Source organism: Trichocoleus sp. DQ-A1 (genome assembly GCF_039961955.1).
Lineage (GTDB): Bacteria > Cyanobacteriota > Cyanobacteriia > Cyanobacteriales > FACHB-T130 > FACHB-T130.
Genome location: NZ_JAMPKE010000004.1, coordinates 57,672 through 288,357 on the forward strand (window position 1 = coordinate 57,672; position 230,686 = coordinate 288,357).

Here is a 230,686-nt window from a genome sequence, read left to right on the forward strand (position 1 = left end):
GGATGCGCTGGATAAAGGCAATCAGGGCCGGATCGACAATTTTAATCCCTGTATCGGCGGAGGTGTTGTTTTTCAAAGAAGCGATCGCAACTTCCCGCGATTCTAGCTGACGCCACAGCTGAGCTAGCCGCAGCAGGGCTTCTCGCTGATAGGGATAACCGGAGTAATTGGGAGAAATTCGTTGGATAAATTGCTTGAGAGGAACATCCATCTGGGATTCCTCAAAGTTATCGCCAATAACAGTGCCAGGAGACAGCAAAGACCCGATCGCGGCTTCTTCTGTATCCATCTGACGCCACATCCGCACCACTTCCAGGGCAGCATCCCGTTGATGAGGCAAGCCAGTATAGTATTCTGGAACTCGCTCCACTAGGGTCAGTAGCGCCTTATCCAGGTAGGCAAGATTCTGGGGCAAGCCTTCCCCACTGAAATCAGTTTCGATGTCTTTTAGATACGCTTGCAATAACGTTTTGGCATCGCTGGCTTCCAACCGTGCTGCTGTCGGTTCGCTGGCAGGCGGTGCATAACCATCAGCCACAGCTTGAATAAAGCGATCGCTGTAGCGCCCTTTTTCTGCGTCCCACAGATCCGCTCCTTTCCACCCCTGAGCGACCAGATTGTTACTTAAACTGCGGATAGTATTGGCAGCATATTGCACTTGTTTGGGAAAAGAATCCACCTCCTGTAGGGGAATGCGATTCGCTGGGGAGATGCCCAGTCCCTTTTCTCCGTCCGAAAACTGCGGTGAAGATAGCACTTGATAAAGCGCTGCCAGAATCGGCTTGTGAATGCCAGTTCGTTCCGCTTCTAAGAGGTAGTAGTAATTGCGCTGGTCTGGTGTCAGTGTTGGCATAGCCAGTTTTGATAACCCACTTAACCACTCTATGACTTTGGCACCCGTTCCGAAGCTTTTCCAGAGTGATTCCTAGAATAAATATCAATCAGTGCGATCGCTAACTAAACGGCACGGTGACGCCCCAAGCGTCCGCTTTTCGGACAGAGAAGCCAGAAAATCTAGCTTTCTCCCCGATAAGGTTACGGTGTACACACAAGTCGGCTGACCTCTCCCCAAACCCATCTCCGACACGGAGATGGGCTTTGAATACTGCTCCCCTTCCCTACAAAGGAAGGGGTGGGGGGTTAGGTCTGAGAGCGCTTTGTCCGTACACCGTAGCCTTATAGGGGGAGGGGTAGGAAGAGGTCAAAATCCACTGTAACCAATTGAAAGTCGCGCTCTTTACTTTAGCGCTGGCGACGAAACTCCACCACATCTTTTTTAATGGTGATGTCATAGCCGTCATAGAAGTCATGTCCTAGCAGTCCAATGTCCAAGTCGGGTTGTCCGATTCCTACCAGCACATCTTTGACGAGATTTCCACCCAGTTGAATCGAATTAACAAACCCAAAGTATATTCCAGCTACTCCATTCGCCGTCTTCACGTTCGCCATTCCTACAGGTTTCACCTTTAGGTCATAAGCCATCTGTCGGGTGATCAACGTTTTACTTGCCCCTGTATCCAGAAACATTTCATATTTCTTTTTGCCATCAAATGTCACGTCAACAACAGGAATCGTGTCCCCTTGTCGGCGTTTGATGGGAACCGTGAAAAAGGGTTTGTTAACGATTGCAGGTCCAATGGGTTTGGGCTTGGGCGGAGGAGCCGCTTGTTTCTGAGCCGAGGCTAGAAAGCGCTGGTATTGAGGCAGCTTCTTTTGAGCGATCGCATGGTTGCGGCTAGAAGTTGGTACAGCTTTCATTAATTCAATTGCCTCTTGCCACCGGCTGGCAACTAATTGCCAATCATCTCGGCTTTTGGCAGATTCACTAATCGCGATCGCGCCAAGGGCAGTATCAATCGCTTCGTTATAAGTGTCAGGGCCAGTCTTAATCGGTTGGTTAACGGGTGTTTTTTTAGTCGCCGTTGATGCTTTTGGCTTAGCTGTTGAGGCAGATTTAGCCGGTTGAGTCGCAGCAGAACTGGCAACAGCCGCCACGGGACTTGCGCTAGCAGCAGGCTTTGCTGGGGCTGAGGCGGCTGGTGGGCTAGGAGGGCTTGCTGCATCGTTATTACAGCCAAGAATCCCAAACGCCAGGGAGCTGGATAGAACAATCAGGGTGGTACGGCTTTGAGAGGGTTTCCACATGATTAATCGCCCGATCTTATAAGCAATTGATTTTGGAGAGGACACGGCTTTTCTGGCAAGACGGGTCTTACTACACCCTAAGGTAAGATTTTTCCGCAGATTTTTCCGGATTTAACCAGTTTCTTTTTGTTGAATGACTGTTTAACCTGTCAATTGCGATCGGTTCCCGAAAACTCTCCATGCCGGAGGGAGCCGATTGGTTGCCCGACTTGCCGTAGTTGCGAACCCGTTCAAGCTAGTTCCTCAATCAAGGGCTGCATCCAAGTGTATTTGTTCCATACCATACTAAATGCTACATGAGCAACCGCATTTTCCACAGAATAGATTTTGTAGGTAAACAACAGCCATACTCTTGACTAATCGGTCTTTATAGCGTTAATTGCACTGATGGCGCGGCTGTAGAATAATGCCTTTTGGTCTACAGTTACGTAAAATTGGAAACTTTGTGCAATCTAAGCTCATAGAGTTAAATAATCCTGTCGAAGAAGAATTATATTTGGGTGACTCAGAACCCCCCTTTACCCTTCAAGACTTGAAAGCCGCCATTCCCCCAGAGTGCTTTGTGCCCTCCACCAAGCGATCGCTGTTCTATTTTCTAGTGGATGTAGGGATAATCGGCATCCTCTACGCGATCGCTAGCTATCTGGATTCCTGGTGGGTTTGGCCTGTATTTTGGTTGGCGCAGGGAACAATGTTCTGGGCGTTGTTTGTCGTCGGACACGACTGCGGTCACGGTTCTTTTTCCAGAAAAAAATGGGTAAATAACCTGATTGGGCATTTGGCACACATTCCCATCCTCGTGCCGTATCATGGGTGGCGTATCAGCCACCGAACTCACCACCAAAATACCGGCAACATTGACACGGATGAAAGCTGGTATCCCGTTACAGAAAGCCAGTATCGGGAGATGCCCGCGTATGAAAAATTTGTCCGCTTTAATGCCTTAGCCTTACTGGTGGCTTATCCTTTGTACTTGTTTAAAGGGACTCCTGGAAAGCCTGGTTCTCACTTTCTCCCCAGTAATCCTGTGTTTCGACCCTCCGAAAAATGGGATGTCATCACTAGCGCAACCCTCTGGACGCTGATGCTGGGTTGCTTGGGCTGGTTAACTTATCAGTGGGGGTGGATGTGGCTGGTCAAATACTATGTAGGCCCCTACGAGGTTTTTGTTGTCTGGCTGGCATTGGTAACATTTCTGCACCACACCGACCCAGATATTCCTTGGTATCGTGGGAAAGACTGGTATTTTCTCAAGGGTGCCTTATCTACGATTGACCACGACTATGGGTTTATCAATAATATCCACCATAATATTGGCACCCATGTAGCTCATCACATATTCCTCAACATGCCTCACTACCACCTGAAAAGAGCGACTGAGGCGATTAAACCCATTTTGGGTAATTACTACCGAAAATCTGAGCGGTCAGTTTTCCAAGCCTTCCTACGCTCTAACCCTTCTTGCCATTTTGTAACGGATACAGGGGCGAAGGTTTACTACAAATCTGAAAAAGAACTCCAAAAAGACTAATACAGTCATTTCCTGAGTTCGCAGTAGAGGCGCAAAGCTTTGCGCCTCTAATTGATTAAAATTTTGATGGTTTGATTCCAAACGCGCTCAGCCCTTGCCTCTACGGTAAATGAACCCTTCGCGGCAAGCCTGACAGACTGCGACCCCCATTAACCAGGAATATTCAGATAAAAGTGGAGAGCGAATTAAAACTGTAAACTTATGTTAAGTTCAGTTTTCGCTTTTCATCATGAATTCTCGTCGCATCTTCCTCAACACTCTATTCGCAAGTTTTTTCGCCCTCATCACCTGGTTAAGCATTACACCATCAGCAGCTGCACTCGGTGGCAAGCTGCCTACTGTAAATCAATCGGCTCCAGAGTTTACCCTGCCAACGAATACCGGCGATGGCGAAGTCTCCCTCTCCGATTACCGAGGTAAATGGGTGGTTCTCTACTTTTATCCCCAAGACTTCACCTCTGGTTGCACTCTAGAAGCCCGCAGATTTCAGCAAGACTTGCCGAAATACCTGGATAAAAATACTCAAATTATTGGCGTCAGTGCTGATTCTGTTGATTCTCATGCCAAGTTTTGCGATTCCGAAAAGCTGAAGTTTCCACTGCTGGCTGATATAGATGGCAAGGTGAGCAAAGCTTACGGTTCTTGGATTGGATTTGTCTCGATGCGCCATACCTTCATTGTCGATGCACAGGGAGTGCTACGCGAGACATTTACAGGGAGCAATCCTGCAATTCACAGTAGCGAGGTTTTGGTACGTCTAAATGAATTGCAGGCAGCATCCTAAAGCGGCTAATGACTCAGCAAAGCCGTGAAAATCAACATCGTTTGTGCAAGCTGATCATCGGTAATCGGCAATAAGTTCTTGTCAGTATTCCCGATAAGCTCATGCACATTCAAGAGGATTGCTATATTAGCAAAAAGCATAAATAACAAAATTCCTGATGGATATTCGTCTCCACCAGGAATTATTAAAGTTGTTTCTAAAACGTAGTTGTCAATGTTACGTAACTACGGCGAAACTTGTGTTGTACTTTACCGACGATAAGTAGAAGAAGTGGCTTCATTTGGGTCGCGGTAAGCTACACGGTCGTCGTGTTTACGACCAGCTAAACCAGCTAAACCAGCTAAACCCAGCAGTCCTAACCAACCCCAATTAGAATCGCGATCGCCTTCATAATCGGCGTTGTTTACGCCTTGACTCGGAGCAGTGGTGGTGGTGTCGGGAGCTGTATTGGTGGTACCGGGAGCTGAACTATCGGTCTGGGCGGAAGCAGGTAGGGTCATGGGAACCAAAGCGACGCTAGCTGCAAGAACACCAGCACTCACCAATTTGGACAAGTTTGAATTTTTCATGTTTAAATCTCCTGTTCTTATGTTTCCAATCGATGGATTTCCAACAGGACGACATCCAGCAAATTGGTTTTAAAAGTGACGGACAGACAATAAATGTCTATGAACAAGCTGTTAATCAGCTTTAGCGGCGATAAGTAGAGGAACCGACTTCGTTGGGATCGCGGTAAGCGGTCGTTTCGTGATTCTTACGACCTGCAAGACCTGCCAAACCAGCTAAGCCCAACAATCCTAACCAACCCCAATCAAAACCGCGATCGCCTTCAGTATTTGTATTTGTATTGTCTACGCCTTGGCTAGGAGCTGTATTGGTGGTACCGGGAGATGTAGTCGTATCAGTCTGGGCAGAAGCAGGTAGGGTCATGGGAACCAGAGCGACGCTAGCTGCAAGAACACCAGCACTCATTAGTTTAGACAAGTTTGAATTTTTCATGGGTGAATCTCCTCTTTTGTTACTCTTAATTTATACGAGTATCAAGAGAATCCAAATCCCTCTATAGCTGGAAACTCCTGCTTGTGTTTGTTATCACTCAAGAGATAGAAAAAGCCTTTTACAGGAGATGAATATATACGGCTAAAGCCGTATATACATTTCTGTAAATTTTATTTCTTGTCTCCTAGGTGTCGTTGTAGCTGCCTGAGAGTTTGATACATCTCTGGAAGACGATGGTAGATGGCTGCTGCTTTTAGGAATACTTTGTGGGGAATCGCTGGGACGCCAGTAACAATGGCACCAGGTTCAATATCATTGTGGATGCCTGCTTTGGCGGTCGCGATCGCGCCATCTCCAATATGCGCTTGATTGGCAATCCCTACCTGTCCGGCTAATAGCACGCGATTGCCAACAGTAACGCCGCCTGCCATCCCTACCTGTCCGGCTAAGGCGCAGTTGGAGCCTACCTTACAGCCGTGACCGATATGCACCAAGTTATCAATTTTGGTGTTGTGGGCGACACGGGTTTCTCCCACAGCGGGGCGGTCAATGGTGCTATTGCAACCCACTTCGACGCCATCTTCCAGAACAGTGTAGCCAGACTGCTCCATTTTGAACCAGCCAGTCGGAGTGGGGACAAACCCAAAGCCTTCCGCACCGAGGACAGCACCGCTATGAATGACGCAATCTGCACCGATGCGGGTGCGTTCGTGGATAGAACAATTAGCGTGTAATACAGTGCGATCGCCTATCTGCACGTCTGGGTAAATGACTACATTCGGGTGAATGATGACGGCATTTCCAATCTCTGTACCCGCCTCAATGACTGCATGAGCGCCGATGTAAACATCTTGACCAATTTTGGCGTCGGGATGAATGACTGCGGTGGGATGGATTCCAGGCGCTGGACGGAAGGGTTTATAGAAAAGAGCGATCGCTGCGGCAAACATTAATCGCGGATCGGATACCGCAATCCAGGCAATTCCCCGCTCAGATGCTTGTGCTTGTAGCTTTTCATCCGGCGGTAAAATTAAGGCACTGGCAAAGGTTTTTCCCACAAAAGCCGCAAATTTCGCACCCTCTATGTAGCTGAGTGTGCCAATGGCAGCCTCATCGACGGGTGCTACTCCCGTAATTTCTGGGTTGCAATCTGTATTTGAGGTCAAACTATTGCAGGCGGCAGCAGCACCCAGTTTTTCGACAATTTCGTGAAATTTCATCGGCATATTCATGGACAACTGTAAATGAATTGGCAGCTATACAAGAGATTCATCAAGTATTCGCACCGCCAAGACACAATTAAAAATTAAATTTTTGGGTTTTTAATTTTTAATTTTTAATTTTTAATTTCTTCGTTGCCCATTGCCTGACCCGCTAAGTAAGCAGTCGTCCAGGCACTCTGAAAGTTAAAGCCACCCGTGACGCCGTCAATATCGAGGATTTCTCCGGCAAAGTAAAGTCCGGGACAGATGCGGCTTTCCATTGTCTTAAAGTTCACTTCCTTTAAGTTGACGCCGCCACAGGTAACGAATTCTTCCTTAAAGACACCCTTCCCCTGAATTTGGTACTTACCCTCGGAAAGTTCTTGAATTAGCTGATTGAGAACTTTATTAGATAATTCCGCCCAACGCTGTTCCCCACTAATCCCCACAGCAGCAATTAAACTCTGCCAGAGGCGTCGAGGTAAGGGCAGCGGACAACTGGTAGAAATGGCGCGTTGGGGCAATTGGGACTTGACCGCCAAAAGCATTTCCCGCAGCTTTTCCGGGTTGTACTGGGGTAGCCAATTAATTTGCAACGTTGTTCGATAATTGCAATCGTGCAGCATTCTAGCCGCCCAAGCAGACAGTTTCAAGGCAGCAGGCCCACTCAAACCCCAGTGGGTAATCAGTAATGGCCCGATTTGTTCTAACTGAGTTTTACCGACACCTAAACGCAGCCGCGAACTTTCCACGCTGACTCCGGCTAAATCTTGCAACCGGGGGTCGGAAATCGTAAAGGTGAATAGAGAGGGAACGGGTGGTTCAATCGTGTGTCCTAAAGTTTTTGCCCAGCGGTAGCCTTGGGGATTGCTGCCGGTAGCGAGGAGAATGCGATCGCACTTGAGGATCTCTCCTGACTTCAACTGGATCTCAAAGCCGGTGTCGAGTGGTTGATTCAATGAAGTCACTTGCCGGAAAATCTTATCAACAGGTGTTCCCCTGCGAATCTGCACTCCAGATGCCCTTGCTGCCTCAAACAGACAATCCACAATAGTTTCGGAACTATCTGTAATTGGAAACATCCGTCCATCCGGTTCAGTTTTCAATTGGACGCCGCGATCGCTAAACCAAACGACTGTATCTTTAGCTTGGAAACGACTAAAAGCCCCCCGAAGTGCTTTCCCACCTCTGGGGTAATATTGCACTAAACCAGCCGGGTCAAAGCAAGCATGAGTAACATTGCATCGCCCGCCGCCAGAAATCCGAACTTTAGATAAGGGTTGTCGTCCTGCTTCTAACAAAATTACTTGCGCCTGGGGATAAGTTTCGGCACAGGTAATTGCACCAAAAAAACCCGCTGCCCCACCGCCAATCACTACTACTTTTAAAGGTTGCACAATCAAGCTATTGCCGATTTCACGGAATATTTTCCGTACAGATGCGATATCATCTCCCTACCCGTCGTATGGTTCAAAATCCCCTTTTGTGGCTCCACACGTAGGACATACCCAGTCTTCCGGGATATCTTCAAATGCCGTACCCGGTTGGATACCGCTATCTGGGTCGCCTTGTTGTGGGTCGTAGATGTAGTTGCAAACTGTACATATATACTTCTTCATTATCGCTCCTTAACATTTGCCTCTACATAATACTAAAAGCCGACGTAATCGAAATTACATCGGCTTTTGCAGAACCCATTGTTCATCTTCGAGAAACTTAAGTTTTGAGCCAAGGACTATCGCTGAATCGCACTTGCCTTAAGCCGAATCAAAAGTTTTGAAACCCACGCCAGCAGGTTAATTCTCTTGTAGACGCACTTTCAACCGCCCAGTTGCTAGAGCTTTGCTTTAGCCTTCGACCAAAAGCCGTGTTCATCTTGTTCAAATTGTTCAGAAACAACATCCCAGGCATGATGTTCGGCTTTGGATTCATCGCCAGAGTCTTCTAGCGCTTTGTTGTAATTGGCGATAAATGTCCTTTGAGCATCCTCTGAGAGGTGAGAACGAACTTCCGGGGACAAATCGCTAGGACTTTCCAGTTTCCCAGCGCGTTTGCGGGGTAATGTGGTTTCGCTGGTATGCACTTCTTCGCCACCAGCACTTTCTAGCAGCAGCTGAATTTCACCGGATTGATTGGCAGAGACTTCTACAACTACCAGAAAATCTCCAGCTTCGACGCGAGTTTGATAAATGGCAGCTTTGTCTTCTGGCATTCCCAAAGCGACCAAAGCAGAAACTAAACCAGCGCCCGCTGCACCCGCTAAAGCACCACTCGCTGCACCCAGCAACGCCGCACCAATGGGTCCTGCCGCGACGACTGAACCTACAAAAGGAATGAACAGCACTCCCACACCAGTCAGCAAGCCAAGGGCTGAACCAAACAAGGAACCAAAGATGCCGCCGCTTCTCAGCCCGCCTAAAATCACATCTTTTTTGGTGATGAATCCAGCAATGCGAGTTTCGGAATGAAAGTTTTTGCCGATTACTGAAATATCGTCGCGGGAAATCCCCCGATCGAGCAAGCGGTGAATCACTTTCTCAATTTGTTCGCGCTCTTTGAAAACGGCTGAGATACTGCGTTCTACTGTGGAAACACTTGGCTGTGTAGTTGGGTTTGTCGCGGTCATTCACTTCTCCTGAAATTTGTTTTTTAATTTTTGTTAATTTCTCTTGGAGAATAGCGAACATGACAATTCCAGCGAATCGCCCCGAAGGTTGATATTAAATGTATTTAAAGATACTAAATGACTTAACAAACTTTGAAAAAGAAAGCAATTATCGGCGAGTGCGCTGAACGCCGTAAGTAATCCCACTCGCAATTGAAAGCAAAATTAATATCCAGATAACGCCGCCAGGGATGAACGTGAGAATTCCAAATCCTCGCAACAGATACACCGCAATTGTCAGCCCTACAACACTGGCAAAAATAGAAGAAATCAGGGTTTCAGGGTTAGGAGTTTGGCTCACAGACTCGACCAAATAAATGGTTAAAACAGAATATTGCCATCGGCTACGTCCGCCCAAGCTGCAAATGCCGCCGAGGCAGCAACCAAGGTAAAGAGAACTAACGCCCAGATGACGTAGTCAGGAAGCTGCTTCAGAACGCCCGATCCTTTCAGCACCACGATAATCGCTGTAATCACTAAAGCAATGCCAGCGATACAACAAAATTGCGGTGCCTGGGTTGGGAGAGCAACTCACGTTCCTTGGCTCCTGACATGCTTGAGGAATTATGGTCATCATTGTTACATACTGAGTTGCTGAAACAGCGATGTAGGATCAAATTAGGAGATTAGCCAACATACCTTGCCTTCCACGTCCGAGACAACCTGTGTTAGCTTGACATCGAATTACTATTGATTGAGGAGTAGCTGAGTCAGTATGAGTATACTTTTTCCGTCGGACTCGATGGATGCCGCCTCAGACTTGTCGCTGAGCAAGAGATACTCAACGGCGCTTTTGCAAGGTGAGATTTTGATAGAAACGCAATTGCGTTCTACTTGGGGGGGTGCTGTTACTGCCCAAATGTATTTGCCAATCGAGCGATCGCGCGTTTGGCAACAAGTGACAGACTATCCCCGTTGGGTGCAATATTTCCCAGATGTTACTCACTCTGAGGTACTGCACTCCAACGTCTCCTCGCCTGTTGGCTTACCGGAAGGGACGAGTTCCAAGAGTGTTTACCAAGTTGCCACGAAAACTTTCCTGTTTCTCAGTCTTCAGGTTGAGGCTTATCTGAGTGTGTCTGAGATCGTGCAGCAGGAAATTCATTTTCGCTTGGAAAAAGGTACTTTTACCGATTTCTGTGCTGACTTAAGTTTGCAAGATTACGAGAATGGCACTTTGCTCACCTATACAGTAAAAGCAACGCCCAATATCCCAGTGCCGTCAATTTTCATCGAACAGGCAATGCAGCTAGAACTGCCTGTGAATATGCGAACTATGCGCCAGGTGATGTGCGGCAGTTAAAAGAGGCGATCGCGTTTAATTCCAAATGCACCTGGATGATCGGGGATAACGATACCAGGCAGAATCCTTCATCGGATATCTGTCTGGTATAAATTAGCACTGTTTAAGTCAGCCCCAAGCAAGTTTGCATTTCTCAGCTTGGCACCTGTCAAGTTTGCAAATCTCAAAGTCGCTTTTTGCAGGTCAGCACCTTCTAAGTTGGCATCCGTTAAGCGCGTAAATCTTAGGATGGCATTTTGTAAGTTAGCGTTTCTGAGCTGGGCGCGATCTAAGTCCGCTACGTATAAGTTAGCACCAGCCAGATTGGCTCCGGTTAGGTTGGCTTTCCTTAAGTTAGCCCGTTGCAGGTTCGCTTCTCTCAAGTCGGCACCGCTTAAATCAGCACCGGAAAGGTCGCACCCTACGCATTCTTTCGTTTCCAGCAATCGTTTGACGTGCCCCATATTTGCCGCTTGTACGGGCGTCGCCAGCCATAGCGGCACCGATAAAGCGGCGGCAACCAGTATTGTGAGTTTCATGACGTTTTTCGCCTCCTAAGCTTATTATCCAGCGAGGCGTTATCTCTGAGGAGAAAGAAAACCGCCACATTTGTCTATCCAATTGGGTTGGTTAAATCATTTAAAACTGTTTCTTATATGACGTTTGCAATAAACCTTGAAAATTTAACAAATTTTTAATACTAAGAATACAAACAAAAGTTTCGGTTATCAAAAGCTAAAAGATTTATAAATTCGTTACGCTTCTTGACGATTTGGTGTAATTTTAAATAAGGAAAAATATCTTAAAATCTATACAAAGGTGGATTGCTTGCAGTCCAGATGAAGGGAAAAAAGGAACCCTTTAAAAATGCGGTTAGGAATTGGTAAATCCTCTTGATTAAAGGAAGTTTATAAACCCATCCTCAGACGCGAGGCGATCTAGTTGCGGCAAGTTTTAATTAACTTACTTCGCAATGCAGTCAAGTTTACAGAAATTGGCGTTATAACTTTCAAAGTGGGCTACCAAACGGAGAGAACCCAGTTTCAGGTGGCAGATACAGGAATTGGTATTACACCGGATGCAAAAGGAACCGGATTAAAATTGGCAATTCGCTGTCAATTAGTTCAACTGATGAGTGGCGCATTCAAAGTCAAGAGTACCCTCCACCTGCCAAGGAAATCGCAGACTTGCTCGATCTAGGCAAGGAAAGACGATTTTAGAGGCGTCGTAGAGCGATCGCTTACCTTGAGGGGTTGGATCGGCAGTTGATTCCGTATACTACCCATTTTGTCAATTCGGTAAGGTTTTAAAGAGAAACAAGTCTTATAGTTTATTACAGAATTTAAGAGGTATGAATGAGTGTTGATACGGTTGAAAAAGGAGTTATCTTAATCGTTGATGACACTCCTACCAATTTGGGAATGCTGTTCGATTTCCTGGCTCATTCCGGCTTCCAAGTTTTAGTGGCTGAAGATGGCGAAAGTGCAATTGAAAGTGCCGAGTATGCTTCACCCGACCTAATTTTGTTAGATGTACTCATGCCCGGAATAGATGGGTTTGAAACTTGCCGCCGCCTAAAAGCGAATCAAGTAACTCAAGATATTCCCGTAATTTTTATGACCGCGCTGAGTGAGACAGTGGATAAGGTCAAAGGGTTGAATCTTGGGGCGGTAGATTACATTACTAAACCGCTCCAGCATGAAGAAGTTTTAGCCCGTGTCAGCATCCACCTGCGCCTGCGTTGCTTGACCAAAAAACTGATAGATCAAAATATACGTTTAGAACAGGAGATATGCGAACGCAAACAAGCAGAAGCAGAACGAGAGCAAGCATTTATAGCGCTCCAGGAAAGCGAAGCTCGATTTAGATGCTTGGTTGAATCGAATATCATTGGGATTATTTTCGCAGATTTTCGGGGCAATATTACCGAAGCGAATGATGCCTTTCTACAGATGGTGGGATATGAGCGGGAGGAACTGCCAACGGGAGGTTTGCGTTGGGATGAAATTACTCCGCCCGAATATCGCCATTTAGACGAAGACGCGATCGCACAATTCCTCAGTTCTGGCAATTGTACTCCCTACGAGAAAGAATTTATTTCCAAAGATGGTCGTCGCGTTCCAGTGATGATTGGTGCAGCGCTGATGGAACCATCTCAACCAAACGTTGTCGGTTTTGTCCTTGACATCACCGAGCGCAAACAGGCAGATCGGAAAATCCAAGAACAAGCGGCTTTGCTTGATATTACAACCGATGCAATTCTCGTCCGAGACCTGAACAACCAAATCCTATTTTGGAACAAAGGGGCTGAACGTTTGTACGGATGGAAGACAGAAGAAGTTTTTGGTAAGAATGCTAATCAACTTTTATACAAGGAAATTTCACCACAACTCCAAAAAAATCAGAATATTCTTGCCCAAGAAAACGAGTGGCAGGGTGAATTGCATCAAGTCACAAAAGACGGGAAAAATATTATCGTTGCAAGTCGCTGGACTCTCGTTCGGGATGAAGAAAAACAACCCAAATTTATCTTAACTGTTAATACCGATATTACAGAGAGGAAACAACTCGAAGCCCAGTTTCTTCGGGCACAGCGCATGGAGAGTATCGGCACTCTGGCAAGCGGGATTGCCCACGATCTCAACAATGCCCTAGCACCTGTATTAATGTCTGTTCAAATCTTGGAACACAAACTTCAGGATGAGCAGAGCCGGCGAATACTAAAAACACTAGAAACCAATACTCAACGAAGTGCCGATCTCGTTAAACAAGTGCTGTCATTTGTGCGAGGAGTCGAAGGGAAGCGAACCACCTTGCAAGTAAGGCACATTATTAAAGAAATTGAGCAGATTGTTAAACAGACATTTTCTAGAGCGATTGAAATCCGCACCGATATCCCGATGCTCGATCTTTGGACTATTTCTGGGGATGCAACTCAGCTGCACCAAGTATTGATGAATCTCTGTGTAAATGCTAGGGATTCGATGCCAAACGGGGGAACTTTAGAGCTTTGTGCCAGGAATTTGTGGGTTGAAGAACACTATGCCCGGATGAATCTTGATGCTAAGGTTGGCCCTTACGTTGTCATTACTGTATCCGATACAGGGATGGGAATCTCAAGGGAAATAATAGATAGAATCTTTGAGCCATTTTTCACCACAAAAGAGATAGGACAAGGTACTGGCTTAGGTCTTTCAACGGTGATGGGTATCGTTAAAAGTCACGGTGGATTTGTGCAGGTACTTAGCGAAGTGGGGCAAGGAACGCAGTTTTATATTTACTTACCCGTAACGCAGGCAACGATACCAGATGAGACGAAAAGCTTGCCTCATGAATTGCCTAGAGGACAAGGAGAATTAATTCTCGTTGTTGATGATGAATATTCAATTCGAGAGCTTACGAAAATTTCTCTAGAAACCTATAATTACAAGGTTTTAACCGCTACTGATGGAGTGGAGGCATTGGTGCTATATGCAGAACACAAGCAAGATATTAACGCTGTATTAGTCGATATGATGATGCCAGCTATGGATGGTATAACGACTATCCGGGCTTTGCAAAAAATCAATCCACAGGTCAAGATTATTGCAGTTAGCGGCCTTACATCTAATTACCAGATAACTGAAATCGCTGGTAATAACGTCAAAACATTTTTACCAAAGCCCTACACGTCAGAGGAATTGTTGAAAAATATACAGGTGGTTCTTGGTAAAAATTAGAAAGTTTTGTTTTTCTATGAGTGGTAGCGTTTCAGATACCCGACTTTTTAAAAAAGTCGAGTATCTCGCCTTCACGTTGCAGCTCAATTTTATCTAATGCCCAAAGAATGGACTAGAAGCGATCGCGCTTAACATCAGTTCTCGCCCAGTTAATCGCACCGCCAAATCTTGATAGTCTTGTCCTCGCTGCCACTGACTAAAGTCTGCCCATCCGGGCTAAAAGCAACTGAATAAACCAAATTTGAATGCCCTCTGAGGGTGTGAATCAGCTTACCACTGTCAATCGACCAATTCTGAATGGTGTTGTCTCCACTACCACTGGCAAGAGTCTGCCCATCCGGACTAAAAGCGACGGAACAAATTGAATTTGAATATCCAGTGAGGCTGTGAATTAGCTTACCAGTCTCCAAGTGCCAAAGCTTGATAGTCTTATCTCCACTACCACTGGCAAGAGTCTGCCCATCCGGACTAAAAGCAACAGAATAAACCCGGCTTAAATGCCCTGTGAGAGTCTGAATCAGCTTGCCACTGCCCACCTGCCACAGCTTGATAGTGTAATCCTGACTGCAACTGGCAAGACTTTGCCCATCCGGACTAAAGGCAACGGAAAAAATATAGTCTAAATGCCCCGTAAAATCGCGAATCAGCTTGCCACTGCCCACCTGCCACAGCTTCATGGTTTTGTCCCCACTACCACTAGCTAGAGTCTGCCCATCCGGACTAAAAACAACAGAATGAACCCACCTTGAATGCCCCGTGAAAGTGCGAATCAGCTTGCCACTGTCCACCTGCCACAGTTTAATGGTGCTGTCTCCACTACCACTAGCTAGAGTCTGCCCATCTGGACTGATAGCTATAGAACGAACCCAGCTTGAATGCCCCGTGAGAGTGTGAATCAGCTTGCCACTATCCACCTGCCACAGCTTAATGGTTTTGTCATTGCTACCACTGGCAAGAGTCTGCCCATCTGGACTGATAGCTATAGAACGAACCCAGCTTGAATGCCCTATGAGAGTGCAGATACATCTCCAATTCTGGGGCTTGAGCGGTGGTGGCGTAGGTGTCGTTGCTTTTGGCTTTGGCGGTGGTGGGGTAGATGCAGCATTCAAGTCTTTCAACACTTCACCGGCTGATTGATAGCGTTCTTTCACATAATCTTTCAGTAACTTATCCAAAACTTGATTTAGTTGGCTGCTGATAATTTTTCCGTTTTCCTTCAAATGCTCTTTCCATAACCAGCAGCCCTCTAATGGATCGTAAAGTTCATCAAGTTTGGTTGCTGTCAGCAGATGAATGCAGGTAACGCCTAAACTGTATAAGTCGCTGGCTGGATAAGCTTTACCGCTGCGAAATTGCTCGATGGGTGCGTAGCCTTCTGTGCCAGCTTTCGTGCCGGTTTTAGTTAAACCAGTGCCAACGGTCAATTGTTTGGAAATGCCGAAATCAATTAGGACGAATTTGCCATCTCTTTTACGTTTAATAATATTCGTCGGCTTGATATCCCGGTGAATCACCTGATGTTCGTGGACAAATTGCAGGACGGGCAACAAATCATTTAATAAGTCTCGAATTTGTTCTTCTGTAAATGCTTCCTGCCGTTCCAAGCCTTGACCTAATTCCTGCCCTTCGATATATTGCTGTACCAGATACAGGCGTTTATCTTGCTCGAAATAGGCAAATAAACTGGGAATTTGTGGATGTTGTTCTCCCAGTTGCAGTAACTGTCTCGCTTCTTGCTCAAATAGCTGGGTTGCCTTCTGCATTGCCGCTGAATTGCCTTGAATCTCTGGCACTGGCAAAAATTGCTTAATTACACAAGGAGCTTTTAGCCTGTCTGCGTCTTCAGCCAAGAAAGTTCTACCAAATCCACCCTCGCCAATGGGCGCGATCGCACGGTAGCGATCCTTGAGCAGTAACTTCGTTCCGCAACTTGTACAAAAGTTTGTGCCAGCAGGGTTTTGAGGCTTGTTGCAACCTGAATTCAGGCAATAGCTCATAGACAGAAAATCGGCAGATTGCGTCTATGATAAAGCTTTTTGTGGAGCGGACATCTCTCCTGTATATAATTACTCATAATTTTAGAAAATACAAACATTCCCTCAATTCTTTATATTATGGAATCTGTACCTTTTCTCATCGTAAATGGCCAATCAATTTCCCTTAAAGAAACTCTAAAATATCTGCAATTTTCTGGTAAACTCAGTTCTTTTATTGGAGAAATTCTTCGTCAGTACGTTGTGGATAAAGAATTAAAAAACCTCAAGCTAGATATTAGCTTAGCGGCAATTGAGCAAGCAGTGATTGATTTTCGGTTGCAGCGAAATTTAGCAGATCCCAAGAGTTTCCAAGAATGGCTTGTTCGCAGTGGAATCGACTACGAAACATTCCACAATCAGGTAAAATCTGGTTTTCAGCTCACCAAGCTCAAAATTCAGATTGCAGAGCCGAAACTGCAAGAATATTTCATTGAACGCAAGCTATTCCTGGATCGGTTTGTACTCTCTCGTCTTGTGGTAGCCCAACAAGAATTAGCTGAAGAATTATATAGTCAAATTGAAGAGGGAGCCAGCTTTGAACAATTAGCTCAAGAGTATTCTCTCACAGATGATCGGATTGTAAATGGAATGATGGGGCCAGTCAGCCGAGGAACGCTTCCAGACCAAATCCGAGCCGCGATTGATACCGCGAGTCCAGGGCGGTTATTAGAGCCATTAAAACTCGAAGAACGTTGGGCTTTGTTTCGAGTTGAGAAATTCCTGCCAGCTTCGTTAGAAGATAGTCAGCTAAAGGAAGCACTACAGAATGAACTTTTTGAGCAATGGCTAGCACAGAAAATTCAAAACTTAACGGTGAAACTGCAAATCAGTTGAGTAGTGTTGAACTCGCTAAAATTTTGCCTGGGAATATTCCACCTCTGAGCTTGCTGACATCAGAACAGCAAGCGAAATTCCAAACGCAAGCCGAAATTCGTTCCTACAAGTTGGGGGAAAAAATTTGGTCTACAGATCGTCCGGGCGACCAGTTTTTAATTCTGTCTGGAAAAGTGCGTTTGCGGGAAGAAGGAGGGGCGAAACCGCTAACCACTTTGACCGAGGGAGATTGGTTCGGTGATTTGCAGCAATTTCTGGGATTCAAAGCGATCGCTTCTAGCAAAGAAGTTGTGGTAGTGCGCTGGGATACTGCGTTATGGCATGAAGCTTCCTCTCCAGAACTGGATAGCTTCTGGAAGCAATCTAGCGGCGTCAAGTCTAACCACGAAGAGGCAACGATAGAAACCGAACGCAGGATATCTGTAAGTAATTATCCGTTTATTTCTAGCCTTAACTCAGCGGCAGCTTGCTTAACGATGGTGGCGCAATACTTACAAAATCCAGCTTCTCTAGAGTGGATACAACGTCAGTTGCGGGGACAACGCCCGAAACAGCTTGTAGAAGCCAGTGAGAAAATAGGGCTACATCTGCGATGCTTGGTAGTATCTGGGCGCGAATTGCAGCAGCTATCTTTTCCAGCTTTGCTGCATTGGAACCAGGAACATTGGGTGGTGGTATACGAGGTAAAAGGCGATCGCGTCATCATCGCTAACCCCCTCAACCCTAGTCAAACTTGCGAAAGTATTCCTTTGTCCTCACTTGAAGCTGCTTGGGATGGGCAACTGTGGCAAGTTGAACTGATTCAGCGACAAGACAAATTTAACCTTACTTGGTTTTTACCGGCAGTTTGGCGTTACCGGGGTTTACTGGGGGAAGTCCTGGTTGCGTCTTTCACGTTGCAGCTGTTGGGTTTAGCGACGCCAATCATCACTCAGGTGATTATTGACAAGGTGATGGTGCAGGAAAGTCTGCCAACTTTGGACGTGATGGCGATCGCGCTTTTGAGCGTTGCTATCTTTGAGGCGATTCTGGGTATCTTACGGCTATTTATCTTTACTCACACTGCACGACGCTTAGACCTTAGTTTATCCGCTCAATTGTTTCGCCACTTGATGCGGCTACCTTTGGCTTATTTTGAGTCTCGCCGCGTTGGAGATACGGTAGCGCGAGTACAAGAACTGGAAAATATTCGCCAATTTCTCACCGGAACGGCGTTAACTGTCATCTTAGATAGCGTCTTTGCTGTTATCTACCTGGCGCTGATGTTTTATTACAATGTCAAGCTTACCTTCGTTGCCTTGGCAGTGATTCCGCTATTTGCAATGTTGACATTGGTGGCGACGCCGATTCTCCGGAACTGGTTGAATGAAACCTTTAACCGCAGTGCGGATAGCCAATCGTTTCTTGTAGAGACGGTGACGGGAATCCATGCAGTGAAGGCTCATGCAGCCGAAGGAACCGCACGCGATCGCTGGGAAGGTTTATTTGCCCGGTTCATCCGCACCGGCTTTAAAGCTTCTACCACCTCCAATATTAGTAACAATATTGGTGACTTTCTGACTAATTTTTCCAACTTACTCATTCTCTGGTTTGGAGCCGCCCTAGTCATCGACCATCAGCTCACAATTGGTCAGCTAGTCGCTTTTCAAATGCTGGCTGGAAGAATGACCGGGCCAATTTTACGGTTAGTGCAATTGTGGCAAAATCTCCAGCAAGTTTTACTTTCTGTAGACCGAATTGGAGATATTCTCAACGTTGCCCCTGAAGCCGAACCCGGATCGGGTTTAGTCCTTCCCCCTCTGAAAGGTAAAGTTACCTTCGATCGGGTTTTCTTCCGCTATCAATCCAATCAAGAACCAATCCTGCGAGGAATTACCTTCACTGTTGAACCGGGAATGTTTGTCGGCATTGTCGGGCGAAGTGGCTCTGGTAAAAGTACCCTTTCCAAGCTTTTGCAACGACTTTATCCAATTGAATCAGGGCGGATTCTCATTGATAGATTTGATATTAAAAGTGCTGATTTAGCATCCTTGCGCCAACAAATTAGTGTAGTTCTCCAAGAAGATTTTCTTTTTAACGGTTCCATCTTGGAAAATATTACTTTAGGCAATTCAGAGATTACCACCGAGCAAGTTGTAGAAGCCGCACGATTAGCCGTTGCCGATGATTTTATCAGCGAACTAGCCCACGGTTATGAGAATAACGTTGGAGAACGAGGCACTGCTTTATCTGGCGGTCAGCGTCAGCGAATTGCTTTAGCTCGTTTATTCTTATCTCAAGCTCCTATTTTAATTCTCGACGAAGCGACTAGCGCCTTAGATAGCGAAACAGAGCAGCAAGTTTTACAAAATTTACAAGCGATTTCCCAAAACCGTACAGTTTTTATGATTGCCCACAGATTTGAGCCGCTTAAGCGGGCAGATTTGATTTTGGTCTTAGAGAAAGGGGTTCTAATGGAACAAGGAACTCATCTAGAATTGATGCAAAAAAAAGGGTTGTATTGGTCGCTTTATCAACGTCAGCAGCCATTCGTTTAAAGATTGCTGGAAATTATTCTATTTTCAAGCAATCCCAGCAGTAGGCAGAGTAAACGAGTACCATGCTAAGGCAAATAAAATTGCAGCGATCGCGCCGATTAAGGTATTGAGAAAATTCACTACTTCGTTGGTAAGCCAATCGTAGCGAGATTGCAGCGTAGCACCAATGACACTTTCCAAATTGGTCGCAATAAACGCTGCTACTATGCACCAAACCACCCCGATGAGATCGATCGCACCAACGCCCCAGCCAACACAAGCGATCGCAACCGATGCCACCACTCCAGCGATTGTTCCCTCTAAAGAAACCGCCCCTTCTGTTCCCCTGGCTACAGGTTGTAAGGTTGTAATCAAAAACGTCCGTTTACCATAAGCTTTCCCGACTTCACTGGCGCAGGTATCCGAAAGCTTAGTGCTAAAACTGGCTACATAGCCCAGCAGTAAAAAAGGCACCCATTGAGGTTGTCCTAAATAACTCACCAGTAGCGTTCCTAAGGCGCATAGAGTGCCCGTAAGGGCGGAACCCCAGACATTCTCCGGCCCGCGTGCCCCAGACCGTTTCTCGGCGATTCCCTCGGCTTCTTTTTGAGCCATGCCGATGCGCGTGACGGCAGAACCTACGAGAAAATAGAACATCACGACTAAATATCCCTGCCAGCCAAGGGTACCCCAGATAATGACGCCCAACGCCCAAGCGTGCAGGAATCCGGCAGGGGTCAGTAACTTTTTAGGGGCGAAATAGGCGATCGCTAACAAAACTGTATTCAATCCCACTGCAACTAACCAGGGATTGAAAGAATTAATGGTAGAGAGCATCTGTAAAAATCTTGAATTCATAACACTCTTTCACAATACTCTCGCCCGTGAGAGAGGCGCAAAAAGGAACCGCAAGTGAAGGATGTATCTATGTAGCGATATCACCCTTGATCTTCGCTTGCAAGTAAAGCGCCGCAAAAGCACAGCACTCAGAATATTACCGATGAACCCAACAATCTTTCATCTTGCTTTTCCCATCTCCGATGTTGCCCAAGCGAAAGCCTACTACGCTGATGGACTCGGCTGCCAAGTTGGGCGTGAAACCCGCGATGCCTTAATTCTGAATCTCTACGGTCATCAGCTGGTAGGTCACGTTAGCAAAGAACCGATTATCCCGCAACGAGGGATTTATCCCAGACACTTTGGGCTGGTTTTTACATCAATTGCTGACTGGGAAAGCTTGCTAGAACGGGCACAACAGCGACGGTTGCACTTTTATCAGCAGCCGAAACATCGCTTTCCCGGTCAACTCACCGAACATTGCACCTTCTTCCTCGAAGATCCGTTTTATAACCTGATGGAGTTCAAATATTACTCTCATGCCGAGGCAATTTTCGGGGTTCGGGAGTATGCCGAGATTGGCGATTCCCATTAGGAGACGCTACGCGATCGCGCTTCAGTGGTTCTAAAAGTGCCTTCTCCACAGCCTTAACCCCCTTAGCATCTGTAATCATCCACGGGTGCAGCAATACTGGCACCTGTAGATTTTGACCGACGGGCATTTCCGAACTATTCGGTGGCAGAATGATTAAATCAAAAGGCGTCCAGATCGAGGTGAAATTCACCTGTTCCAGCATCGCCACATCCCGATTCAAATCTTGTAGAAAAGCGCTATCAGGGCGCATCTGAACGCAGCCAATCCCATTGTGAAAGTAGCCCGCCCACGTTCCGTGGTTGGGTGCTGATATGGTAATAAAACGCTGCACCCGGTTAATGCCCCCTAGTCGCTGCACGTAGTAGCGGCTAACGATGCCTCCCATACTGAAGCCGACCAAATCAAATGGTTGGTCGGGTGCAAAGGTCTTGGCAACGTAATCAGCAACCTGCTGTGCTAGAGAGTCCAGACCCATCGCACCATTATTGGGGGTGAGGCTGAGGTCGTATACAGACCAGCCTTGCTGTGCCAGGTAAGGAGCCATTTTATGGAATACAGCAGCCGTATCGTTGATGCCGTGAATTAGCAATACAGGATTGCGCTTAGGGGCACTGTTCATTTTGCCAGGAATTAATCTCATATAATCCCAGCTTAGACACGAGTGATCGCGGCTGGGGTTGGTTTAGGACAGCCTGTCGAGTGGCTGTGGCTTAAAATCTGAGATTAATGTAAATTCTTGCAACAAAAGAACGTTTTCCAGAGCTAACTGGCTGGGTAACTGTACTTACTAAAACAAAATTTGTAAATTTTTGTAAAGAACTATCTGGGAATCTTGCGTTTGTCCGCCGTAAAACTTCATAATCCGATCTGGATCGCAAATTGCAACGGTAGAAACGCTTTGTCCATATTGTAAAGCGGCTGCTTTCTGAGCTGAGCAGTTGAGCTTATCCTTGGCGATACCAGTCTTGCATCAAAAATAGAATAGCTTGCTCCAATGTTTCGGGAATCAGTCAACATCGTCATTTAAATCTCAGGAGTAATACTAAATGTTTGGTTTTATCAAAAAATTGTTGGGCGGCATTACTGCTTTCATTGGTGGAATTTTTGGCTCTAAGAAATCTGAAGGAAACGAGGCTGCTGCTCTTCCTCGTAAGAAGTCTGGTGGATACTACATGGAGCTAGAAGAGTCCAAAGACGCAAAACCAGCGGCGCAAGAGAGCCAGAAGAAGCCAGAACCAGTCAAAGCCCAAACATCAGAATCGAAGAAGCCGGAACCCGCGAAGGCATCTGCATCCGCTTCTAAATCTGCGTCTAATGGACAAAAAGATTCATCGAAGCCTCAAGCAACCCCAGAACTTGTAGGGGCTGCATCCAAGAATTCATCAAACTCTAAAGAAGTCTCAGAACCGAAAGAAATTGCTCAAAGACCCCCAGTAGAGCTAATTCAGACGGCTGAAGGTGTTGAGGCAGTAGTTGCTGAGAAACCAGCAGCACCGATTAACGGCAAGGGTCAAAGCCAATCCGATACCACGTTTGCTCCGAAATACTTGAATCCAATTTCTAGCTCTAATACTCGTCGGCGTCCCGGTCCCAGCATGAGCAACTTCATGGACATGGCGCGTCAGGTGAAAAAATAATTAAAAATTAAAAATTAGCAAATTTGTTGTCTAGTTTTTAATTTTGTCTTTTTAATTCTTTGACCCTCTGAGGAAAACCAGCCCACTGTACAGTTGGAAAGCTGGGTCCCAGAGGGTTTCTTCGCGCCGAAATAAGTCGATATGAGACTTGAGACTTTTTAGCATTTCTGTACGGTCTAGCGCAGTTTGAGCAAAATCTGTAAAATCTGCCCAAATCGGCGTCTGAGCCAAATGTCCTTCTAGAAAATGAAGTAAATTGTTCCAGTGACTGCGGTTGGTAGCCTGATTGGCTTGAGTCGGCTGTGCATTGAAAGAAATCCCTTGCCCAAACTGGTAGTTGCTATCGCAAAGGCGAAGAATACTGTGTCTGGAAGGAAGATGCAAGTCGATCAATTGGGCATAGTCTTGGGTTTGAGTTTTCCATTGCAGTTGGCGACGAGCATCTTGGTCGATGACTTCGCCAAAGATTGGTAAGAGTCCTTGCACTTGTTGTCTGACTTCTGACCAGTTGAAGGTCAGGGAACCTGTCTGACCGTGTTCGTTCTCGCAAACGACGCTAGGTGGGGAAGCCGAAAGGAAATGGCTGACGCGAAAAACGTTAAGTTTCCGAACATCTGCAAGGTTTGCCCAGAAGTTGGGAATTTCGGCTTGCTGCATCTGTTGACTGTAGAATCGCAGTTCTCCTACCGGACCAGTTCGGTACAACCGCCAGCCGCGACTGGGAAGTTGTAGCCGTGCGGTGTAAGGGTCTATCTGCACGATTCGAGCTAACTGTTGGGCGGCGACCTGTTTCTTTTCAGCGCTAACGGCTTCTAGAACTAAGACGCCTGCTTCTGTGTCTTCTGGGGCGGCGGTGGCTTGAGCGATCGCGTCTCGTCTTTTTTGTTGGGCGATCGCTTCTATACGTCCCAATCCTTGACGAGCTTGAGTCATAATCTTGGGATTGGTGGTTTCCCGTAGCAGCTGCCGATAGGCATTTTCCGCCGCCTCCAACTTGCCCGTTTCTTCGTACAGCCGTCCCACATAAAACTGTACTAAGGGATTTTGCGGCATCTGTTTTACCAGATGGTTGAGTAACCAGGCAACGGTTTTATAGTCTTTGCGCTCGAAAGCTTCCGCAAGTTGTTCAAGCATTACAGTAATTAAAAAAATAACAATTAAAAATTAAAAGTTGAAGCATCCTTCATTTCTAATTGTGCATTGAACCGTAGCTTAAATCTCTCTAATTTCTGATTCCCATGCCGCTGCTACCAGAGATAAGGCGACCATTGGGGCGGTGACGGCTCGCAGGATACGACGCCCTAGAGAAACGGGTTGGAAGTCAGAAGCGATCGCTTGTTCAACTTCTGCGGGTGTCCAGCCTCCCTCTGGCCCGATGGCGATGACAATCGTTCCTTGCCCTGGATTCTTCAGTTCATCTGCTGTACCTGAAAAACTTAACTCCCCAGCGCCCTTCCCTTGTAGGGAAAGGAGAGCCGGACTCCCCTCCCCTACAAGGGGAGGGGTTGGGGGAGAGGTAGAGGTTTCTTGCGGCAATAGATGAATCAAGCAATCGAGTAAATGGGGAGAATCTCCACGAGCAACGCAGATATAATTCTTGTTTTTTATCGAAGAAGAATTAATCTTGAGTGAAGACAAAGCAGCAGAAAAGGAAACGGCTTCTAAAATTGTGGGGACGATTTGACGTTCTGATTGCTCGGCGGCTTCTTGGGCAATTCGCCGCCAGCGTTCGAGTTTTTGGGGGCTGGGATTGAGCAGGGTGCGATCGCTCACGACGGGCGCGATCGCTACCACCCCTAGTTCGGTACTGTAGCGCACCACTTCATCAAAGCCGTTTTTTGGCAACGCAAGCATTAGCGTTATCGAGCAGGGCAACTCAGTTTGGACGGAAATCGGCTCTAGAAGCTGCCCCTGATTCGCCTCCAGCTTCGCCAGCCACCAGTGCCCTTGTCCATCCATTGCGATAAAGCGATCGCCCTCCCGCAACCGCAACACCCGACTGAGGTAATGCTGTTGTTCGGCAGTCAGGATAATTTGCTGGTTTTGAAATTGAGAGGGAGCGATCGCTAATCGTTGCAGCTGAGCCAATCTTTATCTCCCACTAACAGCAGACCTTTCTAATTTTATCGGACGGAACCTTCGTGGGTTTTAATTTCCACTTGGTGAAGGTCTACTGCTTTGGTGCCATCTACTTTGGCAGCAACCGCTTCGACATGGCTCAAAATTGATTGATCGGGTACAGAACCCGTGAGGATAATCGTGCCACCGTCTTGAGCGATTTCAAGAGTGTCAATATTTTTGAGGTTCGGCTCTTGATCAAATGCAGCAGCAACGCGCTTAGCTAATCCGTTAGCATCGTATTCCCCCTCAAAGCCCATGTATTCTGGCAATGTTGGAGGTTTATGCATCCCAGCCTTCTCACGCAACTCCCAATCATACTCACCCGTAAGTCCTGGACTCATTTGTTCTTCGACAGCCTGAGCGTCATGTTTGCTGTCTCCTTCTGAGCTGGTCTTCTGTTGTCCAAATTGCCTTTCTAACCAAGTCATAATTATTGTTTGCCTTCTAAGGATGTTTTATATTTTCTATTACACATCTATCCCAGTTCTGATTACATCCCTCATCAGAAATCAGTCTTCAGATATAGGACAAATTACTGTTTTTTTAGCTAAACAATAAACCTAGCTTAGGTGCATTTGTCAACTAAAATTCTTTTAATTTAATAATATATATAGCCAGCCTAAATGGTTTCTAAAGGCGAGATACCCGACTTCTCTAAAAAATCAGGTATCTGAACTGCTGGCATCTTACAGCTCAAATCAGATTGCTACTATATCACTAATTTAACATCCAGTAAAAAAATTAGACATACAAAATTTATTTTTATTTAGAAAGTCTTAAAAAAATTAATTTTTAGCAATCATTCAAGCAAAAAAATGACCAACTATTAGCTTTACAAGCTTTAAGAATTTAGAAACTTTTTAAAAGTCATATCGGCAACTACGAGGAGTTATTTATTCGGTCAAGAAGCTACTGTTGCAAATCCTAAGAAATTGCCGCCCGAATCGGAAAGCCTGTACAGAGGGATAATGTCATAACCAACTTCTCAGACGTGGCATTTCAGGGGGCGAAGTATAGTAAATTCACCCTGTAGGTAGGGTCAGACATCATGCTTGTAGATACGAATTCTAAAAAAATATTGATCGAGTGTGGGCAAAAAACAAGCCAAACCAGCACACTGGAGGGACTCCGCAAGTAATCCCGATAACATTGATGAAAGATTAAAATATTTACAATACATAGCATCTCAATTACATTACCAAGCCAGTAGAGGTGGATTGGTTCCTAAGAATTTTCAAAGTAACCCTGGAAGTTTTAGCTCATAAAGATGGTAACGCTGCCGAAAGAGAGGGGAAATGCTGGAAGAAGACCCTCCAGTAAAAGAATTGGAGTGCAACCCATGCAGACTGAACCGATCGCCGTATTGCTTGTGGAGGATAACCCTGGCGATGCCCGTCTCGTGCGGGAACTGCTGCGGGAAGTCAATGCTCCCCAGATAACGCTGATCCACGTTCAAACGCTCACAGAAGCCCTGGATTGCCTCGTCAGTTCAGAAGGGTTGAACGTTCAGAAGTTGAAGATTGAAAGGTTTAACCAACCAGCGAACCAGCAACCTTTTGAGCTGAAAGGCGATCGCCTCCCACTATCGATCGGGGTGATTTTGTTAGATTTATCGCTGCCAGATGCTCAGGGTTTAGAAACCGTCAGACGAGTCTGCAATGCTGTACCAGAAGTGCCGATTGTGGTGATGTCGGGGCTAGCCGATGAAGCGATCGCACTTTCTGCTGTACAAGAAGGAGCGCAAGACTATCTCGTCAAAGGTCATGCCGACAGCCATCTGCTGATCCGCACCGTGCGATATGCCATTGAGCGTCAGCGGATGCAGATACGACTCCAACAAACCCAGCGAGCCTTGCAGCAACAACTGGAGCGAGAAGCCTTAGTAAACCGCATCACGACTGCCTTAAATTCTAATCTCGATCCAAAATCAGTCGTTGATGAAATTGTCCGACAGACGGCAGTCCCGATGAGCTGCGATTTCTGCATGGTAGTCCGAGACTTGTCGGAATCAAACCGAGTTTACATTGAAGCGGAGTATTGGCCCCATTTATCAGATGCTGTAAAGCCGATTTCTCAATCGCCCCTACAAGGGACAACCCTGTCCGTAGAAGGCTGGGAAACGGTGCGAAGTGAGTTGCTCGAAAACCGTCCGGTAGCGATCGCAAACACTACTGACTTTTGGTTGACCCCAGCCTATCAAGCGCTTTGCGCGGAAACGAGACCAAGTACGATGCTCTTGGCTCCTATCTTCGTAAGAGAGCAATTCTACGGCTATCTAGTCGTCGGCTCGATCAAGCCGCGTCCGCCGTTCTTAGAATGGGAAATCCAACTGCTGCAACAGTTAGCTGGACAGACAGCGATCGCACTCTACAATGCCCACGAGCTTGAACAGCTAGAAAGCCTCGTTCAGGAGCGCACTCAGCAACTCGCTCAGGAAAAAACACTGCTGGAAGCCATTCTTGATTCCATTCAAGAGGGAATTACTGTCACTCAACCCGATGGTCAAATCGTGCTGTTAAACCGGGCGGCATTGCAGATATATGGTCTGGTCGGGAATGGTGTCACACCTACCTCCGCACCAGGCTCTGTGCCTCACGTCAAGAATTTCTTAACTAAATTAAAAGTCCGTAACCCCGATGGTTCCCGCCCTCGTCGGTCGGAGTTACCCCTTACAAGGGCACTTCAAGGGGAAGTTTTTACCGATCAGGAGCTGGTGGTACACAGTCTCAATGGAGAGCGTAAGTGGGTGAGTATCAATGGGGCGGCAATCCGCGATGACAGGGGGAAAGTCCTGCTGGCGGTCAATACGACGCGAGACATTACCGAGCGCAAACAAGCAGAAAAGGCACTGCAAGAATCGGAAACCAAATTCCGAACGCTCTATGAATCGACCAGCGCGGCGGTGATGCTGTTGGATGAACAAGAAATTTTCAATTGCAACAGTGCAACCCTACACCTATTTGGCTGTAATGGCTTGGAGGAGTTTTGCGGCAAACATCCCAGCACATTCTCACCACCAAATCAGCCCGATGGTCAAGATTCCCTGACTCTAGCTTGCGATCGCATTACCACTGCCCTAACAGAAGGCAACTGTCGCTTTGATTGGATTCATCGGACGTTGGATGGTAAAGATTTTCCGGCAGAGGTGACGCTAACGGCAATCAAGCTGGACAACCGAAAAGTGTTGCAAGCGGTCGTGTATGACATTAGCGATCGCATGAACAAAGAAATCGAACTGCGGGAAGCAAAGGAAGCGGCAGAAGCGGGAAGTCGAGCAAAAAGTGAATTCCTTGCCACCATGAGCCACGAACTCCGAACGCCCCTTAACGCCATCTTAGGACTCTCTCACATCCTGCGGCAAGAAATTTTTGGCACAATCAATGAGAAACAGAAAGAGTATGTCACCTGCATTAATAACAGTGGCGAACATCTTCTATCGCTGATTAACGATATTCTTGACCTTTCTAAAGTCGAAGCAGGCAAAGAGAAACTCTGCCCGATGCCAATTATCGTGCCGAATTTGTGCGAATACATCGTTACGATTATGAGGGAACAAGCCTACGAACGAGGGCTACAACTCACCAGTCAAATTGACCCAGAAATTGATGTTTGTGTCGCCGATGAACGACGTCTAAAGCAGATGTTATTGAATCTGCTATCGAATGCAATTAAGTTCACACCATCGGGTCAAGTTTCCCTAATTGTGCAAAAGCAGCCAGGATGCATTGCGTTTACCGTAGCGGATACGGGCATTGGTATTGCCCCTGAGAAGCTGTCATTGTTATTTGAGCCATTTCGCCAATTGGACAGCGGACTGAACCGGCAGTTTGCTGGCACTGGTTTGGGGTTGTCACTGACTCGCAGTTTAGCCCGACTTCATGGTGGAGATGTGACGGTTTCCTCAACCCTAGGAAAAGGCAGTGAGTTTACTCTATATCTGCCCGATATGAGCAATGAATCAGTCTCCATCTATCAGTTTCCAAGCGAGGGGGGCGATTCTTCTTCATTGTCTTCTGGACTTAACAATGGCGAGTTAAAAGGCGAGTTAAAAGTCGCCGCCAACCCTTTTTCTATCCCTGGCAAAGGACGAATTCTAATTGTGGAAGACGATGAAAGTAGCGGGTTGCTGTTGCAAGACTATCTCCAAGTCGTAGGCCATACCGTCGAACATTTGCTTAATGGGACTGATTTCCTCCAGCGAGTGCGAAACTTCCAGCCCGATCTGATTTTGTTGGATGTAAATTTACCCGGTGGATACAGCGGGTTAGATTTACTAAAAGACTTAAAACAGCAGCCGGAACTGGAAAGACTGCCAGTGGTAATGGTGACGGTAAATACAATGGCAGAAGATCGAGACCGTTTTCTAGAGGCTGGTGCTAATGATTATCTCAGCAAGCCGATAGGCATTCCTCAGTTGGAGTTAATTTTGATGAAACATCTCTGAAGAAGGTAAAAAGTAAAAGGCAAAAGAAAGAATTTTGTTTCTAATTCGGAATTTTTAATTCTTTTAGAATTTGCCAAGCTTTGATGAGATTGCCTTGCAGAAGCGTTGCTACGCCATTCAGGGCTTGAAGTTCGTATAAGTTCGGATTGATGGCAAGAGCCGGTTTCAAAGCTTTCTGGGCGGCGGCGGGATGCCAATCGTACAGATGGACAAAGGCGAGATAGGCATAAGCGTAAGGATTTTGGGAGTCGATCTCAACGACTCGTTCTAAGGCAGCGATCGCACCTTTGACTTGTCGCTTCAGCGCCTTTGACAAAGCCAGCGTGTATGCCCAATCCCGGTTTTGCGGTTCCCGTTGCAGTCGGTATTCCAATGCTGTTAAGGTTTGATTCAGATAGTCTTGAATCGGGTCGTACTGGTTGATGCGCCCAGTTTCTTCAAAGATTGACTCTAGAGCTTCTGTCCCTTGGGGTAAAGTAGCGGCTAGAGTCCGCAACTGAGTCAGCAAATCCAGCTCTGGTGCGGGTGTGGCGGCAGCAAGGGGTTCAATCTTCAGTGTCACGGGGGGCACCTGTATCGGGTAAGTTTCACCCGTTTGCCGGTTCAGGTAAGTCGCTTCTAGGCTGTAAATGCCAGCCGATATATTTGCTGGCGGCAGCATCGCCATCTGTTCGGTGACTCGAAAGCCATTCGCAGAACGCTCAGGGGGAAGAACTTTTGGATACAATTCTCCCATGCCAATCCCGTGATCGTGCAGCCATTCAGATTTGGGATTTTCAACAATGCGATCGCTCATTCGCCAAGTCAGCAGCACTAAACCGGATTGCAACTGTTCCCAGGAACCAGACCATTCGTAGGTAATCGGTACGGGAATCCCTGGTGGGGCTTGATTAGGCACACTCACCCGTTCTAGGCTGACTTGGGTACGGGGTTCTGTGAGGGGTTGTACTTGGATGGGTGGCGTTTTGCGATGATAAAGTTTCAGCACGCTGTCATCGGGTAAATTCCAAGTCTTGTGCAACTGGAAATCCGAACCTTGTTCTACAGTTTGGACGATAATTGCTTGCGCGTCTGGAATCGATCCTTGCTTGCCACTTTTCGTAAGGAACCAGGAAAGCGATCGCGCATCTTGAGGGACAAACTTTTTTCGGGTTCCCACCTGACGCCCATACACCTGAAAATTTTCTAACGCACCGTAATAATTGAAATTATGCTGGTTGATTTTGGCGGTTGAGGGTAATACTCCCAGTGTGGAACGCAGATAAGGTTCGGTTTGAATAATTTGGGCGATCGCTTGTTGGTGAGGCCATTTTTCTCCCAAATAAACGGGATGCTGGGCGTAGGGACTGAGAACTCGCGTGATATTGGCAAACATCCCTCCCACGGGAAACAGGTTCAGAAACATCAGCAGCACCGCCAAACTAACCGTTCCCCAATGGATATGATGTTTCCAGCGTCCTGTCTGGCGCGTCAAGCCATAAGCCAAAAATAGCGCTACCACCGGCAAGTAAGGCAAGACATAGCGAGAATCTTTATTAATATTCAGCGAACCCAGTAAATAAGCTCCCAGCCAAAATACCGCAAGCCAAGCAATTGAATCAAAATTTAGAAATGAAAAATTAAAAGTTGAAGAATTCTCTTGTTGAGTTTTTATTTTTTTAATTGAATAAATCAGCAATCCCACAATTGGAATGAGTAACAAAGGCCAAGACAGATGGTAAGGAAGAATTTTCCAGTAGTAAGTCCAAGCGTCTAGAGTATTGAGGGCGGGATCTCCCTCCGCGATCGCTGAATCCACTGTCGCCCTTTTTCCCGCCGTCAGCATCAGCAGCCAATTGGTGCGATACCAAGGACCAAAGACCAAAACCGAAAGCAGCAACCCAGAAACCAGTTGCGCGAGGCGTCCCCATGCCCGGTGCCGAAGAATCGTCCCAAACCCCACCCACAAAATCGGCGTCAACAGAAAGAACAGCGCTGTCTGCTTTACCATCAGCGCCAGCCCCAAAGAAAGTCCAAACGCCGCCGCCCAAACCCATTCTCTTGTTCTTTGCGTCCTCTGTTCCTCTGCGGTTCGACAATTCCGCCAAACCGTCAAGCAAAAGAAACTCAACGTCACAACCGCTGTCAGCGGATAATCCAGCAGAAAATCCAGGCGATATTGATAAATCCCCGGTAACAATTGGCACAGCCCAGCCGCCCATAAACCGACTTCAATGCTAAATAGCTGGACGCCCAAACCATAAACCGAACCCAAAAGCATCGCACTGAATAGCAACAGAACCAGCGTGGCTTGATCCGCCCCCCTCCCAAAGAGATGCTGGACGATAGCAGTCGCAATGTAGGTAAAAGGCGGCACTTTGGATGTCAAAAGCCAAAAACTCGTCCACCACTCCCCTGAAAACCACTGGGGTTGTTGCAAAGCCCTCCAGTAGTTCAACGATCCCGTCAAGTAATCTGCCTGATCCCAAGCTGGTACTGAGTGGTCAAGCGCAAACCAAATGCGATCGCTAACTGCCCCCACCAGCCAAATGATTCCTAGAATTAGCAGACTTCTATTCTTAAACTTAGTGCTTTTATCTTTATCGGTCACAGAATCCAGATAGGTTCTTTTAACTTCTTTCTCATTTTGTATTGCATCAAATTGAGAACCGCTCTATTATTTTCTCCCAATTACCTTACCCCAACAAAAAGACAAAAGTAAAAGAAACAATTCTTTCTGTTTACTTTTGCCTTCTTACTTTTGCCTTTCTAATCTACTCCTTCAATCGGAGCAAATCCTTGGCGCTGGATATTTTCTGTCACTACGCGGGGTTCGAGGAATTGTAGCAAGTAATCTGGGCCACCTGCTTTAGAACCGACGCCAGAAAGTTTGAAACCGCCGAAGGGTTGTCTTGCTACAATTGCGCCAGTGATTCCGCGATTGATGTAGAGGTTGCCGACTTCAAATTCGCTTTCAGCTTGTTGAATGTGGGAAGGTGTACGGGAATATAGACCGCCAGTCAGGGCGAAGTTGGTATTATTACCAACTGCGATCGCTTCCTCAAAATTCTTCACCCGCATGACGGCTAGAACCGGACCAAAAATTTCTTCTTGGGCAATCGTTGCCTCTGGCGAGACTTCTGAGAAAATCGTTGGACCGATAAAATAGCCATTGTTGGGTGCGGGCATTTCCAGCGCCACTTTGGCTTCCTGACGCCCTTTCTCGATATATCCCAAAATGCGATCGCGTGCGTTTGCATCAATCACGGGGCCAACTTGGGTGCTGGGTGCCTCCGCAGGGCCAACATTGAGCGATCGCGTTGCTTCCACCAAACGCTCTACAAAGGCATCATAGATGGGTTCTAGAACAATTACCCGAGAACACGCCGAACACTTCTGTCCGCTGTAACCAAAGGCGGACTGCACCACACCTTGCACAGCTTGGTCGAGATCCGCACTTTCATCGACGATAATCGCATTCTTGCCACCCATTTCGGCAATCACCCGCTTCAGGTGTTTTTGCCCTGGTTGTAAAATCGCCGCATCAGCGTAAATCCGACAACCGACTTCCTGAGAACCTGTGAAAGTAATCATGTGGACGTCGGGATGCTTCACCATATAAGCACCCACCGTTGAACCTTTGCCGGGGACGTATTGAAACACCCCACGAGGAATGCCTGCTTCTACCAGAATTTCACTGAGTTTGGCTGTAATCACCGATGAAACTTCAGCCGGTTTGAGAAGCGTACAATTTCCAGCCACCAGTGACGCCACTGTCATTCCGGTGGGAATCGCCAAGGGGAAATTCCAAGGGGAAATAATCAGGGAAATCCCTCGTGGTTGGTAGTTATAGCGGTTGGTTTCCCCAGCGATGTCATAATGGTGCCCAGCATCCAGCCGTTCCATTTCGTCGGCGTAGTAACGGCAGAAGTCTATTGCCTCGGAAACTTCACCGTCACATTCCCGCACTGGCTTTCCAACTTCTAATACCATGCACGCAGATAATTCGGCGCGGCGTTTTTCCATTAAATCTGCTGCTTTCCGCAACACTCCAGCCCTTTCTGGCACTGGAGTCTGCCGCCAACTGGCAAATGCTGCTTTTGCGGCTTGGATCGCCTGTTCTGCTTGTTCTACGCTAATCAATCCGATTTTGCCAACCACCTCGCTGGGGTTGGAAGGATTCACTGAATCGACGATATCGGATGTGTTTACATATTCACCGTCAATCAGAGGTAAATAGGTTTTACCTAACTGTTCGCGTACCGTTTGCAAAGCTTGTTGCGATCGCTTCCTTTCCTCAGCTTCTGCATAATCCGTATCCGCTGCATTGTGAAAAGGCAAGTTTTGAGTTTTGAGTTTTGAGTTTTGAGCTTTGACTGAAGACTCCGAACTTTCTACGACGGGGGGTGCTAACAATTCCTCAATCGGGCGCTCTTCCAGATTTTGCCGCAAGAATGAACTATTGGCAGTATTTTCCAGCAATCGGCGAATCAAATACGCCATTCCCGGTAGCAAATCCCCATAAGGACAATACACCCGCACTCGATAACCTTTATCGACGAGCGCTTTTGCCAGCTTATCCCCCATGCCATACAAAACTTGCATCTCAAAGCGACGGCGGGGAATTTTCAAACTTTCAGCGATCGCCATCGCCCGTGCTTGCGATCGCACGTTATGACTGCCAATTGCTGCGTACAAATACTCATGATTTTCCAGCAACAGTTGGGTCATCTTCTCAAAATTGGCATCGGTTGCAGTTTTATCGCTGTAAACTGGCACCGGCCAATCTTTCTGCATTGCCTTGATGGTTTCCTGATCCCAATACGCCCCTTTTACCAAGCGCACTGTCAGAGGATAGCCACGCTGTTTCGCCCAGTCAATCAAGCCGCGCAAATCTTGTTCGCTGTCGCGCAAATAAGCTTGCAGGGTTATTCCGAGATCCGTGCGACTCCGGAACTCCTCTTCCATCAACAACTGTTTCAGAATGGAGAGCGTCAAATCTTTGTAGGCATACTGTTCCATGTCAAAGTGAACGGCAGCCCCCAACGCTTGGGCACGACGTAAGAGAAGCCGGATGCGATCGCTCACTCGCTCCTCGCTTCCCTTCGCATCCAACGGATCGAACTGCGAATAAAACGCTGTCAGCTTGACAGATACTTGAATTTGGGGGATTTCTTCTCCATCTGCTTGGTCAATTGCCGGAACCCGCGTCCACGTCTTCGCTGCCTCCGTCAGCTGCTGCATCAATTCCAAATATCTATCTAAATACGACTGCGCCTCAGTTTCCGTAATCACCGCTTCCCCCAACAGGTCGATGGTGAAAGCCATTTTCTCCTTACGCAATCGCTCAACCGTCTTAATAACCTGTTTAATACTTTCCCCAGCGATATATTTATGCGCTAAGGTTTCAACTGCTGTATTCACCGTTGTCGCTGCTACCTGACCGGGCATTGAGTCTGGAGACGCAAAGTTGAGCATCCCTTTCAGGCTCGTCGGGAGTTCAACCGACTCATCCGCCAAGTATTCTTGCAAGTGGCGAGCAACTTCCGGTTTACTGTGCAGCGCAGGCAGACAGTCAATGAAGCGAAACAGCTGCACTCGCAAACCAGGGTTAGCCATTGCCCAAGCAAGTAATTTATCATCCCAGCGCATTTGGTCGCGCATTTGGGCAAAAAAGGAGCGATTTTCTCTCGTTGCTGCCAACAGTTGTTTGGCAATTTCTTGGGTCTTGACTTCGTAGGTGCTATCAGATATTTGTACAACCACGGCTGGCAGACTCCTAATTCAGGATAAAGGCATCAATGCTGGGAACCCTCTATCTTCTATTTTCTCGATTTCCCAAGCGATCGGCATCAACTTTACTTCCCAACAGCCGCTGTTGACTGTAGCGGATTCAACACACGACCCAGGAACAAAATGCTACCCGACTGCTTGTCCCGAATCAGGAACACAAATGGGCGATCGGCTCGAAACTCTTTGTTTGCCCCCCTAGTCATCCCAACCCCTGTAGACGCAGCTGCCTCAGTGCCCTCCTCATTTACCTCCACGAAGGCTTTGTGAATCACCTTGGAGATGAACAACCCTTTCTTGCCGGTCATCGCCGAGAAGTCAGCTTGAACGCTGAAAGCTTCGGGCATCCCCATATTTGCCAGTACCTTGCTTAGGTCAAACTCTGAAGTGAGGTTGAACTTAGGCACCCAAACTTCAACCATCTGCTCGTATTTGAGGGACGATAGCCACCGTTCCAAGTTTTTTGGCGTCAGCTGCTGCTCCATCTTCGCCAACCCATCCACTTGCTTGGGTAAGAGAATGACCATCGATAATTCCTTGGATATCTCCTCGCCTTGACCGTAGGGTAGCTCTAACACTTTCAAGCTGCCAATATCTGCCCAGCCGTATTGCTCCGTCTTGCACATCATCGGCACGCTAACCTGCTGCGTTGGAGTGACATAAAACGGCTCATCTTTGGTTTTTTGCCGATCGAACGGGCTGAACCAGGCACCTTTAAAGTAAATGGCATTTGTCAGCACCAGCTTGGTCTTAGAAGAGATCGTCCCTGGCGCAATCAGGTCTTGAATTTTGTCTTCAGTTTTTTTTGCGACCCAGTTGTTGATCGTGCGGCGAGTCTGTTCAGTCGCACCGGCAAAGTCCACCTCTTGGAGTCCCCCGCCGTAGTCGTTTTGGGTAGTTTTCAAAAAGCGATCGCTAAAGCCATAGCCCTTTTGACCCCAAAGCCGATTCGCAACTGCAATTTGATATCCCTGCTGTTCGCTGGCGTTTAGCTCAGCCATGAGCGCGGCAAAAGTCGGATGCAGGCGTTCTTGCTCTAAGGTGAAGTGGAGAACTTTCGCCATCTCGGTCGCCGTTTGTCCGCCAGCTCCAGCGTAGGTCATGGCGAGTGCCGTTGAAATGCTGTAAGGGGAGAAGAATAGGTTTCCTTCTTGTTTCCGCAGACGGTTATAGAGATCGAGGGCAAACGAGCTGTTGCCCTCCACCACCGTATCTAAAAGTGCGGAAAGTTCCTCTGTTGGTTGTTTTGGAGTGGAGGACGCGGTTTGGCTGGTTAAAATCGGCTTTGGAGTCCCATTCCCATCTGCCTTGTCTGACAATGCACGGGAATTCCTAAAATAGATACCAGGTTCACGAGCCATCGCGGAACCAACCGAAGCGATCGCCAAACCTACTAAAGCGGCGGTAAAACCCGCGATGAATTGTCTCATGCTGCTTTCATGCAAAATCACATAACCGTGGTTTCTGAATGTAGCAGATGCCTCTGGTAAGCCCAGCCTAACCTATCTTTTATTCCAAAGAAAAGATAACTTCAGGAGTATTAAACTCCTGAAGCAGACTGGTATCGTATCGCGATCGCAATTTTGAGTGATGATCTAAAACTCAAAATTTGTTTATAGCTGCTTCACTTCAGCAACAAGCTTCGCCACGACATCCCGCGCACTGCCAAATAGCATCATCGTTTTGTCTTTGTAGAAAAGCTCGTTATCCACACCGGCAAAACCCGCACTCATCCCGCGTTTAATCACAATCGTGTGTTTTGCCTTATCTACTTCCAGAATCGGCATCCCGTAAATCGGGCTAGCAGAATCGTGACGAGCCGCTGGATTCACAACATCATTCGCCCCAATCACCAGCGCCACATCCGTCTGCTCTAACTGCGGATTGATATCATCCATGTCGTATAGCTGCGGATAAGGCACATTCGCCTCCGCTAACAATACGTTCATGTGTCCTGGCATCCGTCCCGCGACTGGGTGAATGGCGTATTTCACTTCAACGCCTAGTTTTTCTAAGCCGTCAGCCAATTCGCGGACAGCGTGTTGTGCTTGAGCCACTGCCATGCCATAGCCGGGAACAATCACGACGGAACGCGCATAGCCCAACATCATCGCGCCTTCTTCGGTATCGATGCTGTGGACATTTTTATCGCCCCCTTCTGCACTACCAGTACCACCAGATGCCCCAGCTTTCCCGAAGGCACCAAACAGCACGCTGGCAAGGGAACGGTTCATCGCCTTACACATGATTTCGGTCAGGATTAAGCCTGAAGCGCCTACCAAGGCTCCGGAGATGATCAGCATATTGTTCATCACCACGAAACCAGCAGCAGCCGCAGCGACCCCAGAAAGCGAGTTCAGCAGCGAAATTACGACAGGCATATCGCCGCCGCCAATCGGAATCACGAACAGCACGCCCAGCAGTAAGGAAATCCCTACCATTGCTAGAAATACAGGTAAGTTGTCTGGGGTAATTAGCAGGAAGGCACTCGCTGCTACAAAACTTACTAATAGGAGAGCGTTGATGGGTTGTTGCAAGGGAAAAGTAATGGGAGAACCACTAATGAGTCCCTGCAATTTGGCAAAGGCCATCATACTGCCAGTGAAGGTGACGCCGCCGATAAATACGCTACTGATAATCGAGAGGTTGGCGTCGAAGGGAATTGCTTGCTGCGTGCCCAAGAGCCGCCAAAATTCTCCTACAGCGACCAGGGCAGAAGCTAAGCCTCCCAAACCGTTGAGTAGACCCACCATTTGGGGCATATCGGTCATTTCTACTTTATAGGCTGCGATCGCTCCCAACACTGAACCAATCAGCAAACCCAACAAAATCATTTCGTAGTTCAACACCTGCCTATCTAGCAGTGTTGCCACGATAGCCAGTAGCATCCCGACAGCTGCCCACTGATTGCCTGTGCGAGCTGTCGCCGGTGAACCCAGCTTCTTCAATCCCAGAATAAACAAACACGCTGCTACTAAGTAAGTCAGCTGTATCCCAGTTGGCAGAAATTCCGTCATATCACTTGTTCGTCGGTAATGGGTAATTGGTGATTGGTAATCAGATAGAGTTTTGAGTGTTCGGGTTTGAATTTTGAGTGAGAAATTTCTTCTGTTCAAACTTCAAAGCTTATCCATTACCCGCTTACCTTTTTCTTAAACATTTGCAACATCCGATCCGTCACTAAGAAACCACCTACTACGTTGATGGTTGCTAGCACCACGGCAATTAAGCCCAAAATGACGCTGAGATTTGACTCGCGCGGCCCGCAGACAATCAGCGCCCCGATCACGGCAATTCCAGAAATTGCATTTGCCCCAGACATTAGGGGAGTATGGAGTGTCGGTGGCACTTTGTTAATTACTTCAAATCCGATAAAAGATGCTAATACAAATACAAACAAAGCGCCAATTAAGGTTTCTGTCATTCAGCTCAATACTCCTTCTTGATTCAGCGGTCAAGGTGGACACTGCCCACCGACAATCTTAAAATTGGATACCTAATTTGATAGCTAAGAAACCCGTTTTCTAGAGAGAAAATGGGTTTCATCCACCATTTTTCTAGGCGTTAATCTTCACCTGAGTCAAACCATCCCGGACTCGTTGATTGAGAATCTCACCGTTATTAGAGACGCAGGTACTACTAATGATGTCATCCTCAAAATTCAGCTGCAATGCACTCTCTTTAATCAGGTATTGCACCAAAGTCAAAACATTCTTGGCATACATTTGACTGGCGTGAACCGGCATAGACGCAGGTAAATTCATCGGGCCAATAATCGTGACTCCGTTGCGCTGTACATCCTTGCCAGGTTCCGTGCAGGCGCAGTTGCCGCCTTGCTCAGCTGCCAAATCGACAATGACCGCACCCGGTTTCATCTGGGCTACCATTTCCTCAGTCACCAGGATGGGCGCTTTCCTGCCCGGAACCTGAGCTGTGGTAATGACGACATCGGCTTGCTTGACATGCTCGGTGAGGACTTCCTGGGTGCGTTGCTTAGAGGCTTCAGAAACTTCTTTCGCGTAGCCGCCCGCTGCCACAGTTTCTTCATTCAGCTGCACTTCGATAAATTTCGCCCCTAGGCTTTGCACCTCTTCTTTCACGGCAGGACGAATATCAAAGGCTTCTACGATGGCACCTAGGCGTCTAGCAGTAGCGATCGCTTGCAGTCCCGCTACGCCTGCACCCATGATAAATACTTTTGCCGGTGCAATTGTCCCAGCTGCTGTCGTCAACATCGGGAAGAACTTCGGCACAGCCGCCGCTGCAATCAGTACCGCCTTGTATCCAGCCACTCCCGCCTGAGAAGACAAAGCATCCATGCTCTGCGCCCGACTGGTGCGGGGGATCAATTCCATACTGAAGGCGGTGACTCGGCGCTCGGCTAAACGCTGGATTAGGTTTGGATTTCCCAAAGGATTTAGAAACCCAATCAACACGCCTCCTTCCTTGAGCTGATGAATTTCATGCTCTTTCGGCGGATTAACTTTTAATAAAACATCCGCCTCGCGCCACAAAGCACCTGTATCCGAGACAATCGTTGCACCAGCTGCTTTATAGGCGTCATCAAAGAAAAATGCTTGCTCACCAGCACCCGCCTCTACCCACACTTCTAGACCCTGTTTTACTAACCTGCCTACAGTGTCAGGCACCAGTGCCACACGACGTTCGCCAACTTCAACTTCCTTTGCAACCGCAATTCTCATGAACTCTCCCAATCAATTCTACGAAACCCTTCTGCATCCTATCCTTTTGCATCCTAGGCGGATTTCTAAATTCCGATCCGTATCTTTAACTTTGTTTTATGAATTTAGAGTTCCACACTCACGCACGTCCTAAGACGATATCACCTAGAACCCGTTTTCAAAGCTTTAACCAATGATAAAAAGCTTTCTCTTAAACCCTCTGGTGCCTATAATCTCTGGCGTCAATTCAGATTAATTGAAGGGTTTGTTTCCGGCTGATTTTTTCAAATTTATTCAATAAATAACCAAAAAAATACATAATGATATACATTAGTACATAAAAAAATGCCGAGCAGCGCGATCGCGCCGAGCGGCAACTAGTTTAAAATCAACTGTCTTTATGAGCCGGTCTGGTTCCATTGCCCTAACCTGAGCGATCGCTCGACTCAAAAGCTCACCAAGCTTGCATCTGGGGGCACTTTCTTCTCGCTTCCCGCGTCACGGGGGAGGATTCATTCGGGGCGGCTACATCCCCGCTTGAGTCAAAAATAGTAAAGTTTAGTAACGAAGCCCACTCTCTAGCCCATTCTCTACAGTTGAGATACAAGAGCCTATGTTGTCAACAAAATCCTCTAAGCGACGCCTAATTTCTGCCCTAGCGGCGACGGGTTGCGTGCTAACGGGCTTTGCCAGCCTTACCCAAGCACAGAGTCTACCCGGTTTAACCATTTTTAGCGGTGTTGAACGGCAAAATCAGCTGAGCTATCGGTTAGATTTTGGCGGTCAATCGGATGCTTGGGATCGCTACCGGCTCAAGATTCCTGGCAAAAAGATGGAATTAGGGGCAGCTCAGTTTGTCATCACTTATCCGGATTACTACAAGGGCAAATTTGACACGAAAAACGTTGAAGTCCGCGTCAAAGGAAAAAAATTGCCCCTCAAAGAGGTTGTCTGGGACAAAGAAAATTACAAGCTTCTGATTTATATGCAGGAGCCAGTGGCTGCTGGTAACAGCGTAGATTTAATCTTGTCTAACGTGAAAAACCCGCCTTTTGGTGGAACTTATTATTTCACAGGTGCGATTCTTACTCCCGGCGATGTACCGTTGCCCCGTTATCTCGGTACCTGGATTCTGAGTATTAATTAAGGCACAATCCACGTCCGCTTCTGTGCCGCTAAGGGGCACCTGTAAAAGGAGCGCAATGTGATGCTATGCTGGAGAATCGTGGATTTTTCTATAGCGGCGATTCTAAATCTGGAGTAAAAACCGATGACTCAGCGCACTCTGGGCGGCACTAATCGTAAGCAAAAAAGAACATCTGGTTTTCGAGCACGGATGCGTACCAAAAATGGTCAGGCTGTCATCAAAGCTCGCCGAAAAAAGGGACGTTATCGCCTTTCCGTTTAGAAACACAAGAAGGATGAAGGATGAATTTATTTCGCCTTCATCCTTCTTTTAAGCCACCCAGGAGGGCGGAGTTTCTAGTGGCATTATCCAGAGCAAATCGACTCAGGCACCGGCAAGATTTTACCGCTGTGTACCAGAGCGGTCTGCGTCGCAACGCCCCTCACTTTGCTTTAAGAGCGTTGAGGCAATCAAGCGGCGCGAAGGGCATGAAAACTGCTGAAGTGATGCCAACCCGCATCGGCATCTCCATCAGCCAAAAAGTCAGCAAGCGAGCAGTCATCCGGAACCGGATCAAGCGACGGATTCGGGCAGCGATTCGTCAGATATTACCTCGCATTGCACCTGGCTGGCGGTTGGTCATCGTTGTGCGACCCATAGCAGTGGAGTGCGATTATGGTCAAATTTTGCGAGAATTAGAGCAGTTGTTGGCAGAAGCAGAGGTACTCAATGGGCATCAAAGAGGAAACCTTCTATGAAGGTGGTCCCCACATAGGTGATTTGATTATTAATATCCTGCTCGGATTTACAGTCATCTGTATACCTCTGACGGTAGGGGCAATTGTGAGAGCGCTTTGGTTGCGCTACCGGATTACCACTCGTCGCATCTCGGTAACGGGTGGTTGGATGGGACGCGATCGCACCGACATTATCTACTCAGAAATTGTTAATGTCGTGAAGGTTCCCCGTGGAATTGGTCTCTGGGGCGATATGGTAGTCACTCTTCGAGATGGCAGTCGCCTGGAACTCAGAGCCTTACCTCGATTCCGGGAAATTTATGACTACATCAACGAGAAAATGGCAGCCAGAACCGGCAAACCAGCGGATGGTTCCGCGAGTCGATAGAATTGCCTCAAAAGTCAAGAAATTTTAGATGCTCGAATTGAATTGTCAATGGCTTATCTAAAAATTCCCCAGCGACTCTACCCTGGCTTTTGTGTGTTTTATAACCCAAAAATCACAAACATTAGATAACTTAGATTAAGATTCTCCACAAGCTACTAGCGCCCCCTCTAACTCAGAACGAATGGACTTTGGTATCGGGTTTCTCTCCAATAATGTCATGCTGCCAATCCTGGATTTCTTCTACGGGATTGTGCCTAGCTATGGTCTCGCCATCGTGGCGCTGACACTTGTAATTCGCTTTGCTCTCTATCCCCTGAGTGCTGGCTCCATTCGCAATATGCGGCGGATGAAAGTTTCCCAACCGCTGATGAAAAAGCGACAAGAAGAAATTCAGAAGCTTTACAAGGACGATCCTGCAAAACAGCAGGAGGAAATGAGCAAGCTGTTCAAAGAATTTGGCAATCCCTTAGCCGGGTGCTTCCCCGTGTTGCTGCAAATGCCGATTCTCTTTGCATTGTTTGCCACCTTGCGGGGATCGCCATTCTCGGATGTGAACTACACGGTCAATTTGCAAATCTTTCCTCAAGAACAAATTGAACGGATTCAGCCGCAAGCTTTCGTGACAGCGCCACAAAACATTTACTTTTCAGATGGCGTTCATGCCCCGATTGCGGCGCTGCTGCCGGGAGGGAACCGCCTGACGGTTGGGGAAAAGGCTAAAATTGAATTTCAAACCGTGGAGGGCAAACCCCTTCGGGAACTCCTCGCCGACTATCCTGAAACTAAGCTGATTCCCCGCTGGAAGGTCACTAAAGGCGAAGAACGGGTACAGGTGAATGAAGATGGCAGCGTGGAAGCTCTTCAGCCTGGGGAAGTCACCGTTCAGGGAACAGTTCCAGGACTAGCGGCAGATAAAGGATTTCTCTTTATTGATGCGTTAGGTCGTGTGGGCGCTTTTGATGAAGACGGAACCATTCACTGGGATATTATCGGCATGGTGCTATTCTTTGGCATCAGTTTGTATCTCAACCAGGTTCTCTCCGGACAGAACGATTCCAGCGATGCAAACGCTCAGCAGGCTACGGTCAACAAAATTACCCCAATCCTCTTTTCTGGGATGTTTTTGTTCTTCCCACTGCCAGCAGGAGTGTTGATGTACATGGTCATTGCTAACATTTTCCAAACTGCTCAGACGTTTATTTTGTCGCGCGAACCCCTACCAGAAAACCTTCAGAAAATGGTAGAAGTTCAAGAAAAAGAAACGAAAGCAAAGGAAAGAGAAGCACTTCCCTTTGAACCAGGTCGTTCTAAGAAAAAGGCTTCGAGTTAGCTATGAGCGATCGCAGAATGCAGCGGGGTCAGCAGTGGCTAGAGCAACTCCTACAACTAGCCAAATTTCCTACCGGCGTTAAAGAAACCGCAATCCAAACGATTCCACAAAGCAGCGACTCCTCCCAAGCAGAATTAGAAACTTACTGGTTGACAATCGACGAAACTAAACTAACATCCGCACAAATTCAAGCCTTAGTAGGTTCTGAAGGTGCGACTCTCGATGCCATCCAGTACCTTGCCAATGCCATTTTGAACTTGGGTCAAGAGCGGGAGGAGCAGACGGCTTACACCATTGAACTTGATGGCTATCGCGCTCGGCGTCAAGCGGAACTCCAGGAACTTGCTGAGGATGCCGCTCAGCAAGTTCGCTCTTCTGGTCAAGAATTTGAAATAAAATCTTTGTCTTCAGCAGAGCGGCGTCAAGTTCATACTTTTTTCCAAGAGTGCGACGATTTAGAAACCTATAGTCGGGGTCAAGAACCAGACCGGCGTCTGGTTGTACGATTAAAAAATTAAGACTTAAAAAAGGAAAATGAGAAATAATTTTATTTTTTATTTTCCTTTTTTAATCGGGTTGGAAGGATGGCTGAAGCATTATGAAGGCGATTTATATTCCTGGGCTTCTGAAAGCGCCAGAGCGCTCAGAAGTCATTCAAATTGATGAGTTTTTACCAGAACTGGAAACTTTGACGCCCGTGCGCGGACAGATAAAAGTTTCCCATCAAGGAAATTACCTGGATGTTTCTGTGAAAGCAGAAGCAATTGTCACTCTCACTTGTCATCGTTGCTTGCAACAGTATAATCACCGTCTAGCTATCAACACATCAGAAATGATTTGGTTAGATGAAGCGGCTGAGCAACCAGACACAGGGCCTGTAGAACGAGAAACACCACTCGAAGATTTGTTGGAAATGCTGCCGCCACAGGGTCATTTTCAGCCTGATGTTTGGCTATACGAACAAATGTGTTTGGCAATTCCCCCAAGGCAGCTTTGTGACAAAGATTGTTCGGGGATTCAACCAGCAAATACTAATGGCTCGGACAGTTTATCTGACCGCCGATGGGAAGCTTTAAAAGCACTCAAAAAACAATTTCCCAAATAGTCAGCCGTCAGTGGTTAGCGGTCAGCGGCAAGAAACAAACAAATTAAGGGAACAAGTATCGCCCTTCCATATACGAACTGAACCACTAAGGCGAGATGCTTTTTCTTGGTTTTTACAAGTAGTTGGCAACTAATCAAGCAACAATGATTGTACGGGCGGGTTAAATGGAGAGAGTTTTGGGTTGCCAAGATTTTTGTTCGCGCCCCTACCAACTGACCACTGACCTGGAGACGCGACAACCGCAAGTCTTCTACCAACTGACATCCTATAACAGCTATGAGCTTCAGTGAAGAGTTTGAACTGCTGCTACGCGCCCGATATCCATTAATTTATATTCCAACTCCCGAAGAGGAACGAGTAGAAGTAGCGATCGCGCAGGTAGCTCAACGGTTAGGCGATCGCCCAGTCTATATCTGGGATTTTGTCGATGGCTATCAGGGCAACCCCAACGATGCCGGTTTTGGACGACGCAATCCGGTTCAAGCATTAGAATTTGTAGAAAAAGTGGCAGCATCTGCCCCAGGAATCTTTATTTTGCGGGATTTTTCCCGTTTTTTAGAAGATATATCAGTTTATCGCAAGCTGAGGAATCTGTCACGGCGTCTGAAATCCCAGCCGAAAAATATTGTCATCGTCGCGCCGCAAATTGCCATTCCAACGGACTTGAGTGAAGTCTTAACCATCCTGGAGTTTCCGTTGCCAGCGCCAGCTGAGATCAAGACAGAAGTGGAACGCTTACTCGGTGCCACAGGTAAATCCCTCACCAGCAAAATTTTGGATGAACTGGTGCGTTCCTGCCAAGGGCTATCGATGGAACGGATTCGTCGTGTCTTGGCACGCGCGATCGCGACTCACGGAGAGTTGCGCCCTGAAGACGTGGAACTGGTGCTGGAAGAAAAGCGTCAAACCATTCGCCAGACCCAAATATTAGAGTTTTATTCGAGTAGCGAGAAAATTTCTGATATTGGCGGCTTAGATAACCTAAAAGACTGGCTGCTGCGGCGTGGTGGTTCCTTTTCAGAACGAGCAAGGCAATATGGTCTCCCTTATCCCAGAGGGTTACTCCTTGTAGGAATTCAGGGAACCGGAAAATCGCTGACGGCAAAAGCGATCGCCCATCACTGGCACTTACCTTTATTACGCTTAGATGTAGGGCGTCTTTTTGGAGGATTGGTGGGAGAATCGGAATCTCGCACTCGGCAAATGATTCAACTAGCGGAAGCTTTAGCTCCTTGCGTACTCTGGATCGATGAAATTGACAAAGCTTTCTCTGGCATTGATGGGAAAAGCGATGCCGGAACAACCAGCCGCGTCTTTGGTACCTTTATTACTTGGCTGGCAGAAAAAACTTCACCTGTATTCGTCGTGGCGACTGCTAACAATATTCAAGCTTTACCTCCGGAAATGCTTCGCAAAGGTAGATTTGATGAAATCTTTTTTGTGGGTTTGCCCGAACAAGAGGAACGCCGTGCCATATTTGCGGTACACTTATCCAGGCTGCGGCCTCACAACTTGAGTAGTTACGATCTCGATCGGGTAGCATACGAAACCCCCGATTTTTCTGGGGCAGAAATTGAGCAAACCTTGATAGAAGCGATGCACATTGGCTTTAGCCAGAATCGAGACTTCACTACCGATGATATTTTAGAAGCCGCCAGTCAGATTGTGCCCCTAGCTCGGACTGCCCAAGAGCAAATCCAGTTTTTGCAAGATTGGGCAGCCGCCGGTAAAGCCCGTATGGCATCGAGACACAGCCCTTTGAGTAGTCGCTTTCATCAGCTGCAACAACCGGAATCACAAGCATGAGTTGGTCGGGTTTAGCAAAATTTATAATTGGTTTCTTCCTAGCGATCGTCCTCCTCGCTGTGGGTGGTGGTGCTACCGCCTATTACTTCTTAACTAAACTGTCGGCTCCTCCGCCCAAGCCGGTTTATGCAAATGATAAACCAGAGGTAAAAGCCAAAGCTTCTCCTGGCGCTGTCAAGACAACATCGGCGTCCTCCGCTCAACCCAACCCAACGCCGACGCCCAGCACTGCTCCTGCTAAAGTGCTAGAACCTGGAGCGTATACCGCTCGCGTTACCTGGCGCGAAGGTTTAAGCCTACGAGAGGCACCAACTTTGGAAGCTAACCGCGTCGGTGGGGTCGGATACAATCAGCGGATTGTAGTCATCAAAGAAAGCGATGATAAAAGATGGCAACAGATCCGTCTGGAAGAGGGCGAACAACAAGGTTGGATCAAAGCCGGTAACATTGAGCGAGTTGAGACAGAACAACAGCAATAGGCGAAATCCGACAGAAGTTTCAGTGCGGGGGATTGCAGTACAAGCATAGAGATCCCCTGTTTTTGTAACCTTGGGACGTGTTAAGAAAATTAGCTTAATTTAAATCTTAATTGCAATATTCCAGCAACTTTTCAACCTACTAAAGTCTGGTGGTAGTTTGTAAAACTGTAAGTCACAGCTATTTTTAACTTGGCTGCTGGAGCGCAACAATGTTCAATAAAAACTCTCATCAAGATTTATTAGGATCTGCCGTTATCGCGGCATTGGGTGCTGGTATCGTTACTTCTTTTGCTGTAAGTCAAGGTCAACACCCGCTCGTAGCTTTAGGCATTACTGGTGTAGCGGTGATAGTTGCCTTAATTTTTGATGCTAAGGTTTAGTTTAATCGCTGAAAACGTCTAGAGTTTCTCAAAAACAAGACCTAGAAACCATCTAGCTTAAAGTATTCTCTCTGTAGTTAGTAAACAAAAAACTTGAAAATAACGTAAAATAAGCCAAAAATAGCAGTTAAACCTTCGCTGAAAACTTCAGTGAGTGGATTAGCTGCTAAGAGTTTTGCAGGACAAGAATGGAGACGCTTGCCTATCTTTATGTAGCAGTAGCTTACGAGGAAACGACAGATCCTCTGGCTTTTCCAGTTCTAGAAAAGTTAGAACTTTTTAAGGATCTCAATCGGCAAAAGCTTTCTAGCACCGCGACAAGCTATCTACTATCGCTGGCTCTAAATCTAGCTTTCCTCAGTTTGCTCCACAGTGCTAGCGCAATACAGATAGAGGATAGGGGTGCTGAAGTGACGGCTTTGCAAACAAACTTGATGGCAGCCAACTACTATAAGGGACCTGTCACTGGATACTACGGCAAGTTGACCGAGGCAGCGGTGAGGCGTTTCCAAGCGATCAGTGACTTAGATGCTGACGGCATCGCGGGTTCGGAGACCCTAGAAGCATTAAAGCGATATCTGGAGAGCAAAAGCAAGAAAAGTAAAAAGTCGCACAACACTCCGCAGACGAGTGCAATGAACATTGGTAAGCGCGGGTTGCGACTGGGCGATCGCGGTCGGGAAGTCACCGAAGCTCAGCAAAGGCTGAAAGCGGCTGGTTTTGATCCGGGTTCTATTGATGGAAAATTTGGCTGGAAAACAGAGCAAGCTGTGAAGCGCTTTCAAGTGGCGAGGGGTTTAAAGATTGACGGCATTATGGGTCGGGAAACCTGGTTTGCTGCCGGGTATCTTGCGACTTCAAATTCTCCTTACTCGGTGATTGTAATGGCTGAGACTACCGAAACGCTGCGCCAAGTGCGCCAGTATGTGCCGAATGCTTATCTGGATACTTCCAGTAGCGATTCTAATATTCAGGCAGGAGCATTTGCCAATGCGTCTGGGGCAGAACGCCAGTCGGAGATGTTGCGATCGCAAGGATTGAATGCACGAGTGGTATATCGTCGATAGGAAGTGCGATTTGATGCAATCAATCGGCTAGACTGGCGTTAAAATCTATGCTGTTAAAAGTAATGGAAACCCTTGCCTATCTTCATCTAGCCTTAGTCTACGAAACACCTGTACAAGAAGCCGGTGTTTCTCCGGTTGGGGAAAACCAGGAATTTCTGACCGGATTGAATTGGAAAAAGCTTTCTAGCCACGCAACGATTCATTTTCTATCGATTGCCGTTGCCTTAGCGATGCTGGGAATCGCTTCTCAGGCGTTAGCACAGAGAACGCTGAAACAAGGCGATCGCGGTTCTGAGGTACGCGCATTACAACAGCAGTTACAGGCGCGAGGCTTTAGTGTGCCCGCCACTGGAAATTTTGGCTCGCAAACTAAAAATGCGGTGATTCGATTCCAGCAAGCCAATCGGCTCACACCAGATGGGATTGTGGGTCGAGGAACCAGGGCAGAATTATTTAATCAAGTTAGACCGACTATAAGCCAAAGCTTCAACAATGACCCGTTTACCCTGCCACCTCCGGACAGAACTCTTGACTCGCTTCCGGACAACCCTACACTGTCTGCTCCCAACATCCCTACACTGAGAGCAGAAAATATCTATCCAGAAGATATCTATTCAGAAAATACCTATTCAGAAAATACCTATTCAGAAAATACCTATTCAGACATTAGGCTTGTCCAAGAACAGTTAGCACAGGCAGGATTCAACCCCGGTCGTATTGATGGAGTATTTGGTCGAAATACGGCGCAAGCTCTCAGGGAGTTCCAGACAACTGTAGGTTTATCCCCCAGCGGTACGATTAATTCAGAAACGCTGCGGGCACTAGACGACTACGTTGCCGGTCGTCCAAGTCAACAACTAAGTGACTACAGCAACCGGAACGACAGGAGTCGTAGAAGTCTCCAACCTGGCGATCGCGGTTCCGAGGTCGAGGATCTCCAACGGCGATTGAGCGATCAAGGCTTCAACCCTGGTCGCATTGATGGGGTTTATGGTCCCGCTACCCAGCGAGCTGTCAGGGAGTTCCAGCAAGCTCGGCGTTTATACCCTGACGGCATTGCAGATGCACGAACCCTACAGGAATTAGGAATTAATTTTGCTGAGAATCGCTACGTGGTAGTCGTACCAGGGAATTACACAACATTGAATAAAGTCCTCCGCTATGTACCGAATGCGGATCTGGGGCCGAAATCGAAACGAGGTTCCTATGTAAATGCAGGGGCATTTTCCAATCGGCAGCTTGCCGAAAGCCGCTCCGAGCTACTGCGATCGCGCGGACTAGATGCACGGGTGGTATATCGCCCCTAGGCACTAGTATGGTATAGCTAGTTGATGAAATTGACCTTCTTAAACTGTCTATCAAGAGTTTGCCAGTAAAATTATGGAAACCCTTGCCTACCTGCATCTTGCCCTGGCCTACGAAGCATCTACGAACAGCGAGTTTCCTATAGTCTGGAATAGCCAAAAAATTTTTGAAGGACTGAACCGCCAAAAGCTGTCTAGTAGAGCGAGTTTGTCTCTGCTATCGCTTTTTGTCTCACTGAGCCTCTTGGGAATGTCTCAAGCTTTAGCAATACTTGAGCCAGGAAACACCGGCGCGGAGGTAGCCACTCTCCAGCAGCGCTTGCAGCAGCTAGGCTATTTCAAAGCAGGTATCACAGGCAATTTTGGCCCGATTACAACGGAAGCTGTGATCCAATTCCAGAAAGCTAATGGGCTGGAACCGGATGGCATTGTGGGGCCGCGAACCGAAGCCGCCTTACAGAAGAAGCGAGGCAAGGCAATCCAGGCGCAGGCCAGCCAATCTCGGCAGGTCAGACAGGTCAGCCGCCCACGTTTCCAGTCTGTCAGGCAACGTACTCAGCCGGTCAGCAAGGCTTCTCAGGTCAGCCAACGTCCGAGGAGTGGAGTCCTACAGGAAGGAGACAGCGGTCCGGAGGTAGTATCCCTCCAGCAACGGTTGCAAAAACAGGGCTATTTTCAAGCAAATATCACTGGCTATTATGGCCCGATCACAAAAGCAGCCGTTAACCGATTTCAGCAAGCGGCGGGAATGCCAGTAGATGGCATTGTCGGTTCGGATACCCAGGCAGCTTTGATAGGTGTGGGAGGTGGAGAGGATCGGACTCCGCCTAAAAATATCACTTCTAGTGGGCAGATCCTACAATTAGGCAGTAACAACCGGGAGGTGGTAGAACTCCAGCGACGGTTGCGGAAACTGGGAATTTTGCAAGGGGCCATGACTGGCTACTTTGATCAAGACACCAAAGATGCCGTAATTCAGTTTCAGAAATCGCAAGGTTTAACAGCTGATGGAATCGCTAGACCCAATACTATATTGGCTCTGAAAAATACAAGAGATCGCTTTAATACAGCTTCTAGCGGACAGATCCTACAGTTAGGCAGTAACAACCGGGAGGTGGTAGAACTCCAGCGACGGTTGCGGCAGATGGGAATTTTTCAAGGTGCCATGACTGGCTACTTCGATCAAGACACCAAAGACGCCGTGATTCAGTTTCAGAAATCGCAAGGTTTAACAGCTGATGGAATCGCTAGACCCGATACTATATTGGCTCTGGAAAATACAAGCGATCGCTTTAATGTATTGTCTTTACAAAAGCGTCTGAAAGAAAACGGCTTTTATCGCGGACCATTAAATGGGGTTTTCGAGGCGCAAACCAAAGCAGCAGTTGAAGCTGCCCAACGTGCTTATGGTCTCAGCGCTGATGACATCGTCAAGGGACGTTTTTAAACAAACATAGCAATTAGCGATTAGCTATACTACTAGCTAATCGCTATGGTGGAAGTGGTGCATCCCGCCCTAACCCTACTCGATCGCTTTTTAAATGGGTAGTAACGCCCGCTGGCAAGTTGGACAGATAGCGTGAATCGTCATCTGACAGTCAAGCAGGTGGTACCCTTCTTTTCTGGCTGTTCTGGTGCCGGTTTTCAAAATCGAGTCATTTTTGAATTCAATCGTCTTGTTACACCGAACACATATCAAATGGTGATGGTGATGCGGGTAAGGTTGATTGAGTTCGTAATGCTTATGTCCTTCCGCTAGTTCAAGTTCGCGCAAAATGCCTAGCCGAGCCATTAACTTTAAGGTTCGGTAAATGGTGGATAAGCTTATGTCCTCACCTTCACTGTGCAACAACTCGTGGAGGTCTTCAGCACTAAGATGCTGACCTCTGGGAAGATGTTGAAAGACATTCAGGATGGTTTCCCGTTGGGGAGTTAAACGCCAGCCCCGCTCGTTCAGTTCAGCCTTGAGTGAGGTTGCTGTGTAGAAAGACATGTTGACCTTCTCAAGAAAGTAGCCCTATTGAGAAGAATAGCGAATTCCTAGAATATTTGCAACAATCGAAGCTTATTGAGAATAATATTTAATAAGAAACAAGGCGAAGAAATAGGGAAAGCAACTGGAAAAAGGAAGCAAGATAAGTTAAGAATTATATCTTTTGCTTTTTTCTTTTTTCCTTTTGACCACTGCTGTGAGTGTCAGTTGTTACTTGTGGGATCTAGTTTTATGCCTTGTCCCTGCTGGGTGCAGTATTTACCGCTTTTTACCACTGCTTGCCGCTCCCTGACTTTCTATATTTGAAATCACAAAACCCTCCTTAAAAAGGGGGGTTTTGAGAAATTAGTATTGGGCAGTTGTGAAAATGAAATTACTATTTCTTAGCCCAAGGACTCCAGATAGTCGCGTACACGGTTGCGGCGCTTGGGTTGCCGCAACTTTTGTAAAGCTTTGGCTTCAATTTGACGAACTCGTTCTCTAGATAAATCCAGAGCGCGACCAATTTCTGCCAAGGAGTAAGGATGACCATCTCCTAAGCCAAACCGCATCCGAATCACATCTCGCTCGCGGCTGGTGAGATCGGCAAGCAGCTGCTGCAAATCTCGGTGTAAAGCTTCTCGCATCAACACTTCTTCGGGAGATATGCTGTCTGTTTCCAGCAAGTCGCCTAATTCTGTGTCTTTCTCCTTTCCTACTTTAATTTCTAAAGAGACAGAACGAGGCACCCGAAGTAAAACTTCCCGTACCTGCTCCGGTGTCATTTCTAACTCAACGCCGATATCCTCAATGCTTGCCGTGCGACCTTTTTCTTGAGAAATTTTGCGCTGAGCTTTCTTAATTTTGTTGAGCTTTTCGGTGATGTGAACCGGCAGGCGGATAGTACGACTTTGAGTTGCGATCGCTCTGGTAATTCCTTGACGAATCCACCAGTAAGCATAGGTGCTAAACCGATAACCCTTGGTCGGATCGAACTTCTCAACCGCCCGTTCTAGCCCAAGGGTTCCTTCCTGGACTAAATCCAACAATTCCAGTCCGCGATTTTGATACTTCTTCGCCACAGAAACCACTAGACGCAGGTTGGCCTTGATCATGTGTTCTTTGGCGCGAATGCCAGTGGCCTGAATCCGCTCTAGCTCTTCAACTGCCAGACCTGCTACTTCTGCCCAGCGACGCTTCCCAGCAGCTAATGTAGGCTTCAGGTTGCTCAGCTCAATACCCGCTTCCGTCGCCCACCGTTCCAAAGAAGGACGGTGCCCCAACTGAGATGCTAGACGATCGTGTACTTCAATCAGATGCACATACGGCTGAATCACTGGATCTGCCTGGTTGGCAGTATCATTTCTCAGCTCCAGCAACCGCATATGACGCTGGACTTTTTGAGCTTCCGAGACTTCCTCATCTCGCCCTAGTAACCGAACCCGGCCAATTTCCTGAAGATATAACCGAACCAGATCGGTAGTACGACGGCTGGCAGTTGCCCGTAGAGATGCCTCGCCGAGTCGCCCGTACTCTGCATCTAGACCTTCCATCTCAGGGCTATCGAGATCATCCACCGGGGGTCGAGCATCGTCGTTCAACACGGCAGACCCAAAGTTGTAATCTGGCAACTCGGAGTCAAATTCTGTATCTGTCTCTGCATAAAAAGGAGTGGCTGGCATAGGGATCTCTCAATTGCGTCCGGAATAGTCTTTCAATTAATCACTTCACTACTTATTGCTAGAATTCCCACCCTCCAGGACGAAACAGCTAATGCTTACCTTTCTGTTACTTTCTGTTACATCTAGCTGCATGACACTTACTGAATTCATCGATATCGATGGTTATGCAGGTAGGGACGACGTGACATTCAGAAAAACCTGTCTCTAGTAGGATTCAGATTTCTATCTTTGGGTAGTATAGGCAGCGCTCAATCTTAGAGTAGTGATTTGGGTCAAAGGCCAAGTTAATCTACATCACCAATTGAAGGATTTCCTGAAAAATCCCTAGGGTTAAGAAAGAATATTGGCTCAAAGAGTTCCCTATAGATGGTTTTAAGGGCTAAAACCTAGCTATACTCAGGTTTGCTGTCTCTTAGCATGAGTGCTTCAACTGCTGAGAGTGGGGTAACTTCCCCTTTGAGCAAGCGATAGACTTGGTAAGAAATCGGAACTGAAATTTCTTCTCGATCCGCTCGTTGAATCAGCACGGAAGCGGTGTTGACCCCTTCAGCGGTTCCTTCCAGCTCGGTTAAAACTTCGGAGAGTGTCTTACCTTGAGCCAATCTGTAACCGACCTGATAATTGCGACTGAGACTGCTGTTGCAGGTGGCGAGTAAGTCACCAAGTCCTGACAATCCATAAAACGTTTCAGGTTGTGCCCCCCAGCAGTTGCCGATGCGGATGATTTCAGTGAGACCACGGGTTAACAAAGCGGCTTTGGCATTCGTTCCCAATTGCAACCCATCACAAGTACCGGCAGCGATCGCCATCACGTTTTTTAGCGTTCCGCCGAGTTCCACTCCCAAAGGATCAGCATTGGTATAAACCCGAAAACTGGGGGACGAAAACACCGCTTGCACCGACGAGGCAGCGGCAGCATCCCGGCTGGCTACCACCGTAGCAGCTGGCAATCCTTGTTGAATTTCTTTAGCAAGATTTGGCCCCGATAGAACGACCACTGGGCGAGTCGGAAATGCCGCCTGCCAAATTTGTGAAGGGGTGCAGGTAGTGACAGGATCTAATCCTTTGGTAGCGGTGACGAAAATTGGCTTAGAAGAGACAGCCTTTTGTACATTCGCCGCAACCTCGCCGACACCTTTCATCGAGATGGCGGATAAAACAATTTCAGCATTCTCTAGAACCGCCTCTAAGCATAGGGAAGACTGACGCGACCACACACGGACGTGATGACCGTTCTGAGATGCGAGAGAGGCAAGGGTCGTACCCCAAGCGCCCGATCCAAGAATCGCTATCGTGAGTTTTGAGTTTTGACCTTTCGCTTCCCTCAAGGGAATCGTTTTGATTGAGTTAGAGGAGTTCTGGTCACTCATAACTCTTGAATCGAGGATAGCGTTCCATCAATTCCCGCACCTGTTCGGCATGATAAGAACTCCGAGTCAGGGGAGAGGAGACGATTTGCAGGAAACCCAGCGACTCGCCAAACTGTCTCCAAGCATCAAACTGAGCAGGTGTGACAAAGCTATCGACTTTCAAATGTTTTTGGGAGGGTTGGAGATATTGCCCAATCGTCAAAATATCGCAATCGACATCTCGTAAATCTTGCATTACCTGCCGGATTTCGGCGTCAGTTTCTCCCAGCCCTACCATCAAACCAGATTTTGTGTAAACCCAAGGGGCTAACTCGCGGGTTCGATGTAGTAGTTCGAGCGATCGCTGATAATTTCCTTGAGGACGCACTCGCCGGTAAAGACTAGGAACCGTTTCTGTATTGTGGTTTAGCACTTCTGGTGCTGCTTGGAGGATTGTTTCGAGTGCCCCCCAATTGCCGCACAAGTCAGGAATCAATACCTCAATGGTCGTCTTCGGGGAGGTGGCGCGAACTGCTTGAATGCACTGGACAAACTGAGACGCACCGCCATCCGGCAAATCATCCCGGTTCACTGAGGTAATTACCACATGATTCAGTCGGAGTCGTCTAACTGCCTCCGCCAAGTTTTCTGGTTCCGTGGAGTCAAGCGCTTTGGGCTTCTTCTCAAAGTCGATATCGCAATAGGGGCAAGCCCGCGTGCAGGCTGGCCCCATAATTAAGAATGTCGCTGTACCGGCTTGGAAACACTCGCCGATGTTGGGGCAAGAGGCTTCCTCACAAACGGTATTCAGCCCCAAATCCCGCAAAATTTCTTTAACACTACCGACTCGCTCCCACTGAGGCGCTTTGACGCGCAACCAATCTGGTTTAACAGCCACAACCCGCTTTTTCCACTTTCAGTCATACAGAGTTTATCGTAGCAAGCAACGGACTCAGTGAATTAATTTCTGGTGGAGTGGGTTGGTGATTTGGGATTTGGCGTGATATTGTGGATCTAGTTTGTCACTTATGACAACGGGATGTAGCGCAGCTTGGTAGCGCACCTCGTTCGGGACGAGGGGGTCGCAGGTTCAAATCCTGTCATCCCGATTTTGATTTTTTGAATGACACTTGCGATGTCATCCTGAAGTGCGTCCAATAATTCTCATTTGACGATCGACAACGTTACCCCTAGACTCCTCAACAGAGGTATCGGGAACAAGTTCATCAACGTTGTCATAATCATGAGTTGCGTCATTTAGATCCGATTCCTCAGAATAATCGGCGCGTGCGGTATCGGGGCCAGCATCAGGGGTGAGAAACCCACTGCCAGTGTTGTCAGCGCCTACGGCATCAACGTGCTTCGGTTGATTTGAAAACATTGTTTTTCCTCCGGTTATAAGGCACAAATAAGATTTCATAACTACAGATTTTTTCTGTTAGTTATGCCATAAGTGTTGAAATTTTATTGCAGCTCTACATCAGTCTGAAGACTTAGTCCGAGTTGAGTGCGATCGCACTTTGCTGATGGAGTGAGATGGGGTGCGATCGCATCTTGACCCCGTTGTCAGCCAGTAATTTTGCTCTGGCTAGATGTATTTTTTTAGGGGTGGGTGGGGACACTGAATGAGGGAAGCGATCGCGCCTTGAGCGTTGCGCTTCACTCCACTCAGGATGCAAAATAACAACTTATTAGACTTTTAAAACAGCTTCTAAAAGTAAGCACAGCTAGTGGAGATCGCCTTTTTCCCTACCACTTTCCTACACAAAAAACCGAGCCACAGTGCAGGTAAAATCTGGCAATAGAGGTGAACTTAACTCATCATTATTTAGTAGCGTTGCTATCAATTTTAGCGTCGCATTTTCGCGGTGGTAGATTTCAACTTGTTGCAAGCGCCAATCAGCAATCCAATACTCTTGGACTCCCCGTGATGCGTAAAGTTTGAGTTTAGGTTCTCTATCTTGGCGTTCATTCTCTATACCAGGTGATAACACTTCCACCACTAATTCTGGTGCGCCTGTTAGATGTCCCGCCTCGTCTAGCAATACAGCTAATCTTCCGTTACTAGCCCACACTACATCTGGTATGACGTTATCTGATTCGCTGAATAGCACACCCGGAGTGATGCTGGCTTGCCCTAAACCACTAAAAACAGACCAAGCATCGACTTCTCAACAGATGTTGAAGCAGGTGCGTTGATGCTTCCAGTGGGGCGCTCTGGTCATAAACAACTCTCCATCAATAATCTCATAGCGCGTGCCTTCGTTTTCAGGTAAGAGGTTGATATCTGTAGTAGCCCAACGCACTCCATTAGTTACCGTAGGCTGCATAGGAGAACTCCTTTTCATTAGCTGTATATATAGTAGTATCCCTATTAAAGAACCCGGTTTCTCTTCTGAAACCGGGTTCTTTGATGAAATGTAGCAGTAGTTATTCGCTAATAGCTACCTGCACTTTATCTTCCACCACTCTTACAGGAAAAGTAGGAACGCTTACGGTTTCATCGTCTAAGCATTCTCCGGTGAGCAAGTTAAAATTTTGCTTGTAGATGGGGGATGCAACTTTGGGAATGCCATTGCGATCGCCTAAAATTCCCCGCGATAGGACAAAGGCTTTACTAAAGGGATCGTAATTGCCTAGCGCAAATACATCAGTTTCTTGTCCCACACGGAAAATTGCCACCTGTTGATCTTCAACTAAAGCGCAAACTCCAGTGTTGGGCGCGATCGCTGACAGCGGACAAATATCAACCCATGTAGAAATTGTCTGACGAATCGGTAATGCTTGAACCATTTTCTTTTCCTATTGATTAACGGATTGGTGTAGCCTAGCTTGAAAAATTCAACACATTGCAGCAAGTCAAACTAACTCAAAAACTCGCTCTTTGGTTATTTGAACCGTACTGCATAGTTCGCTTAACACAGGTTCCAAATACAGCACGGCTGCAATGTTATTTCTGCCTGATTCCTGCTGCTTACGCCTAATTTCTTCTAGGTCAACGGAATGTTTCTTGACACGAAACATTCCTATATACTTCCACCTAGCTCGATGTAGCTTGAGGAACACTGGAATAGCACCTCCTTGTTGGCAGAGTATCTCAGCTTTCTGTTTTACTTTTGGTGAATCTTCTACCAAAACTTCATCAGGAGCTTTTGAGTCCAGGGTAGGCTTAAAACATCCACACACAATCTTTCCAGCACGCTGAGGAAGATAAGTTTGGAGTTCTCCACCCAATGCAGAATGAATTTGATAGCGTGTGTATGTTTTTCCTACTTGAAATAACATCAGTTTTTTTAAACTGTAGGTAATGCACCAGAGCAACAGTCAGCTTATTCGGAAATACCAACTAAAACCTTCTCGTGGTCATAAGCTGGACGTTTTTGCCCCCGTTCCTCTACATGAACTAAACCAGGATCGGGTTGGTCAGAATTGACAAAGTGACGGAATCGCTTCACTTTTTCTGGATCTTCAATTGTGGCTTTCCACTCACACTGATAGGTATTGACAAGATGCTGCATTTCTGATTCTAATTCAGCACAAATGCCCAGAGAATCTTCAATAACTACCTGCTTCAGGTACTCGATGCCTCCTTCCAGCTTATTGAACCAAGTTGCAGTGCGTTCTAGTCGATTCGCGGTGCGAATATAGAACATCAAGAACCGATCCAAATATTTAATCAGCGTTTCCTTGTCAATATCTGTTGCTAACAAAACTGCGTGTTGTGGCTTCATTCCTCCGTTGCCACATACATATAAATTCCAGCCATTTTCAGTTGCGATAATGCCAAAGTCCTTGCTTTGAGCCTCGGCACATTCGCGGGTACAACCCGATACAGCTGATTTTAATTTGTGGGGCGATCGCAAGCCTCGATATCGCAGTTCGATCTCAATCGCCAAAGTGGTTGAATCCTGAACCCCAAAGCGGCACCAGGTGCTACCTACACAAGATTTGACCGTGCGGAGTGCCTTCCCATAAGCGTGTCCCGATTCAAATCCAGCATCTATCAGTCGCTGCCAAATTTGGGGTAATTGATCTACCCGCGCACCTAATAAATCGATCCGTTGTCCACCTGTAATTTTGGTATAAAGACCAAAATCTTTAGCAACTTCTCCCAACACAATCAGCTGATCTGGTGTTAGTTCACCACCGGGAACTCTGGGGATTACTGAATAAGTTCCATCCTTCTGAATGTTTGCCAGGTAATAATCATTGGTATCCTGCAACCCCACATGCGGCATTTCTAAAATATACTCGTTCCACGTTGAAGCGAGAATAGAAGCTACAGCAGGCTTACAAATTTCACACCCCTTCCCTTTTCCATGTTTTTGAATTAAATCTTCAAAAGTCAGGATTTTTTGAGAACGCACCAAGTGATAAAGTTCCTGACGGGAATAGGCGAAGTGTTCGCAGAGATGATTTTTTACCTCTATCCCCGCTTTCTTCATCTCAGCTTTGAGGATATCAGTTACCAGTGGCACGCAACCGCCGCAACCTGTGCCGGCTTGGGTGCATTTCTTTACACTGGCAATATCAGTGAGTTGCCCTTCTTGGATGGCACTACAAATTTGCTCTTTGCTAACATTATTGCAAGAGCAAATTTTGGCAGTATCTGGTAAACTCTCCACACCCATACCGACTGTGGCAGACTTGCCTTCGCGGGGTGGCATCAGCAAATCTTCTGGATGAGGCGGGAGGGCGATCGCATTCTGCACAAATTGCAGCAGCGTACCGTAAGCTGAAGCATCTCCTACCAGAATTCCACCTAAAAGATGGCTACCATCTTCATTTAAAACCAGTTTTTTGTAAACACCTTGGATGGTATCAGTAACGGAAATTTCTTTAGCGCCGGGAGATTTGGCAAAGGCATCCCCGAAACTGGCAACATCCACTCCCAACAGTTTGAGCTTGGTGGACATATCCGCGCCGGTAAAGCTGCTCGTCCCTGTTTTGCTCAGGATATCTGCCGCTACGCTTGCCATTGTATAGCCAGGAGCGACTAAGCCGTAAATTCGATTTTGATAAAGGGCGCATTCTCCAATAGCATAAATATTTGGATCTGAAGTTTGGCAAGAATCGTTGATAACGATCCCGCCGCGATCGCCTACTGCTAATCCACATCCTCTCGCGATTTCATCGCGAGGACGAATTCCCGCAGAAAAGACAATCATATCTGTCTCTAACTCTTCACCATCAGCAAAGGTCATTTTAGCAACCTTGCCATCAATGCTGACAATTTCTGTTGTAGATTTACTGGTATGAATTGAAACCCCAAGTTCTTCTATCTTGTTGCGAAGGATGTTGCCACCGACATCATCAATTTGTAGTGGCATTAATCTGGGTGCGAACTCAACAACATGGGTTTTTAAACCCATATTTTTGAGAGCGTTCGCACATTCCAAACCTAATAATCCACCCCCAACAACGACACCAGTTTGGCAATTTTTCGCATAGGATGACATTGCCTCAAGGTCATCTATTGTCCGGTAGACAAAATTACCTTTCGCATCATTCCCTTTAATTGGCGGTACAAAAGGATAGGAGCCTGTTGCTAGAACAATTTTGTCATAGGCAATTGTTATCCCATTCGCTGATGTAACTGTTTTTTCTTCCCGGTTAATCGCAACTGCCTTATCACCGATATGGATTTCAACTCCATTTTCTTGGTACAAACCCGGTTGAACTAACGATAAATCTGCCGCAGTTTTGCCTGAAAAGAAACCACTCAAATTAACCCGATCGTAAGCAACACGAGGCTCTTCGCAAAATGCGATCAAGTTCCATTCCTGCGTCGCTCCTTTAGCGATCATCAGTTCTAGAAACTTGTGTCCTACCATACCGTTGCCGATAACAATAAGATTCTTTTTGCCGGTCATGCAGTTTTATAACGCCTATTTTTACAATCTTCTTAATTAGTCCTATAAAAGATTTCAAAGTAAGTTTGTAAAAATTGTTACACTAAACTGTTTGGCTATGCAGTGTGCGAATGATCCCGATTGTGTTTTTGCATGAGGAGTGAAAACTTTATACAAATGTGGGTCAATTTAGCAGCAATACTCATTTCAAATTTGTTTGTAGAACCCCGCATTCAGCATCAAACTATTGGGGCAATGCCTACACAAGGCTAAGTTAATTTTTCCCCGATTTCAGGCAAAAGTTTTACCGATGTAGCTTCTAACTGAAGCAGGGTGGGCATTGCCCACCCTGCTCAACGAAAATGTGAGTTAAGTGTTTTATTCTTCTTTTGGGCCAAAAACCATTTGTAGAAGCACTGGCTGACCGTCGGCGCGGTGATATTTATCTGCCCAATCCCGGATGACCATATCCAGTTCTTGCATGGCTGCCTCAATGCGATCCGGTGGAATATCGAGTTCCTCTAGTATCCGCATCACATTTAGCTGTCGGTCTGCCCAATCTTTCATCAGTCGGAAGTAGCGGGCAGTATCCTCAATCATGATATAAGTGCGTTCTTCGTCCTCAGCGGGTGAGTAGGAAGCGCGAGTGAGGGCGTAGAAGGGCAATCCCCAAGGAGAATCAATTCGCGTTACCGTGCCGGAATAGATTAAGCGCCGCTTGATGTGTTCGGCGAATGCTTCGCTTAGAGGAATGCGGCGTTCTTCTGGCAAGTCTTCCTGGGAACGACTGTGGAGAAATTCAATTAATTCTAGAAACTGAAAAGCGTTGATTAGCTGGGCATCCGGCAGATTATTTGGCAGTTTTTCCTCAAGGTATCGCTTTTCGTCAGCGGTCAGGTTGGTGCTATAGATGCGCGATCGCCCCGGTTGCCACGGAAACTGCTCCATCCAAACATAGGGAAACTGAATTAAATACCGAGGTTCTTGGGAACCCAGCATCTTCAGCAGTTTCCCTTCGGTCAGCGCTTGCCGAACTTCCTCGACGATGACTTTGACTCGCTTCGGCTCAATGTGGTGCAGGTGCCCCGTCATCCGGATATTTTGACCCTGCTCCAAATAAGTCATGTAAATCGCGCACTTTGCTGCCGTGGCAGCAGCATCCAGGAAGGCTCCGTGTCGGTGCCCGCCGGTTCTCATCGCACTAAAGGCCAGATAAAACATGATCTGATCCATCGCACCGGGGCTAAGGCTTTTGATCAGATCCAGGTCGTTGCTCATATCAGGGGTGATCGCATCGCAAGGGGACAAAACACTGGTTCCTTGGTGAAAATGGTGAAAAGCTTATGTTTCCACATTTGCAGTGAGTTCAATTCACTCGCTGAAACTATTGAACTCTAAGCACCCCGATAGCATGAACGTAAATAATCTCTAATTATAGAAAAGGACGGCCTAATATATAGCTTTTGTCAGGGAATAAATTCTCCGTGACAGGCAAAATTAGACAAATAGTGCCCCAAGTACACTGGCACAAACCTGCTAGAGCTTAGTTTGCTGCCTTCAAATGAGCTTTCATCGACCTCAGTCGCAAGGTGAAAAGCGGATCGATGACTTGTTCAGATTTGGCTAAATAGAGGATAATTCTAGACGATAGAGATATATTCGGGCGAAAACGCATCTCGGCGTCCGGTTCCTTTATCCGGAGACGGTTCGTTCCCACGTTTCAGCGATACGGCTAGCTCGGAAGACGTGGATGGCAGTTGCTTGGCAGAGGCGGACTCGATCCCTAAGAAATTACCTGAAGAGATTGATAGTAAGCTCAACAACATGATAGAGGTGTAAGGGCGCATAGCAGATGTCCGTGTCAGGGTTATAGTCCCTGATACGGAGTTCTTGATCGTTAACCAGGAAAAATTTCGGTTAGAGCTTAGTCGGTTCCGATTGAGTTCTGCTTTTGTTTAAGGTTAGAGGTACGATGCCTAAGGCTCAAAAATGAGTGCGATCGCTCCCAGGAGCAATAATTTTTTCCACAATCAACCATTTGCCCGATTGATTGAGATATCCGCACACAGAGAGCATCTGCCGATCGAGGCAGGTTTGGAGTTCTCCGTCTACTTCTGGGCGCAAGGCGATCGCTATCCAGGTTTGCTCTTCCCCAGCAGCTGGCTCCTTTACAGTGAAGGTGTAATCTTGCTCGGCATGGCGATGGAACACTCCACAGAAGAGTGCTGAGTTTGAAGCGGATTTTTCAATGCTTCCGCCAACCGCTTCCCCATCGCTGTGTTTCGTAAAGGGTGAGGGAACTTCCACATATTTTGAATCCTGTGGCGTCTGGGGTTCCAGGTAAGGGCAGTTGCCATTGAAGGGATAGGTGTCAGGGCGATCCAAGTAATCTCGTTGCCTGTGCAGCCAGTCGGCGCGATCGCGCGGTAAATTGAACAGAGGGAAAATTGCTGCTGGCGATCGCTCATCTTGTAACAATGCTTCTTGCAGGACTCGGACAGGTAAATCTCTGGGTTGACAACTTCGCTGCACGCAAAGCGCCGCCGCCATTCCTGCCGCCTGACCAATATTCATGACGATGGGCTGTAACCGGGTGGAACCGTTGGCAATATGGGAGACGGAGATATTTTTTTCGCAAACCAGCAGTCCATCCACAGACTCTGGAATTAGACAAGTGTAGGGAAGGGTGAAAGGAGTGCCAGTCCAGCGTCCACCCCAGCGAATTGATTTTGGTTTAACAAGAAAGTTGTAGTTAGGGTAATGGTGGTCGTTGGGGTAGTTGCCGAGGGCGATCGCATTCACCTCCCCAGTCGCATCCACAGGTAGGGGTGCAACCTTTCCCCCCGCTACTGGCAAGATATCCTGCTCTCGCACGGTCGCGAGTCCTATAAGGCGTCTGCTTTCTCGAAAGTAAGGGTGTAGGGCATAACCACCTCCACCGAGAGAGTTTTGAGTTTTGATTGAGTTTTGATTGAGTTTGGGAGTCAAGCGTGAGGGAAAGATTTGAGTCGCTAAGCCGTAACGCCGCCCCAGCTTAGTTTGAATAAAGCGGACAAAGCTTTGAGTGTGCCACAGACTCTCTTGAAGAAATTGATGCCACGCCGCCTCCGACTCTATCAGACGCCCCACTCCTTCCCCATAGTCATTGCCGCATAGGGGCCAATTGATCATGAAAAGATTCCCCGGTAAACGCCCATAATTGAGAAACTTCTCCCAACCGTAGCGATCCCAGCTACCTTGGAAGGATGAAGGAGGAAGGATAAAAGATGAAGGAGGAGGGGGAATTTCCGGCGCACTTGCTTCCTCACTAAAATCTTGCATAATTGCCACCCAAGTGGGAGCCTGCACTGGGTATCGCTGAGTCAATTCATTGTGAGAAACAGGCGCACTGGGTTCTCCAAACTCCGATTGCAATTCCCATCCCCAGCGGTAGGGCACAGATGCTAGAGGCAACAAGTCTCCCAGTTCGGTGCCATCTAGGGTGATTTTGGATTGAACGGTGAAATCGGCAAATCGAACCCCAAGGATGCGATCGCCTGTTCGCAAAACCTCTAAGGGCACTTGCCCCGCAACCCAGTCTAGATTTGGCAATTTTCGTACCCAATCGGCAAATATTTGGGCACCAATCCGGGGATCGTAACTAAACAGACTCACCCAACTATTGTTTAAGCCTCCCATTTGCCGAGAACGCAATTCCCCTAAAAACTCACCCCAAAGCCCCGTCTGAAAGGCAGCAAGTTCATTACCATCCGGGGCAGCAACCCCCGCTGAGGTGAGCATTCCCCCCAGCCAGGTAAATTCACTCACCAGCATTGTCTTGGCACCGCGACGGGCAGCTTGTATCGCAGCTGCGGTTCCTCCCGTTCCGCCTCCCACAACCAAGACATCTACTTCTATTAATTCATTCATCAGCAATTCCGTTTCAGAATAGACAATCGATCGCGAACAATAGACAATTAGCTATAAACAATCGGCTATCGAAAGTATAAAGTCCATCGTTTAAGGAAAAGCATGAAAGCACAAGTATTCAGAGGCGTCAATCAGCTCAGTTACGAAGAAGTGCCGACGCCGGAAATTGCACCCGATGAAGTGCTGGTACAAGTAAAGGTTGTGGGATTGTGTCAGTCTGACATCAAGAAAATTCGCTATCCTCTCTACCAGCCACCGCGCATCTTTGGTCATGAAACTGCTGGGGTAATTACTTCTGTAGGAAGTGAAGTGACTGGCTGGCAGATTGGGCAGCGAGTTGTGGTTATGCACCATATTCCTTGTATGCGCTGCGATTATTGCCTCAACGACAATTTCTCGATGTGCGATGTTTACAAAAACGTCACGACCACGGCTGGATTTACTCCTAGCGGCGGCGGTTTTGCAGATTATGTGAAAGTGCCCGGTCACATTGTCCGCAGTGGCGGATTAATTCCCATTCCTGGCAATGTCAGCTTTGAGCAAGCGAGTTTTGTGGAGCCGACAAATTGCTGTCTAAAAGCAGTTAAAAAAGCCCAGGTTGCTCCTGGTCAAACCGTTTTGATTACAGGTGCTGGCCCAATTGGGCTAATGTTTATCATGCTGGTGAAGTATTTCGGAGCCAGAGCGATCGCGACTGACTTAATTCCTTCTCGGATCGAGAAAGCTTTGAGTGTGGGGGCAGAAGCTGCATTCGATCCCCGCGACCCAGATTTAGCAACTAAAATTAAAGAGCTTACCGGCGGTTTGGGAGTGGATACGACTTTACTTGCAGTTCCCAGTGACAAAGCTTTTTTCCAAGCCCTCGATTGTACCCGTCGGGGCGGTAAAATTTTATTTTTTGCTGAGTTTCCTGATGAAGTAGAAATCCCGATTAATCCAAATATTCTCTACCGCCGAGAAATTGATTTAATGGGTAGCTATAGTTCTTCTTACCGGATACAAAATTTGGCAGCAGATATCGTATTCAACCAGCGAATTGATGTGGAAGCATTAATTAGCGATCGCTATCCTTTGCAAAATTTAGCTGCTGCTGTGGAACAAGCGATCGCTCCCACCCCCGAAACTTACAAAATTCTCATCTATCCCCAAACAGCCGAGTGATTTTAGTAACAGTCTGTCTTCATTTAACTCTCTTTTAGAGAGTCTTTTTTTAAAGATTTTGACAGGGCAACCAGATAGATTTATCATCTATCTGATGATAGAATTTTTTTAAAATCTTTAAAGTATGGATACTTCCTCTCCGACGCGCGGACAACTAGAAAGAACTCTATCGCAACGCATCCAAGCTTTATACCGGGATCAACTGGGGCATCAACCTAGTCAAATTACCTGTCAAATTTTTGATGAAAAAATTGCCATTATTCTAGAAAATGCCATCACGGCACCAGAACAACTTTTAGCAAATAGTGGTCAAGAAGAGCTGGCTGAGCAAGTAAGGACAGATTTAGAAAAAGCACTTGAGCCAAAACTGAAAGCGCTAATTGAGGAAGTGGTTGGCGTATCCGTGATTGACCTGCTCAGCGATGCCAAAGTAGACACAGGTCGTACTGGTACGATTGCTGTATTAGCAAACGCCCCTAAAGTTCGTAATTAATCCCCCTTCGCTGCTAAGTATCTAGCTCAGCATAGATTTATATTGATGGTTTGCCCTCAGCAGCCTTTTTCAGTTTTTAGGGTGTATCTGACCCTTATGCGATCGCGGCATCCCGTCTCTCTATAACAACTAACAAACAACCATTTATCAATTGATGACTCAATCTATAAATCTAGATTTATTTATTTAAATTAATTGAGATAGCGATCGATGAGAGCTTCTAACTCATCAATGACATAAGGCTTGCTAATGTAGTCATTGCAGCCTGCAAACAGAAGACCTTCCCTGTCTTCTGCTCTTGCCAAAGCCGTCACAGCAACAATGGGGATCTTCATCGTTTCGGGGTTCTGTTTTAGAGAACGCACAACTTCTACACCGTGGATGTCAGGTAGAAGAATATCCAACAAAATCAGCTTTGGCTGATAATGTTGCGCCATAAATAAAGCTGCCCGACCCTCCTTTGTCGTAATAAATGAGCAGTCAAGAGCGAGCAGCACTTCGCTCATGAGTAGCAAGTTGTCTTCATTGTCTTCTACAACCAAAATGAGAGGCGATTCGATATTTGCCTGGGAGGCAGGTTTTGAGAAAGAGTGCAGATTTAAGCGTTGTTCGGGGGAACTCATCAAAATACGAAGCTATCCTCTCCAGAAGTGGACAACCGAGGGGTTGCCCAAGTTATACCCATTCACTTGATTGACGGTACACGAATGATTCCCTGTTTGCCCCTTGTTTTACAAGGGTTTAGGGATCGGCTGCGGGAAAAGTGAAACGGTATTACGAGGCATTCCCCAGGCGGCATTTTTTGGCGCTTGGAATCGATTGGCTCGTAGCTTCCCCACTAGGTTGATCTTTTAAGTTCATCTTGGCAAGAGAACACAGCAAGCTAGTGGTGATGTTGCTTGTCCCCTGATTCTATAAAAAATTAGTTAAAAAACTGCACAACTTAAACATTAATATTCATTGTTACTTTTAGCACTAGATATATACACACTTCTGTGCTAAGAATCGTTGAAAAACTAAATTTTTGAATACATTTGGCGTTTCTTGGTTAGCTGCAAAGCATCACAAATATATTGAAAACCGTTTCGGATACTTGGGGGAATCGAACCCTATCCCTACTTTGTAAGATTGGCACTCTCTACCCTCATCAGGGATTTAGCGCTTAACAACTAACCTTGTCAAGATACTAAATATTGAAATTTTCCAATGTTGTGGATCTCTATCTTTAGGAGATGTCCGGAAAATTGCTCGCACTGTTACAGTCTAATAAAAAAGGTGAAAGAATTTACCTTTCCTGAGAGCGATCGCTATGCAGGACACAATGCAACCCACTCGTGGTGAATTAGAACGAACCCTGTCACAGGAAATTCGGGCTTTCTACCACGCCCAACTAAGTCACCAGCCCAGTCAGGTGACTTGCCAATTTATGGGTGACAAAATTGCGATTCTTATCGAAGATTCTATTACTCGACCCGAACAACTTCTGGCACAAAGCGGTCAGCAAAGGCTGGCACAGAGAGTTCGAGAGAATATAAACCACGTCCTACAACTGCAACTTAAACAGCTAATTGAGGAAGTGGTGAAAGTCCCAGTCATCGATCTGATGATCGACTCCGCCCTAAAAACAAGTCGTACCAGTACCGTTGCGATTTTAGCCGCAACCCCTACGACGCGCAATCCAGACTGAATTCCACCGAATCGACCTGAGACGGATTCCATCTCAGGTTGCGCCGGACAACAGCCTCTAGATCCTCCAGCAAGTAAGGCTTGCTAATATAGTCATTGCAGCCTGCCGTGAGAATGCGATCTCTGTCTTCCGCCCTTGCCAGCGCCGTGACGGCGATAACAGGAATTGTCCGGGTTTCAGGATCTTCCTTGAGTTGACGGACAATTTGAAGACCATCTAAGTCAGGCAACATAATATCCAGCAAAATCAGGTTTGGCTGTTCGGTTCGTGCCTTTTCAAAAGCACTATGACCGTCAATTGCTGTGATGATTGAGCAATTTAGCGGCTCTAAAACGTAAGCAAGCAATAATAAGTTGTCTTCATCGTCATCGACTGCCAATACCACAGGCAACTTGGCAGTAAGACACTGATTGCTACTGCTCAAAAAATTTTGACGGGTACGGTGGGAAAGTTCCAAATCATCCATCCTCTATTTCCAGCTAATTTCTAGACTGGCAGTCACCCTCACCAGAAGAGTGGACGAGGCACTCCTTAAGCGGTGGCGAAGCGCTTGCAATGGAATGGCTCGCGTATAACCTACTAAGTTGGAGAGCCGATGCTCGATCTAGAGGAAAAGACGAGCCAAGTTAGTAGGAGCCTTATTATCATTGACATTGCTATTGTACATAAAATTTACAATAACCTAAAGAATTTGTTAAGAAAATACAATTCTTGTAAGTATGCTTAGCACTTACTAAACATAGGCTAGAGGGCAACCTAGAATAGAAATCTTCGGGAGTAGCAAGATAGCAGACTGGTAGTCGTACCACATCATCCGGAGTTAGCCCGGGATTAACCGGAGCAATAAGACGCGAGGAATTGCGTCTGGAAACTAACTTTAAGCAGATGCGACCTATAGAGTAGATGCCGTTTTAGATGCGGCTAGGAGTTCGCATTTGAGAAAAGCGCGGGTTGATGAATGGGGTGAATCAGCCTTCACGATTTGAGGGCTACCCCGATCTAATTAGGCATTGGAGGTTGAAGCAATGGGTATAGCCACGATTAACCCAGCAACTGGGGAAACGCTTCAAACGTTTGAGGCACTAACAGATACAGAGATTGAAACGAAGCTAGCACTAGCGCAATCAAGCTTTAAACAGTATCGGCAGACACCCATGCAAAAAAGGGCAGATTGGCTGAATGCCGCTGCTGAGATTTTAGAGAGCGATCGCGAACGCTTTGGCAAAATAATGACCCTAGAAATGGGGAAAACTTTGAAATCAGCGATCGCAGAAGTGGAAAAATGCGCCCTCGTCTGTCGCTTCTACGCCGAACGCGCCCCCGAATTCCTCGCGGATGTTCCAGCCCAAACCGACGCCAGCCACAGCTTTGTGCGCTATCAGCCTTTAGGCGTCATCTTGGCAGTCATGCCTTGGAATTTCCCCTTCTGGCAAGTGTTTCGGTTTGCTGCACCGGCGCTGATGGCGGGAAACGTCGGGTTACTCAAGCACGCCTCTAACGTGCCTCAGTGTGCATTGGCTCTGGAGGAGATTTTCCACAAAGCCGGATTCCCAGAAGGTGTCTTTCAAACCTTGCTAGTGGGGGCAGATAAAGTTGCGGCAATTGTATCAGACGAGCGAGTGAAAGCCGCAACCTTGACCGGAAGCGAACCTGCCGGGATGAGCCTCGCCGCCACCGCCGGGAAACAAATTAAGAAAACCGTTCTGGAATTGGGCGGAAGCGACCCGTATATTGTCCTAGAAAGCGCCGATTTGGATGCAGCCATTGCGACAGCAGTGAGTGCCAGAATGCTGAATAACGGTCAATCATGCATTGCTGCGAAACGGTTCATTGTCGTGGATGCGATCGCAGACCAATTTGAAAAAGGCCTGATTGAGAAGTTTGAGGCACTCAAAATCGGCGATCCGATGCATCCGGAAACCGATATAGGGCCACTGGCAACCCCATCGATTCTCAAAGATTTGGATTGGCAAGTTCAAGAAAGTGCCAAGCTGGGAGCAAAAGTTCTTACGGGTGGACAGCCATTATCTGACCGTCCTGGTAACTTTTATCTGCCGACAATTTTGACAGATATCCCAGCGGGTAGCCCAGCCGAAGCGGAGGAATTCTTTGGTCCCGTGGCGCTGCTATTCCGAGTGCCAGATATCAACGCCGCGATCGCGCTTGCCAATGCCTCGCCCTTTGGACTGGGTGCTAGTGCTTGGACTCAAGTAGAGACAGAACGCGATCGCTTGATAGAAGAACTCGAAGCCGGTGCCGTGTTTATTAACGGCATGGTTAAATCCGATCCGCGTCTTCCCTTTGGCGGGATCAAGCGTTCCGGATACGGACGCGAGTTAAGCAAAGAGGGAATTCACGAGTTTGTCAACATCAAAACCGTCTGGGTGAAATAAGCGGTGGTGCATTCTGCATTCAAAGATGAATTAAATCCTATCCCACTTGCGGGATGGGGATGAACTCAGTACGGGCGGACATCCGTGCGCCCGTACTGGGCTAAATAGGGGCAATCCGCGGATCTGCCCTGTTACACAAGAAACGAACCACTACAGATGCCAAGAGCATACAGAGGGGAGTCAGAAAAATGAATACTGCTGAACTATTAGTCCGCTGTCTGGAAAATGAAGGAGTCGAATACATTTTCGGGCTTCCTGGCGAAGAAAATCTAGATATATTGGAAGCACTAAAAACCTCTTCGATTAAATTTATTACCACCCGCCACGAACAAGGTGCTGCCTTCATGGCGGATCTCTACGGACGCCTGACCGGGAAAGCCGGAGTCTGCCTCTCCACGCTGGGACCAGGTGCCACCAACCTGATGACTGGTGTTGCCGATGCGAACCTGGATGGTGCGCCACTGGTGGCAATTACCGGACAGGTGGGCACAGACCGGATGCACATCGAATCCCACCAATATCTGGATTTAGTGGCGATGTTTGAGCCAGTCACCAAATGGAATACTCAAATTGTTCGTCCCAGCAACACGCCGGAGATTATCCGCAAAGCGTTTAAAATTGCTCAGAGCGAAAAACCAGGGGCAGTTCACATCGATTTGCCGGAAAACATTGCGGAAATGACCGCCGCAGGCAAGCCCCTACACAAGAATTGTGGGGAAAAAACCTTTGCTGCCTTCCATAGCCTAGAACAGGCATCTGAAGCCATTTCCCAGGCAAAAAATCCTTTGATTATGGTGGGAAATGGGGCGATTCGTGCCGACGCTAGCCTTGCACTGACCGAATTTGCCACAAAGATGAATATTCCCGTAGTGAATACCTTCATGGGCAAAGGAGTCATTCCCTACACCCATCCCCTCGCCTTGTGGGCGGTGGGATTGCAACAGCGAGACCACATCAGTTGTGCTTTTGACAAAACGGATCTGGTAATTGCAATAGGTTACGACTTGATTGAATATTCTCCCAAAAAGTGGAATCCCCTCGGAGAAATTCCGATTATCCACATTGGGGATACGCCAGCAGAAATTGATAGCAGCTATATTCCCCTCGTGGAAGTTGTGGGGGATATTTCCGACTCGCTACGGGAAATCTTAGACCGAGCTGACCGGCAAGGCAAACCCGATCCTTATGCCTTGCAATTACGGGCAGATATCCGGGCTGATTATGAAGAGTATGCCAATGACGATGGGTTTCCGATTAAGCCGCAGAAAATAATTTATGACTTGCGGCAAGTCATGGGGCCAGAAGATATTGTGATTTCAGATGTCGGGGCGCACAAAATGTGGATCGCCCGTCACTATCACTGCGATCGCCCGAATACTTGCATCATCTCTAATGGCTTTGCTGCAATGGGAATCGCCATTCCCGGTGCGTTAGCCGCCAAGTTAGTTTATCCCCAGAAAAAAGTCATCGCAGTCACGGGTGATGGCGGCTTTATGATGAATTGCCAGGAATTAGAAACGGCCCTTCGCGTCGGCACTGCCTTTGTTACCCTAATCTTTAATGATGGGGGCTATGGCTTGATTGAGTGGAAGCAACACAATCACTTTGGCGAATCTGCGTTTGTCCACTTTAGCAATCCCGATTTTGTCAAATTGGCAGAAAGTATGGGGCTGAAGGGGTATCGGGTTGAATCCGCTGCGGATCTGATTCCAACCTTGAAAACTGCTCTAGAACAGGACGTTCCCTCGGTAATTGATTGTCCAGTAGATTACCGCGAAAACTTCCGCCTCACCCAAAAGGCTGGCGATTTGAGTTGCAAGATTTGGGAATAATCATGAGTCATTGGTCATTCGTCATTAGTCGGTTGTCAATGACCGATGACTAATGAACAATGACCAATGACCAATCGTGAATAATCCATGAAAATTGCTACTTGGAACGTCAATTCAGTTCGCAGCCGCTTAGAACAGGTGGTGCAGTGGTTGCAGGATAATCCGGTCGATGTCCTATGCCTACAAGAAACTAAAGTCGTAGATAAGGATTTTCCGCGATCGCCCTTTGAGGAACTAGGGCTTAATCTCTACATTTCCGGTCAAAAATCTTATAACGGGGTTGCCCTTTTCAGCCGTGCGCCTCTTGAAGATGTCACTACCGGGTTTGCCCCAATTTTGGGGAAAGAGGATTTTGACGAACAGAAGCGGGTCATTTCTGGCGTTATCGATGGCGTCCGCATCGTGAATCTCTACGTGCCCAATGGCTCAGCCGTCGGTAGCGAGAAATACGAATACAAACTGCTTTGGCTGAAAACTCTCCGCGAGTACCTGCAAACACTGCTAGAAAAACAACCCAGTTCCCTCTGTATCTGCGGCGATTTCAATATTGCCCCCGAAGACCGAGATATTCACGATCCACTCACTTATAAGGGTCGGATTATGGCATCCGATCTAGAGCGTCAAGCCTTGAGCAGCATTTTAGAGTTGGGTTTGGCAGATGCCTTTAGAAAATTCACAATAGAAACAGGACACTTCAGCTGGTGGGACTATCGAACCGGAGCGTTTCGACGCAACTGGGGTTGGCGGATTGACCATCACTACTTGACGCCAGACCTTTACGAACGTTCATCCAGCTGCACCATCGATCGCTCCCCCAGAAAATTGCCCAAACCCAGCGACCATACTCCTGTGATTGTGGAATTTTAAATTTTCCAGCATCAATCCAACATCCAAAATTGATTAGGAACTTAAAATCATGTTTTTAGTAACTGGAGCTACAGGCGGACTCGGACGCCGAATTGTACGGCTGCTGCGGGAGAGGGAAATGCCGGTGCGAGCATTTGTCCGCTTGACATCCCGTTACAGCGAATTGGAACACCGAGGAGCGGAAATTTTTATTGGTGATTTGCAGCGCGATAAAGATATCGAAAAAGCTTGCCAAGGCGTTCAGTACATTATCGCTGCTCACGGCGGTGAGAGCGATGCTCAAGCGTTAGGCTACCGAGCCAATATTGAACTCATTGACCGGGCAAAAGAAGCTGGCGTCCAGCACTTTGTTTTCATTTCGGTACTGGGAGCAGATCGCGGGTACGAAGACGCACCATCCTTTAAGGCGAAGCGGGAAGTAGAAAAGTATCTCCAATCCAGTGGACTCAAGTACACTATCCTGCGTCCTTCAGGTTTTGCCTCTAACCTTATACCCCTGGCAGAACGGTTTCGGGATACTGGGATTTATCTGCTCATCGGCGATCCCAAAAGTCGGACTTCAATTGTGAGTACCGATGACTTAGCGAGGATTGCGATTGACTCCGTAAACGTTGAAGGTGCCCGGAATCAAATTTTCCCTGTGGGAGGCCCAGATATTCTCCAGCGCCAAGATATTCCTCGGATTTTCAGTCGCATTTTTAACCAAGAACCGATCGTGATTAACCCACCACTATTGGTGTTTGATGGGGTACGCGGAGCGCTGGGATTGTTAAATCCTCAAGCGTCTAAAGCTTTGGGGACTCTCCGGACGTTACTGGATAATGAATTTTTCTGCACACCCCAGGAAGTTGACCATTTGGAGTCAATTTTTGGAATGAAGATGGAATCCCTAGAGACTTTCTTGCGCCGTTACTTGGGTACTTGATTTTGCACCACTAGATGCAAATGTCACTGTTATTCAGAATTGTCTGGTGATTTTAAGGAATCATAAAGGCAACTGCTTGAGACTCTGACTGAGCAACGGTTTGGGTTTGACCATTTAACTGATAGTGAATGTGAGCGATCGCGTTCTCACCCCGCCGATAAATTTTCGATTTGCATTTGAGGCGATACTCCAATACTTTACTTTCTCCTGGCTTTAGCACTACTTTAGCGGGACGTTCCAATTCTTGAGGAGTTGCACTCATAAGAACTTCCTCAGATTTCGCTGGCACTATTTCTATTTTGCTAATTTCAATCAACTGATTTTTTTTAGATGGATTGGTAAAACTCAGAGAAATATCAGCATAGCTAATTGCGGTTCTCGCTAAAATTTCGTAGGGAAGTAACTTGATTGTCATCGTCATATTCGCTCTTTGAGAATTGCTCCCAATTTGCCTTTCCCTACTTAAACTTTGTTGAAGAGGAGATCGTAGGTTAGTTTGAGCGATCGCAAAACCCAACTCAAAATAATTTTTGGGTTTCGTTCCCTCAATCACCACGTTGCTCAAGGGCAGAAACTCTACGTTTCGTGCGGCTTCCCAACCTACTATGTCTGAAAGCAACTTAGTATGAGTTCCTAGCATTATGCAAGTCACGCAGGTTAGAAAATCCATAAAAGAATTCCTCCGAGGATTTTGGATATAGCAAATTTGACTCAAAAGCTCCTCAGAGGTTTCTAAATCCTATGGGGTTGTGCATTCTTTTGAAAGATGAGAATTAAGCCACTTTACCAAATATATGATCGGCTAAGCTCGAAGATCCAAGCGTTGCTAAGCTTGAAGATGCTAAGTGAGCGGCACAGCCACAGCGTAAAGGAAAAGATGAATTAATCAAAGAAGCATTCGCATTTAATGAATTTGAAGCAGTATTAAATCCAGGTAAAGTGTAAGATTCAGCTCCCCCATAGTTCACATTCCACCCAATATCTTTTAAAGAAGCAATCGTTAATTGACTCAATAACTCAGAATTTTTTTCTGCAATAGGCGACATTAATTCATTGTCAAAAATATTTTCGTCCCAATGCCCAAACACACCTTTTTCAACGGGAACGGCAGTTTGTAAAAATGTACCTTTTAATTCTCCATAAGCCCAGCCCGCATAGGTGTTAGCACTATAGGTCACCTCGGAAAAATTAATTAAATCGCGTCCGTAATCTGACCAAAGCGTTCCAATTCCTAGAACGTGACCAAACTCATGCACCATCGTTTCTTTTAAGAAACTTAGATTATTGTTGTATGTATTTGCAAAGCTTGTGTTAATTGTTGAAGCTCCTGATATTGTCATTTGATTACCAAAAGCATCGGAGGATAGGGTTTTTGGTCCCGCGAAAGCAAGAAATTCATCTTCACCAAAAGTATCCCCCGTAACATCAATGGTTAGAATTTGGGAATCGCTAAAGGTGCTGTAGGGAATAATTTTTTCCCAAACTTTCGCAGCTTCTGTAATAGCATTGAGAGCTTCTGTACTCAAACTACCCAAGCCTTGACCAAAATTGACTTTGATTGAAAAACTGAGAGGATCGCTGGTAGCAGCAGTGAAATTAGTCGCCACAGAATAGTTAGCGGCTTGGTTGTTGTAGCTCATTACTTGCAAAAAGTAATTGCCAGCACTCAGGAAACGACGGATTGATTCGTTGCCAGTCCCGCGCTCCCATTGCCAACCCAACACTTCGCCTTGATCGATAATGCCGTTGTTATTGCTGTCTTGAATTAGTCGGACATCGGCGTCACCACTCAATGCGGATAAATTAGCGGTAAAGATGCCAGATTCACTAACATTAAAGCTGTAAAAGTCATCGCGATCGCTAGCATTGACTTGTTGGTTGTTTGAGAAAACCGCTGAAGTTTGAGCTTTTGCAGTTCCTAGAGTATTACCAGGATCTAAAGGGTCTGGAATACTTGCGATCTTAGTAGTTAGAGTGTAGCCGCCAGTCGCACCTTTTTCAAAAGTTGTAGCTTGCAGAATATAATCAATTCCCTCAGCGACCGTGAAAGTTAGCTGCGAGTTTGTACCGCTGAAATCATTATTTTCTGCAACAACTGCTCCGGTTCCAGCATTCACCACTTGCAGGTAGGCGTTAAAGCTGGGCGAATCAAGGTTCACCTGCACCTGCTGACCGGCAACTAAATCGCCTAACACATAGCCATCGTAAAAACTGCCCTCCCGAATGGGGTTACTTGGGTCGCTATTTGCGATCGCGCCGCTAAAACTTTGGTTTCCACTGATGGGAGACGCTGGTTTGAGGACTCCCAAATTGCTACTGAGGGTATAGGTGCCAGTAGCATCTGGTTTATAAGTCGTGGCTCGAACAATGTAATCAATGCCCTGAGCGGCTGTAAAAGTTACTTGAGAGTTCATCCCCTCATAATCATCGTTGAAGGCAACAACCGCTCCAGTAGAGGCATTCACCACTTGCAGGTAAGCATCAAATTCTGTAGAGTCTAGTTTCACCTCCACCTGCTCTCCGGCGCTAATGCCAGTCAACAGATAGTCATCCCGAAGGCTACCGCCACGGATGGGGTTTTTCAGGTCGGTGGTGTCGATTGTACCGCCGACCTCACTGATGGTAGAAGCCGCAGCGATCGCGCTACTTTTAAATAGACTTCTTGGCTGTAGCAGATCGCCCAGCCCTCTAAATCCTGACCAGATTCCAGCTATTTTTGAATCAAACTCTAGCGGTGCAGAATTAGCGAAATCTGCGCTTAAAAGCTGGCGCTCATTTGAAAATTTAAATCCATTTAACATTTGCTTGCTTTCTCACACGATGGAACATCGTAAGACTGCTATAGTATCGATTTTAAGTCCCCACAAAATTAGGCAGCAACGGGATAATTTCTCAAAGTTAGGGACAGAACATTTTAAGGTTTAAATGCACCCAACGATTGGAAAAAGTATCTTATATATAACTCGCTCAAAATCTCTCTAAGGGGAGAGCAACAAGATTTTTTCGCGTAAATTTACTTACATTTACAATAACTCACGCCAAAATCCTTAATTTTCGACAATCCATTGCCGGATTCAGTCGATAGAATCACAGCTAGAGTGTCTCTGTGCCCGATCAAAGCCTTTGAGTCAGAATTTTATGCGATCGCCCTTAGCGTCAACACCTGCTCAAGCTCGTCAAACAAGACAGCAGCTAGCGAATCCAGAGGATTCACTCTCCTATGAATTAGGGAAAGCAGTGCAAGAGCTGCCGCCACTGTATACGCGATTATTGGCAGCAAGCATTAGCGTATTGGTATTCGGGGCGATCGCTTGGGCACACTACAGCCAAGTGGATGAAGTCGCGATCGCTCCCGGCGAACTGATTGCCTCAACGCAAGTGCGACCCCTGCGATCGCTAGGAGGAGGCACAATCAAAGCGGTAAAAATCAAAGAAGGCGATCGCGTTAAAAAAGGCGACGTTCTGATCGAACGCGACCCCGACCTGCCGCAAGCAGAAGTTGACCGCCTCGCCAAATCTACCCAGCTGATTCGAGAAGATTTAGGGCGTCTGGAAGCCGAACGAACGGGAGGTGCAACTGCCGGAACCGCTTTGCAAGATCAGCTTTTAACCGCTCGCTTACAAGATTTTGAAGCAAAAAGAGCCGCGGCTGTCGCCGAAGCAAATCGCCAAATTGCAGTCATCAATGAAGCCAAAGTTCGCCTTACCCGTCTGCAAGAAAACCTCGCCAACGCCAAAATCAACCTCGTCAACGCCAAAACCAACCTCGCCAACAGCAAAAGCCTTCTCAACAAAGCGAATAACAGCCTCGCCTTAGCTCAAAAAAGAGAAAAGGCGCTTACCACTCTCCTCATTCCCGGTGCTGTCCCTCGACTCGATTACGTTGACGCACAAGAGAGAGTCGTGAGGGCGCAAGCCGAAGTCACCACAGCCCAAGATAATATTACGAATGTTCAAAACAAAGTGACAGAAGCTCAGGACAAAATAATGTCCCTGGAAAAAGATATCGCTGCCCAAAAGCAAACCATTCGCCAAGCTGAGCAAGCGTATCAATCGGTTCGTAATCAGGCAGAGCGTTTGCAGTCTGAACGCCAGAGTGAAATCCTGAGTAAGTTTAACCAGCGCCAAGAAGAACTAACAACTGTTGCTGGCGAGTTAGAGGTGGCGAAAATGCAGCGAGAAGTAGAAACTATTGAGTCTCCAGTTACGGGGACAGTTTACAGCGTCAAAGCAACCAAAGGGCCGGTACAGGCGGGGGAGGAGTTGTTATCGATTCTTCCCGAATCCGAAGAATTGTTGGTAGAAGTGAAAGTCGTCAACCGCGATATTGGCTTTATCCGTAAGGGAATGAAGGCAAAAGTCAAAATGGCTACTTTCCCGTTTCAGGAATTTGGCACAGTTGAGGGTGAAGTGGTGCAAGTGAGTCCGAATGCGATCGCTGATCAAGAATTAGGCTTAGTTTTCCCCACCCGAATTAAACTTAAACAAAATTCAATTCAGGTGCAAAATCAAAAAGTTGCCTTTACTCCAGGAATGGCGGCAACCGGAGAAATTGTTACTCGGAAAAAATCAGTTCTCACTTTCTTAATTGAGCCGGTGACTCGCCGCTTTAGCGAGGCATTTTCGGTAAGGTCTTAGCTCGGCTTTATCCATTTGCACCAACAAAAGGCAGTGATGAATAAACATCTGGTATCTAAGAGTTAATAACAGAAATTAATCGTTATGGGCATAAAAATTCGGCGTTGCTGATCATAGGGATGAATTGGCGGCTGGAGTTCCTGATTTTTCATTTTTAATCAGAAGAAATCATTCCGTCATTCAGCAACGCCAAAAATTCAATTGAGAGTGCTAACGAGCGGGGACACTATCCAATTTCACTGCTAAGAGTAGAATTGGGAATTTGAGAGGGTTAATATTAAAATACTACGCTGCCCCGGTTGTGCTGGTGGCATCGAGAAGGAAATCTCTTGTTAACGGGTTATGAACGCGCCGAGCAAGAAAGCCAACGCGCCGAATGATTAGCCGCACAGTTACGGAGGCTAGAAGTTGAAGCAGAAGCCCAAAAACGGACGGAGATACCTATCTCAAAAGCCGTGAACACCGATCCTAAGAGTGTAGCCAGTCTACTTACAATGACTGATAGGGACAGCCATAAGTGGGATGAACTGCAAATTTCTGTATGTTATGGGTGTCTCTAGGGTTTATTAATTGAGTAACTCCTTATGCAACCAACCAACCCCAACCAATTTACAGAAAAAGCCTGGGAAGCCATCACTCGCACCCCAGATATTGTTAAATCTGCCCAGCATCAACAAATCGAAAGCGAACACTTGATGAAATCACTGCTGGAGCAAGAAGGACTCGTCAGCAGTATTCTGAACAAAGCGGGCGTAAATGTGTCGCGAGTCAGAGAACGCACCGAAGATTTCATCAAGCGTCAGCCAAAAACTTCCGGCAGTAGCACCTCAGTTTATGTCGGACGTAGCTTAGATTCTCTGCTGGATCGGGCTGAAGCATTTCGCAAAGAGTATGGAGACGATTTTATCTCCATCGAACACATGATGCTGGCTTATCCCAAAGACGATCGCTTTGGTAAGGCTTTGTTTCAAGAATTTAAGCTGGACGAAAACAAGCTAAGAACTATCATCGCCCAAGTTCGCGGGAGCCAAAAAGTGACTGACCAAAATCCAGAAGGCAAGTACGAATCCTTAGAAAAATACGGGCGCGACTTGACAGAATTCGCTCGCCAAGGGAAGTTAGATCCGGTAATTGGGCGCGATGATGAGATTCGCCGCACGATTCAGATTCTGTCTCGTCGCACCAAGAATAACCCGGTGCTGATTGGGGAACCGGGGGTAGGTAAAACAGCGATCGCTGAAGGTTTGGCACAGCGAATTGTCAGCGGGGATGTGCCGGAGTCGTTGCGCGATCGCAAACTGATTGCGCTGGATATGGGTGCTTTGATTGCGGGTGCCAAATATCGGGGTGAATTTGAAGAACGCTTAAAAGCTGTTCTCAAGGAAGTCACCGATTCTCAGGGCAGCATTATCATGTTCATCGATGAGATTCACACCGTTGTTGGTGCAGGTGCGACTCAAGGCGCGATGGATGCGGGGAACTTGCTCAAACCGATGCTGGCGCGGGGTGAATTGCGCTGTATCGGTGCCACAACCCTGGATGAATATCGCAAATACATCGAAAAAGATGCGGCGCTAGAACGTCGTTTCCAACAAGTTTATATCGATCAGCCCAGCGTAGAAGATACGGTTTCGATTCTGCGGGGATTGAAAGATCGCTACGAAACGCACCATAACGTGAAAATCTCTGATAGTGCGTTAGTGGCTGCGGCTACTTTGTCTACTCGATATATTAGCGATCGCTTTCTCCCAGATAAAGCGATTGACTTAGTAGATGAAGCGGCGGCGCGATTGAAGATGGAAAGTACCTCTAAACCAGAGGAACTCGACGAAATCGACCGCAAGATCCTCCAGTTAGAAATGGAACGGCTATCTCTGCAAAAAGAAAGCGATCCTGCTTCTAGAGAACGGTTACAAAGACTGGAAAAAGAACTTGCCGATCTCAAAGAAGATCAACGAACCCTGAATGCACAGTGGCAAGCTGAAAAAGATGTTCTCGAACGCCGCAAAACCCTGAAAGAAGAAATCGACCGGGTGAATGTGGAAATTCAACAAGCGGAACGAGAATACGATCTTAACCGAGCGGCTGAGCTGAAATTCGGCAAGTTAACCGAGTTGCAACATCAGCTAGAAGAGACAGAAGCCCAACTCGTTCAAACTCAGCATAGTGGTAAGTCACTTTTACGGGAAGAAGTCACCGAGTCCGACATTGCTGAAATCATTTCCAAGTGGACGGGTATCCCCATCAGCAAACTGGTTGAATCGGAGAAAGAAAAACTTCTGCAATTAGAAGATGAACTGCACAAGCGCGTGATTGGGCAAGCCGAAGCGGTGACAGCAGTTGCCGATGCCATCCAACGGGCGCGTGCTGGTTTAGCCGATCCAAATCGCCCGACGGCTAGTTTCATTTTCCTTGGTCCCACGGGCGTCGGGAAGACAGAACTCGCAAAAGCCTTGGCAGCTTACCTGTTCGATACCGAAGAAGCCTTGGTACGGATCGATATGTCTGAGTATATGGAGAAGCACAGCGTCTCTCGCTTAATTGGTGCGCCTCCCGGCTATGTCGGTTATGACGAAGGCGGACAGCTGACAGAATCCATTCGGCGTCGTCCCTACGCGGTGTTGCTGTTCGACGAAATCGAAAAAGCACACCCGGATGTGTTCAACATCATGCTGCAAATTCTTGATGATGGTCGCGTCACCGATTCTCACGGTCACACCGTAGACTTCAAGAACACGATTATTATCATGACCAGCAATATCGGATCGCAGTTCATCCTAGATGTTGCTAGCGATGAATCCCGTTACGAAGAAATGCGGAGTCGGGTGATGGATGCGATGCGGACAAGTTTCCGTCCGGAGTTCCTGAACCGAATCGATGAGATTATCATCTTCCACGGCTTGAACAAGCAGGAATTGCGGCAGATTGTGCAGTTGCAAGTCAAGCGACTCGAATCACGCTTGAGCGATCGCAAGATGTCCCTGAAACTTTCCGATGCTTCCCTTTACTTCTTAGCGGAAGTCGGATACGACCCCGTTTATGGAGCGCGTCCGCTCAAGCGTGCGATTCAGCGGGAACTGGAAACGCAAATCGCTAAAGGGATTTTGCGAGGCGAATTCAACGACGGCGACACCATCTTTGTCGATGTGGAAAATGAGCGCCTTGCCTTCAAGCGTCTCCCTGCTGATTTACTAGCTACTCAGTCCAGCTAATTGACGCTTAGTTAACCTTTTCCCTCCCAGGAAAGGGGCACTCGATAGGGGAATGGCAATGCCATTCCCCTACAAAACGTGAACTTTACTAATTATTGAAGCCACAATTCTAAAGAACCTCACCCCAAACCCTCTCCGTTTACGGAGAGGGGCGAATATTGAACCCCTCCCCGTTCGCGGAAAGGGCAGGGTGGGGTGGAACCGTACTGTATCCCATAGAGAACTGGTATAGATAATTCTCCCACTATGAGCTAGCTCAAAGACTTACTTGAACCTTCCTGTCAAAGTGAAGATATCACCACACAGGAGGGTCAAGGAAATGACCAACGCTACCCTCGACTTCCAAACCGCCACCGGACATCAAGTTCTAGCCGCAGCCGGCAAGAAAATGTTGCGACCCGGCGGACGAATTGCGACAGAGCAATTGTTTGAGTGGGCAGACTTCCAAGCAGGTGAGACGGTTCTGGAATTAGCTTCTAGTTTTGGCTACAGCGCGATCGCTCTGGCTCAACGCTACGGCGTGCGGGTGGTCGGCGTAGAGAAAAACCCCGAAAGTGTAGCCCGTGCCCGTTCCAACATTGAGGCGGCGGGGTTAACAGGTCAGGTGGAAATCATTGAGGGCGATGTGTTCCACCTGGAGGCTATCTCCGAACAGTTTGATTATATTTTGGCAGAAGCAATTCTAACCATGCAATCTGTACCAGGGAAAGCCAGGATTTTGGCTGGGGTGCGCGATCGCTTGAAGCCAGGAGGCAAATTTCTTTGCCACGAATTACTCGCCCGTAACCAGGAAGCAGAGATTCATCAAGCTTTAGCACAGGTAATTCGGGTCAATTCTACCCCGTTATCCCAGGCAAATTGGCTGGCTGCTTGTGAAGCTGCTGGACTGCAAGTACAACAGCATCAAACCGGGTCAATGGGTTTGTTGAATCTGCATCGGGTACTTCAAGACGAAGGCGTTATGGATACCCTCCGGATTCTGTGGAATGTTCTGACGCGCCCAGCGCTGCGGAAACGAGTTTTGGCAATGCGCCGTGTCTTCCAGCAATATCAACAGGATTTGGGTTACATCGTCCTGCGTGCAAAACGCGCCTAAAAAAGTGAATCAATCATGACTAATACACTGATACCTCATCCATCTTTAGCGATTCAATTGTCAGAAAAGATTGAGTATCCCCAGCAGGGAGTCCTCAGCAAAGTTTTGCTTAAAGATTCCTGCTGTCAATACACGCTGTTGTGTCTAGCCGCAGGTACAAATATTTCTGAACACTCCTCGCCTCGAAATGCAACCGTCCACGTCATTGAAGGGCGAGGGCTATTAACTTTGCAAAGGCAAGAAATAGCACTTGAACCGGGCGGTTTTATCTTCATGCCTGCCAATGCTCCCCACGCTTTGAAAGCCGAAGAAAATCTAGCTTTTCTGCTGACGCTTTCGGAAAATCCCCAACAAAAATAAGTGGCGACTAACTGAGGTAGCTCATAGTCCCACCATCTTCAAACTGCAATACTAATACTCAGTCACCAAGAAATTAACCATGCTGAATACCTTTACTCAACACCTCAATCTCTCGACTTCTGAAGTAGAAACCCTACTCTCACTCAGCTTGCAGGATTTGCTCAACTCGCCTGCAATTCAGCAGAAACTAGATAGTTTAAATATCTCGTTGCTGCAACAAACTTTGCCTATAGCAAAGACCGTTTTGGAAGACAAGCTCCCGCCTTTTTATGATTGGCTCAAAAACGAGTTAAAGGTGCAGCGCGTCCCAGATGGTCCCGATCATACGACTCAATGGGTGGTTAATTTTCTAAAGCGTCAGGAAAGCCTGATGCGCTTAGTTGAGCTGCATCGTCCCGTTCCCCGTCCCGCTCTAGAACGCTCAACTCCTCGCCTGGTAGGATTATTTGAGGCTGTAGAGGATGCCCAAGTGCGTCAGGAATGGCAAACAGCGATCGCTGCTTTGTGTCTCGTACTTGCAGTTGATGCCCGCGATCGCGATCGAGTTGGTGTTGGCGATCGCGTTCGCCAAGTAGTGGCCTAATTTTGTTGAGGGTGGCTGCACTGTAGCCGCCCTCTTTCAGACTTTGCTCTTATCTCCAGTGCGGTAAGAAGAACAAACCATAAAACCAGTAAGCGATCGCATCTCAACCACGCCACCGGAAGCTAAAAAGCGTCCCTCTCTCAACTTGCAAACTTGGTACAGGCCGAGGTTTTACTGATGCATCGATGACACAGCACAATCGTGATTCTTTTATCTAGTTTCTAATTCTTGGCTCAGTTTCTCTGGTTTGTTCTGGCAATTTTCACCTCAGTTAACACCCATAAAATCAACTCGTCTTTGAAAATTTGTCTCAACAGCAATGCAAGTATTTAATACATCTAATATGTTTTTGCGGAGCGCTCTCTCTAAAGAGTATTTGCGTTCTTTGTGTTGAAATTTTGATAATTGATAAACAAACAGAGTAGCTGCTTGATAAATTACTTTTAATTCATAGAGTGAATCAACTTGAGAGATATTAATTGCTAAAACCCGAAGTTGATAACATATTTCTTTCGCTTCTTCTTTTGTTGCGCTGTGGTCTTGATAGTAATAGTTAAAGGTTTCTGCTAAATACTGTGCGTGTTTAGCTGTATTTTGAATTTGATGCTGTGCATTTTCAACAGGAGCAAGAAACTTATCAAGTAAAAGCTGCTGTACATAGGCATCGCGAAGGCTAGAATCAGCAATAATTTGAAGTTCTTTCATTCGCTGTTCATGCTTTCTTTGCTTCTCAGCATAAACTTCTTTGATAAGAGTCTCAAACAAGCCTGTCAAAGGATAAAATGCACCAGCAGCCATATTTCCTATCATATTTAAAGACTTCTAGAATTATTGGTTAACTAATTAGCGCGATCGCTCCCACCGTTCATTCAAAATTGGAGATTTTTTAGTAGGAGCTGAGCGCGTATAAACTGAATTTCACAAAGAGCGATCGCTTATCCCAAAGCGTCAAAATTCAGAATGGTTTGCTCAATCTTTTGGGTAAATTTTACCAGTTCTTCAGTAATTCCAAAAAGCTTATCCGCACGGATGAAGATTTCCCAGGCGCGAACGCACATAAAGCCGATACCAATCACTGCAAGAGGAACAGCAGCGTAACCAAGTAGAGCCGCAATTGGTGGGAAAATTATACAGATGCACATCAAGATGCCTGTAATTACACCACCAGCTAATCCAGCTTTTGCTGTTGAAATAGCAACGTTACGAATTAGCTCGTCTTGCGTAATTTTTCCTTCAGCAAAGGACAGTGAATTTTCTAAAGTTGAGAAAACAAGTTCAATCACCGCTGCTACCAAAGCACCTTGAACAACGGCTCCAATTACTTGCTCTAAACTTGCTTTGAAAGCTGCATCGCCAAGGACTTTACGTGCTGCTGCAAGTTCTTCAGGAGTCATATCAACTCCACCACGAGATCGGTTGATTCTAAAGTTCTCGAAAATGCCGTTTGATGCTTCTTTTCCTCCACCGTTAACGTGCGCTTTTATATGGCTCCAATCCTTATCGCTGCAAAACTCGCGAATCGCCTCATATCCTTGAGCGCGAATTTGTGCTGGAATCGTCTCATACACCTTGGCAGCTTCTTGAACATTACGAATGCCTTCGCGTACCCCAGCTCGGTAAAATTTCAGTTGTAAGTTGTGAGGTAAGTTCTCAAATTTAATATTATGAGCAACTTTGAATGCCTCTTGTGCAGCAATTGTTGCAGCGCCAGTAACGGCGCTAGAAGTTTGTTGAGCCTCAATAATTAAATTACTCGCAGCTTCTTGGGTTGTTGAGATCGCCTCTGATACTGCATTTTGAGTAGTTGAAACAATCTCTGATGCTGTTTTTTGAAACGTAGAAGCTATGGAAGTGACTGAGTTGGAAACCTCTTGAATTGCACTATCTGTAGCCTCTTGGGTTGTTGAGATTGCCTCTGATACTGCACCTTGAGTAGTTGAAACAATCTCTGAGGCTGTTTTTTGGAACCTAGAACTTACAGCTTCCATTTCCTGGATATTAATTTTAAACATTTATTCGCTAATTAAAAAACTTAAACCAATTAATATGTATAACCAGTATCTATACAATGCAGCTTAAATGAAAGAGGCGCGAACGCCTCTTTCATTCCCTGGAAATACTGGGCAATTTCACTCTAGCCTTGTAACATCCAACACGAGTTAACTATATTGAAAGCTACTATTTGTGAAACCGTCAAGGACGGCAAATCAAACTTCATTAAAACTTCTAAAATATTGAATTATGTACGGAAATTATCCGCCTAAGTAAAATTTCCGTGAAGCAAAGCTATCCCGCAGGGAATCGCCCATCTTCTCTTGTGCAAGGATAAGAGCGATCGCTATTTATCCATGTCTGCAATGCATGGAAGAGATCGCGCTTATATCGCTCTTATACCCACCAGGATAGGGCGAACAGACTTAGCACTCCAAGCTGATGTCGCAACAAGGAAAACACAGCCGCTTGCAAGGTAAGCTTTGCACTGCGATCGCGTATCCTGAGAATCTGCCCAAATTAATTTGTCGCCACCTTTGTTACGGTGCTACCTATTTTTCCTGGGTGAAGCGATCGCAACAGTAGGGACAGCAAATCCCTTGCTGATAATCAGGCGAAGTTTGATCCGCTTCGGAGATAGGATGACCGCAACGAGGGCACATTTCATGCGTTCCTATCTCCAAACCCTCGCGTACAGCAACCCGTTGATCGAAGACAAAGCATTCCCCTTGCCAGAGACTGTCTTCTGGGGGAACTTCCTCTAAATACTTGAGAATGCCGCCTTTGAGGTGATAAACCTCTTGGAACCCTTGAGCCATCATAAACGATGTCGCTTTTTCGCAGCGAATCCCGCCAGTGCAGAATAAAGCGACCTTTTTATGTTTGCTGGGGTCGAGGTTATTGCGAACATAGGTGGGAAACTGCCGGAATGAGGCGGTTTTAGGATTTTGCGCTCGTTTGAAGGTGCCAATCGTTACCTCATAATCGTTGCGGGTGTCAATAATCGTCACCTCTGGATCGGAAATCAGTTCATTCCAGGCTTGCGGACTGACATAAGTGCCAACGCGATCGCTCGGATTGATTTCCGGCAATCCCAAGGTGACAATTTCTTTCTTCAACCGCACCTTCATCCGGTCAAACGGCGGAGAATCGGCATAAGACTCTTTATGCTCCAAGTCAACTAGGCGCGGATCGGAGCGTAAAAATGATAAAACTGAGTCGATTGCTTCACGAGAACCCGCGATCGTCCCGTTAATACCTTCTGCTGCCAGCAGAATTGTCCCTCTAATACCCTGTCTTTTGCAGTGCGACAATAAGGGGTCTTGCTTATCGGCAAAATCTGGCAACTTGACAAATTTATAGAAAGCTACAACAACTTGGGTCATTTCCCCACTCAACAGCAATGAGTAAAAATGTTTTACGCTGGTTCATCACCTAACCTAACAGAGTAAGCTTCTGTGATGATATGCATCTAAATATTTCTTCCTCTACCCCCTTCCCTAATGGAAGCAGATGAGCTAATATAACAAAAGTGTCTGAAGTTCCGACTTCAAGTTTGGGGGTTTAGCTCAGTTGGTAGAGCGCCTGCTTTGCAAGCAGGATGTCAGCGGTTCGAGTCCGCTAACCTCCATTTATGTACGTTCGCAAATTAAATGTCGTAATTCGCAGATTAATGTCGTTTAACGACGTTGTAAACCAATTCGTGTCATTTAATTAATTCTGACAACGATGAACGCAGTCTTAGGACAGGTTGTTGGTTTTCGTCGCCGCAGTGATGCGGAATTAAGCGATCGCGAAGTGAAGTACCTTGATATACCACCATTCTCTCTAAATTCTTCCTTCCGCGCTTCCAGAGTATCGGTTAATACAAGCAAGCCTCAATTGAGTCAAGAGAGTTACTCTCCGAGTTGAACAATCACCCTTGTTATCATGCCACCTAAAAAAGAAAATAATGGATGTGGATGTGCGAGTATTCCATTTTCATTAATCATCGTTTTGTTTGGGGTTGGTTATTGGGGTTTTAGGCACCTAGATCGTCTAGATATCAGCCAATTTTTGCCTAATAATCAACAAAATAATCAACAACCAACGACTCCTATTTTGACCCCTGCGCCTAGCCAGGGTGTAACAGTTGTCAAATCGCCCCTTCCACAAGCAATTCCGACTGGCACACCAACAACAAAGCCACAAGTTATACCATTACCTGTTACAAATTCGCCCCTTCCGCAAGCGACTCCGACTGGCACACCAATAACCAAACCACAAGTTTCAGCATTACCTGCACCCCCCAAAAATTCACCATCACCTCAAAATCCTTGGGAGAAAAAGAAAATAAGGGGAATTTATTTAAGTCGATATCAAGTAACTAATAATGCTAGCGAAAGAACGATTCGCGAACGAGTTCGTTATTACCGCTCTCAAGGAATCAATACAATTATTCATGGAGTGTGGGGGAATGGTTGCACGATGTATAACAGTGAGGTGATGCAGCAAACCCTCGGATATAAAAGTTGTCCTAACCAATTTCAAGATCGATGGTTAGATTGGCTGATTGATGAGGCGCACAAGCAGGGAATGCAAGTTCACGCCTATTTTGAGAAAGGCATTAAAATTGACAAAAATAGCCCAATTTTTGACTTGGCAATTTCTAAACGATGGATTGTGCCTGGGGTAGATAAAACCTACGCTGGCATCGATCACTACTTACTGGATGTGGAACTCCCAGAAGTTGCTAATTTCTTCAAAAAGATATCAGTAGAATTTGTCAAAAAGTATCCCAATATCGATGCGGTTCAGTGGGATGATTACCTTGGTTATCATGCTGAATTACCCGGAAAAGTCGATCGCACCGCCCATTTGACTAATTTTGTGCGGCAAATGAGAGCTGATATGAAGAAAGCTAACCCCACGGTTAGTTTCGATCTTTGCCATCATAATCCTTATTGGGGTAAACGTTATTTTGCGGCTGATTGGCAGAATTGGAATGTCGATCGAGTTTTCATTCAAATTTATAACGATACTAACTTCAACCAAGAGCTAGATTATGCCGAAAAGTATGAGGGAGTAGCTATCTCAGACAAGCAGATGTATCGCTTAAAAGAACTGGTTAACAACCCTAAAATTAAGAGTATTTTAGTGTTTCCATCCTCTGGAAAACCAGAAGAGACTGCTGCTCTTCTCAAAAATGCTATTCCAGTCACTAAGTAGGGCAATGATTTCCGCAGTTTGCCTCTAACTTCTTGACGATACATGATTGAATAATTTAAGCTTTCTCAGCAGCCCCAAAACGGAAAACTGAGAGAATGTTTACGTAACGCCTGCTTCCAATGGTTCTGTAACTGTGAAAAGTAACGTAAGAAGCAAGTGCGATCGCCCTTCTTTCTGCCCAAGGATGATTGCGGATCTTCAATAATTTTAGGCCTAGAAGGACGCGATCGCATCTTTCTATAAATGTTTCAAAACGTGTGGGCAGAAGCCCACCATACAACAAAACTAGCTATTTCTTCCAGGGGAGTTTAGTTCCCATTTCAGTCAGCGCCGAGAAGATGAGATATAAGACAAGTACGCCAACACCGGCAAGAAAAAGAACGATATCGTTGTCCATTCTGGTAGCAGAGTAAATAGTAAGCACCGAATCAATAATCGCAAAAAAGGTAACTCTAAACATAACTGCTTTCAAATTTTCTTTTTATGGCTAAAGTGTCCCAGTGTCACATTCCTTCAGTTAACCCCATAAACTAAGGATAGCCATGCAAAGCCATACCAGTCATGCCAAAAGCTCAACTACCGAATATCGATCTCACACAAGAAAAAGTTTGGAAGCAGCTTGTCCTAAACGCACCTGTACTCTCAAGTAACACTTCTGCTTGGTCAGGTATTCACTTCGCGTATCATCGGCAGTCTGCTCACGAACTTCCGGAATGTTGCTTTGCCCAGCATATTATCACTATCTGTGTTGGGCAATTCGAGATAAGACTAAAAAGAAATGGACACTGGCAGAGTGAGCGCTATACAGATGGTGATGTTGGTATTTTTCCCGCCAATCAATCAGATTTAATCGCTAAATGCGATCGCAAAGCTGAGTTTATTAATCTTTATCTTGAACCAGTAACATTTGCTCGTGTTGCGTATGAATCAGTTGATGCCGATCGAGTAGAGATAGTGCCGCAATTCAGAGTACACGATCCGCTGATTCAACAAATTGGCTTATCACTGAAAACTGAACTTGAATCCGGTGGAGTAGATAGTCGTCTGTATGCTGAGTCTATGGCAACTGCTCTCTCGGCTCATTTGCTACAGCGATACTCTGTCAAGCGATCGCTCGTTCGAGACTACACAGGCGGATTACCGCTTCACAAGTTAAGAGAAGCGATCGCTTACATCAACGACTATTTATACCAAGACTTGATGTTGGCTGAAATTGCCGCCACTGTTCAGATGAGCCCACATTACTTTGCCAGCTTGTTCAAACAATCTACCGGATTTGCACCGCATCAATATGTAACCAAATGTCGGATTGAGAAAGCTAAATTGCTCTTAGCAAGGCAGGATTTGACAATTGCAGAAATACTTCAGCAAGTAGGTTTTAAGAGTCAGAGTCACTTCACCAGAGTCTTTCGTCAATATACTGCAACTACGCCAAAGGCATACAGAGACGCTCTCTAAAATTTTTGGAAGATTAGAACATTTTCAGAAGAATAGGCAAGACAGCAATAACAAGCGATCGCTAAACTCAACAGCCATAAGCAAATAACTTGCTTTACATAACAGCAGTGGAGTTTTTGTTATGACAGGAATCAAGAAGAAACCCGATCTGAGCGATCCAAAACTGCGGGCAAAGCTAGCTCAAGGGATGGGTCATAACTACTATGGAGAACCTGCTTGGCCTAACGATCTGCTTTATATTTTTCCAGTAGTGATTTTAGGAACCATTGCATTGTGTGTAGGGCTGGCAGTTCTCGATCCGGCGATGGTAGGAGAACCGGCAAATCCTTTTGCGACTCCTCAAGAGATTTTGCCAGAGTGGTATCTCTACCCAACGTTTCAAATATTTCGCGTTGTTCCTAACAAACTATTGGGCGTTGTACTCAATGCTTCGATTCCCTTGGGCTTAATCGTAATTCCTTTCATCGAAAATGTTAACAAGTTCCAAAACCCATTCCGTCGCCCAGTTGCCACAGTTGTTTTCTTAGTGGGTACCTTAGTTACACTCTGGCTAGGAATTGGTGCTACTTTACCGATTGACAAATCCCTGACTTTGGGTTTGTTCTAAAGTTGCTGAAGCGTGGCAGTTATTTCAAAGCGATCGCCTTCTGCACCAATTTTTAGCAGAAAAAGAGCGATCGCTAATTATTCTAAACTTCCTAAGCTTGGTATCTGTAAAAAACTGAGCGATGAGACTGGGGACTGAATTTCAGACTTTTAGAAGATTCAATCACTATCAGAGGATAGAGGCTACTGAGTCTTTGCCTTTTATAAAGTAGGTTTCAGTCTAAAGTTTAAAAGTGACCAAAATCTATGGCAGTACCAGGCAAACAAGGTTCAAGCACAGACCCAATGAGTGAAGCGATCGCTACAGCAATTCAGTTTGCTAAATTGGCTTCTGATACATTGCAGTCTACTGCTGAAAACGTTACCAGTACGACTACTGCCGTAGGAGAAACGGTTGGATCTGCGGCTGTGCGCTTCGTGGAGCAGGGAACGGAAAATGTGGGCAAAATCGTCACCCCAATCGCTGAAAATCCAGTCGTGAAGTTTGCTGCCAAGGTTCCAGGCATCAATTGGTTAACGACTGCATTGGGTCAAGTTGATGCCCAAAAAGCTCAGAATGAGGTAAATAAGCTCCGACAAGAATATCCTCTAGAAAGCTCTGAGCAGCTTGCTCACCGAATTATTGTTGACACTTCCCTGAAAGGTGGGGGTGTTGGATTACTCACTAACTTCGTGCCTCCGATAGCGCTCACTCTGTTTGCAGTCGATGTGGCAGCGGTTACAGCGCTTCAAGCAGAGATGATCTACCGCATTGCGGCTGCATACGGTTTTCCGTTAGAAGATCCAACTCGACGAGGCGAAGTTCTAGCCATTTTCGGTTTGTCTGTTGGCGGTTCTGGAGTCCTGAAAGTTGGACTAGGCTTTATCGAACTCTTGCCTGTAATCGGTGCTGTGGTTGGAGCGTCGAATAACGCTGCATTGCTTTACTCGCTGGGATCTGTCGCCTGTCGATTCTACGAAGCGAAAAGAAAGTTCAAAGCTCAAGCTGAGGGGAATGGTGTTGGGAGTATTGCTAGCTAGTTCCTAAAAGCGCTTGTTCAGTAAAGAAGAAAAGGTTTCATGACTCTCTTGGTTGGGCGATCGCAAAATAGCTACCAACTCCAGATTGGGCAAACTTCACCCCCACTTATTCGTTACTCGTTAATCATGCCAGAAGCGATCGCTTCCAATTTCTGTGCATCATGCACCGTAATTTTTCCGCCGCGACTGTAAGCCATAACCGGCTTCAAACTTTTAAATAGTCGCACGCACTCCTCATAGGTAATCCCAATACTGCGAGCCATTTGATAATAAGAAAGCTTCTCCTTCAAACACTGACCTTCCGCCGCTGGAGAGGTACCATATCGAGTTGCAGAATACTGAATCAATCTAGCTAAGCGCACAATTGCCCGCTCAGAAACCAATCCATGCACCGTTTCATGGAGTTGTTGCAGCCTAGAATTGAAAACCATCAGCATTCGTAAGGCAATTTCCGGGGTTTGCTGAATCGCTTCTAGCAGCGCATCTCTTTTTACCGTCAGAATCTGAGAATCACACTCAGCAGTGACGGTTGCTGGAGCAATTCCATCACCCAATAAGGCGGGAGCCGCAAAGATTTCTCCTGGTGGCAAAGTACGGAGAATCGTTTCCTTGCCGGTTATTGCCGTTTTAACGACTTGTAAGGAACCGCTCAGGAGAGCATATAGCTTTGCAGGAAGGCGATCGCCTTCCTGCATGACAATCTCTGTTTGGCTGTAGTGCTGCACCTGCGTGTGGGGTTGTAAACGCTCTAATTCTGGCAAAGTTAAATCTACAAAAACCAAAATTCGAGAAAGCTGTTCGACCGTTGCCTGCATTTTTTCTGAGCTTTAAGAAGACGATAAGACGACAAGAAAATCATGGGAGCATTCCCACCCAATGTATACGCCATGTATACGCCCACACCCTTCAGGGCGGGGCTGGCGCGTCCAAAGGCTGCTGGGAGCCTGAAGAATTTTAGCCTGCCGGGAGCAGGCTTCGTTTATGTAGCCCCACGCTTCAGAGTCAGGTTTCCCAGTTTTATCCAATTTTTCTCTAGCCGTGAAAGCGAGTTAAAAAAGTTTTTGCCTTGACAAAATGTAGTCATAATGAGTACGCTTAATAGAAGTTCATCATTCAGATCGCTTGTAGTCAAGGAGTGAAATTCATGTTTCCTAATCGAGAAGGACAAAAAGTTCCCAACGTCACCTTCCGTACTCGCCATGACAATGAGTGGGTGAATGTGACGACTAACGACTTATTTGCTGGGAAGACAGTGGTTGTTTTCTCGCTACCGGGTGCTTTTACTCCGACGTGTTCATCAACCCATCTCCCTGGCTACAACGAGTTGGCTAGAGTCTTTCATGAAAATGGCGTTGATGACATTATTTGTATTTCCGTCAATGATGCCTTTGTGATGAATGAATGGGCTAAATCCCAAGAAGCAGAGAATCTAACTCTGCTACCCGATGGAAATGGTGAATTCACCGAAGGCATGGGAATGCTGGTTGATAAAGCTGAGTTAGGGTTTGGGAAGCGGTCGTGGCGTTATTCCATGCTGGTGAAGGATGGCACGATTGAAAAGATGTTTATTGAGCCAGTTGTGGAGGGAGACCCCTTTGAGGTGTCTGATGCCCAGACAATGCTCAACTATATCAATCCTGAGGCAGCAAAGCCTCAGATCGTTTCCCTGTTCACAAAAGTAGGTTGTCCTTTCTGCTCTCGTGCAAAGGTGATGCTGAAGGAGCATGGGTTGGATTACGAAGAAATTGTCTTAAGCAAAGAAATTACTACTCGCTCTTTACGGGCTGTCACAGGCGGAACAACGGTTCCCCAAGTATTTATTGATGGCAAGTTGATTGGGGGTTCTGAGAAGCTAGAAGCTTACCTCAGTGCTAGATAGAAGAAGGCAAAAAACAGCCAGTCACCTCAAGTAAGCGATTCTGTCCTTAACTGAGTCCTTAACTGAGGAAAGAGCGATCGCTTCTAGATTTTGTCCTAGGCGCGATCGCTCTCGCATTTATGTTGGTTAGCGATCGCTCCTATGAGCGTAACTTCCGGGGAAAGCGATCGCTCCTATGAGCGTAACTTTCGGTGAAAGCGATCGCTTACCTACACCAAAACCCCTGAAAGCTAACGATAACTTGTTAGAGTAAACAATAAGGGGTTAGGAAATTAGGATATGGATACACAATTCCAACACCGGATGTTACCTCAAGCGACCCATGACGAGTTAGCACGCCAAAACTTTGTCAATAGCTTAAAAGGCTACCTGACCAGTCAGATTACCCCAGGAAATAAAGCAATTTACGAGAAGCGGCTTAAACCGCAGTTTGAGCAGGAGCATCAGCGATCGCCTCAAGATCGGCATGAAGTTCGCCGTCTGATGCAGCACGAACCTTATTACCGAATGTGGGGTGCGTTGCGGCGTACCACTCAAGAGATGATGTGGGATTCAGTCAACACGAGCGTCGATCGGCAGCTTGGCGATTTGATGGAGCAGGCGCGGGTTAAGAATAGCTCTTTGGGTTCTTTAACCTTGAATGCCGATTTGAAAATACCTGCGTACCACACCGCAGTCGATATTCACTGTATGCCGGGTGGATACCATAGCGAATATACCGAAGACGATATCGCAGCCGGGGCTGTCTACGATCGCGGTGTTTATGTTTATGTAATGGGTCGTCTGGGACCAATGAACGACGACATGGGGCAGTCTGTGGTTCGTAATTATCTACAGCCGCAGCATCCCAACTTGCGCCCTCGAAAAATTCTCGACATCGGATGTTCCGTCGGTCACAGCACGCTTCCTTATGTGGATGCTTACCCAGAAGCTGAAGTTTATGCGATTGATGTAGCGGCACCGATGCTGCGGTACGCTCATGCAAGAGCGGAGGCTTTGGGTAAGCGAGTACACTTCTCGCAGCAGAATGGTGAGTCTACAGATTTCCCCGATGAGTCGTTCGATCTGATCGTCTCCCATATTTTGTTGCACGAAGCATCGCCACCAGCGATCGCGAATATTCTGCGCGAATGCTATCGACTATTAGCACCGGGTGGACTGATGGTTCATGTGGAAGCTCCCCTTTATCAAAACATGGAACCCTACAGCGCCTTCATGTTTGATTGGGAAACGCAAAATAACAACGAACCTTGGTGGAGTGCCATGCGCGATCTAGACTTGGTAGCGCTGACTAGCCAAGCTGGTTTTGAAGCAGATAAAATTACCCCAACTGTTGCTGCTACAGGTGGCTGGAAAGGCACATCCCAAGGAGGCGGTTTTGGCAGTCGGGGCAATTGGTTTCTCTTGGTTGCCAGTAAATAAGTCACCAGTGATTAGCGATCGGTCATCAGTGATGAGTGAGTAACGACTGACTAAAGACTCGTCATGAGACTTCTGGTAAAAATCATCGACTGGTTGATTTGATTGGGTAAAAAAGAAGGAAAAAATAGTTACTTTAACCTTTCCCCGACTTCTATAAAAAGTCTATTTCCAGCATTTTTTACCCATTTGTCAAAAACGAAGAAATACAAATAAAGTTATTCAAGAGAATTTGTAGTAATGGCAAAAAAAGCTAAGGGAAAAAAACCTATTTATTTTGAAAATCCCGAAAGCGACAAGTTACTGGCAATGGTTTTGGCGCTAACTGGGGAAGTCTCTGTTCTACACGAACGTCTCGATACAGTTGAACGGTTGGCTCAAACAAAAGGTCTGATTTCGATTGAAGAAATTGAGAATTACCAGCCAAGTGAGCAGGTAGAACAAGAGAGAGAACAGTGGCGACAAGCCTATCTCGATCGAATTCTACGGGTTGTCAAAGAGGAACTGGATACATTAACTGAATAAGCAGAATATAAAAGTCACAAATCCTAAATTTATAGATTGAGATTGAGCAGATTTAAACTTGTTCCAGGTATCTTGATGATGAAACGTTGGTTGAACTGGGTTGTATTTGGCACTAGCCTACTGGTGACGCTGCCGCTAGGAGCGATCGCTTCTGCTCAAAGTGTCATTAACAAAGCCACTTGCACCTACAATGGCAAGCCACTTTACGGCAAAATAAAAATTGTTGAAAGCTTGCCAGATATCAAGGTAAAGATTGTCTCATCCTCCCCGGATTTAATCGTCGAACCTGTCACCGCTTTTCCCCAACGGTGCGGTCAGTGGCAATTTGTTGAATCTTTTCCCGATCTCAAGGTGCAGATTGTCGAGAATTTTCCCGATATCCAGATTCAGTTTGTCAATAACTTTCCCGGCGTTCGGTAAGAAACTAACACGGCGTGCGACTTTCTGTATTTCTGCCTCTCTTGCCAAGGGAGGTTAAGAAAAGGTTGCACACCGCGTAAACTAAGAATTAAAAATTGAGGCTTTTTAATCTTTAATTGTTCCCTAGCCTGGATATTGTGCTTGCCAGCGTCGCTGGGGACCCATGTCCAGATGCAGCATATAGGGCACATACATATAGGTCGCTAAACCGCCTTCCCACCAATCCAGCATCTTTGCGAGCTGTCGCCCGGTGTAGCCCTCCACCCTGAAATCAACAGCACCGCCCGTCATCGGTTGATTTTTGGACGCGCCATGAACCTTAGCCCCAAAGGGTTTGTGATGATACCAACTGGTGATCAGGAAAGGCTTACCAATCTGGTCTCTGGCAACTTGTAGCTGCTTGGCAAGAGCGATAATATTCTCCACGACTTCTAGATTTTCGGGGAGATGGCGATCGCCATTAGGAATCGCGTCTGCCCACGTCAAGTCACCACCCGCAATGATCGGATCGTTCAGATGAATTTCTGACGAAGACGAATAGGTTGCCAAAGCCAACGGTTGACTACTTTTGAGTGTCAGTTTCTCCATCGCTTCCGGGGCAAGATCGGGGCTAGGGCCATTTAATAAAGCTTGGTGAAACTTCTCTAACTGCTCTGGGTGATTATCTTTGAACCATTGCTCAAGCTCATCAATCGCATGATTTTGATGCTCTAAATTCTGATAAAACTTAAAGGCATTTGTTAGTTTGAACTCCATCTCGGTCGATCCCTCCAGCGGGCAATTCCCTAAATACCAGCCTACCGCGCAACCTGTACCACTATTCTCTTGTTTCCCATCTGTAGGTCAGGGAAAACCCGCTCTGGAAGATTATAGAGACTTTTATAAAACTGGCATCTGCTCTTGTAGAACAGCTGCCTCCTCCTTAAAAGGTAACTTTTCTCGGGGTTGCGGGGATGGATGAGCGCCAAAACTGGTTAAAACACTTTCCAAAGTTGGCAGGCATTGAGTGACCTTTTTCGCCCGAATGATCCCGTCCCAAACTGGCTCCAACTTCTTCCACGCCCCAGCATAGACCAAATGCCGCATCCGGTCAGACCAACGATCCTTAGCCCAAGCACCTTGGAAAATATTACTCCAACGATAAAAATCTCGATACGCTTGCCAGTAGCCTGCCTCTAGCACCTCCGGTGTCATCTTAGTTGGCTTGTAGACAACATGACGAGTATCGTATAAATCCCAGTTGGAATGAGTAATTCGTCCCTGCGCTGCCATGCGTTTGTACAAAGCAGTATCGGGATAAGGCGTCAAAATGTGAAACGTGGCAGTTTCCAATCCCTGTTGCACCGCCCATTCTACCGTGCGCGCAAACACGGTTTCATCATCGTCATCCATGCCAAAAACGAAGCTAGCATTCACCATCACGCCCAAATCCCGCAAACGGCGAATCGCAGCGCTGTAATCTCGATTGAGATTTTGATATTTATGCTGTTCTTTGAGATTCGTCGGGTTAAGGGTTTCAAAGCCAACAAACAAGCTGCGTAAGCCACATTCAACTGCTTTTTCCAACAATCCCGGCTGCAAGATAGATTGTACCGTTGCGGCTGCTTGCCACACGCGCCCCATCCCCTTCATCCCCTCAAACAACGCGGCGGCGAATTCAGCGTTGCCAAACAGATGATCGTCGAGAAAATAAAGATGATGCCCTGGTAGCCGCTCAATCTCAGCCAGTGCATCGTCTACAGGTTGCGTGTAGAAAGATTTGCCGCCTTTAAAGAAAGCTTCTTTGTAGCAAAAATCGCAGGTGTGAGGACAACCCCGCGAAACGACAATGGAGTTCGGAATTAAGTACAGATGGCGCTTAATTAAATCGCGGCGAATGGGAGGAACGCCGAGGAGCGATCGCAGCTTCGACTGATACACTTTACCAGGGTGTCCCGCCCGGAAATCTTGGAGAAATTCAGGCCACGTATCTTCACCAGGACCCAGGAAAATTGTATCCGCATGGGCAGCAGCTTCTTCTGGAAGGGAGGTAACGTGCAATCCACCCAGACAAATGTATGCGCCTTTTTTACGGTAATGGTCGGCTAATTCGTAAGCTCGGTAAGCTGAGGTGATATAAACCTGAATCACCACCAAATCTGGCTCATCATCTAAATCCAGTCGCTCAACGTGTTCGTCTTGCAGGATAATTTCATCATCTTCGCTGAAAAAACTGGCAATCGTCGCTAATCCCAGTGGCGGAAACAGCGAATATTTAATCGGTCGCCAGTGGGGGCTGAGTGCTTCAGTCAAAGCCGGTAAAATCATTTTGACCTTCATTCAGAAAGCTCCTGCGACGATTGGATTGGGTTTCTGGGCACCGATTCTAACCGGCAATCTGCTTAACAGTCGCTTACGATGACGATAGTCAGGTTAATTCTTCATATCTATGACAATTACTCAATTATTCAATGGCGCGAATCTGTTTGTTCTGCCTTTCTGGGCGCTAATGATTTTCCTACCCAACTGGGGCGTGACGAAGCGGGTGATGGAATCTTATCTCCCCTTTGTGGCTTTAGCAGGTTTATATGTGTATTGGTTTTTTACATCCATTACACCGGAATCTGCTCAAGCGATGTCCAATCCTCAACTCGCGGATATTGCTCAATTCTTTGCAGACGAGAAAGCTGCTGCGATTGGGTGGGTTCATTTTCTGGTAATGGATTTATTCGTTGGTCGCTATATCTACTGGGAAGGACAGCGTACTGGTGTCTGGACAATCCACTCGCTGGTGTTGTGCTTATTTGCAGGGCCAATGGGACTGTTGTCTCATATTTTGACAACGTGGGTGACAAATAAGTTTTTCTCCCCACCTGGAACCGATTCTGCAACTGCCTCGACTCCAACTTCACAGGCGTAAGAGAATTTTAGATTTTGGATTACAATCTAGCGGTGTAAAAAGGTTAGTTTTAACATTTGCACGAGTCGTAAATTGTCAATCTAAAATTCGCAATCAATTCATTATCAAATAGAGAGAATAGATGTATGCGTACCCTAGCGGTTGACATTGGCGGCAGTGGCATCAAGGTGATAGTCTTAGACGAAGCTGGAGAGCCACAGACCGAACGTAGTCGAGTAGAGACTCCAGCTCCAGCCAAACCGGAGCCTGTGATTGATGCGATCGCAAGTCTTGCTGCCGCAGCAGGTGAATTTGACCGCGTATCTGTTGGTTTTCCAGGTGTTGTGCGCGACGGGGTGACGAAAACGGCGGTTAATCTAACTCCAGAGTGGATTGGATTCGATCTGGCAACCGTGCTGAGCGATCGCTTGGGCAAGCCGGTGCGGGTGGCAAATGATGCCGATATTCAGGGAATGGGGGCAATTTCCGGCAAGGGTGTTGAGTTGGTCATTACCCTTGGCACCGGCTTTGGTTCCGCCTTGTTTGTAGACGGGAAACTGGTACCCAATCTGGAACTGGGTCATCATCCGTTTCGCAAAGGGGAAACTTATGAAGAGCAGATGGGACGTGCTGCTTTGGATAAAATCGGGAAGGAAAAATGGAATAATCGTCTAGAAAAAGCGCTCGCGTCTCTTCAACATTTGTTTAATTACGATTCTCTTTATATCGGCGGCGGCGAAGCGAAAAAAATCGCGTTTGAGTTACCGTCAAACACGAAAATCGTGCCCAATGTGACAGGTTTATTGGGTGGAATTGCTTTATGGCGGGATTAGAATGAATTAGAAATGTAAAATTAAAAAAGAGTCTTTTTGCATTTAATTTTACATTTTTAGTTTTTAATTGGAGATCGCTATGGTACAAGCTCCTGCACCCATTTCTGAGGTTAAAACCCCAGGCTATACGACTGAATTGAGCGAACTCGCGATCGACCTGATTCGGAAAGCTGGGTGCGAGTACGGAGATGTCCGCTTTTGCTCCTACCGAACTCAGAATCTTTATGCACGCGATCGCTCTTTGAGCAATTTGTCAGACAATGTCAATTCTGGCTTTGGGGTGCGGGTGCTGCTAGATGGCGCTTGGGGTTTCGCTGCCAGCCATAACAAAACTCCGGCAGAAGTTGCCAGAATTGTTGCTTTAGCGGTAGACATCGCCAAAGCCAGTCGCCTTTCCCAACTAACGCGGGTGCAGTTAGTTCCTGTTGAAGCGCACCGGGATACTTACATCACTCCGATCCAGATTGACCCCTTTACGGTGCCAATTGCTGAAAAGGCAGAACTGCTGCTGAATGTGAACGAGCAGTTGTTGAATTATGGCGATCGCGGCATCAAAAAAGCCTATTCTTACCTCAGCTTCAGCCGCGAAGACAAAACCTTCGCTTCTACAGAAGGTTCTCTGATCCAGCAGACAATTTATCGCAGCTATCCGGGATTTGGCTGTACAGCGATCGCCAATGGCGATGCTCAAAGCCGCAGCTACGAACGTCCGCCCTTGAACATCGGTTATGAGCATATCGATCAGTCAGATATCCTCAGCCAAGTCGATCGGGTTGCTGAAGAAGCGATGGAGAAAGTTCACGCGCCAGTTGGTCCTTCGGGGGTTCGTTCCAGCTTAATTCTCAAGCCGACTAACTTATTTTTAACCATTCACGAATCAGTCGGACATCCCACAGAACTCGATCGCGTGTACGGCTACGAATCCAACTTTGCAGGCACCAGTTTTGCCACGACTGATAAATTGGACAAACTGCAATATGCCGCGCCTTGGGTGAATTTTAAATGCGATCGCACTCAGCCGGGAGGACGCAGTACCGCAGGCTACGACGATGAAGGCGTTGCTTCACAAGATTGGTACGTTGTCAAAGATGGCATTTTAGTAGACTATCTAACAGACCGCGAAACTGCCCATCGACTCGGACGCCCCAGCAGTAACGGTTGCGCCTATGCTGATAGTTGGTCAAGCGTGCCGATGGTTCGCATTCCTAATTTAGGGCTAGAGCCAGGGTCAGAGGGAGGCAGCCACACCGCCACTTTAGCCCAGATGATTGCTGACACCGAAGACGGGATTTTAATCGACGGGATTGGCAGTTTCTCCATCGATCAACAGCGCCGCAATTTCCAATTTGGCGGCGATGCTTTCTGGAAAGTCGAGAAAGGGAAAGTGGTAGGGATGCTCAAAAATGTTACCTACCATTCAATGACAACTGACTTCTGGAATAGCGTGGATGCAGTTGGTCCCGCCTCAGAATGGATGCAGTGCGGTGCTAACAATTGCGGTAAAGGCGAACCGATCCAAATTGCCCAAATGACTCACGCCTGCGTACCCGTGCGAGTGCGCGATATTCAGATTGGCAGTTCCTCGTGATTTGAAATGGAGATGCGATCGCATCCCTATCATCTTCAATTTCTAAGGCGATCGCTATCTTCCTACAGAAAAAGTAGATTATTTTTTCTAATTTTAGATAATTTAACAGCAAAATTCCCGAAAACTCTGCCAATTATTTAAGAATTTTCCTCTGAATGAATCGGTGCTAACGATATTTCAGAACTAGCCATATTATTAATTTCTGGAATAGCAGATAAAACTGCCGAGATAAATTTTTGAAATAAACGTTTAAATTCTTCTGGTGCGATCGCATCCAGCATCCAATGATGAACTGCCACTAGCAGATCGCTATCGCCGACAACTGCGATCGCAAAACTCAGACTAGAAACCTGTTCGGCATAAAATTGCCTGTGCAATAAAGCGTCTAAAAATTCTCGGCTTAGTTGACCGTGAACCGCTGCTAAAGGTGATAACAAAGTAAAAAACTCACCCGTTTTTGCCATTCTTATTTCTACCTGCAACTGTCCTCCCGACAACTTAACGATTGAAGGAGGAAAGGGGAGCGAAATAGTGCAGCCACCCGATTCATCTAAAACTAATTTAGGTGAAGTATCTGGCTTACTTATTGCTGCTAAACCAGCATTTACATCGTCTTTCAGCAAAATTTTGACCTGAATAAAATATAGTTTTTCCTACTATTGACAGCAGAAAAAGCAAATTCAAATCATTAAGTAGAAACGCGATCGCTAATCGAACGAACCTACCTACCCCTACGCCTTCTAGAGTTATTACCCATTTGCTCTAATTCTGCTAACCTTTCGGGATCAATATTAGATAAAGCTTGGTTAGCTTGCTTGTCTTGGATATCTTCCCGTCCGCTTAAGTCTTCAGCAATTTTATCGCTAACAGCGGGAACATAATTCCCGACAAAACCATGTCCCTTAGTTTTACCCACGCTATGAACTGTTGATTTAGCGTGTCCTCCCGTACCAATAGCAGAGTCTATCCTGCTACCAATGTGGCTATAAGTCCCGACGGCAAAACTAACTGGGTCAAATCCACCCACATATAGGTCGGTTTTTAATATTGAAGACGGATGCTGTACAGCATTTCCGGCAAAAATTAATTGGATATAAGTATTCATATCCTCCTTAGCGCGATCGCTAGCCATCCTCTTAGCTGCTTCCTCTCGCGCCGCCGCCGCTAATATTTCTGGGTCTATACCTAGTCCCATATCATTTTCTTGATAGAACAGAGCAAAATCTTGATAGATTTTGAGAACTGCGGGGTCTTGTCTTGCTAATAATAGATATTCTTGTTGCAAAACTTCGTGTACATTTCTAACTGCATTGTCAGTTTTAATCGTTCCTCGGCTGTGAGCAGAAACAGTAACCCGTGTTTTGCGGCGCACCGCATCTAGCATGATTTCTTCCTGCTTCTCTGTTGCTTCGTCGTCAACTTGGACTTTTCCTTTGAGGCAGTCAATCAGATCGGCTACCACACCACCCCGTTGAGCGCTATAGGTGTAAAGAACATCTATGGCATTCTGTCCTAATGCGGCATCGTCTTGAGCATCTAGCGCTTCGTTGACTGATTCTTGCAATGCTGCGGCGCTTAAAAGTCCCGATTTTGGCGCTACTTGCATACCATTGATATGAGTTACAGAGGGGTACCAATCTCCTAGAGAGACGGGTTGTGGATAGGGTGCTACGCGAGGTGCTTTGCCGTTAAAACCAGTCACCAAACCCATTGCGAAATAAACGACTTTCCCATTTCCTAATTGCGTGCGCTTAACCTCCTCAATTATCCGATTTGGCGATCGCCCTGACACTCGATATTGCTTGCTGTCAAAATCACTAAAATTGCTGCCTTTGCCAACACTTTGTTTCTCAGCAGAAAAAGCTCCACTTCGGCTTCTTCCTTCCGCTGGAGCCTGCTGGTCATTATCTTGAAGTTTCAGGCTAATTTCTGTCTGCTGTTCTATAACTTGGTCGCGCAAGCTAATAACGCCCGATCTTCTAGGATGCAGATCTGAGAATTTATCTAGACAGCGATCGATTGCCTCTAATAACTCACCCAGCAGAATGCTATCTGTACCTGCCTGTTGTACTTTCTTCAGTGCTTCATCAACTTTTTTTAGTTCGGATGGACGACGGGAGAAGGAAACCGAAGTTGCTGCTTGAAACGCTTTCACTCCCATAATTTCTTTTGCTTGAATGAGTGGCAGTTCCCCAGTCTGCGTATCATTCAATCTCATGATTTGAGAGCCAGGGGACAATTCAGATGATTTCTGTATTTGCCGCTGTACCTGACCCCCATTCTGCTGCACCACATGAGTTAACTCGTGCGCCAACAATTCTTGTCCCCCGCGGCTCCCTGGATTGTATTCCCCCTGCCGAAAAAAGATATCTTGACCCGTAGTGAAAGCTTTAGCTTGAATTGATTGATTTAGCTGGTGAGATTGGGCATCAGTATGGATTTTGACACTGCTGAAGTCTGCGCCAAATGCCTTTTCCATTGGTTCTCGGATGCTTTCCGAGAGGGATTGTCCGCTACCTTTGGCTTGTTGGATGGATGTTTCCAGATCCGCTGTTGCAGCCATTCCATCCGCTCCAGACTGACGCTGCACTATTGGCTTCATCTGGAGTTCGTCTTCTTCATCGAGTTGGGGCGTATCTTGCCGCTGGATGCTGCCTTCTGGTTTCTGCTGGAGTTTTTCCTCCTCATCCAGTTGGGGCATTTCGTCTCGCTGGACAGTTTCACCCGAAGCTGACTGTTTAGGCGCAGGTGCGTTATTAATCTGACTCACGACTTGAGCCGCTACTCGATCTGCCTCTTGTTCGTACCGATCCCCTGGTTCTCCAATCGTCAGTTTTGCCTGAATTGGTTGGGGTGTTGATATTTGGCGGGGAGCAAATAGGTTGGGGATTTCCAATAAGTTAATGCCTTGGCGTTGCGTACTTTCTCTTTTCTGCTGCCAAAAGGCATCCATCTTTGCCTGTAATACCGTTAGTCGTTCCTGTCCCTCTGGCGTTATGCTGCCTAGTTTCGCCTGTATTTCTAGCCCGGTCGCCTCAAACTTATGCTGGTCAAATGCTTGATTTTCTATTTCCTGCTGGGTAGGAGGCAGCTGCGAATCAGGTTTTGGTTGGCTTGCAAAAGAGCGCGACTGAATGCTGTGGCTGTTTTTCTGGTTAGAAGCGGGATTCCAAGAAGAAGATTTTCGTATTCTTTCGTAGGTCATCTCTCGCCTCTATTCCAGAATTGCAAAATAATATTTCTTTCTTGTCAATACTATCTTTAGTACCTTGTTTTAGCATAAATGTAATATTTTGTAACTAGAATAAAGCAAGCTGGGATAACCTATTGGGATGTAAAGATAGAAAACTCACGGACATCAGAACGACTGACTGTTGCAGCGTTGCTGAATTTACGAATAATCTGGCACTCTGGAATAGAGGTTTTAATTATTTTGTTGATTGGCATTTGAAAAGCCTCGCACCCGAAATCAAAACGCGATCGCATTGCTTCATCCCAGACTTAACCATCCACAAATCTCAGAATTATCGTGACTCTAGCAACAGCACCCAGTTTAATCAGTAAAGATCGGGCGATCTCTCTATTAGAAGAAGTTATTAAACAGTCGGAAGCAGAGGAGGTATTTGTCAGCCTCAGCACTGGTGAAGAATCCCTCAGCCGCTTCTCGGAAAATCAAATTAGCCAAAATATTAGTAGCACTCAGTTTAAGCTCACCATCACCAGTTACTTCGGACGCAAGAGTGCCTCTAGTTCTACGACAGATTTAGATTCAGATGCGAGCGCATCTGCCATCAAACGCTCGGAAGAACTTGCCCGTTTCGCCCCAGAAGATCCGGAGTGGGTGCCACTGCTAGAACCTCAAGTTTACGAAGAGCGAACCCCAGCCTTCGATGAGGCAACGGCAACCCTTTCACCGCTAGCACGGGGCGAAATTATCCAGCGTGTCTGCGCCATGAGTGCGAAGGCGGGAGTGGATGGTTCGGGAACGTTGAGTACAGAGACGAACTTATATGCGATCGCAAACTCGCGGGGACTACGCGCCTGCAATCAAACTACAGAGGCAGATTTCAGCTTTACAGCTCGAATTGGCGATGGTTCCTCCTGGTGTAATCGCTCCGCTTGGGCGCTTGAACAGTTGCCAATTGAGGAATTAACCCAGCAGCTAATTGAGCGGGCAATCAAGTCGCGCCAACCCCGCGAAGTCCATCCTGGCGCGTATCCAGTTGTCTTTGATGGAGCCGCTTTTGCTGCTTTGCTCCCTTGGATCGTCTGGAATTTGGATGCACGCGCAGCAGATGAAGGGCGGTCGTTTATGTCTCGCACTGATGAGTCAGGCAAACCCGCGGGCAACCGTTTAGGCGAAGCAATGTTTAGCCCCATCGTACAAGTACAGCGAAATGCCGCTCATCCTCTGTTGCAGTTAGGCACTTTCTTTGGCGATGGATTAAGCAATGACTACAAAGAAGTCATTCAGGACGGTATCCCTCAAACGCTTTCCTATAGCCGCTACTGGGCGGCACAGCAGGGCAAAAAGCCGACAGGCGCGATGTATCCAATTGTGATGACTGGCTCAGATCGAAGTCTAGCTGACCTAATCGCCCAGACAGAGCGAGGAATTTTGGTGAGTCGGGCTTGGTACGTGCGCTATGTGAATCCTCGATCATTAGTCGTAACGGGAATGAGTCGTGATGGCACCTTCTGGATCGAGGATGGTCAAATTGCTTACCCAATTAAAAACTTGCGCTTTAACCAGAGTTTGCCTGAAATGCTGCGGGATGTGGATGCTCTGAGTACAGTCCAACGCTATGGCAGCAGTGTTGTGCCTGGGGTGCGAGTGGGGGCGTTTAATTTTAGCAGCGTGACTGACAGCGTTTGATTTATAGAGGTTCTGGGCAGCAGTTTAGAATCCAAAATAAGCAGCGATAGGAATAACGCGCGATCGCAAAGTATATCGCGCCGATGATTCGGTTCCTTGTGTTTGTCGCCTAAATGTCCGCTAAACCATCAATATCAACCGTTTCTAGTTAATATTGAAATTCGCAGACATTCTATCAAAGCCGAGTTTCAATTTGACCTTGTCCCACCTCAATTTTTATGACCCCGAACAGCGCCCCTGGCCCAATTCCCGTCTCGATTGTGCCAGCATCATTGGACATACTACTCCCACTAGCACCCGCCTGTGGTTCCGGGCGTCTTCCCCTGGAGATTACTGGCTAGTATTTTCTCGCCATCGAATTCCTACCAATGGCACTCCGGAGATAATCAACGACGAAAAAGGGCATTGGTTGCGATTAACCTCTCCAAGTATTTCCCAAGAAATTTATAGCGTTACTCTTGTCCCACTCCAACTCAATCAAGAGCATGACTTAACAGGTGTAGTAGACCTAAAAAATCTCCAACCCGATACTCGCTATTATTACGCTCTATTTCACTTGGATAGAGAAAAACCCTGGGAACTGGGCAACGAACAAAACCTGTCATTTCAAACCTTTCCAGAACATCCCACAGAGGTGAATTTTGGGATGTTCAGTTGCCATATGCCTTACGACGAGCATCAGCTCCTCAATTTGGAAATGTGGGACAAATTTAAGCAAGAATTATTGGATACAAATGCAAACTTTTTGATAGGTACTGGCGACCAAGTATATGTGGATGGAGAAGGAAATAAACAATTAAATATCTGGAGCTGGTTGAGGAAGAACAAAAAACAAAACCCTTCTAAAACCGATATGATTTCCTGGTATCGAGATATCTATCGGGGTTATTGGGGCATCCCCCAGGTGCAACAACTTTTTCAAACTTTTCCCACCTATATGATATGGGATGACCATGAAATTATGGATGGCTGGGGTTCTTATACACCCAATGAATTAGCCGCACAGCTAGATACTTCATGGCAGTTGCGAAATACTCAAGAACATTTGCGGCTAGCAAATGAAATGTTTGAGGCTGCTAAGCAAGTTTATCAAGAATACGAACATTCTCATAATCCTCCTACAGATACCAGTATTGATCAATTTGACTATCAGTTCAATTGTGGATTCTGTAGTTTTTATGTATTAGATATGAGGGGACATCATGATTATAATCGGCAAGAGCTGCGTCTTTTAGGTGCCGAGCAGTGGAAACGTTTTGACGGTTGGCTAAATTCCCAATATGATTCTGAATCCCGCGTTTTATTTATTGTGTCGCCAGTTCCAGTCGTTCATTTTAAGAGCTTTGCTGTTAATAATTTAGACATCCCCTATTGGAAGTACACTGATGATTTACGAGATCATTGGGATCATAAATCTAATTGGGCAGAACGAGATCAACTATTAAATAAGGTTTTTGAGGTTTCCCAAAAAACCAAGAAACCTATTGTATTTTTGAGCGGAGATGTACACATGGGAGCTGCTTTCAAGTTATCCCACGAGCAATCTCCATCGGCTAAAGTGTTTCAGCTTACTTCTAGCGGTATCGCCTATGCATCTTTAAGTAAATTTGCTATGAACATATTACAAAAGATAGTCATTGATGAAAATTTTATTGAAAGTAATGAAACTAAAAGTCCCTACAAAATAGAAAAAATATATGTATGTACTAAAAATAATTTTAGCTTGCTTCATGTAAAACAACTTGCCGATGGAGAGTTATCTATTATTTTTGATTTGTTTAGTAGTGACTACGGAAATAAAACTTTTGATAGAGAAAGAATCGAGTTAAACAAGGTTTCATAGAAGTAGCGAATTGTTAAAATTAACGCCGTGGTTTAGCGTTTCCAAAACATTCTGGAGACCCTAAAAGACTGTTGTTGAGACACAAGGATAAAAATAATTAAAGGAAAAGAAGGTTAGCTTTATCTGAAAAGGATTGGTTTTCGATATCATTACATCAACGACATTTTCCATCAGATAGATATGTTTGAAGAATTATTTACAACCCCTACCGAGACTAATCTTGACTTAGCGATCGCTCGTCGTCCCCGGAAGGGAGTCATTATTGGTGCAGGTCAGGTAGGAATGGCTTGCGCTTACTCAATCCTGATTCAAAACACCTTGGATGAAATGGTGATTGTTGATGTTAATCGAGAAAAGCTAGAAGGGGAAGTCATGGATTTAGTCCACGGGCTACCCTTTGTCGAACCCAGCCTAGTACGCGCGGGAACCCTAGAAGATGGGGAAAATGCCGATATTGTAATTGTCACAGCAGGAGCAAAACAAAAGCCTGGAGAAAATCGGTTAAGTTTGGTGCAGCGCAACATCGAAATCTTTAAAAATTTGATTCCAGAAATCGTGAGATGTTCTCCAGGAGCGATTCTCTTAATTGTCTCGAATCCAGTAGATATCATGACCTATGTTTCCTGGAAGCTTTCTGGGTTGCCGAGTTCTAGTGTGATTGGTTCGGGCACGGTGTTAGATACAGCTCGTTTTCGCTATCTGTTAGCCCAAAAGTTACAAGTTGACCCGCGTAGTTTGCACGCATACATTATTGGGGAACATGGAGACAGTGAAGTTCCCGTTTGGAGCAAAGCCAATATTGCGGGAATGAATTTATTAGATGTTCATGACAATAATGATTTAACGAAAACTGCACAAATTGACGAGATTTTTCAACAGGTCAAGAACGCCGCCTATGAGATTATCCAACGCAAAGGAGCAACTTGCTACGCAATTGGTTTAGGGGTTACTCAGATTGTGCAAGCAATTTTACGCAATCAAAACCGAGTTTTGACTGTTAGTAGTTTGATAAATGGTCTTCACGGAATTAATGATGTTTGTCTGAGTTTGCCTGCGGTCGTAAATCGTCAGGGTGTTACCAGGGTTCTGAATTTCTCTTTGACCCCTACAGAGTCAGAACAATTGCAACGATCTAGTCAAATCCTGCGCCAAACGATTCAGCAAGTCAACCTTTAATCTCTCAGCTATCAGTTTAAGAGGATATTTGAAAAGTAGTATAGCCATCTTAAATCGAATGGCACTGACATAAGAGCCTTGAGATAAATCCCTCACCTTAAAGCTTTCAACGTGTTTTCACAGGTTGAAAGCTTTTGTTCTGGCAGTATTTTAGTCAGTTAAAACTGACCTTAGCTCTTAGCCCAAACTTTAGTTTAGGGTTTTAGTTCAGGGCTTAAGTCAGCGCCATTCATCTTAAATCATTCATGAAATCTTCCATCTCTTTTCTTCCTCTTCCTTAGCGCTATGCAGTGCGAAGGCTCGAGCTGAGCGCCATACAGCCCCACTACGAGATCGCTAATGCGATTAATTCTGACAAGCCTTGAGGATTGCTCGATGAGCCTTTCGTAGGGGCGGCTACCGCATAAGTCGCCCAAATGCAGAAAAGGCAGTACCGACTGGATGGTGCCATAACCGACTTCTCAGACATCCTCTGGGTGGGTAGAGTCACTTGAGAGAGCAAATGTGTTGAATGCAATGTGTTTAGGGAACTGCATTGCGTCTCCACTGGTTTAAGAGCGGCACTGCTATGGCTTAATAAGTATATTTACTTAGCCGTTTGTTCGTGATGAGCAATTTTCCCTCCAACAACTTGCTAAAACTACCTCAACCCTAGATGAAACTTTCTGGGTGCATATTCCATCTTTGGGATCAACTGAAGTATACACAAAGAAAGATGGGCATTTTGTCAAATTATTGTTATCTTTCGTAATAACAGGGAAATGGTTAGACGGTTCAGCGATGTTCAGCCCTTACCCTGTGAGTGCTTCAGCGATTGATAAACATACACTCTCTCTAAAGTCGGAGCTTACCATGAACCAACCTATCGAACTGTCTCTCGAACAACAATTCAGCATCCGTTCCTTTGAAAGCCAAGTGGAGAATATGAGCCGCGAACAAGCTCAGCACTTCTTGGTCAAACTCTATGAACAAATGGTGATGCGCGAAGCTACATACAAGCATCTTCTGAAGCACCAATGGGGCTTAGAGCCAAATCCTCAGGAATAGAGTATCCGTGTCGCAGTGGGCGACCTCCGTCTCTTGCTTTGTTCCTCAGGGGAAAGAAGCTGGGGGTGCTGGGGCGTCAACTTCAGTTTCAAGAAAGTTGAGTTTTAGGAAATTGCTTACGGTTGGAAGCGTTGTCTATTTAAATATCCGAAGGACAAAGATAATATCTTGTAGTAAGGAAGCGTGTTTAAGTAGATGAACGTAGACCAAGATTTCTCGGTTGGCGTGTCAAGCTTGCTGAATTGGTACCGATTTTTCAGAGTTTTGACATGAAGTTGAATAGTTTATGACAAGTTTGGCAGTACTGGCATAAGCGAAATTGGTTTTTTGAGTTTAGGTTTTCGTACTACAAAAATTTTCATACTACAAAAATAAATGCGACAGCTTGATCGCTGTGCAGACATGAGCGAAAGCAAGAACCACTGGCGAATAGACGCTTTGCAGGCACGCCTGCGGGCATAGGCGACGCGATCGCATCAAGTGTAAAATTAAAAATAATCAAGCGCGAGTCTATTGGACTCTCCATGAACTCCTGACTCTCTTGCCCTAACTCAGCACCCAGACTAGCCTGAGATATCCGAAGAATAATCTCCGGTCTGAACAGATTCCAGCTTCATCAAAATCTTGGGCTTTAGCTTCTCAAACTCTTGCTTGAGCAGACTTTTACTCATTTGGGGCTGAGCCACTGAGGGTAAGGTTTGGCTTGTATTTGCCCACTCTTGCAACATTTGGCGTTGGACCGGGGCAATTGTGGAAATCATTACATTCGCGCACCGATGCGGTTCTTCTAAAGCAAAGAACAAAATCCGGTAAATCCCGTTTTCTCCCAGTTGTCGCACAATATCCTGACCCATAGAAGTTTTTAGATCCAGGTAGCAACTGAGCCAGCGAGGGCCTTGTTCGCGGTTGTGCAGGGCGGTAATCCACAGCAGCATAGGATGAGGAGACATCAAAAACAGAAACTGATTGTAGCGAGTGCTGATCAGGCGATTCTGAATTTCCGGTTTGTGAAGCATGACCCACAGGGTAGGTAAAACTTCGCGGCTAGTGCGAAGTAGATGGGGAAATACAATCTCTGCAATTGGTTTGTTTTTAGGCCAGGAAGTTAAGCGGCAGACTTCATCGGCTGTCGGGGCGTTCTTAGGTTTGGGATCGGCTACGACGGGCAGTTTAGATAAAACTTCTCCAATCCGCTGACCTAATTGCCGACCTTGACCAAAACGTTGCTCCAATGGCTCTAATGCTTGCAACACTTGAGCCGCATTTTGGGGGCGATCGCTAGGGACTTTTGCCAAACAGCTCATCACTAAGCTTTCTAGAGATTTTGGCAACTTTAGATCGGGATTAACCGAATCAAAAGTTCTTGGGGGGATAAAGTGATGAGCTTTATACCAGCCGCCAAACGAGTGAGTCTCTGCCATTAAGGGCATCTCAGCCGTCAACATCTCAAACATCATTACGCCCAGACTATAAATGTCAGAGCGTTTATCTAGTTCTCTGCCCTCCATTTGTTCTGGAGAACAATAAGCTAAAGTGCCCATAAACGAGTTAGTCTGAGCGATGTCGGACTGGAGCAGCTTGGCGATGCCAAAATCCAGAATCTTGACTAACTCACCTAAAGTCGTATCTTGAACGACTGTAATATTACTAGGCTTTATATCCCGATGAATAATCGGACAGACTTCACCATCTATGAGGATGCCCTGGTGAGCGCATTGTAGCCCTAAACAAATTTGGCGAGTGATATTCAAAAATCGGGGCAAGGACAGGGGCCGGTCTTTGAGAACCTCGCTCAGACTCTCCCCTTGGAGAAATTCCATGACGTAGAACGGGATTTCGTTCTCGTCCACGCCATAATCCCTGACTCGGACAATGTGAATACTTTTTTCTCCCAAAACAGCGCAGATGGTTGCTTCTCGCTCAAAGCGATCGCGCATTTTTTGGTTTAGTAGCGTCTGAGAGAGGAACTTAACCGCGACGGTGACACCTCCCAGTAACATATCCCTGGCTTGATACACTCGACCCATTGCGCCTTTGCCTACCAACCCTAAGAGTTGATAGCGATTGGCGAGTAAGCGATCGGTGTTGGGGTCTGTCATCATAATTTGGCTCCTAAAATCGGGAGCATTTGTAATATTTACCTATAGGGAACTATTAACTTTATCTCAAAGGATGCAGTCTTATGTCTTCAGGATGGAGTTTTAAGCCTTCAAGCGAAAACAGATACTGAGTTCCACGCAAGAAACCGGAAAGACCAGTAAACGTTCTTTCCTACTTCATACCTCTTACTTTATATTTCCCAAATTCCACTTCATATTTCACACTTTATACTTCTTACTGACCATCTAGAGCCTGAAGCTGAATTTCTAGAGCGATCAAGAATATGATTGTGGCTGACGCTCCATCGTTGCTTCCATCGTGCTAGTCAAATAATGACCCGCCATGATGCCACTAGAAAGGTAGTAGGTATTCTCATTGAGACGGTGCAAGGTATCGAAACCAGTGCGCCGCTGGCGATCGCCTAATACCCAGTAACGCTGAACGATCGAATCTGGCGTAACCCAGCCCTCGCCCTCAACACGACCTAAAAGATTGTGCTGTAGTACATAGGTATATTGGCGTTCCCCAGCATCAAATCGCCCACGATATTGTAAAGAAATTTCCTCGCGGGCGCTGCCTGGAAAGCTCAGCTTTGTCACCATTGTGAACCAGTTTTCTCGACCCCAGGCCACTAATGTTCTGCCACTCACGGTGATTGGCATCTCGTGACGCTCCAGCCAATTTCCTTGGAGCGTCCATCGTCCTGCCTCCATTAAAAAGGTGTGACCCACGGTTGTCACCTTGCTGCCTGCTTGAAACGCCGCCTTTAAAGGATTCTTCCCTTCCAGGATGAATATTCAAGGCGACAAGTAAGTTTAGTATAACCGGAGTCTTGGGACGTAAAGTGGAATACGCTTGTGCGGCTTTATCCCAAAATCAAACTAAGGAATCTTTTATAATTCTAGTCCCTCGATCCCCAGGACAGTTTATCAATGTTATCTGTGATATCGAAAGATTTTCAGGTGAAATCCGGCCTTATATTCCGGCTCTTCTACTCCTAGACACCTCTGCACCTCGGTTCTTCGGTTCCGGAAGTATCGCGGGAACGAAAGATTGAGACTTTGAAGAGTCTGCAATCTTCAAAGCAGAATGAGTCCAAGCATCATTGGACAAAGGCCCTTCGGATACTTTAAATTCAAATGGATGAGGGGGGTCTTGAACAAGCGACAGGGAACCCCGGTCGTGCGCTTTCACCAAGCTGACGACCCAAGGTAGAAAGTCTAAGATTTCCTCTGGTAGTACAGTTAACTCGAAGTACCAACCCTGATTAAGTCCTCGACATTCTCTTCCCCATTGTGCCGTTGTAACTCTACCAGCGCTCTTATTAATCGCCACTCTTAAAAGAAATGGGCGTTGAGGAATTAACTTGTCTGGTGCAGTGTATGCGTAAATACTTATATAGTTCACTTGGCTCCGATTGTCTATCCAAGATGCAATCGGAAAGTTACTACTATAGGAACTTCCAGTAACTCTTACTGGCACATTCATAGCAGTAGCAAAGAGAGAATAGAACTCACGCCTTAGGTCAGCGATAATACGTATTGCTTCTGGGGTCATGCTTGCTAAAATTTGTAGAGAAAAATACAAGAAACGGCTCTATTTCAAAACTTGTGATGGTGATGCGTTCAAATTTTGCTTTAAAGCCTCACCAGCTTTTGAAATAGAGCCTAAGCAAAGATCGCTTGATAGCAAGCTGTAAAACGCTCTTGAGGCTGCGTTGTGCTGAAGAATGTTACAGATGAAGTTATTAATCTGTCTTAAACTCGATTTTCGGACGGTAAGACTTAATAGCGGAAACGCTTCTTACGCCTTCTCGCGATCGCTTTGCGCTTGCGTTTTTCCAAAGGAGTCTCAAAGTGACGTTGCCGTCTTATATCTGGAAAAATCCCTGCTTTAGAGACTTGACGCTTAAATCGGCGCAGGGCTGACTCAATGCCTTCATTTTCGCCTACAACTACTTGGGTCATCCGGTGTCCTCCTAAACTATTTGATTAATTGCATTAGTAGCGTCGATAGCCGCCGCCACCGCCACCGCCGCCGCCGCCACCGCCTCTATTGTTGCCGCCCCAGCCACCACCAGGACGACCTCCGCCTCCTTTATCCTCACGAGGCTTAGCTTTGTTCACTTTTAGCTCTCGTCCCATCCACTCAGCGCCGTTGAGAGCTTCAATGGCGGCAGTTTCTTCAGTTTCTGTATCCATTTCCACAAAAGCAAAACCACGCATCCGACCTGTCTCGCGATCGGTTGGCAACTGAACCCGCTTAACGGTTCCATACTCAGCAAAAACATTACTGAGGTCGTCTTGCGTAACTTCGTAGGATAGGTTGCCTACATAGATTGACATGGAATGTCTCCAGAATCAAAAAAGTGGTGTAGAGAGTTAGATCCGGAGAAACTGCCTGTCAGTAGAAATAACAAACACTACAGCCGAATATAAGTCTATATTTAAGGATTTTAACACACCATTTAGTCCCTGACTCTGAAGCCGATCGTAGATGCCATGTTGTGCTGACCAGTCAAAACAATTCTATTTTGGCTGCTGCGATACCAGCAAAGGGGCGGCTTGTAGTAACGTCTGGGTGTAGGGGTGCTGGGGATTCGTAAAAATCTCGTGGGTTGAGCCGAGTTCGACAATACGACCGGCATTCATAACTGCAATGCGATCGCACAAAAATCTTGCCACAGAGAGGTCGTGAGTAATAAACAAATACGTTAAATCGAATTCCCGCTTTAACTCTAACATCAACTCCAGTACTTGTGTCTGGACGCTAGCATCTAGCATACTCACCGGCTCATCGCAGATTAGCAGTTTGGGTCGAGTAATCAAAGCACGAGCGATCGCAACCCGTTGCTGCTGTCCCCCCGACAAATCCGAGGGATACCGTTGATAATACTCGCTTGTAGGCGTTAAACCTACTCGCTCTAGCATCTGCATTACCTGCACTTTCGCCTCATCGGGGCTAGCCAGTTTGTGGATAAACAGGGGATCGGCAATACTTTCACCGACTGTCATCAGCGGATTGAGACAAGCATGGGGATCTTGAAACACCATTTGCATTTGCCGTCGCGATGCCCTCACGGCTTTAGTAGACATCTGAGCTAAATCCTGTCCTAGAAACTCAACGCTTCCTTTCGTTGGTCGAATTAACTGCAAGATCGTCCGGGACAAGGTACTCTTCCCGCATCCGGATTCTCCCACTAAGCCTAAAATTTCCCCTGGATAAAGTTCCAAGTTGATATCATCTACCGCTTTAATAACGGGGACATTTTTGGAAAGAAACTGTCCGATGAAATTGCTCTCTAAGGTGTAGTACTGCTGCAAATTTTTGATTCGCAAGAGGGGGGTTGGTAATGAATGATTGCTCTTCGGCTCCTCAACTTCCGTGTCATATTTCCTGATGTGAAAAGCCGCGTCCAAAAGCGATCGCGTATATTCGTGTTGCGGTTGCCGAAAGATAGACTGGGGTGAGCCAGTTTCTACCATCTTCCCGGCATACATCACCGCAATGCGATCGCAATACTCTCCCACCATTGCCAAATCGTGAGAAATCAGCAACAGTGCCATCTCCCTTTCCCGGCACAGTCGCGTCAATTCTTGTAAAATCTGTGCGGCTACGGTTACGTCCAAACTGGTCGTAGGTTCATCTGCCACAATTAACTTTGGGTTGAGAAGCAAAGCCAGCGCGATCGCGACTCGTTGCCGCATTCCTCCACTAAACTCATGAGGATACTGCGACCATCGACTTGCCGGGATCTTCACCGCATCCAAGGTTTCGAGTACCTTTTCTTTCATCTGTTGCCGTGACAGATGAGGTTGATGACTCCGGAGCGTTTCCAGACAGTGCTTCCCAATCGTCATCAGGGGATCGAGGCGCGTCATCGGATCTTGAAACACCAGCGCCACCGCTTCCCCCCGAAACCGCCGTAACTGTGCCGGAGTCAGATCGAACACGGAATTCCCAGCAAACGTCACCCGCCCCTCAATGCGAGACGAAGCTGGTAACAAGCGCATCGCCGCCCTTCCCAGAGTAGATTTACCGCAGCCCGATTCTCCCACTAATCCCAGTTTCTCTCCAGGTTCTAAAGTGAAAGAGACATCATCCACTGCCCAAGAAGGCATAGCAGTAGATCGACGGCTGGGATAAGCAACCCGCAGATTTTCTACACAAAACAGGCTCTCAGTCATTCGGTAACGGGGAATAAGGAATGGGTGATGAACAATTAGTAATCCAACAAGGTCGCGATTTCCGCTATTTTGTGACGCCTACTTGCCGCATCAGATAGGCGACACCAAAATCTCCATTCGGATGTTTTGCTAACTGTTCCGCCAGCTCAAACACACGCGCTGCCAATTCGGGACCGAGTTTTTCCATTGTGGCTTCACGTTCTTTCTCGGATTGTTGCTGTTTTTCCACCTTGATCTGCCATTCACTGGAAAACAGCTGCTCAATCGTCGTGTGCAACCCTAATTGAGATAGTACCTCCCACTCCCCGCGATCGCACCAAATCCCATTACAATTCAGGCAACGCTCTACATAAAACGGCGTTTTCAGCCTTACCTTGGCGCGAGATAAATAACGACCGCACTCCGGACACAGTGCTGCTTTGGTATCAAAGGGAGACTGCACAAAATCCACATTTAGGATTTGAGCGATAGATTCCGGATCTGCGGGAGTCAGTTCCGGTTGCTGTGCTTGCCATGCTTCGTATTCCGCAGAGGGAATCCAGGTTCCCTTGCAATCAGTGCAGTGTTTTACAGCTAAATTTCCCGCCAGGGTGCCATCGAGTAGCGATACACTCTTACATTTTGGACAGTTCACCAGTTTTTCTTCCTCTCCTAGTTTAATTTTTTATTAATTTACTCTGTTTTTTCGGACATCTTGCACTTGCACCAGGACAGCGACTCCTGCGATCCCTTGCTGTCAAAGCGGGTGGGTTTATCAAGGCAATCTGCGAGATACCAGAGAAAGCCGGTGAAATCCGCCCCTATATTTCTCCCTGGCTTTCCCGATCTCCGTCTGCTTGCAGGAGGGCTTGACAGTAGCCAATCAGGGTTGATAAGCGATCGCTTATCGCCGCTTGTCGAGGATTAGCGGTTGCCGAACGGCGAGACGCCTGCAAAAATGTCATATCCATCTCTAAAAGTCGCAGCGCTCGATAGATTTCCGTCTGGAAAGACCTCCACCGAGGCTCAATCTCTGGGTCTAATTCATCACCCGTCAAAATGGTAATTTGCTGTGCAAAAACTTGTTTGACGTGTTGAAATTTTTCACCGATCCCTTCTTGTTCTTGATTAGCGGCTGTCATTGTATGCAGCAGCTGTTCTAGAGCTGTCAAAAGTTCCTGATAACGTTGTTGGTAAGACTGAGGCAACATTGGCACGTTGTTCCGCTAGAATCAATGTAAAGAATTTTGTCTATTCAACAAGGCAATTGCTAAGCACCAGCTAACTGGTGTAGGCTTGCAATCTTCAAGCAAGCTTTAGGTAAGGGCAAGAGCGATACGTCGCACCGGAAGCGCGACGCGCAGTAAGCGTAGGCATTAGCCAAGCGGTATCTTGGTGGATCGCTCTATTTCTGACAATATTCTTACCCTCGACCCTTGACAATTGAAAATCCAAAATTCAGCGAACCTAGGGACTCTTCAATGCAGACCCTAGGAGATGCCCTTTTAGCCTCTAGACAAAATCATTTTCCACGTCAGCACAACTCCTCGCTATTTTTACTCTTTATGCTCGACCTGCTCAACACTATGAACTCACAAGCTCCAACTTCTACAATTAGTTGTGTCATTCCTGACTGGCTACAGGAATGTTTGATTGCGCGTCATGAGGACAATCAAACCACCAAACAGCCCACAATGCCCGAAGGGGGAAGTGTCAAAGTTTTCCCAACGCCTGCGGACGCTGATTTAATCTGTCGCGCCTTTGAATTTGCTTACCAGTTACACGAAGGTCAGACTCGTAAATCCGGGGAAGCTTACATCTGTCACCCGGTCGCCGTTGCTGGTCTTTTACGAGACCTAGGCGGTGGCGCTGCCATGATTGCAGCTGGCTTTCTGCACGATGTGGTAGAAGATACGCCCGTCACCCTCGACGAAATCGAACAGCGCTTTGGCTCAGAAGTGCGGCTGCTGGTAGACGGTGTCACCAAACTTTCTAAATTTTCAGAAACCTTTTCCAGCAAGACCGAACGCCAAGCTGAGAACTTCCGCCGAATGTTTCTGGCAATGGCTCAAGATATTCGGGTAATTGTGGTGAAGCTAGCCGACCGGCTGCATAATATGCGGACGCTAGAACACCTGCCTGATGCCAAACGGCGGCGAATTGCCCAGGAAACGCGAGAAATCTTCGCACCCCTGGCAAATCGCTTGGGGATCGGACGATTTAAGTGGGAACTGGAAGATTTGACGTTTAAGTATCTCGAACCCGAAGCCTACCGGCAAATACAAGAGTTGGTGGCAGAAAAACGGGCAGACAGAGAGATTCGATTAGCGAACGTCAAAGAAATTCTGCGGCAGGGACTCGCCTCATCTAGTATTACCTGCCTTGACATCAGCGGGCGTCCCAAGCATTTGTATGGGATTTACCAGAAGATGCAGCGGCAACAGAAGGAATTTCACGAAATCTACGACTTGGCAGCAATTCGGATGATTGTTCAGACGAATGAAGAATGCTACCGCGCCTTAGCTGTCGTTCACGATGCCTTCCGACCGATCCCCGGTCGGTTTAAAGACTACATTGGTTTACCTAAGCCCAATCGCTATCAGTCTCTGCATACGGTAGTTCTCGGAATTACGGGTCGTCCCTTAGAGGTGCAAATTCGGACTTTGGAAATGCATCACATTGCCGAGTACGGGATTGCGGCTCATTGGAAATATAAGGAAACCGGGAGTTCCAACCGTACCCAAATGACCGCAACCGATGAGAAGTTTACCTGGCTGCGGCAGCTCTTGGAATGGCAAAGCGATCTCAAGGATGCTCAGGAATACCTGGAAAACGTCAAAGACAACTTATTTGACGATGATGTTTATGTGTTTACGCCCCAAGGGGATGTGGTGCCTCTAACTGGGGGTAGCACTCCCGTCGATTTCGCTTACCGGATTCATACAGAAGTGGGGAATCACTGTGCGGGGGCGCGGGTCAACGGACGGATGGTGACGCTGGACACGCTGCTGAGGAATGGAGACATTGTTGAAATTATCACTCAGAAAAATAGCCGTCCCAGTTTAGATTGGCTGAATTTTGTGGTGACAACCGGGGCGAAAAACCGGATTCGTCAATGGTACAAGCGATCGCATCGGGATGAAAATATTACTCGCGGTCGAGAACTCCTAGAAAAAGAATTGGGCAAAAGTGGCTTTGAATCTCTGCTGAAGTCAACCCCCATGCAGTCGGTCGCCGAACGATGTAATTACCACAGCGTCGATGATTTATTGGCTGCTCTGGGTTACGGGGAAGTCACTCTCAACCTGGTAGTCAATCGCATTCGAGAAGCCGTGAAAGCAACTCAAACGATTGCGACTGCCCCCGACCCAATAAAAGATTTTGCAGCGGCTGTTGCACTTCCAACCTCGAAAAGTCCCATCCCAGCTCCCAGCACCAAAACGCCTATCGCTGGTGTGGAAGGGTTACTGTATCATCGTGCTGGATGTTGCGGGCCGCTCCCCGGTGAAGCGATTATTGGTGCAGTCACACGCGATCGCGGAATTTCCATTCACCGCCAAGGGTGCAATAATGTGGCGAATGTCCTAGGCGATCGCTTAGTCCCCGTTAGCTGGAACCCCACCGACTCAAGCGGACGTCCTCAAACCTATCAAGTTAGCATTCAAATTGAAGTGCTTGACCGCGTCGGAGTCTTTAACGATATCCTGTCCCGTTTAAGCGATGACAATATTAATGTGCGGGGTGCAGGCGTGAAAACATCAGACGGGCGACCGGCAATCATCGACCTATGCATTGATATCCGCGATCTCCAACAACTGGAGCGGTGTTTTACCCAAATTCGCCAAATCAGCGACGTTCTCAATTTACGTCGCTTCGGTCAAGGATGTGAATAGAGATACTGCGGTGATTCGTCATTCGCCACTGGTAATAGACTCATACAGTGGGCGAATGACAACGACTCACCGCTGATCACAACGGACTAATGACTAATGACTAATGACATAAAACGCTCTGCCTGTCTCATCTTTAATCCAGTTGCCGGTCAAAGCGATCCCGATCAAGATTTGGCAAAAATCCGGGCACTTTTAGAGCCGGAAATTGACCTAGATATTTATCTGACAACGCCTGAAATTGACGCTGCTCAACTGGCAAGAGAAGCAGTGGAACGCGGTGCCAGTACCATCATTGCCTCTGGTGGTGACGGTACCCTCTCAGCCGCCGCCGATGCCTTGGTGGGGACGAACATTCCAATGGGCGTGATTTCAAGAGGAACCGCAAATGCCCTGGCGTCTGCTTTAGGGCTACCGGATACGATAGAGGCCGCCTGCGAGACAATTTTGGGGGGTATAACGCGGGTCGTGGATGCCGCCTACTGCAACGGCAAACCGATGATATTACTCGCGGGGATTGGTTTTGAGGCAGAAGCCGTCGAACGGGCGGACAGAGAGACGAAGAACCGCTTGGGGATGATGGCATACATCCTGGCAGGGATTCAACAGTTGCGGCAGTTCAACACGTTTGAGGTTGAGATTGAGACGGAAGACAAAATCGTGAAACTAACCGCTGCTGCTGTAACGATTGCCAATGCTGCACCCCCCACATCCATTTTGGCTCAAGGTCCAGCGGGCATTCTTTTTGATGATGGGTTGCTTGATTTAACCGTCGTGGCACCGAGTAATGTCGCCGGAGCGATCGCTGCCTCCTATCATTTACTTCAAACTGCCTTAAGCGGCAGTGCCACAGAACGAGACGACATCGGCTATCTGCGAGCCGGACGGATTCAGGTACGAACCAATCCACCGCAAAAAGTTGTCGTAGATGGGGAAATTATTGGCACCACTCCGATTGATGTCGAGTGCATTCCTGGCGGCTTAACGCTCTTAGTCCCCCTTCTCGAAGAATTACCAGTTACAGAAAAACTTGAAAATTTACCCAGTGTAATCATTGAGTCCAAGCAAGACTTAATTCCCCCTGAAGAGGTTGATTAGTCTGTCATTCGTCACGATAGCGGTTCTCGCTTTGTTGCAATATATCCTCGTAACCTCACCCTAAAGCCCTCATCGAAAAGCAGTGAAGGGTTTGGGGTGGGGTTAAACTCTTAAGACGTTGAGGAGCATGGGTTTGATGTTAACGAAACGCGCTCTACCTATCCTCCAAATCATTAACTTTGTCTGTTAGGGCAGTCATACCCAACCAAAGACTCGTAACTAAGCGCTAAAAACGACTCACAAGTGAGCGATCGCCTAGCGCCAACGAATATGCTTTCTTAAATGTAAGGGCAGCTTATATTGGACACAGGTTGAAGTGGGAGTTATCTGCCCGGAAAGTTAACCTGGAAGCCGAACAACCGCTCGCAAAAGCCAGACAGACCTTCAGGGGATGAAAGCCCGCAAACATCAAAGGAAGAGTTTCTGGGGCTGTATCGGCTCTAGTTCATATTGATGATGAAAATCCTCCGTCCTATCCTGCGATCGCTATACAGACACCTTAGCAAGCCGCCTCTACGGTATTTGCTGTTTCAGCAACCCAAAAAAAACCCAAGTCTTCTGCCTCAAGGGGAGAGCGAATATTCTTCTTTTGAGCCGCAACCATTCTTGCCCCTAAACAGCGACGCAGCCAGCCTTGAGGCTGAAGCAAATCGGCTCAAGGCACTTTATCGCTATGAAATTCTCGATACTCCGGCAGAACAGGCATTTGACGATCTGACTGCACTGGCTTCCCACATTTGTAACACTCCCATTGCCCTCATCAGCTTGGTTGATAGCAATCGCCAGTGGTTTAAGTCGAAAATCGGTCTGAAAGCAACAGAAACAGCAAAGTATTTAGCGTTCTGCGCTCACACAATTTTAAAATCAGATGAATTATTAATTGTACGCAATACGTTAGTTGATGAACGCTTTGCCAGAAATCCTCTGGTGACATCTGACCCTTATATCCGGTTTTATGCCGGAGTTCCCTTGGTAACGCCCGATGGCTTTGTTTTGGGCACCTTATGCGTAATTGACCAGATTCCTCGAAAGCTAATGAGCCAACAAATTGAAGCGCTCAAAGCGTTGGCGCGGCAAGCGATCGCTCAGATGGAACTCCGAATTCATCTCAATCAATTAGAACGCACTGTTTCTCAGCATCAACAGGTAGTGGAAGCGTTAGGAGAAAGCGATAAAAAATATCGCTCTGTCGTTGATAACGTCAAAGAAGTAATTTTTCAAACAGACGTCACAGGTTTGTGGACATTCCTGAATCCGGCTTGGACAGAAATCACCAAATTCTCGATTGCCCAAAGTCTTGGCACTCATGTTCTAAACTACGTTCATCCTGAAGATCGCCAACGCAATATAAAACTGTTTCAAGCTCTGATTCAATGCCAAACAAAATTTTACCGACAGGAGATCCGCATCCTAACCGCTGATGGCAGCTTTTGCTGGCTTGACGTTTATGCCTGCGCGACACTAGACGCTAGCGGAAGTATCGTGGGTATTTCCGGCACCTTAAATGACATTACGGATCGCAAGCAAACTGAAGAGGCACTCCAAAAGACAACCAGCTTGCAGCGGGCAATTTTGGATAGTGCCAACTACACGATCGTTTCTACAACACCAGATGGCACAATTTGTACCTTTAATGCCGCTGCCGAGAGATATTTAGGATACGCTGCTGCTGAAGTCGTGGGCAAAACAACACCCCTGCGATTTCACGATTCACGCGAAGTATTCCGGCGTGCCCAAGAATTGTCACAGGAGTTGGGAATCCCCATCGATCCAAGGTTTGAGGTTTTTGTTGCCAAGGCGCGTCGTGGAGAAGTGGACGAGCGCGAATGGACGTTTATCCGCAAAGATGGTAGTCGTTTTCCCGTGCTGGTGTCGATGACGGCGTTACGGGATACTGAGGGCAACATTACTGGGTTTCTCGGAATTGGCAGCGACATCACGCAGCGCCAGCAAGCGGAACACGAACTGCGAGAGAGCGAGGCAGGGTTACGAGCGCTGTATGAAGTGACGGCAGCTCAAGGCGGAAAAGGAACGCCGCTACACTTCGACCAACGCATCCAGCGGATGCTGAAAATGGGATGCTGGCGATTTGGCTTAGAAATCGGGACGCTGGCGAAGATTGAAGGGGACAAATATCACCTGATTGCTGCTCAGGTGCCCGAAAACTCACCCATTCATCTTGCCAAAGGAAATCTTTTCGATGTTAAGCAGACTTATTGCGGTGAAGCACTGCGCTGCGACGAGCCGATTTGCTTTGAGTCCGTTGAGCGATCGCAATGGTACCAGTATCCGGCAAATACCCCTTTCAGAATAGAGGCATATATTGGTACTAGGGTAGTGGCAGGCGGGATTGTTTACGGTACCCTCAGTTTCTCCAGTTTAAAGGTGCGATCGCAACCATTCACGGTGGTAGACAAAGAGCTAGTGAAGCTCATGGCACAGTGGGTAGGAGGTGAAGTTGAGCGGGCAAAAGCCCAAGAAGCCCTACAACAGCAAGTTACCAGGACTTTGCTGCTTAAACGGATTACTCAAGAGATTCGCGCCAAGCTAGAAACACAAGAAATTTTTCAAACGACTTGTAAGTTATTGGGCGAAACATTCGCCGTGAATCGCTGTTTGATTTACTCATACATCGCCACCCCTAAACCACAAATTCCCCTAGTGGCGGAGTATTTGGAGCCTGGGTATGATTCGATAATGGGTGTACAAATCCCCGTTGTTGGCAATCCCCATGCCGAACAAACAATTGCTCAAGATCGCGCGATCGCTTCCTCAAATGTCTATGCCGATCCGCTGCTCAAAGAAACTGTTTCTCTGTGTCAGCAAATTCAACTCAAATCGATGCTGGCGATTCGCACTTCCTATCAAGGAGAAACTAACGGTGTGATTGGCTTGCATCAATGTAACACCTTCCGTGAGTGGACTAAAGAGGAAATTGAATTACTCGAAGCAGTGGCAGATCAAGTCGGTATTGCTCTGGCTCAAGCTTGCCTATTAGAGCAAGAAACCCGCCAACGCGAACAATTAGCTCAGCAAAATGTTGCCTTAGAAAAAGCAAAACAAGAGGCAGAAGCAGCTAACCGTGCTAAGAGTGAATTTTTAGCTACCATGAGCCACGAAATCCGCACTCCCATGAATGCGGTAATTGGCATGACTGGGTTGCTACTAGATACCGAACTCAAGCCACAACAGCGAGACTTTGTAGAAACCATTCGCAACAGCGGCGATGGCTTACTCACAATTATTAATGACATCCTTGACTTCTCTAAAATTGAGTCCGGTAAGCTGGAACTGGAACAGCAACCTTTCAATCTGCGAGATTGTATCGAAGAATCGCTTGATTTGCTGGCTCACAAGGCGGCAGAAAAAAACTTGGAATTAGCGTATTTGATAGATCCTTCTGTACCGAAAATGATTGTGGGGGATGTGACGCGACTCCGCCAAATTCTGGTAAATCTAATTGCGAATGCAGTTAAATTTACACACCAAGGGGAAGTTGTGATTTCGGTAAAAGCTCGTCAACTGGGAGAACGAGGCAGAGGGACAGGGGGGCTGGCGAGCTGGGGAGCGAATTTAGAACAAGAAATTGCTCATCTTACCGATGAGACGAACAAACCGATTTCTGTTGAAGAACTAGAAGAAAAAGCTGCAATCCAACATCGAAAACCCAAAATAAAAAATCACAAATATGCGATTCGTTTTGCCGTTAAAGATACCGGAATTGGGATTCCTTCTGACCGTATAGACCGTCTATTTAAACCCTTCAGCCAGGTTGACTCCTCTACAACTCGCAACTATGGCGGTACGGGGTTGGGATTAGCGATTAGCCGACAATTAACAGAAATGATGGGCGGGAGAATTTGGGTGGAAAGTGAAGGGGGTCAGGGTTCCACATTTTATTTCGCCGTTGTCGCCACCTCCGTTCCCACTTCAACGCTTGCTGACAGCCGCGACTCCCAACAACTATTAGCTGGAAAACGGTTGCTGATTGTGGATGATAACGCGACCAATCGGCAAATTTTGACTTTGCAGGCGATCGCGTGGGGAATGATCTCCCGCGCCGCCACCTCTGGGGAAGAAGCCCTGAACTGGCTGAGCAATCAGGAGACCTTTGATATTGCGATTCTGGATATGCAAATGCCGCAGATGGATGGCTTGAATTTAGCCGCAGAAATTCGCAAACTACCCAATACTCGGACGTTGCCATTGGTGATGTTAACTTCTCTAGGCAAGTCGGAGATAGAGCTACAAGCCCAGCAAGCAAATTTTGCCGCCTTCCTGAATAAACCGATTAAACAATCTCAGCTCTACAATGTCTTGAGCGGTCTGCTTGGCGAACCCGCTGCGCTGCCAAGTCCGCGTCCCCATCCCGAACCGATTGACCCGAATCTAGCGCAACGGCTACCGCTGCGAATTCTGTTAGCCGAAGACAATGTCGTCAACCAAAAGGTGGCGCTGCATCTATTGGGGCGTCTGGGATATCGAGCGGATATCGCCAGCAACGGTTTGGAAGTGCTGCAAGCGCTGCAACGCCAGCCCTATGATGTTGTTCTGATGGATGTGCAAATGCCAGAAATGGACGGATTGAGCGCTACGCGACGGATCTGTGAGGAATGGCCCTACGAGCAACGTCCCTGGATTATTGCCATGACGGCGAATGCGATGCAGAGCGATCGCGAGGAGTGTTTGAGCGCGGGGATGGATAATTACGTCAGCAAGCCGATCCAGATGGAGGCGCTGCTGAAGGCACTCGCTGCTTTGCAGCCGCTTCCCCGCCTCCCCATCTCCACCTCTGCCGTTGATTTCCAGGCAATCCAAGGGCTTTGCGATATGTTTGGAGAGAATGCTTCATCTGTTCTGGTGGAAGTCATTGATAGCTTTTTGGAAGATACACCCCAAATATTGCAAGTCATTCGGAATGCAGTAGATGCTGGAGATGCCGTGGCGCTGCGACAGGCGACTCACACGCTTAAGTCAACCAGTGCGACGCTGGGTGCTATGACCCTATCCAATTTGTGTAAGCAACTCGAAGCGATCGCGAAAGACGATACTCTAGCAGGAGCACCGGAAATCGCATCGCAGATGGAGGCGGAGTATGAGCGCGTGCGCTGTGCGTTGCAAGATTTTCCTCTTTGATCGAGATTGAAACCTCCGTCCGGAGTACATCCTATACCAATTTACGGATAGGTCTAATAAAAATGCTTTCCCTTCCCCAAGAACCCTCTATCGTCCTCGTGGTAGACGACGACAGAATCATGCGTCAGCTACTGTGTCAAGCAATGCAACAGGAAGGATACCAGGTTGTTGAAGCGAGCAATGGAGAGGAGTGCTTGAGTGCTTATGTTCGCTTTCAGCCGCATATTGTCTTGCTCGATGCCATGATGCCGGTAATGGATGGCTTCACTTGCTGCTCCAGGCTACAAGACATCCCTTCATGCGATCGCACTCCCGTATTGATGATTACAGGTCTTGACGACAAAGAATCCGTTGACCGAGCTTTTGAAGTCGGAGCCATTGATTTCGTTACCAAACCTATTCACTGGCCCGTACTGCGTCAGCGGGTGAGGCGTTTAATCCAACAATTTCAACTTTATCAACAACTGGAGGTGGCAAACCGAGACTTGCAGCGACTTGCGACCTTCGACAGTCTGACGGGACTGGCAAACCGCCGTCGATTTGATGAGTATCTTGCTCAAGAGTGGCGGCGAATGTTACGCGAACAACTGCCCCTGTCTCTCATCTTCTGCGATATCGATTTTTTCAAAACCTACAACGATACTTACGGGCATCAAGCTGGAGATATTTGTTTACAAACTGTTGCTAGTGCCCTGTTTCGGGTGGTCAAGCGCTCGACAGATTTAGTCGCACGCTATGGCGGCGAAGAATTTGCAGTGATTTTGCCTAATACCTCTGCTGCTGGCGGGTTGCAAGTCGCAACGGAAATTCGACAAGCTGTGAAATCTCTAGAAATTGTTCATACCAAGTCTGCTGTTAGCCAGTATGTAACGCTGAGTTTGGGTGTCGCTGGCGCGATTCCTTTGCATGACGCTTCACCAGAAGCGTTACTTAAGGAAGCTGATGAGGCGTTGTATCGGGCAAAAGCAGGGGGACGCGATCGCGTATGCTCCTAAACGCAGCTTCTGGCGACGATGCATCGGTGGATACAATCAGCCACGCAGATATAAAAGGTGATATAAAGTGCGATCGCTTAATCAAGTTAATATGCACAAATCATCTGAAAAAATTAAAACTGCAAAATCAAATTAGTAATTTTTAATTTTTAATTTCTACAAGAGGTGAGCAGTGAAAAGTCGTAGAGCATTCGTGTCTCTCCTGCTGTTGGTGGCTCTCTTAAGCATCGGTACAGACTCAGTGGCAAAACCTTTGCAGGTTCGACTCAACCGACGGTTAGAAGTCGTTTCCTATGCAGGTAAAGTCACTTATAAACTTAGAGACGCTGCTGGGTCGGTTAGGGTCGGCTTGCGCCTTGAGGAGGTGGGCGATACTATCACGACGGGCGACGAGTCTAAAGCCGTCCTAGCCGTCGATACCGGCGTTGGCTTCGTGAATGTCTCAGAAAATACCACTCTGCAAGTACAACAATTGCAGACAATGCCTGATGGGGGAAGAATTACGCGACTTCAAGTAAAGGGGGGACAAGCTCGCCTGGAGGTACGACCGTTTACGAATCCTAATTCGCGGTTTGAAATTGAAACACCTGCCGGTTTGAGTGGCGTTCGCGGGACGCAATTTGGTGTGAGCGTCAAACCCAATGGCAAAACGAGCGTTGCCACCCTAGAAGGGAGCGTGGTCGAGGAAGCTCAGGGGCAAGCGGTAGAAGTCAATGCTGGGTTTCGGACTTTAGTGATTCCTGGCGAACCCCCTTCCCAACCAATTCCTTTGAAAGAAGAGGGTGAATTAGAGATCCGAGTTCTGGCGGCGATAGAGGGCGATCGCGTACGCATTCGCGGTCTAATCGATCCGTTCAATCTGTTGATCGTGGCGTCTACTTTACAGAATGTGGAGCGCACGGGTGAATTTGATATTACAGTCCCACTGCCTAAGCAACGGAAAATTCAAGCGGTTGTGGTAACTCCTTTGGGACAACGGCAGGCGTATGAACTGCTGGTTCCGTAAGGTTGCTCGTTAGACTTGCTCAGTGCATTTTATCTGCAACCCTTCTCCCTAAAATCGCCTCGCTTTTGCCAACGCATTTTATGTTCGCAAAAGCGAATTACGCGATCGCTTAAACCTTTCGACAATAATAGAATTTAGAACCTTGGGGCATCTCAACTGACTTTTTTGGATGACCGGGGAGTGTCGTTTTTATTTAAACCCCCGGTAGATTGAGACTCTTTAAAACACCCCTCTTAAACAACAAACTCAAATGCGCTTTGATTGCCCAGCTTCCTGGCATGATTTCCAGGATGAAGCCTTCGTGCTTACGTTCCAGCAACCCCAATCGCATCTAGAACGTCGCCAACTAGAGAAAGCGCTGCGTCAAAAGGTAGGGAAATTGAAGCAATATTTTAGCACCCTCTTCCAACCTGCCTCGATGTACTTCATCCCAGTGCAGGTTGGGACAAATCAACCGCAAGTTTGGAATGCAGGCACATTCGCAGCCGAAGGCAGGAAAAATAAAGCATTCTTCACGGATGCCAACAAAGCGTGCGGGCTGTGTTGGGACAACTTTTTAAAAGTTTTTGCCGATTTATTTACGGGCGCGATCGCTTTATGACGGACATGACTCCTGCTCACCAGGCAGAGGAACGCTATGTCCTAGCCGTTAATGCCGGTCAAGTAGGACTTTGGGACTGGGATCTCCAAACTGGTGAAATGTATCTCACCGCTAGCTGGAAAGCGATGCTGGGCTATCGCGAAGACGAAATTGACAACCGTATAGAGGCTTGGCTCCATCTGGTACATCCGGATCAGCGGGAATGGGTGATGACGGCTGCAAGTATTTATCTCGAAGGGTTGACACCCCAGTATGAAATCGAACATCGGATGATCCACAAGAATGGCAATATCCGGTGGTTTCTCTGTCGGGGGATTGCATTTCGAGATGAGCAAGGCATACCTTATCGTATGGCAGGGTCAATCACTGATATCACCGAGCGCAAGCGAACCGAGGAAGCGCTTCAGGAAAGCGAGTATCGGTATTACACCTTAGCTAAAATGTCGCCGGTAGGGATTTTCCACACAGATGTAGAAGGGAACTGTTTGTATGTCAACGAGCGCTGGCGCGAACTGGCAGGATTGACCCTGGCGGAAGCACTCGGAGAAGGTTGGACGAGAGCGCTGCATCCCGACGATCGCGATCGCGTCATCAGCGAATGGAAGCAGGCGATAATAGAAAACCGGCGATTTGCCTCAGAGTATCGGTTTGGGCGTGCGGATGGAGTCGTCACCTGGGTGTTTGGTCAGGCGGTGGCGGAACAAGGAGTAGCCGGTGCGACTGTTGGCTTTATTGGCACGCTCACCGATATCACCGAACGCAAGCAGGCGGAGGAGGCACTGCGACTGCAAGTTCTCAGGGAGCAACTGATAGGGGCGATGCTAGAGCGCATCCGTCAGTCTCTCAATCTCAGCGAGATTCTCAACACGACGGTGGCAGAAGTGCGGCAATTTCTAGCGTGCGACCGGGTGATTATTTATCGTTTCGAGGCAGGCTGGCGCGGGGTTGTGGCGGTGGAGTCTGTAGACCCCAATTGGACTTCGATGCTGGGAACTCCCGTCTACGATCCCTGTTTTAAGGAAAAGTACGCCCAGCTGTATCAGCAGAGTCGGGTTCAAGCAATCGCAGATATTTACAACTCAGGACTGGGTCAGTGTCATATCGATGTGCTGGAGCAGTTTCAGGTTAAAGCGAACTTAGTCGTTCCGATTCTGCAAGGGCAACAGTTGTGGGGGTTGCTGATTGCTCATCATTGTTCGCAACCCCGACATTGGCAACCGTGGGAAATCGATCTGCTCTCTTCTTTGGCGATGCAGGTGGGTATTGCGATTCAACAAGGGCAACTCTATGAACAATTGGAGGCAGCTAACCAAAAGTTGCAGCGCCTTGCGACTTTGGACGGTCTGACGGGTCTGCCGAACCGACGCCGGTTTGATGAGTACCTAGATCAGGAGTGGCGGCGTCTGAGACGAGAAAAAGTCCCCCTGTCTCTGATCTTGTGCGATATTGACTTTTTCAAACTCTACAATGACACCTATGGTCATCAAGCCGGGGATACTTGTTTAATTACCGTCGCCAGTGCGATCGCTCAAGCTGTCAAGCGACCAGCGGATTTAGTCGCTCGATACGGGGGCGAAGAATTTGCCGTAATTTTGCCCAACACTACACAAAATGGGGCATTGCAAGTGGCAGAAGAGATTCGAGTGGCAGTGCAAGACTTAAAGATTGTCCATAGCCATTCTTTAGTTAGTCAGTATGTGACGCTGAGTTTGGGCGTTGCGACTACGGTTCCCGACTGCGATACTTCACCAGAAATATTGTTAAAGACAGCGGATGAGGCGCTTTATCAGGCAAAAGCTCTGGGACGCGATCGCGTTAGCCGATGCTGCTCTTAGCCACTCTTCGGGTTAGTGTCTGCGGTTCTTAACAGCTATAACCATCCGGCACTTTCCCGATGACCTGTGATGAGTGAAATTTAGTCTATTTTTAAAAATATCGTTACAATTATAACTTTTTAAAGTTGTTTTCCCTAATCCAGCCAGCTCCCAAGTTCTTAGCTTTATAGAGAAATTATCTAGGCTTATGGGACTTTACGATTACTTTTTTTTGATGAAAATTATCCTTAAATTTTAGACTGCTAAGGCAACAAAATAGTTCCTTGAATCTTTCATAAATTTGTGCCACTTGCCAAACAGTCCACTGGCAGGAAGCCTCTATTTGAGGAAATGCTACTTCAACCCATCGCTAGAGGTAGCAACATTACTCAGGCACTAAAATATTTGCTAGTGTTTCGGAACTAAAGGAGCTTGAAACTATTACGTGTAGAGGGATACCGAAATTCAAAAGCTTTAGCAATCCTTAATTTGAAAGAACGAAAAATTTTTCTGGCAATTTCCTGGAACCTTTTGCTTTGGCGAACGACTTTGAATGTAACAAAGCAACTGAAAACCAGAGAATTGAAGGAAGTAATTATGAATCGCGCTCTCAAAACCGTAGCTAAGATTTCCGTACTATCTGCACTAGCGATCGCTCCTGTTTTAATGTCTAGTTTGGATGCTTCTGCAAAACCCACTGGAACACGAGCAAATTATGTCGGAGTTGGTGGTTCTGCTAGCGTTACAAATGGCGGACAAGATGGCGATGCTGCCGCAGTCGGCGGTGTGATTCAAGGCCGCTATGCGGTTCCCAAGACGCCAGTTTCTATTAGAGGTTCCGTACAGTTCACCAACGAAACCAGCACTATCATTCCGATGGTTACTTATGATGTGCCTGTTACCAATAAAGCTAACTTCTACGTTGGTGGTGGCTACGGTTTGCATGAATCGGAAGGCAAACCATCTACCTTCGGCAACCGCAATGCGCCTGTAGTCACGGCTGGCGTCGAAGCAGAAGTTGCCAAGAACGTTGTAGTCTTCAGCGATGCCAAACTGGGAATCAAGCCTTACGAAAACAGTCCTGCTTCTTCTGTTAGCGTCCAGCTAGGAGTCGGCTACGGATTCTAAGATTAACGCTCTCTCTATCGTTCTTGGCGGTGTTTGGTTCGAGATATTTTGACTTAAGTGACTTCTAACAAAGTGGGACAGGTTGATAAAGCCTGTCCCACTTTGTTTTTATAGCGGTTCTCACTTGGGTTTGATACACCGCACAGTAGGGTAGCTATGCTAACCTACCGATGGAGCTGATTCAATGGACGGCTTAAGATTGCTTGGCTCAAAAATCGGGTTAGGCGCGAAGACTCGACGCTCTTACTTGCATCACTGCATCCCTGCATCAAGGTGTGGCAAACCGAAGGGCGTCCTCTGGGGATATCCCTTTCTGCAAGAATTGTTAAAATCTAGGGATTTTCTCACCTATCGCTAAAGATTAAGAATGGTGATAGTACCATGAATGTATACGCCGTAATCCCGATAGATTTTCCGGTGATCCAGTTCAACCGTTCAGCCCCCTAGTTTCCGATGGTTAAATCTCCGATTTCCCCTGTTCAAAAGCTTTCTAAAGTAGAAGGACTCAAAGAACGCAGCAACTTTTTACGCGAACCTGTGGCAACTGAGCTACTGGAAGACACCAACAGCTTCACAGAAGATGCCACCCAGATTCTCAAATTTCACGGATCGTACCAGCAGGATAACCGGGACAACCGGGTGAAGGGTCAGGAAAAAGATTACCAGTTCATGCTGCGTACCCGTAATCCGGGGGGCTTCATTCCACCACAACTGTATCTGACCTTAGACCGACTGGCTGAGGAATATGGCAATGGAACGCTACGCGCTACGACTCGCCAGGGTTTTCAGCTGCATGGAATTTTAAAGAAAAATCTCAAAGCATCCATCGCTGCCATCATTAAAAACATGGGGTCAACGCTGGGAGCCTGCGGCGACCTCAACCGCAATGTGATGACGCCCCCAGCGCCTTATAAAAATCGCCGGGACTACGAATATACCTGGGAGTATGCCAACAATATTGCTGACCTACTGGCACCGCAAACAGGTGCATATTATGAAATTTGGCTGGATGGCGAAAAGTCCATTAGCGCGGAAGAAAACCCAGAGGTAAAGGCGGCGCGGCAACGCAACGGCAACGGCACCGTCGTCCACGGGAAAGAAGAACCGCTATATGGCGATCGCTATATGCCCCGGAAATTTAAGTGTGCCGTAACGGTACCAGGGGATAATTCGGTTGACCTCTATTCCCAAGATGTCAGTTTGGTGGTGATTACCAACACCGAGGGAGAACTAGAGGGATTTAATGTCTTTGCGGGTGGTGGTTTAGGACGCACTCACAACAAAGAAGAGACGTTTCCCCGGATGGCAGATCCCATCGGGTATGTAGAGAAACAAGATATCTACGATCTGATCAAAGCGATTGTCGCCACTCAAAGAGATTATGGCGATCGCACTAACCGCCGTCATGCGCGGATGAAATACCTAATCGAAGATTGGGGCGTCGAGAAGTTCCGCGCCAAAGTCGAAGAATACTTTGGCAAACCGCTGGCAGCTTTTAAAGAGTTACCGCCGTTTAAATACAAAGATTTCTTGGGATGGAACGAACAAGGCGACGGCAAGCTGTTTCTAGGAATTCCGATTGAAAATGGTCGGGTGAAGGACGAAGGTAACTTTAAGCTAAGAACTGCACTGCGGGAAATCGTGCAGAAGTTCTCGCTACCGATTCGCCTGACACCCAACCAAAACTTGCTGTTTTACGAAATTGACCCGGCGCAAAAAACCGAAATTCAGCAAATTCTTGACCGCTGTGGCGTTCAGGCAGACCCCAATCAACTTGACCCGTTGGTGCGCTATTCAATGGCTTGCCCCGCCATGCCGACTTGCGGCTTGGCGATTACCGAATCGGAACGGATCATGCCGGATCTCTTGAATCGGGTTCGGGCGCTGCTGAAAAAAGTGGGATTGGAAAACGAACACTTTATCGTGCGGATGACGGGTTGCCCGAATGGTTGCGCTCGTCCCTATCTGGCAGAATTAGGATTTGTCGGGAGTGCGGCTGAATCTTATCAGATTTGGCTAGGGGCTTCACGCGACCAAACGCGACTCTCTAGAGCCTATATGGATCGGCTGCACATCAACGAGCTAGAAACCGAATTAGAGCCGATTTTCGTTTACTTCAAGCAGTCGCGGCAACCCCAAGAAGGTTTTGGGGATTTCTGCGATCGCGTCGGTTTTGATGCGATTCGTCAATTTACAGTTGACTATGAGTCGGAAGCAGTCTCTCCTCAGTCAGATACTGGGTTGATTAATGAGGTGGTGCTGCCAGAAGAATCAGAAATTGCAGTTGCAGCTAAAATCCGTCGTCGGATCAATGTCCGGGATGATGTTTACAGCCGCTTGAAAGCAGAAGCAGCCCGTCAGGGTAAGCCCATGACTCAATTGGCAACTGAGGTAATCGAAGCTTTCTTACAGGCGAATCAAAAACCTAACGAGTAATCCGGCTGGCGACTCAGTAATCTTAAAGTCTGGTTGATTCCCCTAATTTCCCAGAACCCCAACCCTTTCCCGCTTGCGGGGAGGGGTTCTTTATATGATGGGCAAGTAGACGGATTTGAGATGAGTCTTCAATCATTCAACTCAGCCGTAACAAAACGCCCGGAGAGACTCTACCTCCGAGTTACATCTAGGGATTGATGGATCTAGTAGCAGAAAATACCAAAATTTCAACATCAAGGATTAAAAAATCAATTCTGCATTTGTGGATTCGCGATGCAGATATGGCAATCGGAGGGAAAAATGACTGTAGCTGAAAATAAGCGTGCTGTGGGGGTATTTTCTAATCGTCAAGATGCAGAAACTGCACTCGATGAAGTTAACAAAGCTGGCTTCCCAATAGATAGGGTTTCGGTAATTACCACACAAGCAAAACCTGACGATCAACTTGCCGGTGCGAATATGAGCGATCGCATTGGTGATGAAGCTAGCGTCACTGCTGCCACAAAAGCCAACGCAAATACTAACGTTGGGCTGTTTGGTGGCATATTCACCAGTCTTAGCACTTTAGCAGTTCCTGGTGTGGGGGCCGTAATGGCAGCGGGTGGCCTGGGCTTGACACTAGCCGGTACGATTGCTGGTGTTGGGATTGGAACAGCGGCAACGAATCGCCTGATTGAGGCATTAACCGATCTCGGCATTCATGAAGATGACGCTAAAGTTTATAGCGATCGCCTGTTCTACAATTACTATTTGGTAATTGTGGATGGAACAGACGCGGAAATCGCCAAAGTTGAAGGAGTTTTTCACGAGCGGGGAATTCAGGATTGGGCTGTTTATAACCGACCCAACGATTCACCTGTCTTGTCCTAAATTTCCAAGAATACCAAGATCCAATTTTCACCAAGTTAAGTGAATCTAGATTTGAGAAAGTTTCACTAAAATTTTCTCAAATCTATTTTGTCCTTACTTTCTTGTTGATCGGTAGTGGGGAATTGTGCCCTAACTTTCCCCCTAAACTGATTGCTCAATCAATTCCTACGATGGTTGCGGTGATTGTTGGATCGGAATCTCGATCGCAAATTCTGCTCCTTGTCCCGGTGCCGAAATGCACCGCAACTGTCCCCCATGTGTCTCTGTCACTATCTGATAGCTAATCGCTAATCCCATCCCGGTTCCCTTTCCAACCGCCTTGGTGGTGAAGAACGGGTCAAATAACCGTTGCTGAATATCTTCAGCAATCCCCGCTCCATTATCTGCAATCCGAATCGCAATTTGTTTTGATGCCAAAACTTGCGTGCGAATTGTAATTCGACCGGGGTTGGCTTGCCGGTCTTGGTAGCTGCGCTTGGCATTAAACTCCTCTATAGCATCAATCGCGTTGCTGAGGAGGTTCATAAATACCTGGTTGAGTTGTCCGGCATGGCACTCAATTTTAGGTAACTGACCATACTCCTTGACAACTTCAATGGCTGGATGATCTGGCTTCGCCTTAAGACGGTTTTGCAAAAGCATCAGTGTGCTATCAATGCCCTGGTGAATATCCACATCCTTGACTTCTGATTCATCCAAACGGGAAAACACACGCAGCGAGTAAACAATATCACGAATACGCTGAGCGCCAACTTGCATCGAGGCAAGGAGTTTGGATAAATCTTCTTTGAGAAATTCCAGTTCCATGTCCTCTGCTTTGTCTTGAATCTGGGGCGTGGGCTGAGGATACTGCTCTTGGTACAGCTGAATCAACTCTAGTAAATCTTGGATGTAAGAGCTGGCATGAGTGAGATTGCCGTAGATAAAGTTGACTGGATTATTGATTTCGTGGGCAATGCCTGCTACCATCTGACCCAAACTAGACATTTTCTCGCTCTGGACCAGATGGAGTTGGGTCTGGTTAAGTTTGCTCAGCGTTTGGTTGAGCAGTGTAATCTGTTGTTGGGTTTGGTTGTAAAGCTGAGCCTGAGTAATGGCAACTGCTAACTGATCGACAACTGCTTTGAGTAATTCCCGATCTAGGGGACTTAGGGAATGAGCGTGCAACCCAATGAGATAGCCGCAGCAGCCATCTAGAAGCGGGATAGGGAGTGCAAGGTAGGCGTGAGCTTTCAACTCTAGAGGTGTTTGCTCTAACTCAGCATCAACAAACAACAGATGAAGTGCTTCTGTCTGCTGTAGACAAGCTGCTATGTCTATACACGAATTGGACTGAAACTTTCTTGGCTGAATCGTCAATGTTTGGGCGTGAGAGTCGCCAACCAGCTCAAGGGTTTGGGATTGGGGATCGTACCAGCCAAACAGCACTCTATCAAGCTGTGTTAAGGTTGCCAGTTCTGTAACCGTCGTCTGAACAATGGTTTGTAGCTCTAAAGATTCTCGAATGCGACGCACCAAACGGTTGAGTAGAGCTTCCTGTTCGGCACGAGTGCGAGTTTGCTCAAACAGCTGCACCTGTCGCCATGCACCAATCAGGGCAATCAGCAACAATCCGCCTAAAACGGTCGCTAGGAGGTTGAGTGCGCCTAAGTTAGATTCGATATTCTGGCGAGGAATAACCAGTGCAATTGACCAATCCGCTTCTTTTAGGGGTACGTAGGCAACGTAGTTCCAGCTGTCATTGACTCGTATTAGTTTAATCCCTGCTTGTTTGGCAACCATTGACTGGGCGATCGCTGCCAGTGCCGGATTGGAAGATTGTAAGAAGCTGGGTGCCTCATGCTCTGCGGAGCCAATCATCTTGGGGTCAGGATGGGCAATCGCCACCCCTGTGGAGTTGAGTGCAAAGGCATAGCTGCCAGCTCCCTCTTGGAGCCTGCTGACTACCTGAATCACTCGGTCAACTTTAATCGCTCCACCCATTGCTCCCAGCACTTGAGTCCCTGAATCCCCCATAATTGGAGCGCTGATATTGATTTGTAAGAGTCCTGTGGTGCGACTGACTACGGGATTCGCGGCACTGACTTGCCCTGACATTGCCTTGATAAACCATTCCCGGTCTTTAATATTTTTGCGATGAGGACCGACGCTGGTATTCGCACCCCAACCCTCGGAGTTGACAATTGACAGCTGGTGAATTTCTTTAAACCGTTGCAATTCCGACTTTAAATAAGGCTGAGCGACTGACCAATCTATAGAGCGCACGAGGGGACTGTTCGCCAGCATCTCTACCTCAGTCTTCCGATTAGATAGCCACTGGTCAATCTCATCTCGTCCCTGCTGGACTTTCAGTAAGGCTTGTTGCTGGAGGTTCTCCAGAATCAGTCCCCGCACAACCTGATAGCTAACTACAGCGATCGCACTCACCCCCAAAGTTGACCCTGCCAGTATCGATAAAACAATTAGGTCACGAGGTTGCCATCTTTGCTTGTAGCGATGCTGCTTTTTTGGCAGCCTTGACCAAAACGCTTTAGAAAAATTGAATTTCCCCAATTTGGGCAATACTTCCCGGCTACTTTTTTGGCTAGCTGAGTTAGCCTGGTTGTTTAGGATGGACACTCTTACTGCTACCTGCTATCGACTTGAGAAATAGGAGATTTCCAAGGAATTTAAGATTGCAAAAGTTGAAAGAGTTCAATGTTATGCTCCACAATCAGCTAGTTTTCTCTAAGAATCATATGGAGATGTTCTGCTCTCGCAACTCTTTTACCTGTAAATTTAGATACTACCACCGGATAATTGAACCAGCATTGGCACAATTGCTGAATCTTCATCCTGTTAAAAGTCTCAAGTTTAAAGGTCAATTGAATAAATTCGATTCTTCCTCAAGTCGCGAGCAATGAGCGTGTCGAGGGAACTCAAGCTCAGTGCGGCTTAGGGTTAACAATGGATTCGCAAGTTAAGCTCGCATCTTTTCCCTTTTCGGGCAGGGCATTGGGAAAGGATACCTATATTTTCCAGCTTTACAGATATATCGCACATTCTGCACCCCTACTGTCACAATCGGTTATTTCGGTTTTTTTTCCTAACAAAGGTGATTTCTTATACAAAAAAATGTAAATATGTTTTGCGATCGCAAGCCCAAAATTTTTAAATGTCGAAAATTCGGAGTATGGCAGTTTAGGTTGTGGAATGGAGGTTAAATCAGCGTGCAGATAGCGGCTGGTTGTGCAAGCAGCATTCTTCCGCTCCAGGGTCGCCTGCATTAGATGGTACGGGGAGAGATCGCCTGTGAAAATTGACCTGTTCAAAGACAGTTACTTAGTGATAAAAATCCTTTCTGTCAATGACTAGGAGGGGAAGAGAATGAAGAGAAACTAGCCCCATTCTGGCTAATAGATGGAAGGATATCGCACCGGCTATCGTTCAATTTTACGCATTAAGATAGAGGGATTTGTGCCCAAGAACCACACTTGAACAGCTAGAGGTGGCGGGGTTAGTCCGCGAGACTCGCCCGCGGCTTGAACTTTCACAGGAAAAGTTCGCAACGCTACTTGGGGTATCGTTCCATAGTGTGAATCGATGGGAAAACAAACGAACGTGCCCCTTACCACTCGGTTGGAAGCAGATTGAAACACTGCTGCAATCATAATGGGGGAACAGGTCGAAGACGACTAGCCAGGTATTTCGAGGAGCAGGAGTTGCGCCAGTGACATTTGCAGACAAAGGAAGGGCTGCTGACAGCATTTTTGTTGCAGGCGGCGAAATGGGGAATCTGATGCGATCGCTCGATTGGTCGCAGACTCCCTTAGGAGATGTAACCTACTGGCCCCAAAGTTTGCGGAGCGCTGTCAGCATTTTGCTGCCTTCAAAAGCTCAGATTTGCCTGTTCTGGGGAACTGAATTGATCGCGCTCTACAACGATGCTTATCGGCCTGCTTTGGCATCAAAGCATCCTTGGGCGCTGGGTCGCCCTGCTCGTGAGCTGTGGAGCGAAGTTTGGGACGCGCTCAAACCCTTGCTAGATGGAGTTGTCACGAGTGGAGAAGCATTCTGGGCGCGAGATCATTTGTTCTTTCTCAATCGCTACGGGTACAGCGAGGAAACTTACTTTGATGTATCCTATGACCCCGTGCGGGACGAGAGCGGGGAAGTCGGCGGCGTTTTTTGCATCGTTAGCGAGACAACCGGGCGAGTTCTGGGCGATCGCCGCTTACAAACATTAAGCTTACTGGCGAGCAAAACAGCTCAAGCCAAGACGGTTGAAGCTGCCTGTATAACGGCAATTCAGGCTTTAGCCACCAATGCTCACGATATTCCGTTTGCCCTGCTTTATCGAGTGGCGGCAGATGGCAAGCAAGCGACTCTGGTTGAAACGGCTGGATTCGAGGCGGAAACCTCAGCAACGCCAGCAATCGTAGACCTGACTCAAGACAATGACGGATGGGGATTGAGACGAATTCATCAGACTGGGCAAGCCGTTATTGTTGATGTAGCAACTCGCTTCGGGGAGTTACCGAAGGGAACCTGGGATAGGTCGCCTGCTGCTGCCTGGGTTGTGCCAGTGACCCAATCGGGACAACCTCAGATTGTTGGGTTTTTGGTGTTGGGAATCAATCCCCATCGAGCCTTTGAGAATGAGTACCGAGAATTTTTTGATTTAGTGGCAGGCAATGTCACGAATGCGATCGCAAATGCCCGCGCGTTTGAAGAAGAACGCCAGCGAGTCGAAGCACTGGCAGAACTGGATCGCGCCAAAACGTCCTTCTTCAACAATATCAGCCACGAATTCCGTACTCCCCTGACGCTGATGCTATCGCCGCTAGAGCAGACGCTAGCCGAATTAGAGGGAAGCATTCCGACCAAAGCGCGATCGCAACTCGAACTGGTGCAGCGCAACGGGAAGCGCTTGCTGAAGCTCGTCAATACCCTGCTCGATTTTTCGCGCATTGAAGCCGGACGCACTCAGGCAAACTACCAGCCAACCGATTTGGCAACCTATACGGCTGAATTAGCCAGTCTATTTCGTTCTACCGTTGAGCAAGCGGGACTGAAACTTACGGTTGATTGTCCTCCCTTGCCAGAACCGATTTATGTAGATCGGGATATGTGGGAGAAGATTGTGTTGAATCTGCTCTCGAATGCCTTTAAGTTTACGTTTGAAGGAGAAATTGCGGTGGTTCTGCGTCCGGTCGGCGACCATGTGGAACTGATGGTGCGCGACACGGGTACGGGTATCCCAGCCGCCGAGCTTCCCAAACTGTTTGAGCGGTTTCATCGCGTTGAGGGGGCACGGGGACGCACCTTTGAAGGTACAGGAATCGGGCTATCGTTGGTGCAGGAACTCGTGCAGTTGCAGGGAGGAGCGATCGCTGTTGACAGTACGCTGGGTGAGGGCAGTACCTTCACGGTTCGATTGCCAATGGGAACGGCTCATTTGCCGAGTGATGACATTCACGCCAGCCGCGCCCAAGCCTCCACCGCTTTTGGTGCAATTCCTTATGTTGAAGAAGCTTTAGGTTGGCTACCCGAAGAAAATGCAGCGCCGAGGTTGCAGACCGCAGAAAACGCTCAACGAACCTCAGATGCTCCAATCTCGACAGCTACCGCCCGGATTCTGCTAGTCGATGATAACGCCGATATGCGCGACTATCTGCACCGCCTCCTCAGCCAGTTTTATCAGGTGGAAATGGCGAAAGATGGCGAAACCGCTCTAACTGCCGTATATAATCGTGCGCCTGACCTGATCCTCAGCGATGTGATGATGCCAGGAATGGATGGTTTTGAGTTGCTCAGGCGGTTAAGAGCTGATGCCAAAACTCGCGAAATTCCATTTTTGCTGCTATCTGCTCGCGCCGGAGAAGAATCGGCTATCGCAGGACTGGAAGCTGGAGCCGATGATTATCTGGTGAAGCCCTTTAGCTCCGGTGAATTGCTTGCCCGCGTTGCTGCCAATTTAGAACTGGGGCGATCGCGCCAAGCAGCTAATCAGCAGCGCTTTCGCTTCTTGGCTGAATCTATTCCCCAAATGGTTTGGACGGCTGATGCCAGCGGTTGGGTAGATTATTACAGCCCCGGCTGGTTTGACTACACCGGATTGAAGTTGGAGCAAATCCAGGGGAGCGGTTGGCAAAACACACTCCATCCAGACGATCGGCTCCGGACTATTGAAGCGTGGACTCAAGCCACTGAAATGGGCACAAACTACGATATCGAACATCGTTTGAGAAGGGCAGATGGAATTTATTGTTGGCATCTCACCCGCGCCCTACCCATGCGCGACGAAAACGGTCAAGTCATTCGCTGGTTTGGTACCTGCACGGATATTACCGAGCGCAAACAAGCAGAAGAAGCTTTGCGAGAAAGTGAGGAGCTAAAGCAAAGCATTCTAGAGAGCAGTACTGACTGCATCAAAGTCTTAGCGTTGAACGGTGAAATTCTCTACATCAATCCTGGTGGGCTGTGTCTTTTAGAAATCGACGAGCCGAAATCTATCCTTTATCGCGTCTGGGCTGATTTGTGGGAGGGCAAAGATTATGAAAAAGCCCAAGCTGCGATCGCTGCTGCCAAAATCGGCAACATCTCTCAATTTCAAGGCTATCGCCCTACCACCAAGGGCACACCGAAATGGTGGGATATCATTATTACGCCGGTGCGAGATGCTAAGGGACAGGTGGTGCAACTGCTTGCTATTTCACGGGATATTACGGAAGCGAAGCGCATTGAAGCCGAACGCCAACAAGCTGAACTAGCACTGAGAGAAGCCCATGTGCAGTTAGAATCTGCTTTGGCAGCAGGAGCCGTCTACACTTGGCGCTGGAGTATTCCCGGCGATCGCGTCAGGGTCAATGCTGCGTTTGCTCGCCTGTTTGCTGTAGACCCGGTGAGTGCGACATCAGAAGGCTTGCCGATCGAGTTCTTTATCAACTCCATGCACGAGGAAGACCGTCCTCGCGTTTCAGTTGCAATTGAGCAGGCGATCCACACAGGTGAGGAATATGCTGCTGAGTACCGCGTTCGGACTGTCAGTGGTGAGGAACGTTGGCTAACGGCACGGGGTCGAGTTGAGTATGATGCAGCAGGGAAACCTGTTTCTTTTCCTGGCGCACTCGTCGATATTACCGAGCGCAAACAAGCAGAAGTGGCCTTGCGCCAATCAGAGGAACGCTATCGAACGCTGTTTGAGTCCATTGACGAAGGCTTTTGCCTCATCGAAATGCAGTTTGATGCAAATAACAAGCCGATCGATTACCGCTTTTTGGAGACTAATCCGGCGTTTGGGAAACAAACGGGACTCGAACAGGCAGCGGGCAAAACGGCGCGTCAGCTCATTCCAAATCTTGAAAAGCACTGGTACGAGATTTACGGCAAAGTCGCCCTAACAGGTGAATCCATTCGCTTCGAGAATGGTTCCCAAGTGATGAACCGTTGGTTCGATGTTTATGCGTTCCGCGTTGGGCAGCCGGAGAGCCGAAAAGTTGCCGTACTGTTCAAAGATATTAGCGATCGCAAGCGCAGTGAAATCGAACGAGAACAAATTTTGCAACGAGAACAAGCCGCACGGGAAGCTGCCGAACGGGCAAATCGCATTAAAGATGAGTTTCTAGCAGTACTGTCTCACGAGTTGCGATCGCCTCTCAACCCGATCTTGGGCTGGTCTCAGCTACTGCAAAACCGCAAGATGGATCAAGTGCGAACGACTTATGCCCTACAGATCATCGAACGCAATGCCAAACTGCAAGTGCAGCTCATTGATGATTTGCTCGATGTTTCTCGAATTCTCCAAGGCAAACTCAGCCTCAATGTCGATCCGGTCAATCTAGCAACCACCATCACCGCCGCACTGGAAACAGTGCAGTTAGCCACCGCCGCCAAATCGATTCAAATTCAAACAATTTTGGAACCAGAGGTTGGGCAAGTTTTAGGCGATTCAGGTCGCTTGCAGCAAGTCATTTGGAACTTGTTATCCAACGCCGTCAAGTTTACCCCGTCAGGAGGACGAGTTGAAATTCGCTTAGAGCAGATTGAGGCTGAAGCTCAAATTACGGTCAGCGACACAGGTAAAGGGATTCTCCCCCAATTTCTGCCCCATGTCTTTGAATACTTTCGCCAAGCTGATAGCGCCACGACTCGACAATTTGGTGGATTAGGATTGGGCTTAGCGATCGTCCGTCAAATCGTTGAATTACACGGTGGCAGTGTTCGTGCAGATAGCGCTGGGGAAGGGCAGGGAGCCACTTTTACGGTGAAATTTCCGTTGATGTCGCAGCACTCAACCATTCCTCAAATCGTTCGCGAGTCCAAATCTCTCTCAGGCTTGCAAGGTATCAAAGTGTTAGTGGTAGATGACACGACAGATATGCGCGAGTATGTCGCCTTTGTCTTAGAACAGGAAGGGGCAGAGGTTGTGGCGGTCGGTTCAGCAGCGGAAGCTCTTGCCACGTTAGCTCAGTTTCAGCCAGCAGTGTTGGTGAGTGACATCGGGATGCCTGAAATGGATGGGTATATGCTGTTACGGCAAGTGAGACGGTTGCCCGCAGAGCAAGGCGGTGAGATTCCGGCGATCGCTCTCACGGCGTATGTGGGGGAACTAAATCAACAACAAGCGATCGCTGCCGGATTCCAGCGGCACCTTTCTAAGCCGATCGAGTCAGCCGCGTTAATTGCAGCGATCGTCGATCTCATCAAGAATGCAAATTAAGACTGCTTGCTTAGTGGTTCAATACTGCCCCTTCTGGGCTTTTTGGTGAGGGATTAGGAGTGAAGTTTCAAATGTATTTCACTCAAGCGACTGCTATCGCAATCCTATTTAAGTTGTGAGCCAGTCCTTCCGATCCCCGACTTCTATCTCGAAGTCGGGGATCTCAGCTTTAGGAATTATTTAGGAGTGCTATATATATTTTCTTTTTTCTGGACAAGGGTAGCAGCGGATTGTGGATATTAGAGGTCGGTAAAGTTTGTTGCAACAGGTTTTCTAGGAACGTGGGCGTGTCAAGTGCCGGTTTAAAGACGAGGGGGAAAAATCAAAATTTTCTTCTATTTTTGTTTTATTTAGGCAATGATTCGCACTCTTTAAAGCTTCCTTTGTCGGGGGGCGAGTGCAGGTGTCTTAGAAACCTCTTGCCATGAGCTTAATCTGGTTTACCCAGGTTAAACACCTGCTAAATTTTTTTGCCCCCCGGAGTCCGGATACCGTACCAGGAGATGATCCCCAGGATAGATGAACAAAACCTATGTTCAGTTCTATCTTTATTTATCAGAGCGGTCAACACGCTTAATATTCGGTCTTAGGGCATTAGCATCTCGTAACCAAAAAGTTTCATTAACCACATCTTTTTTTAAGGTTCGGGAAGCTCAAAGTTAATTTATTTTTTCAGATTGTGTTCGCCTATACATTCGCTTGAGTGACCAAGGCTTCAGGGGTGTACTTTTTGTGAATAAGGAGTTTAATAAAATGCGAATGAATACTTGCCATTGTTGCGGCAGTCCTCTTCTACGTCATGCGCGGCAAAATGGGGTTTATTGGTTTTGTACTTCATGCCGACAAGAAATGCTGCCTGTAGCCCTGGATCAAACACTTCCACTTCATCAAGCGGTTCAGGGAGCGCGATCGCTTTCTCTGAAACTGGTAAAACCATAAAACAGTTCCCTTCCCTTATTTGGGAAGGAAAAAATACCTAACTGTTAGATAAAGAAAAACTGAAAAGTCCGTTTTCAGCCTGGTGCTACTGTTCCCAAGCTGAACCTGGAAACCAATTTGCCGTTATGTCAGGCGTCAAAATTCATCTGCCCTGATAAAATCAGCTTGGACTCGGTTAGGGGCAGTGTTTCATGCTGGCAGCGGTACTTTACGGACAAACGGATCTACGCCTAGAACAGGTCGCTGACCCTACACCCTCTGCTGGTGAGGTGGTGATTCAAGTGGCTGCGGCAACGACTTGCGGCACCGATCTAAAGGTTTGGCGGCGCGGCGGTCATGCAAAGATGCTGAAGCCTCCCACCTTGTTTGGTCATGAGGCAGCGGGGCGGATTGTGGCGGTAGGAAGCGGAGTCCAAGGTTGGCAAGTGGGAGATCGCGTCGTTGCTAATAATTCTGCTCCGTGCATGAATTGTTTCTTTTGTCAACGTCAAGAATATTCTCTTTGCCCTAAGTTGACGTGGAATAACGGCACGTTCGCACAGTATTTAAAAATTCCCGCCCCGATTGTGCAACACAACCTGTTGCCCATCCCAGATGACTTGCCCGATGCCTTGGCGTCGATGACTGAACCGTTAGCCTGCGTGCTGCATGGGGTAGCACGTTCTAATGTAAAGTCGGGCGATCGCGTTGTGGTGTTGGGAGATGGGGCAATTGGGCTGATGTTTGTAGCGGTACTGGCGCATCAATCGGCGTCGGTGTTGCTCTTTGGGGGAAATGACCAACGGCTGGAAATTGGGAAAAAGCTAGGCGCTGTGGAAACGTTTAATTATCATCATCTGACAGATATACCGAGTGCGGTAAAAGAGCGAACCGACGGCTGGGGTGCAGATGTGGTGATAGAAGCGACGGGTGTACCCGCAGTTTGGGAGAGTGCGATCGCGTGTGCCCGTCCGGGTGCTACCGTCAATCTATTCGGGGGATGTCCGCGCGATACCACCATCACCGTTAATACCGAACAACTCCACTACAGCGAACTCACTCTAAAAGGCGTTTTTCACAACACCCCAAAATATGTACGAGATGCCTTATCTCTATTGGCGAGTCGCGCCATCCCCTTAGAATTGCTCATCAGCGAACATCAGCCTTTAAAGCATTTAGAGCAAGTGTTCCAAGATATGAAGAATCGTAAGGTAATTAAGGTTGCTATCGACCCCAGCATGGCATCTTAAGAATAGGGATAGCTAAGAACAGGGTGCTGATTGGTGAAGTGTGTTTGCAGGTTTAAGGTCTAAATGAAAAGCGTTAAATTTTGGTCAGTTCTGTCATTGGGAATTTTACTAGCATTAGGAGCCACGAAAAGTGCTGACGCCCTACCCGGACAGAAAACAGAAGAAGTGATTGCCTGGATTAATTCTAATCCCACCCTTCGACCTTCTACAGGCGATGGTCTATTAGTGCAAAAGACCAATACAGCCGCCCAGCGATTTACTTTTCTCGCAACTGTCCTTCCTCCCGGTAGAGTCACTTTTCTTAAAGATCGAGGCACGATTCGCAGCGAACGCTTTTCTTTTTTTGACATGGTTAATGGCGTAACGCCACAACGTCTAAAAGAATCGCTGCGGGTAATTTATGGCCCAGATATCTATCAAGACTACGACCGTTCCCGAATTGTCTACGAATATCCCACACCACAAACTGTAGACTTAGCTCGTCGGCAGCGGCTTCCGCTTTTGGCGGCACAACAGGGTGAACTGCGCTTAGGAGATCGATTTGGCTACTGGATGGAAATTGCCCAAACCAAGGAAGGGAAGGCGTATAACGGTCAAATGGTCATTTTCTTGAGAGAGGATTTAGACAAGTTGGAGACGGAACTGCGCGATCGCTAAATTAGAGGAATGGCAAATTGCTAATGATTAACTAGATTCAAAAATTAGCGATTTGTCATCTTAATTTAGTTGCACCGGACTTTAAAAAAAGAGACGCGATTAATCGTGTCTCTCCTACATCATGAGTGCAATCTGTAGCGGCATTAGTCGTTTACAAGGACTACTTATTTTTACCCTTATCTTTGTTCTTGCCTTTTCCTGTGCTATCAAATTGTGTAGTGCCAGTGTTTTCAGGAGTCGATACCTGTTGATTTGGTGTCTCGATCGCCTGGGGGCTTGGCGTTGCCGGTGATGGCGCAGTGGATGCGGCTGGTGATGGCTTTGGAACTTCTGCTGGCTTTAGCGCTACAACCAAGCCGGTTACAGCAGTGAGAATGGCAGCAGTTGCGGTCATAATGCCCGGAACGGTATGAAACCATCCCTGTGATTTTGGTTCTTCAGACATCGGTGAACTTCTAGAATTTCCTGTTAATTTAATACGGCTAATTACTCGGATTTCCGAATCAACGGTGCGAGTATAACAAATGCGATCGCGTCCGGCAAACGGGAAATATACCAGATTTCACGCTATCTATCGCTTTCCTCTCCCGCCTGCAATCAGGGAGATGCACGCCAAAACTTGATTTTGTTTTCTGGTTCTTCGCGGCTAGTGCCAACAGTGGGGGTGAAACTCTCTCCGAGGGTCGCTAGAGTAGATGGTATCCCAACACGGCTAAATCAGGATAAAGCGACAAGGCTAGGAATCGCTAACCAACGAGAAGACCTGATATTTTTGGGTTCTGATAGAAGGTGTATTCATGAGCAGCAAACAAGACTACACTGCACAAATGCTTGACGGATGGATTTACCAAATCGTACCGGGACGCTACGGGCATCATCTGGAGATTTGGAACCCGCAAGGCAATCCATATCGCAGCTTAAAGGCTTTTGTGCAATGCGAGGAAGCTGTAGCATTTGTCGAATCCCTAATTGCTTTGAGTAATCACGAAAGCCATTGGGTTCCTAACAACGAGGACAGCGTTCGCTTTGACGGGATGATGCAACAGCTAGTTTGCGTCGAATGCGACGACTTTATCTATCAAGAGTGGCACGTTAAACCCTATGAAGATTCTGACAACAACTGGAATCTTTATGCCATTAATCCAGTCATTGGGAAAACCGAGATTTTACTGAAGCGACAAGCAGATTTACAGGAAGCGATCGCTCTGGTTAAGGCTAAGATTGATGCAATTGAGCCGGGTGGCGTGCCAGCAAGCGATCGCGCTAACGTCGTAGCTACCAGATGCTAAGCCTAAAGCCAAGAGAGCACCGCTACACCAATCCAAAACCAGAGCTATTTCGCTTGTTTCGTTTATTGCGTTCGTTTCAAAATATTGTTCACGCAATTCTATCACTCTGGTAAAATAATAATAGGAGATTGATAGAAGAAAGTTAATCAGAAATCAAAATACTTTCTAAGCCCATTTCTGGTTTTGGATATTGTGGATTCATTGCTTCAAGAGTGTCAGCAATTGTACGAGCAATCACTAAATTGCGGTACCACTTATTGTTAGCAGGCACCACATACCAAGGGGCATACTCAGTCGAGCAATTAATAATTGCATCCTCAAATGCCTTCTGGTATTCATCCCAAAATAGACGTTCTTTCAAGTCGTTGCTAGAAAATTTCCAATGCTTATCTGGATCTTCTAAACGACTTTGTAACCGTCGTTTTTGCTCGTCTTTAGAAATGTGCAGAAAAAACTTGATTACCGCAATGTTATTAAGCGTGAGCATATGCTCAAACTCATTAATAATGTGATAGCGCTCCCGCCATACATTCTCTGGTACCAGTTGTTTCACCCGGACGATTAACACGTCTTCGTAATGCGAGCGATTGAAGATAGTAATCATCCCTCGTAACGGCGTCCGCTGGTGATAACGCCAGAGAAAATCATGACCTGCTTCTTCTTCACTAGGTTTTTTGAATGACCAAACCTGGCAACCTTGCGGATTTACACCACCAAATACGTGTTTAATGGTGCCATCTTTGCCTCCTGTATCCATCGCTTGCAGGACAATGAGTAGGCTGCGCTGATGTTCGGCATATAGACGTTCTTGTAAATTTTGAAGGCGCTGGCGCTGATGTTGCAGTTCCTGCTCAATATCTTTCTTATTTTTATAGTCTTCCGAAGCATTCGGATCGACAGATGCTAAGACAAACTGCTCTCCAGGATGAACCCGATAGTGGGGATAATTGGGTTTTGGGGGTGGAGAGTCAACGACAATTTTTTCGGGTGCCATTTCAAAAGCAACTTTGGCTGTTGCTTTTGCAGCCGCTTGTTGAGTCTTATGTTCTTCTCCTGTAGACGCATCGGTAGTTGTCGAACTATTGTTTGGTAGATTGCTTGATTGGCTCATGGTATCTCCTTATTAAAAAGCTTTCACAGCAGCACATTTAATCTTCATGAAATGGACTTGACAACGTCTGGTAAATTGTGAATTTTGAAATTCCCATGAAAACTTTTTGCCTATTTGCTTTGGTTATTTACCAGACGGGTAATGCTTTCAGAAGGGATATCAGGCTGCTATTTCTATTTTTAGCTCTAGAAATTCGTTAAAATTAGATAAGCGCTGTAAATACATTCAAAAATGATGTAAAATTCCGCAACAAAACGATTTCTTCCATCAATCTGAATTGATGGTGTAACTGGGAAATGTTTTGTTTGTTACATTATCAGTGTTGAACTTTTACCGGGTGTCTACATCAGTCTGACGGTGTAAAGGTTGAGTTTTCCTCAGCATCACCTTAATGTCCGTCGTACTGAGGCACTAATCATATCTACGATAAAAGTGAGGGCGAGAAACACGATTAGAGTTGTCAGGAGACCTTTGTAGTCAAAGCTACTCAGTTGTTCCGCGAGCAAGCGACCTAATCCACCCGCACCCACTAATCCGACGATAACGGTGGCGCGGATGCAGACTTCCCAACGGTAGAGGATATAAGCGATAAAGCGGGGAAAAGTGCGGGGTAAGACGCCGTAGAGGAAGACTTGGGAACCACTCGCGCCCAATGCTTTAAGCGATCGCAAGGGACGTTCATCTAGATTTTCCGTCACTTCCGCCATCAGACGCCCTAGGATACCTAAGTTGTGTAAACCGAGGGCGATCGCTCCCGGTAAGATACCTGGAAACAATACAAATAGAAAGATTAACGCCCAAATAGGTTCGGGGACGGCACGGGCAAACAGTAGTAGGAAGCGGGTAAAAATCAGTACAGCAGTTGCTCGTAGATCCCCCCTAGCCCCCCTTAAAAAGGCGGGTATTAGAGTCGCTGTCCCCTTTGATGAGGGGAGTTTGCTGGATCTTCTGCCAGTATCTAAAATCCCTCCTGGCAACAGGAAATTATTTGCGGCTGGAAAAGATAATAAAATGCCTCCTAATCCAGCCCCAGTCATTGCCAGGATGGACATGGCAAGGGTTTGCGCTGAAAGGGTAAATAGTTGACTCACCTGACTCCCATCCGGTGGGAAGACATCCTGAAACACGCCTGCCAATAGCTGTGCAGTTCGTGGTGCCCAAAGTTTTGAGAAATCAGCTTGGACGTACCAGAAGGAGAAAATGACTAAAACAATACCGCCGAGAAAGGACACCTGCACGACCGGATCTTTTTGATAAAACCGCTGTTTGCGCCCTTGGAGATTTAGGACATTCAAATCCAGGCGACTCGGCGCACCCAAACGGTGGCGTAGCAAAGCACTCCAAAAATCCGTAGCACCATTTAATCCAATTAGGGCAATCAAAAACGTCCACATCTGCTCATAGCGCAGAGATTGGAGGCTGAGGAGAATTTGATACCCCAGTCCACCTGCACCGATAATTCCCAATACGGCGGCGGAACGAATCGAACACTCAAACCGATAAAAAGCGTAGGAAAGCAGATTTAGAAAGGCTTGGGGAATCAAGCTATAGGCAAAAGCATTCAGAGGAGGGACGCCGCTATTGAGGAGTGCCATCAGTGGCTGGCGGGGGGTTTCGTCTAGAATCTCCGAGAAGACTTTGGCAGTAATCGCACCAAAAGGGATTGCGATCGCTAACACGGCTACTAGCGGATCGAGTCCAAAAATATTGACAAAAAATAATCCCCAAATTAACTCGTGAATTGCTCTGGGGATTGTCAAAACTCCTCGTACGACCACCCAAGGAGGCTGAATTTTGAGTTTTAGAAACGCAAGCGATCGCGTCTGAGTTTTGAGTTTTGAATTTGAAACAGATTGCCACCATATCTCAGAAGAAAAAACACCCCCCACCAAACCAATCAGCACGCTGAAGAAAGTGCCACACACGGCGTAAGCGAGGGTTTTCAGGGTGGAATCTAGAGTGAGGTGGAGAAATTCCGGGCTGAGATCGGGTGAAAATGCAGCTACGAGAAAGCGCCAGACAAGGTTCCAGCCACCTGAGTTGATTAAATTGCCTTGGAATACGCCTGCTACGTGCAACGACCAAATGAGGGACGCGACAAACAGCAATCCCCATACAGTACGCCAGTTAAGCGGGGAGGGGCGCTGAGGAAGGTTTGTTAGTTTGCGATCGCTTGTTTGTGGCACACTTCAGATATCAAACCGCTACAGATGCAAAAAATGCAGAGGAATTTAAATAGAAATATTTAGGATTACCCCGTGGTTTTGTAGAGAGTTTCAATCATGGCATCCGAGAGGTCTTCAGCGGGAATATCAAACAAAATACGCCCATGTTGCAGACCAATAATTCGCTGATAATGACTCCGAGCAAATTCAATCGTGTGGACACTGGTGACTAAAGTTTTCCCGGTTTCTATACTCAACTGGCGCAATAAATCCATAATCTCGCGGCTGCGTTCGGGGTCGAGGCTGGAAATGGGTTCGTCGGCAAGGATGGCGGTGGGATTTTGCACGAGGACGCGAGCGATCGCTACCCGTTGCTGTTGACCGCCAGAAAGGCTATCGGTGCGTTCGTAAAGTTTTTCCGGAATCCCCACTTGTGCCAAAGCTTTATGAGCCGTTTCGACTTCCAAAGGATAAATCAGCGAAACTACTGCTTTGAAAAACGACCAGCGCCCTAGATGTCCAGCATTGACATTGTGAATCACCTGCAAATTATCAACTAAGTGAAATTGTTGGTAAATCGTACCAATCTGGCGCTGGACTTGACGCAGCGACTTTGGACGCAGATGAGCAAGGTTTCGACCCAGTACCCAGACTTCTCCTTGACTGGGTAGAAGGGTACCGTTGAGTAAGTTAATCAGCGTACTTTTTCCCGCGCCGCTAGAACCAACCAGTGCCACGCGATCGCCTGCCCAAAGCTGCAAGTTAATATCAATGAGAGATTCAAAGCGTCCAAATTGCTTAGAAACGTTTTTCAGTTCAAAGATTGGCGCAGATGAGTTCATTTCTCTGCTTAGTTTGCTATCCATTTAGTCATGAGATAGCGATCGTGATCTTTAAAACCAACCTTCCGATATAAATTTTGTGCTGCTGTATTTTTCCGCTCGACTTCTAAATGAAGTGCTTGAATTCCTAGAGAAGGGCAAACACTTTCTATAAACTGAATTAAGCTCATGCCTACCCCTTGTCCCCGATAACTCTCTCGGATGTAGAGTTCATCAATAAATGCATCACGTCCTCGAAATTCCAAACTGTAGCCAAAGGTAAGGACGATGTAGCCAATCGCTTTGTCGTCATGCTGGATCAGCCACACTCGTCCTAGAGAATCATCATGCAAAATCTTTGCTAACGCTTTGCGAACAATGGATTCATCAAAATTTAGATGTTCAAATTTGTAGAACTCCCGGATAAACTCCACCAGAGTTTCACTATCGGATTTTTCTGCAAGTTTAAAGTTAGCTTCGGTCATTTGCATCACTTTATTTTGCCAATTTCCCGACCAATCTTCTCAATTTGAGCATAATTGGAGTTTTGGGTAGGAATAAATTTAGTTGCTTGTAAAAGGTCGAGAATTTCTTTTTGCTCTGGTACTTTGGGGTCTAGTTTTAAAAAGGCGTTTTGCACTTTTTTAACAAAATCTTCACCGTAGCGCTGTTTGACATCGGGATGAATGACCCAGTGATAGTCGTAGTAGGCGGGCGTCTCCCAGAGGACTTCGACTTTGTTCAAATCTACTTCTTTGGCATCGACTCGCTTTTTCCAGACGCTTTCATTCACAGCACCGACATCGTAGGTGCCTGCTTCCACCAATTTAATCGTCTTATCGTGATCGCCAGAAAAACCGGCTTGACCTTTCAAATCTTCAAGCTTGAGTCCAGCTTGTTGCAAGAAATATTGAGGCATTAAACGCCCGGATGTTGAAGATTCGCTGCCAAAAGTGAAGCTATGTTTTTTTAGTTGTTGCAAACCAGAAATATCTTTAAATGGCTTCAGTCCAGCCTTTTTGTTAGCGATGAAGAGACTGTGAAATTGGGAGTCTATGTCGCGTTGAGCGATCGCTTCTGCACCGGGCACCTGCAACCGTGCCTGCACCCCCGTCAATCCCCCAAACCAAACCAAATCCAAATCTCCTACTTTGAACACAGTAACCGCCGCCGTATAGTCAGTAACCGGCTTATACTCAACTGGCACACCCAGTTCCTTTTCCAGATAGGCAGCTAGCTTCTCATACTGACGCTGTAACTTTTGCGGATCTTGATCGGGAATTGCACCGATTGTCAGAGGTTTTGCCTCAGTTCCACCGTTCGTCGCTGAAGTCCCGGAGGGGTTGGGCGAACACGCTGCTAGCGGTAGCAACAACAAGAAACCGGACAACAATATTTTTTTCATCCCTGACTTAGCTCTCCTCATTTTGACTGGCGATACAAACCTACGCCAGAAGCAACCCCTACTGAAAATGGGGTGTAGCGCAGGTGCCAGAAGTCAGTGTAAGCGAACGGCTACCCTTATGCCAAAATTAACCCTAGTGTCGAGGCGGCTTTAGCAATGGTTTGGCATCCTGGGCAGAAGTTGCAGGGCGGGCGATACATTATTGAGAGGCATTTGGGTAAAGGTGGCTTTGGGATTGCCTATCTTGCTTGGAATAAATGCAATCAAAAGAAGGGCAAGCGATCGCATTCTCTATTCGCACCTGTCTTCAAACCAATCTTGCCCGTCCGGTAACTGAGTTAAATACTCATCAATCATGTCTGGTAAAATACTTGCTGAATGAGCATACGTCAAAGCAAGTAATTGTTGAGCTGTCAGGATTATCTGAGTTCTATCCACCTTTTCTTCATCCAATCCAGCCCCCCTAAAATCGTCAAAGTTTCTTTGTCGCGTCCCTCAATGATGCTATTTCGTAAATCCATGAGTTCCTCAGTCATAACAATTGTCTTCATCTAGGCGTTTCCACGCTGAATATATCACTCAAAAATAAGAGCGATCGCTCTTCTCTCACCTTTGTTTCCTTCCGTTATGGAGCCTTCTGGAATAGGTCAAATACTTAACAAAACTGGCACCAAGGGTATGGCAAAATTAGCCTAAGTGTCAGGGAAAGTGTGAGGAATGGTTTGGGCCGCTGGGCAGATGTTGCATGGTGGAAGATACATCGTTGAAAGGGTGCTAGGAGAAGGAGGCTATGGCATCACTTTTCTAGCTAGGGATAAAAAAGGGAATTTTGTCGTCATCAAGACACTGAATGAACGGGTACTGACTAAACGCGAATTTACAGCGTATCGAGACAAATTTAATCGAGATTTCCAGAAAGAAGCGCTGCGACTCGCTGTGTGCCGACACCCTAATATTGTGCAGATTGACAATGCCTTCTCTGAAGGACAGTTACCTTGCATGGCGATGGAGTATGTTGAGGGAGAAAACTTAGAGCAGCGCGTACTTAATCTGGGTGTTTTGTCGGAAACCGAAGCATTACACTACATCTGCCAGATTGGTGACGCACTAACTTTCATCCACGACAGGGGCTTTTTGCATCGGGATGTGAAGCCATCTAATATCATGGTGCGTGCCGAAGAATTCCAGGCGGTACTGATTGATTTTGGCATTGCTAGGGAATTTATCCCCGATATAACGCAGACTCATACGCAAACCTTTACTCCAGGCTTTGCTCCAATTGAACAGTATGCTCAGCAAGCAAGACGGGGCGAGTATACGGATGTTTATGCACTCGCGGCGACGCTCTACTATTTGCTGACTGGAGAAGTCCCGCTACCTGCGCCTGCGAGAGCTGCGGGGATTCGGTTAAATTCACCGCAACGCCTCAATTCCAGTATTAGTAATTTAGCCAATCAGGCGATTCTTAAAGGGATGGAATTTCAAGCGGAGGAACGCCCTCAGTCGGTGCAGGAGTGGCTAGAATTGCTTAATCTTAATAAGGTTTCTACTTACAGTTTTAAGCAGCCAGTATCTAGCAATATTCCGGTTTCAAAAACTTATAATGCCAGTTCGATCGCTACAAATCGGAATTTTTTAACAAATCGGCAAAGTTCAGCGTCAAAGATAGATTACCGGCAACTACAGACTTTTTTAGCGTTAGGAAAGTGGCAAGAAGCGGATGAAGAAACCACGACGGTTATGCTGAAAATTTCTGGTCGAGAAACAGAAGGTTGGCTGAGAGTGGAAGATATCAAAAATTTTCCAATGTCAGACCTTCGGATCATTAACCAACTTTGGATAAAACACAGCAAAGGACGCTTTGGTTTTAGCGTCCAAAAATATATCTGGGAAAGGATCGGAGGGACGAGAAGCGCAAATTATGAGATTTTGTGTATTTTAGGCGATCGCGTCGGATGGCGGATTGATGGCGCTTGGGTTCCTTATGAAGAATTTATCTTTGATTGCGATCGCGCTCCCGCAGGTCATCTTCCTAGCGGATATGTTTTTTGTGAAGTTGGTTGGTGGGTCGGGTTATTGAACCTCTTCTATCGCCTTGAGTAGATGATTATAAAAAATTAATATTTTTATGAAGTCTTATTGATTATTTTATGAAGTTAAGAGCTGTGTGAATATAATAAATGCTGCCTACGCTAAGTCGCTCTATTAACCAGCAAAAATGCCGGATATTATTTTAATAAAATAAACTTAAAATCAAGATTTTTTCTACATTCAAACAAAATTTTAGCAGAGCAAAATTTTATGTATCCCATTACTACGAAAACTCAACTTGAAAATTTACGTCCAGGCGATCGCATAAAATATTATGGCGTTCAGTGGCAAATTAAAGAATACAGCACTTATGACGATTCCTATGGATATGAAACAACGGAGTGGTTGCTAAAATCTCAGGCAGGAAAAGAATACTACTTGCTACGAGAAATTGATCCGCAAAATCCTGAATCCTTAGTCAATTGGTATCTTGCCGAAGAAATTTCAGACCCTAAGATATTTGAACCAGAATCACTGAATAATTTGGCTATTCGTTTTTGGCACGATATGCAAGGAGGAAAAATGCCTTACCCAGAATTACAAGCCTTGGGTAAACGCTATTACTTTGAATCATCAACCAAGGGTAATTATGAAGGGGATGAAGAGGAGACATCTCGAATTACGTGGGATTATTGGGACAAGGATCATCAATGGAATTTAGCAATTGAAGCTTGGCCTGATGGCAAACGACATATTTACTCTACCAAAATAGTAAAACCAGAAGATTTTTCTCACATTGAACGAGGAGCGAAGAAGAGTTTTTTGGAAAGCGTGATTTTCCAAGCATTAGTAGCCAGTTTCATGATGGCTTGCGGAATATTGTTGATGGTATTCGGATAGTAAAAAAATGCCTACATCTTTATTTATTGAACAACATAACAACGGATTGGCTTTTTATATCAATGGTGATTTGCAGTTTGATACCGCTGATGAAGCCATTTATCACGAGTATTTAGTGATTCCATCGGTAGCGCTGGCAGTCAAACGATTTCCTCACACAGAGTTGCAAGTCTTGATTTGTGGCGGCGGAGATGGATTAGCTGCACGGGATGTGTTGCGATTTCCTGAAGTGAGTCACGTTGATTTAGTAGATTACAATCCAGAAGTTTTAGAACTCGGTAAAAATGTATTTAAGGAATTTAATGATGGCAGCTTAGAAAGCGAGCACTTAACAATTTACACGCAAGAAGCCTTTGATTTTTTATCGGCAATTAAGGAAAAATCTTATCACGTCATTATTTGCGATTTTACTTATCCTAGTTGTACAGAAGATACGGCGATATACAGCCAAGAATGGTTTAAAACGATTAGTCGGGTTCTTTATCCAGGTGGAATTATTAGCACGAATGGTGTTTCTCCAGAAAATCGGACAACAGGTTTTTGGTGTTTATATCAAACCTTGTTAGCTGCCGGATTGATGGCAAAGCCTTTACAACTAGCAATTCCATCCTTTCAGCGGCATGATTACGGCAATTGGGGGTTCTTCTTAGCGTCTCCAGTTACAATTCAACGTGCTGAACTAGAAGGAATTACCCTACCTGAAAATTTACAAGCGATCGCGCTTAAAAATCTGCTAAAAGTGTTTGAGTTTGAGAATGCGATCGCGCATAGCCGCCACAGCGTCAATATTCACACTCTGGATTGCCCGCAGCTATTTTACTACTTACTAAATCCTCATATTCAATCGCCTCAAATTATCGAAGCAATTGATGAAAAAACCATTAATTTTTTAGACATTGAAGAAGCTGGAACTGGAGTGATAGGGTTGCGGGATCTCCTTCAGCTAGAATCAACCGCCCAAAGGTGGTTAGAAGAAGTTCAGGATAATGAGATAGATACTAGCAAACTATTGCCGGTACAACATCCTTATCACAACCCAAAGATGACAGCAGAATGGTTAGCCCACCTTCAAAAATTACTATCAGAAATCGACTTATCACGTTTATTGGGAAGTATTTTAGAACGTGCTCAAGAACTGCCGCCTCAGATTGCCGCTGAACTAAAACAATTGTCTGATAAAATCCGCACTGGACAGCAAATTTTAACGCTATCACCACGAGCAGCAGAATTTATTATGATGCTCTCAGTAACTTTATTAATGGCCAATTTAGCATCTCCAGATGCTGTATTTGCCAAGGGATACTATTCAGGAAGTAGCCATTCTCCTGGCTCTAGCGGCTATTCGGGAGGAAATACTTATTATAGCGAAGGAGACTGGAGTTGGTTTAATAGAACTATAGGATTTGTTTTGACGGCGGCTGGTGGTATTTGGTTGATAAACTTATTAACAAATCGCTCGAATAATGACTGACATTTTAGATGTAAATAATGGGCACAAAATTCAATTAGAAGAATTATCTTTAACCCTTAGACTACTAAAATCAGAAGAACGCCATCATTGGGACTTGCTTGTGCAAACTGCTCCCGCAGGATGCTTTATGCAGTCTTGGGCTTGGGCAGATTTCAAAGAATTGGAAGGATACAAAACCTTCCGTTATGGTTTATTTTACAAGCAAGAATTATTGGGAGGATGCATTTTTTATTTTTATCCCCATCCTAATAAAGCCAATTTATTAGTTGCTCCCGGTGCCCCTCTGCTACCTGAAAAATTGGAAAAAGAAGGAATGCAGATATTAGTGAAAGAAGCGGCATCTTTAGCTAAAAAAATAGGAGCGGTTGCCCTACGAATTGAACCTTTATGGCAGCAAAAACTAGATTGCCTTTCCGGGTTTATGCGTGCCCCTGCTGATTTATTGCCCTCGGAAACTCTGTTAATTGATTTACAATTAACAGAAACTGAAATGTTAGCAACTATGAAGCCAAAAGGACGATATAATTTGCGTTTGAGTTGGCGTCATGGTGTAGAAACTGAATTTAGAACAGACTCACAGGCAATTCCTGTGTTTTACGATATTTTTTGGGAAACGGTAAAACGCCAGCAGTTTTTTGGTGAACCCTACAAATTTTTCATTAATCTTTGCCAAACCTTATTTAAGGCAAATATGGCAGAGCTAGGTTTCGCAATCTGGCAAGGAAAAATATTAGCAGCTATCTTAGTTGTTTATTGGGGCGATCGCGCAACTTATCTCTACGGCGGACGTAGTTTTGAACATCCGGAAGTCATGGCAACTTACAGTTTACACTGGGCTGCAATGCAACGAGCAAAATCACGCGGTTGCACTTTCTATGATTTCTATGGTTTTACTCACGATCCTAATCATAGCTATGCAAAATTTTCCCGTTTTAAAAGTCAGTTTGGTGGCGTACCAGTAAAAACTATTGGTGCTCATGATTACTTTTTTTATGACCAACTAGCAGATACAATGATTGGCTTATTAAAACACTTAAAAATATAAAATTAATTGAATAATAAAGAAATATTGAGAAGGAGTTAAGTAGTGGAACAAGTTAGTCAATTAGGATTTATTCTTCTAGAGCTAGTCGTAGGCTTTGGGTTGTTCTGGCTGGGACAACTCGCTTACCAAAAACTATTTCGTCGCATAGAATTAAACTTGGAACTATTTGTTAAGGATAATCCAGCCGTAGCGATCGCTCTTGTCGGATATTACCTCGGTATCGTCATTGCGCTGGGTGGTGTTTTAGGACAACCTTCAGGCAATTGGCAGGACAAATTACTCAATTTGGTAAGCTATGGCGCAACAGTCATTTTATTCATGTTGGCTGGCGCTTGGGTAGGCGATCGCTTAATTTTGCGTTGCTTTGATTGTAAGCGCGAAATTCTTGAAGAACGGAACACAGGCGCTGCTGCTGTAGAATTTGGCAATCACATCGCTAATGGACTCATTCTCAGCGCCGCACTCGGCGGGGAAAGTGGCACTTGGCTGGTAGGGTTTGTCTGCTGGATCGTTGGCTTAGGCGTACTCGTTTTGGTGAGCGTTCTCTATCCTCGTGTCACTAAATACAATGTATTTGGAGAGATTGAAAGGCGCAATAATCCCGCTGCTGGCGTGGCGTTAGCAGGCTTACTGATTGCGACGGGTAATATTGTGCGCGTAGCATTTGCCGCCGAGTTTCAAAATTGGGTAATTAGTTTTACTCAATATGGTTTAACACTCCTATTTTGCTTAGCCTCACTGATTGTAATTCGCTGGGTAGCAGATTTAATTTTAGTGCCAGGAGTAAAAATATCAGACGAAATTGCACGTCAACAAATCCCGAACTTGGGTGCTGGACTAATTGAAGCTTTTGCTTATATTGCGGCTTCATTTTTAATCGCTTGGGCTGTTTAAATTAACCAGTAACGCAGAAATATTTCCACTGCTCATTATTGGAATTGTCGCCAATCTCCAAAGTAAGTAATTCAGCAAGAGTTTTTGCTTTTTCGTAATTATCCTGCTGATAATCACACACATGGATATCAACGGTAACTTTCCCTTCTTCAGGCCAAAAATGCAAGGCGACGTGAGATTCTTCCAGTAAGAGAACTGCTGATACTCCCTGTGGTTGAAAAGTAAAAGAAAGCTGACCAACGGGAGTTAGATGGGCATCTTGAGCCGCACTTTTTAGTGAATCTAAGAAATCGGCTTCTGTCCAATCAAAAATAGATGGAGAAGCGATGAGAATCGCTGAAAAATGATGGGATCTAAGCACCGCTTGTCCTTTTAGCCAGCACCTTGAACAAAGTCAAATAAAGCGTGAGCCATCTGCAATTTACTACAGGGTTCAACCTCTAATTTGCGCCCTTGATTGTCAAGAAATACGGCTTGGTTGTTGTCGCTGCCAAAACCAGCATCGGCTTGATCGATGGGATTGGCAACAATGGCATCCAAATTTTTCTTCTGCAACTTCTCCAAGGCTGGCGTAACAATATCCCCAGTCTGGGCGGCAAATCCAATTAACTTTTGATGCGGCTGTTTGAGACTCGCCAATTCTGCCACGATATCGGGTACAGATTCTAGAGGTAATGAAGCAGGAAGCGATCGCTTCGGCAATTTCTGGGTACTATACTCGGCGGGTTTCACATCTGCCACCGCCGCTGACATTACAATCAAATCGGCATCGGGAAAACACTCTAACATCGCCTGCTGCATCTGCTGGGCGCTCATCACACCAATCGATTTCGCCTTTTGTAGAGATTGTAAAGAGGCAATTAATTGCGTCTCCATTGGCCCATGCACCAGCGTCACAGATGCGCCGCGATGCAGTGCCGCTTGTGCCAATGCAAGTCCCATTTTGCCAGTAGAAGGATTTCCGATAAAGCGCACCGGATCGAGATGCTCTCGCGTTCCTCCAGCACTAATTAAAACTCGTTTCCCGGCTAAATCTTGCTTACCGCCAGTGTGCAATAGGGATGTAATTTGCGGCAAGATTTCAGCAGGTTCTGCCATGCGTCCAGCACCAACGCGATCGCAAGCTAACAGTCCAGCACCGGGACCAACACCGTGATAGCGTTTATCTGCGAATACCTGTTGCCAATTGCGTTGCACTGCTACCTGTTCCCACATATCCGTATTCATTGCCGGTGCTAACAGCACCGGACAAGTGGAAGCGAGGACGGTATTCGTGAGCAGATTGTCAGCGAAACCATAAGCCAACTTGCCTAAGGTATTCGCAGTTAGAGGAGCGATCGCAAAAACCTCTGCCCATTCTCCTAACTCAATATGCAAAGGGCGTCCGCGTGTCGGTTGCCAGAAATTTTCATCCGTATAAGCAGGATGACGGGACAGCGTTGCCACGGTTAGGGGAGTGATAAATGCTTGAGCAGAATCAGTAAGAATTGCGCGAACTTCCACCCCAGTTTTCGCAAGCGCCGAAATTACCTCACAAACTTTATAGGCGGCGATACCGCCGCCTATCCCTATGAGAACTCGTCTGCCACTTTGCATTTAAGCTTCATCGAAGGGTTGAAAATCCAGTAGGTAGAGGTAGGGTTCAACTAAATCTGGACGTTGAAAAGCGATCGCTCTGAGCAAATGCCAATCATCCAATCCTTCAAAAGGATTGGTGTAATTATCTTGCTCTAGCCGTACAGCCAGATGTTCCACTTCAGTTGCCGTTACAGCAGAAATATCCCGGTTGGAAATGCTAACAGTTGTCATTGACCGCGCCTCCCTCAATCTGCATCTGTGCCATGTATTATACAGATGCAACAAACCATTTTATCTTAACGCCATTACTGGCGATCGCTTAATATAAAAAACGTCAAGTTAGCGGGTCTACTAGCTTTAAACCGGAGATTTCACCGAGTGGGAATGGGGAATGGAAGGGAAGACTCGACACCCACTACCCATTTCACTTTGACGACTGCTATTAGCGGCTAGCGCCGATCAGATATTTGCCTTGACAAACTTCCGCATCACTTCTAAAGCTGCCGGTTGAACCTCATGCCCCATATCAAATTCCTGGTATTGTACCGATATTCCTAGTGCTGTTAAAGCGTCCCGTGCCTTCTGGGCAGCACTCAGCGGCACCACAGAATCTTGTCTCCCATGCAAAATTAATACAGGTGGATAAGTCGCATCAGGTTTTGGAGAGAGAGGATGCAAATAGCCGCTCAACACGACTAAACCCGCTAAAGGTAAATTCAATCCTACATCCAGCGTCATTGCTCCGCCTTGAGAAAATCCACACAAAATTGTGCGTGAAAGAGGGACGCCGGTAGAACTTTCTAAAGATTTGAGCCACTCAGTTAGCATTTGCTGACTTTTGACTAAATCCGCAGACTGCGAACCTCCTGGCTTTCCAAATTCGTACCACATTCGCCCCCCCGCTACATAGGGATTTGTAAAAGGGGCATCGGGCACCAAAAACTGATACTCCGGTAAATTCAAAAATGGGGCTAAGGATGCCAACTGTTGGGCATTCCCTCCAAAGCCATGCAATACGACAATCAACCCAGCGGGCTGTTGATTCGTTGCCGATGGAACCGAAATTACTGAGAGAGACAGAAGCTTACTCCTAACAAATGCGACTCACCAATCAGAGATGCTGGCAAAGCTCTCATCTTTTAGGATAATGTGGCGATCGCAATCCAGGCTAATCGATCCCTGCTGCTGTAACTTGCTGAGCAATCGCGTGATTGTCACGCGGGTGGTACCGATGGCACTGGCGATATGTTGATGGGTGAGGCGTGCCCCCAGACGAGTTCCACCCGCTACAGGTTGACCGATTTCTTTTTTTAACAGCAACAACAGTCGCTGCAAGCGATCTTCGACCCGTCGCTGTCCGACAATGGCTAAAAGTGCCTCTGCTTGCCGCATCCGTCGTCCCATTTGCGGCAAAATCATCTGAGCTAGACGTGGGGAAGCTTCAATTTCTGTGACTGAAAACCATCTTAAGTAGACATCACAGAGCGCCGTTGCCTGATAGGCTTGCAGCAAGGTCATCCAAAGACCAAAGAATGTTGCAGTTCCTGCCCAACCCAGCAACACTTCTTCACCATTCGGGCAAAGGGTACTCAGCTGCACCAAACCTCGATCGATCTGCCAAATGCCCTGTGGCACGAGGGGAATTAGGTCTCCCTTGGCATAAAAATGCAAACGACGCCCTTCATTGGGATCGTATTGATCGATTGCTAGAACTGCTTTGGAAGTTGGAGGCATGGCTGTAATTATTTCCAGCTATGAAAATTTGGCGATGGATAGCCACTGCCACTGTAACCCCCTAAGGTAAAGGAGAAGTAATCAAAAGATTACTAAAGGCTTAAAGACGGTGATTTGGGAGTATTTTTTGATTGTGCTGTCGCACCTTTGAAGGGTAAAGGCGATCGCATCTAAATTGTTCCAGATTCACCCTAAAAATAAAGAGACTGGCGATTGATAGCCAGTCTCTGTTTAATATTCCAAAGGAAAGGATCGGTAATCCAAACGCTAAGAATCCATCAGCAATTGGTCAAAAACTCATCACCAATCACTGATTACCCTTAGATTTTGGTGCCGCAATCCGGACAGAAGTTGTTGCTGGCGATGTTTTTCGCACCGCAACCGCTGCAATAGACTAGCTCTGTGGCTTTTTCCAACTTGCGGCGTTCTGGCAAGCCAATCATTTGAGCGTTACTCTTGCCAGGAGCCACCATTGGGTAACAGTTTTCGTCCCGTTTAACTTGGGCTTCCAGCAAAACGGGGCCATTGTGAGCCAACATTTCGGCGATCGCATCTTTCAGTTCCGAGCGATCGCGGATCGACATTCCCTTAATACCGTATGCTTTGGCAAGCATCACAAAATCCGGCATCCCCACTTCCATATTTGAGGACGAGTAACGCTCTCCGTAGAACGCCTCCTGCCACTGACGCACCATTCCCTGCCAGCCATTATTGATAATAACGGTCTTGACATTTATCCCATATTGTGCAAGCGTGCCCAGTTCCTGTAAATTCATCTGGAAACTAGCATCGCCGCTAATACAAATCACCTGTTCGTTCGGCAGCGCTACCTTAGCACCCATCGCCGCTGGCATCCCGTACCCCATCGTGCCTAAACCGGCACTAGAAATCCACCGACGCGGCCCATTTTTGAGAAATTGCGCCGCCCACATTTGGTGCTGACCTACGTCTGTCGTGTAGTAGGCTTGGGGAGCTTGATTCGCTAGTTCTGAAATCACCTCTTGCGGTGCCAGACTATCGGGGTATTGGGGCACCACGAGGGGATAGTCTTCCCGCCAGCGATTAATGCGTTCCAGCCATGCTTTCGTTTGATTTGGCTCAAAAGCCGCGTTGGTTTCCTGACATCGGCGCAGCAAGTCAATCAACACGTTCCGCACATCGCCGACAATGGGAACTTCCGGAGCGCGATTTTTTCCGACTTCTGCGGGGTCGATGTCAATATGAATGACCTTGGCGTGAGAAGCAAATTCATCCAACTTACCCGCCACTCGGTCATCAAATCTAGCTCCCACCGCAATCAGCAAGTCGCACTCGCTCACTGAAAAGTTAGCGTAGGCGGTGCCGTGCATCCCCAACATTCCCAGTGAGAGGGGATGGTTCTCGTCAAATGCACCAATGCCCATCAACGTCGTTGTTACGGGGATTTGGAAGAGTTCCGCCAGTTCCTGAATTTCTGCATGGGCACCAGATGTAATCGCGCCTCCCCCCACATACAGCAACGGCTGCCGTGCTTGCCGAAGTAAGGTACACGCTGCATTGATCTGACGAGGATTGCCCTTCACTGTAGGACGATATCCCGGCAATCTCACCGTATCCGGCTCCACCGGCACATAGTCAAATTCCGCTAATGCCACATCTTTGGGCACATCAATCAACACGGGTCCCGGACGTCCCGTACTGGCGATGTGGAACGCTTCTGCCACAATCCGCGCCATGTCTTCGGGATCGCGCACAACATAGGAGTGTTTCACAATCGGCAGCGTAATTCCGAAAATATCGGTTTCCTGAAACGCATCGCTGCCAATCGCGTTAAGAGCCACCTGCCCCGTGACTACCACCATTGGAATCGAGTCCATGTGGGCTGTTGCAATGCCTGTCACTAGGTTCGTTGCCCCAGGGCCAGACGTGGCAAAACAGACACCTACCTTGCCAGTGGCACGAGCATAACCATCCGCCGCGTGAGCCGCGCCTTGCTCGTGTCTTGCCAGAATGTGATGAATCCCGCCATCCGTTTGTGCCCGATACAGTTCATCGTATATCGGCAGAATTGCACCACCCGGATAGCCAAAAATATGTTCAACACCGTGACGCTTCAGACTGTCAATCAGGGCAAAGGCACCTGTTCTGCGGCTGCTCATTTGACGTATTGATTCTTTTTCCGAGACGCTTTGCGATCGCACCATGAAACCTCTCACTATAGCTACGTTCTTTTTTAAGATTTCTATCTAATTCAGCATTAGAAATAGGGGTTTAATTCTTAAGTCTAATCCTGATATCAATTCCTGTCGAGGGATTAACCCCCCAAAAACTCGCGAGTGTTTATTTTCTGTGACTTTAAGGTTTATTGTTTCGGTTCACGCCACCAAGAAGGAGGTGCGCCAAGGATACTGGCTAAGGACGGCTGACTTAATGAACGCGCCTTCAATCGGGTTGTAACGCTGAGCGCGTCCCCTTACCCAGCAAAAGGCAAAGGCGTTTCTAGGAAGGACTGGCTACGAGATGATACGCCTCAGTCCTCCTTTCAAGCTAGATGACATCTTCCAAAACATTACGGGTACTGAGCCACGCCCAGACACCAACGATATTCACGATAATGCTCATGCTTAAAAGAACGCCTCGCAAGCCAAATTGATCCGTAAGCGGGCCAGCGATCGCTAGCGGCGCACTCAGTGCAATATTGACAGCATTATTCTGAAACCCAAAGACTTTGCCGCGCATATTTTCTGGGGTTGAGGCTTGAATCAGAGTTTGCATGGGTACGCCAATGAGCGAGGCACCCAGCCCCAACAGCGCACTTAATCCTAAGCCCATCCAGAGATTTGTCGTCAACGTAAACACACCCAACACAAAGCCCATACTCAAAAAACCCAATAGAGGCAAAGGCTTGTGGTGGAAGCGATCGCCCCAATGCCCCAACACCCCCGCACCAAAGACCATACCCACCCCAGCAGCGGATAATAAAAAGCTAAATTGACCCGGCTCATTGAGACCAATTTCCTTTGCCAGCTCAATTGCCAGTACAGTTAAAGCCGCAAACACCGAATATAGAATCGTCAGTTGTACCATCGCAGTCCGAACCAGGCGTTTTTTCCATAAATAACGGAAGCCTTCCTTAAGATCCTGCAAAGGATGAACTGCGATCGACTCAATCGGAATCGGAGCTTCTACGACTTTCACTAACTGGCTGAGACCAGCAGCCAACAGATACAGAAGCGCCACCAAAAATTCTTGACCATAGATTCCCCCCCAAGTTCCGGCTAGACTTAACAGCGGCTCGCCCACGGAGAAACCGACAATCATAGAACCCATCATGGTGGTTGTAAACAGCGCGTTTGCCGTCATTAAATTTTCGCGTTTAACCAAGAGGGGAATCGCCGCCTGCTCTGCTGGGGCAAAAAATTGCGTAACTGTCGAGAGCAAAAACGTAATTACTAAGAGAACTAAAAACTGCTTTGGCAATATCGGAAGCAATAGTATCAATAAAGCGCGAATCCAATCAGAAGCCACCATAATTTGCTTCTTTGGAAAGCGATCTACAAAAATACCGGCAGCTGAGCCAAAGAAGATTGCAGGTAGTGTGAAAGCTACCATGATGGCGGAACGCATAGAATTTGCCCCCATCAGCGACGTCTGATAGTTTTCCAGCAACGCAATCAACAAAATGAAGAAGACCTTGTCTGCTACCTGAGACACGATCTGCCCTACCCAAAGAATGAGAAAAGGCCGATTCTTCATCAGAGCGCGAAAGCCGCTACCAGAAGCCGGAGGTTCAGCTGGAAACATAAGAAGAGTTCAGGAGCCTCTTGAGTACATCTTTAAGTGTGCGCTGGCGAGAGTCACTTGTGCCAGTCGAGTAGCCACTTTTTGTCAAAGTTCTTAAAAGCCACATCTGCCATAATCGCTATCCCACTCTATATGCTAAGAAGCATCCAGTCTCGTAAAGATTCCAAAACCCATGACTTTTCCCGCATCCGTAGCGGTTAGAACCCCTGTATAGCTGTTGTTTTTACCTTGTGTATAAACCGCAATGCTTCGCAGAAAATTGTCACTCTTTAAATTACGAAATCATTCCCTTGACAAATTTCATATTGTTTTCCTTGATGGCGAATGCCTGAAGCCCGATCCTGTGCTAAGTTAATCACTGAGAATTTAATTCGGCTAAGTGAGTTGGTTGTCTACGTTGACAGGCGTCTCTCCGAATCTAAGTCTCTACACCATCTGCAGAAAGCGAGATACTTCCATGTCAATCTATGTAGGCAACCTATCCTACGACGTCACCCAAGAAGACCTCAGCCAAGTTTTTGCCGAATACGGAACTGTTAAGCGGGTTCAGCTACCCACTGACCGCGAGACAGGCCGCCCACGGGGTTTCGGTTTTGTAGAAATGGAAACTGAAGCTGAAGAAACGGCTGCCATTGAAGCTCTAGATGGAGCGGAGTGGATGGGTCGAGATTTGAAAGTTAACAAAGCCAAACCTCGTGAAGATAGAGGACCCTCTGGCGGCGGCGGTGGTAATCGCAGACCCAGTAGCGGTGGCTTTTCTCGGCGCTACTAAGTTTTAAGACAAAAACATTAACAAGTCTAGTCTCCAGCAGATTGACACTTCCACTGCTCCACGCTGTTTTTACTTTCTATATATAGAATGGGCGTTCTAGCAGTGGATTTTTATTTAAAAATGCTGACATTTCTAAAATCCTAAATTGTTAACTTTCCTTTACATTTTTGTTGGCATCAGGTATTAAGTAGTGCTGATTCAATAAAATTTTGACGGTTTTTAGAAACTTTTTAGTCGAAAATTCCCTACTTCTTCAATTAAGAGTGACAGAGCTGTAGGGGGAAAAAGCTAATTAGATGCATTACCCCCAACCCCAAGACCTAGTCAGTAAGTAGGATTAATTATTTGTGGGATGGGTTAAGCGATCGCGTCACCCCTGTAAGTGTTGGGCTTGCTAGGTCAGCCCCAACTCCAAAAATCTTCAATTGAATTGCATTCGCTTACTTACCCAGCTGTTAATTCAGTCAGTCAGGACGGGGGGGTAATTCAGAGGGCGAGAGCGAACCAGGTTCGCTGGGGGTTGGTACGGTAGCAGGATTGGCAGGAGTACCCGCAGCAGGAGTACCCGCGGCAGGAGAACCAGCGGCAGGGGCACCCGTGCCAGAAGTCTCTGGGGTACCAGGGGCAGAGGTTGTGGCGGGTGCCCCCGCTGCTCCGGGAGGGGGCGCTGGGGGCAGCGGCGGTGGGACAATTGGAGCCGGGGCTAAGGTAGGTGGAGCGGGGACTAAGGTAGGTAGAGCCGGGGCTAAGGCAGCAGGTGGCGGTGGGGGTGGCGGTTCAAAAGTTTCAATGGTAACCGCTCTGCTAATTTGTTCGCCAGCTCCATTGGTGACTTGCAGCGTAATCGTTTCACTACCCGGTTTCTGACTGAGAGTGTAGGGGATACTGCCCTGAACGGGAACCGTACCGGGTGCCGGAAGCAGCTCAACTTTAATATTGCTGCCGCCTTCTACTTTCCAAGATATTTTAATAATTTCACCAGGTTTTACCTGATTGACTGGAACAATATATTTGGGTAAAGCTTCTTGATTGTTGATTTTAAAATTAACAATTCTCGAAGGTTGGGCTGTAATTTTAATCGCATCCGTCTTCTTGGAATCTGATGGTTCCTGCTGTCCTGTATTGGGAACGACCATCATTTCAAAGATGTAGTCTCCTGGTTTGCGGGCATCTGTAGGCACATTTTTACAGATTAGCGCTGCTTCGGCAGTACAGTATTTTGCCAAACCCTTTGCAACACCTTTGGTGAAGTCAAACCGCTTCAATACACTATTTACCGTACCGTCAGGCGAGCGCCCGATCAACTGCAACTCTTTGATCTGCTCTGGATTCACGACTCTCCAATTGAGGTGAATTTTATTGGCATTGGTGGGCTTACCAGGGACTTCTGCATAAATCGGTCTTGTAGAGGAAAACTCGATAATTTTTGGGGGAGGCTCCGGTTCAATTTTGATCGGACTGGTCTTCAGAGTATCTGATGCGACATCTTTTCCTTTTTTGGAGAAGACTTTCAGTTCAAAAACATAGTCACCGGCTTTGCGGGCATCTGTCCGCACATTTTTGCAGATTAAAACCTGACGAATCGCGCAAAATGACTTGAGTTGCTCTGGAACACCCTGGCGGAAATCGTAAGAAATGGGTTCAACGGTAGCTGTACCGTCAGGCGATTGCCCGGTGAGCAAGAGCGACTGAATCTGATTTGGGTGGCGAATTTGCCAACTCAGACGAATTAAGTCATCTTCAGATGCTTGATAGAGAGCATCTGAAGAGCTGAATTGAAGAATTTTTGGCGACGGCTTTGGCTTAAAAAATATCAACCAAATCAGGAAAGCGATCGCTACCAGAATTCCTAAAGAAAGCAGTAGTACCAACAGGAACTGCCACCAAGGACGGGGTTCCCAATACAACGTCCCTTGTGGGGCATCATTAATTAAGGGCAACTGCTGCGTATCTTCAACTTCAACGCCGAAGCCGATCAACCTCCCTCCCCCATACAGAGGGCGACGCCACCACTTGAGCGGTTTTACCTGAACTTCGGCGATGGCTAAGGAAAAAGGCGCTATCCGTATCAAGGAAGGCGAGACCGTGTAAGAACACACATCCTCCTCATCCAAACTTTTGGCTCGCAGGATAACCTCGCGCGAGGTGTTGCCCCCATTGTTTAATCTGAGTTCGTACAATCCAGATAGGCGTCTCACCTTACCGACCAGGGTGCGGAATTCTACGGTCAGAAGGTAAGTCGGGAGAATTTCTAGGTAAATGACATCCAGCAATACCAAGTCTGGATTGTTAACAGAATATAAGCGAACGGTAGGATAGTAAGTTCCTGCCAGCGCGTCCATTGGCGGGTTTAACACCAGCAGAATTTGCCCAGTATCTCCGGGGTTGAGGTCTAATCCTGTCGTCGTTGTCACCAGTCCCGGCGACTCTAGCCCTTCCGGATAACGCACGCTAAACCATTTCTCGTCCAAATCCGGGCACATCAGCCGAAACCGATCGACTCTGGCAGAGCGGTTGTGTACGTTCACCACAACTTGCAACAGCGAACCGGGTTGGAGACGAGCCGGAACCGCAGAACTGGTGATTGGCTGAAGACTAAAGGTAGGATCGCTAACCCGAATGGCAGTCTCAATCGGCGGTAAAACCTGAAGTCGCGCTTGATGGCGGATCGGGGTATCTTCCGGGTAGTGCTGCGGCGCATCGACGACCAACAGGTAGGGGTAGGTGCCCGGTTTCGTCTCGACTGGCACCTGAAACTGAAAGATGACCTCGCTGGTAGAGTTGGAACCTAACGCCAGTCGCTGATGGGGAGAAGTACACCACTGACGGAGCGGTTGGGATACTTCATCGATAAAAATATCAATTAAGGCGCTTTGATTGCCCTTGTTGCTGACCGTGATGCAGAGATCGAAGGTCGCTCCGGCGACGAGGGCGTAGTCTCCGGAAGGATTGAGGATCACCGCGAGGGGATTACCGGGAGCCAGCGCTTGGTGGATGGTTTTAGGCAACTGCTGAGCGCCTCGTTTGGCAGCAAGACGCATCCGATAGCGTAATTCGCCTGCTACTTCCGTCTCCTGTACAAAGCCTTGAGCAACCAGATCGTCCAACAGCGCGATCGCTACGTCTTCCCCTGAGCCTGTACGATCTGCCACCTCAGCCAGACTAACTTCAGATTTTTTACGCATCATCCATTGCACGATCTGTCGCTGGGACTCAGGCAGCGTCAGGACATCGACCATGGTGAGACCACCGGCTTTTTCATCCTGTCTCTCTAAGGAACCAGCATCGAACGGTTGTCTCGTTGTCATTGTTTCCCTCCCCAGAAATAAGGACTGAGGAGACGCGATAAATCGGCGTCTCTACACGGCTGAAAACTCAGTGAGGCTTCTCGCTCAGTTCTCCGTTTTTTCACCTCAGTTTTGTTGGTCGCACTGTAGTTGGGGTAGCCGATCCGCACGTTTTAACCTCACTTCAGTATCGTCACTACCACTCAGCACGAAGATAGAGTTTCCGACCGTCTTGATATCTACACTATTAATATGCCAAGACTGACCAAACGAGCCATCGATTTTTCTGCCTTTTAACTGAGAATCCCGCTTACCTTCAGCAGTCAGAGGCCAAAGCATCACTCGTCCGTCATCCCCTCCACTCACCAAGTAGCAACCATTTGCGCTCAAGGCTACCGAGCGAACTGACTTGCCGCCATGACCATCCGACCATTCATCCAAAACTTCACAAGATCCCTGCTCGGCAAGACATTTTTGCATATTCCATAAGGTAATGTACCCCTGGTTATCAGCAGTGACTAAAAGATTCGGCTTGTATTCAGCACTATCCAAGCTGACGATGTAATCTTCCTGACCTCCTTGCCGGGGATAGGATACGCGCCCCCACTTGTCTTTTGCCAAATTCCAGACGACAAATTGGTTGAAGCGTCCTGCGATCGCTAGGTTTTTATCCGCTTTTCCCACCAATGCCAGAGCATTCACGACAAAATCAAATTTCTTCCCTCGCAGCGGTTGATTGGTAGCGTTAGGATTGTCGAGGTCGCGTTCCACATCCCACACTGCAACTAAACCACTCCCGTGACCGCTTAATAGATAACGCGAGTCTTTGGTGAATTCTAGAGCTAAAACCCGATCGTCCTTTTGGAACGAGAAAGAATCTATCGGTTGCTTTCTTTCTCCCGATACATTCCATAGCTGGATCTCTCCATTCTCCAAGCCTGCGGCAACCACATCATTGTCTACTGGTTTATAGCGGATGACCCGCACAGCTTTACCCGCCTTTCCCACAACTCCCATTTGTTGATTAAGCAAGGGATTCAGAAAGCCTGAAGTGCGCCATCTAATTGCGGTTTGGTCATTCGAGCCAGTAATGAGTTGCTCTCCGAGTCCATTAAATTGCACCGACGTGACAGAAGCTTTGTGTCCCCAAAATGGGTTGTAAGGGTTTAGCCACGACAGCGCCCAGAGCAAGAAAAGCAGCAAGATTAATCCAGTTAACTGCATCCAGATAGGGAGAACTGGCCGGACAAGCAGTTTCAAGATTTGGGTGTCATTTCGGACATCTAAGCGCTCATCCGACACAATCGCCTTAACTTCCAAAAGAAATCTTTGAACTGAACCCAACCACCGGCGTTTCCTCGTACAGACTAGCTGTAATTGAGTCGTCTCACCTGGCTTCAGGTCTGCCACTTCAGGAATGACCTGCAAATGGAATCTCCGCCGATCTTCCGCATTGACTTCGCAACTTACTTGCTGAGTTAAATTGCTGGCATTCTCAAAATTGAGTTTGTAAGTTGCGAAGTTAGACTTCCATCTCGGCAGCCAATTTCGCGATGGAGGGATTTGCTGTAAGGCTGGGATGCAACTGAAATCTATAAATCCCGCAGCAACAACCTTAATGGCTCCTGCATTCTTTGATGGAGGACCATTGTGCTGAGTACATTCAACGGAAAAAGGGTATACCTGGCTGGGAGCAAGGGTGGCAATGGGTATTTGGCATAAGAAACTTGTTTCTACCTTGCTACCGGGTGCAACTTGCAGCCGTCGTTCGGCACTCTCGGCTAGCCAAGTCGGCTCTATGCCCGCAAAATGTAGCACGACGTTGGTGGACAGTTGGCTGGGATTGTATACCCAGACTGGTATTTCGATCAAATCTGTCGGATGAACAACAAATTCTCGGACTGGCAGCTCAACCTGCATGGGGATAGAGCCAGTTCCCTGCTCAATGGATATCCTCAGAAGTTGTCTTTCTTCTTCCCGCAGTTCCATTGAGAAGATGCGGACGGTGATATTCATTTTGCCGACAAACCCAGGAACGGGCGTGTCAGTAATCGCTACATAAAACTTTGTACTATCTCCAGGGGGTGTTTTGGCGCTAATTCCTGGAGATAGTTTATACCAGGAATTAGCTAAACTAGAGTCAGCACCAGCGGCTAGTAGTTCTACTTGAAAAGTTGCAAATTGATTGCTTTCATTTGTAACTGTTACTTCAAAGGCAGCGGGTATCCCTCCCGGTTTGTATCGAAGTAGCTGGGTGGATAATTTAGCGTAGATTAAACTTTTATTTACCATCGAAAATATACCTTTTTAGCGATAGCAGTCTTATTTGATTGAGGAGAGCTACCTTTTTTATGAACCGAGAAGACACAAATAGCGCTAAGGAAGAAGGAAAGAAGAGAGAATTTTATGAGTTCATTAGAATTATTTAGTATTTAGATATCTAAATAACTGTTAGCCGTTGCTAGCAAAAAATAAGAACACCGGAAAGATGTCTAGTTTGTGTTTGGAGTAGAGAATCTTTTAAAATTGTAGTTTGTCAAAAATCGCTTGTTTGACAGATGGTTTAGCAACGGTTGATACAGGATTGTCTGCCCTTAATAATTGGGTGAGTTGCCGCTTGCGCCATGCGAAATGCAGAAGGTTTATTCCTAATTCTTGGGCGGTACGAATCGTTTCTCGCGGTAATAAAAGCTTGTCATCTAATCCCCATGCTGCTGAGAGATTGCCAACGACTAAGATAATTCCTCCTCCATAGCCGAGTTGAATGGGCTGTTGATTTAAACTAGGTAAGGCTGCAAACAAGAAAGGCTGTGTCCGCAAGGGATGATTTCGGCTCAAGCGTTTGATATCCTCTAAAGGAGTTCCGAGTTGTTGAGCGATCGCCATGATGCTCTCAATCAGCTCTATGGCATCGGTGGCAGCATCGACTAGCAGAACACCCCCTGTCTCTAAATAATTTTTCAGGGCTTCAAATTCTCGATCGTTCAGATAGAGTGCCTGACGACCCGTGAAGTAAAGTAGGTCATAGCCTAAAGCGGCAAGCGGCAAAGACTTTTCGGCACCCAAAAAGGGAACTTGTCCAATCAGATCCGCTCCCTGTAAGCTTGGGTAAAGTGCAGGAACCGAATTGAGTAAGTACGAAAGATTGGAAAAACTGCGCCCATCGGCAGGTTGCTGCTGCGTGACTTGGGCAACACGGACAACTGCTTGAGGACGCGATCGCGCGATCGCTCGATAACGTAAATCTAAGCTATTAACTGCCGGAAAAAATACATCGCTGGGATTCTGTAGTTCCTCTGACTCGGATTGCAGAAAAATTCGGCACAATTCCACTTCCATTTCACTCGGTGGAGTGGTCTTTTCATCAAGCCGGAAGGTTTCCTTTTCAAATTCACGAGACTCTTTCCGGCGCAATTTCTCCGGATCTACATAACTAATCGCTAGATAAACCATCTGAGGGTTCTCTGTCAGCGTCTCACCCGACACCCGAAATTCAATCGGTTCGGAAACAACAATCGGGTTTCCCGCTAAATCAATTGCAATTCCCGGCTGAATTTGTACCCAACGCCCATCCCGGAATTGCGGCGCGACATCCGCTGGTGCTGCAATCAAGCGCACGCCTAAACCGCAAACAATTCCTGGCTGGTTAAGAGACTGATAATGGATATTCTGTCTCTGTCGGTGGTACTCATGCGCCCGACGCCAACGGTCGGCATTCATCAACAGACCATCAGTAACCTGGAGACGTTCTAAAGGATTCGTTGGTGGGGGTGGAAACATAATGATTAATGGCTAATTAATGATTGCTAATTATTAATGACTCATGGCTTTTTTACTCACATTACCCAATACCGATTACCTCTGTGATATCAAGATCGTAAGTGCAGAAAGCCGGTTTTTCTTGGTCGATGATGTGCCGCACCAATCCTTCATCGACTTGACCAGGTCGCTCAGGTCGCAGGTGCACAATGAAGTGATAAGGACGCCCGCCGCCCAACATGGAGTCTTCGCCAAGGCGGGTTTCTCCTAACAGGAAACCTTGACCAAAGATTTCTTCAATACTAATGTGCTTATCAGCCTCTTCAGGGAGATGCTCGTCGAGCGGCAAGTCTGTATAAAGATGTAGATAGAGCCGCAACCCCCGTCGCGTTCCTCGCCAGCGATAAAGTTCCACTGCCTGACGAATCAGATATCGCTGCCGATTTAGACTCCATCGGGGGTCCATCGGCCATGCTACCCAGTGGGCAAGAAAGGGGAGCATCGTCGTCGGCGCAGTCAAGGGATCTAAGTAAGCCCACAGGAGATCCATTGACTGGACTGTGGGTTCAAAAGTCTCCTCAAAAATCTTCAAAAAGCGACCAATAAAGTCTACTTCCCGATAGAGGCTGGGCAAAAAATCTAGGTAAAGACTACGGGGACGTATATAAAGGTTGAAAGCTGCGGATTCGATCAGTTGCCGACCGGGTGTGGCAATCCCTCCAGTTCCTCCTAGCTCTGTGTAGTACACATAAAGGCGGCTATGATAATCGACGACTAAGGTTTTACCCGACTCTAAAGACTGGTTATTCTCAAAGAAGTTGGCTGGAATTTGGAAATATAACACCGCATCCATCTGCTGACCTGGAGCAATTTCATGACCCTCCATCCCAATGCGATACCACTGGCTTGGGAAGTTGCCCTCAAGTTGCAGGTTCACCTGTAGAATTCGGGTTCCCAGGTTTTTTAGCTGCACCACCATTTCACTGGGTTCGCCTGGATACACAAGCAATTGATTGCTCGTCATGCCCTCGGTACTTACACTGCCACTGAGTGCCAGCGCATTGGCCGTGCTACTCGCCCCCACCGGCTGAACTGCCTCGGCAAGCTGCATGGGGGTGAGTGTCAGGTGTAAGATTTTACCGTGCGACGTGCTTTGAGTCATAGTCAGTGGTAAGTGCTGAAAATCAGGAGTAAGGGATGAGGAGTGAGTGAGGAATCAGAAAGTGAAAAGCCAGAAGTCAGCAGTCAAAAAGCTAGAGGAACTGATACTACTTTCTCATTCTCTTCACACTTGCACTGAGTCCGTGCTTCGCACCGCTTCGCTAACAGTCTTCATCCCTTCCTCCTTTATTGAATGAGGTTGACGACATGACCGGAACGCAAGCGAGTGTTCAGCCAGGAACAGACTAGCCCTAAAGGGCCGGGATCGATGACCGGATTTTGAGGCAGTGTCCGAACCCAGGTTTGTTCCTGCTGACGCAACTCAAACAGCTGCACCACACCTAAATAGCGAACGCCTGGAATTTGCTGGAATAAGGTAACAATGTCTGAAGGATAAACGGGGCGTCCGAAGGGCCAACCTTTCCCGTCCATGCCGCCAGTGAGCGGGTTGAGGAAACGGTACAGCGCTACCCGTAATTTCAGCAGAATTTCTTCTTGGGCACGGGGGTTATTGTACTCTGGCTCCAGTGCCACTTCAGTTTGAACAGACACTCCGACATATTCAGGTGCTTGCAGACGCACTTGCACTCCCAGCAGTCGTCGCTCGTTCAGGTAAGCATGGATTTGCTCGCTCAGTTGAGGGCTGAGGGAAAATAGGTCTGGGTGAATGCCTTCGCCTCGCGCGATCGCATCCGTATTCGCCTGGGGCACCAGCATCAGTCGGACGGTTCCGGCTTCGCTACTATCGGTAGGAGTCAGACAACGGGCACGAGCCACGCCACCGCCAGCTGCCTGTAGTGCCAGTACCTCGAAATCTTCGGGCGTGACGGCGCGATCGCGGGTGCGGAGCATTGCTGGCACTCGGACGACGGCATCTTCCAAAGATTCGGCGTCGGCACCGTTGCGGGCGGGGGTATGGTTAATGACTCTGGCAACGTAGGGAACGGCTGACTTGGGGATAGTAATGGTTCCCCGTTGAACATTGCCTTTTCGACCTCCTCCCGTGCGGTAAGCGACCATGCGAATCGCGGAGCCTTTGGGCGGCACTGCACCATATTGACGCTCTAGCGATCGCACTTCTTCGGGACGGGAACTGGCATTCAACAGGCGATCGCTCACAAGGTGCTGCATCTGCGTTCTCGCGCGCAACTGAGTCTGCTGCTGGAGTTGGGCGGGTTCTCGAATCAGGGGGCCAAACTGAACCATCCCAGTCCGCGAGTCAATCGTGTAGTGAAGATCCTGAGGGCCAGAATCAGCAAAGTCATTAACTTCTGTCCATATTTGAGGCAAGGCTCCAGGCGGACTTACCAAAATGTATTCATCTTCCCGCCGTGTCAAGACAGGAACGCCTTGCAATTGGAAAGTTTGACCAGGCGTACCCTCGCTTTCTCCCAAAAGTTCATTTCTAATCTGTTCGCATTGAGAAGCAAGGACGGTGCCACCAATCGCCCTCGCCGACAAACTCACAATCCGCGGAGAACTACTGTAACCTGGTTGCGTAGGGTCGATGTGACTATAAACGCAGCGCAGCCAGCGACCCTGGTAGGTGAGGAAGTGGCTCACAGGCCAGCGTTGGGGCAGATGTAGCACGACGTCCCCACTTTGGAGGGGATTGCTTCCAGTCCGAGCGAATTCGCTGAAACTAAATCCTTTCGTGCCATCATCAGCTTCCTGCAACAAAACCGGCTGCCAGTACGCGCCATTCCAAGCTTCCCAGCGGCGAGGAGGCGCGTCGGGATTAATCCCAGTAGATGTCGCAACTTCTCCTTTAAACTTGACTGCCAAAACATTCCCTTCGCATTCGTCCTCCGGGTCGAATACCAGATAAAAGCAATTTCCCGGCTGGGGTTGCTCATCAAAAAAGGCTAATTCTCTGCCCATCCACTCACCGTCAGGGCGCAGAGTCCAAAGGTTCGTGAAGCGATCGCGCAACATTTGGGGAGTATCTTCAACCGTCTGAGCGGTTAGAAAATGTCGGATACTCGGTTTGCCAATCACCAGCGGCTGGTTGGTACTGAAGACAATCGCTTGCTCAGTTTCTGTCCTGACGGTCGCAATTTCCACTCCAGATGGAATCGTATACGGTTCGGGCAAAGCAGCACTTAGATAAAAAGTCAGGTCTGTCTGAGCGGGAACCGGAGCTTGCAAGCGAACCCCTAGCAACTCTAAAAAAGCAACGTAGTTACGACGGGGAACTTGGTTAAACCGCAGCAACATTTGATCGGTCAGCCACGCAAATAGCTCAATCAGCGTGATGCCAGGATCGCTAGGGTTATAATTCGTCCACTCCGGACAATAGCGAGGAATCCGTAGAATGCACTCATCTACTAAATCTTTGAATGTCCGATCATCTAAATCAGACTTCGGTAACTTGGGTAAAAAATCAAAGTCCATTATTAATAAACAATCGGTAACTAGGAATTGGTAATTAGTAATTGGGCAAAAGTTATAGAAATGCGATAAATGAGTCGGAATTTTGAATTAAAGAATTCTCATATTACTCAAAACCCTCATGAACCATCACTCCTCTTTGCCGTTCAGATAGAAAGGATAGACCAAGCTCCGAGCATCATAAGTGCCCTTAGGATGGTATTCCACAATAATATCCACTCGACCTCGGATGGGATCGGGGTCAGTCCGCACCAAATCGATGACAATGCGCGGCTCCCACATTTCTAGAGCTTCTTGGACGTGCAAGCGCAACAGGAGAAGGGTTTGAGTATTCATGGGGGCAAAGACCATCTCCGATAAGCGCGACCCAAAATTGGGCCGATACACCCTTTCTCCGATTTCAGTCCGCAGGATAATCCGAATAGATTCTTCAATATTCCGTTCTGCCGAACTGAGTTGAAGCCCTCCCTGTACGTTCACCCGTAGTGGGAAAGACCATCCCGTACCCAAGTGGCTGCGCTGCTTATCCGATCCTTCTGGCATAAAAGTGACTCTGTGCCTAGTATCGCAGCTACTTTACTAAAGCTGAAAGTCCCCGACTATTCGCCAAAAGTCGAGTTATCCCAAGCTGGCTGTAGCCCTAGGTTCTAGGGGCGGTGCCCTTCCACCTCAAAGCGGGTTGTAGCCGAAGGCAACAGTCGCCAAGCGCAGCCAGTCACCAGCACATACAACATTGCTTAAATAACCTGAATCAGTTTGACACTGCGGGAGCTACCCCGTGTTTAGTGGCTAACTAATCGTTGACTCTCTACCCAGTATCCTGTTTTTGATGGAAATGGAGGTTTTACAAAACCGGGATACTCCTTGTGTGCGAGGCATACTCCAAGAATTAGTAATGTAATAAGTCGCGCTTGGACAGCACCCCAGCGCAAGTGGTTGGAGCGAATTGGTCAGCAGTTGAAGACAGAGGTTATTGTGGAGCGGGATGCTTTCGCTTGCGGAGCGTTTAAGGCTTAGGGTGGAAACTTTAGCGACTGAACAAGACTTTTGAGGGGTGCTTAGAAGAGATTCTGCTGAAAATTAACATTATTCTTTAGGAAAGTTAAAGCTAAATCTGTGGGTTTCTTACAGATATGATTTAGGCCTCGAATTTAAGATTCTTTTATTGTTATGACAGAGCAAATAAGGGAAAAATTTATCTATAAGGGAGAGACCTACTATTTAGCTAGCTTAGAGCCTTTGTTAAAATATCTGGTTGATAAAATTAATGCTACAGCAGAAGAATCTGTGGATTTCGATAAAATAGAAGATAAAATATTTGATTTGTTGAATGAGGAATCAGTTCCCTCAAACGTAATACAAGAAGGAGTTTTAATTAGACCGCACGACTATGGAATTAAAGAGATTCTATTTTCTACAGCTTGCCGGAGAGGATTTCATTCAACCTATGAAATTCTTAATGAAGAATTGTTTTTGAAGGAAATGACTGTCGGTGGTGTTACTGGTGGTCATAAACCTATAGAAGGAGTTATGCCAACCTACGATAACTGTAGTGGTTTTTGTTATCGGAATCTTAAAGTTTTTACCCGTTTTACTGGGAGAATCACCTTAGGTAAAGACTTCATTGATGGAATCTTCTTAAAACCTCTTTTGGGGATGACATTTTATCAAGGCAAATTAGTTGCGATTCAAGACTTTTCATTAGACATTTCCATTAGTCTTGCTGTTATCTTTGGCGGGTTAGGAGCTGTTAAGAGACGCTTGGCTAGTGCAGTGTCAGCGCAAAGAATTCTTGCATTAAGCGGTGCCCTCTATTATGGCGAGTCAGGCTTAGATTTGGTGATTCCTGCTTTGCTGGATGAATCGGCACAGGTAATGTGGGCTGCGTACTCGCTACTGCGGACAAGGACAGAAACGAAAGTCAAAATTGCCTTGCAAGAATTCAATCCTTATCAATTTTTTGAATGTCTTTGTACCTTTGAGGGGCATTCTGACTGTGTTAGTTCGGTAGCGATCGCGCCGGATGGTGAAACCATTGTTAGTGGCAGTGGCGATATGAATATCAAAGTGTGGAATATTCTGACAGGCAAGTGCCGGGACACTTTCGAGAGGCATTTAGGCTGGGTTGATTCCGTAGCAATCGCGCCAGATGGTAAGACTTTTGTCAGTGCTAGTAGGGACAACAACTTCTGTGGTAGAGGGGGCTTAAAGAGTATCAACGTATGGGATATTCTGACGGGCAAGTGTCAGCGCAGCCTACAGATACTAGGAATATTCCCAGATGGTAAAACTTTGATTCATGGTCGGCAGTATAAAACCATCGAAGCGTTGGATATAGAGACGAGGGAGTGCCTCCGCATGGTAAATAAGTTTTTATGGGATGTTTATTTCGTAGCAATAGCCCCGAACGATCAAACGATTGTTAGTAGCAATGATGACAACATCCTCAAAGTGTGGGATATCGAAGCAGGTAAGTGGAAGGGTTCGCTACAGGGGCATTCACGCCGAGTTTATTCCTTAGCAATAGCCCTGGATGGAAGGACGATTGTTAGTGGCAGTAAGGACAATACTATTAAAGTGTGGGATCTCGTGACGTGCGAGTGTAAGGGCACGCTAGAGGGGCATTCAGACTATGTTCTTTGCGTAGCAATAGCGACGGATGGTAAAACTATTGTCAGTGGCAGTAAGGACAACACCATCAAAGTGTGGGATCTTGAGACGTGCGAGTGCAGAGGTACGCTAGAGGGGCATTCAAACGCAGTGAGTTCCGTAGCAATAACCCTAGATGGAAGGACGATTGTTAGTGGCAGTTACGACAACACCATCAAAGTCTGGGGAATTCGATAAGGGAAGTTTGAAGTATTCCCTGGCGAGGATGATTTGGGCAATTCAGGGATGCGTTCGTCGGGATTTGCCGACACACCTTAAAGAATAAGCGATCGCTAACCCAAACTAGAAATAACGAATTCTACCTCTTATAGTTGCTCATTAAGGAGCAACTAATACAGTGACTCCTGTGGCAATCACAGGTAAAGAAATGGGAACTGGAGGCACAGTAGGAGTTGCTCCCACTGCCATTGTGCCCATATGCGCCACTGGACGCCCGCAAGCCAGAACGGTTACAGAACAAGGCATCGCGAGAGCGCCAGCAATTGACGGACCCGTGACAGCATCTCCCAGACAAGCGATAGGTCGCCCCATAACTAAAACGGTTGGTGCCCCCGGTCCGATAATGGGGCTACCACTAGCGACATCGCCCAATACGGCTACTGGTAACATAAAACCTTCCTTAATCGTTAATCGAGAATGGCTAATTGTGTACCACGTTCCTATGGTTAGGCATTAGCCATTGGTCGCGATCGCAATTGCTTCTTTCCCGCTCCCCTCAATTGTTAACAATTCAGCCGAATCAGCGGTGCGGTCATACTCGCTGTGGCAGCTGCCATAATTGCCACCGCAGCACCTGCTTGCAGGTTCAACGCTGCGCCAGACTGTACGCTTACAGCAGCAGCCGACTGCGCCGACAAAGCACCGCCGGATTGTAGCGACAACGCCGCACCAGCTTTCATAGTGGCAGCACCCCCAGACTTCAAGTCTAAAACTCCGCCTGCTTGAGCGCTTAACTTGGCTGCGGTTTGAAGTTCTATGCCAGCAGGTGCGAGTTTTATACTACTAGGGCCTGATTGCAGCAGAATTTCCATTGGTGCTGAAATACTCACTTTTTGCACTGCCTGCATCGTGATGGTGTTGGTCATGTCATTCATCAGCAACTTCTGACCGCCAGTTGTTGTGATATCCAGCTTCTTATTGAGATCGTCGATGAGGATCTTATGACCGCCTTTGGTTTTAATTTCGATCTTCTTATTTTGATCGTCTAGGCGCACATAATGACCGTCAGTCGTTTTAATTTCCACAAACTTTTCGCTGTCATTCATGTGACATTTATGAGCGCCTATTGTCTCAATGTAGACACCAGCCTTGCTAGTATCTTTATCCTCTTCCACAAACTGTAATTTATGCCCAGTACGGGTTTTAAATGTCCGCAGGCGGACTTTGCCTTCACCTGAAATTGTATTATCCACATCTTCCGGCGGTGCATCTGTACCGTTCCAGACACCGCCAATGACGTAAGGGCGATGAATATCGCCGTGTTCAAAGGCAACCAATACCTCGTCATTGACCTCCGGCAGACAGTCAAACCCGCGATTTACACCAGCTCCGGCTCCCACCACTCTTGCCCAGTTACTTTCGTGTGCCTCTGTTAAAGTGGGAAGTTTCACTCTCACTCGACCCCATTTTTTGGGGTCTTTGTTATTCGTGACAATCCCCACTAACAACGTTTGTCCTGCTTGGAGATGGGTTCGGGGAGACAGGGTTGCCAGAAGATCGTCTCCCCGCAATCCCCGCACGCTAAATTCGGTGGTGTAGAAACGTTCCTGATAAACGTGACGAGTTGTCGTGACGTAATACTTGCCGCTGTATTTGCCCATACTTGCCAAGTCCACGACCCGTCCCGGTCGAATTCGCGGATCGCCTTCAGCTTTGGCATCAGCGTAGACAAATTCCCCCGATAACTCGTTATACAAAGCTTGCGCGATCGCGTCTGATTCTTTCTGAGAAGAGACTGGCTGATCGACAACAATCATCTTGGGGGTACTGCTAAAGCTAGTGCTAGTTGCTTTGCCCTTGCCTTGTTTGGTATCGGTAATGACTTGTGTTGTTTGACTGCTTTTAGTAGATGCAATCACCTGTTTACTTTTATAATCCCAAGCTCTTACCTCAACAGAATCTACCTGTTCGGCACTTGTTACCCGAACTTGGAAACTATGTATTTCTTGTAACCACTTGAGAGCCAAAGAAGCACCCGCTACCGGCTTGCGGAAGTGCAGTTTCCCATCTTGCACAAACAACTCAAAACCGTTCCGGGCTGCCCGTTCTCGCAAGAATTCCATGTTGGTTTGATTTTCTTGGAAAATATAGCCAACGGGATCGCCAAAGCCATAAGGCCCGCCACTTTCGTCAATGGTGCCTGCTGTAATCCCCAATTCACCGATAATTTGCCGAACAATATCGGTGTCGGTCATGTTTTGGAAAGAGCGGTTGTAGCGTCCCCGATGTAGGCGATGAGAAACGTCATACCCGCGAATCACGACCGGAGCTTGAGAACCACTGGTAAAGTGGGTTTCAATTGCTGTAATCTCGCCATTCAGAATGTTGCCCTGCTGTGTATCGTCAAAATCAGCATCTTCTGTAGTGCTGGATTTAAAGCCAATCTGGACGGGTTTACCAATTGTTAATAAGTTTTCGTAGCGCCAAAGTTCATCTCCTTCGCGCCCCGGAAAGTAGTCGTTCCGGATAACTAGGGTAAACATGGCTGGAAGATGGAGGCTTTCTTCTACGGAGATTTGAAGAATATCTTCCATCAAACTCGCAGGAGCATCATCTCCATCAATTTTTATTTGAGGATAGGATATATACTTTGGCATTTGTAGGCAACACGTAAATGATTTTAGCTTCTAAATTTTAGATTTTGGATAAAATCCTGACTGGCATTTTTTTTCAAATTTTTTATTCTTTGGTATTTGAACTATAGGGGTCTTTTGCCTTGTTGCCTGACAAATCTCGAATTTTTAGGCTAGATTTTGTAATCTCAAATTAGAACTGTGAGTTTAGTTGGGTAAAAAAACTCTCTGTCAAAACTAAGATTTTTTAAAATTATCAGGCGTTTTGTTAGTCAAGCAAGGTAATCTACACGCGGATAATTTCTCAATCACCGAGAGGATATTTAAACCCATGCAGACGTTCATCCAAATTCAAAATTTAGAACGCAAGTTTCAGCTAGTTTAGAAGAAACTCTACGCCCCCGCCCATTCTCCAAAGGTCGAACTACAATTTTTTTCTAACCTTCTGGTTCAGCGCAATCCAACAAATGATGACCGTTCATGTAGCTTTTCGAGTCTTGCTGCCTCGACTTTCCCCGACGCGATTCACACTAGAAGGAGCTTCTGGAGAGCCTGGGGGGATAAGTACATCTACTTCGTGGAGGGTCAGGCTAGCTGAAGCACGCACGGGAGTCCCATCAGGTAGAAACATGGTCAGTTCGTAACTGAGTGATTGCACAAAGCAACGGAGGTATTCTTGGGCACCCCAAGTAAAGACATAGACGGGCGGGACATCTTGACCATCGGGAAACTCAACAGCTTTTTTTAGTTTGTTGATGTACCAGAGGACGCTGGTGCCTTCTTCATAGGTATCAAACAAAATTTCTGAGATAGTGAGTTTGTAAGGATCTATACTTTGGAAGCTGACTTTCGGCAGTCCTTTAGCAGTACGTGCGCCTTGAGGAGAATTGATTTGAACACTCCTGCTGAAGGAAAGCTTGGTGGGGTTGAACATGAACTCGATGGTGTCCACACCCTGTGCTGGAACCTTTGGAATAAGTTTTGCTTTGACCAAACGAGTGGTTGACATATTATTCTCCTTAATAATGGCAGTGACTTTACCAGGGCAGGCGTCCAGAATAGTTATTTCCTCGACGCTCTCGCTCTATTTCCAACCGTTGCCGGATAAAACTATAAACTTCACGAGCTAGAAGCTCTAAGTTGTCGGTGGCTTCTTCACTAGAAAAATCATCAACGGTAGATACGCTTTGATCGATTGCTCCTACTTGGCTATCAGTGTCCCCCATTAACTGTATAAGAGCTTCCATTCCAGAGGCTGATGTGCGACGCGAGGGCATGGAATAGGTCTGAATAACATTGCCCAAACTATTGTTTTGTGGGGAATTCATCAGGGGGTGGGAAACATTTGATTGGGAGCTGTTAGAGTCGGATGGTTTGGAAATTATCGGCTTTTGCGGTGCCTCCCACGTCCTCTGTTCTGAGAGAGGTTGTACAACGATTGATTCGCTTGCTTTAGGCGTATTCTCCCCTATTAATTCAGAAATACTTGACCAAGATGTTGGTATCTCTCTGGTGTTCGTAGAACTGTTTGAGGAAGGTAGAGTTTCAGGGGAAGAGGAAAAGGAAAAAGGTGCCATTTGCACTTGTTCTACACTGCTTGAAAATGCTGTAGCTTCTTGGTTATTCTGCCCTGAATCTTCTGGCATTCTCTGGATAGGAATAGGCGGCTCCGAAGCAGACGAGAAGTTTGAGGAGAGCGGTGCAAGAAAGGATTCCTCAACCTTATTGCTGCCCATGTCTGGAAATGGGGAAGCGAGAAGACTGGATTGTTGAGCTAGAGGGCTGAGAATGGATAGATTAGTCAGCACTTGAGGCAATTGAGGCAGTTCTTCGCTCTCGTCAAGCGACTCTGTTTCCACCAAAGGTTGTATAACGGTGGGTTCTGTAATTTGTGTGCTTTGAGGCACCTCTACAGGGGGATTGGCAAAGGATGTAGAAGCGATCGCGTCTTGTGCCAAGCCAGCCAAATTTTCACGTGCTGGTTCGGTTTCTAATTTCGGTTGAATGAGTGTAGCGTCTGGCGTTGTTGTACTTTCAGGTACTTGTATGGAATCGGTAAAAGCGATCGCTGCTGGTGCTAGCCCAGTCACCTTTTCACTTACTAGTTCGGTTGCTAATTTCGGTTGAATGACTGTAGCATCTGGCGTTGTTATGCTTTCAGGTACTTGTCTGGAATCAGTGGAAGCGATGCCTTGTTTTGTATCAACCGGAAAATCTTCACTTGCTGGTTCGGTTTCTAATTTCGGTTGAATGAGTGTAGCGTCTGGCGTTGTTGTACTTTCAGGTACTTGTATGGAATCGGTAAAAGCGATCGCGTTTGGTGCCAATCCAGCTAAATTTTCACTTACTGGTTCGGGTTCTAATTTCGGTTGAATGACTGTAGCGTCTGGCGTTGTTGTACTTTCAGGTACTTGTCTGGAATCGGTGGAAGCGATCGCGTCTGGTGCCAATCCAGCCAAATTTCCACTTACTGGTTCGGGTTCTAATTTCGGTTGAATGACTGTAGCGTCTGGCGTTGTTGTACTTTCAGGTACTTGTCTGGAATCGGTGGAAGCGATCGCTTTTGGTGCTAACCGAGTCAAATCTTCACTTGCCGATACGGTTTCTAATTTCGGTTGAATGACTGTATCGCCTATAATCGGCGTACTTTCGGGCGTCTGTAGAGGAGAGTCGGTTGATTCAGTAGGTGAAAGCGCCAAGTTGAACGCTTCAGGCTCTTTTACCGATGATTCTATGGGGAGTGGTAATTCAGCGATGGGTGCCAAGAATTCTGGCAACACTTCTCCCTTTGTTTGTATAGATAACTCCCCAATCGGTTGTATTAGCGTGGATTCTGTAGGCGTCGTTTCTTCGCGTACAGATTTTGGAGCGATCGCAGAGGTAGGAATCGGGGGAGACGAGCTTACCTGCGATGGAAATTCAGCCCTTAACTGTACCGCAGGCTCAAATGGTTCCAGGACATCTGACACTGGTGATGTTGAGTCAGACGGCTGTGAATTTAAGCTGGCTTGTACAAGGGTTGATATGTTAGGTGTGGTTTCAGGTGGCGCAGTAGCTGGTGTGGAAAGCGAGGGTGTGGGGGCGAAGTTGTCAGTTACTTCTGAAGAGAAATTTTCCTCCATCCTTTGTACCAGTGGGGGTTCACCTGGTTCTGTGGCTGTTGAAAGCGCTGGTGCCTTTTGAACTAGGGATTCTACCTTTGTTACAGGCGCTGTGCTATCCGAACGGTCAACTGTTATATTCTCAGAAGCGATCGCTGGCATTTCAACTGATTCCGCCTCTGTCATCCCAGAAAATGACATTGGTGACTCAATCGATTCCGTAACCTTCGATAACGTAGTTTCTGTGTGGTTTGCTGCTTTTGTTTCCGACAGAGGTTGTACAACAACTCGATCTGTAGTGACTTCTGGCACAGCCTCGGAAGTAGTCAAATTAGAGACTGCGGCTAAGTTTTCGTTTACTGCTGAAGTAAGTTCTAACTCTGTCTCTGGTGGCACCGATGCCGCTTGCGGTGCAGTTAACAGAGGCATTTGTACCTTTTGAACTTGCAGTTCAGCTTGTAACAGCGGTTGTTCTACGGTTGGTGCGATGGCGGCTGTATCTGGCTGCACAGATGAAGGCATAGTGGGTGAGGACGAATCAGCCAGAGGGTTTTTCACCGGAGTCATCTGTTCTGGCGCTGGTGCTGTAATAGATGACGTGAATTCCTCAACCGCTGGTGCCCTTTGAACTTGTGGTTCTGTATGCGAAAGGGTTTGTCCCAAAGTTGGTTGGCTATCAATGGGATCTCGCTGGCTAGCAATGGTGTCTCGTGGTGCTGATGCTACATTTGGTGCTATTTGTTCGTTAATTGCTGGTGCTTTTTGAACTTGTGGTTCTGTATCCAAAAAGGCTTGTCCTAACCTTGCTTCGGTTGCGGCTGTCTTAGTTGGCACCGATGAAGGTGTGGTTGAAGAGGGTAAACTGATCTCGTTGCTTCTTTCAGTTCCTAGTGCTGCATCTGGTTCCGTGGCAACCTCAATCGCCACTGTCCTTTGAATTATGCTGGCTGAGGGTGAACTAGCGATCGCATTGCTTCTCTCAGTTGTTGGTGTTACACCCGGTGTAGAAGCCTCAATTGCTTCTACCCTTTGAATTGTGCTGGAAGAGGGCGAACTAGCGCTCTGATTGCTTATTTTAATTCCTGCTGCTTCAAGGGGTGCCGTGAGAGCATCTATTGGCGACTGAATTGTGCTAGATGAAGGCCAACTAGCGATCTCATTGTTGATTTCAGTTCCTGGTGATTCAATAGGTGCCGTTTGTTCGTCAATTTCTGCTGCCCTTTGAATTGTGCTCGGTGAGGGTGAACTAGTGCCCTGATTGGTTATTTCAGTTCCTGGTGATTCAATGGGTGCCGTTTGTTCGTCAATTGCTGCCGCCCCTTGAATTGTGCTGGCTGAGGGCGAATTAGCGATCTCGTTGCTTATTTCAGTACCTGTTGCTTCAAGGGGTATTGTGCTGGCTGAGGGCGAATTAGCGATGGCATTGCTTCTCTCAGTTGTTGGTGTTACATCCGGTGTGGAAGCCTCAATTTCTGCTGTCCGTTGAATTGGGCTGGATGAGGACGAATTAGCGCTCTGATTGCTTATTTCAGTTGTTGGTGTTACACCCGGTGTGGAAGCCTCATCAATTGCTGCTGCCCTTTGAATTGTGCTAGGTGAGGGCGAATAAGCAATTTCATTGCTTATTTCAGTGCCTGCTGCTTCAAGGGGTGCCGTCTGTTCGTCAATTGTTGCTGCCCTTTGAATTGTGCTAGGTGAGGGCGAATTAGCGCTATCGTTACTTCTCTCAGTTGTTGGTGTTACACCCGGTGTGGAAGCCTCAATTGCTGCTGCCCTTTGAATTGTGCTAGGTGAGGGCGAATTAGCAATTTCATTGCTTATTTCAGTGCCTGCTGCTTCAAGGGGTGCCGTGAGAGCATCTATTGGTGGCTGAATTGTGTTGGGTGAGGGCGAACTAGCGCTCTCATTGCTTATTTCAGTTCTTGGTGCTGCAATGGTTGCTGGTGTTGAATCTGGTGCCGTGGAAGCCTCAATCGTTACTGCCCTTTGAATTGTGCTCGGTGAGGGCGAACTAGCGATCGCATTGCTTATTTCAGTGCCTAGTGATTCAATAGGTGTCGTTTGTTCGTCAATTGCTGGTGCCTTTTGAATTGTGCTGGAAAAGGGCGAACTAGCAATCGCATTGCTTATTTCAGTGCCTGCTGCTTCAACGAGTGCAGTGAGAGCAGCGATTGGTGGCTCAATTGTGCTGGGTGAGGGCGAACTAGCGCTATCGTTACTTCTCTCGGTTGTTGGTGTTACACCCGGTGTGGAAGCCTCAATCGCTGCTACCCTTTGAATTGTGCTGGGTGAGGGCGAACTAGCAATCGCATTGCTTATTTCAATTCCTGCTGCTTCAAGAGGTGCCGTGAGAGCAGCTATTGGTGGCTCAATTGTGCTGGGTGAGGGCGAACTAGCGATCGCATTGCTTATTTCAGTTGCTGGTGCTGCAATGGGTGTCCTGATAGGACCAATCCCTACTGCTTTAGCTGGTGGTTCGGTAGCTAAAACAGGTTGCACTAATGTTGGATCGGTTGCCCGCATAACTGGCAAAGCAGCCTCTGCCGAGATCGGTGCCGTGTCAACATCGACCGATTCACTTGATTTTGAGCCTTGGGATTCTGCAAAAAAGGGTGAATTCTTGAAAGGATTATCTGGCGGAAATTCATCCGCCACTTCCTCAGAGAAAAAACCGGAAGGATTGAAAACGGTAATCGATCTTGCTCCCAGCGGGTGCAAAAATTTAGGATTTAGTAAGCTCTGCCCTAACGGATTAGGTGGAAGCAAGGGGTTTTTGATACCAAGGGGTTCCTGGGGTATCGTTTCTCCATCGGGAAAATTGTTCCTTGGTTCTGTGCCCTCATGTTCCGCCATATTTTTGTTGTGTTAATTTCTAGGCAAAGTATCCCAAACTATCGCGTCCACCGGAAATTGAAGATCCGCCATTGCGTGACTTATCAACCTGTAAACTCTCGTATGAAAGTGTTAACTCTTCAATTGCCACTGCATTGGAATCCGCGCTTAATGAGGCTGACTTCCAGGCAACAGGAACGGCACCAATTAGTGTCCAACACTGCATTGTTTCTCCTGCTGGGTTGAATACCAAAATATTAATGTTACGACGTTCTTTTTTTGGTAAATTATTGCCTTGATTACGCCCAACATCGCTTAATATTTTACTAATCCAATCCCAAAAAACTAAATCATTAGTGATACCCCGCTTGAGGGTCACATCTGAAAATTCTGCCTGACCTAGAAAAATTCTCTGTTGATCGTTGACACCGCCTTCATAGTGTTTTTGAGCTTTGATAGTCACACCCAAGCCTTGGCACTCGGTGAAACAGGCAGTAATATTACTTTGAATTTCTACATAAAAACGATTGGCAGTAACGTAGTTTAGTTCGCGGACGCTAGTGCCATTTTTGTTCTGTCCATTATTGCGACTTGACGCAGACGACTGTGCTGGTGGCAGTGGGGCGGGCATCAGAAGTATCCTCCGTAGTTTCTACTGCGTTCCCTTTGACGACGTAAATCTTCAAGCATCAATTCATAAACGCGATCGCTCAATTGCCTCAGCAATAAAGGATCGCGCAGAACTTTAGCGGCTGTCTTTGATACCGCAGTTTGGTTATCTTTATCGTTACTGGGAACTAAACCCGGTGCTGCGTACCCAGCCGGACGAGTGCTACTCCCAATGGGTTGTAGATAAGATTGTGTCCCCAGATTAGCGATCGCGCCGGAAACCGCTTGTTGGGAAGAATACCTGTTCATAAAAAAACCAAAACTTCCTGTTATTTTAGGGCATCCGTTTTTGGCTGATTGCTAGACAAAGGTCTAAATTCAGCTAATAGCTATTCACCATTAACCTCTAGGAATCTAACCCACTCTAATCCAGCAGGTAATTATCTAAAAACTATTCTAGCGGTTGTAACGGCACCAGTCCGGCTTTGCTCAGCAATCGCTGTGCCTCAAGAGTTCTCAGCAGCTCGGCGAACTTTTGACCGGCAGGGATACGGCGGTTATCTCCAGAATAAATAACGGTTATCGGATATGCCAAGGGGTAGGTGCTATTTTTGAAAAATTCTATATTAGGATGATAACTTCCTTTATCATCACAGAGGTCTGTTGTTGGCTCTACAGGCTTCCCATTATCTTGAATTAACGCCTGGATTGCTGGTTTATTTCCGTCTTTTAAAGCTAAGGGATAAGCCGAACATTGACCGAAAACTTTGCTGATTGTGCCAAAGGCAATTCCCCCAACCTCATCATCCTCAAAATCCCGAATCACCTGTCGTAGAGTCTCGAAAGTTGACAAAGGCTTAATTTCTGGCTCGAAAGAGTTTTTAAACAAAGGAGGTGGTTGCTCGCTCTTTTGAATTAATTTTCTAAATAGAGCAATTTTTTGCTCATCTTTAAGAACTCGTTGCTCAAATATTCGTACCGCCTCAGTTTCTTTCGGAATATAGAGTTTTACAGGTAAATCAGGCCCTCCTAAAACTTGCCAATTAGTAATTTCGCCAGTGTAAAGCTGACGCAATTGCTCAAAAGTAATTTGACCCTTGAGAGACTGAGGAAGGCTTTTCTCTCGTTTGGCGTAGCTGAAGGCAACAAACACGACCAGCCCATCGTAGGCAACTGGTTTATACTTCAATTCGCTGGTCAAATCACTCACCAAGCTAGAAATCGCAAAGTCTACTTGCTGCGAACTGACTTTCGCGATCGCGTCCTCTCCGGAAGGCTCAGCTTGATAATTCAACTCTAATTTTGGCTGACGTTCTCTGAGCTTGTCTTCTAAAGTTTTATTCTTTGAGATGAGATTGGACTGGCGCAGGATATAGCTCCATGTTCCGTCTTTTTCTGCTGTGTAAGTAAACTTACCCGCAGGAATACCAGGGATTTCCTTGATGCAACAAACCAGAAAATCATCATCGGCGGCACGATTACCCGCTTGGGACTTCGGAATCAAAAACCAGATGAGTATTCCCAACAAAGTCACTCCCAAAGCACCCAACAGCAGCCAGGGAAGACGGCGCAGCTTGGTTTTTTGCTCTTCTAGCGGCACTGTGTCTACAACTACTAGATCGACTGGTTTCTCTGGCGGCAACTTCAACAGTGCTTGTCGTGCTTCCTCAGCACTCTCAAAACTGACATCTAGCCCTAAAAGGCGAAAAATGAACATTTTGAGGTGAGGTTCCACTACAGGCCATTGCTGCTCATCTTTGGGGTCAAGCAGCTGACCGGAAACGGGGTCAGTAGAGCGTCCTACTAACATGTAAAAAGCCACGTATCCCAAAGCGATTAAGTCTTGGGTAACTGTAGGGATAACGGTTTGGGCAGTTGGCAGGTCGAACAGACGTTCCCAAAGCGCCAAATCGCATACATGGATAAAAAATTTCTGGTCGTCTGTCACCATCAGCAGACTATCCAAACTAATATTGCCGTGAGCGATTCCCTGCTGCACCTGACCGGAGGGCAGACTAAACTTTTGACCGTGGAGAAACTCCAGGGTTTGCAGGACTTGGTTGAGAACTTGGCGCACTTGCCGACTGGTCATCGCACCATTGGCGGCAAGGCAGGCGTTTAGAGTTGGATGCGTATCTAAATTGCTCGTGGTAACAAGATAGCAGCGTTCCGCAATCGGGTCAGAAATGGCGTCCCAAGGGTGACGCAAGCGAACATCTTGGACTCTTCCATCTGCTAGAGTCAAACCGGCTGCTAACTCGAAGGTTTGCTGACGCAGGCGGATTTCTTCCTCGTTGAAACAACGGTCGGGAAGCAGGTACTCTTTAATCACAACTGGCTGCTGATCGGCAACCTGAATTCCCTTGTACAGTCGCCCCATTCCCCGGCGTCCCAATAAGCCTTCGATCCGATATCTTCCCCGACGCCCCCGGATCTCACTTTTCTGGGCTAAGGTAGCTGGGAAACTACATTCTGAGCAATATTTGGCGGTTGGATCTTGCTGAACTGTTTGTAGCGGTAAGGTACAGCTTAAGGCTTCACTATACTTGCAACGGTACTGTCTGTAGAGGTGGTCAACTCCCTGAACCTGCGGGGTAAATTGAGGCGGCGGTACTTCTGTTAGGTCTGATGGAGTCGTTGGTTCTTCTAGCGTTAGCGGATCGAGTTCGGTTTTGATTTCGTCAACGACAGGCGCAATCCATTGGTATTGACTCAACCAACCGTATTGGTGGAGTCTGAAATGGGGGGGGTTCCGCCTTAGATACTCCCTCAGAACAATTTTGGGAATGTTTGTCAGTGCCACCGAAAATTCTCCGGATAAGCGATAGGTGGATGGTAAGTTAACATTGATTTAACGTACTGGGAATATAAACTGATGGCAAAAGAGGAAGTAATAAAACTTTTTAGAGCTGTTCAAACTGACTCTGCCTTACGGGAAAAGCTCAACTCTGCACCCGACTTGGAAACCTTAGTCAAAATGGCTGAAGAATGTGGTTATCACTTTACAGTTGAAGAATGGAAAGATACAACCGGATTTAAGGTAGAAGAGTTGGAAGGGGAATTGTCAGAAATCCCTGGTTTATAAGTTTAATCAGCTGTAAAGAATAATTAGCGCGATAGCGTACAGCCCTTTGGGCATGAAAACAGCGAAGCGAGGCGTTAGCCTAGCGCCGACCTGTCTGTTCGCCTTCTTATTTCACACCCAGCCTTTCACTTCAGCATCGGTGAGAGGTCTTTCCAGTTTGACATATTCGCTTTTTGCTGCTTGCAAAATGTGTTGCATCCCGACCGGCTCATTAGCGTCTGCGGCAATAAAGGCTGCATTTAAGGCAATATTGCGAATGTTTCCCCCGGCGACGTTTAGCCGTGCCAGCTTCACAGGATCTAGCCCTTCAGTCGGTGTTTTTCTGGGGAAGATGCGCTGCCAAATCTCGGCTCTTTGGGTGGCATCAGGGAAGGGAAACTGAACGATAAAACGAATCCGGCGCAGAAATGCCTGATCGAGAGAACCTTTTAAATTAGTCGTCAAAATCGCTAAGCCTCGGTAAGCTTCCATGCGTTGTAGCAGGTAGGCAACTTCAATATTGGCATGACGGTCGTGGCTGTCTTTCACTTCAGAACGCTTGCCAAACAGGGCGTCAGCTTCGTCAAAAAGCAGAATTGCTCCCCCAGCTTCTGCGGCATCAAATACGCGCCGCAGGTTCTTTTCTGTCTCCCCGATATACTTACTGATGACGGAACTCAGGTCGATGCGATAAAGGTCTAGCTGCAATTCGCCAGCCAGTACATCTGCTGCCATTGTTTTGCCAGTACCGCTGCCTCCGGCAAATAAGGCGCTGATGCCCAAGCCGCGTCCGCTGCCGCCAAATCCCCAGTTTTCGTATACTTTGGCACGTTGCCGAACGTGAGCGGCAATGTCGCGCAACACCTGTCGCTGTGCCTCTGGCAATACCAGCTCATCCCAACTGGCTCCTGGGATAATGGGTTGAGCCAGGTCGTTGAGTCTCTGGCGAGCTTGTGAACGGCAGGTATCCCACAAGAGGGTGCTGAGCGTTTCTTGAGGACTGAGGGGTGAGGACTGAGGGATGAGGACTGAGGACTGAGGACTGAGTGAACAGAGAGATTCTTGATTATCTCCTCTACCTTTTGCCTCAGTACAAACAGCGTAAATAGAAGGGGCGCTAAGGCTGAAATGGGATACCAGCGTATCTAGATGTCCGTTCAAGCTTTCTGCTGCTTCACCCAAAGCATCTTGCCAGATAGCCCGTTGTTCGGGGGCAGTTGGCTTGCTAACATCAATCGTAATTGAGGGACGCTGCCGCGATCGCCTTCTTTCGGGACTAGTGACGATTATCGGGCTGGTGACTCCTTCTATCAACGTGGCGATAACATTTTCTCGCGCTGGATCGCTTGTCTCGACATCGTCACAGTCGAGTAACAGGACACTCTCACTTAAAATGGCTTCCCGATTCCATAGCCGCAGGATACTGTTAAAGTCGCTGGGACTGGTGGGAATTGCTTGGGCGGACATCGCATATAAGTTGAGCTGTAAAAGAGCGCAAGTTGCAGATGCGATCGCTCGTTTGCTGGCAGTCTCATCTCCACATAGCTGCACAACAGGTAACGCCGAACCTTGTTGCGATGCCTGCAACCACGTCCCTGCCAGTTGTTCTGCAACTTGTCGGTGCGATGGCACCAAACTTTGAACCGAGCGGTGCAATGGCTCGATAATGCCTATGAGCCGTTCATCTAGATGTTGCACGCCAGCGATGTAGTGCAATATTCGCTCGTCAATTCGCAAGGGACTGGAGGTGAGTGTAGTGCCTGTCCCAACTTCAATCAGTTGCCAGCGACGCAAAGATGCCGTGGGGGTTAGTGCATCCCAGTGGGAGGCAGGTAGAATCGCCAGCGCTAAGCTCATTGTCGGATATGCCTGCCGCTCGTTGCCTTGAGCGATCGCGCATAAAGAAGGAAAACTGGGGTCAAGTTCCATCCCCACGCACAACAGCAGGATATCCCGCTCAAAATCTGACAAACCGAAGGTTTTGCACAGTTGTTCTAGTGTTGCTGGAGGCGAAAGGTTCGAGGTCAGACGAGGAAAATCTTCTTCCTGGCCTTTTTCCTCTCCTTGCATCTTTGCAGCTTGGCGTTCTAACGCCTGACGCACGCGAGCAACTTCTCCCATGAAGTAGCGCTGATTAGCTGCTTGCCAGCGATCGCTAGTCGTGGTCATCATACAATCGTTACCTTTGGGTCAATATACTGCTGGAAGGTCGGGCTGTCTTTGTCCGTATCTACGCTCAACATACTTTCCGCTCCATCTACGTGTACCCGCACCAAATACTCTCCTGGCTTCACATCCCGAACCGGAATGATTACCGAGGTTGTATCGGCTCGACGCGGTAAAGCATCAAACAGATAAGCGCCTGGGTTATCGATTGACCGTTCGTTCAGCGCCACCACAACTCGCTGCTTGTTGCCAATCGTAAGATTTACTTGCAGCGTCAGGTTCGCCGAGCGCAGTTCATCTCCACTTCCCTGAATGTCGGTAATACTTACTTCTGTAATCGTTGGACGCAATACAAACGGTGCCACATTCGACTCAACACTGCGTTGGAGAGCAGGCTGGAGGCTTAACGCAGGGGTCGAGTTGCCTCTGGATGTTGCGCCGTTAGATTCGACTCCCCCGTTTGCTACAGGGGCGCTGGGGCTTGAGAGGTGATGAATCACCTGTAGACTTTGTACGCCTGCGCGGAGCGACTCGGCAGAGAAGGCACTTAGGGGCAATGTGACCTGGGTTTCGTGAACTTCTGAGGGCGTCGCTTCCACCTCACCAAGACGAACCCGCGTGATGTTGCTATTCAAATTTTTACCCCGAATCAGCAACGTACTGTCTGCCAAGATTGCCTGAAACCTGCCTGCTTGAGACACTACCTCCTGAATCACCGGCTGATTGGAAAACGGTACCACACCGCTGAACCTGTACTCGCGCACGGGTAAAGCTTTCTGGGCTGCTTCTTCCCCTTCTATCATGACTACGGTCGCTCGGTAAGCCACTGATAGGGTGTATGGGGTTTGGAAGAATACCGACCAAACTTTAGATAAATCTTCTAAAGATAAATCCATTGGCACGAAGCTAATTTCTTCGAGCTGTTCGGAGAGGTTAGAGTCCGCTAAGTAAGTAAAGTTAGAATCAGCGATCGTGTCCCAAATCATTTCCTGGGTTAGAGTTGAGCGATCTTTAAGGGTACGAACGACGCTGCCTAAAAGTCGTTGCGGTTCTAACTCAACCTCATTGCCATAGAGACTGATCATGTAATGCAGATCGAGAGCATTGTGCGATCGCTTTGCCATTTCGCCCTTACGATTGCGATTCCGCACATCTGCACTGCTGCGCCACACGGGATTGAGACTCACTTGATACAGGTAGATGTTCACTCCCGTCTCTGGGGTGCCACTCCCTAAGTTACTGGGTCGCACCGTTGTCACTCTTGCGCCATCCAGGTCTATTTGTACAACAGCTTGCAAAGTTCTTTGCAAAGCAGCAGTGACAGTAGCGATCGCTAAATAATTGCTCATAAAAAAAATTCAGCAATCAGCTTCGCAAAAAGCTGATTTATTCGTTTTCACAGTTTAGCTTGACAAAGGTTTCTTTTGATAATGACCAGATTCTGACCATTAAGCACTAACTAATCCCAGTTTTAAGGCTTTTACAATTGCTTGCGTGCGGCTGGTGACACTGAGTTTTTCAAAAATTGCTGTTAAGTGAGCTTTAACTGTAGCGACTGTGATGTAAAGGCGGCGGGCAATTTCTTCATTAGAAGATCCTTCAACGAGCCAGTGTAAGACTTCTCGCTCTCGTTCGGTTAAGTGAATGCTCCGACCGGAAAGATGCGATCGCCCTGCATAAAATTGAAACAATCGAAAGAAGCAAGCTGCAACTTCTGGCGATAAATACACTTCATTTTTCATGACGGTGTTAATTGCTTCGCACAGTTGAGTTGCCACCCGGTCTTTAAACACGTACCCGCTAGCACCCGCCTGCATCGCCCGAAACACCCATTCGTCTTCCCGGTGTCCTGAGAGAACTAACACTTTCCCCTTATAGGACATTTCTCCCAAACCAATCAAGGCGGTAATTCCATCTCCAGGGGGCAATTCCATATCCAGCAAAATCATCGCTGGCTTTTGCTCAGCGGTTAATTTTAACGCTTGCTCTACAGAAGCCGCCTCTCCAACAATCTCAAATCGAAAAGAGCCGTTATTACTCAAGAAGTCAAGTAGAGTCCGTATCCCCGCTCGGAAGCGTGGTTCATCATCCACGAGTAAAATCGAAATTGGCGCTGGTGCGGACATTTTAGAGAACCTCAAGGCGACTGTTCGTTTTAGAGGGTGAGTAACTCATTTATCATTCCCACTGACTCACTGAAAATTGCTATCGAGGTAGGGTGAAGGAAAACTGTGCCCCACCAGAAGGCAAGTTTTCTACCCAAATGGTTCCTCGATGGTCGAGGATAATTTTTTTTGCGATCGCCAAACCCAAACCAGTACCGCCTGGACGCTTAGAATAAAAAGGTGTGAATACTTGTTTCAAGTCTTCTTCAGAAAGCCCGGAACCGCAATCGGAAACTTCAACGATTACTTCAGATTGAAAGACTTGCCAATTACAAGTAATCATTCCCCCAGGGGGGCTAAAATGAACTGCATTACTCAACAGGTTGTCAAATACCTGTTTCATCTGCCATCGATCCCCTGCCAGCGTGACCGGCTTCTGCGGATAGCGGATATGCAGTTGTTTTTCTTCTAACCAAGGTTGCAGACCTTGGATACTTTCAGCCAATGTTTTCCGCAGCTCATAAGGTGCTACCTGTAGTTTTGCCTGCTGTCCGCAATAAACCAAATCCGTTAAGTTTTCAATTAACTCATTCACGGTTTCGCGAACAATCCCAGCCTGCTCTTGCAAGCAGCCAGATGGCAACCCTAAACATAAATTTTCGGCGTAAAGACTAATCAGTGCCAAGGGATTTCGCAGTTGATGTTCTGTACGACCTAGCACTTGCTCAAGTAATTGAATCTCAGCTTTTTGACGGGAACACTCGCGAGACATCACCAGGTAGTGACTCAGCAATTGAGCCTGTTTTTCTACGCCTTGTTGTTGCAGCGAAGAAAGGGGATTTTTACTCCATAACAGCAAATACCCAACTTCTTTGGCTTTCTGCTCGCTGAGAGGGCAAACATAAGTGTTGTAGCTACAAGCGGCGTCAGCAGATGCACTTTTAGCACGCTTGGTTATTTCGCTCAACTTCAGCGTAGGTAGGGAATCTTCCCACCCCACCTCAGCAAAAAATTTGGGCAACTCTGCGTAATTTCCTTGGCGCTCGTCTGAATAATAGGCTACTAATTGACGCTTTTGGGTATCTAAATCTTGGTAAACAATCCAGGCGGCTACAACAGGTAGTTGTGCGCCTATTTGTTCGAGATGGAGCTTGCAAATACTCCTAAGATCGGGAGGGTACGGTGTACCTAGCGAACCGAGTGTGGAGGAAGGTGGATGCACCTGTACAGCAAACCGTTTTATTCCAACCTTCATCTGTAACTCCCCGCCATACAGGATATTTCAGTAACGTTGAATCGGATGTAAGCACCACTGAATTTTCATTTTGCGGAGCTTGTCATCTTCCGCAAGAAATAAATGACAAATCTAGCTTAGTCGGGGATTTCAGTCTTCATCCGTATTTACACACATTTTTTAAAGTTTCGACCAAAGTCTAATAAACACTCTGGGGTTGTCTTCCTAATCTAGACCTATACAGCCTAAACACCCAGTCTTATGATCCCTGCTGCTGCCCAGACTTTGGCAGAAATCCTGGCTGAAGGGACTTCCCTGCTCAGTACAGAGCAAATTGATTTCAACCACCCTAGTATGCGGCAGGATGTAAGACCAGCACTGAACCTGTTCTGCTACAACATCGGGGAAAACAGTCAGGTAGACCACAGGATTAACCAGGAAAAACCGCATCCACCCACTTTTGGGAAGTATTCCCCATTATGGTTTGACATTTCCTTCCTAGTCAGTGCCTGGGATCGTACCGTCCTGGGAGAACAGCGTCTGCTGTCAGAAGCCTTGATGCTGTTGTTACGTTACCGCTGGCTACCAGAAGAGCTGCTAGCGCCTTCACTACGGGGTTATGGCAACTTGTCAATGACCATTTCTGCCGTTGGGCTTATTGATGCCGTCGCTCTATGGCGTGCGCTGGGGGTTCCATTACGTCCAGCTTTATATGTAACCGTGACAGTTCCCTTTAACCAGCTAGGACAAGGAGAACCAATCACACCTATAGAAGTAGTAGGGAATGGGGTAGTAGGTAGTAGGTCGTAACAATTACCTACTACTCTAGGGGCGATCTAGCAGGTCGCCCCTACCAATTACCGATTACCAATTACCGATTACCCACCACTAATCAAGGAAGACTACGCTATGCCAATGGATTATTTTGCTCCTGGTGTCTACGTCGAAGAAGTAGACCGTGGTAGTCGCCCGATTGAAGGCGTAAGCATGAGTGTTGCTGGGTTTGTTGGCTTTACCGAGGATGTACGCGGTGATGCCGAACTGTTCAAACCCATGATGATTACCAACTGGAGCCAATACCTAGAGTATTTTGCCAAACAAGGCTCCGATGGTTACACAGACTTCAACGCCTACCTCCCTTTTGCCGTCAATGGCTGGTTTATGAACGGCGGTGGACGCTGTTGGGTGACTAGCATTGGTACCAAACTCCCCGGTTCGGAACCACCAGCACCGGAGGAAACAGCCACAAAGCTCAGAACCTCTGGAAATCGTCCCTCTTTGATGTTTGCGATTAAGGCATCCGAAGGCGAAGAGGATGGTAGCTCAGCTCTTGCCTTACCCGGTGGACGAGTCAATGTTTCGATCCTTCCCGATGAACCCAAAGCTCCTGAAGATCCAGAGGCAGAACCCCCACTCAACACGGGTGAATACTTTAAAGTCATCGTTAGTCGCGGTGGAGAGAAACTCGAAGAGTACAGCCACCTGACCATGAACCCGGACGTCGAGGCGCAAGTGGGTACCTATGTCATCACTGCGATTAATGAGGGGATTGGCGACCACGAGGCATCTCAATTTTTGTCCGTCACCGATATGTCCACCAGCGGACAACCCCTGTCTCGACGACCTGTCAACGGCACCTATGAAGTCAGCCCTCCACCCGTCATTTCTAGCCCAGAACGCTTTCCACGGGATGTAAATGGGGTGCGCGATGACCGCACGGGCGTCCAAGGGATTTTTGAAATTGACGAAGTTTCGATGATTGCTTGCCCCGACCTAATGCTGGCATACCAACGTGGCCTGCTGGATTTGGATCAGGTTCACGGCATCATGGAAATGATGGTTAGCATGTGCGAAAACAACGCACCCAGCCCCAACTATCGCATGGTGGTTCTCGACCCACCACCTTGCAAGGGAGGCGGCGAGCCTGTACCCCCTGAGCAACAAAAGCCTCAGCACGTAGCTCAGTGGTTAAGTAACTTCAATCGTCGTTCCATGTTTGGGGCGTTGTACTATCCCTGGATTAAAGTAGCGAACCCACGCAATGCCGGACGACCGATTTTGGTTCCCCCCTGCGGTCACATGATGGGGATTTGGTGCCGCACCGATGAGACCCGTGGCGTTTTTAAAGCACCCGCCAACGAAGTTCCTCGCGGTGTCTTGGGTCTAGCCTACGAAACTAACTTCCGCGAACAGGAACTGTTGAACCCGGTGGGGATTAACTGTATCCGCAACTTTGCTAACTACAACCGAGGTTTCCAAGTTTGGGGCGCACGGACTCTGGTAGAACCGGCTAATGTCCAGTGGCGCTATATCAGCGTCCGCCGCCTGATTAGCTACATTGAGCGCTCGATTGAAATCGGTACCCAGTGGGTTGTGTTCGAGCCTAACGATCAAGATTTGTGGGCGCGAGTTACTCGCACGGTCAGCAATTTCCTCGAACGACTGTGGCGTGCAGGGGCGTTATTCGGTGGTTCGCCTGGTGAATCCTTCTACGTGAAGTGCGATGCCAGTATCAACACCCATGAAACGGTAATGCTGGGTCGTTTGTATGTCGAAATTGGAGTTTGCCCAGTCCGACCAGCGGAATTTGTGATCTTCCGCATCAGTCAGTGGTCTCCTAACCAGTAGGTTAAAACTCTCAGATATCAGCTCTTGATCAAGAGCTGATATCTGAGCTGATATTGAAAAATTTGTAAGGAGGTTTTGAATAATGGCGATTATTACCGTTGAGAATTTTGAATTAGAAATTAAGGGCGTAGGTGACGGTTTACAGTTTAAAAGTGTTGACTTACCAGCATATAAGACTGACGTTCAACACGGTGATGCCCTAATGTCTGGTGCCAAGGGAGCTGTACGGCAGACTCTTACTAAGAAAAGGGAAGCCGCGGTTCAAATTACTTTAGTAACCCTAGCGAGTGGAGATGCAAAAAGCACTAGCTCACTGATGCGAAAGTGGTTGCTACAGTGTATGCCAAAAGCAGAGGATGGTGGCGGTTTTCCAACGAGTGCCAGGATGGCAGAAGGCGTAATTAAATCTTATAACTCAGCCGGAGAAATGGTGGACTCTTGGAAGATGAGCGGAGTTTGGATTTGTAAATATCAAATCGGGAAACTCAGTGCAGATGGCGGGTTGCTTGAAGAAACCTTTACGCTACAGGTTGACCAATTCGATCCAGCTTGATCTATCTAAGTCTGGGTGTTTGAGACAATATTCTTAATTTTGTTCGCTTTAAGAAGCGATCGCAAAAATCATTCCTTTGCACTTTGTAATTGATTGGAAGGTTATTTATGGCTGATGCTGTTGAGTTACTATCTAGTGATAACTACGATGTAGCAATTGGTGATATCAAAGACATCATTATCAAAGAAGTCAGTGGGATGTCAGTAGATATGTCCCCAAAGGGTGCTGATAATGCCATCGGTTCTGGCCCGAAGGGAAAATCGCTGGTTCTCAGTGTTCCAAGTCAACCGAAGTATGGCGAGATAACGCTCGTTTTGGTGCCAGGAGCGCATCAAGGCGGAAATGACGATAAGCTGTGGGAGTGGTACAAGGATTGTGCCTCGAAAGCTAACCTTGGGGAAGCTGCAAAAGCGCGAACTTTACGCAAAGAAATGACAATTAATGTCTATTACTCCGGTTCAGAGGGGAAGGTGGGGTTAACGTACAGCTTTGTAGGCGTGCTTCCCAATAGTTTTGATGTTCCTAAGCGGGACGCAGGAAGTAGCGAACTGGAAACTTGGACGCTTAAGCTTAACTACGAGCGGATGAAGTTTACTGTATCGGCGTAGAAAGAATTTTAAAGCCAACTCCCTGTAAAACTGCGCTGGTGAGGTGAGATGTTACACAGTCTTATTCACCAGTCATTGATTTATCAGCTCGAAAGCTCATTGGTTGTAAGGCGGTATCAACTGTGACAGACTTCCCTGAAATTCTCACCACTTGCCGATTTTTTCTAGAACTAAAACTAAATGGCAGCAATGATGCAGTAGACGGCTACTTTATGGATTGTAGTGGTTTTAAGTCTACCCAACAGGTGATAGAAATCTCTGAGGTGACACCTCAAAAGTGGGGAAAAGATGGGGAATCTAAGGGTCGAATTGTCAGTACAAAAATTCCGGGTAAGGTTAGTTACAGCAATATTACTCTGCGCCGGGGTCTGACTTGTTCGATGACGTTATGGAACTGGATTCAAGCTGTCCAGGATGGAGATTGGGCTGAACAACGACGAGATGGTTCTTTGGTGATTTATAATCAAGCGGCGGAAGAACAGTTTAGATTTGAGTTTCAACGGGCGTGGCCTACTAGCTATAAAATTTCTGATGTGAATGCGGCTGGGGGTGAGCTGGAGATTGAAGAAATAGAAATGACAGTTGAACAGTTAAAACGGATTCAAGTAGCAAGGAATGATTCAAACTGAGTTTGAATTTACTTTACCTAAGGGATATCTCGATGCGGATGGCAATCTGCACCGCAAAGGTGTGATGCGTTTGTCAAGGGCGATGGATGAGATTGTCCCTTTGCGAGATCCGCGTGTTAAATCAAATCCTGCCTACGCTACAGTGATTATTTTGTCCCGCGTGATTGTCCGCTTGGGAGCGTTGGAGGAGGTCACGCCTTCAGTTGTTGAAGGCTTTTTTGCTTGTGACCTGAATTATCTCCAGAAATTTTATCGTCAAATTAATGACCTAGAACAGGAAAATGCAGGATTGAAAGAAGCCACGAACCCCTCTGCAAATCCTGCACTGGCTTCTGATTCCGAGTAACCCGACGAGATGGACAGCGATCGCATCCAAACAGAATTTGAATTTGTCCTCCCTAGAGGATTGATCGATGCTCAAGGGGGCGTTCATCGCCAGGGGGTGATGCGTCTGGCAACGGCAAAAGATGAAATGTGCGTCCAAAAAGACCGGGGCGTTCAGGATAATCCAGCTTATGGAGTCTTGGTAATGCTCTCGCGGGTGATTACCTGTATCGGTACTGTAACCGAGGTAACGCCTACGCTGTTGGAGGGTCTTTTCTCGCGAGATCTGGCATATTTGCGGGAGTTTTACAATCGCATTAACCAGGAGGGGGAAGCTTACATTCCGGTTCAGTGTCCCCAGTGCAATCGTCAATTTCAGGTGGAGCTTTCTCTATCGGGGGAATTCTAGGCTACCCTTCGGACGTACTACGCCAAGAGGTAGCCTTGATAGCTTTTCACTTTCACTGGTCTTTAGAGGATATCCTTAATCTGGAACATCGCGATCGCCGGGATTGGGTGACAGAAATTAGTCAGCTGGTGCAGCCAGAATAAAGTAGGAGTAAGGGCTTGACCCTTACCCCTAATTCACTGCAATGCTTTCCTTTATCGGGTTTGCTTCTGAGTGATATCTACCACTAAGGGTTCTTCCGCCACTGTGCCGAGATTAACTAACTTTAACAAGTCTTTCCAATCGGTCTCTAAGGTGAAATCGCTAGGATTGGCGTTACGTAAGTCAGCTAGAGATGAGAGGGTGTCAAGCCACATCCCAGCTTCTGCATAGATTGCTGGGCGATCGCGCGGTGCTGCTTTCTTTAGATCATTCCTCAGGGCAACATTTGGTTGGACTCGTTGAATCCACCCTTCTACAGAAATATCTGCTCCCCGATCTTCAGCATCGCAAATCATTGATAACGACCAACGGTATTTTTTGCCAGCAACTAACGAGGGTGCATCCTTTTGAGGAAGGCTAACACTCACAACACCTCCTGTGCTAGGAATCGGCAATGTTGTTTCGTATATTACCTGCTGACTTGTTTCGCCGTCATACAGAATAAACTCTGCGTCCTGGGCGGAAGTTTTAGGAACAGCAACAAATAATGTCGGGCGAGCTGCTACAGTCAAACCTACATTTGTGCTGGGCAACAATGCCATGAGCGACTTTCCTTGGGCGGCGCAGCTGCTGCTACCACGCGATGCTCCCGGTTCTCTAGTTTTGGGTGCCCCAACCCTTGGCAGCCTAAATCTTAAGCGCCCTGCCACACGCATTTCCCTACGGTTCAGGCTGGGTTGTTGAATCGGTTTGCTTTTTGTGGTGGCGGTGGCTGGAAAGCTGGTAGCGATCGCACTAAGCCCCACAAACAAGGCTAAGGAGAGTGTTGTGAAATACACAGAAGACTTGTTCACCATAATCTTTAAGTTGTTGCAGTGGGTTTACCTAGCGAGCAGCAAGCGGAGTGCATACAAAGGGATCGAAACACTTTCCAAAGGGATCGCCTCCATGAGGCATCGTGCTTTGTAAATAAACTCGATCGCGACCGTAGTGGTTTTAGACAAAGACTCTTTAATCTTCAACAAAGTTTCCCACTTTTCCTGGCATATCTCTAGAAATTAGCGATTAATTTTGTCATGTTTCTTGCCTTGGTGGGTACTTAAAATCGCTGGTTTTTGCTTAGTACAAAATTTGATGTTATAACTACTATAAAATTATCTCTCAAGTTGGCACTTTTTCTTTCCTCAATCAAAAAAATTATCTATTTGTCCGATTTCTTCTCAAAAGCTTCATAAAGTTTTGTAGTCAATTAATTTTTTGGTTCTTGACGGCTCAATTTGCGGCTTAAACAATTTTCAAGGACACAAGGATACATACAAATTCTTAATCTTAATTTTCTCTGTTTAAGCTACACATTGAGCGAAGATTAAAACTCTAGCCCCTAGAGAGGAGGCGGCAATTATATGGTTTCTCAGCTCAGTTCAAAGATTCGCTCCCTGCTATCAAACACAAACAACCTACGCACAGCAGCTTTAAATTTTGGTGGACAAGTTGTTCTCACCAGTGTGGTGGCGACAAGCTTGGTCGTGGGAGCTAGGCAACTAGGGATACTCCAAGGACAAGAGCTGGGTGCTTTTGACCAGCTGACTCGGATGCGTCGTGATGAAGGTCCAGATAATCGCCTGTTGCTGGTGGAGATTACTGAGGGAGATATCCAAACTGAGAAAGGGTGGCCTATCTCGGATGCCACAATTGCCAAAGCGTTAGAGAAACTAGAGCAGTATGAACCGAGAGCCATCGGTATAGATATTATTCGGGATGTTCCGGTCAAAGAGGGGAATGCCAATTTATTGAAGATCCTCAAAGGAAGCGATCGCATTATTACGATCTGCCAACTCAGTGATGGTAAACAGGCAGGATTTCCGCCACCGCCTGGAATCTCACCAGACCAAGTGGGATTTGCTGATTTTGTCAAAGAACCTGATGGATGGGTTCGCCGCAGTCTCTTAGTGGCAAATCCTCCAGTCCCGAACGCTCCCTTAGAGAACCCCCATCTTTGTAGCGATCCCGAAGAGCAACTCACCTCCTTGGATTTGACCCTAGCACTCATGTACCTGCAAGCTGAGGGAATCGAAGCAGAACCTTCAGATGACGGGAATCTGAAGATCGGTTCCACTCTCTTCAAAAGCCCCGATCCGAATGCTGGCGGATACCGGAAAGCCGACACGGAAGGGTTGCAGATGTTGATTAACTACCGTTCGGCAAATCTGCCTGCCCAAAAGATAACGCTTACAGATGTACTCAAAGGCAAGATAGATCCAGCTTTAGTCAAAGATCGGGTTGTTTTGGTTGGCTACACCGCAGTTAGCGTGAATGACGACTTCAACACGCCCTATAGTGCTGCTCAAGAAGGCACTCAGAAAATGCCCGGAGTGGTCATTCATGCTCAGGTTGTGAGTCAGATCCTCAGTGCAGTTCTGGATAAACGACCGCTATTTTGGTACTGGAGTGAGTGGGGCGAAATTGGATGGATTTGGGCCTGGTCGTTGGTGGGAGGCTTAGTGGCATGGCGGATTCGGCGTCCCTTGCTCTTGGTGATTGCGGGAGGGGGAGCGATCGCCCTCTTGTTTGGAACTTGTTATGTTTTGTTTCTCAAAGCAGGATGGATACCCCTCGTGCCCCCAGCATTGGCACTGGTGACAACGGCAGTCGGCGTCGTTTTGATAGATAGAGGATACGCCAAAGCCATCTATCAAGGCGTCAAAGGGTTTTTAAAAATCGATATTGAGATTGACCAGGAAAAGAAAGAACGCCAAGTAGCGGAAATTACAGAAAGTGACTACTTCCAAGAGTTGCAAGAAAAGGCGAAAAATCTCAGGAGTCGAGAAAGCAATTCTTCTGAAAAAACAACTTCTAAATTAAAAGTCGAGAGGGCAGAAGCGGCTGAAACAACGGCAGAAACCGACTACTTACAACAGTTGCAGCAAAAGGGAAAAAGTTTCAGGAATCGATCCAATGATGGGGAAGCAGAAGCTACCACTGAGTCAACCGTTGAAATCCCAGAAGCCGCTGAAACAACCACAGAAATCGACTATTTACAGCAGTTGCAGCAAAAGGGGCAAGAGTTAAGAAATCGATCCAATGATGGGGAAGCAGAAGCTACCACTGAGCCAACTGTTGAAATACCAGAAGCTACACAGGCAAGCCAAGCCACTGAAACAACAGAAGAAATCAACTACTTACAGCAGTTACAGAAAAAGGGTAAAAAGTTAAGAAATCGGCATCATGATGGGCAAGCAGAAGCTGTTGCGGAATCAAACGTTGAAATACCAGAAGTTGCATTGGCAAGCCAAATTACTTCTCCTGTCGAAGAATTAAGCAATCAGCAGGACGGACAGGGAGAAGCCGCAATTGACTCCAATACCTCCACCCCAAAAGTCCTCCAGCCAAGCCAAGAAGTTGAAGAAACCGAAGAACTCGACTACTTCCAGCAGTTGCAGCAACGAGCAACCTTGAGAAATTGGGAGGAAGATAGGCAAACCCAAGCTGCTACTGAGTTAAATACCTCAATAGCAGATGTCACACCAGCAAGCCAAGAAACTGAAAGCGAAGAACTCGATTACTTCCAGCAGTTGCAGCAACGAGCAAACTTGAGAAATTCGAGCAGCGACGGGCACGCAGAAACCACTACCGAGTCAAATTCCTCAACAATAGAAGTTCTAGAGACTAGCCAGGAAGCTGAAAGCGAAGAACTCGATTACTTCCAGCAGTTGCAGCAACGGGCAAAAACCGTGAGGAATACAGAGACTGAATCTACCTGATGGCGGCGAGATAAAGCGCTATTAGAGGACATCTACCGATACATCGAACTGAGTATGCTACGCCGGATGCGTAGGCTCGCGATTCACATCATTAGCTGAAGAACAAGGAAGGAAAAGATGAATCAGGATCGAATCGATCAATCACCCACCGATTCCAGCGGACACCAAACTGATATTGGTCTGAATATGCTTGATATGATGAATTTGCCCGATGACCTGCAAAAACTCGTCAACTGGATGATGCGTCAGAAAAACGTGACCTTGCCGGAAGTGGCAGCTCACACTGGCGAAAGTGAGGAAGTTGTCCGCACCCAGTTAGAAGCTCTAGTCGCTCAAGGCGTCGTGCAAGAACTAGAAGAGGGAGAAACACTCCGCTACCGACCTCGCCTTGCCTCTAAACAGCGAAGCAAGCTATCTACAAATATCTGGCAGAACCTGGAGTGAGTAAACGAAATAAGCGCCTATCAAGCTGTGGGAATTAGCCTAAACGCAAGTTTTTATTACCTTGATAAGGTTGTAATCCTATTTGGGTTGTGAGGCGCTAGATTAACCCTTCTTCTAGCCCCTCCTTAACGCTTGAAAAAAGGGCATCTGAGAATCTATATGTTGCAACCAAAAGACAAAATGGTATAGCGTATAAGCCGCACGGTTCATTCCCCGCGCCCTTGAGTGGGCTTTCTCGATTGTTTTCTGTTAAGGATGAAGAATCCTCTCACATATTGAGGTAAACCATGTCAAAAATTGTGTCCATCCACTCATTCCGGGGTGGCACCGGCAAATCAAATTCGACGGCGAATCTGGCAGCTTTAGTGGCTCGCTTTGGGTATCGCGTTGGTATCGTTGATACCGATATTCAATCGCCAGGAATTCACGTGCTTTTCGGTTTCGATGAGCAGAAGATGGTACACTCTCTCAATGACTACCTGTGGGGTCGCTGTTTAATTGAAGAAGCTGCTTATGATGTCACCTCAGTTTTAAGAAAAACTGGCGTTAAAGGCGGCAGCATTCATCTGATTCCTTCTAGTATCAAAGCAGGGGATATTACTAAAGTTCTGCGCGAGGGATTTGATTTTGGTCTCCTCAATGACGGTTTCCAAGAGATAATGGAAACCTTGAATCTGGATTATTTATTTATTGACACCCACCCAGGTCTTAACGAAGAAACTCTACTTTCTATTACTATCTCTGATATCTTGGTGCTAATTTTGCGTCCAGACCGCCAGGACTTTCAGGGGACTGCTGTAACGGTGGAAGTAGCTCGGAAATTACAGGTGCCTAAGATGTTACTGCTAGTAAATAAGGCACTACCCGTTTTGGATTTTGATGCCTTGAAGCAACAGGTAGAAAAAACCTACAATGCTCCGGTGGCCGGAATTTTGCCGCTTTCAGAAGAGATGATTCAAATGGCAAGCAGCGATCTCTTTTGCCTGCGGTTTCCAGATCATCCCTTGAGTAAGGTGATGGAAAAGGTTGCCAAGATGATTATGGCTTAATAGGTAATTGTTAGTGCAACCGAAAAAACAACTGATTTGTAGGGACGGGTTTGACAAAATATTGGTGATTAGCTAAGCATATTGATAAACTCCCCTACACTATGGACTTTTGCTAATTTAATTAATTGCCCGTAACCATTCGCAAAATAGTTTGGGGAAGTTGGGTTATCTGCTGCCAAAGGTGTTGGGGGTCAATGCCAAAGAAGAGTTGTAAAACGAGAACAACTGCCGCAATTAAAATGGCTGTGCCGATGCTGGCTTTCACTACCTTAATGAGTAAGGTGAAGACTAACCAGGATACAATGAGTGCGGCAATTAGAATGATTAAATCTACTGGCATGGACGTTACTCTCAAAGGTATTCATCAGGCTGGAGAATTTTGACAAGGTAACAGAATCTTTGCTTTGCTAGCTCGAAAATACAGAGATAGTTTTCGTGAAGTCACCTTTGCGAACTTCATTTACCAGGCTTCAAGCTTTAGTCTGTAGGAAACTTGCTTTTAATTCCCGATCGCCTGTCTAATTTTCCCCGAAATAGCGATACTTTTACTTTGATTTACTCTCCACCGGGCATATAAAGCAGACGCCATTGCCCCTTCACTGTGCCAAAGACGGCTTGATATTCAAGGGGAGAATAAGCAAAGCGATTGGACATGTAGCCCGGTTTTCCATTTGGCAAAATTACCGCAGTCCACCCGTTGATGGAACTGTAATCTTCGCCTCGTTGCGCCCGTTCTCTGGCCCGTTGTTCTTCGATTTGACGATTGACTTTGACGACTTCGTTTGAGAGTAAGCCGACTACTGGACTCTCTAGGCTGGGTTGCGATCGCACGTTCACATTTTCACCTACAACGATGACGCGGCTTAATTCGTAGGAAACGCCATCGGCAGAATTCGGTGCGGGATACTGTTGAGCAAAATCGCGCGGTACGGTGTTACAAATCCAACCTGGAGATTGGGGGTCAACGTCCGGTTGCCCCTGGTTAGTGGTTTGAAAACAACCGGCAGCTAGGGCTTTTTCTAGCCATCCCCAGATTGGGGCATTGTGATTTTCTAGCTTCAAATCGGGGAGGGTGCTGATGCCGTGACCAATGCCAATTTGGTTGGGGGGCAAAATGGATTGCAGAAACTCAGCATCGCGCGATCGCACTGCTTCCCGCAACTGTTGCCGAAATTGAGCGAAGTCACTTTCTGGGTTTACTTCATCTACCAGAACGATGCGTTGATGGGGAAAGTTATCCAGCTTTGGCTGTATTGCCACATCCGTTTGAGTCTTTATCTGTGGCGTTGTGGCTTCAACTGCATCGTTGTTGGTTTTAACGGTGGAAGCGATCGCAGTTGGTTCTGGGATCGAAGTTGATTGCGGTATATTTGTTTCTATGCTTTGTTGGTTCTGTTCCCCAGTTTGGCGACCGGCTGTTGCTAGAGTGGCACCAGTAATTGCCGAAATCGCAACTACCCCCATAATCAAAAAGTATATTTTTTTCATAACTAATGCCGATAACGTCTTTTTGTTACCTACAGTTGAGACTCTAGGATTTCAGGCAAAGTTATTAAATTTTTGTTTTTAAATACATGAATATGCCGGGAGGCTGATGATTGGCGCTCCCAGCAAAGGTCGTATATTATTTCTCTTCTACATACATTGGAGGCTCAATCGCAAAATTGTTTAGCTGCCCCGCTTCATCCAGGATGTAACCCTCGGTCGTATCTAAACCAGTTCCTTCTTCTTGTTCTCTAGCTGCCTCAACTTGGTGTTTATTCAGCTCTTTATCCACATTAGATGGAATCACCGCATCTGCTGCATTCACGCCCAATACTGATTGCGATAATTGAACTCCAATGTGGTTGTTTCCTGGTGCCCCTCTTCCCGGTTCTGCTTCGCTAGGATCTTCTGGCAATACTGGATTTTGTTCGTCGCTCATGAATTTTTCTCCTATGTTATTTTAAGTTGAGCGTAGTCTGTCTTATTACCATGTTTCTATTTATGAAGGTAGCTTAGTTAGTATCGCTCTTTACTCTTTCGCGGGTATTAAATTGGTAAAGGCAAAGGTAGAGAGGGCAGCGGCATTGTTTGATAGCCAGAGGCTTGGCTTAACGCTGGATAGGCGAGATTTCCTCTGACACGGAAAAGACGCGATCGCATTGAACTCCTCTCAGCACGTCGGTAATTATAGGGAAATCGCAGCCAGAACCAAGCTTAATCCTTTCACAGTAAAATAAATTTAAAAAATCCATCTTAGTGCGGATATATCGGTAAGCACAATGAATAGGATTAGCAAATCTGATTGTTCTAAGAAATCGGGTTTGGGGTACTGTAACGCAATTTTCAGTTTATTTCGCTCGTTTTGCGGAAATTGTCTTTCAATTTTCCGGTTTTATAATAAACACGCTAGTAAACAACTCCTTTCATGGCATCAATCGCCCGCAAAAACCTATTTGAGGATATTCCCCGCTTCCTGGCAGCTCAGGCGGGGATTATGTTTGCAGTTAGCTTAGTCACTATTCAAACGGGTATTTTCAATGGATTTACTCGCGCTACGACTTTGCTAATCGACAATTCCAATGCTGATATCTGGGTATCCTCAGCGGATATGATTCACATGGAGCTGACACTACCCATACCCGCGCAGCGAGTTGTTGAGGCTCGACGGGTAGAAGGCGTAGAACAAGCTGAACCGCTGATTGTCCAAGCATCTTTGTGGCGAGATTCTCGGAACAAGATTTCACCGATGAGAATCATCGGATTCAATCCAGCCGGAGAATTATTTAGTCCAGGGAAAGTTATTCAAGGAAGTTTGAGTGCCTTAAAGCAGCCTTACACGGTGATGCTGGATAAATCTAATTTGCGTCCTTTGAACATCAAACAAATTGGCGATGTTGCTGAAGTTGGCTCATTTAAGGCACAGTTAGTTGCTCTGACGCAAGACACTCAATCAATTACATCGAATACTTTTTTGTTCACCTCGTTGGAGACTGCCAACGCTTACGCAAATTCCCGCGTAACGACGAGTTTAAACTGCAAGCTCCAATCGGGTGACATAAAGTGTACCAGTGCGTCGGCGAGTTTTAATAACCCACCCGCTGCGAATAATCTATCTGCTCCTGCACCCCAGAAATTAACTCCTACTGATTTAATCACTTATGTATTGGTGCAGGCAAAGCCCGGTCAAGATTTACAGCAACTCAAGAAAAAGTTAGAAGCAGCACTACCAGATACCCGCGCTTATACGAAGGCTGAAATGGCATCGCAGACGCGGGTTTTCTGGCAGCAGCGCACGGGAATTGGGTTTATTTTGGGCTTGGGTGCCGTTGTTGGCATTATTATCGGGATGGCGATCGCAGGTCAGATCCTCTACGCTTCTGTATCTGACCACTTAAAGGAGTATGGTACGCTCAAGGCGATGGGAGCTTCTGATTGGAAAATTTACGGTGTGATTGTCGAGCAGGCGCTCTGGATGGCGGTTCTGGGCTATATTCCCAGCATGGTTCTTTGCCAGGGGTTGGGAGCTTGGACGTTTGCTACTCAGGGAATCATCATTTTAATCACGCCTGGAAGTGCGATCGCCATCTTTGGGATTACGACTCTGATGTGTGTTGGTTCAGCTATCTTCGCTATCCAAAGAGTGACTCGTGTCGATCCGGCTATTGTTTTTAAGGCATGATTTCAGAATTTTGCCGCTTTAGGATAATAGTCGATGGTTTTCAGGAACCTGATATACTCAATGACCATCAATAATAAATGTAGATGTCTGTTTTATCCTAACTGATAGTGAGTTGAACTTTATATTGGCAACAGGGCAGAACAATTAGAAATTAAAACATTATACAAACCTATTTTGGAGAGTATGCGTACTTTAAGTAGGTGAGTGTAATTCAATCTCACTTGAAACGGTGAGGGGAGCAGGGTTCGTACTACCTAAAGTCACACCTACTATTTAGTCTCTAATGTCAATCTCTATAAAATAGATTGATTCCTGCTTGCTATTCAATAGTCGAACAGCCTTTATCTAGAGTAGGAGGCATTAATGTTCGGTTTCTTCTTAAAGTCTGCATCTGATTCTTTCCTTCGATGCTTCCGTTGAAATTTTGTCCGGAGTATGGTTACTTAAGACAGATTGCATTTAGTAACTCGTTGTAGTTTAGACCTAACGAATAGAAATTTTGATGATTCTTTCCCAAAGCAACCGTACTCAATTTGCCAGTGTCCGAAATCTAGATGCTATTCCTTCTATGAGTTCGCTTCAGGCTCACAGAAAAGCCATTATCGGCATCGGAGTAGAAATGGTATTCCAGTCGGGAGGATCGCGTTTCCAAGCCCTTAAAAGAGTCAATCTGGAAATCTTCAAGGGCGATATTCAACTATTGATGGGGCCATCTGGATCGGGTAAAACGACCTTACTCTCAATTTTGGCTGGGATTTTGACGCCGACTGCTGGCAGCGTACACTTGCTGGGGGAAGAGATTACAAGGATGTCTCGGAGCCAGTTAGCAAAGTTCAGACTGGAAAATATTGGCTTTATTTTTCAAGGATTTAACTTGTTTCCGGCGCTGACTGCGGCTGAGAATATAGAAGTAGCGCTGAATCTGAAAGGGATTCGGGGACGAATGGCACGGCAACAAGCACAAATTTTGCTAGAACAGGTGGGATTGGCGGATAAGGCGAAAAATTTACCCCGCGATTTATCTGGGGGACAAAAACAACGGGTAGCGATCGCTCGTGCTTTAGCTGGCAATCCTCAGTTGATTATGGCAGATGAGCCTACGGCGGCTTTAGATTCTCACTCCGGACACGCTGTGATTGAGTTACTGCGTCAGCTCGCCAAGGAAGGCGGTTGCACGGTTCTGATGGTGACACACGATAGTCGAATTATGGATGTTGCCGATCGAGTGTTGCATCTAGAAGATGGAAGGTTGAAGGCATAACATCTAATTTGTGAATCGGGTCATTGATAGTTTGTTGCTGTTTGGGAATGGGGAATTGGAAATGACATTAGGCGTGCCTTCTTTCCAATTCCCCATTCGTTTTAAGAATTATGAGAGCGATCGCAACTTTAGATGAGAAGGCGGCTGAGGTTGGATGCGATCGCTTCAACCGAGTAGTGTCCCTAATGCGATCGCCTTAAATATTATTTCCTGGGAAAAACTCTTTGACGACTGCGGCAACTCCCAACGCCGCAGCTGCTACAGCGCCCCATTTAACCGGCGGATTCTTATCCAGCCAGTCAGTAAAGGAGGGAATCGTTAGATTGCCAAAATCTCCTTCTACTTTGTCATGGCTGAGAATCGGCTCGTAAAGATTATCTGGCGCATCTTCAGACTTTGGCTCGTTGGTTTTCTGAAAATTGAAGCCGATGAGAACCAAAATTTGATCCACCAGTCCCGGTGAGATGCGCTGAACCACATCTAACAGCTTGCCCACATCCCCCACAATAAAGTCACGAGTGGGGTGTTCGGCTACGTAGAGGATCGCATCAGCAACAAGGTTCGGCTCATAGTAAGGCGGTATTCCCGTCGGCTTGACGCCTAATTTTGTGCGACCGTTGTTGTAGAAGGGCGTGTTGATCACGGATGGCTTCACACTCGTCACACTGATGGGGATTCCCTCATGTTGCAGCTCGACGCGCAGGGATTCTAGAAAGCCCTCAACCCCGTGCTTTGCTGAGGAGTAGGCACTCTGGAGAGGTAATGAACGCCTGCCTTCCATTGAAGAGATGTGGATCAGCGCCCCGCGTCCCTCGCGCTTGAGATGGGGTAGCGCCGCCATTGCACCGTATACCTGCCCCATCAGGCTAATATCGATGATCCGCTTAAACTCTTCCGGTGTTGTATTGTCGAAAGTGGCAAAAACGCCCGTGGCGGGGCAATGCACCCAGGTATCGAGTCGCCCGTATACCTGCACGGCTTTATCTGCGATCGCTTTTACTTGCTCGAAATCCGTGACATCAGCAACGACTGCGACTGCTTCACCGCCTTGTTGCTGTATCTCATCCACCAAAGACTTTAACCCTGGTTCGCTGCGAGCTGAGACGACTACTTTTGCGCCTCGGTGGGCAAACTGCAAAGCTGTCTCGCGCCCGATGCCGCTAGAAGCGCCAACGACGGCGACGACTTGCTCTGTGATTGGCTTTAATTGCATTGTTGCTCATCCTTTTATTAAAGTTGCTGACGACAAACCATTCACCTTTGCAGCTCAATTGCATCCAGGAACGTTGCCTTAGTTGTCAAATGTTAAGTTCTATTAACTAAATTAATTGACTCACGGCGGGTTACATCAGTCTCAGGGTTGACCTCAAGGTTGACAATGGGGATGGGAGTAGCGCCCTTTGCCTAGATTTTGCGATCGCAGGGTAGCCCACTTTTACAGAAGTCAGCCCCAAATTCGTGCAGGCGATCCACGAGTGGATTTTCCAAAATGAGAAAAAAAGAAAACAATTTATTTAGAGCCAATACAGAAGCAAGAAGGAGGGAGCAAATTTTATAACAGAGCGATAATAGACTAGAAAATATAAGCGAGTTAATACTTTAATAACTTTATGAACACAACAACAATTACTTTACCTTCTACCCTCAAATTAACGATTGACTTGACAGACGAGCAGTTTTTCCAGTTATGTCAGAACAATCGGGATTTAAGATTTGAGCGCACAGCATCGGGAGAATTAATCATTATGCCCCCTACAGGTAGCGAAACTGGAAATCGTAATATCGATTTATCGTATCAACTCCAAGCTTGGAGCCGACAGAGCAATCTAGGGCTTGCCTTCGACTCTTCGAGTGGCTTCAAACTGCCGAATGGTGCAGATCGTTCACCTGATGCGTCTTGGGTAAGACGCGATCGCTGGGATGCTTTAACCTCTGAAGAACAACAGGGATTTGCGCCTCTATGTCCTGATTTTGTAGTTGAGTTACTTTCTCCTAGTGATTCAGTAAAAATCGCACAGGCGAAAATGAAAGAGTATATGGAAAATGGTGCTCGATTGGGTTGGTTAATTAACCGGAAAAACCAGCGAGTAGAAATCTATCGCCAAGATCAGGATGTGGAAATTCTAGAGAATCCGGCAACTTTATCAGGAGAAGATGTTCTTCCTAGATTTGTATTAGATTTAAAACAAATTATGTAGTTTTAGACAGGATCGTGCCATTTTTGTGGAAAAGCTATCGCAGTCGTATGTGAATAAATGTTATTAATAGCCGCGAGTGTTTACAGGCGATCGCAAAAAGTCTTGTAAAATTTTGCCATTCGATATAATGAACGGATGTTGGACTTTAATACCCTCTCTGAGTTCTCACGCGCCCACTGTATCGCCATTTGCGCCTTTCTGGTTCCGACCAACTTGGGTGCTACCATCTGGACAATGATTCTTGCTGCACTTTGTCGCCCTCCAGTTCAGGTGTGGCGGAGTGCTGGAGTAGCAACCATATTTGCTCTGACGATGGTGCTGCATGTCTTTACTTGGTTCCAGGTTGGGGTGGTAATGCCTCCTACCTATATCCTGCTATGTTTGGGAAGCACCTGCCTGGTCACAAATATTCTAGCGATCGCCTACAACTACAATACAGTTGTCCTCCGCAAACGCTACCCTAACACTCCTAGCGCTATCAACCACCCCTAAGACAGCTTCCTATCGTCAGTGTTGCCTCGCCTTTAGTTTGATGCTTGTAGGAACAACGTTAGGCAATGCTGGCTTCTGATGGATGTGCGCTCACACAGATGTCATCCTAGGTTGTGTCAACAAAGATATTTTGTAGCTTGCTAGCCAAACTCCAAGTACTCTTCCAGGATTAGTTTATACCTGTGGATTGAATGGCGCTCTTAACCAACTGAATCGTAGTTGCTTAACTTTTTATAGCTCCATTTATTACTTAATGATGACTCATGGCTAATTGCTAAGTATAGAAAAGCAATTAGCCATTTATTTTTTTCAGAAAAACAGTTTTTTAAAAAAGTTCGTAAAAACACCTTAGAAAATTATAAATAAATGTAAACTGTTGTCAATGCCTTAGGGTATAATTCTCTTGATAGATCACAAAAGCATAGAGTATGAATTAGCTTTGTTATAGTTATCACTGAGAAAACTATGCTAATTTCATCCAGACCAGTAAAAGATGTATTCTATTGCCCAGAAGAATCTAATTTTTATTCTCAATGTTTAGAAAGTTTAGTTTTAAATGAGGGCGCTCATGGTAAAACTATCATCGAATTTGGCGCAGGAGATGGAACTCCAGTCATTAACTCTTTAATGAGAACCAGATTTGATGGAATCATACATGGATTTGAACTCAATGAGTTAGCTTGGAAAACTGCCAAATCAAATATTCAGGAATACGAACTCAGCGCCCAATATATCATCCACAATACTTCTTTCTTTGAGGCATCTCTTCCCAAGGCTGATTATTTGATCTCAAATCCACCATACCTTCCAGCACCAGACGAGAATATTTACCAACCTCTGTTGCATGGCGGTACAGATGGTTCTAAAATTGCCAAACGGCTTTTATCTTTAGATTATGAAAACGTCTTACTAATGCTCTCTAGTTATTCTAATCCAGAGGGCTTCATTAATTATGCAATCATGCAAGGCTACTCGATCGCTAATTTTATCGTCTCGCCTCTAAACTTTGGTTATTACAGTTCTGAGCCAAAGGTTAAAAACACAATTAGAGAATTGCGAGAAAAGAAGATGGCGTTTTATTCAGGGAACATCTATCTTTTGGCTGGAGTTTTGTTTAAAAAGCAGCATAAGTGTCAGGTGGATTTATCTACCGAGCTGATTCAGATCATGACATCTTTGTAAAAGCTTGAACAAGGAGTGGGGAGAGCGATCGCTAAAGAATCTTTCCCTGAACCCAAAAGCTACTTTAGACGGGAACGAACCAAGGGTACTGAGAAGTTAACAGTTCTCAGTGCCCTATTCTTATTGTTTAACTTCTAACTAAAACTAGAAAAATTCAAATTTATTCTCGTTCTCAGGGTTCAACCCTGAGAACGAGAAAGGAAGGCGACTGATTGTTAACAAGTCGGCAAGTATTTTAGGCAAAATGTATTTTATCGATTGGTCTCTCGATCGGCTTCTCTTGCCGATCGTGCGATCGCTACACCAGCGCGATCGCCCATTAGCTTCTCTTGGTCATATCCCAGGACAATTTCCCAAGCATCATTCGGGTACTTGTCAACCAACGGCATCGCCACATCATCTAACATCCATTGACCGTGACGTTCGTCTTCCCGAATGTGCAGTTCCCAGTAACCCATTGCTGCATCAGAAAGTTTCAACCGTTGCGCTGCGGCTAGATAGGTTTTGTATGCCGCAGGACCTGCCACTTCAAAATAAGTCAATCCACCGCAGTAACGCAAGAAATAAATTTTGCGCTCAGTAACGAGAAAGTTATGATTAGCGCAGGCTAGCACTTCCCAAGGTACTAAATCGAAGTAGCCCTCTGGCTCTGTGTTCATGCCAAACTCGTCAAGCATCTGGGCAAAAAAGGTAGAGTGCTTGCGGGAAAGGCGACCGTTGCCGTACTCTTCCAACAACACTTTGACGAGGGTACATTGTACTGCGTTGGCGGTGCCCCCCAGAATGCGCGACAGGCGGCTGCCTTCAACTAAGCCATCAAAGGAACCAATTGCCAAGATTCGGCGATAACCAGCCTCTGTTGTCTGCTCCCGCAAGTAGCGACTACCTTCCGATAGGGGAGGATCTAAGTCGGCTGCACCACGCTCGCTCAGCGCTTGCTTGACATCGGCTGGGGAAAGTTTTTGGAGTGCTTCTACATCGAAGTGTGCCAATTCCCACTGCTGCCAAGCGGACTCGATTTGGTTGCGAACTTTTTGCAACCAAATTGAGCGCTCGTTGGTGTAATGCCGCAGATCGTCATACCAAAACAGCTTGAGCCGATTGATGCGATACAGCACGCGCTGCAAAAAGAGGTGTGCGGCTTCAACTAGCTCATCACCACTTCCTACCTTATAAGCCGCCTCAATTGCGGTAGCGATCGCACTTTCAACGTCGCTTGCTAGTTCAGGCTGTGCAGCCAGCTTGTTGTCTAAATCTTCCATTTCGAGCAATTTTATAAATTGCTGCTCAGATTCGTTGTAGCTTGTGGCTGTTTCTTGACTCGTTGCCGTATTCGTTGGTTGAAAATCAGTAATCGCGACCATAATTGCCCATGAATTCCGTCTTTGCACTTTTTTGATGCTAGTGCTGTCCGGTTGGAACAATTGTCGGTCTGTGGGGGGAACTTGCCACAGCCAAACGTATTTCTACCTAAATATATAGGTGTTTGAAGATTAACCACAAAGACACGAAGACACAAAGAAACTTCGTGCTTTCTTTGTGTCTTTGTGGTTCAACAAAACATTTTTGCTATGGCACTATGCGATCGCTGCCACCGCAGACAGTAATCCTTGGAACAACCCCATCCCATCCGTACCGCCTAAAATCGGATCTGAGGCGCGTTCTGGATGAGGCATCATTCCTAGCACGTTTCCTTTTTTATTGCAAATACCCGCAATATTATTTAAAGAGCCGTTATGATTCTCGCCGTGATAGCGGAAGAGGATTTGATGGTTGTCTTCCAGGCTTGCCAAAGTATCGGCATCGGCGTAGTAGCGCCCCTCACCGTGGGCAATCGGGAGGGTAATGACTTGTCCGGTAGAATAGGCTTGCGTCCAAGGGAGATGGGTGCGTTCGACTTTCAGGGGAATGCGATCGCAAATAAAATGCAATTCTTGATTTCGAGTGAGTGCCCCTGGCAGAAGTCCCGCCTCCGTTAGCACCTGGAACCCGTTGCAGATACCCAAGACAAACTTCCCTTGCTGGGCGTGTTTAATCGTTGCTTGCATCACCGGAGAGAAACGAGCGATCGCGCCACATCGCAGATAATCGCCGTAGCTGAAGCCACCCGGAATCACTACCACATCGAGATCGGAAATATCCGTGTCTTCATGCCAAACCATCCGCGTTGGCTGATGTAGCAAATCGCGAGTCACATAGGCGACATCGCGATCGCAATTAGAACCCGGAAACACAACAACCCCAAATTTCATATTGCTAATCGCTAATGGAAGACTGGCTAGCCAGAAGTCATCAGTAGCGATTGGTTCTTCACAAATGACCCATCGCTACTAACTACCAACTACCTAGCCCCTATTATCCTAAAAGAATATCTCTGTCTCTATCTGACCCGACATCTCAGTTAGGTCAAACCGATAGTTTTCCGTTACCGGATTCGTTAACAACTGATCGCACATCCGATCTAATTGATGCCGCGCCTCATCCTCACTTTCTGCCATCAGAGTCAGTTCAATATACTTTCCGATTCGCACCTGCTCAACATTGGCATATCCCATATGCCCCAACCCAGACTGTACCGCCGTGCCTGCTGGGTCTAAAACTGAAGGGCGCAGAGTCACGTAGATTTTCGCTTGATATTTCCGATTCACAGCCATTCCTATAAATTATTCCCTTAGATAGGTGATATTTGTTTTATTCTAAGGGGGGAAGGGTGTGAGCTGCGTGAAGTTCTCGCAATTTAAGCTGGAAAGAGATAAAGGTATCAGCGACAACCTGAAACATATTAAGGATATCTTGCAAAACTGAAGACCATGAAAGCCCAACGCACCCGCAGTCAAGAGCGTATTTTGAATCTGCTCAAGACGATGAACCGAGCTGTCTCAGCTCAAGATATTTATGTAGAACTTCGCAATCGTAGCCAAAGCATGGGACTAGCAACCGTCTATCGTTCCCTGGAAGCCTTAAAACTGGATGGTGTCGTCCAGGTACGGACATTGGCAAGTGGCGAATCGCTCTACAGTTCCGTGCAACAAGACAAGCACCACCTAACTTGTTTGCAGTGCGGAGACTCGATTCCCATTAATCAATGTCCAGTCCATGAATTAGAGAGCCAGCTGCAACAATCGCACTCGTTTAAAATTTTCTACCATACTCTGGAGTTTTTTGGACTGTGCGATCGCTGCTGTGTCGCTCAAGTTGCCAGCGATGCCCTGGATTAACTATCGTCGCCTAAATCTAAAAATTGAGCTTGGTTCGTGTCTCCGACAATCGAGCGAATGCCTTCCAACGTAGCTGGGATAGTGCGCGGGTCCATAAACATCACCTTGCTGCTACCGCTCTTGCCAATCGCCATCCCCATTTCTAGATAATTCTGAGCCAGTAGGTACTGGAGAGCTTCCTGGGCGTTGGGGTCGGTTTTGAGCGTTTTAGAAATCACTTGCAGCGCTTCAGCAGTAGCCTGAGCCTTGAGAACTTGCTGCTGCCGTTCCGCCTGCGCTTTGAGAACGATCGTCTTTTGTTGCCCTTCTGCCTCCAGAATCGCGGATTTTTGGCGAGCTTCTGCTTCCAAAACTTGCGCCTCAGCCTTCCCTTTAGCAGAGTTAACGGCTGATTCGCGTTCGCCCTCAGAGGTGAGAATTGCCGCCCGCTTGCGACGTTCCGCCGACATTTGCAATTCCATCGATTCTTGCACAGCCTTGGAGGGAACGATATCTCGCAGTTCTACCCGTGTCACCTTCACTCCCCAAGGATCGGTAGATTCGTCCAGTTCTCTGAGCAAAAGTTCGTTAATTTGAGTCCGGGCAGTAAAGGTTTCATCCAGTTCCAGCTTGCCCATTTCCGAGCGAATCTGCGTCAGCACCAAATTCACCATTGCTGACTGGAGATTTTCCACTTTGTAGTAGGCTTTCTCCAAATCCAGAATGCGCCAGTACACGACAGCATCAGCGGTAATCGAAACGTTGTCGCGGGTAATACATTGTTGGGGAGGAATATCGAGAACTCTTTCCCGGACGGTTGCTTGGTAAGCGACTCTTTCGTAAACCGGGATCACGAAATTCAGACCGGGTTTTAGTTTTTTGCCGCTATATTTACCTAAAGTTTCGACTAAAGCTTCGTTTCCTTGAGTAACCACTTTGACGCCTGAGAGGGCAGAGCCGCCTAAAACTAAAGCAATTAGTAACCCAAAAAATCCTTCCATTGTGAACCTCGTTTTTACAATATCGCAGATTGATAAACCCTAAAATTAGGATTTCAATAGGTGTTCTGGAAGCACGATGAGAGTTGTGCCTTCCCGTCTGACGACGTACACTCTTTGATTGGGAGCGATCGCCAGTTTCTCATCTTCACATCGTGCCTTCCAAGAATTTCCTTCGTAGAGTACCCGCCCCATCTCTCCTGGCAAAATCTCTGTTAAAGTCTGACCCTCGGTTGCATCTTCCATCGAAGACACCTTTCGCCTCGGCATCAAGCGATGACCCAGGTAAACGAAAGCAATTGAAAACACTAACCAAAGCACCACCTGTAAAGCCGCCGGTAATGGGAGCAGCATGACTAACAGTGCCACCACGAAAGCGCTGACTCCCATCATGAAAGCGGTAAAAGCTGTTGGTACAACTAGCTCTATCGAGCAAAGGATCGCCCCTACCAGTAACCACAACAAAGTCGGGCTGAATCCGAAAGGCTGGATCGACAGCTGCATCAGTAAAGGAGAATCAAACAACCCTGCTAAAAACCAAATTGTCATAAAACTCAATCCCTGCTTGATATCCCGGTAAGGATAGTTATCAAGGTAAGATGAACTATTCCAATGAAAGCCAGTTAGGATTGGGAAGGCATCTTGCCTTTCTGTTTACTACAACATTTCAGCTATAAATTTCCTAGAACCCAGTGGAATTTTTCCTTAAGAATCTCTTGGAAGCTTTTTTATAAAAATTTCAGTTTATGAACAGTTCCCAGTTGAAGAGCGATCGCTATCTTTGGGCAACTGGCTCAGTTGCTGCAACGATCCCGGTCGGAGAATTCGTGCAAGACAGATATCAAGTTGTTGCACCTCAAGTTTGGCTCGATACTCAACCGACACAGCCGCCTCAGATCCCCGAACAGTTCCCGGAAAATCTTTACCCTTACCTGCGCTTATATCCCCAGCGGTTTCATCTCCCCGAAGTCTATGGATATGCAGCAGTGGGAAATTCTCCATCCCCGACTGAGATTCTGTTGCTAGAAAATGTCCCGATGGATGCCACAGGCAAGCTATTTCCTTCCATTTTGGACGCTTTGCCCCAAGCATCGGCAGTCCGCCAGATTTACTGGCTCTGGCAAATTCTGGAACTTTGGACGCCGCTGGCGGAATTTGGAGTAGCTTCTAGCCTTTTAGTTGCGGACAATCTCCGAGTGGAAGGGTGGCGGTTGCGGCTGTTAGAACTTTACGCCGATCCCGTCAGCGATCCAGAGATGGAAGTTGCCCATACAAACAATGGGAATGGCATCTCCGACCACAGGCAAATCGGAGGAAGTCGGCGGGAAGAGAAAAAATTTCTGCCTCTTACCTTGAGCCTTGAGCCTTTTGCCGCTCACGCCTTAGCGGAACCGACCGGGGATCAAATAGTCGCGGGGTTTAGCCCAAGTCTCCGGGATCTGGGCCTTGTTATCGCGAGTTGGTCCCGATTAATCCAGGCATCAGCGGTGACGCCACTTTTAGAAATTTGCGAACTGATGCAAGCCGAAGATGTTACCGAAAGCGCGATCGCCGAACGGCTAAATCAGCTATTACTGGAGCAGGCAGCGGAACTCCCCTTGCGCTTGCGGGTTGCCGGTGCTACCGATACGGGTCCCCAACACGATCATAACGAAGACACCTGCTATCCCACGGCGCGGGATTTGCTAGCAGCAGACTTCACCCAAACAACTGACACGCTGATTCCCCACTTGAGCATCGTTTGCGATGGGATTGGCGGTCATGAAGGTGGAGAAGTTGCCAGCCAGCTAGCAGTACAATCCCTGAAACTGCAAGTGCGGGCACTTTTGGCTGAGGTGGCAGAGCAAACGGAAATCGTGCCACCGGAACTGGTGAAAGAGCAACTTGCGGCAAGTATCCGGGTAGTCAATAACCTCATTTGTGCCCGCAATGACGAACAAGGACGAGAGTCTAGGCGGCGGATGGGAACGACGCTGGTGATGGCTCTCCAGCTGCCCCAGAAGGTGACGACAGCTAACTCTGGTGTGGGGAATGCCCACGAACTCTATATAGCCCATGTTGGAGATAGCCGCGCCTACTGGATTACCCCCCATTCTTGCCAGCTGCTGACAGTAGACGATGACGTTGCTGCCAGGGAAGTGCGAATGGGGCGCAGTCTCTACCGGGAGGCGTTACAGCGACCCGATGCCGGGGCACTCACCCAAGCGCTAGGCACGCGGGATGCCGAGTTTCTTCGTCCGAATGTGCAACGCTTCATTGTGGAAGAAGACGGACTGCTGCTGCTGTGTTCTGATGGTCTGAGCGACAATAACTGGGTTGAGCGATCCTGGACAGATTATGTGGAGCCGGTGCTTCAGGCTAAAATTCCCCTGGAGGCGGCAGTCCAGTCCTGGATTGACTTAGCGAATCAGAAGAACGGTCACGATAATACTTCAGTCGTGATTACTTACTGCCGCGTTTCCCCAGAGTATCCAGTGCTACTCAATTTTGGCGAGATCGGAAATCTCACCTTGATGCCGAAAGCTAGTCTGCAAGCTGAAGCTGAAGACGTGAAGTATGCTGAAGCGGTGCCAGTGGAAATCGTTCCGGCAAAGCCAAACCGACTGCGCCGAGGGAAAGGGTTGGTCGTCGCATTGGGAGTCTTCCTCCTACTGCTAGGGGGCAGTGCGGCTGGGTTATATGCTTGGTGGAAATACAATCCTCAAGGGTTCCAGCAAATACGCGATCGCTTGTTCAACCCCGCACCGTTGCCCGTTCCAGTCCCCGAAACTCCATCTCCCGCGTCGAGTGTGCCACCATCGCCGCAGAACTCTCCTTCTCCATCCACACAAGTGCCGCCCCCTCCCGAAAATTCAGCGTCACCAGTTCCCTCAGTACCCCCTCCCGAAAATTCAGCATCGCCAGTTCCGTCAGCACCCCCTCCAAGTCCATAAAGAGGAAGTTACCGTCCTGTGCAAGAATATTAAGGTTGTTCACAATAGCACAATGCTTGGGTACTGGTAAGAGCCAAGCGTCTTGATAGGCAACGCTCCCAGCTCACGCTTGGTGGAAGCAGTTATTCCTCAAAAGAAGGCTGCACCAGTTTGACTCAGATACCCAACCGGAGATCAAGAAATGAAAGTAGGCGATCGCGTCCGCGTTATCAAATCTGTGATTGTTTACCACCATCCTGAAAATAAGGGTAAGCCTTTTGATGTCAAGGATCGGGAAGGAGAAGTGGTCTCAATCATTCACGAATGGCAAGGCAGACCCGTCAGCGCCAACCTTCCAGTTTTTGTCCAGTTTGACAAAAAATTTAAAGGTCACTTCCGCGAGGATGAGCTAGAAACTCTAAATTAGGCTCATGGTCAATGGCTCATATTCGCGATTAGCTATGAGCCATTGACCATGAGCCATTGACTATCATCGCCTACCGCGATTAAACCAGCCGAATATATTGATGTCACCCCGCATTCTCTGCAACTCTTGCCGGTTAGCTTCCGCTGTCATCTGATACCACTGGCAGTAACGCTCAAGTTCCTTTCGGTACTCGGCTTCCCGGTAAAAGTCATGAGTCATTTGGTAGGTGGCAAAGATGTCCGCTACGGGGGGAGGTGCTGGAATAAAGTGTGGGAATTCTTTTGGCATTTTTGAAGGTTGGAAGGTTGAAGGTTGGAAAAATAATCGCTTCAAACTACTGTCTAAACTTTTTAAAGCCAGCCTTTAAGGCGATAGATCCCTGTTCCAATGTATTCTTTTAACGCTCTGGTTGACCTGTGTAACCGCTCGGCATCTGGTAAAACATTCAGGATTCGAGCTTGCAGGCTCCTGTTGGATTCGAGAAGGTCGGCTTCTGTCACCAAAAAGTCGGTGGGTGCGGGGATGGCTTGAATTCCCTGACGCTTGAAAATCAGGAGCGATCGCGGCATATGCATTGCCGAAGTCACTAATAATACTCGGCGAATCCCCTGCTTTTCTAAAATTTGCCGCACATTCACCGCATTTTCATAAGTGTTTAAAGAGCTAGGATCTTGAAGAATGGCAGATTTAGGGACGCCTAATGTTTCTAAAATTACAGCCATATCCGCAGATTCCGGTGCCCCACTGCCCCGCCAGTCGATGCGTCCGCCGCTAGCAATCACGACAGGAGCTTTGCCTTCGCGGTATAACTGGGCACCATAGAAGACGCGATCGCCTTCTTCGCTCAAATCTACACTCGGTCGAGGCGGCGAAGCCGATTTCGTAGCACCGCCCAAGATAACAATCGCCTCGGCTGTTGGGAGTTCAGAGGGTGGGAGATTTTGCCATTCTAGCGATCGCAATAACGAGTTCTCCACCCAGCCATTACTCCCCACCAGCAAGGCAATCAATGCCAAAACAATCGGCACCGCCGCCCAACGAGGGCGTTTCCACAGTAATACCAGTGCCACAATCATTAGCACGCAGGCAATTCCCAAGGGATAGATAAATAGCGGTAGCAGTTTTGAGAGAAACAAAAACATAGAACAAGGTAATTAGTAATTGCTATACCATTTCACCTTAAAGCCACTAAAAATCAATGCCTCAGCGTGTCTACGGACAAGACTTGTACGAGCCAAAATCTAAAATCCAGAATCTAAAATCCAAAATCTAAAACAGGATAACTTCCTGTCCCCCTTTTGCGCCTCTGCTTTTCATCCCCAGCAGAATCATTCTTCCCGGTTATCTTCTGTGTTGTCTTCCCGGCTATCTTCTGTGTTGTAGGCTGTATTGTTTTGTTGGTTATTTCCTAGGTTGCCCCGGTCGCGACGACCACTTAAGCCACGATATTGTTTTTTGGGTTTACCATAGCGTTTTCGGTTTGCCGAATTATTCCGATTCCGCCCATTGGAACCTTCTTTCGTCTCCTCTGAGCGTACCTGCCGGGGTTCATCTTTGGCTTTTGACCAGGCAACCACCCATGCCCCTGCAAAACCCCCAACCGCCCCTAGAAAGATGCTCAAGGGCACCCGATACCCCAGCATTACAAAGCAAATTAGAAAAAACAACCAGTACTTCAACCCAGCAGAGAACCCACTTGAGAGTCCCAGGGATCTGAACCCATTGCCTTTGTTCGTCATAAGTGTCTGGCTAATCCAAAAGTGGCTAACCGAAGAGTGGTTGAATCCTTCAATTAGCCACTTTTCGATTAGCTATTTAATTGTGACTCCCAATCCTGAGTCGTGTCTAAAGTTTTCACGTAGGCTTGTTCGGATTGAGTAAAAGGTTCAGCAGTGGCTTGTTGCTTCGCCAATAGGTCAACGGTAGCATCAGAAACATCACCAGTACGGGAGGCGAGACGATCCTGGCAAACTTCCATTGGTGCCGTGCAGTGGAGGATTTGCAAAGGAATTTGGTGAGCAGTGGCTTGAGCGATCGCATCTTCTCTCAACTTCTGCCGATCGTACTTCGCATCCAAAATCACCGACCAACCTTGGCTAGTCAGCATTATCCCCAATTCCAACAACCGGCTGTAGGTCTTCTGAGTCATCTCATCGGAATAAAGGTCTGCCCCCCCTGGTTGTTCTAAGGGAACGCCTCCTAAATGTTTCCGCAGCGCATCCGAACGGATGTGAATTGCCCCCAAGCGCCGCGCCTGGAGCCGCGCTACCGTACTCTTCCCGGAACCCGATAGACCAGACATCAAAAACAGCTTTCCTTGGCGGGAGGAGCCACTAACAGAGGCATACGCCGGGGACGGCGATCGCGTGTATTCCCACGCCAGTTGGTAATATTGGGCAGCAGTGGCGGCGGCTTTTTCCTTATCCACGGCGGGAACAGCCGGATCGTTCAACAAGAAAGAAGTCACCTTCGCCCGTACATAAGCTTGACGACTCAAGTACAAAGGCAACACCTGCAACCCTTCCCAATCTCCCATCTGCTCAACATAAGTATTCAAATAGGCATTGCCGAGGTCTGGACGCGATCGCGCATCCATATCCATCACTGCATAGGCAATGTCGAACATGACATCGACAAAGCGAAACGGCTCGTTAAATTCAATGCAATCAAATAGCAGAATCTTGTCTTGCCAGAGACAAATATTTCTCAGATGCAAATCTCCGTGGCATTCCCGAATCCAATTATTTTGAATTCTGCTTTTAAATAACTCCTCTCGCTCAGCAAAGAAAGAGTCTGTATACTGCCTGGTTTCCTCGTAATGTTCCTGAGTTTGCGGCCCACCAATATAGTTTTCAGTTTGCCGATAATTTTCATCAATGGCATCCCGAACTTGAGTTACTTCTCCAAATTTACGAATATAGTCATCTGTGTGCGCTTTTTCATGGAATTTGGCAACAACCCGTCCCAAATCCTCCATAAGTTTTTCCGTCAGCAAGTCTTGCTCAAACAGATTGCTGAATAAGCCATCTTGGGGAAACTGGCGCATTTTCAGCACATATTCCACCGGCTCGCCCGATCCATTTAAATGAAATTGGTCGTCTGTCTGAGTAATGGGCAAAATTTCTAAATAAATTTCCGACGCACCGCGCTGATTCAGGCGGATTTCTTCATTACAAAAATGCTGCCTTAGCTCTAAGGTTGAATAGTTTAAAAAGCCAAAATTCATCGGCTTTTTAACTTTATAAACCAAATCACCCGTCAACAACACATAAGAAACGTGTGTTTGAATCAGCTCAATTGGTTGCGTCACCGGATGAGGATAAAAACTCGGCTGCAACATCTGCTGAATTAAAGGGGGAAAAGAAGCTTCTGTCATATTTTTTGCGTTCTATAGCGAGAAAACGTATCGCTTCACTAATGTGTCTTTACGGTTAAAAAAAAGCCAGGGGCTTAACCCCTGGTTTTCAAGGCAATGAGAAACAAACTGGCAAAAAGCCATCGTCTCATGCTTCAGATTCAGTTTCCGACTCAGTTTCTTGATCTTCAGCTTGGACTTGAGGTTGGAGGACACTTACAGTCACTTGATCTGGCTCACCAAGCGCTGTCACCCCAGGTGGCAAAACGAGTTCGCCGATATGCAATTTATCTCCAATATGCAAATTAGAGACATCAATCTCAATCGAATCAGGGATGCTTTCAGGCGCACACCGCACCTGAAGTTCGTTGAGTACGGGGTCTAATACGCCGCCTTCTTGCTTAACACCATAGGCTTCTCCTACATAATGCAGGGGCACTTGCACATCCAGATCGCCATGAGCCGCGACCGCAAAAAAGCTGAGGTGATACAGGGAGGTTCTTTTCCAAGGATGCGTCTGCACTTCTTTGAGCAGTGTTTTACCACTCCAAGAAATCTCAGGAATGTTGAGCTGAATCAAGGTGTTATTAACAGAGGCACCTTTGAGTAAGGTTTCAGCCTTTTTGGCTTCCAAAGTCAACTCAATAGATTCAGTTCCTTTGTGCCCGTATAGGACGGCTGGGACTAATCCACTGCGACGAAGGGCATTCGGCTTGCTCCCTTCAGGGCGCTTTTGACATTCAACTGTATGTTCCATCTTCGTTGTTTGTGAGTTGCTAATAGTGACTTGGTAATTGGCATCTTCATGAAAAATTAGAAATTAAAAATTAGAAAATCGTCTTTCTTCAATTTTTAATTTCTAACTTTTAATTTTTTCGCCTATTACCGATGTGATGTTACCGGCGTGCCATTGGCGTGCAATAGCGCCCGCTTGGGTCCGTGGATCGGATCTTCTACTATAATCGTTTGATCGCGGCTAGCACCGAGGGAGACGATCGCAATTGGGACATCCATCAGCTCTGCCAGGAACTTGAGATAATCCAACGCCTGCTGGGGTAAGTCTTCCAGGGTACGGCAGTCAGCAGTGGATTGTTTCCATCCGGGCAGAGTTTTGTAAACCGGCTGACAGCGGGAAAATTGACGAGAGTTGGTGGGGAAGTCTTCGGTGCGATCGCCATCAATTTCGTAGGCGACGCAGACGTTAATTTCCTCTAGTTCGT

Annotated in this window: 199 protein-coding genes, 2 tRNA genes and 2 pseudogenes (2 of these 203 only partly in view); 98 read left to right on the plus strand and 105 right to left on the minus strand. The window is 47.0% G+C overall.

Annotation, left to right across the window (positions count from 1 at the left end):
• A protein-coding gene (locus tag NDI33_RS05930; protein WP_190677674.1) for a D-Ala-D-Ala carboxypeptidase family metallohydrolase crosses the window boundary here: on the minus strand, positions 1-853 show its 5' portion. Its footprint begins 809 nt before the window's first position; only the first 853 of its 1,662 coding nucleotides appear in the window; it begins with the start codon at positions 851-853; the stop codon falls past the left edge of the window.
• Positions 854-1,242: 389 nt separating this feature from the next.
• Complete coding sequence (locus tag NDI33_RS05935; RefSeq protein ID WP_190412760.1) at positions 1,243-2,145, minus strand: retropepsin-like aspartic protease; 903 nt, start codon at positions 2,143-2,145, stop codon at positions 1,243-1,245.
• Positions 2,146-2,590: 445 nt separating this feature from the next.
• Here NDI33_RS05935 and NDI33_RS05940 point away from each other — a divergent pair, with 445 nt between their 5' ends.
• Together NDI33_RS05940 and NDI33_RS05945 are read left to right on the plus strand one after the other, a co-directional pair.
• Positions 2,591-3,676 carry a fatty acid desaturase gene (locus tag NDI33_RS05940; RefSeq protein ID WP_347275933.1) on the plus strand — a complete coding sequence of 362 codons (1,086 nt, stop codon included), beginning with the start codon at positions 2,591-2,593 and terminating at the stop codon, positions 3,674-3,676.
• Between the two features lie 229 nt (positions 3,677-3,905).
• Positions 3,906-4,460 carry a peroxiredoxin gene (locus NDI33_RS05945; protein ID WP_190677676.1) on the plus strand — a complete coding sequence of 185 codons (555 nt, stop codon included), beginning with the start codon at positions 3,906-3,908 and terminating at the stop codon, positions 4,458-4,460.
• 248 nt (positions 4,461-4,708) lie between these two features.
• Here NDI33_RS05945 and NDI33_RS05950 read toward each other — a convergent pair whose 3' ends face one another.
• The 8 genes from NDI33_RS05950 to NDI33_RS05985 form a co-directional block, all read right to left on the minus strand.
• The gene (locus tag NDI33_RS05950; protein ID WP_190439742.1) at positions 4,709-5,029 is read right to left on the minus strand and encodes a WGxxGxxG family protein; all 321 of its coding nucleotides are present in this window, start codon (positions 5,027-5,029) and stop codon (positions 4,709-4,711) included.
• 121 nt (positions 5,030-5,150) lie between these two features.
• A complete protein-coding gene (locus tag NDI33_RS05955; protein WP_190412755.1) occupies positions 5,151-5,459 on the minus strand; it encodes a WGxxGxxG family protein in 309 nt (102 codons plus the stop codon).
• Between the two features lie 170 nt (positions 5,460-5,629).
• Entirely contained in the window at positions 5,630-6,679 is a 1,050-nt protein-coding gene (lpxD, locus tag NDI33_RS05960; protein ID WP_190677678.1) for a UDP-3-O-(3-hydroxymyristoyl)glucosamine N-acyltransferase, read from the minus strand.
• Positions 6,680-6,795: 116 nt separating this feature from the next.
• Complete coding sequence (locus NDI33_RS05965) at positions 6,796-8,064, minus strand: NAD(P)/FAD-dependent oxidoreductase (RefSeq protein WP_190677680.1); 1,269 nt, start codon at positions 8,062-8,064, stop codon at positions 6,796-6,798.
• A 51-nt stretch (positions 8,065-8,115) separates the two neighbouring features.
• A complete protein-coding gene (rd, locus tag NDI33_RS05970; RefSeq protein WP_190536233.1) occupies positions 8,116-8,280 on the minus strand; it encodes a rubredoxin in 165 nt (54 codons plus the stop codon).
• Between the two features lie 215 nt (positions 8,281-8,495).
• Positions 8,496-9,287: a ChaB family protein gene (locus NDI33_RS05975; RefSeq protein WP_190412751.1), complete on the minus strand. Its 792-nt coding sequence runs from the start codon at positions 9,285-9,287 to the stop codon at positions 8,496-8,498.
• A gap of 148 nt (positions 9,288-9,435) precedes the next feature.
• A complete protein-coding gene (locus NDI33_RS05980; protein ID WP_190412750.1) occupies positions 9,436-9,627 on the minus strand; it encodes a hypothetical protein in 192 nt (63 codons plus the stop codon).
• Positions 9,628-9,647: 20 nt separating this feature from the next.
• Positions 9,648-9,803: a hypothetical protein gene (locus NDI33_RS05985; protein WP_190412749.1), complete on the minus strand. Its 156-nt coding sequence runs from the start codon at positions 9,801-9,803 to the stop codon at positions 9,648-9,650.
• Positions 9,804-10,041: 238 nt separating this feature from the next.
• Between NDI33_RS05985 and NDI33_RS05990 the strand changes: the two genes are divergently transcribed.
• A complete protein-coding gene (locus tag NDI33_RS05990) occupies positions 10,042-10,629 on the plus strand; it encodes an SRPBCC family protein (protein WP_190428625.1) in 588 nt (195 codons plus the stop codon).
• Between the two features lie 68 nt (positions 10,630-10,697).
• Here NDI33_RS05990 and NDI33_RS05995 read toward each other — a convergent pair whose 3' ends face one another.
• Positions 10,698-11,147 (minus strand): pentapeptide repeat-containing protein, encoded by a 450-nt coding sequence (locus NDI33_RS05995; RefSeq protein ID WP_190677682.1) that lies wholly within the window; start codon positions 11,145-11,147, stop codon positions 10,698-10,700.
• Between the two features lie 403 nt (positions 11,148-11,550).
• Between NDI33_RS05995 and NDI33_RS06000 the strand changes: the two genes are divergently transcribed.
• Together NDI33_RS06000 and NDI33_RS06005 are read left to right on the plus strand one after the other, a co-directional pair.
• On the plus strand, positions 11,551-11,808 hold the full coding sequence (locus NDI33_RS06000; protein ID WP_190412746.1) for an ATP-binding protein: 258 nt from the start codon (positions 11,551-11,553) through the stop codon (positions 11,806-11,808).
• Between the two features lie 155 nt (positions 11,809-11,963).
• Positions 11,964-14,327 carry a response regulator gene (locus NDI33_RS06005; RefSeq protein ID WP_190677684.1) on the plus strand — a complete coding sequence of 788 codons (2,364 nt, stop codon included), beginning with the start codon at positions 11,964-11,966 and terminating at the stop codon, positions 14,325-14,327.
• A gap of 149 nt (positions 14,328-14,476) precedes the next feature.
• On the opposite strand, the gene NDI33_RS06010 is transcribed toward NDI33_RS06005, so the two are convergent.
• Positions 14,477-16,324 (minus strand): serine/threonine-protein kinase, encoded by a 1,848-nt coding sequence (locus tag NDI33_RS06010; protein WP_190677686.1) that lies wholly within the window; start codon positions 16,322-16,324, stop codon positions 14,477-14,479.
• A 117-nt stretch (positions 16,325-16,441) separates the two neighbouring features.
• Here NDI33_RS06010 and NDI33_RS06015 point away from each other — a divergent pair, with 117 nt between their 5' ends.
• Both NDI33_RS06015 and NDI33_RS06020 read left to right on the plus strand, forming a co-directional pair.
• Positions 16,442-17,197 carry a peptidylprolyl isomerase gene (locus NDI33_RS06015; protein ID WP_190677688.1) on the plus strand — a complete coding sequence of 252 codons (756 nt, stop codon included), beginning with the start codon at positions 16,442-16,444 and terminating at the stop codon, positions 17,195-17,197.
• A complete protein-coding gene (locus tag NDI33_RS06020; protein WP_190677691.1) occupies positions 17,146-19,734 on the plus strand; it encodes a peptidase domain-containing ABC transporter in 2,589 nt (862 codons plus the stop codon). Before NDI33_RS06015 ends, NDI33_RS06020 begins: the two co-directional genes overlap by 52 nt.
• A 24-nt stretch (positions 19,735-19,758) precedes the next feature.
• On the opposite strand, the gene NDI33_RS06025 is transcribed toward NDI33_RS06020, so the two are convergent.
• The gene (locus NDI33_RS06025) at positions 19,759-20,550 is read right to left on the minus strand and encodes a TIGR00297 family protein (RefSeq protein WP_190677879.1); all 792 of its coding nucleotides are present in this window, start codon (positions 20,548-20,550) and stop codon (positions 19,759-19,761) included.
• A gap of 163 nt (positions 20,551-20,713) precedes the next feature.
• Here NDI33_RS06025 and NDI33_RS06030 point away from each other — a divergent pair, with 163 nt between their 5' ends.
• Positions 20,714-21,145 carry a VOC family protein gene (locus NDI33_RS06030; RefSeq protein WP_190430473.1) on the plus strand — a complete coding sequence of 144 codons (432 nt, stop codon included), beginning with the start codon at positions 20,714-20,716 and terminating at the stop codon, positions 21,143-21,145.
• Here the strand turns inward: NDI33_RS06030 and NDI33_RS06035 are convergent.
• Positions 21,075-21,764: a triacylglycerol lipase gene (locus NDI33_RS06035; protein ID WP_190412740.1), complete on the minus strand. Its 690-nt coding sequence runs from the start codon at positions 21,762-21,764 to the stop codon at positions 21,075-21,077. The two genes, NDI33_RS06030 and NDI33_RS06035, sit on opposite strands and share 71 nt — an antisense overlap.
• A 427-nt stretch (positions 21,765-22,191) precedes the next feature.
• On the opposite strand from NDI33_RS06035, the gene NDI33_RS06040 reads away from it, so the two are divergent.
• A complete protein-coding gene (locus NDI33_RS06040) occupies positions 22,192-22,782 on the plus strand; it encodes a hypothetical protein (RefSeq protein ID WP_190412739.1) in 591 nt (196 codons plus the stop codon).
• 51 nt (positions 22,783-22,833) lie between these two features.
• On the opposite strand, the gene NDI33_RS06045 is transcribed toward NDI33_RS06040, so the two are convergent.
• From NDI33_RS06045 to NDI33_RS06055, 3 genes are all read right to left on the minus strand, one after another.
• Complete coding sequence (locus tag NDI33_RS06045) at positions 22,834-23,916, minus strand: tetratricopeptide repeat protein (RefSeq protein WP_190677693.1); 1,083 nt, start codon at positions 23,914-23,916, stop codon at positions 22,834-22,836.
• A 78-nt stretch (positions 23,917-23,994) separates the two neighbouring features.
• Positions 23,995-24,870: an RsmE family RNA methyltransferase gene (locus NDI33_RS06050; protein WP_190677696.1), complete on the minus strand. Its 876-nt coding sequence runs from the start codon at positions 24,868-24,870 to the stop codon at positions 23,995-23,997.
• Positions 24,871-24,905: 35 nt separating this feature from the next.
• Positions 24,906-25,331: a BON domain-containing protein gene (locus NDI33_RS06055; protein WP_190412736.1), complete on the minus strand. Its 426-nt coding sequence runs from the start codon at positions 25,329-25,331 to the stop codon at positions 24,906-24,908.
• 911 nt (positions 25,332-26,242) lie between these two features.
• On the opposite strand from NDI33_RS06055, the gene NDI33_RS06060 reads away from it, so the two are divergent.
• Positions 26,243-29,347 (plus strand): response regulator, encoded by a 3,105-nt coding sequence (locus tag NDI33_RS06060; protein ID WP_190677698.1) that lies wholly within the window; start codon positions 26,243-26,245, stop codon positions 29,345-29,347.
• Positions 29,348-29,387: 40 nt separating this feature from the next.
• Here NDI33_RS06060 and NDI33_RS06065 read toward each other — a convergent pair whose 3' ends face one another.
• From NDI33_RS06065 to NDI33_RS06090, 6 genes are all read right to left on the minus strand, one after another.
• Positions 29,388-31,937, minus strand: coding sequence for a glycosyltransferase family 39 protein (locus tag NDI33_RS06065; protein ID WP_190677705.1), 2,550 nt, complete (start codon positions 31,935-31,937; stop codon positions 29,388-29,390).
• Positions 31,938-32,095: 158 nt separating this feature from the next.
• On the minus strand, positions 32,096-35,092 hold the full coding sequence (gene pruA, locus NDI33_RS06070; RefSeq protein ID WP_190677707.1) for an L-glutamate gamma-semialdehyde dehydrogenase: 2,997 nt from the start codon (positions 35,090-35,092) through the stop codon (positions 32,096-32,098).
• 92 nt (positions 35,093-35,184) lie between these two features.
• Positions 35,185-36,546, minus strand: a complete 1,362-nt coding sequence (locus NDI33_RS06075; RefSeq protein ID WP_190677709.1) for a serpin family protein — start codon at positions 36,544-36,546, stop codon at positions 35,185-35,187.
• A gap of 183 nt (positions 36,547-36,729) precedes the next feature.
• Positions 36,730-38,133: an NAD(P)(+) transhydrogenase (Re/Si-specific) subunit beta gene (locus tag NDI33_RS06080; protein ID WP_190412731.1), complete on the minus strand. Its 1,404-nt coding sequence runs from the start codon at positions 38,131-38,133 to the stop codon at positions 36,730-36,732.
• A 116-nt stretch (positions 38,134-38,249) separates the two neighbouring features.
• A complete protein-coding gene (locus NDI33_RS06085) occupies positions 38,250-38,540 on the minus strand; it encodes an NAD(P) transhydrogenase subunit alpha (RefSeq protein ID WP_190412730.1) in 291 nt (96 codons plus the stop codon).
• A 133-nt stretch (positions 38,541-38,673) separates the two neighbouring features.
• A complete protein-coding gene (locus NDI33_RS06090) occupies positions 38,674-39,819 on the minus strand; it encodes a Re/Si-specific NAD(P)(+) transhydrogenase subunit alpha (protein ID WP_190439674.1) in 1,146 nt (381 codons plus the stop codon).
• 592 nt (positions 39,820-40,411) lie between these two features.
• Between NDI33_RS06090 and NDI33_RS06095 the strand changes: the two genes are divergently transcribed.
• From NDI33_RS06095 to NDI33_RS06155, 13 genes are all read left to right on the plus strand, one after another.
• On the plus strand, positions 40,412-40,945 hold the full coding sequence (locus NDI33_RS06095; RefSeq protein ID WP_190677711.1) for a DUF2808 domain-containing protein: 534 nt from the start codon (positions 40,412-40,414) through the stop codon (positions 40,943-40,945).
• A gap of 123 nt (positions 40,946-41,068) precedes the next feature.
• Complete coding sequence (gene rpmH / locus NDI33_RS06100; protein ID WP_190412727.1) at positions 41,069-41,206, plus strand: 50S ribosomal protein L34; 138 nt, start codon at positions 41,069-41,071, stop codon at positions 41,204-41,206.
• Positions 41,207-41,283: 77 nt separating this feature from the next.
• Positions 41,284-41,682 (plus strand): ribonuclease P protein component, encoded by a 399-nt coding sequence (gene rnpA, locus NDI33_RS06105; RefSeq protein ID WP_190439914.1) that lies wholly within the window; start codon positions 41,284-41,286, stop codon positions 41,680-41,682.
• Positions 41,654-42,049: a PH domain-containing protein gene (locus NDI33_RS06110; RefSeq protein ID WP_190412725.1), complete on the plus strand. Its 396-nt coding sequence runs from the start codon at positions 41,654-41,656 to the stop codon at positions 42,047-42,049. Before rnpA ends, NDI33_RS06110 begins: the two co-directional genes overlap by 29 nt.
• Positions 42,050-42,230: 181 nt before the next feature.
• Positions 42,231-43,379, plus strand: coding sequence for a membrane protein insertase YidC (gene yidC, locus NDI33_RS06115; RefSeq protein ID WP_190412724.1), 1,149 nt, complete (start codon positions 42,231-42,233; stop codon positions 43,377-43,379).
• Positions 43,380-43,381: 2 nt separating this feature from the next.
• Entirely contained in the window at positions 43,382-43,897 is a 516-nt protein-coding gene (locus NDI33_RS06120) for a R3H domain-containing nucleic acid-binding protein (RefSeq protein WP_190412723.1), read from the plus strand.
• Positions 43,898-43,977: 80 nt separating this feature from the next.
• On the plus strand, positions 43,978-44,484 hold the full coding sequence (locus NDI33_RS06125) for a YceD family protein (RefSeq protein WP_190412722.1): 507 nt from the start codon (positions 43,978-43,980) through the stop codon (positions 44,482-44,484).
• A 276-nt stretch (positions 44,485-44,760) separates the two neighbouring features.
• Positions 44,761-46,290 (plus strand): AAA family ATPase, encoded by a 1,530-nt coding sequence (locus tag NDI33_RS06130; RefSeq protein ID WP_190412721.1) that lies wholly within the window; start codon positions 44,761-44,763, stop codon positions 46,288-46,290.
• Positions 46,287-46,769 carry an SH3 domain-containing protein gene (locus NDI33_RS06135; protein WP_190412720.1) on the plus strand — a complete coding sequence of 161 codons (483 nt, stop codon included), beginning with the start codon at positions 46,287-46,289 and terminating at the stop codon, positions 46,767-46,769. Before NDI33_RS06130 ends, NDI33_RS06135 begins: the two co-directional genes overlap by 4 nt.
• Before the next feature lie 209 nt (positions 46,770-46,978).
• Positions 46,979-47,149 (plus strand): hypothetical protein, encoded by a 171-nt coding sequence (locus NDI33_RS06140; protein ID WP_190412719.1) that lies wholly within the window; start codon positions 46,979-46,981, stop codon positions 47,147-47,149.
• A gap of 188 nt (positions 47,150-47,337) precedes the next feature.
• Entirely contained in the window at positions 47,338-48,216 is an 879-nt protein-coding gene (locus tag NDI33_RS06145; protein ID WP_190677713.1) for a peptidoglycan-binding protein, read from the plus strand.
• Positions 48,217-48,263: 47 nt separating this feature from the next.
• The gene (locus NDI33_RS06150; protein ID WP_190677715.1) at positions 48,264-49,523 is read left to right on the plus strand and encodes a peptidoglycan-binding protein; all 1,260 of its coding nucleotides are present in this window, start codon (positions 48,264-48,266) and stop codon (positions 49,521-49,523) included.
• A 73-nt stretch (positions 49,524-49,596) separates the two neighbouring features.
• Positions 49,597-50,967 carry a peptidoglycan-binding protein gene (locus tag NDI33_RS06155; protein WP_190412716.1) on the plus strand — a complete coding sequence of 457 codons (1,371 nt, stop codon included), beginning with the start codon at positions 49,597-49,599 and terminating at the stop codon, positions 50,965-50,967.
• A 90-nt stretch (positions 50,968-51,057) separates the two neighbouring features.
• Here NDI33_RS06155 and NDI33_RS06160 read toward each other — a convergent pair whose 3' ends face one another.
• The 4 genes from NDI33_RS06160 to lipA form a co-directional block, all read right to left on the minus strand.
• On the minus strand, positions 51,058-51,513 hold the full coding sequence (locus NDI33_RS06160; RefSeq protein WP_190412715.1) for a transcriptional repressor: 456 nt from the start codon (positions 51,511-51,513) through the stop codon (positions 51,058-51,060).
• Between the two features lie 383 nt (positions 51,514-51,896).
• On the minus strand, positions 51,897-53,174 hold the full coding sequence (gene sigC, locus NDI33_RS06165; RefSeq protein WP_190439649.1) for an RNA polymerase sigma factor SigC: 1,278 nt from the start codon (positions 53,172-53,174) through the stop codon (positions 51,897-51,899).
• Between the two features lie 386 nt (positions 53,175-53,560).
• Positions 53,561-54,544: an NAD(P)H-dependent glycerol-3-phosphate dehydrogenase gene (locus tag NDI33_RS06170; RefSeq protein WP_190412713.1), complete on the minus strand. Its 984-nt coding sequence runs from the start codon at positions 54,542-54,544 to the stop codon at positions 53,561-53,563.
• Entirely contained in the window at positions 54,537-55,421 is an 885-nt protein-coding gene (gene lipA / locus NDI33_RS06175; protein ID WP_190677716.1) for a lipoyl synthase, read from the minus strand. The genes NDI33_RS06170 and lipA overlap by 8 nt, the downstream gene beginning before the upstream one ends.
• Positions 55,422-55,558: 137 nt before the next feature.
• Here lipA and NDI33_RS06180 point away from each other — a divergent pair.
• A tRNA-Pro gene (locus NDI33_RS06180) sits at positions 55,559-55,632 on the plus strand.
• 29 nt (positions 55,633-55,661) lie between these two features.
• Here the strand turns inward: NDI33_RS06180 and NDI33_RS06185 are convergent.
• From NDI33_RS06185 to NDI33_RS06225, 9 genes and pseudogenes are all read right to left on the minus strand, one after another.
• A complete protein-coding gene (locus NDI33_RS06185; RefSeq protein WP_190412711.1) occupies positions 55,662-55,904 on the minus strand; it encodes a hypothetical protein in 243 nt (80 codons plus the stop codon).
• Positions 55,905-56,016: 112 nt separating this feature from the next.
• Positions 56,017-56,202: a hypothetical protein gene (locus NDI33_RS06190; RefSeq protein WP_190412710.1), complete on the minus strand. Its 186-nt coding sequence runs from the start codon at positions 56,200-56,202 to the stop codon at positions 56,017-56,019.
• Between the two features lie 81 nt (positions 56,203-56,283).
• Positions 56,284-56,853, minus strand: a pseudogene (locus NDI33_RS06195) (Uma2 family endonuclease).
• Between the two features lie 100 nt (positions 56,854-56,953).
• Positions 56,954-57,316, minus strand: a complete 363-nt coding sequence (nirD, locus tag NDI33_RS06200) for a nitrite reductase small subunit NirD (protein ID WP_190412709.1) — start codon at positions 57,314-57,316, stop codon at positions 56,954-56,956.
• Between the two features lie 66 nt (positions 57,317-57,382).
• Positions 57,383-57,808 carry a hypothetical protein gene (locus NDI33_RS06205; RefSeq protein ID WP_190412708.1) on the minus strand — a complete coding sequence of 142 codons (426 nt, stop codon included), beginning with the start codon at positions 57,806-57,808 and terminating at the stop codon, positions 57,383-57,385.
• A 44-nt stretch (positions 57,809-57,852) separates the two neighbouring features.
• Positions 57,853-60,396: a nitrite reductase large subunit NirB gene (nirB, locus tag NDI33_RS06210; RefSeq protein WP_190677718.1), complete on the minus strand. Its 2,544-nt coding sequence runs from the start codon at positions 60,394-60,396 to the stop codon at positions 57,853-57,855.
• Between the two features lie 357 nt (positions 60,397-60,753).
• Positions 60,754-61,653 (minus strand): heterocyst differentiation master regulator HetR, encoded by a 900-nt coding sequence (hetR, locus tag NDI33_RS06215; protein WP_190412890.1) that lies wholly within the window; start codon positions 61,651-61,653, stop codon positions 60,754-60,756.
• 362 nt (positions 61,654-62,015) lie between these two features.
• Positions 62,016-62,222 carry a hypothetical protein gene (locus NDI33_RS06220; protein WP_190412706.1) on the minus strand — a complete coding sequence of 69 codons (207 nt, stop codon included), beginning with the start codon at positions 62,220-62,222 and terminating at the stop codon, positions 62,016-62,018.
• Positions 62,223-62,358: 136 nt separating this feature from the next.
• On the minus strand, positions 62,359-64,284 hold the full coding sequence (locus NDI33_RS06225) for an FAD-dependent oxidoreductase (RefSeq protein WP_199302556.1): 1,926 nt from the start codon (positions 64,282-64,284) through the stop codon (positions 62,359-62,361).
• 102 nt (positions 64,285-64,386) lie between these two features.
• Between NDI33_RS06225 and NDI33_RS06230 the strand changes: the two genes are divergently transcribed.
• Entirely contained in the window at positions 64,387-65,445 is a 1,059-nt protein-coding gene (locus NDI33_RS06230) for a zinc-dependent dehydrogenase (RefSeq protein WP_190677720.1), read from the plus strand.
• A gap of 124 nt (positions 65,446-65,569) precedes the next feature.
• Positions 65,570-65,938 (plus strand): DUF2294 domain-containing protein, encoded by a 369-nt coding sequence (locus NDI33_RS06235; RefSeq protein WP_190412703.1) that lies wholly within the window; start codon positions 65,570-65,572, stop codon positions 65,936-65,938.
• 191 nt (positions 65,939-66,129) lie between these two features.
• On the opposite strand, the gene NDI33_RS06240 is transcribed toward NDI33_RS06235, so the two are convergent.
• The gene (locus NDI33_RS06240; RefSeq protein WP_190412702.1) at positions 66,130-66,561 is read right to left on the minus strand and encodes a response regulator; all 432 of its coding nucleotides are present in this window, start codon (positions 66,559-66,561) and stop codon (positions 66,130-66,132) included.
• A 686-nt stretch (positions 66,562-67,247) separates the two neighbouring features.
• On the opposite strand from NDI33_RS06240, the gene NDI33_RS06245 reads away from it, so the two are divergent.
• Positions 67,248-67,625, plus strand: coding sequence for a DUF2294 domain-containing protein (locus NDI33_RS06245; RefSeq protein WP_199302557.1), 378 nt, complete (start codon positions 67,248-67,250; stop codon positions 67,623-67,625).
• Here NDI33_RS06245 and NDI33_RS06250 read toward each other — a convergent pair.
• On the minus strand, positions 67,603-68,091 hold the full coding sequence (locus NDI33_RS06250; RefSeq protein ID WP_190677723.1) for a response regulator: 489 nt from the start codon (positions 68,089-68,091) through the stop codon (positions 67,603-67,605). The genes NDI33_RS06245 and NDI33_RS06250 overlap by 23 nt on opposite strands.
• Before the next feature lie 559 nt (positions 68,092-68,650).
• Here NDI33_RS06250 and NDI33_RS06255 point away from each other — a divergent pair.
• The 4 genes from NDI33_RS06255 (at position 68,651) to NDI33_RS06270 (ending at position 73,642) form a co-directional block, all read left to right on the plus strand.
• Entirely contained in the window at positions 68,651-70,018 is a 1,368-nt protein-coding gene (locus NDI33_RS06255) for an NAD-dependent succinate-semialdehyde dehydrogenase (protein ID WP_190677725.1), read from the plus strand.
• A gap of 188 nt (positions 70,019-70,206) precedes the next feature.
• The gene (locus tag NDI33_RS06260) at positions 70,207-71,850 is read left to right on the plus strand and encodes an acetolactate synthase large subunit (RefSeq protein ID WP_190677727.1); all 1,644 of its coding nucleotides are present in this window, start codon (positions 70,207-70,209) and stop codon (positions 71,848-71,850) included.
• Between the two features lie 87 nt (positions 71,851-71,937).
• Positions 71,938-72,717 (plus strand): exodeoxyribonuclease III, encoded by a 780-nt coding sequence (xth, locus tag NDI33_RS06265; RefSeq protein ID WP_190677729.1) that lies wholly within the window; start codon positions 71,938-71,940, stop codon positions 72,715-72,717.
• Between the two features lie 49 nt (positions 72,718-72,766).
• Positions 72,767-73,642: an SDR family oxidoreductase gene (locus NDI33_RS06270; RefSeq protein ID WP_190677731.1), complete on the plus strand. Its 876-nt coding sequence runs from the start codon at positions 72,767-72,769 to the stop codon at positions 73,640-73,642.
• Positions 73,643-73,694: 52 nt separating this feature from the next.
• Here the strand turns inward: NDI33_RS06270 and NDI33_RS06275 are convergent, their stop codons facing one another.
• Together NDI33_RS06275 and NDI33_RS06280 are read right to left on the minus strand one after the other, a co-directional pair.
• Positions 73,695-74,312, minus strand: a complete 618-nt coding sequence (locus NDI33_RS06275) for a hypothetical protein (RefSeq protein ID WP_190677733.1) — start codon at positions 74,310-74,312, stop codon at positions 73,695-73,697.
• A gap of 103 nt (positions 74,313-74,415) precedes the next feature.
• A complete protein-coding gene (locus NDI33_RS06280) occupies positions 74,416-76,443 on the minus strand; it encodes a pre-peptidase C-terminal domain-containing protein (protein ID WP_190677735.1) in 2,028 nt (675 codons plus the stop codon).
• A 337-nt stretch (positions 76,444-76,780) separates the two neighbouring features.
• Here NDI33_RS06280 and NDI33_RS06285 point away from each other — a divergent pair, with 337 nt between their 5' ends.
• The 6 genes and pseudogenes from NDI33_RS06285 to NDI33_RS06310 all read left to right on the plus strand — a co-directional run bounded on the left by NDI33_RS06285 (position 76,781) and on the right by NDI33_RS06310 (position 83,531).
• Positions 76,781-78,280: an HlyD family efflux transporter periplasmic adaptor subunit gene (locus tag NDI33_RS06285; RefSeq protein WP_190677883.1), complete on the plus strand. Its 1,500-nt coding sequence runs from the start codon at positions 76,781-76,783 to the stop codon at positions 78,278-78,280.
• A 206-nt stretch (positions 78,281-78,486) separates the two neighbouring features.
• A pseudogene (locus tag NDI33_RS06290) lies at positions 78,487-78,660 on the plus strand (Uma2 family endonuclease); the annotation flags it as partial.
• Between the two features lie 204 nt (positions 78,661-78,864).
• The gene (clpB, locus tag NDI33_RS06295; RefSeq protein ID WP_190412691.1) at positions 78,865-81,492 is read left to right on the plus strand and encodes an ATP-dependent chaperone ClpB; all 2,628 of its coding nucleotides are present in this window, start codon (positions 78,865-78,867) and stop codon (positions 81,490-81,492) included.
• Between the two features lie 319 nt (positions 81,493-81,811).
• Positions 81,812-82,588, plus strand: a complete 777-nt coding sequence (locus NDI33_RS06300) for a class I SAM-dependent methyltransferase (RefSeq protein WP_190677737.1) — start codon at positions 81,812-81,814, stop codon at positions 82,586-82,588.
• Positions 82,589-82,603: 15 nt separating this feature from the next.
• Positions 82,604-82,948, plus strand: a complete 345-nt coding sequence (locus tag NDI33_RS06305; protein ID WP_190412689.1) for a cupin domain-containing protein — start codon at positions 82,604-82,606, stop codon at positions 82,946-82,948.
• A gap of 79 nt (positions 82,949-83,027) precedes the next feature.
• Positions 83,028-83,531: a hypothetical protein gene (locus NDI33_RS06310; RefSeq protein ID WP_190677739.1), complete on the plus strand. Its 504-nt coding sequence runs from the start codon at positions 83,028-83,030 to the stop codon at positions 83,529-83,531.
• 267 nt (positions 83,532-83,798) lie between these two features.
• Here NDI33_RS06310 and NDI33_RS06315 read toward each other — a convergent pair whose 3' ends face one another.
• From NDI33_RS06315 to NDI33_RS06325, 3 genes are all read right to left on the minus strand, one after another.
• Complete coding sequence (locus NDI33_RS06315) at positions 83,799-84,329, minus strand: hypothetical protein (protein WP_190677742.1); 531 nt, start codon at positions 84,327-84,329, stop codon at positions 83,799-83,801.
• A gap of 137 nt (positions 84,330-84,466) precedes the next feature.
• Complete coding sequence (locus NDI33_RS06320; RefSeq protein WP_242033236.1) at positions 84,467-85,543, minus strand: hypothetical protein; 1,077 nt, start codon at positions 85,541-85,543, stop codon at positions 84,467-84,469.
• 531 nt (positions 85,544-86,074) lie between these two features.
• Positions 86,075-86,908: a rhodanese-related sulfurtransferase gene (locus tag NDI33_RS06325; RefSeq protein ID WP_190677744.1), complete on the minus strand. Its 834-nt coding sequence runs from the start codon at positions 86,906-86,908 to the stop codon at positions 86,075-86,077.
• A gap of 172 nt (positions 86,909-87,080) precedes the next feature.
• On the opposite strand from NDI33_RS06325, the gene NDI33_RS06330 reads away from it, so the two are divergent.
• From NDI33_RS06330 to NDI33_RS06350, 5 genes are all read left to right on the plus strand, one after another.
• Positions 87,081-87,153: transfer RNA gene (locus tag NDI33_RS06330), tRNA-Ala, on the plus strand.
• A gap of 299 nt (positions 87,154-87,452) precedes the next feature.
• Positions 87,453-88,730: a family 10 glycosylhydrolase gene (locus NDI33_RS06335; RefSeq protein WP_190677746.1), complete on the plus strand. Its 1,278-nt coding sequence runs from the start codon at positions 87,453-87,455 to the stop codon at positions 88,728-88,730.
• A 561-nt stretch (positions 88,731-89,291) separates the two neighbouring features.
• Positions 89,292-90,188, plus strand: coding sequence for an AraC family transcriptional regulator (locus NDI33_RS06340; protein WP_190677747.1), 897 nt, complete (start codon positions 89,292-89,294; stop codon positions 90,186-90,188).
• 121 nt (positions 90,189-90,309) lie between these two features.
• Positions 90,310-90,795 carry a cytochrome b6-f complex subunit IV gene (petD, locus tag NDI33_RS06345; protein WP_190429071.1) on the plus strand — a complete coding sequence of 162 codons (486 nt, stop codon included), beginning with the start codon at positions 90,310-90,312 and terminating at the stop codon, positions 90,793-90,795.
• A gap of 245 nt (positions 90,796-91,040) precedes the next feature.
• Positions 91,041-91,814, plus strand: a complete 774-nt coding sequence (locus tag NDI33_RS06350) for an EcsC family protein (protein WP_190677749.1) — start codon at positions 91,041-91,043, stop codon at positions 91,812-91,814.
• Positions 91,815-91,927: 113 nt separating this feature from the next.
• Here NDI33_RS06350 and NDI33_RS06355 read toward each other — a convergent pair whose 3' ends face one another.
• Positions 91,928-92,629, minus strand: coding sequence for a Crp/Fnr family transcriptional regulator (locus NDI33_RS06355; protein WP_190677751.1), 702 nt, complete (start codon positions 92,627-92,629; stop codon positions 91,928-91,930).
• 329 nt (positions 92,630-92,958) lie between these two features.
• On the opposite strand from NDI33_RS06355, the gene NDI33_RS06360 reads away from it, so the two are divergent.
• From NDI33_RS06360 to NDI33_RS06375, 4 genes are all read left to right on the plus strand, one after another.
• Positions 92,959-93,693 (plus strand): glutathione peroxidase, encoded by a 735-nt coding sequence (locus NDI33_RS06360; protein ID WP_190536274.1) that lies wholly within the window; start codon positions 92,959-92,961, stop codon positions 93,691-93,693.
• 279 nt (positions 93,694-93,972) lie between these two features.
• Complete coding sequence (locus NDI33_RS06365; protein WP_190677753.1) at positions 93,973-95,115, plus strand: class I SAM-dependent methyltransferase; 1,143 nt, start codon at positions 93,973-93,975, stop codon at positions 95,113-95,115.
• A 237-nt stretch (positions 95,116-95,352) separates the two neighbouring features.
• Positions 95,353-95,637, plus strand: coding sequence for a hypothetical protein (locus tag NDI33_RS06370; protein ID WP_190412676.1), 285 nt, complete (start codon positions 95,353-95,355; stop codon positions 95,635-95,637).
• Between the two features lie 75 nt (positions 95,638-95,712).
• Positions 95,713-96,057, plus strand: a complete 345-nt coding sequence (locus tag NDI33_RS06375) for a hypothetical protein (RefSeq protein WP_190428074.1) — start codon at positions 95,713-95,715, stop codon at positions 96,055-96,057.
• Positions 96,058-96,180: 123 nt separating this feature from the next.
• Here NDI33_RS06375 and NDI33_RS06380 read toward each other — a convergent pair whose 3' ends face one another.
• Both NDI33_RS06380 and NDI33_RS06385 read right to left on the minus strand, forming a co-directional pair.
• Positions 96,181-96,813: a D-Ala-D-Ala carboxypeptidase family metallohydrolase gene (locus NDI33_RS06380; RefSeq protein ID WP_190536276.1), complete on the minus strand. Its 633-nt coding sequence runs from the start codon at positions 96,811-96,813 to the stop codon at positions 96,181-96,183.
• A 123-nt stretch (positions 96,814-96,936) separates the two neighbouring features.
• Positions 96,937-98,376 (minus strand): radical SAM protein, encoded by a 1,440-nt coding sequence (locus tag NDI33_RS06385; RefSeq protein ID WP_190677755.1) that lies wholly within the window; start codon positions 98,374-98,376, stop codon positions 96,937-96,939.
• A 109-nt stretch (positions 98,377-98,485) separates the two neighbouring features.
• On the opposite strand from NDI33_RS06385, the gene NDI33_RS06390 reads away from it, so the two are divergent.
• The 3 genes from NDI33_RS06390 (at position 98,486) to NDI33_RS06400 (ending at position 101,356) form a co-directional block, all read left to right on the plus strand.
• Positions 98,486-98,956, plus strand: coding sequence for an ABA4-like family protein (locus tag NDI33_RS06390; protein ID WP_190677758.1), 471 nt, complete (start codon positions 98,486-98,488; stop codon positions 98,954-98,956).
• Positions 98,957-99,081: 125 nt separating this feature from the next.
• Positions 99,082-99,768 carry an ROK family protein gene (locus NDI33_RS06395; RefSeq protein ID WP_190677759.1) on the plus strand — a complete coding sequence of 229 codons (687 nt, stop codon included), beginning with the start codon at positions 99,082-99,084 and terminating at the stop codon, positions 99,766-99,768.
• 79 nt (positions 99,769-99,847) lie between these two features.
• Positions 99,848-101,356: a TldD/PmbA family protein gene (locus tag NDI33_RS06400; RefSeq protein WP_190677762.1), complete on the plus strand. Its 1,509-nt coding sequence runs from the start codon at positions 99,848-99,850 to the stop codon at positions 101,354-101,356.
• Positions 101,357-101,493: 137 nt separating this feature from the next.
• On the opposite strand, the gene NDI33_RS06405 is transcribed toward NDI33_RS06400, so the two are convergent.
• Both NDI33_RS06405 and NDI33_RS06410 read right to left on the minus strand, forming a co-directional pair.
• Positions 101,494-101,979, minus strand: coding sequence for a type III secretion system chaperone (locus tag NDI33_RS06405; protein WP_190677764.1), 486 nt, complete (start codon positions 101,977-101,979; stop codon positions 101,494-101,496).
• A 98-nt stretch (positions 101,980-102,077) separates the two neighbouring features.
• Positions 102,078-104,561, minus strand: coding sequence for a DUF4157 domain-containing protein (locus tag NDI33_RS06410; RefSeq protein ID WP_242033237.1), 2,484 nt, complete (start codon positions 104,559-104,561; stop codon positions 102,078-102,080).
• Between the two features lie 324 nt (positions 104,562-104,885).
• On the opposite strand from NDI33_RS06410, the gene NDI33_RS06415 reads away from it, so the two are divergent.
• From NDI33_RS06415 to NDI33_RS06425, 3 genes are all read left to right on the plus strand, one after another.
• On the plus strand, positions 104,886-106,232 hold the full coding sequence (locus NDI33_RS06415; protein ID WP_190677766.1) for a metallopeptidase TldD-related protein: 1,347 nt from the start codon (positions 104,886-104,888) through the stop codon (positions 106,230-106,232).
• Between the two features lie 409 nt (positions 106,233-106,641).
• A complete protein-coding gene (locus tag NDI33_RS06420) occupies positions 106,642-108,075 on the plus strand; it encodes an alkaline phosphatase D family protein (protein ID WP_190677768.1) in 1,434 nt (477 codons plus the stop codon).
• Positions 108,076-108,255: 180 nt separating this feature from the next.
• The gene (locus tag NDI33_RS06425; RefSeq protein ID WP_190437067.1) at positions 108,256-109,251 is read left to right on the plus strand and encodes an L-lactate dehydrogenase; all 996 of its coding nucleotides are present in this window, start codon (positions 108,256-108,258) and stop codon (positions 109,249-109,251) included.
• A 325-nt stretch (positions 109,252-109,576) separates the two neighbouring features.
• Here NDI33_RS06425 and NDI33_RS06430 read toward each other — a convergent pair whose 3' ends face one another.
• On the minus strand, positions 109,577-109,702 hold the full coding sequence (locus NDI33_RS06430; RefSeq protein ID WP_277878923.1) for a hypothetical protein: 126 nt from the start codon (positions 109,700-109,702) through the stop codon (positions 109,577-109,579).
• A 401-nt stretch (positions 109,703-110,103) separates the two neighbouring features.
• On the opposite strand from NDI33_RS06430, the gene NDI33_RS06435 reads away from it, so the two are divergent.
• Positions 110,104-110,298, plus strand: coding sequence for an NblA/ycf18 family protein (locus NDI33_RS06435; RefSeq protein ID WP_190412666.1), 195 nt, complete (start codon positions 110,104-110,106; stop codon positions 110,296-110,298).
• Positions 110,299-110,861: 563 nt separating this feature from the next.
• On the opposite strand, the gene NDI33_RS06440 is transcribed toward NDI33_RS06435, so the two are convergent.
• From NDI33_RS06440 to patD, 8 genes are all read right to left on the minus strand, one after another.
• The gene (locus tag NDI33_RS06440) at positions 110,862-112,400 is read right to left on the minus strand and encodes a serine/threonine-protein kinase (protein WP_190412665.1); all 1,539 of its coding nucleotides are present in this window, start codon (positions 112,398-112,400) and stop codon (positions 110,862-110,864) included.
• A 273-nt stretch (positions 112,401-112,673) separates the two neighbouring features.
• Positions 112,674-113,129 carry a hypothetical protein gene (locus NDI33_RS06445; RefSeq protein ID WP_190412887.1) on the minus strand — a complete coding sequence of 152 codons (456 nt, stop codon included), beginning with the start codon at positions 113,127-113,129 and terminating at the stop codon, positions 112,674-112,676.
• A 244-nt stretch (positions 113,130-113,373) separates the two neighbouring features.
• Positions 113,374-113,955 carry a hypothetical protein gene (locus tag NDI33_RS06450; RefSeq protein WP_199300607.1) on the minus strand — a complete coding sequence of 194 codons (582 nt, stop codon included), beginning with the start codon at positions 113,953-113,955 and terminating at the stop codon, positions 113,374-113,376.
• A gap of 227 nt (positions 113,956-114,182) precedes the next feature.
• Positions 114,183-114,365: a 30S ribosomal protein S21 gene (gene rpsU, locus NDI33_RS06455; RefSeq protein WP_190412664.1), complete on the minus strand. Its 183-nt coding sequence runs from the start codon at positions 114,363-114,365 to the stop codon at positions 114,183-114,185.
• Positions 114,366-114,398: 33 nt separating this feature from the next.
• Complete coding sequence (locus NDI33_RS06460; RefSeq protein WP_190430484.1) at positions 114,399-114,743, minus strand: RNA-binding protein; 345 nt, start codon at positions 114,741-114,743, stop codon at positions 114,399-114,401.
• 183 nt (positions 114,744-114,926) lie between these two features.
• Entirely contained in the window at positions 114,927-116,585 is a 1,659-nt protein-coding gene (locus tag NDI33_RS06465; RefSeq protein WP_190677773.1) for an ABC transporter ATP-binding protein, read from the minus strand.
• 64 nt (positions 116,586-116,649) lie between these two features.
• Positions 116,650-117,219, minus strand: coding sequence for a zf-TFIIB domain-containing protein (locus NDI33_RS06470; RefSeq protein ID WP_190412661.1), 570 nt, complete (start codon positions 117,217-117,219; stop codon positions 116,650-116,652).
• Positions 117,220-117,385: 166 nt separating this feature from the next.
• Positions 117,386-117,775 carry a heterocyst frequency control protein PatD gene (gene patD, locus NDI33_RS06475; RefSeq protein WP_190528497.1) on the minus strand — a complete coding sequence of 130 codons (390 nt, stop codon included), beginning with the start codon at positions 117,773-117,775 and terminating at the stop codon, positions 117,386-117,388.
• A 375-nt stretch (positions 117,776-118,150) separates the two neighbouring features.
• Here patD and NDI33_RS06480 point away from each other — a divergent pair, with 375 nt between their 5' ends.
• From NDI33_RS06480 to NDI33_RS06525, 10 genes are all read left to right on the plus strand, one after another.
• Entirely contained in the window at positions 118,151-120,457 is a 2,307-nt protein-coding gene (locus tag NDI33_RS06480; protein WP_190677775.1) for a bifunctional (p)ppGpp synthetase/guanosine-3',5'-bis(diphosphate) 3'-pyrophosphohydrolase, read from the plus strand.
• 108 nt (positions 120,458-120,565) lie between these two features.
• Positions 120,566-121,552 (plus strand): YegS/Rv2252/BmrU family lipid kinase, encoded by a 987-nt coding sequence (locus NDI33_RS06485; RefSeq protein WP_190677885.1) that lies wholly within the window; start codon positions 120,566-120,568, stop codon positions 121,550-121,552.
• A gap of 453 nt (positions 121,553-122,005) precedes the next feature.
• On the plus strand, positions 122,006-126,688 hold the full coding sequence (locus NDI33_RS06490) for a response regulator (protein ID WP_199302559.1): 4,683 nt from the start codon (positions 122,006-122,008) through the stop codon (positions 126,686-126,688).
• A 62-nt stretch (positions 126,689-126,750) separates the two neighbouring features.
• On the plus strand, positions 126,751-127,683 hold the full coding sequence (locus tag NDI33_RS06495; protein ID WP_190677777.1) for a PleD family two-component system response regulator: 933 nt from the start codon (positions 126,751-126,753) through the stop codon (positions 127,681-127,683).
• A 172-nt stretch (positions 127,684-127,855) separates the two neighbouring features.
• A complete protein-coding gene (locus tag NDI33_RS06500; RefSeq protein ID WP_199302560.1) occupies positions 127,856-128,689 on the plus strand; it encodes a FecR family protein in 834 nt (277 codons plus the stop codon).
• 250 nt (positions 128,690-128,939) lie between these two features.
• A complete protein-coding gene (locus tag NDI33_RS06505; protein WP_190412657.1) occupies positions 128,940-129,290 on the plus strand; it encodes a hypothetical protein in 351 nt (116 codons plus the stop codon).
• Positions 129,230-131,125 carry a diguanylate cyclase gene (locus tag NDI33_RS06510; protein ID WP_348245623.1) on the plus strand — a complete coding sequence of 632 codons (1,896 nt, stop codon included), beginning with the start codon at positions 129,230-129,232 and terminating at the stop codon, positions 131,123-131,125. Before NDI33_RS06505 ends, NDI33_RS06510 begins: the two co-directional genes overlap by 61 nt.
• A gap of 468 nt (positions 131,126-131,593) precedes the next feature.
• Positions 131,594-132,232 (plus strand): hypothetical protein, encoded by a 639-nt coding sequence (locus NDI33_RS06515; protein ID WP_348245624.1) that lies wholly within the window; start codon positions 131,594-131,596, stop codon positions 132,230-132,232.
• Positions 132,233-132,685: 453 nt separating this feature from the next.
• Positions 132,686-134,668 (plus strand): sulfite reductase, ferredoxin dependent, encoded by a 1,983-nt coding sequence (sir, locus tag NDI33_RS06520; protein ID WP_190412654.1) that lies wholly within the window; start codon positions 132,686-132,688, stop codon positions 134,666-134,668.
• Positions 134,669-134,968: 300 nt separating this feature from the next.
• Positions 134,969-135,538 (plus strand): general stress protein, encoded by a 570-nt coding sequence (locus NDI33_RS06525; protein WP_190677789.1) that lies wholly within the window; start codon positions 134,969-134,971, stop codon positions 135,536-135,538.
• 165 nt (positions 135,539-135,703) lie between these two features.
• On the opposite strand, the gene NDI33_RS06530 is transcribed toward NDI33_RS06525, so the two are convergent.
• On the minus strand, positions 135,704-138,157 hold the full coding sequence (locus NDI33_RS06530) for an ATP-binding protein (RefSeq protein WP_347275934.1): 2,454 nt from the start codon (positions 138,155-138,157) through the stop codon (positions 135,704-135,706).
• 868 nt (positions 138,158-139,025) lie between these two features.
• Between NDI33_RS06530 and NDI33_RS06535 the strand changes: the two genes are divergently transcribed.
• The 5 genes from NDI33_RS06535 to NDI33_RS06555 all read left to right on the plus strand — a co-directional run bounded on the left by NDI33_RS06535 (position 139,026) and on the right by NDI33_RS06555 (position 147,064).
• Entirely contained in the window at positions 139,026-139,190 is a 165-nt protein-coding gene (locus NDI33_RS06535; protein WP_339380422.1) for a helix-turn-helix domain-containing protein, read from the plus strand.
• A 114-nt stretch (positions 139,191-139,304) separates the two neighbouring features.
• Positions 139,305-144,239 (plus strand): ATP-binding protein, encoded by a 4,935-nt coding sequence (locus NDI33_RS06540; protein ID WP_199302566.1) that lies wholly within the window; start codon positions 139,305-139,307, stop codon positions 144,237-144,239.
• Positions 144,240-144,998: 759 nt separating this feature from the next.
• Positions 144,999-145,178, plus strand: a complete 180-nt coding sequence (locus NDI33_RS06545) for a hypothetical protein (protein WP_347275937.1) — start codon at positions 144,999-145,001, stop codon at positions 145,176-145,178.
• Between the two features lie 191 nt (positions 145,179-145,369).
• Positions 145,370-146,407, plus strand: a complete 1,038-nt coding sequence (locus NDI33_RS06550) for an alcohol dehydrogenase catalytic domain-containing protein (protein WP_190534764.1) — start codon at positions 145,370-145,372, stop codon at positions 146,405-146,407.
• 63 nt (positions 146,408-146,470) lie between these two features.
• Entirely contained in the window at positions 146,471-147,064 is a 594-nt protein-coding gene (locus NDI33_RS06555) for a hypothetical protein (protein WP_190412648.1), read from the plus strand.
• A gap of 160 nt (positions 147,065-147,224) precedes the next feature.
• On the opposite strand, the gene NDI33_RS06560 is transcribed toward NDI33_RS06555, so the two are convergent.
• Positions 147,225-147,509, minus strand: a complete 285-nt coding sequence (locus tag NDI33_RS06560) for a hypothetical protein (protein WP_190677791.1) — start codon at positions 147,507-147,509, stop codon at positions 147,225-147,227.
• A gap of 352 nt (positions 147,510-147,861) precedes the next feature.
• On the opposite strand from NDI33_RS06560, the gene NDI33_RS06565 reads away from it, so the two are divergent.
• On the plus strand, positions 147,862-148,353 hold the full coding sequence (locus tag NDI33_RS06565) for a hypothetical protein (RefSeq protein ID WP_190677793.1): 492 nt from the start codon (positions 147,862-147,864) through the stop codon (positions 148,351-148,353).
• A 142-nt stretch (positions 148,354-148,495) separates the two neighbouring features.
• Here the strand turns inward: NDI33_RS06565 and NDI33_RS06570 are convergent, their stop codons facing one another.
• The 5 genes from NDI33_RS06570 to NDI33_RS06590 all read right to left on the minus strand — a co-directional run bounded on the left by NDI33_RS06570 (position 148,496) and on the right by NDI33_RS06590 (position 153,855).
• Positions 148,496-149,464 (minus strand): polyphosphate kinase 2 family protein, encoded by a 969-nt coding sequence (locus NDI33_RS06570; RefSeq protein ID WP_190528478.1) that lies wholly within the window; start codon positions 149,462-149,464, stop codon positions 148,496-148,498.
• Between the two features lie 383 nt (positions 149,465-149,847).
• Positions 149,848-151,572 (minus strand): ABC transporter permease subunit, encoded by a 1,725-nt coding sequence (locus NDI33_RS06575; RefSeq protein ID WP_190677892.1) that lies wholly within the window; start codon positions 151,570-151,572, stop codon positions 149,848-149,850.
• Between the two features lie 143 nt (positions 151,573-151,715).
• Positions 151,716-152,471: a phosphonate ABC transporter ATP-binding protein gene (locus NDI33_RS06580; protein WP_190677794.1), complete on the minus strand. Its 756-nt coding sequence runs from the start codon at positions 152,469-152,471 to the stop codon at positions 151,716-151,718.
• An 8-nt stretch (positions 152,472-152,479) separates the two neighbouring features.
• Positions 152,480-152,935: a GNAT family N-acetyltransferase gene (locus NDI33_RS06585; RefSeq protein ID WP_190677893.1), complete on the minus strand. Its 456-nt coding sequence runs from the start codon at positions 152,933-152,935 to the stop codon at positions 152,480-152,482.
• Between the two features lie 5 nt (positions 152,936-152,940).
• A complete protein-coding gene (locus tag NDI33_RS06590) occupies positions 152,941-153,855 on the minus strand; it encodes a putative selenate ABC transporter substrate-binding protein (protein WP_190677796.1) in 915 nt (304 codons plus the stop codon).
• Positions 153,856-154,011: 156 nt separating this feature from the next.
• Between NDI33_RS06590 and NDI33_RS06595 the strand changes: the two genes are divergently transcribed.
• The gene (locus tag NDI33_RS06595; protein ID WP_190677901.1) at positions 154,012-154,188 is read left to right on the plus strand and encodes a hypothetical protein; all 177 of its coding nucleotides are present in this window, start codon (positions 154,012-154,014) and stop codon (positions 154,186-154,188) included.
• A gap of 86 nt (positions 154,189-154,274) precedes the next feature.
• On the opposite strand, the gene NDI33_RS06600 is transcribed toward NDI33_RS06595, so the two are convergent.
• Positions 154,275-154,406 (minus strand): hypothetical protein, encoded by a 132-nt coding sequence (locus NDI33_RS06600; protein WP_277878924.1) that lies wholly within the window; start codon positions 154,404-154,406, stop codon positions 154,275-154,277.
• A gap of 166 nt (positions 154,407-154,572) precedes the next feature.
• Between NDI33_RS06600 and NDI33_RS06605 the strand changes: the two genes are divergently transcribed.
• The 5 genes from NDI33_RS06605 (at position 154,573) to NDI33_RS06625 (ending at position 160,196) form a co-directional block, all read left to right on the plus strand.
• Positions 154,573-155,958: a serine/threonine-protein kinase gene (locus NDI33_RS06605; protein WP_190677798.1), complete on the plus strand. Its 1,386-nt coding sequence runs from the start codon at positions 154,573-154,575 to the stop codon at positions 155,956-155,958.
• 198 nt (positions 155,959-156,156) lie between these two features.
• Positions 156,157-156,786 (plus strand): DUF4178 domain-containing protein, encoded by a 630-nt coding sequence (locus NDI33_RS06610; RefSeq protein WP_190412641.1) that lies wholly within the window; start codon positions 156,157-156,159, stop codon positions 156,784-156,786.
• A 7-nt stretch (positions 156,787-156,793) separates the two neighbouring features.
• Positions 156,794-158,257 carry a spermine synthase gene (locus NDI33_RS06615; protein ID WP_190677800.1) on the plus strand — a complete coding sequence of 488 codons (1,464 nt, stop codon included), beginning with the start codon at positions 156,794-156,796 and terminating at the stop codon, positions 158,255-158,257.
• Complete coding sequence (locus tag NDI33_RS06620; protein WP_190677806.1) at positions 158,250-159,302, plus strand: peptidoglycan bridge formation glycyltransferase FemA/FemB family protein; 1,053 nt, start codon at positions 158,250-158,252, stop codon at positions 159,300-159,302. The genes NDI33_RS06615 and NDI33_RS06620 overlap by 8 nt, the downstream gene beginning before the upstream one ends.
• A gap of 42 nt (positions 159,303-159,344) precedes the next feature.
• Entirely contained in the window at positions 159,345-160,196 is an 852-nt protein-coding gene (locus NDI33_RS06625) for a DUF350 domain-containing protein (protein ID WP_190677808.1), read from the plus strand.
• 1 nt (position 160,197) lies between these two features.
• Here the strand turns inward: NDI33_RS06625 and NDI33_RS06630 are convergent, their stop codons facing one another.
• The 7 genes from NDI33_RS06630 to NDI33_RS06660 all read right to left on the minus strand — a co-directional run bounded on the left by NDI33_RS06630 (position 160,198) and on the right by NDI33_RS06660 (position 167,291).
• Positions 160,198-160,557 (minus strand): S-adenosylmethionine decarboxylase, encoded by a 360-nt coding sequence (locus NDI33_RS06630; RefSeq protein WP_190436997.1) that lies wholly within the window; start codon positions 160,555-160,557, stop codon positions 160,198-160,200.
• Positions 160,558-160,568: 11 nt separating this feature from the next.
• Positions 160,569-161,792 (minus strand): bifunctional phosphopantothenoylcysteine decarboxylase/phosphopantothenate--cysteine ligase CoaBC, encoded by a 1,224-nt coding sequence (coaBC, locus tag NDI33_RS06635; RefSeq protein ID WP_190677810.1) that lies wholly within the window; start codon positions 161,790-161,792, stop codon positions 160,569-160,571.
• Positions 161,793-162,005 (minus strand): DUF2555 domain-containing protein, encoded by a 213-nt coding sequence (locus NDI33_RS06640; RefSeq protein WP_190412635.1) that lies wholly within the window; start codon positions 162,003-162,005, stop codon positions 161,793-161,795.
• 228 nt (positions 162,006-162,233) lie between these two features.
• A complete protein-coding gene (locus tag NDI33_RS06645; RefSeq protein WP_190427142.1) occupies positions 162,234-162,854 on the minus strand; it encodes an alpha/beta hydrolase in 621 nt (206 codons plus the stop codon).
• A gap of 24 nt (positions 162,855-162,878) precedes the next feature.
• On the minus strand, positions 162,879-163,508 hold the full coding sequence (locus tag NDI33_RS06650) for a Crp/Fnr family transcriptional regulator (protein WP_190412634.1): 630 nt from the start codon (positions 163,506-163,508) through the stop codon (positions 162,879-162,881).
• Positions 163,509-163,828: 320 nt separating this feature from the next.
• Positions 163,829-165,691 (minus strand): biosynthetic-type acetolactate synthase large subunit, encoded by a 1,863-nt coding sequence (gene ilvB / locus NDI33_RS06655; RefSeq protein WP_190528461.1) that lies wholly within the window; start codon positions 165,689-165,691, stop codon positions 163,829-163,831.
• Positions 165,692-166,034: 343 nt separating this feature from the next.
• Complete coding sequence (locus NDI33_RS06660; protein ID WP_190677812.1) at positions 166,035-167,291, minus strand: MFS transporter; 1,257 nt, start codon at positions 167,289-167,291, stop codon at positions 166,035-166,037.
• Positions 167,292-167,748: 457 nt separating this feature from the next.
• Between NDI33_RS06660 and NDI33_RS06665 the strand changes: the two genes are divergently transcribed.
• On the plus strand, positions 167,749-168,063 hold the full coding sequence (locus NDI33_RS06665) for an RNA-binding protein (protein ID WP_190412631.1): 315 nt from the start codon (positions 167,749-167,751) through the stop codon (positions 168,061-168,063).
• Between the two features lie 464 nt (positions 168,064-168,527).
• On the opposite strand, the gene NDI33_RS06670 is transcribed toward NDI33_RS06665, so the two are convergent.
• The 6 genes from NDI33_RS06670 to NDI33_RS06695 form a co-directional block, all read right to left on the minus strand.
• Positions 168,528-171,371: a hypothetical protein gene (locus NDI33_RS06670; RefSeq protein ID WP_190677814.1), complete on the minus strand. Its 2,844-nt coding sequence runs from the start codon at positions 171,369-171,371 to the stop codon at positions 168,528-168,530.
• 105 nt (positions 171,372-171,476) lie between these two features.
• Positions 171,477-173,642, minus strand: a complete 2,166-nt coding sequence (locus NDI33_RS06675) for a hypothetical protein (RefSeq protein ID WP_190677816.1) — start codon at positions 173,640-173,642, stop codon at positions 171,477-171,479.
• 228 nt (positions 173,643-173,870) lie between these two features.
• Positions 173,871-175,130, minus strand: coding sequence for a DUF4159 domain-containing protein (locus NDI33_RS06680; RefSeq protein ID WP_190677818.1), 1,260 nt, complete (start codon positions 175,128-175,130; stop codon positions 173,871-173,873).
• Positions 175,131-175,191: 61 nt separating this feature from the next.
• Positions 175,192-176,271 (minus strand): phage tail protein, encoded by a 1,080-nt coding sequence (locus NDI33_RS06685; RefSeq protein WP_190677820.1) that lies wholly within the window; start codon positions 176,269-176,271, stop codon positions 175,192-175,194.
• 185 nt (positions 176,272-176,456) lie between these two features.
• Positions 176,457-178,664: a putative baseplate assembly protein gene (locus NDI33_RS06690; protein WP_190677822.1), complete on the minus strand. Its 2,208-nt coding sequence runs from the start codon at positions 178,662-178,664 to the stop codon at positions 176,457-176,459.
• A 126-nt stretch (positions 178,665-178,790) separates the two neighbouring features.
• Positions 178,791-179,204, minus strand: coding sequence for a GPW/gp25 family protein (locus NDI33_RS06695; protein WP_190412625.1), 414 nt, complete (start codon positions 179,202-179,204; stop codon positions 178,791-178,793).
• 393 nt (positions 179,205-179,597) lie between these two features.
• On the opposite strand from NDI33_RS06695, the gene NDI33_RS06700 reads away from it, so the two are divergent.
• Entirely contained in the window at positions 179,598-179,678 is an 81-nt protein-coding gene (locus NDI33_RS06700) for a hypothetical protein (RefSeq protein WP_347275938.1), read from the plus strand.
• A 153-nt stretch (positions 179,679-179,831) separates the two neighbouring features.
• Positions 179,832-181,508: a WD40 repeat domain-containing protein gene (locus tag NDI33_RS06705; RefSeq protein WP_190677824.1), complete on the plus strand. Its 1,677-nt coding sequence runs from the start codon at positions 179,832-179,834 to the stop codon at positions 181,506-181,508.
• A 141-nt stretch (positions 181,509-181,649) separates the two neighbouring features.
• On the opposite strand, the gene NDI33_RS06710 is transcribed toward NDI33_RS06705, so the two are convergent.
• The 7 genes from NDI33_RS06710 to NDI33_RS06740 all read right to left on the minus strand — a co-directional run bounded on the left by NDI33_RS06710 (position 181,650) and on the right by NDI33_RS06740 (position 193,468).
• The gene (locus NDI33_RS06710; RefSeq protein ID WP_190412623.1) at positions 181,650-181,940 is read right to left on the minus strand and encodes a PAAR domain-containing protein; all 291 of its coding nucleotides are present in this window, start codon (positions 181,938-181,940) and stop codon (positions 181,650-181,652) included.
• Positions 181,941-182,053: 113 nt separating this feature from the next.
• Positions 182,054-184,147 (minus strand): VgrG-related protein, encoded by a 2,094-nt coding sequence (locus NDI33_RS06715; RefSeq protein ID WP_190677826.1) that lies wholly within the window; start codon positions 184,145-184,147, stop codon positions 182,054-182,056.
• Between the two features lie 454 nt (positions 184,148-184,601).
• Complete coding sequence (locus NDI33_RS06720; RefSeq protein WP_190436962.1) at positions 184,602-185,132, minus strand: hypothetical protein; 531 nt, start codon at positions 185,130-185,132, stop codon at positions 184,602-184,604.
• Positions 185,133-185,160: 28 nt separating this feature from the next.
• Positions 185,161-190,077, minus strand: a complete 4,917-nt coding sequence (locus NDI33_RS06725) for a hypothetical protein (RefSeq protein ID WP_190677828.1) — start codon at positions 190,075-190,077, stop codon at positions 185,161-185,163.
• 19 nt (positions 190,078-190,096) lie between these two features.
• Positions 190,097-190,687 carry a phage tail protein gene (locus tag NDI33_RS06730; protein ID WP_190412619.1) on the minus strand — a complete coding sequence of 197 codons (591 nt, stop codon included), beginning with the start codon at positions 190,685-190,687 and terminating at the stop codon, positions 190,097-190,099.
• Positions 190,687-190,974, minus strand: a complete 288-nt coding sequence (locus NDI33_RS06735; RefSeq protein WP_199299674.1) for a hypothetical protein — start codon at positions 190,972-190,974, stop codon at positions 190,687-190,689. The genes NDI33_RS06730 and NDI33_RS06735 overlap by 1 nt, the downstream gene beginning before the upstream one ends.
• Before the next feature lie 142 nt (positions 190,975-191,116).
• Positions 191,117-193,468 (minus strand): substrate-binding domain-containing protein, encoded by a 2,352-nt coding sequence (locus NDI33_RS06740; protein ID WP_190677830.1) that lies wholly within the window; start codon positions 193,466-193,468, stop codon positions 191,117-191,119.
• A 72-nt stretch (positions 193,469-193,540) separates the two neighbouring features.
• Here NDI33_RS06740 and NDI33_RS06745 point away from each other — a divergent pair, with 72 nt between their 5' ends.
• Complete coding sequence (locus NDI33_RS06745) at positions 193,541-193,750, plus strand: Nif11-like leader peptide family natural product precursor (RefSeq protein ID WP_190528434.1); 210 nt, start codon at positions 193,541-193,543, stop codon at positions 193,748-193,750.
• A gap of 111 nt (positions 193,751-193,861) precedes the next feature.
• Here NDI33_RS06745 and NDI33_RS06750 read toward each other — a convergent pair whose 3' ends face one another.
• From NDI33_RS06750 to NDI33_RS06765, 4 genes are all read right to left on the minus strand, one after another.
• Entirely contained in the window at positions 193,862-195,901 is a 2,040-nt protein-coding gene (locus tag NDI33_RS06750; protein WP_190677832.1) for an ATP-binding protein, read from the minus strand.
• The gene (locus NDI33_RS06755; protein WP_190666987.1) at positions 195,898-197,244 is read right to left on the minus strand and encodes a DUF4255 domain-containing protein; all 1,347 of its coding nucleotides are present in this window, start codon (positions 197,242-197,244) and stop codon (positions 195,898-195,900) included. Before NDI33_RS06755 ends, NDI33_RS06750 begins: the two co-directional genes overlap by 4 nt.
• A 99-nt stretch (positions 197,245-197,343) precedes the next feature.
• Positions 197,344-198,021 (minus strand): response regulator transcription factor, encoded by a 678-nt coding sequence (locus NDI33_RS06760; RefSeq protein ID WP_190412614.1) that lies wholly within the window; start codon positions 198,019-198,021, stop codon positions 197,344-197,346.
• 79 nt (positions 198,022-198,100) lie between these two features.
• A complete protein-coding gene (locus NDI33_RS06765) occupies positions 198,101-199,255 on the minus strand; it encodes a HAMP domain-containing sensor histidine kinase (protein WP_190677834.1) in 1,155 nt (384 codons plus the stop codon).
• 240 nt (positions 199,256-199,495) lie between these two features.
• On the opposite strand from NDI33_RS06765, the gene NDI33_RS06770 reads away from it, so the two are divergent.
• The 8 genes from NDI33_RS06770 to NDI33_RS06805 all read left to right on the plus strand — a co-directional run bounded on the left by NDI33_RS06770 (position 199,496) and on the right by NDI33_RS06805 (position 204,528).
• Positions 199,496-200,044: a Pvc16 family protein gene (locus NDI33_RS06770; protein WP_190412612.1), complete on the plus strand. Its 549-nt coding sequence runs from the start codon at positions 199,496-199,498 to the stop codon at positions 200,042-200,044.
• A 99-nt stretch (positions 200,045-200,143) separates the two neighbouring features.
• Entirely contained in the window at positions 200,144-201,862 is a 1,719-nt protein-coding gene (locus tag NDI33_RS06775) for a phage tail sheath C-terminal domain-containing protein (RefSeq protein ID WP_190427787.1), read from the plus strand.
• A gap of 82 nt (positions 201,863-201,944) precedes the next feature.
• Entirely contained in the window at positions 201,945-202,415 is a 471-nt protein-coding gene (locus NDI33_RS06780; protein WP_190412610.1) for a phage tail protein, read from the plus strand.
• Positions 202,416-202,522: 107 nt separating this feature from the next.
• The gene (locus NDI33_RS06785) at positions 202,523-203,023 is read left to right on the plus strand and encodes a phage tail protein (RefSeq protein WP_190412609.1); all 501 of its coding nucleotides are present in this window, start codon (positions 202,523-202,525) and stop codon (positions 203,021-203,023) included.
• A 122-nt stretch (positions 203,024-203,145) separates the two neighbouring features.
• Positions 203,146-203,652, plus strand: coding sequence for a phage tail protein (locus NDI33_RS06790; RefSeq protein WP_190412608.1), 507 nt, complete (start codon positions 203,146-203,148; stop codon positions 203,650-203,652).
• Positions 203,639-203,998 carry a hypothetical protein gene (locus NDI33_RS06795; RefSeq protein WP_190412607.1) on the plus strand — a complete coding sequence of 120 codons (360 nt, stop codon included), beginning with the start codon at positions 203,639-203,641 and terminating at the stop codon, positions 203,996-203,998. The genes NDI33_RS06790 and NDI33_RS06795 overlap by 14 nt, the downstream gene beginning before the upstream one ends.
• A 9-nt stretch (positions 203,999-204,007) precedes the next feature.
• Positions 204,008-204,385 carry a phage tail assembly protein gene (locus tag NDI33_RS06800; protein WP_190412606.1) on the plus strand — a complete coding sequence of 126 codons (378 nt, stop codon included), beginning with the start codon at positions 204,008-204,010 and terminating at the stop codon, positions 204,383-204,385.
• Positions 204,379-204,528: a DUF6760 family protein gene (locus NDI33_RS06805; RefSeq protein WP_339380423.1), complete on the plus strand. Its 150-nt coding sequence runs from the start codon at positions 204,379-204,381 to the stop codon at positions 204,526-204,528. The genes NDI33_RS06800 and NDI33_RS06805 overlap by 7 nt, the downstream gene beginning before the upstream one ends.
• Before the next feature lie 51 nt (positions 204,529-204,579).
• On the opposite strand, the gene NDI33_RS06810 is transcribed toward NDI33_RS06805, so the two are convergent.
• On the minus strand, positions 204,580-205,383 hold the full coding sequence (locus NDI33_RS06810; protein WP_190677836.1) for a DUF928 domain-containing protein: 804 nt from the start codon (positions 205,381-205,383) through the stop codon (positions 204,580-204,582).
• A gap of 546 nt (positions 205,384-205,929) precedes the next feature.
• Between NDI33_RS06810 and NDI33_RS06815 the strand changes: the two genes are divergently transcribed.
• From NDI33_RS06815 to NDI33_RS06825, 3 genes are all read left to right on the plus strand, one after another.
• Positions 205,930-208,287: a CHASE2 domain-containing protein gene (locus tag NDI33_RS06815; protein WP_190677838.1), complete on the plus strand. Its 2,358-nt coding sequence runs from the start codon at positions 205,930-205,932 to the stop codon at positions 208,285-208,287.
• Between the two features lie 117 nt (positions 208,288-208,404).
• A complete protein-coding gene (locus NDI33_RS06820; RefSeq protein ID WP_190534687.1) occupies positions 208,405-208,731 on the plus strand; it encodes an ArsR family transcriptional regulator in 327 nt (108 codons plus the stop codon).
• Between the two features lie 287 nt (positions 208,732-209,018).
• Complete coding sequence (locus NDI33_RS06825; RefSeq protein WP_190436933.1) at positions 209,019-209,780, plus strand: MinD/ParA family protein; 762 nt, start codon at positions 209,019-209,021, stop codon at positions 209,778-209,780.
• A 121-nt stretch (positions 209,781-209,901) separates the two neighbouring features.
• Here the strand turns inward: NDI33_RS06825 and NDI33_RS06830 are convergent, their stop codons facing one another.
• The 3 genes from NDI33_RS06830 to NDI33_RS06840 all read right to left on the minus strand — a co-directional run bounded on the left by NDI33_RS06830 (position 209,902) and on the right by NDI33_RS06840 (position 211,704).
• Positions 209,902-210,120 (minus strand): hypothetical protein, encoded by a 219-nt coding sequence (locus tag NDI33_RS06830; protein ID WP_190677840.1) that lies wholly within the window; start codon positions 210,118-210,120, stop codon positions 209,902-209,904.
• 215 nt (positions 210,121-210,335) lie between these two features.
• Positions 210,336-211,268 carry an SH3 domain-containing protein gene (locus NDI33_RS06835; RefSeq protein WP_190677842.1) on the minus strand — a complete coding sequence of 311 codons (933 nt, stop codon included), beginning with the start codon at positions 211,266-211,268 and terminating at the stop codon, positions 210,336-210,338.
• Between the two features lie 136 nt (positions 211,269-211,404).
• A complete protein-coding gene (locus NDI33_RS06840; protein ID WP_190412599.1) occupies positions 211,405-211,704 on the minus strand; it encodes a hypothetical protein in 300 nt (99 codons plus the stop codon).
• A 486-nt stretch (positions 211,705-212,190) separates the two neighbouring features.
• Between NDI33_RS06840 and NDI33_RS06845 the strand changes: the two genes are divergently transcribed.
• On the plus strand, positions 212,191-213,444 hold the full coding sequence (locus tag NDI33_RS06845) for an FtsX-like permease family protein (RefSeq protein WP_190412597.1): 1,254 nt from the start codon (positions 212,191-212,193) through the stop codon (positions 213,442-213,444).
• A gap of 568 nt (positions 213,445-214,012) precedes the next feature.
• Positions 214,013-214,705: an ABC transporter ATP-binding protein gene (locus NDI33_RS06850; protein WP_199292335.1), complete on the plus strand. Its 693-nt coding sequence runs from the start codon at positions 214,013-214,015 to the stop codon at positions 214,703-214,705.
• 196 nt (positions 214,706-214,901) lie between these two features.
• On the opposite strand, the gene NDI33_RS06855 is transcribed toward NDI33_RS06850, so the two are convergent.
• On the minus strand, positions 214,902-215,918 hold the full coding sequence (locus tag NDI33_RS06855) for an SDR family oxidoreductase (RefSeq protein ID WP_190436927.1): 1,017 nt from the start codon (positions 215,916-215,918) through the stop codon (positions 214,902-214,904).
• 397 nt (positions 215,919-216,315) lie between these two features.
• Here NDI33_RS06855 and NDI33_RS06860 point away from each other — a divergent pair, with 397 nt between their 5' ends.
• The 3 genes from NDI33_RS06860 (at position 216,316) to NDI33_RS06870 (ending at position 218,577) form a co-directional block, all read left to right on the plus strand.
• Positions 216,316-216,903: a Uma2 family endonuclease gene (locus tag NDI33_RS06860; RefSeq protein WP_190677844.1), complete on the plus strand. Its 588-nt coding sequence runs from the start codon at positions 216,316-216,318 to the stop codon at positions 216,901-216,903.
• 135 nt (positions 216,904-217,038) lie between these two features.
• Positions 217,039-217,395, plus strand: a complete 357-nt coding sequence (locus NDI33_RS06865; protein ID WP_190677846.1) for a hypothetical protein — start codon at positions 217,039-217,041, stop codon at positions 217,393-217,395.
• A gap of 465 nt (positions 217,396-217,860) precedes the next feature.
• Entirely contained in the window at positions 217,861-218,577 is a 717-nt protein-coding gene (locus NDI33_RS06870; protein WP_190677848.1) for a class I SAM-dependent methyltransferase, read from the plus strand.
• Positions 218,578-218,828: 251 nt separating this feature from the next.
• Here NDI33_RS06870 and NDI33_RS06875 read toward each other — a convergent pair whose 3' ends face one another.
• From NDI33_RS06875 to purS, 3 genes are all read right to left on the minus strand, one after another.
• The gene (locus tag NDI33_RS06875) at positions 218,829-219,941 is read right to left on the minus strand and encodes an iron-containing redox enzyme family protein (protein WP_190677849.1); all 1,113 of its coding nucleotides are present in this window, start codon (positions 219,939-219,941) and stop codon (positions 218,829-218,831) included.
• A 213-nt stretch (positions 219,942-220,154) separates the two neighbouring features.
• A complete protein-coding gene (gene purQ / locus NDI33_RS06880; protein WP_190677851.1) occupies positions 220,155-220,829 on the minus strand; it encodes a phosphoribosylformylglycinamidine synthase subunit PurQ in 675 nt (224 codons plus the stop codon).
• Positions 220,830-220,937: 108 nt separating this feature from the next.
• Positions 220,938-221,225 carry a phosphoribosylformylglycinamidine synthase subunit PurS gene (purS, locus tag NDI33_RS06885; RefSeq protein WP_190412878.1) on the minus strand — a complete coding sequence of 96 codons (288 nt, stop codon included), beginning with the start codon at positions 221,223-221,225 and terminating at the stop codon, positions 220,938-220,940.
• Between the two features lie 162 nt (positions 221,226-221,387).
• Between purS and NDI33_RS06890 the strand changes: the two genes are divergently transcribed.
• A complete protein-coding gene (locus NDI33_RS06890; protein ID WP_190412589.1) occupies positions 221,388-221,795 on the plus strand; it encodes a Fur family transcriptional regulator in 408 nt (135 codons plus the stop codon).
• Here the strand turns inward: NDI33_RS06890 and NDI33_RS06895 are convergent.
• Entirely contained in the window at positions 221,792-222,775 is a 984-nt protein-coding gene (locus tag NDI33_RS06895; protein ID WP_190534665.1) for an SPFH domain-containing protein, read from the minus strand. The genes NDI33_RS06890 and NDI33_RS06895 overlap by 4 nt on opposite strands.
• A 45-nt stretch (positions 222,776-222,820) precedes the next feature.
• A complete protein-coding gene (locus tag NDI33_RS06900; RefSeq protein ID WP_190412877.1) occupies positions 222,821-223,276 on the minus strand; it encodes an NfeD family protein in 456 nt (151 codons plus the stop codon).
• 242 nt (positions 223,277-223,518) lie between these two features.
• Between NDI33_RS06900 and NDI33_RS06905 the strand changes: the two genes are divergently transcribed.
• Positions 223,519-225,705 carry a protein phosphatase 2C domain-containing protein gene (locus tag NDI33_RS06905; protein WP_190677854.1) on the plus strand — a complete coding sequence of 729 codons (2,187 nt, stop codon included), beginning with the start codon at positions 223,519-223,521 and terminating at the stop codon, positions 225,703-225,705.
• Between the two features lie 181 nt (positions 225,706-225,886).
• A complete protein-coding gene (locus tag NDI33_RS06910; RefSeq protein WP_190412587.1) occupies positions 225,887-226,111 on the plus strand; it encodes a ferredoxin-thioredoxin reductase variable chain in 225 nt (74 codons plus the stop codon).
• Positions 226,112-226,174: 63 nt separating this feature from the next.
• Here the strand turns inward: NDI33_RS06910 and NDI33_RS06915 are convergent, their stop codons facing one another.
• The 6 genes from NDI33_RS06915 to NDI33_RS06940 all read right to left on the minus strand — a co-directional run.
• Positions 226,175-226,399 (minus strand): hypothetical protein, encoded by a 225-nt coding sequence (locus NDI33_RS06915; RefSeq protein ID WP_190412586.1) that lies wholly within the window; start codon positions 226,397-226,399, stop codon positions 226,175-226,177.
• Between the two features lie 62 nt (positions 226,400-226,461).
• Positions 226,462-227,253, minus strand: a complete 792-nt coding sequence (locus tag NDI33_RS06920; RefSeq protein ID WP_190677856.1) for a YdcF family protein — start codon at positions 227,251-227,253, stop codon at positions 226,462-226,464.
• Between the two features lie 186 nt (positions 227,254-227,439).
• Positions 227,440-227,739, minus strand: a complete 300-nt coding sequence (locus NDI33_RS06925; RefSeq protein ID WP_190528405.1) for a hypothetical protein — start codon at positions 227,737-227,739, stop codon at positions 227,440-227,442.
• 179 nt (positions 227,740-227,918) lie between these two features.
• Positions 227,919-229,487, minus strand: coding sequence for an AAA family ATPase (locus NDI33_RS06930; RefSeq protein ID WP_190677858.1), 1,569 nt, complete (start codon positions 229,485-229,487; stop codon positions 227,919-227,921).
• Between the two features lie 127 nt (positions 229,488-229,614).
• The gene (locus NDI33_RS06935; RefSeq protein WP_190412582.1) at positions 229,615-230,223 is read right to left on the minus strand and encodes a 50S ribosomal protein L25/general stress protein Ctc; all 609 of its coding nucleotides are present in this window, start codon (positions 230,221-230,223) and stop codon (positions 229,615-229,617) included.
• A 125-nt stretch (positions 230,224-230,348) separates the two neighbouring features.
• A protein-coding gene (locus NDI33_RS06940; protein WP_190425281.1) for an adenylosuccinate synthase crosses the window boundary here: on the minus strand, positions 230,349-230,686 show its 3' portion. It continues 1,003 nt past the right edge of the window; the window shows 338 of its 1,341 coding nt (coding positions 1,004-1,341); its start codon lies off the right edge, out of view; the stop codon is at positions 230,349-230,351.

Excerpts from the sequence above, each read along its gene's own strand:
- NDI33_RS05935 (WP_190412760.1), bottom strand. The coding sequence starts at position 2,145 with ATGTGGAAACCCTCTCAAAGCCGTACCACCCTGATTGTTCTATCCAGC.
- NDI33_RS05945 (WP_190677676.1), top strand. The coding sequence starts at position 3,906 with ATGAATTCTCGTCGCATCTTCCTCAACACTCTATTCGCAAGTTTTTTC.
- NDI33_RS05950 (WP_190439742.1), bottom strand. The coding sequence starts at position 5,029 with ATGAAAAATTCAAACTTGTCCAAATTGGTGAGTGCTGGTGTTCTTGCA.
- NDI33_RS05955 (WP_190412755.1), bottom strand. The coding sequence starts at position 5,459 with ATGAAAAATTCAAACTTGTCTAAACTAATGAGTGCTGGTGTTCTTGCA.
- lpxD (WP_190677678.1), bottom strand. The coding sequence starts at position 6,679 with ATGAAATTTCACGAAATTGTCGAAAAACTGGGTGCTGCTGCCGCCTGC.
- rd (WP_190536233.1), bottom strand. The coding sequence starts at position 8,280 with ATGAAGAAGTATATATGTACAGTTTGCAACTACATCTACGACCCACAA.
- NDI33_RS05975 (WP_190412751.1), bottom strand. The coding sequence starts at position 9,287 with ATGACCGCGACAAACCCAACTACACAGCCAAGTGTTTCCACAGTAGAA.
- NDI33_RS05990 (WP_190428625.1), top strand. The coding sequence starts at position 10,042 with ATGAGTATACTTTTTCCGTCGGACTCGATGGATGCCGCCTCAGACTTG.
- NDI33_RS05995 (WP_190677682.1), bottom strand. The coding sequence starts at position 11,147 with ATGAAACTCACAATACTGGTTGCCGCCGCTTTATCGGTGCCGCTATGG.
- NDI33_RS06005 (WP_190677684.1), top strand. The coding sequence starts at position 11,964 with ATGAGTGTTGATACGGTTGAAAAAGGAGTTATCTTAATCGTTGATGAC.
- NDI33_RS06010 (WP_190677686.1), bottom strand. The coding sequence starts at position 16,324 with ATGAGCTATTGCCTGAATTCAGGTTGCAACAAGCCTCAAAACCCTGCT.
- NDI33_RS06015 (WP_190677688.1), top strand. The coding sequence starts at position 16,442 with ATGGAATCTGTACCTTTTCTCATCGTAAATGGCCAATCAATTTCCCTT.
- NDI33_RS06020 (WP_190677691.1), top strand. The coding sequence starts at position 17,146 with ATGGCTAGCACAGAAAATTCAAAACTTAACGGTGAAACTGCAAATCAG.
- NDI33_RS06025 (WP_190677879.1), bottom strand. The coding sequence starts at position 20,550 with ATGCTCTCTACCATTAATTCTTTCAATCCCTGGTTAGTTGCAGTGGGA.
- NDI33_RS06030 (WP_190430473.1), top strand. The coding sequence starts at position 20,714 with ATGAACCCAACAATCTTTCATCTTGCTTTTCCCATCTCCGATGTTGCC.
- NDI33_RS06035 (WP_190412740.1), bottom strand. The coding sequence starts at position 21,764 with ATGAACAGTGCCCCTAAGCGCAATCCTGTATTGCTAATTCACGGCATC.
- NDI33_RS06040 (WP_190412739.1), top strand. The coding sequence starts at position 22,192 with ATGTTTGGTTTTATCAAAAAATTGTTGGGCGGCATTACTGCTTTCATT.
- NDI33_RS06045 (WP_190677693.1), bottom strand. The coding sequence starts at position 23,916 with ATGCTTGAACAACTTGCGGAAGCTTTCGAGCGCAAAGACTATAAAACC.
- NDI33_RS06055 (WP_190412736.1), bottom strand. The coding sequence starts at position 25,331 with ATGACTTGGTTAGAAAGGCAATTTGGACAACAGAAGACCAGCTCAGAA.
- NDI33_RS06060 (WP_190677698.1), top strand. The coding sequence starts at position 26,243 with ATGCAGACTGAACCGATCGCCGTATTGCTTGTGGAGGATAACCCTGGC.
- NDI33_RS06075 (WP_190677709.1), bottom strand. The coding sequence starts at position 36,546 with ATGAGACAATTCATCGCGGGTTTTACCGCCGCTTTAGTAGGTTTGGCG.
- NDI33_RS06080 (WP_190412731.1), bottom strand. The coding sequence starts at position 38,133 with ATGACGGAATTTCTGCCAACTGGGATACAGCTGACTTACTTAGTAGCA.
- NDI33_RS06085 (WP_190412730.1), bottom strand. The coding sequence starts at position 38,540 with ATGACAGAAACCTTAATTGGCGCTTTGTTTGTATTTGTATTAGCATCT.
- NDI33_RS06090 (WP_190439674.1), bottom strand. The coding sequence starts at position 39,819 with ATGAGAATTGCGGTTGCAAAGGAAGTTGAAGTTGGCGAACGTCGTGTG.
- NDI33_RS06095 (WP_190677711.1), top strand. The coding sequence starts at position 40,412 with ATGTTGTCAACAAAATCCTCTAAGCGACGCCTAATTTCTGCCCTAGCG.
- rpmH (WP_190412727.1), top strand. The coding sequence starts at position 41,069 with ATGACTCAGCGCACTCTGGGCGGCACTAATCGTAAGCAAAAAAGAACA.
- NDI33_RS06110 (WP_190412725.1), top strand. The coding sequence starts at position 41,654 with ATGGGCATCAAAGAGGAAACCTTCTATGAAGGTGGTCCCCACATAGGT.
- yidC (WP_190412724.1), top strand. The coding sequence starts at position 42,231 with ATGGACTTTGGTATCGGGTTTCTCTCCAATAATGTCATGCTGCCAATC.
- NDI33_RS06120 (WP_190412723.1), top strand. The coding sequence starts at position 43,382 with ATGAGCGATCGCAGAATGCAGCGGGGTCAGCAGTGGCTAGAGCAACTC.
- NDI33_RS06125 (WP_190412722.1), top strand. The coding sequence starts at position 43,978 with ATGAAGGCGATTTATATTCCTGGGCTTCTGAAAGCGCCAGAGCGCTCA.
- NDI33_RS06130 (WP_190412721.1), top strand. The coding sequence starts at position 44,761 with ATGAGCTTCAGTGAAGAGTTTGAACTGCTGCTACGCGCCCGATATCCA.
- NDI33_RS06135 (WP_190412720.1), top strand. The coding sequence starts at position 46,287 with ATGAGTTGGTCGGGTTTAGCAAAATTTATAATTGGTTTCTTCCTAGCG.
- NDI33_RS06140 (WP_190412719.1), top strand. The coding sequence starts at position 46,979 with ATGTTCAATAAAAACTCTCATCAAGATTTATTAGGATCTGCCGTTATC.
- NDI33_RS06145 (WP_190677713.1), top strand. The coding sequence starts at position 47,338 with ATGGAGACGCTTGCCTATCTTTATGTAGCAGTAGCTTACGAGGAAACG.
- NDI33_RS06150 (WP_190677715.1), top strand. The coding sequence starts at position 48,264 with ATGCTGTTAAAAGTAATGGAAACCCTTGCCTATCTTCATCTAGCCTTA.
- NDI33_RS06155 (WP_190412716.1), top strand. The coding sequence starts at position 49,597 with ATGGAAACCCTTGCCTACCTGCATCTTGCCCTGGCCTACGAAGCATCT.
- NDI33_RS06160 (WP_190412715.1), bottom strand. The coding sequence starts at position 51,513 with ATGTCTTTCTACACAGCAACCTCACTCAAGGCTGAACTGAACGAGCGG.
- sigC (WP_190439649.1), bottom strand. The coding sequence starts at position 53,174 with ATGCCAGCCACTCCTTTTTATGCAGAGACAGATACAGAATTTGACTCC.
- NDI33_RS06170 (WP_190412713.1), bottom strand. The coding sequence starts at position 54,544 with ATGAGTGACCAGAACTCCTCTAACTCAATCAAAACGATTCCCTTGAGG.
- NDI33_RS06185 (WP_190412711.1), bottom strand. The coding sequence starts at position 55,904 with ATGTTTTCAAATCAACCGAAGCACGTTGATGCCGTAGGCGCTGACAAC.
- nirD (WP_190412709.1), bottom strand. The coding sequence starts at position 57,316 with ATGGTTCAAGCATTACCGATTCGTCAGACAATTTCTACATGGGTTGAT.
- NDI33_RS06205 (WP_190412708.1), bottom strand. The coding sequence starts at position 57,808 with ATGTTATTTCAAGTAGGAAAAACATACACACGCTATCAAATTCATTCT.
- nirB (WP_190677718.1), bottom strand. The coding sequence starts at position 60,396 with ATGACCGGCAAAAAGAATCTTATTGTTATCGGCAACGGTATGGTAGGA.
- hetR (WP_190412890.1), bottom strand. The coding sequence starts at position 61,653 with ATGAGCAACGACCTGGATCTGATCAAAAGCCTTAGCCCCGGTGCGATG.
- NDI33_RS06220 (WP_190412706.1), bottom strand. The coding sequence starts at position 62,222 with ATGCGCCCTTACACCTCTATCATGTTGTTGAGCTTACTATCAATCTCT.
- NDI33_RS06225 (WP_199302556.1), bottom strand. The coding sequence starts at position 64,284 with ATGAATGAATTAATAGAAGTAGATGTCTTGGTTGTGGGAGGCGGAACG.
- NDI33_RS06230 (WP_190677720.1), top strand. The coding sequence starts at position 64,387 with ATGAAAGCACAAGTATTCAGAGGCGTCAATCAGCTCAGTTACGAAGAA.
- NDI33_RS06235 (WP_190412703.1), top strand. The coding sequence starts at position 65,570 with ATGGATACTTCCTCTCCGACGCGCGGACAACTAGAAAGAACTCTATCG.
- NDI33_RS06240 (WP_190412702.1), bottom strand. The coding sequence starts at position 66,561 with ATGAGTTCCCCCGAACAACGCTTAAATCTGCACTCTTTCTCAAAACCT.
- NDI33_RS06245 (WP_199302557.1), top strand. The coding sequence starts at position 67,248 with ATGCAGGACACAATGCAACCCACTCGTGGTGAATTAGAACGAACCCTG.
- NDI33_RS06250 (WP_190677723.1), bottom strand. The coding sequence starts at position 68,091 with ATGGATGATTTGGAACTTTCCCACCGTACCCGTCAAAATTTTTTGAGC.
- NDI33_RS06255 (WP_190677725.1), top strand. The coding sequence starts at position 68,651 with ATGGGTATAGCCACGATTAACCCAGCAACTGGGGAAACGCTTCAAACG.
- NDI33_RS06260 (WP_190677727.1), top strand. The coding sequence starts at position 70,207 with ATGAATACTGCTGAACTATTAGTCCGCTGTCTGGAAAATGAAGGAGTC.
- xth (WP_190677729.1), top strand. The coding sequence starts at position 71,938 with ATGAAAATTGCTACTTGGAACGTCAATTCAGTTCGCAGCCGCTTAGAA.
- NDI33_RS06270 (WP_190677731.1), top strand. The coding sequence starts at position 72,767 with ATGTTTTTAGTAACTGGAGCTACAGGCGGACTCGGACGCCGAATTGTA.
- NDI33_RS06275 (WP_190677733.1), bottom strand. The coding sequence starts at position 74,312 with ATGGATTTTCTAACCTGCGTGACTTGCATAATGCTAGGAACTCATACT.
- NDI33_RS06280 (WP_190677735.1), bottom strand. The coding sequence starts at position 76,443 with ATGTTAAATGGATTTAAATTTTCAAATGAGCGCCAGCTTTTAAGCGCA.
- NDI33_RS06285 (WP_190677883.1), top strand. The coding sequence starts at position 76,781 with ATGCGATCGCCCTTAGCGTCAACACCTGCTCAAGCTCGTCAAACAAGA.
- clpB (WP_190412691.1), top strand. The coding sequence starts at position 78,865 with ATGCAACCAACCAACCCCAACCAATTTACAGAAAAAGCCTGGGAAGCC.
- NDI33_RS06300 (WP_190677737.1), top strand. The coding sequence starts at position 81,812 with ATGACCAACGCTACCCTCGACTTCCAAACCGCCACCGGACATCAAGTT.
- NDI33_RS06305 (WP_190412689.1), top strand. The coding sequence starts at position 82,604 with ATGACTAATACACTGATACCTCATCCATCTTTAGCGATTCAATTGTCA.
- NDI33_RS06310 (WP_190677739.1), top strand. The coding sequence starts at position 83,028 with ATGCTGAATACCTTTACTCAACACCTCAATCTCTCGACTTCTGAAGTA.
- NDI33_RS06315 (WP_190677742.1), bottom strand. The coding sequence starts at position 84,329 with ATGGCTGCTGGTGCATTTTATCCTTTGACAGGCTTGTTTGAGACTCTT.
- NDI33_RS06320 (WP_242033236.1), bottom strand. The coding sequence starts at position 85,543 with ATGTTTAAAATTAATATCCAGGAAATGGAAGCTGTAAGTTCTAGGTTC.
- NDI33_RS06325 (WP_190677744.1), bottom strand. The coding sequence starts at position 86,908 with ATGACCCAAGTTGTTGTAGCTTTCTATAAATTTGTCAAGTTGCCAGAT.
- NDI33_RS06335 (WP_190677746.1), top strand. The coding sequence starts at position 87,453 with ATGCCACCTAAAAAAGAAAATAATGGATGTGGATGTGCGAGTATTCCA.
- NDI33_RS06340 (WP_190677747.1), top strand. The coding sequence starts at position 89,292 with ATGCCAAAAGCTCAACTACCGAATATCGATCTCACACAAGAAAAAGTT.
- petD (WP_190429071.1), top strand. The coding sequence starts at position 90,310 with ATGACAGGAATCAAGAAGAAACCCGATCTGAGCGATCCAAAACTGCGG.
- NDI33_RS06350 (WP_190677749.1), top strand. The coding sequence starts at position 91,041 with ATGGCAGTACCAGGCAAACAAGGTTCAAGCACAGACCCAATGAGTGAA.
- NDI33_RS06355 (WP_190677751.1), bottom strand. The coding sequence starts at position 92,629 with ATGCAGGCAACGGTCGAACAGCTTTCTCGAATTTTGGTTTTTGTAGAT.
- NDI33_RS06360 (WP_190536274.1), top strand. The coding sequence starts at position 92,959 with ATGTTTCCTAATCGAGAAGGACAAAAAGTTCCCAACGTCACCTTCCGT.
- NDI33_RS06365 (WP_190677753.1), top strand. The coding sequence starts at position 93,973 with ATGGATACACAATTCCAACACCGGATGTTACCTCAAGCGACCCATGAC.
- NDI33_RS06370 (WP_190412676.1), top strand. The coding sequence starts at position 95,353 with ATGGCAAAAAAAGCTAAGGGAAAAAAACCTATTTATTTTGAAAATCCC.
- NDI33_RS06375 (WP_190428074.1), top strand. The coding sequence starts at position 95,713 with ATGATGAAACGTTGGTTGAACTGGGTTGTATTTGGCACTAGCCTACTG.
- NDI33_RS06380 (WP_190536276.1), bottom strand. The coding sequence starts at position 96,813 with ATGGAGTTCAAACTAACAAATGCCTTTAAGTTTTATCAGAATTTAGAG.
- NDI33_RS06385 (WP_190677755.1), bottom strand. The coding sequence starts at position 98,376 with ATGAAGGTCAAAATGATTTTACCGGCTTTGACTGAAGCACTCAGCCCC.
- NDI33_RS06390 (WP_190677758.1), top strand. The coding sequence starts at position 98,486 with ATGACAATTACTCAATTATTCAATGGCGCGAATCTGTTTGTTCTGCCT.
- NDI33_RS06395 (WP_190677759.1), top strand. The coding sequence starts at position 99,082 with ATGCGTACCCTAGCGGTTGACATTGGCGGCAGTGGCATCAAGGTGATA.
- NDI33_RS06400 (WP_190677762.1), top strand. The coding sequence starts at position 99,848 with ATGGTACAAGCTCCTGCACCCATTTCTGAGGTTAAAACCCCAGGCTAT.
- NDI33_RS06410 (WP_242033237.1), bottom strand. The coding sequence starts at position 104,561 with ATGACCTACGAAAGAATACGAAAATCTTCTTCTTGGAATCCCGCTTCT.
- NDI33_RS06425 (WP_190437067.1), top strand. The coding sequence starts at position 108,256 with ATGTTTGAAGAATTATTTACAACCCCTACCGAGACTAATCTTGACTTA.
- NDI33_RS06430 (WP_277878923.1), bottom strand. The coding sequence starts at position 109,702 with ATGGCACCATCCAGTCGGTACTGCCTTTTCTGCATTTGGGCGACTTAT.
- NDI33_RS06435 (WP_190412666.1), top strand. The coding sequence starts at position 110,104 with ATGAACCAACCTATCGAACTGTCTCTCGAACAACAATTCAGCATCCGT.
- NDI33_RS06440 (WP_190412665.1), bottom strand. The coding sequence starts at position 112,400 with ATGATGACAGACCCCAACACCGATCGCTTACTCGCCAATCGCTATCAA.
- NDI33_RS06450 (WP_199300607.1), bottom strand. The coding sequence starts at position 113,955 with ATGACCCCAGAAGCAATACGTATTATCGCTGACCTAAGGCGTGAGTTC.
- rpsU (WP_190412664.1), bottom strand. The coding sequence starts at position 114,365 with ATGACCCAAGTAGTTGTAGGCGAAAATGAAGGCATTGAGTCAGCCCTG.
- NDI33_RS06460 (WP_190430484.1), bottom strand. The coding sequence starts at position 114,743 with ATGTCAATCTATGTAGGCAACCTATCCTACGAAGTTACGCAAGACGAC.
- NDI33_RS06465 (WP_190677773.1), bottom strand. The coding sequence starts at position 116,585 with ATGACTGAGAGCCTGTTTTGTGTAGAAAATCTGCGGGTTGCTTATCCC.
- patD (WP_190528497.1), bottom strand. The coding sequence starts at position 117,775 with ATGTTGCCTCAGTCTTACCAACAACGTTATCAGGAACTTTTGACAGCT.
- NDI33_RS06480 (WP_190677775.1), top strand. The coding sequence starts at position 118,151 with ATGAACTCACAAGCTCCAACTTCTACAATTAGTTGTGTCATTCCTGAC.
- NDI33_RS06490 (WP_199302559.1), top strand. The coding sequence starts at position 122,006 with ATGATGAAAATCCTCCGTCCTATCCTGCGATCGCTATACAGACACCTT.
- NDI33_RS06495 (WP_190677777.1), top strand. The coding sequence starts at position 126,751 with ATGCTTTCCCTTCCCCAAGAACCCTCTATCGTCCTCGTGGTAGACGAC.
- NDI33_RS06505 (WP_190412657.1), top strand. The coding sequence starts at position 128,940 with ATGCGCTTTGATTGCCCAGCTTCCTGGCATGATTTCCAGGATGAAGCC.
- sir (WP_190412654.1), top strand. The coding sequence starts at position 132,686 with ATGGTTAAATCTCCGATTTCCCCTGTTCAAAAGCTTTCTAAAGTAGAA.
- NDI33_RS06525 (WP_190677789.1), top strand. The coding sequence starts at position 134,969 with ATGACTGTAGCTGAAAATAAGCGTGCTGTGGGGGTATTTTCTAATCGT.
- NDI33_RS06540 (WP_199302566.1), top strand. The coding sequence starts at position 139,305 with ATGGGGAATCTGATGCGATCGCTCGATTGGTCGCAGACTCCCTTAGGA.
- NDI33_RS06545 (WP_347275937.1), top strand. The coding sequence starts at position 144,999 with ATGAATACTTGCCATTGTTGCGGCAGTCCTCTTCTACGTCATGCGCGG.
- NDI33_RS06550 (WP_190534764.1), top strand. The coding sequence starts at position 145,370 with ATGCTGGCAGCGGTACTTTACGGACAAACGGATCTACGCCTAGAACAG.
- NDI33_RS06555 (WP_190412648.1), top strand. The coding sequence starts at position 146,471 with ATGAAAAGCGTTAAATTTTGGTCAGTTCTGTCATTGGGAATTTTACTA.
- NDI33_RS06560 (WP_190677791.1), bottom strand. The coding sequence starts at position 147,509 with ATGTCTGAAGAACCAAAATCACAGGGATGGTTTCATACCGTTCCGGGC.
- NDI33_RS06565 (WP_190677793.1), top strand. The coding sequence starts at position 147,862 with ATGAGCAGCAAACAAGACTACACTGCACAAATGCTTGACGGATGGATT.
- NDI33_RS06570 (WP_190528478.1), bottom strand. The coding sequence starts at position 149,464 with ATGAGCCAATCAAGCAATCTACCAAACAATAGTTCGACAACTACCGAT.
- NDI33_RS06580 (WP_190677794.1), bottom strand. The coding sequence starts at position 152,471 with ATGAACTCATCTGCGCCAATCTTTGAACTGAAAAACGTTTCTAAGCAA.
- NDI33_RS06585 (WP_190677893.1), bottom strand. The coding sequence starts at position 152,935 with ATGACCGAAGCTAACTTTAAACTTGCAGAAAAATCCGATAGTGAAACT.
- NDI33_RS06590 (WP_190677796.1), bottom strand. The coding sequence starts at position 153,855 with ATGAAAAAAATATTGTTGTCCGGTTTCTTGTTGTTGCTACCGCTAGCA.
- NDI33_RS06595 (WP_190677901.1), top strand. The coding sequence starts at position 154,012 with ATGGTTTGGCATCCTGGGCAGAAGTTGCAGGGCGGGCGATACATTATT.
- NDI33_RS06600 (WP_277878924.1), bottom strand. The coding sequence starts at position 154,406 with ATGAAGACAATTGTTATGACTGAGGAACTCATGGATTTACGAAATAGC.
- NDI33_RS06605 (WP_190677798.1), top strand. The coding sequence starts at position 154,573 with ATGGTTTGGGCCGCTGGGCAGATGTTGCATGGTGGAAGATACATCGTT.
- NDI33_RS06610 (WP_190412641.1), top strand. The coding sequence starts at position 156,157 with ATGTATCCCATTACTACGAAAACTCAACTTGAAAATTTACGTCCAGGC.
- NDI33_RS06615 (WP_190677800.1), top strand. The coding sequence starts at position 156,794 with ATGCCTACATCTTTATTTATTGAACAACATAACAACGGATTGGCTTTT.
- NDI33_RS06620 (WP_190677806.1), top strand. The coding sequence starts at position 158,250 with ATGACTGACATTTTAGATGTAAATAATGGGCACAAAATTCAATTAGAA.
- coaBC (WP_190677810.1), bottom strand. The coding sequence starts at position 161,792 with ATGCAAAGTGGCAGACGAGTTCTCATAGGGATAGGCGGCGGTATCGCC.
- NDI33_RS06640 (WP_190412635.1), bottom strand. The coding sequence starts at position 162,005 with ATGACAACTGTTAGCATTTCCAACCGGGATATTTCTGCTGTAACGGCA.
- NDI33_RS06650 (WP_190412634.1), bottom strand. The coding sequence starts at position 163,508 with ATGCCTCCAACTTCCAAAGCAGTTCTAGCAATCGATCAATACGATCCC.
- ilvB (WP_190528461.1), bottom strand. The coding sequence starts at position 165,691 with ATGGTGCGATCGCAAAGCGTCTCGGAAAAAGAATCAATACGTCAAATG.
- NDI33_RS06660 (WP_190677812.1), bottom strand. The coding sequence starts at position 167,291 with ATGTTTCCAGCTGAACCTCCGGCTTCTGGTAGCGGCTTTCGCGCTCTG.
- NDI33_RS06665 (WP_190412631.1), top strand. The coding sequence starts at position 167,749 with ATGTCAATCTATGTAGGCAACCTATCCTACGACGTCACCCAAGAAGAC.
- NDI33_RS06670 (WP_190677814.1), bottom strand. The coding sequence starts at position 171,371 with ATGACAACGAGACAACCGTTCGATGCTGGTTCCTTAGAGAGACAGGAT.
- NDI33_RS06675 (WP_190677816.1), bottom strand. The coding sequence starts at position 173,642 with ATGGTAAATAAAAGTTTAATCTACGCTAAATTATCCACCCAGCTACTT.
- NDI33_RS06680 (WP_190677818.1), bottom strand. The coding sequence starts at position 175,130 with ATGTTTCCACCCCCACCAACGAATCCTTTAGAACGTCTCCAGGTTACT.
- NDI33_RS06685 (WP_190677820.1), bottom strand. The coding sequence starts at position 176,271 with ATGACTCAAAGCACGTCGCACGGTAAAATCTTACACCTGACACTCACC.
- NDI33_RS06690 (WP_190677822.1), bottom strand. The coding sequence starts at position 178,664 with ATGGACTTTGATTTTTTACCCAAGTTACCGAAGTCTGATTTAGATGAT.
- NDI33_RS06695 (WP_190412625.1), bottom strand. The coding sequence starts at position 179,204 with ATGCCAGAAGGATCGGATAAGCAGCGCAGCCACTTGGGTACGGGATGG.
- NDI33_RS06705 (WP_190677824.1), top strand. The coding sequence starts at position 179,832 with ATGACAGAGCAAATAAGGGAAAAATTTATCTATAAGGGAGAGACCTAC.
- NDI33_RS06710 (WP_190412623.1), bottom strand. The coding sequence starts at position 181,940 with ATGTTACCAGTAGCCGTATTGGGCGATGTCGCTAGTGGTAGCCCCATT.
- NDI33_RS06715 (WP_190677826.1), bottom strand. The coding sequence starts at position 184,147 with ATGCCAAAGTATATATCCTATCCTCAAATAAAAATTGATGGAGATGAT.
- NDI33_RS06720 (WP_190436962.1), bottom strand. The coding sequence starts at position 185,132 with ATGTCAACCACTCGTTTGGTCAAAGCAAAACTTATTCCAAAGGTTCCA.
- NDI33_RS06725 (WP_190677828.1), bottom strand. The coding sequence starts at position 190,077 with ATGGCGGAACATGAGGGCACAGAACCAAGGAACAATTTTCCCGATGGA.
- NDI33_RS06730 (WP_190412619.1), bottom strand. The coding sequence starts at position 190,687 with ATGCCCGCCCCACTGCCACCAGCACAGTCGTCTGCGTCAAGTCGCAAT.
- NDI33_RS06735 (WP_199299674.1), bottom strand. The coding sequence starts at position 190,974 with ATGAACAGGTATTCTTCCCAACAAGCGGTTTCCGGCGCGATCGCTAAT.
- NDI33_RS06745 (WP_190528434.1), top strand. The coding sequence starts at position 193,541 with ATGGCAAAAGAGGAAGTAATAAAACTTTTTAGAGCTGTTCAAACTGAC.
- NDI33_RS06750 (WP_190677832.1), bottom strand. The coding sequence starts at position 195,901 with ATGATGACCACGACTAGCGATCGCTGGCAAGCAGCTAATCAGCGCTAC.
- NDI33_RS06755 (WP_190666987.1), bottom strand. The coding sequence starts at position 197,244 with ATGAGCAATTATTTAGCGATCGCTACTGTCACTGCTGCTTTGCAAAGA.
- NDI33_RS06760 (WP_190412614.1), bottom strand. The coding sequence starts at position 198,021 with ATGTCCGCACCAGCGCCAATTTCGATTTTACTCGTGGATGATGAACCA.
- NDI33_RS06765 (WP_190677834.1), bottom strand. The coding sequence starts at position 199,255 with ATGAAGGTTGGAATAAAACGGTTTGCTGTACAGGTGCATCCACCTTCC.
- NDI33_RS06770 (WP_190412612.1), top strand. The coding sequence starts at position 199,496 with ATGATCCCTGCTGCTGCCCAGACTTTGGCAGAAATCCTGGCTGAAGGG.
- NDI33_RS06775 (WP_190427787.1), top strand. The coding sequence starts at position 200,144 with ATGCCAATGGATTATTTTGCTCCTGGTGTCTACGTCGAAGAAGTAGAC.
- NDI33_RS06780 (WP_190412610.1), top strand. The coding sequence starts at position 201,945 with ATGGCGATTATTACCGTTGAGAATTTTGAATTAGAAATTAAGGGCGTA.
- NDI33_RS06785 (WP_190412609.1), top strand. The coding sequence starts at position 202,523 with ATGGCTGATGCTGTTGAGTTACTATCTAGTGATAACTACGATGTAGCA.
- NDI33_RS06795 (WP_190412607.1), top strand. The coding sequence starts at position 203,639 with ATGATTCAAACTGAGTTTGAATTTACTTTACCTAAGGGATATCTCGAT.
- NDI33_RS06800 (WP_190412606.1), top strand. The coding sequence starts at position 204,008 with ATGGACAGCGATCGCATCCAAACAGAATTTGAATTTGTCCTCCCTAGA.
- NDI33_RS06810 (WP_190677836.1), bottom strand. The coding sequence starts at position 205,383 with ATGGTGAACAAGTCTTCTGTGTATTTCACAACACTCTCCTTAGCCTTG.
- NDI33_RS06815 (WP_190677838.1), top strand. The coding sequence starts at position 205,930 with ATGGTTTCTCAGCTCAGTTCAAAGATTCGCTCCCTGCTATCAAACACA.
- NDI33_RS06820 (WP_190534687.1), top strand. The coding sequence starts at position 208,405 with ATGAATCAGGATCGAATCGATCAATCACCCACCGATTCCAGCGGACAC.
- NDI33_RS06825 (WP_190436933.1), top strand. The coding sequence starts at position 209,019 with ATGTCAAAAATTGTGTCCATCCACTCATTCCGGGGTGGCACCGGCAAA.
- NDI33_RS06830 (WP_190677840.1), bottom strand. The coding sequence starts at position 210,120 with ATGCCAGTAGATTTAATCATTCTAATTGCCGCACTCATTGTATCCTGG.
- NDI33_RS06835 (WP_190677842.1), bottom strand. The coding sequence starts at position 211,268 with ATGAAAAAAATATACTTTTTGATTATGGGGGTAGTTGCGATTTCGGCA.
- NDI33_RS06840 (WP_190412599.1), bottom strand. The coding sequence starts at position 211,704 with ATGAGCGACGAACAAAATCCAGTATTGCCAGAAGATCCTAGCGAAGCA.
- NDI33_RS06845 (WP_190412597.1), top strand. The coding sequence starts at position 212,191 with ATGGCATCAATCGCCCGCAAAAACCTATTTGAGGATATTCCCCGCTTC.
- NDI33_RS06850 (WP_199292335.1), top strand. The coding sequence starts at position 214,013 with ATGAGTTCGCTTCAGGCTCACAGAAAAGCCATTATCGGCATCGGAGTA.
- NDI33_RS06855 (WP_190436927.1), bottom strand. The coding sequence starts at position 215,918 with ATGCAATTAAAGCCAATCACAGAGCAAGTCGTCGCCGTCGTTGGCGCT.
- NDI33_RS06860 (WP_190677844.1), top strand. The coding sequence starts at position 216,316 with ATGAACACAACAACAATTACTTTACCTTCTACCCTCAAATTAACGATT.
- NDI33_RS06865 (WP_190677846.1), top strand. The coding sequence starts at position 217,039 with ATGTTGGACTTTAATACCCTCTCTGAGTTCTCACGCGCCCACTGTATC.
- NDI33_RS06870 (WP_190677848.1), top strand. The coding sequence starts at position 217,861 with ATGCTAATTTCATCCAGACCAGTAAAAGATGTATTCTATTGCCCAGAA.
- NDI33_RS06875 (WP_190677849.1), bottom strand. The coding sequence starts at position 219,941 with ATGGTCGCGATTACTGATTTTCAACCAACGAATACGGCAACGAGTCAA.
- purQ (WP_190677851.1), bottom strand. The coding sequence starts at position 220,829 with ATGAAATTTGGGGTTGTTGTGTTTCCGGGTTCTAATTGCGATCGCGAT.
- NDI33_RS06890 (WP_190412589.1), top strand. The coding sequence starts at position 221,388 with ATGAAAGCCCAACGCACCCGCAGTCAAGAGCGTATTTTGAATCTGCTC.
- NDI33_RS06895 (WP_190534665.1), bottom strand. The coding sequence starts at position 222,775 with ATGGAAGGATTTTTTGGGTTACTAATTGCTTTAGTTTTAGGCGGCTCT.
- NDI33_RS06900 (WP_190412877.1), bottom strand. The coding sequence starts at position 223,276 with ATGCAGCTGTCGATCCAGCCTTTCGGATTCAGCCCGACTTTGTTGTGG.
- NDI33_RS06905 (WP_190677854.1), top strand. The coding sequence starts at position 223,519 with ATGAACAGTTCCCAGTTGAAGAGCGATCGCTATCTTTGGGCAACTGGC.
- NDI33_RS06910 (WP_190412587.1), top strand. The coding sequence starts at position 225,887 with ATGAAAGTAGGCGATCGCGTCCGCGTTATCAAATCTGTGATTGTTTAC.
- NDI33_RS06915 (WP_190412586.1), bottom strand. The coding sequence starts at position 226,399 with ATGCCAAAAGAATTCCCACACTTTATTCCAGCACCTCCCCCCGTAGCG.
- NDI33_RS06920 (WP_190677856.1), bottom strand. The coding sequence starts at position 227,253 with ATGTTTTTGTTTCTCTCAAAACTGCTACCGCTATTTATCTATCCCTTG.
- NDI33_RS06930 (WP_190677858.1), bottom strand. The coding sequence starts at position 229,487 with ATGACAGAAGCTTCTTTTCCCCCTTTAATTCAGCAGATGTTGCAGCCG.
- NDI33_RS06935 (WP_190412582.1), bottom strand. The coding sequence starts at position 230,223 with ATGGAACATACAGTTGAATGTCAAAAGCGCCCTGAAGGGAGCAAGCCG.